208 protein-coding genes, 3 rRNA genes, 1 pseudogene and 1 riboswitch (2 of these 213 cut by a window edge) are annotated in these 227,853 nt (G+C 71.2%); of the genes and pseudogenes, 74 read left to right on the forward strand and 138 right to left on the reverse strand.

The window, feature by feature from the left end:
* Both OG927_RS06525 and OG927_RS06530 read right to left on the reverse strand, forming a co-directional pair.
* A protein-coding gene (locus tag OG927_RS06525) for a DNA polymerase Y family protein (RefSeq protein ID WP_330319835.1) crosses the window boundary here: on the reverse strand, nt 1–904 show its 5' portion. Its footprint begins 98 nt before the window's first position; 904 of the gene's 1,002 nt are visible here — the first part of the coding sequence; its start codon is at nt 902–904; the stop codon falls past the left edge of the window.
* Entirely contained in the window at nt 901–4,389 is a 3,489-nt protein-coding gene (locus OG927_RS06530) for a DNA polymerase III subunit alpha (protein ID WP_330319836.1), read from the reverse strand. Before OG927_RS06530 ends, OG927_RS06525 begins: the two co-directional genes overlap by 4 nt.
* Before the next feature lie 168 nt (nt 4,390–4,557).
* Here OG927_RS06530 and OG927_RS06535 point away from each other — a divergent pair, with 168 nt between their 5' ends.
* Nucleotides 4,558–5,595, forward strand: a complete 1,038-nt coding sequence (locus OG927_RS06535) for a DUF3533 domain-containing protein (protein WP_330319837.1) — start codon at nt 4,558–4,560, stop codon at nt 5,593–5,595.
* A gap of 135 nt (nt 5,596–5,730) precedes the next feature.
* Here OG927_RS06535 and OG927_RS06540 read toward each other — a convergent pair whose 3' ends face one another.
* Nucleotides 5,731–6,816: a S1 family peptidase gene (locus OG927_RS06540; protein ID WP_056786225.1), complete on the reverse strand. Its 1,086-nt coding sequence runs from the start codon at nt 6,814–6,816 to the stop codon at nt 5,731–5,733.
* A 425-nt stretch (nt 6,817–7,241) separates the two neighbouring features.
* Between OG927_RS06540 and OG927_RS06545 the strand changes: the two genes are divergently transcribed.
* Complete coding sequence (locus tag OG927_RS06545) at nt 7,242–8,126, forward strand: alpha/beta fold hydrolase (RefSeq protein WP_056786222.1); 885 nt, start codon at nt 7,242–7,244, stop codon at nt 8,124–8,126.
* Nucleotides 8,127–8,252: 126 nt separating this feature from the next.
* Here the strand turns inward: OG927_RS06545 and fxsT are convergent, their stop codons facing one another.
* The 5 genes from fxsT to OG927_RS06570 all read right to left on the reverse strand — a co-directional run bounded on the left by fxsT (nt 8,253) and on the right by OG927_RS06570 (nt 17,248).
* Complete coding sequence (fxsT, locus tag OG927_RS06550; RefSeq protein WP_124282838.1) at nt 8,253–12,188, reverse strand: FxSxx-COOH system tetratricopeptide repeat protein; 3,936 nt, start codon at nt 12,186–12,188, stop codon at nt 8,253–8,255.
* Nucleotides 12,185–13,528, reverse strand: a complete 1,344-nt coding sequence (fsxC, locus tag OG927_RS06555) for an FxsC protein (protein ID WP_157866809.1) — start codon at nt 13,526–13,528, stop codon at nt 12,185–12,187. Before fsxC ends, fxsT begins: the two co-directional genes overlap by 4 nt.
* A 148-nt stretch (nt 13,529–13,676) precedes the next feature.
* Complete coding sequence (gene fxsBH / locus OG927_RS06560) at nt 13,677–15,905, reverse strand: radical SAM/SPASM protein FxsBH, inactivated beta-hydroxylase extension form (protein WP_330319838.1); 2,229 nt, start codon at nt 15,903–15,905, stop codon at nt 13,677–13,679.
* Between the two features lie 30 nt (nt 15,906–15,935).
* Nucleotides 15,936–16,103, reverse strand: a complete 168-nt coding sequence (gene fxsA / locus OG927_RS06565) for an FxSxx-COOH cyclophane-containing RiPP peptide (RefSeq protein WP_063887875.1) — start codon at nt 16,101–16,103, stop codon at nt 15,936–15,938.
* A gap of 434 nt (nt 16,104–16,537) precedes the next feature.
* Nucleotides 16,538–17,248 carry a hypothetical protein gene (locus OG927_RS06570; protein ID WP_124282837.1) on the reverse strand — a complete coding sequence of 237 codons (711 nt, stop codon included), beginning with the start codon at nt 17,246–17,248 and terminating at the stop codon, nt 16,538–16,540.
* Nucleotides 17,249–17,581: 333 nt separating this feature from the next.
* Here OG927_RS06570 and OG927_RS06575 point away from each other — a divergent pair, with 333 nt between their 5' ends.
* On the forward strand, nt 17,582–18,481 hold the full coding sequence (locus OG927_RS06575) for a DUF4231 domain-containing protein (RefSeq protein WP_206431873.1): 900 nt from the start codon (nt 17,582–17,584) through the stop codon (nt 18,479–18,481).
* A 198-nt stretch (nt 18,482–18,679) separates the two neighbouring features.
* Here OG927_RS06575 and OG927_RS06580 read toward each other — a convergent pair whose 3' ends face one another.
* The 10 genes from OG927_RS06580 to OG927_RS06625 form a co-directional block, all read right to left on the reverse strand.
* On the reverse strand, nt 18,680–19,159 hold the full coding sequence (locus tag OG927_RS06580; RefSeq protein ID WP_056786206.1) for a hypothetical protein: 480 nt from the start codon (nt 19,157–19,159) through the stop codon (nt 18,680–18,682).
* A 188-nt stretch (nt 19,160–19,347) separates the two neighbouring features.
* Nucleotides 19,348–20,247: a S1 family peptidase gene (locus OG927_RS06585; protein ID WP_330319839.1), complete on the reverse strand. Its 900-nt coding sequence runs from the start codon at nt 20,245–20,247 to the stop codon at nt 19,348–19,350.
* Between the two features lie 288 nt (nt 20,248–20,535).
* Nucleotides 20,536–21,378, reverse strand: coding sequence for a DUF1684 domain-containing protein (locus OG927_RS06590; RefSeq protein ID WP_124282835.1), 843 nt, complete (start codon nt 21,376–21,378; stop codon nt 20,536–20,538).
* A 4-nt stretch (nt 21,379–21,382) separates the two neighbouring features.
* Nucleotides 21,383–22,675 (reverse strand): NtaA/DmoA family FMN-dependent monooxygenase, encoded by a 1,293-nt coding sequence (locus tag OG927_RS06595; RefSeq protein WP_124282834.1) that lies wholly within the window; start codon nt 22,673–22,675, stop codon nt 21,383–21,385.
* Nucleotides 22,672–23,748 carry an LLM class flavin-dependent oxidoreductase gene (locus OG927_RS06600; RefSeq protein WP_124282833.1) on the reverse strand — a complete coding sequence of 359 codons (1,077 nt, stop codon included), beginning with the start codon at nt 23,746–23,748 and terminating at the stop codon, nt 22,672–22,674. Before OG927_RS06600 ends, OG927_RS06595 begins: the two co-directional genes overlap by 4 nt.
* A gap of 15 nt (nt 23,749–23,763) precedes the next feature.
* Nucleotides 23,764–24,738, reverse strand: a complete 975-nt coding sequence (locus tag OG927_RS06605; protein ID WP_124282832.1) for an ABC transporter substrate-binding protein — start codon at nt 24,736–24,738, stop codon at nt 23,764–23,766.
* A gap of 108 nt (nt 24,739–24,846) precedes the next feature.
* Nucleotides 24,847–25,599: an amino acid ABC transporter ATP-binding protein gene (locus OG927_RS06610; RefSeq protein WP_319102294.1), complete on the reverse strand. Its 753-nt coding sequence runs from the start codon at nt 25,597–25,599 to the stop codon at nt 24,847–24,849.
* 104 nt (nt 25,600–25,703) lie between these two features.
* Nucleotides 25,704–26,609 (reverse strand): amino acid ABC transporter permease, encoded by a 906-nt coding sequence (locus tag OG927_RS06615; RefSeq protein ID WP_056786187.1) that lies wholly within the window; start codon nt 26,607–26,609, stop codon nt 25,704–25,706.
* A 44-nt stretch (nt 26,610–26,653) separates the two neighbouring features.
* Nucleotides 26,654–28,495 carry an FAD/NAD(P)-binding protein gene (locus OG927_RS06620; protein ID WP_319102275.1) on the reverse strand — a complete coding sequence of 614 codons (1,842 nt, stop codon included), beginning with the start codon at nt 28,493–28,495 and terminating at the stop codon, nt 26,654–26,656.
* Nucleotides 28,492–29,358, reverse strand: coding sequence for an amino acid ABC transporter permease (locus tag OG927_RS06625; protein WP_124282830.1), 867 nt, complete (start codon nt 29,356–29,358; stop codon nt 28,492–28,494). Before OG927_RS06625 ends, OG927_RS06620 begins: the two co-directional genes overlap by 4 nt.
* Before the next feature lie 449 nt (nt 29,359–29,807).
* Between OG927_RS06625 and OG927_RS06630 the strand changes: the two genes are divergently transcribed.
* A complete protein-coding gene (locus OG927_RS06630; RefSeq protein ID WP_056786179.1) occupies nt 29,808–30,749 on the forward strand; it encodes an ABC transporter substrate-binding protein in 942 nt (313 codons plus the stop codon).
* Nucleotides 30,750–30,779: 30 nt separating this feature from the next.
* Here the strand turns inward: OG927_RS06630 and OG927_RS06635 are convergent, their stop codons facing one another.
* Nucleotides 30,780–31,982, reverse strand: coding sequence for a DUF5685 family protein (locus OG927_RS06635; RefSeq protein WP_199862744.1), 1,203 nt, complete (start codon nt 31,980–31,982; stop codon nt 30,780–30,782).
* A gap of 305 nt (nt 31,983–32,287) precedes the next feature.
* On the opposite strand from OG927_RS06635, the gene OG927_RS06640 reads away from it, so the two are divergent.
* Nucleotides 32,288–32,728, forward strand: a complete 441-nt coding sequence (locus OG927_RS06640) for a cell division protein SepF (RefSeq protein ID WP_056786172.1) — start codon at nt 32,288–32,290, stop codon at nt 32,726–32,728.
* Nucleotides 32,729–32,770: 42 nt separating this feature from the next.
* Here the strand turns inward: OG927_RS06640 and OG927_RS06645 are convergent, their stop codons facing one another.
* Entirely contained in the window at nt 32,771–33,979 is a 1,209-nt protein-coding gene (locus tag OG927_RS06645; protein WP_209470797.1) for an acyl-CoA dehydrogenase family protein, read from the reverse strand.
* 74 nt (nt 33,980–34,053) lie between these two features.
* Entirely contained in the window at nt 34,054–35,790 is a 1,737-nt protein-coding gene (locus OG927_RS06650) for an MFS transporter (protein WP_330319840.1), read from the reverse strand.
* Between the two features lie 500 nt (nt 35,791–36,290).
* Between OG927_RS06650 and OG927_RS06655 the strand changes: the two genes are divergently transcribed.
* Nucleotides 36,291–37,346 (forward strand): phosphatase PAP2 family protein, encoded by a 1,056-nt coding sequence (locus tag OG927_RS06655; RefSeq protein ID WP_124282828.1) that lies wholly within the window; start codon nt 36,291–36,293, stop codon nt 37,344–37,346.
* Nucleotides 37,347–37,452: 106 nt separating this feature from the next.
* Here the strand turns inward: OG927_RS06655 and OG927_RS06660 are convergent, their stop codons facing one another.
* Nucleotides 37,453–37,668 (reverse strand): I78 family peptidase inhibitor, encoded by a 216-nt coding sequence (locus OG927_RS06660; RefSeq protein WP_056786159.1) that lies wholly within the window; start codon nt 37,666–37,668, stop codon nt 37,453–37,455.
* A 509-nt stretch (nt 37,669–38,177) separates the two neighbouring features.
* Nucleotides 38,178–39,461 carry a glycosyltransferase family 4 protein gene (locus OG927_RS06665; RefSeq protein ID WP_209470795.1) on the reverse strand — a complete coding sequence of 428 codons (1,284 nt, stop codon included), beginning with the start codon at nt 39,459–39,461 and terminating at the stop codon, nt 38,178–38,180.
* A gap of 301 nt (nt 39,462–39,762) precedes the next feature.
* On the opposite strand from OG927_RS06665, the gene OG927_RS06670 reads away from it, so the two are divergent.
* On the forward strand, nt 39,763–40,545 hold the full coding sequence (locus OG927_RS06670) for a hypothetical protein (protein ID WP_056786153.1): 783 nt from the start codon (nt 39,763–39,765) through the stop codon (nt 40,543–40,545).
* Nucleotides 40,546–40,682: 137 nt separating this feature from the next.
* Entirely contained in the window at nt 40,683–40,988 is a 306-nt protein-coding gene (locus OG927_RS06675) for a hypothetical protein (RefSeq protein WP_056786148.1), read from the forward strand.
* A 61-nt stretch (nt 40,989–41,049) separates the two neighbouring features.
* Here the strand turns inward: OG927_RS06675 and der are convergent, their stop codons facing one another.
* The 7 genes from der to OG927_RS06710 form a co-directional block, all read right to left on the reverse strand.
* Entirely contained in the window at nt 41,050–42,519 is a 1,470-nt protein-coding gene (der, locus tag OG927_RS06680) for a ribosome biogenesis GTPase Der (protein ID WP_056786143.1), read from the reverse strand.
* 224 nt (nt 42,520–42,743) lie between these two features.
* Nucleotides 42,744–43,418, reverse strand: coding sequence for a lysophospholipid acyltransferase family protein (locus OG927_RS06685; RefSeq protein ID WP_056786140.1), 675 nt, complete (start codon nt 43,416–43,418; stop codon nt 42,744–42,746).
* Nucleotides 43,415–44,131 carry a (d)CMP kinase gene (cmk, locus tag OG927_RS06690; protein WP_056786137.1) on the reverse strand — a complete coding sequence of 239 codons (717 nt, stop codon included), beginning with the start codon at nt 44,129–44,131 and terminating at the stop codon, nt 43,415–43,417. The genes OG927_RS06685 and cmk overlap by 4 nt, the downstream gene beginning before the upstream one ends.
* 241 nt (nt 44,132–44,372) lie before the next feature.
* The gene (locus OG927_RS06695; protein WP_330319841.1) at nt 44,373–45,458 is read right to left on the reverse strand and encodes a prephenate dehydrogenase; all 1,086 of its coding nucleotides are present in this window, start codon (nt 45,456–45,458) and stop codon (nt 44,373–44,375) included.
* Complete coding sequence (gene aroH / locus OG927_RS06700; protein WP_056786131.1) at nt 45,455–45,817, reverse strand: chorismate mutase; 363 nt, start codon at nt 45,815–45,817, stop codon at nt 45,455–45,457. Before aroH ends, OG927_RS06695 begins: the two co-directional genes overlap by 4 nt.
* A gap of 35 nt (nt 45,818–45,852) precedes the next feature.
* Complete coding sequence (locus OG927_RS06705; RefSeq protein WP_056786128.1) at nt 45,853–46,482, reverse strand: TetR/AcrR family transcriptional regulator; 630 nt, start codon at nt 46,480–46,482, stop codon at nt 45,853–45,855.
* A 5-nt stretch (nt 46,483–46,487) separates the two neighbouring features.
* Nucleotides 46,488–46,850: a DUF1304 domain-containing protein gene (locus tag OG927_RS06710; protein ID WP_056786123.1), complete on the reverse strand. Its 363-nt coding sequence runs from the start codon at nt 46,848–46,850 to the stop codon at nt 46,488–46,490.
* 175 nt (nt 46,851–47,025) lie between these two features.
* Between OG927_RS06710 and OG927_RS06715 the strand changes: the two genes are divergently transcribed.
* Together OG927_RS06715 and OG927_RS06720 are read left to right on the forward strand one after the other, a co-directional pair.
* Nucleotides 47,026–47,454 (forward strand): Rieske (2Fe-2S) protein, encoded by a 429-nt coding sequence (locus OG927_RS06715; protein WP_330319842.1) that lies wholly within the window; start codon nt 47,026–47,028, stop codon nt 47,452–47,454.
* A gap of 44 nt (nt 47,455–47,498) precedes the next feature.
* Nucleotides 47,499–48,197 (forward strand): nucleotidyltransferase domain-containing protein, encoded by a 699-nt coding sequence (locus OG927_RS06720; RefSeq protein ID WP_209470792.1) that lies wholly within the window; start codon nt 47,499–47,501, stop codon nt 48,195–48,197.
* Here the strand turns inward: OG927_RS06720 and OG927_RS06725 are convergent.
* The 14 genes from OG927_RS06725 to OG927_RS06790 all read right to left on the reverse strand — a co-directional run bounded on the left by OG927_RS06725 (nt 48,194) and on the right by OG927_RS06790 (nt 63,686).
* The gene (locus OG927_RS06725) at nt 48,194–48,970 is read right to left on the reverse strand and encodes a nucleotidyltransferase domain-containing protein (protein WP_209470791.1); all 777 of its coding nucleotides are present in this window, start codon (nt 48,968–48,970) and stop codon (nt 48,194–48,196) included. The two genes, OG927_RS06720 and OG927_RS06725, sit on opposite strands and share 4 nt — an antisense overlap.
* A 3-nt stretch (nt 48,971–48,973) precedes the next feature.
* Nucleotides 48,974–49,996, reverse strand: a complete 1,023-nt coding sequence (locus OG927_RS06730) for an ADP-ribosylglycohydrolase family protein (RefSeq protein ID WP_056786107.1) — start codon at nt 49,994–49,996, stop codon at nt 48,974–48,976.
* Entirely contained in the window at nt 49,993–50,736 is a 744-nt protein-coding gene (locus OG927_RS06735; protein ID WP_330319843.1) for an NUDIX hydrolase, read from the reverse strand. Before OG927_RS06735 ends, OG927_RS06730 begins: the two co-directional genes overlap by 4 nt.
* Nucleotides 50,733–51,812, reverse strand: a complete 1,080-nt coding sequence (locus tag OG927_RS06740) for an AAA family ATPase (RefSeq protein ID WP_056786099.1) — start codon at nt 51,810–51,812, stop codon at nt 50,733–50,735. Before OG927_RS06740 ends, OG927_RS06735 begins: the two co-directional genes overlap by 4 nt.
* Nucleotides 51,809–52,459, reverse strand: coding sequence for a nicotinamide riboside transporter PnuC (gene pnuC / locus OG927_RS06745; protein WP_056786097.1), 651 nt, complete (start codon nt 52,457–52,459; stop codon nt 51,809–51,811). The genes OG927_RS06740 and pnuC overlap by 4 nt, the downstream gene beginning before the upstream one ends.
* A gap of 130 nt (nt 52,460–52,589) precedes the next feature.
* Entirely contained in the window at nt 52,590–53,768 is a 1,179-nt protein-coding gene (locus tag OG927_RS06750; protein WP_330319844.1) for a pseudouridine synthase, read from the reverse strand.
* Nucleotides 53,768–54,418: an SMC-Scp complex subunit ScpB gene (scpB, locus tag OG927_RS06755; RefSeq protein WP_330319845.1), complete on the reverse strand. Its 651-nt coding sequence runs from the start codon at nt 54,416–54,418 to the stop codon at nt 53,768–53,770. Before scpB ends, OG927_RS06750 begins: the two co-directional genes overlap by 1 nt.
* Nucleotides 54,393–55,562, reverse strand: a complete 1,170-nt coding sequence (locus OG927_RS06760) for a segregation and condensation protein A (protein ID WP_330319846.1) — start codon at nt 55,560–55,562, stop codon at nt 54,393–54,395. Before OG927_RS06760 ends, scpB begins: the two co-directional genes overlap by 26 nt.
* 104 nt (nt 55,563–55,666) lie before the next feature.
* Nucleotides 55,667–56,242, reverse strand: a complete 576-nt coding sequence (locus OG927_RS06765; RefSeq protein WP_056786076.1) for a hypothetical protein — start codon at nt 56,240–56,242, stop codon at nt 55,667–55,669.
* On the reverse strand, nt 56,239–57,357 hold the full coding sequence (locus tag OG927_RS06770) for a ParA family protein (protein ID WP_056786073.1): 1,119 nt from the start codon (nt 57,355–57,357) through the stop codon (nt 56,239–56,241). Before OG927_RS06770 ends, OG927_RS06765 begins: the two co-directional genes overlap by 4 nt.
* Before the next feature lie 382 nt (nt 57,358–57,739).
* A complete protein-coding gene (ald, locus tag OG927_RS06775) occupies nt 57,740–58,855 on the reverse strand; it encodes an alanine dehydrogenase (protein ID WP_209471348.1) in 1,116 nt (371 codons plus the stop codon).
* A 185-nt stretch (nt 58,856–59,040) separates the two neighbouring features.
* Nucleotides 59,041–61,071, reverse strand: a complete 2,031-nt coding sequence (locus OG927_RS06780) for a tetratricopeptide repeat protein (RefSeq protein WP_209470786.1) — start codon at nt 61,069–61,071, stop codon at nt 59,041–59,043.
* Between the two features lie 241 nt (nt 61,072–61,312).
* Nucleotides 61,313–61,939, reverse strand: a complete 627-nt coding sequence (locus tag OG927_RS06785) for an NUDIX domain-containing protein (protein ID WP_124282820.1) — start codon at nt 61,937–61,939, stop codon at nt 61,313–61,315.
* Nucleotides 61,940–62,015: 76 nt separating this feature from the next.
* Nucleotides 62,016–63,686 (reverse strand): CTP synthase, encoded by a 1,671-nt coding sequence (locus tag OG927_RS06790; RefSeq protein ID WP_056786067.1) that lies wholly within the window; start codon nt 63,684–63,686, stop codon nt 62,016–62,018.
* A gap of 438 nt (nt 63,687–64,124) precedes the next feature.
* Here OG927_RS06790 and OG927_RS06795 point away from each other — a divergent pair, with 438 nt between their 5' ends.
* From OG927_RS06795 to OG927_RS06805, 3 genes are all read left to right on the forward strand, one after another.
* Entirely contained in the window at nt 64,125–65,927 is a 1,803-nt protein-coding gene (locus tag OG927_RS06795) for a glycoside hydrolase family 15 protein (protein ID WP_056786065.1), read from the forward strand.
* A 91-nt stretch (nt 65,928–66,018) separates the two neighbouring features.
* Nucleotides 66,019–67,416 carry an FAD-binding oxidoreductase gene (locus tag OG927_RS06800; protein ID WP_330319847.1) on the forward strand — a complete coding sequence of 466 codons (1,398 nt, stop codon included), beginning with the start codon at nt 66,019–66,021 and terminating at the stop codon, nt 67,414–67,416.
* 80 nt (nt 67,417–67,496) lie between these two features.
* Nucleotides 67,497–69,122 (forward strand): PucR family transcriptional regulator, encoded by a 1,626-nt coding sequence (locus tag OG927_RS06805; protein ID WP_124282818.1) that lies wholly within the window; start codon nt 67,497–67,499, stop codon nt 69,120–69,122.
* Between the two features lie 4 nt (nt 69,123–69,126).
* Here OG927_RS06805 and OG927_RS06810 read toward each other — a convergent pair whose 3' ends face one another.
* From OG927_RS06810 to OG927_RS06830, 5 genes are all read right to left on the reverse strand, one after another.
* On the reverse strand, nt 69,127–70,218 hold the full coding sequence (locus tag OG927_RS06810) for a glycosyltransferase family 4 protein (protein WP_330319848.1): 1,092 nt from the start codon (nt 70,216–70,218) through the stop codon (nt 69,127–69,129).
* Between the two features lie 460 nt (nt 70,219–70,678).
* Nucleotides 70,679–72,424: a DNA repair protein RecN gene (gene recN / locus OG927_RS06815; protein WP_056786057.1), complete on the reverse strand. Its 1,746-nt coding sequence runs from the start codon at nt 72,422–72,424 to the stop codon at nt 70,679–70,681.
* A gap of 81 nt (nt 72,425–72,505) precedes the next feature.
* On the reverse strand, nt 72,506–73,429 hold the full coding sequence (locus OG927_RS06820; protein WP_056786050.1) for an NAD kinase: 924 nt from the start codon (nt 73,427–73,429) through the stop codon (nt 72,506–72,508).
* Entirely contained in the window at nt 73,426–74,241 is an 816-nt protein-coding gene (locus tag OG927_RS06825; protein ID WP_056786048.1) for a TlyA family RNA methyltransferase, read from the reverse strand. Before OG927_RS06825 ends, OG927_RS06820 begins: the two co-directional genes overlap by 4 nt.
* Before the next feature lie 7 nt (nt 74,242–74,248).
* Complete coding sequence (locus OG927_RS06830) at nt 74,249–74,536, reverse strand: hypothetical protein (protein WP_199862745.1); 288 nt, start codon at nt 74,534–74,536, stop codon at nt 74,249–74,251.
* 42 nt (nt 74,537–74,578) lie between these two features.
* Here OG927_RS06830 and OG927_RS06835 point away from each other — a divergent pair, with 42 nt between their 5' ends.
* The gene (locus OG927_RS06835; RefSeq protein ID WP_330319849.1) at nt 74,579–74,926 is read left to right on the forward strand and encodes an SCP2 sterol-binding domain-containing protein; all 348 of its coding nucleotides are present in this window, start codon (nt 74,579–74,581) and stop codon (nt 74,924–74,926) included.
* 12 nt (nt 74,927–74,938) lie between these two features.
* Here the strand turns inward: OG927_RS06835 and OG927_RS06840 are convergent, their stop codons facing one another.
* The 4 genes from OG927_RS06840 to OG927_RS06855 all read right to left on the reverse strand — a co-directional run bounded on the left by OG927_RS06840 (nt 74,939) and on the right by OG927_RS06855 (nt 79,076).
* A complete protein-coding gene (locus OG927_RS06840; protein ID WP_056787409.1) occupies nt 74,939–75,742 on the reverse strand; it encodes an ABC transporter ATP-binding protein in 804 nt (267 codons plus the stop codon).
* A gap of 68 nt (nt 75,743–75,810) precedes the next feature.
* Entirely contained in the window at nt 75,811–76,839 is a 1,029-nt protein-coding gene (locus OG927_RS06845) for a FecCD family ABC transporter permease (protein WP_056787405.1), read from the reverse strand.
* Nucleotides 76,840–76,925: 86 nt separating this feature from the next.
* Nucleotides 76,926–77,927: a FecCD family ABC transporter permease gene (locus OG927_RS06850; RefSeq protein ID WP_056787402.1), complete on the reverse strand. Its 1,002-nt coding sequence runs from the start codon at nt 77,925–77,927 to the stop codon at nt 76,926–76,928.
* A 120-nt stretch (nt 77,928–78,047) separates the two neighbouring features.
* A complete protein-coding gene (locus tag OG927_RS06855) occupies nt 78,048–79,076 on the reverse strand; it encodes an HAD hydrolase-like protein (protein ID WP_056786045.1) in 1,029 nt (342 codons plus the stop codon).
* A 72-nt stretch (nt 79,077–79,148) separates the two neighbouring features.
* Between OG927_RS06855 and OG927_RS06860 the strand changes: the two genes are divergently transcribed.
* Nucleotides 79,149–80,429 (forward strand): DUF1015 family protein, encoded by a 1,281-nt coding sequence (locus tag OG927_RS06860; protein WP_209470782.1) that lies wholly within the window; start codon nt 79,149–79,151, stop codon nt 80,427–80,429.
* A 69-nt stretch (nt 80,430–80,498) separates the two neighbouring features.
* On the opposite strand, the gene OG927_RS06865 is transcribed toward OG927_RS06860, so the two are convergent.
* The 6 genes and pseudogenes from OG927_RS06865 to OG927_RS06890 form a co-directional block, all read right to left on the reverse strand.
* Nucleotides 80,499–81,245 carry a tetratricopeptide repeat protein gene (locus OG927_RS06865; protein ID WP_124282814.1) on the reverse strand — a complete coding sequence of 249 codons (747 nt, stop codon included), beginning with the start codon at nt 81,243–81,245 and terminating at the stop codon, nt 80,499–80,501.
* A gap of 123 nt (nt 81,246–81,368) precedes the next feature.
* Nucleotides 81,369–82,856, reverse strand: a pseudogene (locus tag OG927_RS06870) (hypothetical protein); the annotation flags it as partial.
* Between the two features lie 109 nt (nt 82,857–82,965).
* Nucleotides 82,966–83,082: ribosomal RNA gene (rrf, locus tag OG927_RS06875) — 5S ribosomal RNA — on the reverse strand.
* A 133-nt stretch (nt 83,083–83,215) separates the two neighbouring features.
* A 23S ribosomal RNA gene (locus tag OG927_RS06880) occupies nt 83,216–86,340 on the reverse strand.
* Between the two features lie 303 nt (nt 86,341–86,643).
* Nucleotides 86,644–88,169 (reverse strand): 16S ribosomal RNA (locus OG927_RS06885).
* Together the 16S, 23S and 5S rRNA genes form the textbook arrangement of a ribosomal RNA operon.
* A 651-nt stretch (nt 88,170–88,820) precedes the next feature.
* Nucleotides 88,821–89,462, reverse strand: a complete 642-nt coding sequence (locus tag OG927_RS06890) for a DNA-3-methyladenine glycosylase (RefSeq protein ID WP_056792758.1) — start codon at nt 89,460–89,462, stop codon at nt 88,821–88,823.
* 88 nt (nt 89,463–89,550) lie between these two features.
* Here OG927_RS06890 and OG927_RS06895 point away from each other — a divergent pair, with 88 nt between their 5' ends.
* The 3 genes from OG927_RS06895 (at nt 89,551) to OG927_RS06905 (ending at nt 91,571) form a co-directional block, all read left to right on the forward strand.
* On the forward strand, nt 89,551–90,333 hold the full coding sequence (locus tag OG927_RS06895) for a sporulation protein (RefSeq protein WP_056792757.1): 783 nt from the start codon (nt 89,551–89,553) through the stop codon (nt 90,331–90,333).
* Between the two features lie 55 nt (nt 90,334–90,388).
* A complete protein-coding gene (locus OG927_RS06900) occupies nt 90,389–90,922 on the forward strand; it encodes a YbhB/YbcL family Raf kinase inhibitor-like protein (RefSeq protein ID WP_330319850.1) in 534 nt (177 codons plus the stop codon).
* Nucleotides 90,923–91,064: 142 nt separating this feature from the next.
* Nucleotides 91,065–91,571: an HNH endonuclease gene (locus tag OG927_RS06905; protein WP_330319851.1), complete on the forward strand. Its 507-nt coding sequence runs from the start codon at nt 91,065–91,067 to the stop codon at nt 91,569–91,571.
* Between the two features lie 49 nt (nt 91,572–91,620).
* Here the strand turns inward: OG927_RS06905 and OG927_RS06910 are convergent, their stop codons facing one another.
* From OG927_RS06910 to OG927_RS06925, 4 genes are all read right to left on the reverse strand, one after another.
* Complete coding sequence (locus OG927_RS06910) at nt 91,621–92,388, reverse strand: sulfite exporter TauE/SafE family protein (RefSeq protein ID WP_056792754.1); 768 nt, start codon at nt 92,386–92,388, stop codon at nt 91,621–91,623.
* An 84-nt stretch (nt 92,389–92,472) separates the two neighbouring features.
* The gene (locus OG927_RS06915; protein ID WP_056792753.1) at nt 92,473–93,405 is read right to left on the reverse strand and encodes an SPFH domain-containing protein; all 933 of its coding nucleotides are present in this window, start codon (nt 93,403–93,405) and stop codon (nt 92,473–92,475) included.
* Between the two features lie 144 nt (nt 93,406–93,549).
* Entirely contained in the window at nt 93,550–93,978 is a 429-nt protein-coding gene (locus OG927_RS06920) for an NfeD family protein (RefSeq protein WP_056792752.1), read from the reverse strand.
* 64 nt (nt 93,979–94,042) lie between these two features.
* Nucleotides 94,043–94,843, reverse strand: a complete 801-nt coding sequence (locus OG927_RS06925) for an ABC transporter ATP-binding protein (RefSeq protein ID WP_056792751.1) — start codon at nt 94,841–94,843, stop codon at nt 94,043–94,045.
* A 121-nt stretch (nt 94,844–94,964) separates the two neighbouring features.
* Between OG927_RS06925 and OG927_RS06930 the strand changes: the two genes are divergently transcribed.
* A complete protein-coding gene (locus tag OG927_RS06930) occupies nt 94,965–95,747 on the forward strand; it encodes a hypothetical protein (protein ID WP_056792750.1) in 783 nt (260 codons plus the stop codon).
* Between the two features lie 57 nt (nt 95,748–95,804).
* Here the strand turns inward: OG927_RS06930 and OG927_RS06935 are convergent, their stop codons facing one another.
* From OG927_RS06935 to OG927_RS06945, 3 genes are all read right to left on the reverse strand, one after another.
* A complete protein-coding gene (locus tag OG927_RS06935) occupies nt 95,805–96,056 on the reverse strand; it encodes a chaplin (RefSeq protein WP_056792749.1) in 252 nt (83 codons plus the stop codon).
* A 166-nt stretch (nt 96,057–96,222) separates the two neighbouring features.
* Entirely contained in the window at nt 96,223–96,867 is a 645-nt protein-coding gene (locus OG927_RS06940) for a response regulator (protein WP_056792748.1), read from the reverse strand.
* Entirely contained in the window at nt 96,860–98,005 is a 1,146-nt protein-coding gene (locus OG927_RS06945) for a GAF domain-containing sensor histidine kinase (RefSeq protein ID WP_124282716.1), read from the reverse strand. Before OG927_RS06945 ends, OG927_RS06940 begins: the two co-directional genes overlap by 8 nt.
* 1,141 nt (nt 98,006–99,146) lie before the next feature.
* Here OG927_RS06945 and OG927_RS06950 point away from each other — a divergent pair.
* Complete coding sequence (locus OG927_RS06950; protein WP_056792746.1) at nt 99,147–99,905, forward strand: transglycosylase SLT domain-containing protein; 759 nt, start codon at nt 99,147–99,149, stop codon at nt 99,903–99,905.
* Nucleotides 99,906–100,042: 137 nt separating this feature from the next.
* Here the strand turns inward: OG927_RS06950 and OG927_RS06955 are convergent, their stop codons facing one another.
* Nucleotides 100,043–102,598 carry an ABC transporter ATP-binding protein/permease gene (locus OG927_RS06955; protein ID WP_330319852.1) on the reverse strand — a complete coding sequence of 852 codons (2,556 nt, stop codon included), beginning with the start codon at nt 102,596–102,598 and terminating at the stop codon, nt 100,043–100,045.
* Nucleotides 102,599–102,874: 276 nt separating this feature from the next.
* Here OG927_RS06955 and serB point away from each other — a divergent pair, with 276 nt between their 5' ends.
* Entirely contained in the window at nt 102,875–104,131 is a 1,257-nt protein-coding gene (serB, locus tag OG927_RS06960; RefSeq protein WP_056792744.1) for a phosphoserine phosphatase SerB, read from the forward strand.
* A 94-nt stretch (nt 104,132–104,225) separates the two neighbouring features.
* On the opposite strand, the gene OG927_RS06965 is transcribed toward serB, so the two are convergent.
* The 4 genes from OG927_RS06965 to OG927_RS06980 form a co-directional block, all read right to left on the reverse strand.
* Nucleotides 104,226–104,744 (reverse strand): SixA phosphatase family protein, encoded by a 519-nt coding sequence (locus OG927_RS06965; RefSeq protein ID WP_319103777.1) that lies wholly within the window; start codon nt 104,742–104,744, stop codon nt 104,226–104,228.
* Nucleotides 104,745–104,852: 108 nt separating this feature from the next.
* Complete coding sequence (locus OG927_RS06970) at nt 104,853–105,059, reverse strand: hypothetical protein (RefSeq protein WP_209470777.1); 207 nt, start codon at nt 105,057–105,059, stop codon at nt 104,853–104,855.
* Nucleotides 105,060–105,273: 214 nt separating this feature from the next.
* A complete protein-coding gene (locus OG927_RS06975; protein WP_274923068.1) occupies nt 105,274–105,393 on the reverse strand; it encodes an SGM_5486 family transporter-associated protein in 120 nt (39 codons plus the stop codon).
* Nucleotides 105,394–105,410: 17 nt separating this feature from the next.
* Nucleotides 105,411–106,748 (reverse strand): CynX/NimT family MFS transporter, encoded by a 1,338-nt coding sequence (locus OG927_RS06980; RefSeq protein WP_330321301.1) that lies wholly within the window; start codon nt 106,746–106,748, stop codon nt 105,411–105,413.
* A 109-nt stretch (nt 106,749–106,857) separates the two neighbouring features.
* Here OG927_RS06980 and OG927_RS06985 point away from each other — a divergent pair, with 109 nt between their 5' ends.
* Nucleotides 106,858–107,532: a FadR/GntR family transcriptional regulator gene (locus OG927_RS06985; RefSeq protein WP_124282714.1), complete on the forward strand. Its 675-nt coding sequence runs from the start codon at nt 106,858–106,860 to the stop codon at nt 107,530–107,532.
* Nucleotides 107,533–107,602: 70 nt separating this feature from the next.
* Here OG927_RS06985 and OG927_RS06990 read toward each other — a convergent pair whose 3' ends face one another.
* The 3 genes from OG927_RS06990 to fabG form a co-directional block, all read right to left on the reverse strand.
* Nucleotides 107,603–107,971 (reverse strand): hypothetical protein, encoded by a 369-nt coding sequence (locus tag OG927_RS06990; RefSeq protein ID WP_056792761.1) that lies wholly within the window; start codon nt 107,969–107,971, stop codon nt 107,603–107,605.
* Nucleotides 107,972–108,119: 148 nt separating this feature from the next.
* Nucleotides 108,120–108,887, reverse strand: a complete 768-nt coding sequence (fabI, locus tag OG927_RS06995; RefSeq protein WP_056792740.1) for an enoyl-ACP reductase FabI — start codon at nt 108,885–108,887, stop codon at nt 108,120–108,122.
* A 5-nt stretch (nt 108,888–108,892) separates the two neighbouring features.
* Nucleotides 108,893–109,612, reverse strand: a complete 720-nt coding sequence (gene fabG, locus OG927_RS07000; protein WP_056792739.1) for a 3-oxoacyl-[acyl-carrier-protein] reductase — start codon at nt 109,610–109,612, stop codon at nt 108,893–108,895.
* A gap of 221 nt (nt 109,613–109,833) precedes the next feature.
* Here fabG and OG927_RS07005 point away from each other — a divergent pair, with 221 nt between their 5' ends.
* From OG927_RS07005 to tyrS, 3 genes are all read left to right on the forward strand, one after another.
* Complete coding sequence (locus OG927_RS07005; RefSeq protein WP_124282713.1) at nt 109,834–111,357, forward strand: TldD/PmbA family protein; 1,524 nt, start codon at nt 109,834–109,836, stop codon at nt 111,355–111,357.
* Nucleotides 111,354–112,748, forward strand: a complete 1,395-nt coding sequence (locus tag OG927_RS07010) for a metallopeptidase TldD-related protein (protein WP_330319853.1) — start codon at nt 111,354–111,356, stop codon at nt 112,746–112,748. The genes OG927_RS07005 and OG927_RS07010 overlap by 4 nt, the downstream gene beginning before the upstream one ends.
* Before the next feature lie 75 nt (nt 112,749–112,823).
* Complete coding sequence (tyrS, locus tag OG927_RS07015; protein WP_056792736.1) at nt 112,824–114,092, forward strand: tyrosine--tRNA ligase; 1,269 nt, start codon at nt 112,824–112,826, stop codon at nt 114,090–114,092.
* Between the two features lie 78 nt (nt 114,093–114,170).
* Here the strand turns inward: tyrS and OG927_RS07020 are convergent, their stop codons facing one another.
* Nucleotides 114,171–114,455, reverse strand: a complete 285-nt coding sequence (locus OG927_RS07020; protein WP_330319854.1) for a GlsB/YeaQ/YmgE family stress response membrane protein — start codon at nt 114,453–114,455, stop codon at nt 114,171–114,173.
* Nucleotides 114,456–114,664: 209 nt separating this feature from the next.
* Between OG927_RS07020 and OG927_RS07025 the strand changes: the two genes are divergently transcribed.
* Complete coding sequence (locus OG927_RS07025) at nt 114,665–115,042, forward strand: DUF3099 domain-containing protein (protein ID WP_056792734.1); 378 nt, start codon at nt 114,665–114,667, stop codon at nt 115,040–115,042.
* 221 nt (nt 115,043–115,263) lie between these two features.
* Nucleotides 115,264–115,512 (forward strand): hypothetical protein, encoded by a 249-nt coding sequence (locus OG927_RS07030; RefSeq protein WP_056792733.1) that lies wholly within the window; start codon nt 115,264–115,266, stop codon nt 115,510–115,512.
* Here OG927_RS07030 and moaA read toward each other — a convergent pair.
* From moaA to OG927_RS07045, 3 genes are all read right to left on the reverse strand, one after another.
* Nucleotides 115,495–116,484, reverse strand: coding sequence for a GTP 3',8-cyclase MoaA (moaA, locus tag OG927_RS07035; protein ID WP_056792732.1), 990 nt, complete (start codon nt 116,482–116,484; stop codon nt 115,495–115,497). The genes OG927_RS07030 and moaA overlap by 18 nt on opposite strands.
* Before the next feature lie 158 nt (nt 116,485–116,642).
* Nucleotides 116,643–118,280, reverse strand: coding sequence for a solute symporter family protein (locus OG927_RS07040; protein ID WP_209470774.1), 1,638 nt, complete (start codon nt 118,278–118,280; stop codon nt 116,643–116,645).
* Nucleotides 118,277–118,642 (reverse strand): DUF485 domain-containing protein, encoded by a 366-nt coding sequence (locus OG927_RS07045; RefSeq protein WP_056792730.1) that lies wholly within the window; start codon nt 118,640–118,642, stop codon nt 118,277–118,279. Before OG927_RS07045 ends, OG927_RS07040 begins: the two co-directional genes overlap by 4 nt.
* Before the next feature lie 301 nt (nt 118,643–118,943).
* Here OG927_RS07045 and OG927_RS07050 point away from each other — a divergent pair, with 301 nt between their 5' ends.
* Nucleotides 118,944–120,473 (forward strand): S8 family peptidase, encoded by a 1,530-nt coding sequence (locus tag OG927_RS07050; protein WP_330319855.1) that lies wholly within the window; start codon nt 118,944–118,946, stop codon nt 120,471–120,473.
* Between the two features lie 65 nt (nt 120,474–120,538).
* Here OG927_RS07050 and OG927_RS07055 read toward each other — a convergent pair whose 3' ends face one another.
* The 4 genes from OG927_RS07055 to OG927_RS07070 all read right to left on the reverse strand — a co-directional run bounded on the left by OG927_RS07055 (nt 120,539) and on the right by OG927_RS07070 (nt 124,189).
* Nucleotides 120,539–121,582 (reverse strand): zinc-dependent alcohol dehydrogenase family protein, encoded by a 1,044-nt coding sequence (locus tag OG927_RS07055; RefSeq protein WP_056792728.1) that lies wholly within the window; start codon nt 121,580–121,582, stop codon nt 120,539–120,541.
* A 21-nt stretch (nt 121,583–121,603) separates the two neighbouring features.
* Nucleotides 121,604–122,287, reverse strand: coding sequence for a lysoplasmalogenase (locus OG927_RS07060; protein WP_330319856.1), 684 nt, complete (start codon nt 122,285–122,287; stop codon nt 121,604–121,606).
* Complete coding sequence (locus OG927_RS07065) at nt 122,284–123,174, reverse strand: sterol desaturase family protein (protein WP_330319857.1); 891 nt, start codon at nt 123,172–123,174, stop codon at nt 122,284–122,286. The genes OG927_RS07060 and OG927_RS07065 overlap by 4 nt, the downstream gene beginning before the upstream one ends.
* Nucleotides 123,175–123,469: 295 nt before the next feature.
* Nucleotides 123,470–124,189: a VIT1/CCC1 transporter family protein gene (locus OG927_RS07070; protein WP_209470770.1), complete on the reverse strand. Its 720-nt coding sequence runs from the start codon at nt 124,187–124,189 to the stop codon at nt 123,470–123,472.
* Between the two features lie 142 nt (nt 124,190–124,331).
* Here OG927_RS07070 and OG927_RS07075 point away from each other — a divergent pair, with 142 nt between their 5' ends.
* The 5 genes from OG927_RS07075 to OG927_RS07095 all read left to right on the forward strand — a co-directional run bounded on the left by OG927_RS07075 (nt 124,332) and on the right by OG927_RS07095 (nt 129,204).
* Nucleotides 124,332–125,330, forward strand: a complete 999-nt coding sequence (locus OG927_RS07075; protein WP_209470769.1) for a DEDDh family exonuclease — start codon at nt 124,332–124,334, stop codon at nt 125,328–125,330.
* 152 nt (nt 125,331–125,482) lie between these two features.
* Nucleotides 125,483–125,716: a hypothetical protein gene (locus OG927_RS07080; protein WP_014156997.1), complete on the forward strand. Its 234-nt coding sequence runs from the start codon at nt 125,483–125,485 to the stop codon at nt 125,714–125,716.
* Between the two features lie 69 nt (nt 125,717–125,785).
* Nucleotides 125,786–126,580 carry an SURF1 family cytochrome oxidase biogenesis protein gene (locus OG927_RS07085; RefSeq protein WP_056792723.1) on the forward strand — a complete coding sequence of 265 codons (795 nt, stop codon included), beginning with the start codon at nt 125,786–125,788 and terminating at the stop codon, nt 126,578–126,580.
* 70 nt (nt 126,581–126,650) lie between these two features.
* A complete protein-coding gene (locus tag OG927_RS07090) occupies nt 126,651–128,444 on the forward strand; it encodes a glycoside hydrolase family 15 protein (RefSeq protein WP_056792722.1) in 1,794 nt (597 codons plus the stop codon).
* A 4-nt stretch (nt 128,445–128,448) separates the two neighbouring features.
* Complete coding sequence (locus tag OG927_RS07095; protein ID WP_056792721.1) at nt 128,449–129,204, forward strand: SDR family oxidoreductase; 756 nt, start codon at nt 128,449–128,451, stop codon at nt 129,202–129,204.
* 67 nt (nt 129,205–129,271) lie between these two features.
* On the opposite strand, the gene amaP is transcribed toward OG927_RS07095, so the two are convergent.
* The 5 genes from amaP to OG927_RS07120 are packed head-to-tail and all read right to left on the reverse strand — an operon-like array spanning nt 129,272 to nt 131,605.
* The gene (amaP, locus tag OG927_RS07100) at nt 129,272–129,850 is read right to left on the reverse strand and encodes an alkaline shock response membrane anchor protein AmaP (RefSeq protein WP_372450644.1); all 579 of its coding nucleotides are present in this window, start codon (nt 129,848–129,850) and stop codon (nt 129,272–129,274) included.
* A 5-nt stretch (nt 129,851–129,855) separates the two neighbouring features.
* Nucleotides 129,856–130,539: a DUF6286 domain-containing protein gene (locus OG927_RS07105; RefSeq protein WP_124282707.1), complete on the reverse strand. Its 684-nt coding sequence runs from the start codon at nt 130,537–130,539 to the stop codon at nt 129,856–129,858.
* On the reverse strand, nt 130,532–130,888 hold the full coding sequence (locus OG927_RS07110) for an Asp23/Gls24 family envelope stress response protein (RefSeq protein ID WP_056792718.1): 357 nt from the start codon (nt 130,886–130,888) through the stop codon (nt 130,532–130,534). The genes OG927_RS07105 and OG927_RS07110 overlap by 8 nt, the downstream gene beginning before the upstream one ends.
* Complete coding sequence (locus OG927_RS07115) at nt 130,885–131,076, reverse strand: hypothetical protein (RefSeq protein WP_056792717.1); 192 nt, start codon at nt 131,074–131,076, stop codon at nt 130,885–130,887. The genes OG927_RS07110 and OG927_RS07115 overlap by 4 nt, the downstream gene beginning before the upstream one ends.
* A 34-nt stretch (nt 131,077–131,110) precedes the next feature.
* Entirely contained in the window at nt 131,111–131,605 is a 495-nt protein-coding gene (locus OG927_RS07120; protein WP_056792716.1) for an Asp23/Gls24 family envelope stress response protein, read from the reverse strand.
* Between the two features lie 93 nt (nt 131,606–131,698).
* On the opposite strand from OG927_RS07120, the gene OG927_RS07125 reads away from it, so the two are divergent.
* Nucleotides 131,699–132,391 (forward strand): hypothetical protein, encoded by a 693-nt coding sequence (locus OG927_RS07125; RefSeq protein WP_056792715.1) that lies wholly within the window; start codon nt 131,699–131,701, stop codon nt 132,389–132,391.
* 113 nt (nt 132,392–132,504) lie between these two features.
* Here OG927_RS07125 and OG927_RS07130 read toward each other — a convergent pair whose 3' ends face one another.
* The 3 genes from OG927_RS07130 to OG927_RS07140 all read right to left on the reverse strand — a co-directional run bounded on the left by OG927_RS07130 (nt 132,505) and on the right by OG927_RS07140 (nt 135,630).
* Nucleotides 132,505–133,296 carry an enoyl-CoA hydratase/isomerase family protein gene (locus OG927_RS07130; protein ID WP_056792714.1) on the reverse strand — a complete coding sequence of 264 codons (792 nt, stop codon included), beginning with the start codon at nt 133,294–133,296 and terminating at the stop codon, nt 132,505–132,507.
* Between the two features lie 156 nt (nt 133,297–133,452).
* Complete coding sequence (locus OG927_RS07135; RefSeq protein WP_006123601.1) at nt 133,453–133,674, reverse strand: helix-turn-helix domain-containing protein; 222 nt, start codon at nt 133,672–133,674, stop codon at nt 133,453–133,455.
* Between the two features lie 357 nt (nt 133,675–134,031).
* Nucleotides 134,032–135,630, reverse strand: coding sequence for an ABC-F family ATP-binding cassette domain-containing protein (locus OG927_RS07140; RefSeq protein ID WP_056792713.1), 1,599 nt, complete (start codon nt 135,628–135,630; stop codon nt 134,032–134,034).
* A gap of 374 nt (nt 135,631–136,004) precedes the next feature.
* On the opposite strand from OG927_RS07140, the gene OG927_RS07145 reads away from it, so the two are divergent.
* The gene (locus OG927_RS07145) at nt 136,005–136,415 is read left to right on the forward strand and encodes a VOC family protein (RefSeq protein ID WP_330319858.1); all 411 of its coding nucleotides are present in this window, start codon (nt 136,005–136,007) and stop codon (nt 136,413–136,415) included.
* A gap of 30 nt (nt 136,416–136,445) precedes the next feature.
* Here OG927_RS07145 and OG927_RS07150 read toward each other — a convergent pair whose 3' ends face one another.
* From OG927_RS07150 to OG927_RS07160, 3 genes are all read right to left on the reverse strand, one after another.
* Nucleotides 136,446–137,750: a hypothetical protein gene (locus tag OG927_RS07150; protein ID WP_056792711.1), complete on the reverse strand. Its 1,305-nt coding sequence runs from the start codon at nt 137,748–137,750 to the stop codon at nt 136,446–136,448.
* Nucleotides 137,751–137,934: 184 nt separating this feature from the next.
* Nucleotides 137,935–139,065 (reverse strand): alpha/beta hydrolase, encoded by a 1,131-nt coding sequence (locus OG927_RS07155; protein ID WP_056792710.1) that lies wholly within the window; start codon nt 139,063–139,065, stop codon nt 137,935–137,937.
* A 67-nt stretch (nt 139,066–139,132) separates the two neighbouring features.
* Nucleotides 139,133–139,792, reverse strand: coding sequence for a class II aldolase/adducin family protein (locus OG927_RS07160; RefSeq protein WP_056792709.1), 660 nt, complete (start codon nt 139,790–139,792; stop codon nt 139,133–139,135).
* A 279-nt stretch (nt 139,793–140,071) separates the two neighbouring features.
* Between OG927_RS07160 and OG927_RS07165 the strand changes: the two genes are divergently transcribed.
* From OG927_RS07165 to OG927_RS07195, 7 genes are all read left to right on the forward strand, one after another.
* Nucleotides 140,072–141,334 carry an inorganic phosphate transporter gene (locus tag OG927_RS07165; protein WP_056792708.1) on the forward strand — a complete coding sequence of 421 codons (1,263 nt, stop codon included), beginning with the start codon at nt 140,072–140,074 and terminating at the stop codon, nt 141,332–141,334.
* 12 nt (nt 141,335–141,346) lie between these two features.
* Nucleotides 141,347–141,568, forward strand: coding sequence for a hypothetical protein (locus OG927_RS07170; RefSeq protein ID WP_056792707.1), 222 nt, complete (start codon nt 141,347–141,349; stop codon nt 141,566–141,568).
* A 146-nt stretch (nt 141,569–141,714) separates the two neighbouring features.
* A riboswitch (cobalamin riboswitch) is annotated at nt 141,715–141,841 on the forward strand.
* A 127-nt stretch (nt 141,842–141,968) separates the two neighbouring features.
* The gene (locus OG927_RS07175; RefSeq protein ID WP_056792706.1) at nt 141,969–142,916 is read left to right on the forward strand and encodes a cobalamin biosynthesis protein; all 948 of its coding nucleotides are present in this window, start codon (nt 141,969–141,971) and stop codon (nt 142,914–142,916) included.
* A complete protein-coding gene (locus OG927_RS07180) occupies nt 142,913–144,604 on the forward strand; it encodes a cobyric acid synthase (RefSeq protein ID WP_330319859.1) in 1,692 nt (563 codons plus the stop codon). Before OG927_RS07175 ends, OG927_RS07180 begins: the two co-directional genes overlap by 4 nt.
* Nucleotides 144,601–146,643, forward strand: coding sequence for a putative cobaltochelatase (locus OG927_RS07185; protein ID WP_330319860.1), 2,043 nt, complete (start codon nt 144,601–144,603; stop codon nt 146,641–146,643). The genes OG927_RS07180 and OG927_RS07185 overlap by 4 nt, the downstream gene beginning before the upstream one ends.
* A complete protein-coding gene (gene cobO / locus OG927_RS07190) occupies nt 146,643–147,251 on the forward strand; it encodes a cob(I)yrinic acid a,c-diamide adenosyltransferase (RefSeq protein ID WP_056792703.1) in 609 nt (202 codons plus the stop codon). The genes OG927_RS07185 and cobO overlap by 1 nt, the downstream gene beginning before the upstream one ends.
* Nucleotides 147,245–148,591 (forward strand): cobyrinate a,c-diamide synthase, encoded by a 1,347-nt coding sequence (locus tag OG927_RS07195; RefSeq protein ID WP_056792702.1) that lies wholly within the window; start codon nt 147,245–147,247, stop codon nt 148,589–148,591. Before cobO ends, OG927_RS07195 begins: the two co-directional genes overlap by 7 nt.
* A gap of 14 nt (nt 148,592–148,605) precedes the next feature.
* Here OG927_RS07195 and OG927_RS07200 read toward each other — a convergent pair whose 3' ends face one another.
* Nucleotides 148,606–149,328 carry a ZIP family metal transporter gene (locus OG927_RS07200; protein WP_056792701.1) on the reverse strand — a complete coding sequence of 241 codons (723 nt, stop codon included), beginning with the start codon at nt 149,326–149,328 and terminating at the stop codon, nt 148,606–148,608.
* 79 nt (nt 149,329–149,407) lie between these two features.
* Here OG927_RS07200 and cobC point away from each other — a divergent pair, with 79 nt between their 5' ends.
* Nucleotides 149,408–150,928, forward strand: a complete 1,521-nt coding sequence (gene cobC, locus OG927_RS07205) for an Rv2231c family pyridoxal phosphate-dependent protein CobC (protein WP_330319861.1) — start codon at nt 149,408–149,410, stop codon at nt 150,926–150,928.
* Between the two features lie 74 nt (nt 150,929–151,002).
* On the opposite strand, the gene OG927_RS07210 is transcribed toward cobC, so the two are convergent.
* Together OG927_RS07210 and OG927_RS07215 are read right to left on the reverse strand one after the other, a co-directional pair.
* On the reverse strand, nt 151,003–152,163 hold the full coding sequence (locus OG927_RS07210) for an SCO1860 family LAETG-anchored protein (RefSeq protein WP_319105280.1): 1,161 nt from the start codon (nt 152,161–152,163) through the stop codon (nt 151,003–151,005).
* Nucleotides 152,164–152,475: 312 nt separating this feature from the next.
* The gene (locus tag OG927_RS07215) at nt 152,476–153,576 is read right to left on the reverse strand and encodes an amidohydrolase family protein (RefSeq protein WP_079099400.1); all 1,101 of its coding nucleotides are present in this window, start codon (nt 153,574–153,576) and stop codon (nt 152,476–152,478) included.
* Nucleotides 153,577–153,680: 104 nt separating this feature from the next.
* On the opposite strand from OG927_RS07215, the gene OG927_RS07220 reads away from it, so the two are divergent.
* The 6 genes from OG927_RS07220 to OG927_RS07245 all read left to right on the forward strand — a co-directional run bounded on the left by OG927_RS07220 (nt 153,681) and on the right by OG927_RS07245 (nt 159,290).
* The gene (locus OG927_RS07220; protein ID WP_056792699.1) at nt 153,681–154,787 is read left to right on the forward strand and encodes a pyridoxal-phosphate-dependent aminotransferase family protein; all 1,107 of its coding nucleotides are present in this window, start codon (nt 153,681–153,683) and stop codon (nt 154,785–154,787) included.
* Between the two features lie 332 nt (nt 154,788–155,119).
* Nucleotides 155,120–155,650 carry a diaminobutyrate acetyltransferase gene (gene ectA, locus OG927_RS07225; protein WP_245376832.1) on the forward strand — a complete coding sequence of 177 codons (531 nt, stop codon included), beginning with the start codon at nt 155,120–155,122 and terminating at the stop codon, nt 155,648–155,650.
* A gap of 78 nt (nt 155,651–155,728) precedes the next feature.
* Nucleotides 155,729–156,991 carry a diaminobutyrate--2-oxoglutarate transaminase gene (gene ectB / locus OG927_RS07230; RefSeq protein ID WP_057573609.1) on the forward strand — a complete coding sequence of 421 codons (1,263 nt, stop codon included), beginning with the start codon at nt 155,729–155,731 and terminating at the stop codon, nt 156,989–156,991.
* A gap of 62 nt (nt 156,992–157,053) precedes the next feature.
* Nucleotides 157,054–157,452, forward strand: a complete 399-nt coding sequence (locus tag OG927_RS07235; RefSeq protein ID WP_056785815.1) for an ectoine synthase — start codon at nt 157,054–157,056, stop codon at nt 157,450–157,452.
* Between the two features lie 3 nt (nt 157,453–157,455).
* Nucleotides 157,456–158,349 carry an ectoine hydroxylase gene (gene thpD, locus OG927_RS07240; protein ID WP_209470759.1) on the forward strand — a complete coding sequence of 298 codons (894 nt, stop codon included), beginning with the start codon at nt 157,456–157,458 and terminating at the stop codon, nt 158,347–158,349.
* Between the two features lie 242 nt (nt 158,350–158,591).
* Nucleotides 158,592–159,290: a hypothetical protein gene (locus OG927_RS07245; protein ID WP_330319862.1), complete on the forward strand. Its 699-nt coding sequence runs from the start codon at nt 158,592–158,594 to the stop codon at nt 159,288–159,290.
* A 30-nt stretch (nt 159,291–159,320) separates the two neighbouring features.
* Here OG927_RS07245 and OG927_RS07250 read toward each other — a convergent pair whose 3' ends face one another.
* The gene (locus OG927_RS07250) at nt 159,321–159,551 is read right to left on the reverse strand and encodes a superinfection immunity protein (protein WP_056783425.1); all 231 of its coding nucleotides are present in this window, start codon (nt 159,549–159,551) and stop codon (nt 159,321–159,323) included.
* A gap of 129 nt (nt 159,552–159,680) precedes the next feature.
* Between OG927_RS07250 and OG927_RS07255 the strand changes: the two genes are divergently transcribed.
* Nucleotides 159,681–160,688 (forward strand): VOC family protein, encoded by a 1,008-nt coding sequence (locus tag OG927_RS07255; RefSeq protein WP_330319863.1) that lies wholly within the window; start codon nt 159,681–159,683, stop codon nt 160,686–160,688.
* A 3-nt stretch (nt 160,689–160,691) separates the two neighbouring features.
* On the opposite strand, the gene OG927_RS07260 is transcribed toward OG927_RS07255, so the two are convergent.
* Both OG927_RS07260 and OG927_RS07265 read right to left on the reverse strand, forming a co-directional pair.
* A complete protein-coding gene (locus OG927_RS07260) occupies nt 160,692–162,251 on the reverse strand; it encodes a glycoside hydrolase family 53 protein (protein ID WP_056783431.1) in 1,560 nt (519 codons plus the stop codon).
* 64 nt (nt 162,252–162,315) lie between these two features.
* On the reverse strand, nt 162,316–164,361 hold the full coding sequence (locus tag OG927_RS07265; protein WP_056783434.1) for a beta-galactosidase: 2,046 nt from the start codon (nt 164,359–164,361) through the stop codon (nt 162,316–162,318).
* A gap of 187 nt (nt 164,362–164,548) precedes the next feature.
* Here OG927_RS07265 and OG927_RS07270 point away from each other — a divergent pair, with 187 nt between their 5' ends.
* Genes OG927_RS07270 through OG927_RS07285 form a run of 4 tightly spaced genes read left to right on the forward strand, consistent with a single transcriptional unit; the run spans nt 164,549 to nt 168,719 of the window.
* On the forward strand, nt 164,549–165,865 hold the full coding sequence (locus OG927_RS07270; RefSeq protein WP_330319864.1) for an extracellular solute-binding protein: 1,317 nt from the start codon (nt 164,549–164,551) through the stop codon (nt 165,863–165,865).
* Entirely contained in the window at nt 165,862–166,788 is a 927-nt protein-coding gene (locus OG927_RS07275; RefSeq protein ID WP_056783439.1) for a carbohydrate ABC transporter permease, read from the forward strand. The genes OG927_RS07270 and OG927_RS07275 overlap by 4 nt, the downstream gene beginning before the upstream one ends.
* Nucleotides 166,785–167,642, forward strand: a complete 858-nt coding sequence (locus OG927_RS07280) for a carbohydrate ABC transporter permease (RefSeq protein ID WP_056783442.1) — start codon at nt 166,785–166,787, stop codon at nt 167,640–167,642. The genes OG927_RS07275 and OG927_RS07280 overlap by 4 nt, the downstream gene beginning before the upstream one ends.
* Before the next feature lie 42 nt (nt 167,643–167,684).
* On the forward strand, nt 167,685–168,719 hold the full coding sequence (locus tag OG927_RS07285) for a LacI family DNA-binding transcriptional regulator (protein ID WP_056783445.1): 1,035 nt from the start codon (nt 167,685–167,687) through the stop codon (nt 168,717–168,719).
* Nucleotides 168,720–168,996: 277 nt separating this feature from the next.
* Here OG927_RS07285 and OG927_RS07290 read toward each other — a convergent pair whose 3' ends face one another.
* A complete protein-coding gene (locus OG927_RS07290) occupies nt 168,997–170,064 on the reverse strand; it encodes an alkene reductase (RefSeq protein WP_330319865.1) in 1,068 nt (355 codons plus the stop codon).
* A 207-nt stretch (nt 170,065–170,271) separates the two neighbouring features.
* Here OG927_RS07290 and OG927_RS07295 point away from each other — a divergent pair, with 207 nt between their 5' ends.
* Nucleotides 170,272–170,778: a MarR family winged helix-turn-helix transcriptional regulator gene (locus OG927_RS07295; protein ID WP_209470755.1), complete on the forward strand. Its 507-nt coding sequence runs from the start codon at nt 170,272–170,274 to the stop codon at nt 170,776–170,778.
* A 34-nt stretch (nt 170,779–170,812) separates the two neighbouring features.
* On the opposite strand, the gene OG927_RS07300 is transcribed toward OG927_RS07295, so the two are convergent.
* A complete protein-coding gene (locus OG927_RS07300) occupies nt 170,813–171,874 on the reverse strand; it encodes an aminotransferase class V-fold PLP-dependent enzyme (protein WP_209470754.1) in 1,062 nt (353 codons plus the stop codon).
* 258 nt (nt 171,875–172,132) lie between these two features.
* Nucleotides 172,133–172,861 carry a DsbA family oxidoreductase gene (locus OG927_RS07305; protein WP_319102683.1) on the reverse strand — a complete coding sequence of 243 codons (729 nt, stop codon included), beginning with the start codon at nt 172,859–172,861 and terminating at the stop codon, nt 172,133–172,135.
* Between the two features lie 266 nt (nt 172,862–173,127).
* Here OG927_RS07305 and OG927_RS07310 point away from each other — a divergent pair, with 266 nt between their 5' ends.
* Nucleotides 173,128–173,964: an alpha/beta fold hydrolase gene (locus OG927_RS07310; RefSeq protein ID WP_056783459.1), complete on the forward strand. Its 837-nt coding sequence runs from the start codon at nt 173,128–173,130 to the stop codon at nt 173,962–173,964.
* Nucleotides 173,957–174,517, forward strand: coding sequence for a TetR/AcrR family transcriptional regulator (locus OG927_RS07315; RefSeq protein ID WP_056783461.1), 561 nt, complete (start codon nt 173,957–173,959; stop codon nt 174,515–174,517). Before OG927_RS07310 ends, OG927_RS07315 begins: the two co-directional genes overlap by 8 nt.
* A 109-nt stretch (nt 174,518–174,626) precedes the next feature.
* Here the strand turns inward: OG927_RS07315 and OG927_RS07320 are convergent, their stop codons facing one another.
* Nucleotides 174,627–175,064, reverse strand: a complete 438-nt coding sequence (locus tag OG927_RS07320; RefSeq protein WP_124282689.1) for an ATP-binding protein — start codon at nt 175,062–175,064, stop codon at nt 174,627–174,629.
* Nucleotides 175,065–175,195: 131 nt separating this feature from the next.
* Between OG927_RS07320 and OG927_RS07325 the strand changes: the two genes are divergently transcribed.
* Both OG927_RS07325 and OG927_RS07330 read left to right on the forward strand, forming a co-directional pair.
* Nucleotides 175,196–176,053: a helix-turn-helix domain-containing protein gene (locus tag OG927_RS07325; RefSeq protein ID WP_056783467.1), complete on the forward strand. Its 858-nt coding sequence runs from the start codon at nt 175,196–175,198 to the stop codon at nt 176,051–176,053.
* Nucleotides 176,050–176,256, forward strand: a complete 207-nt coding sequence (locus tag OG927_RS07330) for a DUF397 domain-containing protein (RefSeq protein ID WP_056783471.1) — start codon at nt 176,050–176,052, stop codon at nt 176,254–176,256. The genes OG927_RS07325 and OG927_RS07330 overlap by 4 nt, the downstream gene beginning before the upstream one ends.
* A gap of 76 nt (nt 176,257–176,332) precedes the next feature.
* Here OG927_RS07330 and OG927_RS07335 read toward each other — a convergent pair whose 3' ends face one another.
* The 3 genes from OG927_RS07335 to OG927_RS07345 all read right to left on the reverse strand — a co-directional run bounded on the left by OG927_RS07335 (nt 176,333) and on the right by OG927_RS07345 (nt 179,674).
* On the reverse strand, nt 176,333–177,307 hold the full coding sequence (locus tag OG927_RS07335; RefSeq protein ID WP_124282687.1) for a pectate lyase family protein: 975 nt from the start codon (nt 177,305–177,307) through the stop codon (nt 176,333–176,335).
* Between the two features lie 238 nt (nt 177,308–177,545).
* Nucleotides 177,546–178,157 (reverse strand): DUF1349 domain-containing protein, encoded by a 612-nt coding sequence (locus OG927_RS07340; RefSeq protein ID WP_056783477.1) that lies wholly within the window; start codon nt 178,155–178,157, stop codon nt 177,546–177,548.
* Nucleotides 178,154–179,674: an aldehyde dehydrogenase (NADP(+)) gene (locus OG927_RS07345; protein WP_330319866.1), complete on the reverse strand. Its 1,521-nt coding sequence runs from the start codon at nt 179,672–179,674 to the stop codon at nt 178,154–178,156. Before OG927_RS07345 ends, OG927_RS07340 begins: the two co-directional genes overlap by 4 nt.
* A gap of 164 nt (nt 179,675–179,838) precedes the next feature.
* On the opposite strand from OG927_RS07345, the gene OG927_RS07350 reads away from it, so the two are divergent.
* The 3 genes from OG927_RS07350 to OG927_RS07360 all read left to right on the forward strand — a co-directional run bounded on the left by OG927_RS07350 (nt 179,839) and on the right by OG927_RS07360 (nt 182,697).
* Entirely contained in the window at nt 179,839–180,609 is a 771-nt protein-coding gene (locus OG927_RS07350; RefSeq protein ID WP_056783485.1) for an IclR family transcriptional regulator, read from the forward strand.
* 3 nt (nt 180,610–180,612) lie between these two features.
* The gene (locus OG927_RS07355; protein WP_056783488.1) at nt 180,613–181,086 is read left to right on the forward strand and encodes a GNAT family N-acetyltransferase; all 474 of its coding nucleotides are present in this window, start codon (nt 180,613–180,615) and stop codon (nt 181,084–181,086) included.
* 159 nt (nt 181,087–181,245) lie between these two features.
* The gene (locus OG927_RS07360) at nt 181,246–182,697 is read left to right on the forward strand and encodes a peptidoglycan D,D-transpeptidase FtsI family protein (RefSeq protein WP_330319867.1); all 1,452 of its coding nucleotides are present in this window, start codon (nt 181,246–181,248) and stop codon (nt 182,695–182,697) included.
* Nucleotides 182,698–182,929: 232 nt separating this feature from the next.
* Here the strand turns inward: OG927_RS07360 and OG927_RS07365 are convergent, their stop codons facing one another.
* Nucleotides 182,930–184,408 (reverse strand): NCS2 family permease, encoded by a 1,479-nt coding sequence (locus tag OG927_RS07365; RefSeq protein ID WP_107103158.1) that lies wholly within the window; start codon nt 184,406–184,408, stop codon nt 182,930–182,932.
* A 218-nt stretch (nt 184,409–184,626) separates the two neighbouring features.
* On the opposite strand from OG927_RS07365, the gene OG927_RS07370 reads away from it, so the two are divergent.
* From OG927_RS07370 to OG927_RS07380, 3 genes are all read left to right on the forward strand, one after another.
* Nucleotides 184,627–185,199 carry a SigE family RNA polymerase sigma factor gene (locus OG927_RS07370; RefSeq protein ID WP_056783495.1) on the forward strand — a complete coding sequence of 191 codons (573 nt, stop codon included), beginning with the start codon at nt 184,627–184,629 and terminating at the stop codon, nt 185,197–185,199.
* Nucleotides 185,199–185,900, forward strand: coding sequence for a hypothetical protein (locus OG927_RS07375; protein WP_330319868.1), 702 nt, complete (start codon nt 185,199–185,201; stop codon nt 185,898–185,900). The genes OG927_RS07370 and OG927_RS07375 overlap by 1 nt, the downstream gene beginning before the upstream one ends.
* A 109-nt stretch (nt 185,901–186,009) precedes the next feature.
* Nucleotides 186,010–186,852 carry a pectate lyase gene (locus OG927_RS07380; RefSeq protein ID WP_056783501.1) on the forward strand — a complete coding sequence of 281 codons (843 nt, stop codon included), beginning with the start codon at nt 186,010–186,012 and terminating at the stop codon, nt 186,850–186,852.
* Here the strand turns inward: OG927_RS07380 and OG927_RS07385 are convergent.
* The 15 genes from OG927_RS07385 to OG927_RS07455 form a co-directional block, all read right to left on the reverse strand.
* On the reverse strand, nt 186,849–187,976 hold the full coding sequence (locus OG927_RS07385; protein WP_330319869.1) for a dienelactone hydrolase family protein: 1,128 nt from the start codon (nt 187,974–187,976) through the stop codon (nt 186,849–186,851). The genes OG927_RS07380 and OG927_RS07385 overlap by 4 nt on opposite strands.
* Nucleotides 187,973–189,076 carry a pectinesterase family protein gene (locus OG927_RS07390; RefSeq protein WP_330319870.1) on the reverse strand — a complete coding sequence of 368 codons (1,104 nt, stop codon included), beginning with the start codon at nt 189,074–189,076 and terminating at the stop codon, nt 187,973–187,975. The genes OG927_RS07385 and OG927_RS07390 overlap by 4 nt, the downstream gene beginning before the upstream one ends.
* 99 nt (nt 189,077–189,175) lie before the next feature.
* Nucleotides 189,176–190,507 carry a pectate lyase family protein gene (locus tag OG927_RS07395; RefSeq protein ID WP_330319871.1) on the reverse strand — a complete coding sequence of 444 codons (1,332 nt, stop codon included), beginning with the start codon at nt 190,505–190,507 and terminating at the stop codon, nt 189,176–189,178.
* A 63-nt stretch (nt 190,508–190,570) separates the two neighbouring features.
* The gene (locus OG927_RS07400; RefSeq protein WP_056783512.1) at nt 190,571–191,398 is read right to left on the reverse strand and encodes a rhamnogalacturonan acetylesterase; all 828 of its coding nucleotides are present in this window, start codon (nt 191,396–191,398) and stop codon (nt 190,571–190,573) included.
* Nucleotides 191,399–191,527: 129 nt separating this feature from the next.
* Nucleotides 191,528–192,862 carry an ABC transporter substrate-binding protein gene (locus OG927_RS07405; RefSeq protein WP_056783515.1) on the reverse strand — a complete coding sequence of 445 codons (1,335 nt, stop codon included), beginning with the start codon at nt 192,860–192,862 and terminating at the stop codon, nt 191,528–191,530.
* 119 nt (nt 192,863–192,981) lie between these two features.
* A complete protein-coding gene (locus tag OG927_RS07410; RefSeq protein WP_330319872.1) occupies nt 192,982–194,511 on the reverse strand; it encodes a glycoside hydrolase family 43 protein in 1,530 nt (509 codons plus the stop codon).
* Nucleotides 194,508–195,332 (reverse strand): DUF6807 domain-containing protein, encoded by an 825-nt coding sequence (locus OG927_RS07415; protein ID WP_056783520.1) that lies wholly within the window; start codon nt 195,330–195,332, stop codon nt 194,508–194,510. Before OG927_RS07415 ends, OG927_RS07410 begins: the two co-directional genes overlap by 4 nt.
* Nucleotides 195,329–196,498, reverse strand: a complete 1,170-nt coding sequence (locus OG927_RS07420; RefSeq protein WP_056783524.1) for a Gfo/Idh/MocA family protein — start codon at nt 196,496–196,498, stop codon at nt 195,329–195,331. The genes OG927_RS07415 and OG927_RS07420 overlap by 4 nt, the downstream gene beginning before the upstream one ends.
* Before the next feature lie 85 nt (nt 196,499–196,583).
* Nucleotides 196,584–197,495: a carbohydrate ABC transporter permease gene (locus OG927_RS07425; RefSeq protein WP_056783527.1), complete on the reverse strand. Its 912-nt coding sequence runs from the start codon at nt 197,493–197,495 to the stop codon at nt 196,584–196,586.
* Nucleotides 197,492–198,430, reverse strand: coding sequence for a carbohydrate ABC transporter permease (locus tag OG927_RS07430; protein WP_056783531.1), 939 nt, complete (start codon nt 198,428–198,430; stop codon nt 197,492–197,494). Before OG927_RS07430 ends, OG927_RS07425 begins: the two co-directional genes overlap by 4 nt.
* Before the next feature lie 122 nt (nt 198,431–198,552).
* The gene (araD, locus tag OG927_RS07435) at nt 198,553–200,292 is read right to left on the reverse strand and encodes an L-arabinonate dehydratase (protein WP_056783533.1); all 1,740 of its coding nucleotides are present in this window, start codon (nt 200,290–200,292) and stop codon (nt 198,553–198,555) included.
* The gene (locus OG927_RS07440) at nt 200,289–201,191 is read right to left on the reverse strand and encodes a dihydrodipicolinate synthase family protein (RefSeq protein ID WP_056785831.1); all 903 of its coding nucleotides are present in this window, start codon (nt 201,189–201,191) and stop codon (nt 200,289–200,291) included. Before OG927_RS07440 ends, araD begins: the two co-directional genes overlap by 4 nt.
* 50 nt (nt 201,192–201,241) lie before the next feature.
* A complete protein-coding gene (locus OG927_RS07445; protein ID WP_330319873.1) occupies nt 201,242–201,898 on the reverse strand; it encodes a GntR family transcriptional regulator in 657 nt (218 codons plus the stop codon).
* Between the two features lie 771 nt (nt 201,899–202,669).
* Nucleotides 202,670–203,851 (reverse strand): hypothetical protein, encoded by a 1,182-nt coding sequence (locus OG927_RS07450; RefSeq protein WP_124282682.1) that lies wholly within the window; start codon nt 203,849–203,851, stop codon nt 202,670–202,672.
* Nucleotides 203,848–204,813, reverse strand: a complete 966-nt coding sequence (locus tag OG927_RS07455) for a 5-dehydro-4-deoxyglucarate dehydratase (RefSeq protein WP_124282681.1) — start codon at nt 204,811–204,813, stop codon at nt 203,848–203,850. Before OG927_RS07455 ends, OG927_RS07450 begins: the two co-directional genes overlap by 4 nt.
* A 317-nt stretch (nt 204,814–205,130) precedes the next feature.
* On the opposite strand from OG927_RS07455, the gene OG927_RS07460 reads away from it, so the two are divergent.
* The 3 genes from OG927_RS07460 (at nt 205,131) to OG927_RS07470 (ending at nt 207,506) form a co-directional block, all read left to right on the forward strand.
* The gene (locus tag OG927_RS07460) at nt 205,131–205,940 is read left to right on the forward strand and encodes an NAD-dependent epimerase/dehydratase family protein (protein WP_056783545.1); all 810 of its coding nucleotides are present in this window, start codon (nt 205,131–205,133) and stop codon (nt 205,938–205,940) included.
* A gap of 56 nt (nt 205,941–205,996) precedes the next feature.
* Complete coding sequence (locus tag OG927_RS07465) at nt 205,997–206,230, forward strand: hypothetical protein (protein ID WP_056783551.1); 234 nt, start codon at nt 205,997–205,999, stop codon at nt 206,228–206,230.
* Nucleotides 206,231–206,294: 64 nt separating this feature from the next.
* Nucleotides 206,295–207,506, forward strand: coding sequence for a TerD family protein (locus OG927_RS07470; RefSeq protein ID WP_206431839.1), 1,212 nt, complete (start codon nt 206,295–206,297; stop codon nt 207,504–207,506).
* A gap of 109 nt (nt 207,507–207,615) precedes the next feature.
* Here the strand turns inward: OG927_RS07470 and OG927_RS07475 are convergent, their stop codons facing one another.
* From OG927_RS07475 to OG927_RS07485, 3 genes are all read right to left on the reverse strand, one after another.
* Nucleotides 207,616–207,846, reverse strand: coding sequence for a hypothetical protein (locus tag OG927_RS07475; protein ID WP_014156926.1), 231 nt, complete (start codon nt 207,844–207,846; stop codon nt 207,616–207,618).
* Between the two features lie 369 nt (nt 207,847–208,215).
* Nucleotides 208,216–209,691 carry an alkaline phosphatase PhoX gene (locus tag OG927_RS07480; RefSeq protein ID WP_056783557.1) on the reverse strand — a complete coding sequence of 492 codons (1,476 nt, stop codon included), beginning with the start codon at nt 209,689–209,691 and terminating at the stop codon, nt 208,216–208,218.
* 192 nt (nt 209,692–209,883) lie between these two features.
* Entirely contained in the window at nt 209,884–211,356 is a 1,473-nt protein-coding gene (locus OG927_RS07485) for a hypothetical protein (protein ID WP_330319874.1), read from the reverse strand.
* Nucleotides 211,357–211,683: 327 nt separating this feature from the next.
* On the opposite strand from OG927_RS07485, the gene dapA reads away from it, so the two are divergent.
* Nucleotides 211,684–212,571, forward strand: coding sequence for a 4-hydroxy-tetrahydrodipicolinate synthase (dapA, locus tag OG927_RS07490; protein WP_056783560.1), 888 nt, complete (start codon nt 211,684–211,686; stop codon nt 212,569–212,571).
* Here dapA and dapD read toward each other — a convergent pair.
* The 3 genes from dapD to OG927_RS07505 all read right to left on the reverse strand — a co-directional run bounded on the left by dapD (nt 212,568) and on the right by OG927_RS07505 (nt 214,630).
* Nucleotides 212,568–213,566 carry a 2,3,4,5-tetrahydropyridine-2,6-dicarboxylate N-succinyltransferase gene (dapD, locus tag OG927_RS07495; protein WP_056783564.1) on the reverse strand — a complete coding sequence of 333 codons (999 nt, stop codon included), beginning with the start codon at nt 213,564–213,566 and terminating at the stop codon, nt 212,568–212,570. The two genes, dapA and dapD, sit on opposite strands and share 4 nt — an antisense overlap.
* Before the next feature lie 171 nt (nt 213,567–213,737).
* On the reverse strand, nt 213,738–214,310 hold the full coding sequence (locus tag OG927_RS07500; RefSeq protein ID WP_056783566.1) for a TetR/AcrR family transcriptional regulator: 573 nt from the start codon (nt 214,308–214,310) through the stop codon (nt 213,738–213,740).
* Nucleotides 214,310–214,630 carry a DMT family transporter gene (locus OG927_RS07505; RefSeq protein ID WP_124282678.1) on the reverse strand — a complete coding sequence of 107 codons (321 nt, stop codon included), beginning with the start codon at nt 214,628–214,630 and terminating at the stop codon, nt 214,310–214,312. Before OG927_RS07505 ends, OG927_RS07500 begins: the two co-directional genes overlap by 1 nt.
* 246 nt (nt 214,631–214,876) lie before the next feature.
* Here OG927_RS07505 and OG927_RS07510 point away from each other — a divergent pair, with 246 nt between their 5' ends.
* Nucleotides 214,877–215,902, forward strand: coding sequence for a hypothetical protein (locus OG927_RS07510; protein ID WP_330319875.1), 1,026 nt, complete (start codon nt 214,877–214,879; stop codon nt 215,900–215,902).
* A gap of 304 nt (nt 215,903–216,206) precedes the next feature.
* On the opposite strand, the gene OG927_RS07515 is transcribed toward OG927_RS07510, so the two are convergent.
* The 8 genes from OG927_RS07515 to OG927_RS07550 all read right to left on the reverse strand — a co-directional run bounded on the left by OG927_RS07515 (nt 216,207) and on the right by OG927_RS07550 (nt 222,779).
* On the reverse strand, nt 216,207–216,545 hold the full coding sequence (locus tag OG927_RS07515) for a metal-sulfur cluster assembly factor (protein WP_056783575.1): 339 nt from the start codon (nt 216,543–216,545) through the stop codon (nt 216,207–216,209).
* Entirely contained in the window at nt 216,542–216,997 is a 456-nt protein-coding gene (gene sufU, locus OG927_RS07520) for a Fe-S cluster assembly sulfur transfer protein SufU (protein WP_057573657.1), read from the reverse strand. Before sufU ends, OG927_RS07515 begins: the two co-directional genes overlap by 4 nt.
* 16 nt (nt 216,998–217,013) lie before the next feature.
* Nucleotides 217,014–218,282: a cysteine desulfurase gene (locus OG927_RS07525; RefSeq protein WP_056783582.1), complete on the reverse strand. Its 1,269-nt coding sequence runs from the start codon at nt 218,280–218,282 to the stop codon at nt 217,014–217,016.
* Entirely contained in the window at nt 218,279–219,043 is a 765-nt protein-coding gene (gene sufC, locus OG927_RS07530; protein ID WP_056783584.1) for a Fe-S cluster assembly ATPase SufC, read from the reverse strand. Before sufC ends, OG927_RS07525 begins: the two co-directional genes overlap by 4 nt.
* Before the next feature lie 7 nt (nt 219,044–219,050).
* Nucleotides 219,051–219,368, reverse strand: a complete 318-nt coding sequence (locus tag OG927_RS07535; protein WP_014156911.1) for a bifunctional 3-phenylpropionate/cinnamic acid dioxygenase ferredoxin subunit — start codon at nt 219,366–219,368, stop codon at nt 219,051–219,053.
* Nucleotides 219,368–220,549, reverse strand: coding sequence for a Fe-S cluster assembly protein SufD (gene sufD / locus OG927_RS07540; protein WP_056783587.1), 1,182 nt, complete (start codon nt 220,547–220,549; stop codon nt 219,368–219,370). Before sufD ends, OG927_RS07535 begins: the two co-directional genes overlap by 1 nt.
* A 71-nt stretch (nt 220,550–220,620) precedes the next feature.
* Nucleotides 220,621–222,042, reverse strand: a complete 1,422-nt coding sequence (gene sufB / locus OG927_RS07545) for a Fe-S cluster assembly protein SufB (protein WP_056783589.1) — start codon at nt 222,040–222,042, stop codon at nt 220,621–220,623.
* Complete coding sequence (locus tag OG927_RS07550) at nt 222,039–222,779, reverse strand: helix-turn-helix transcriptional regulator (RefSeq protein WP_056783595.1); 741 nt, start codon at nt 222,777–222,779, stop codon at nt 222,039–222,041. Before OG927_RS07550 ends, sufB begins: the two co-directional genes overlap by 4 nt.
* Before the next feature lie 309 nt (nt 222,780–223,088).
* Here OG927_RS07550 and OG927_RS07555 point away from each other — a divergent pair, with 309 nt between their 5' ends.
* The 3 genes from OG927_RS07555 to OG927_RS07565 all read left to right on the forward strand — a co-directional run bounded on the left by OG927_RS07555 (nt 223,089) and on the right by OG927_RS07565 (nt 225,845).
* Nucleotides 223,089–224,015 (forward strand): ABC transporter ATP-binding protein, encoded by a 927-nt coding sequence (locus OG927_RS07555; protein ID WP_319104855.1) that lies wholly within the window; start codon nt 223,089–223,091, stop codon nt 224,013–224,015.
* A complete protein-coding gene (locus OG927_RS07560; protein ID WP_330319876.1) occupies nt 224,012–224,779 on the forward strand; it encodes an ABC transporter permease in 768 nt (255 codons plus the stop codon). The genes OG927_RS07555 and OG927_RS07560 overlap by 4 nt, the downstream gene beginning before the upstream one ends.
* Before the next feature lie 85 nt (nt 224,780–224,864).
* A complete protein-coding gene (locus OG927_RS07565) occupies nt 224,865–225,845 on the forward strand; it encodes a COX15/CtaA family protein (RefSeq protein ID WP_056783604.1) in 981 nt (326 codons plus the stop codon).
* 69 nt (nt 225,846–225,914) lie between these two features.
* On the opposite strand, the gene OG927_RS07570 is transcribed toward OG927_RS07565, so the two are convergent.
* Nucleotides 225,915–226,277: a hypothetical protein gene (locus OG927_RS07570; protein WP_330319877.1), complete on the reverse strand. Its 363-nt coding sequence runs from the start codon at nt 226,275–226,277 to the stop codon at nt 225,915–225,917.
* A gap of 102 nt (nt 226,278–226,379) precedes the next feature.
* Complete coding sequence (locus OG927_RS07575) at nt 226,380–227,327, reverse strand: heme o synthase (RefSeq protein WP_056783610.1); 948 nt, start codon at nt 227,325–227,327, stop codon at nt 226,380–226,382.
* Between the two features lie 292 nt (nt 227,328–227,619).
* Here OG927_RS07575 and tkt point away from each other — a divergent pair, with 292 nt between their 5' ends.
* Nucleotides 227,620–227,853: the 5' portion of a transketolase gene (tkt, locus tag OG927_RS07580; RefSeq protein WP_056783613.1), read on the forward strand. It continues 1,854 nt past the right edge of the window; 234 of the gene's 2,088 nt are visible here — the first part of the coding sequence; it begins with the start codon at nt 227,620–227,622; its stop codon lies beyond the right edge, outside the window.

A 227,853-nucleotide genomic window follows, 5' to 3' on the forward strand; every position in this document is an offset into this window, starting at 1 on the left:
GGTCGAAGGTGAGCTGGCGGGAGGCCCGTTCCGCGTCGTGCAGCCCTTCCGCCCGCAGCGCGATGCCCCGGACCCGCGCCCGCTGCAGCCCGAACGAGTCCTGGATCCGGTAGGCGAGCGAGGTGAGCGCCGCCGAGTGGGCGGTGGGCTCCGGGAGCGTACGGCTGCGGGTCAGCGTCTCGTAGCCGGCCCGGCCCGCGTACCGGACGGTGACCGCGAGCGAACGGCACACCTGCCCCTCGCCGCGCAGCCTCGCCCCCAGCTCCTCGGTGAGCGAGAGGAGCGCGCGGCGGTGCTGTTCCGGGTCCAGCTCGTCGCGGGGGAAGGAGCGTTCGGCGGCGATCGACCGGGCGGCGGCGTTCGGCAGGACCTTCGTACGGTCGACGCCGTTCGCCCGTTCCCACAGGTCGCGCCCGGCCCGCACCCCGGTGATCCGCTGCAGCGTGGCGAGCGGTGCGGCGGCGATCCGGCCGACGGAGTCGAGCCCGTATCCGCAGAGGGTGCGCGCGGTCGCCGTACCGACACCGTCCAGCGCGGCGGCCGGCCTGTCCGCGAGGAAGCCCGCGGCCCCGCCGGCGGGCACCACGAAGGTCGTCCCAGGCGCCGCCTGCCGTGCCGCCATCCTGGCCAGCATGGGATTCTCCGCCGCCCCGATCGCACAGTCCACGCCGTGCAGGGCGAGCGCGCGGACCCGGATCACCGAGGCCAGCCCCGCCGCGTCCTGCCCGAAGTAGCGGAGCGAGCCGCCGACATCGGCGAGCGCACCGTCGGGCGGGGCGGCCTCGACGACCGGGGTGAACGCACCGAGGAGCGCCAGCAGGCCCTCATAGGCGGCGCTGTCCGGCTGCCCGCCGCCGATCCGGCAAAAGCGCAGGCACAGGACGGTCGGCTGCTCGTCGCTCATCCCGCGCTCCCCGGGCCCTGGTGCCACAGCTTCCTTCCGGTGGGTGCCCCTTCGCCGGCGGGCCGGAGGTCGGACCACGGGTTCATCTCGTAGCCGGTCGGCAGCTGGATCCGGCGGCCGTCGTCGGGGGTCTCCTCCTTCCCGGAGGCGGGCACCTCCGCCAGCCGGGCCGCGACCGCGTCGAGTCCGCCGGTCCGCCGCAGCTCCGCCAGCTCCGCCAGATTCCAGGCCGCCGCTCCCACCACGCTCATGCTGCGCGGGCCGCGCCGCTGGACGACCCCGCGCACCAGCAGCAGCCAGGAGTGGAAGACCGTGTGCGCGCAGGCGGCGTGGCTGTCGTCGAAGAAGGCCAGGTCGACCAGGCCCGTCCCGTCGTCCAGGGTGGTGAAGATGACCCGTCGCCCGGAGCGGACCGGTGGGGTCTGGGTGGCCGCCTTGGCGCCCGCGACCAGCACGGTCTCGCCGTGCCGGGCCTCCCGCAGCCGCTTGGCGGAGACCGCCCCGAGCTCCTCCAGGAAGGCGTGGTGATCGTCCATCAGATGCCGTGACACGTCCATGCTGAGGACCCCGAGCTCGGCACTGAGGCGTTCGGCGTCGTTGAGGTCGGGCAGGCCGATGGTGCCGGTCCGCCGCCCGTCGCCGAGCGGGAGCTGGGCGCCGCTCCCCCTGGTCCCGGAACCGCGCTGGGCACGGTGGAGTTCGGACAGGTGCAGCAGCAGGTCCCGCCGGTTGGCGCCGAAGGTGTCGAGCGCGCCGACCTGGGCCAGCCGTTCGGCCGCGGGCTTCCCGGGCCTGGCCCGCTGCCAGAAGTCGAGCAGCGAGGAGTAGGGCTGACCGGCCTCGATCCGGGCGACCTCGGCCTCACCGATGCCGTGGACGTCCGAGAGGGCCAGTCGCAGTCCCCACACCCCGCCATCGGACACCAGTTCGATCCGATGGGTGGCCGCCGACCGGTTCACGTCCAGCGGCAGCACCGGCACCCCGCGACGCCGCGCGTCCGCGAGCAGCAGCCGCTTCGGGTACATCCCGGGGTCGTGCGTGAGCAGCCCGGCGTAGAAGGCCGCCGGGTGGTGCGCCTTGAGCCATGCCGACTGGTACGTCGGTACGGCGAAGGCGACTGCGTGAGCCTTGCAGAAGCCGTAGCTGCCGAACGCCTCGATGATCTCCCAGGCCCGGGCGATCACGTCCGCGCCGTACCCCTTCTCCGCCGCCCGCCGCGCGAACCAGATCCTGATCCGGCCCTGCGACTCGGAGTCGGAGAGCCCGCGCCGCACCCGGTCCGCCTCGCCCCGGCCGCAACCGGTCATGATGTCCACCATCTCGATGATCTGTTCGTGGAAGACGACCACCCCGTAGGTGTCGCGCAGCGGCCCCTCCAGGTCGGGGTGCGGATAGCGGACGGGCGCCCGGCCGTGCCTGGCCTCGATGAACGGCCGGACCATGTCGGCGGCGACGGGCCCGGGGCGGAACAGCGAGATGTCGACCACCAGGTCGTGGAAGGTGGCGGGCTGGAGCCGGCCGACCAGGTCACGCTGCCCCGGTGACTCGATCTGGAAGCAGCCCAGCGTCTCGGCACTCCTGATCAGCCGGTACGTCTCCGGATCGCCCGGCGGCACGGCGTCCAGGTCGAGCTCCTCCCCCGAGGCCCGCTTCAGCTCGGTGACCGCGTGCGCCATCGCCGACTGCATCCGTACACCGAGCACGTCCAGCTTGAGCAGCCCGAGGTGCTCCACGTCGTCCTTGTCGAACTGCGCCATCGGGAAGCCCTCGCCGCTGGTGGGCATGACGGGCGTACGCCGCAGCAGCGAGTCGTCCGAGAGGAGCACCCCGCACGGATGCATGGCGATGCCGCGCGGCAGCACGTCGAGCGCCTCCACCAGCTCCCAGAGCCGGCCGTACTTCTCCTTCTGCGCTGCCACGGCACGCAGCTCGGGCAGTTCCTCCATCGCGGCGCGGGCGTCCCTGGCCCGGATGTGGGGGAAGGCCTTGGCGAGCCGGTCGGTCTCGGCCGGGTCCATGGAGAGCGCGGCGCCGACGTCCCGGATGGCGTGGCGCACCCGGTAGGTCTCGGGCATGGAGACGGTCGCGACCCGCTCGGCGCCGAAGCGCCCGATGATCGCGCGGTAGACGTCGAGGCGGCGGGCCGACTCCACGTCGATGTCGATGTCGGGCAGTACGAAGCGCCGCTTGGACAGGAAGCGTTCCATGAGCAGCCCGTGCTCGACCGGGTCGGCGTGGGCGATCCCCAGGAGGTGGTTGACCAGGGACCCCGCGCCGGATCCGCGCGCGGCGACCCTTATGCCCATCTCCTTGACGTCGTCCACGACCTGGGCGACCGTCAGGAAGTACGAGGCGAAGCCGTGGTGGGCGATGATGTCCAGTTCGTGGTGCATCCGCTCCCAGTAGGCACGTCTGCCGTCGAGGCCGCGCAGCACCATGCCGGCGGCGGCACGGGAGGCCAGCACCCGCTGGGCGGTGCGGTGGGCCGCGCCGACGAGGTGCGGTTCGGGGAAGTGGACACTGCCCAGGCCGAGGTCGTCCGCCGGGTCGACCCGGCAGGCGTCGGCGGTGCGCCGGGTCTCCGCGAGCAGCCGCTCCCCCGCACCCCGGCCGAGCCCCGCGGCGGAGGTGATCCGCTCGGCGGTCTCCCGCATCGCACGGGCGTCCTTGAGCCAGCGCTCGCCGGTGTCGAGGGGGGAGCGGCGCGGGTCGACGGGGACGAGCCTGCGGGCCGAGTCCAGCACGTCGGCGACCGGCCCCTGCCCGGGGTCGGCGTACCGCACGGCGTTGGTCAGCACGGCGCGCACCCCCTGCTCGGCGGCGAAGCCGACGGTACGGGCGGCGAGCCGCAGCGATCCGGGGCCGGTGCCCTCGCGGCCGTGGTGGACGGCTTCGAGGCGCAGGTCGTCGCCGTAGACCTCCCGCCAGAAGGCGAGCAGCGCGGCGGCCCGGTCGGGGCGGCCGGCGGCCAGCGCCGCGCCGACCTCGGAGCCGGGGCCGAGCAGCACGGTGAGCCCGTCGGCGGGCAGCGCGGTACGGCCGACCAGGGGCTGGCCCGGATCGGCGGCAGCGGCACGGAGCTCGGCGGCCGGGCTCCGGCCCGGGTCGACGCCGACGGCGTGGGCCGCGGTGACCAGCCGGCACAGCTCGGCCCAGCCGCGTGCGCCGTCCCGGGCGAGGAAGGTGACCCGGGGTGCGGATTCATCGACGAAGGCACCGCCGCGCACCGGGGTGCGCGACCGGTGCGCGGGCCCCTCCGGCCCCGTACGCCGTGCCACCGCGAGCTCCACCCCGAAGAGCGGCCGGATCCCGGCCTTCTCACAGGCCCGGGCGAAGCGGACCGCGCCCCCGAGGCTGTCGCGGTCGGTCAGCGCGAGGGCGTCCATCCCCCGCTCGACGGCACGCTCGGCCAGCCGCTCCGGGTGCGAGGCCCCGTACCGCAGGGAGAACCCGGAAACGGTATGCAGATGCGTGAAGCCTGACATCCGCACCTCCTGGACCGATCCGTACTCACCACCCCCTCGCTCTCCACCATAGACCAAGTTTCGAACACTCGTACGATAACCGGGCGGGGGCAGCCCCGCCGCCCCTCACCTCCGCCATTCGGCCCCGCCCCGCCTGCGGGAAGGGCCTGCCGCCCGGACCGTGGGGGCATGACTTTCGCCCGCGAAGTGAAGAACGCCGTCACCCCACGGGCCGCTCTGCTGGTCATCGGTGTGCTCGGGCTGCAACTGCTGTTCATCGCGTCCTACGTCGGAGCACTGCACCGGCCCGATCCGACGGATGTCCCCTTCGGGGTCGTGGCTCCGCAGCAGGTGTCCGGGCAGCTCGTCACCCAGCTGGACGGACTGCCGGGCGGTCCGCTGGACCCGCGCGCGGTCTCCGGCGAGGCCGAGGCCCGCCGGCAGATCCAGAACCGCGACATCGACGGCGCTCTGGTGGTCGGCCCCACCGGGTCGACCGACACCCTGCTCGTCGCCTCCGGGGGCGGCACCGTGCTGGCCACCTCACTGACCACGATCGTCAAGGAGGCGGAGGGCCCCCGGCAGCGCACGGTACGGACCGTGGACGTGGCCCCGGCCTCCCCGGACGACTTCGACGGCCTGTCCTCGTTCTACCTGGTCGTCGGCTGGTGCGTCGGCGGCTACCTCTGCGCCTCGATCCTGGCCATCAGCGCGGGCACCAGGCCCGCCAACCGGCAGCGCGCGGTGATCCGCACCGCGGTCATGGCGCTGTACTCGATCGCGGGCGGGATCGGCGGCGCGGTCATCATCGGACCGGTCCTCGGCGCACTCCCGGGCAGTGTGTGGGCCCTGTCCGGCCTGGGAGCCCTGGTGGTCTTCGCGGTCGGCACGACCACGCTCGCCCTGGAAGCACTCACCGGCATCGTGGGCATCGGACTGGCCGTCCTGATCATCGTGATCGCGGGCAACCCGAGCGCCGGGGGCGCCTTCCCGCTGCCGATGCTGCCGGACTTCTGGCGCGCGATCGGCCCGGCCCTGCCACCGGGCGCGGGGACCTGGACGGCCCGCTCGATCGCGTACTTCCGGGGCAACGCGGTCACCGGACCGCTGCTGGTGCTCTCCGCCTGGGCGGTCGCCGGCACGGTCCTGACCCTGCTGCTGTCGATGCGACGACGGCCGGACGGGACGACGGAGGCGGCGACGAGCGGCGGGGCGAAGCCCGCCTGAGGGGTAGGCCTCTCGCCATCGAGCGGCCAGGGGGTGACGGGCGCGCCATCGGTCCGGCGTCCGGCCGCCCCGACGCAGCGGACGGCCCGCTCGCCCCGGGCGGGGCGAGCGGGCCGCGACCTGCGGGAGTGGGCGTCAGCCGATCTCCGCCCCGTAAGCCGCCAGCGCCTCCGGCACCGGCTGGAAGAAGGTCTCGCCGCCCGCGGAGCAGTCGCCGCTGCCGCCGGAGGTCAGACCGAGGGCGGTGTCGCCCGAGAAGAGCGAGCCGCCGCTGTCGCCCGGCTCGGCGCAGACGGTCGTCTGGATGAGGCCGTTGACGATGTCGCCGTTGCCGTAGTTGACCGTGGCGTCCAGAGCGGTCACCTCACCGTCGTGGACCTGGGTGGTGGAACCGCTGCGGGTCACCGACATGCCGACGGTCGCGTCTCCGGCCTTGGTGATCGCCTGGGTGGAGCCGTTGTAGAGGTCGACCTCACTGGGGTGCTCCACGTCGGCCGTGTACTTGACCAGTCCGTAGTCGTTGTCCGGGAAGCTGGAGCCCTCGTTGGCGCCGATCTCCGCGCCGCCCTGCGAGTCGGACCAGCTGGTGATCCCCTCGGTGCAGTGCCCGGCGGTCAGGAAGTACGGTTCGCCGTCCTTGACCACGTTGAAGCCGAGCGAGCAGCGTCCGGTGCCGCCCCAGATGGCTTCGCCGCCCGCGATGAGGGGCTTGAACTCCCCCGCCGACTTCTTGAGTTCGGCCTTGGATCCGAGTCCGTCGACCACCGCGCTGAGCTTGTCCCAGGCCGCGCCGTCGACCGTGCGGTCGGCGGTCACGACCACCTTGTTGCTGACCGGGTCGACCGCCCAGGCCGTACCGGGGAGGGTCGCCTTGTCGGTGAGGGTCTGCCGGGCCGACTTCAGCTCGGTGAGCGAGTTCTGCACGATTCTGGCCTTGCCGCCCGACTGGCGTACCTGCTCGGCGGCCGCCTCGTCGAGGACGTTCACGACGAGGTTCTTCGCCTCGGCGTCGTAGTACGCGCCGGCCGTGTCGCCGCCCAGGGTCTTGTCCAGGGTGGTGGCGAGATTTCCGGCCGCGTCCGCTGTCAGTTTCTGTGCGGTGAACCGCGGAACGTCATCGCTGGCGTTCGCAGTCTGGAAGGTTACTCCTGCTGCAACCAGGGCGACGACGGCCGAGCCCGCGAGGGCCGCACGCTTCCTGGATATGCGACGGTGCTTCAACTTCGACCTCCTGTGGGGCCGTGTTCGGACAAGTGGGGTGCCCGGAACACGGAGGATGGAGCCGCCCACTATTCCGATGCGTCCGGTAGCACACAAGGTCGACTTCAGGACGCACACACGACAGAGACGCTTCACTCCCCTGCCCTTCACATGAGGAGGCCGGACCACGTCGGTTCCGTTCGCGAACACCGCGCGCGATCGAATGCCGTCAGTGGGTGAGGTCTACTCCTGTCCTGTTCTCGCCCTTCGGGGTCCGGATGCTGGGGCTCCGGGTCCGGATGCGGTGCAGGTCCCCGGCGGGCGAACACGGGTTCCTCCCGACAAGGAGTGCCGGTCATGCCTTTGATGCGCCATCATCGGACTGACAGCACACGCCGGGCACGTGATGCCCGGAAAGGGCGGGGTCACCGGACGGAGGAGTCGGGGTGCGCAGTCGGGTGCGGATGGCGGACGGGCGGCATCTGATGGTCGAGCGTCAGGGGGATCCGCACGGCAGACCGGTCTTCCTCCTCCACGGAATGCCGGGCAGCAGGCTCGGTCCCGCTCCGCGCGGCATGGTCCTCTACCAGCGCAAGATGCAGCTGATCGCGTACGACCGCCCGGGGTACGGCGGTTCCGACCGGCTGCAGGGACGCAGGGTGGTGGATGTCGTCGAGGACGTACGGGCGATCGCCGACTCGCTGGGCCTGGAGCGCTTCGCCGTGGTCGGCCGGTCCGGCGGTGCGCCGCACGCCCTGGCCTGCGCCGCGCTGATGCCCGAGCGGGTCACCCGTACCGCGGCACTCGTGGGTCTGGCCCCCTGGGACGCGGAGGGCCTGGACTGGTTCGACGGGATGGCCGCGTCGAACGTGCTCGCGTACTCCACCGCCGCCGCCGATCCCGACGGGCTCGCGGAGTCCTTCATCAGCCGCTCGGCGGAGATCAGGCAGGACCCGGTCCGGCTCCTGGACGACCTGCGCCGCGAGCTGACCGACTCCGACCGGATCGTGGTCAACGACGCGGGCATCCGCACGATGCTGCTGGCCAACTACGCCGAGGGGCTGCGCACCTCGGCGTACGGCTGGATCGACGACGCGATCGCGTTCTGCCGGCCGTGGGGGTTCGACCCCGCGGACATCACGGGCCCCGTGATGCTGTGGCACGGCGAGAAGGACGTGTTCTCACCGATCGGCCACTCCCGTTGGCTGGCCGGACAGATCCCGGACGTCACCGCCGTGATGGAACCGACGGCGGCACACTTCGACGCGCTGTCCGTGCTTCCGTCCGTGCTCAACTGGCTGCTGGACGAACGGGAAGCGGCTGTCTGCTGAAACGGCGGGTCGGCGGATGCGGCAGGCGCGGCGGTCCACCGAAGACAGGCAGCCCGGCCGCGGCGGTCCGTTGACGACACGTCCCGGTGCACACGGCGGGGGCTCCGACCCGGAGCCCCCGCCGGATCACACCGACATCGGTTCCAGCTCGCGCCAGAACCTGCGCTCGTCCCTCGCCACCCGGGTCAGCGGGTGATCGTCCCCGAGCTGTCGTGCCAGCTCGTCACCGGTCTCCGCCCGCACCCGCAGCGCCTCGTCCTTGCGCCCCATCACGCCGAGCGTGACCGCGAGGTTGGAGGTCATGGCCAGGGTCTCCGGGTGGTGGGCCCCGAGCACCTCCCTGAGCTGCTCCGACACCCGCCGCTCGGTCTCCAGCACTATGTCGAGGTCGCCCCCTTCGGCCGTGGCGTTGGCGAGGTTCATCACGGTGAACAGGGTGTTCGGGTGATCCCTCCCGAACACCTCGCGCATCGACGCGACCACCTTCGTCAGCAGCCGCTCCGCCTCCCCCGGCACACCCGTCCCCGAGAGGTAGACGCCGAGGTTGTTCTGCGCGGCCAGGGTGTAGGGGTGCCGCTCCCCCGGCACCTTCATGTACTGGTCGACGACCTCCTGCGCGGTGTCCCGGGCCTCGGCCGCCTCCCCCGCGGCGAACAGGTCGGACGCCATGTTGAGGTCGCAGGCCAGTGATTCCGGGTTGGCCGAGGTGTACTTGGCCCGGTACCTGGCGCGCGTGGCCACCGTCAGCCTGCGCGCGTCCTCCAGCTGACCCGCCCGGCGCAGGGACACCGCGAGGCTCTTCGCCGCACTCAGGGTGGTGGGATAGGTACGGCCGAGGGTGGCCTTGAGGCTGTCGTACGTGCGGCTGAGCAGGCCTACGGAGTCCTCGTACCGCCCGACCTCGCGCAGGTCACGGGCCAGATTCAGTGCGGAGGACAGGCTGTGCGGATGCTCCTGGCCCAGCACCTCCGACCGCAGGTCATAGCAGTCCTGGTCGATTTCCCTGGCCCTGGCGTACTGGCCGACGCTCCTCAGGTTCAGGGCCAGATTGTTGGCCGCCGCCAACGTGCGGGCGTGCCTCTCGTGGAAGATCTGGTTGAAGCCGTCATGCGCTTCCGTCGCCAGCTCGATCGCACGCTCGTAGTCGCCGAGCAGGCCCAGGTCGATGGCGAGACTGCTGGTGGTCATGTACGTGTGCGGGTGTTCCGGTCCCAGCACCTCACGCTGCAGTCGGAGAGTGAACTCGTCGAGTTCCCTCGCCTCCACATACCGCCCACGGGTGCGCAGGATGTTGGAGAGATGGAAGCACAGGTACAGGTACTGGATGTCCCGTTCCCCCAGCATCTCCAGCCAGGTCTCGCGGAGTTCCTCCCCCAGGGTGCCGGCGGTCCTGACGTCTCCGCGCTTCCACAGATAGCGCACCCGGTCGATCAGGAGCCTGCGGGTCTCATGGTCCCTGCAGTTACGCGCGTCGGACGGGCCGAGGTGCGGCCAGATCGCCGCGAAGCGCGGCCAGGTCTCCGGATTGTCGATCGGCTCGGTGTCGTCGGGCCTGGCGCCCGCCAGGATGCGGTGGACGACATGCCGGGCCTCACGCCTTTCCTCGTCGCTCAGCTGGGCCCTGATCACCGCCTGCACCAGCCGGTGCACCTGGATCGAGTTGGAGACCTGGTCGACCTTGGCGAGGGCGAAGCGGCCGATCTCCCGGATGACCCGGCCCAGGACCAGCTTCTCCTGGAGCGAGGAGTCGTACGGCTTGAGCGCCTCGATCATCTCCTTGCTGTAGAGGAGATTCGCCGAGATCGGCTCCGGGGCGAAGAACGCGCAGAGCTGGAGCAGCCTCACCGCCGCGGGCGAACGCTCCTTGAGGCGCTCGATGGAGATGTTCCAGGTGGCAGCGACGGGCTGCGGGTAGCCGGCCGGCTGGTTCAGGGCAAGGACCTGGGGAGCCTGACGGGCCAGCTGCTCCAGATAGGCGTCGATGGGGGTCGCGGTCTCCGCGATCCAGGCCGCGGCCTGCTCGACGGCGAGCGGGAGGTCGCCCACCGCTGTGGCCACCTGCGCGGCGTCCTCGGCGTTCAGCCCCGGGGCCCTTCGCTGCAGGTGCTCGATCGACTCCTCCCGGAGGAACACGTCGACGGGCAGCGCGTCGCCGTGCTGGGACCATGCCTGGTTCCTGGAGGTCACCAGGATGTGCCCCGAGCCCCCCTGGGGGAAGTAGCGCCTGAGGCGTTCGGGATCGTCGGCATTGTCGAAGACGAGCAGCCACCGGTCCGAAGGCACGCCGCGCCGCAGCAGGTCGACAGCCTCCTGGGAGGCCGCGGCCATGTCGTCGCCGCCCTGGGCGCCGAGCCGTACGGCCAGTTCGGCGAGCCCCGCGATCACGTCATCTGTCTGCTCGGACGATATCCACCAGACCAGGTCGTAGTCGGCCATGAAACGGTGCACGTACTCGAGGGCCACCTGCGTCTTGCCGACGCCTCCGAGTCCGTACAGGGTCTGCGGCTGCGGCAGCACGACAGCCATGCCCCCGCCGAGCTGATCGCGCATCCGCTCAAGAACCAGGGAGCGGCCGGTGAAGCCCTGATTGCGGGGCGGTGCGTTCCAGATCCTCGGCACCGTACCGGGGAACCGCGGCCCGGGAGCCACTCCGTCGCCGAGCTGCACAGGCCTGTCCAGGGCACGCATCAGGGCGGTGGTCGCATGCACCTCGTCCAGCCGGAACAGATCGACCGGGTTGCGGTCGATGTAGGGCGCGGAGAGCCGGACATCACTGATCCGCAGCGGCAGCAGCTGGCGCCGGCCGCCACCGGGATCCTCGGAAACGGCCCGGTCCCACAGGTCGACGGCCCGCTGGGACTTGAGGTAGGCGCTGGACAGCAGCACCACCGTACGGGTCGCGGTCTCGACCGCGGGGTACACAGCGTCCGAGAGTGCGGGATCGGCGGACACGTCACGCGGGACGACCCGGAATCCGGCCCGGGTGAGAACCGACTCGATCCAGTCGGCCCACATACGGTTCTCCGCCACGTAGCTGAGGAAGAGATCGGCGGGCAGGGCCGGCCGGCGCCGGGTGAAGGCGTCCCTGATCCTCAGCCGGATCTCTTCGCCCACCGGGGGCATCGAGGTGATCTCCTGTTCGGTGACGACCGCGGTGAGGCGCTCGAATGCCGACAGGAGCGAGTTGCTGAGGCCTGCCTCGTCACCGAAGGTGGCGAGGGTCTCCTCGTACGCGTAGTAGGGACGGTACGGGATCTCCACCGCACCCCAGTAGGCGGTGAGTTCGTCCCCGGACAGGTCGCGGGGCAGCCGGTCGAACTTCAGCCGGGCCAGGGCCCGGCCCGCGTCGGCCTTCTCCTTCTCGCCCTCGTCGATGCGCATCGGGACGGGGAAGATGGAGATGGGCCGGCCGGTGTAGCGCTCGGCGATCTGCCGGGCGACGGAGGCCGCGCCGTCGATGGACTGGTCGCTCAGGGTGAAGCAGTCCACGAGCACGTCCGGGAGATGGACGGTGCAGATGTCGGCGATGTCGCTGAGGCCGGTACGGCTGTCGATGAGGACGTAGTCGTAGTTGGCCTTCATGTCGTCGCGCAGGGCGTCGAAGAAGTGCCCACCCCCCAGCCGGTCGTAGAAGTTGTCCCAGTCGAAGGTGGAGACCGTCGCGGAGTACTCGCGGTTCTGCCGCCCGGCCGAGACGAAGTCGAGCGTTCCGCCCCGCGGGAACTGCCATCCGAGCGCCTCGGGATTGAGCGAGACCGCATGCGGCTGGATGCGCGCGTAGTCGCGGTGCCAGTCGTCGGAGCGCTGGGCGGGGTTGGTCGCGGCCCAGGCGTATTCGGTGATCAGGTCGATCACCCCGGTGGTGGCGCCGAGCGTCGACGGATCGAGGAAGGGATGGAAGAACCGGTGGAGCCCAGGAGCCTCCAGGTCCCAGTCGACGGCCAGTACCCGCTTACCGTTGGCGGCGAGGATCCAGGCGGTGTTCGCCAGGGCCATGGTGCGCCCCGTGCCGCCCTTGTACGAGTAGAAAGTGACGATGCGCCCGTCACGGCCGGCTGTCATACGTCCTCCGCATCCGTCGCAAGGTCGTGCATGTCGGGTATGAACTGCGTGCTGCCCATGGGGCCCATCAGTCGCGTCCGTTCACTGTGCCGCCCGCCCGCCGGCGGATAGACCGTCGCATGCCTCAGATACTGCTGGGCGGCCACCTCGACGACTTGGGGCAGGACCTGTCCGAACGCCTCCATCGTGGGTACCCCCTTGGCCGCGACGCGACAGAAGGCCCGTCCCTGCCGCATCTTGGTCGGCATCGTCTGCTCGAGCTTCTCGGTCAGTTCGGCCTCGGCCGCTCTGCTCTGATGGTCGTCGCGGCACCAGGGCACGACCATGGTCACCCAGGGCCTGTTCTCCGCGTCGAAGGCGGCGAGCCTGCGCCTGCGGTCCTCGTCCTGCAGGGCCCAGCGGTCGACGAGGAGTATTTCCGGCGTGCTGGGCGCCTGCTTGCCCTCCTGTTGCCCGGACTCCTCGTCGAACGAGGTGATGACGGCCTGGTAGTTGAGTGATCGGACCAGTTCCTCGGCGACGTAGGCCAGCGGTCTGGCGGCAGCCGGGTGGTAGGGATTCCAGTCCTGCGGATGGTCGCCGTAGTAGTCGGCGATACGCCCCTCGGGCAGGTCGTGGCGGGTGGGGGCGGCGACGGTGATCTGCATCGGCCGAGGGGCCCCCACCCCGCTGCTCGGTGATCCGAAGGCGCTGGGGGCGAGGCGGTAGTCGACGGGCCTTCCGGTGTCGATCTGCACCGTGTCGGCGACACTGACGATGCGCTTGGCGAGCTCGTAGACGGCCCGTTCGTATTCCTGGGCGAACAGCCGGAGCTTGATCAGCCCGTAGAGCCCGTCGCTGACGTAGCGTTCCCCGAAGTCACGATGGTTGAACTGCAACCGCTCGGCCGATCCGGGGAGTTGGTTGGGCGGCACCGGTACCCAGAGCGCCGGAACGATCGCTTCGGCCGACTGGTTCGAACGGGCCCGGTGATGAATGGCGCGCTGCTCGAACGCGTGCCACTCCTTGCCGCACATCTCGCTGGCGAAATAGCGCGGCGAGAACAGCGGCACGAAGACCCGGCAGGTGGCGAGCACACTGCCCAGCCTCTCCGACCATCCCTCACCGGAGCGTATCTCCCGGTCCATGAACCCGGCGGAAGCGCCCGCGGGCAGGTCGGTCATGGCCATCACATGGCCGCAGAGATCTTGGAAAAGCCGTTCGACCCACATATCGGGGTCCGTTCCACCGCCGTACCCCGGTGTATGCGCGTAACTCAGAAAGAAGTACGGCCGATGGTCCGCCGCTCGCTGCTGCGTTGATGCGTGCACACGACCCCCGTCCTGTGTGAGCACCCGCATCCCAGGACTATGGAGGGGGTGCGAGCGAATTCATCATTCCGGAGCGGACCTTGCTCCACCCCCATGGCGTTCGGTCAATCAACGCCGCTTTTCAGTCATCCATACCCAGGATTCACCCCGTACGTTCCGGGCCGTAACAATCTTGAGGCTATTCGGCCCACTTGTCCTGTGTTTGCTTCACCTCCTCCCTGAGTACGGCGATGAATCGCTTTCCCCCGACGGTGGGCTCGGGTGCAGATCCCATCATGTCGAGCGCTTCGTCGATACCGTCCATGAAGCAGGGATCAAGAGCGGAGAACGCCACCCGTTCATAGGTTTCGGCCAACAGCCGCGAAAACGGGACTGATCCGTCCCGCCAGAGCGGGCGATAGTCCCAGGTGCCGTCCGAGGCATAAAGGTCCGTGACATCGAGCAGCGCCCGCAAGGTGGTACGCCGGAAGCCGCCCAGAAGTTCGAGTGCCAGCTGTTTCGCATCGTCCGTCGACGTCAGCCCGAGGGCCCCCTGTCCGTGCGGCCGTCCGACGTGTTGTCCGGCGGCGAGCGGGGTCAGCGTCGTCAGGCTGTGGGCAGCAGCCGAGGCGTGGGACGGCGCCTCCCTCTCCAGGAGCTCCCACGCCTCGGCGAGACCGGCTTCCCATTCATCGGCCTCGACCGGCCCCAGCCGGGACGCGGCCGGAGCGCCGAAGCAGTCCCGGTACAGATCAAGGTCGTCGAGGGCGAAGCGGGGCACGGCGTCGTGGCCGAGGTGACGCACCGGGGTCCACGCAGGGTCGTCCGCCCCGTGCGGGATCCGCCATTCGCCACCGCTGTCGTCGCGCCGGGCGACGAACCCGTCCCCGACCGGTGTCACTCGGAGCGTGCCGCACTCACCCTCCCCGCCGACCCTGAGCTCGCCGAGCGTGGGCAGATGGAGCCGCCCGTCCCGGTATCCGGCCGGCACTGTCAGCCCGAGGCCCGAGCGCACCGTGGCTGCAGCAAGATAGTCAGGAAGGCGCAGTGCCTCTTCCACCGCCTCCGGCCGTCCCGCGCGCAGCCCTCCCAGTACCTCCAGGAGCCAGGTCCGCGTGTACGGGTGCGCCAGCACGTGGTCGAGACCGGCTGCGCCCTCCTCCGACGACTCGAGCTCGCCCGCCAGCTCCCAGGCCTCCTCCCACCGCACGCCGCCGCGGCCGTCCAGGTCCGCATGGAGGCCTGCGAGCAGGGTGCGGGTCAGGTCCTGCTGCGCTTCGACGAGTTCGGCGTGGTCCGTCACCGCCGGATGCACCGCGACGCGCGCCTCGATGCCGCGCACCAGCGCCTCCAGGTCGCGGCAGTACACGGACGGATTGTCGAAGTCGTTGGCCGCGCGGTACCGGTGCGTGTACAGCCCTCCACCGCACGAACGTACGACGGGGCAACGGCGGCAGGTCTCGCTGACGCCGGCCAGACCGAGCTGTCGCGCACGGACCCCGGGATGCGCGGCGACATCGTCGAACGAGTGGGAGAAGACATCGAATCCCGTGGCCGCCGCGCCCTCGTAGGCGCTCTTGAGCGAGTCGACCTGCTCGAGTTGGCCGTCCGTCTCGATCACCACGAGATCGGTGGGGGCGAGCCCCAGCGACTCGGTGAGGCTTGGTCCTCCGCTCAGGGTGGACAGCACCGACGAGAAGAGGCGCACGGGCACCGGGCTGCCCCGGTGCTGCCAGCGGTCGTAGACCTTGAGCAGCCAGTCGGCGTACGCCGTTTCGGACCCGTCCGGCCGGGGTGGCGGCTCGTCCCAGGTGGCGTGCGGGAGGAGGAAGTCGATGAGCGGCGGTTCGAGCTCGACCAGGGCGTCCAGGACCGCGTGCGGATCGTTCTCGATGTCGATCGTGCACAACAGTCCGAGATCGAGATGGCGGTAGCGCTCCTGCCGGAGCAGCTCGACCGCCTTGAGGACGCGGGGGTGACTGGTGCGTCCGTCGGCGAAGCGGCGATGCCGGTCGTTCGCCGTGCGGTCACCGTCGAGCGAGATGCCCACCCTGACGCCGAACTCGTCGAAGAGATCGAGATACCGGGGGCTGAGCTGGACACCGTTGGTGTGGATCCTGAGGTCCAGCTCAGCGATACCGTTCAAGGCCGCTGTGAGCTCCTCGCAGACACGGCGCAGGCGTGCTGGGCCGGCCAGGAGCGGCTCGCCTCCGTGCAGGATCACTGACATCGAATCGAGCGCATGCGTGGAAGCATGCTCGGCCAATCGTCGAGCTGCCCATGAAATTGCTTCGTCAGAGATTGTCTTGGGGCGGGTACGCCAGCTCTGATCTGCATGTTCATAGATATAACAATGGTCGCACGCGAGATCACAACGACTGTGCACCTTGAGAACGATCTCGCGGAAGGGGACCAGGGGTCCTGTCATTCCCCCAGTCTAGCCACGCCGAAGCCCTTCTCAGAGAGCCGAACTGAAGGTCGAAGTCTGCGTCGGGCGACCGGTCGAGGTGCCGAATACCCGGCCGAGCTTCCTGGAAGCGTCGGCGCTGCGGGCGTCGATCTCGGTGAGTGGCACACGACTCTTCTTCGCAATGGCGAAGGAGGGGGAGGTTTCGTAGGTCTTCACGGCCGTCCTTGGTGGATTGTTTCCGGACACTGGATCACTACCGGCACCTGCACATTCACAGTGTCCGGCGGCATGACTTTACTCCCATCCCAGCCACCCGCACACTTCGGCGTGGCACGAAATCTCATGTTTACGGCGCATTGCGACACCGGAAATTCTGACGGAGACTGACCCACCCGGGTGACAAAGGAATGCACTGGCCAAGGGCTCATGAGCGGCCCGCCGCCGGGGGCTGCTCCACTTCCTCCCCGGCCGTGCGCCCTGGACACGCGGACCGTCCCCGCACAGCGGCGGGTCCTCCGCAGGCCGTGTGCCACCCGGACGGCCGGGGCGGCAACTTCAGGACACCTTCCGCGACGCCCGTAGGCCCTTGGTGACCGAGGGCCCAGCCGCCCGGTCACGCTGCGCCTCCCCGGTCGCGGCCGGAGGGAAGGTCAGTCGAGCGGTGCCTGGGTGACGGCCCGCGCGCCCTTCATGCAGTCCCCGATGCGTTCATGACTGTCACCCACGACGTCGGTCACCCGTACGCGCACGTACAACGAGTCGACGTCCTCGACGAACCGCTTCGAGAACGCACCCACCAGCACCGTCTCGTAGCTTCCGGTGCCCACCAGCGGGAACCCCTGCCCGAACTTGACGAGCTGGAAGTCCTCGGCCACCACGAGCCCGGCTGCGGTCAGTCCGGTCACGGCTTCGTCGATATCGACCCACCCCGCGTCCACGGATTCGCCGCTCCCCCTCAGGACCACCCGGCATTCCCAGGACTCGATCGCCGCGATGTGCTGCCCTCCATTGAGTATGCCCACCCGCCACGCCTGCACGTCGCCCCTGAGGTCCCCCCTCGCCCACGCTGCCCGCCAGCCCAGGTAGGGCCGCACCGTGCGGGCGTACTGCGCCCTGGCCAGGACAGCGCCTGCCGCAACGGCCAGCAGGCTTCCCAACGCCTCCATGTCGACCAGCTGCAGGCGCCACGGCCACTCCGTCCGTGCGTCGCCCGTCATGTTGGCGCGAATCGACTCCCAGAACAGGATGAGCAGCAGGATCCCCAGCAGTACCAAAGGGGTGGTGAACAGCAACGGGCTCCGGCGGACCCTGCGCTGGGTGTCTGACAGCGGCACACCACCGTCCTGACCTGCGTCGCTCACGAGCTCTCCCCCCGTCGAAGGCGAGCCCCCACCCGGCGATCCTGAGGCAACCCGCCTGTGAACGATGTCAGTTGTCAGACCTTCCCACAGCACAACGGATCACACGAGGGCGTCTCAGCCCGCCGGTCGAGCACGCCGCCGACCGGAGACGCCATTGCGGTCTCCGGGGCGCGACCCTACTCTCGTGGCCCCGGCAGGCCTTCGCGCACTCTCTCCCGAGCCGGGAGACAGCACGCGCGAGCCCGCGACGACCAGGCCGGCTGCGCGACCGAAAGGCATTCCCACAACTGCAGACGGGGTGACATGACGGCGATTCCCGGACCACTTCAGTCCATGGTCTTCCGGAGCGAGGACCTGCCCGCACTCTTCCACCACACGGACGCCATCGCCGTCGCACGGCAGCGGGAGGCGGTCAACACCACCCGCGGCCAGCTGGCCCTCCTCGTCCTGGGGACCGTGCCCGCCGCCCTGCCCTGGGACGTGGAGGTCGGCGGGACGGTGCAACTACTGGACGCCATGGCTGTTTTGGCGTACCTCGGTGTCCTGATCACGACGTATCTGGCCTCCCGGCGCAAAGCAAAGTCGCATTGGCAACTCAACAGGTCCGCGGCCGAGTTCATCAAGTCCAACTGCTGGCGCTATGCCGTCCACGGCTCCCCCTTCGACACCGGTACGCATCACCCGGAGGCCGTGTTCGCCAACCGGCTGGAGGAAGGGCTGCAGGAGTTACGGAAGGTGGGGTGGCACGATCCCCGTGAGGAGATGACGGACGAGGACGGCGGGCTCATCACCTCCTCCATGCGGGAGTTGCGGGACAAGGCGTTCACCGTGCGCAAGGAGACGTACATCCGGGACCGCCTGATCGAGCAGCGGCGCTGGTACCGCAGACGGCAGCAGGTGTCCCGGCGTGGGGCGTTCGTCTGGGCCGGCACCATCGCCGCGCTGACGCTGCCCGCCCTGGTCCTCGCCGTGCTGCAGACGTTCTCCGCCGCCGAGTCGTTCGCGCTCACGGGTTCGTTCTCCGCCGCCGCCGCAGCCTGCCTGGCCTGGAACGAGATGCGACGCCATCATCCGCTCGTGTCCGCCCATTCACTGGTGGAGGAGGACCTGGAGAACATGCAGGCCGCGATGGAGACCACCCTGACCGAGCGGCAGTGGCCGGTCGCCGTCTTCGAGACCGAGCGGATCGTCTCCCCCGAACACACGGACTGGCTGGCCAGGCACCGCATCTGAGTTCGGCTCAGGCATGGGGGCGCAGCACGTACATACGCCGGGCGGCCCGCCGCACCACCCCCGGGGGAGCCGCACACCCGGCCCGGGGCGCCGCGCGGGCTCGCGCACACCGCCGCGCCCCGAGCTCCGCCCACGCCCCGCGCCCCGCGCCGGCGCCGAGTACGCCCCGTGCCGGCTCAGGCGCGCCCCCGTGCCGGCTCAGTCGCGCTCCACGCCGTCGCGCCAGATGACCGTGACCGGACGGCCCAGCGTGCGGGCGTACGTCACGATGTCGCCGGTGCCGCCGAGCCCTCGCGCCGGCCGGCCGTCCCAGACGGCGAGCAGCCGGTCGCAGTGGTCGGCGATGTAGGCGCCCGCCGCGTAGTAGGCCTCGTCGGTGGAGTGCGGGAAGTCCAGCCGGACCTCGCGGACGGCCCTCGCCTTGAGCATGCGGTAGCGCGCGAGGTCGGTCTCGTCGTCGAAGCCCGCCTCGTAGTCACCGCTGGGGATCACCGCGGTGAGCTCCGCACCGTGGGCCAGGGCGAGGTCGGCGAAGAGCTGGTCGGCTCCGACGGCCAGGCTGGAGAGCGCCTCGACCGAGCCTTCGAGGCCGCAGAGCGCCGCCCGCAGTCCCTCCAGCACGTGGGCGTGGACCTCCCGGGGGATGGAACGGTGACCGGTCACTCCGATGCGTTTCACGGACCTGGGACCCCCTGGGTGTATGCGGGGGCCCGGAGGGGCCTCCCCCTCCGGACAGGCACAGCGTCCGCCCCCGTGGTACCTCCGCGACCAACCGTGCTGGCATCCTCTCAAAAGCCGCGGGTCGAACGGGAGCCCCCGCCGGGAATCGGCGGGGGCTCACGGGAGTGCGGCGGTGTCCCGCAGCGTCAGAACACGCTGACGCCGTACGCGCTCAGTGCTTCGGTGACCGGCTGGAAGAAGGTCGTGCCGCCGGAGCTGCAGTTGCCGCTCCCTCCCGAGGTGAGACCGATCGCCCGGGTCCCGGAGTAGAGCGGGCCGCCGGAGTCACCGGGTTCGGCGCACACATTGGTGCGGATCATCCCCCGGACGATGTCCCCTCCGCCGTAGTTGACCGTGGCGTTGAGACCGGTGACGGTACCGCTGTGGGTACCGGTGGTGGAGCCGCGGCGGGTGACGGCCATGCCGACCGTGGCATTGGCCGCGCTGGTGATGTCCTGGCCGCCGACGGTGCCCGGCTTGGCGACCGAGGTGTTGGTGTACCGCACGATGCCGTAGTCGTCGGTCGGGAAACTGGACCCCGACGTGCTGCCGAGGACGGTGGTGCGCCCGGAGTCCGCGTACCAGGTGCCCGCGCCGTCGGTGCAGTGGCCGGCGGTCAGGAAGTAGTAGGTGCTGCCGCTGCGGACGTTGAAGCCGAGGGAGCAGCGCCAGCTGGAGGCGTAGACGGCGTCGCCGCCCGAGATCAGGGTGCTGAACGTCCCGGGGGTGTGTTCGATGCGCAGGGCCCCGGCGTTGGCTCCCGCGGACTTCCTGATCCGGTTGATCTCTGCCTGCGAGACGGTGCTGTCCACCGTGACGACGAGCCTCCCGGTCGCCGGGTCGGCGTTCCAGGCGGTGCCCGCGACGTCGGCGGCGAGCACGGCGTCTCCTGCCGCGCGGAGCTGGTCGGCGTCGTATGTTCCGGTCGGCCGGGCGTCGGCGGCGGGGACGGCGAGTGCGGCGACGGCGACGAGGCCTGCGGAGACGGCGGCGATCCTGCTGCGTCTCGCTGTGCCGCTGCGGGGGGTGGTGTGCTTGATCCTCACTTCTCGTTCCTCCCGAGGGGAATCGGGGGTCCGCCTGTGGGGTGGCCGGGACCCGTGAGGCGCAGCCGGGCACGTGGGCGTCCCGGATGCTCCGGGACGTGTACCGGAAGTATTCGAATTCCGGATGATCCGTACGTCCGACAGGCGCTGCTCGGGAGTATTGGGGGTCGCCAACGCGCCGCACAAGGGCGACTTCCGGCCGTCCGGGCCCCCGCAACCGGAACTGCCCCGGCAGCTCTGTGGCTGCCGGGGCGGGTGGGCCGGGCCTTGCGTCGGGGGTGGGGCGGATCAGGCGTCGATACGGTTCCGCTCCCCTGCCGCGACTGCGGCCGTGAGGGTGTTGCCGGGGGGCGGGAAGGGACAGATGAAGTGGTCGGCGAAGGCGCAGGGCGGCAGCAGCGCGCGGTTGAAGTCGACCTTCACCCGGCCGTCCTCGTCGGGTGCCCCGGGCCGCAGGAAGCGGAAGCGGTAACTGCTGTTCCCGCTGGTGGCGTCGGCGAAGACGGCCCAGAGCGAGCCGTCGGGCTCGACCGCGGCCTGGAGCGTGTGCTCGGTGCCGTCCAGTGTGAAGGCGATCTCCCCGCCGAGCCCCAGCCCGCGCTCGCGCCCGTCGGCGTTCGCCACCCGGACGGTCCGGGCGGTGTCGTACGGGCGGAAGGTGCCCTCCAGCGACCAGCGCGCGTCGTACGGGGTGGCGTCGATGGTGCGGAAGTCGTGCCGTGCCGGCGACTGCGGGTCGAACTCCCTTACCGCCCACTGGCCTTCGCGGCTCAGGAGGACCAGTCGGCGCTCACCCCGGGCCACCCTGGACGAGCCGATCGGACCGCGGTCGGCGGTCAGTCCGGCCTCTCCGGCCAACGGCTTTCCGTCGACGGTCAGCCCGTCCTCGGGGGCGCCGGTGAGCACCACCTCGTCGCGCCCCGTGCGCCACTGCCCCGGCACGGCCGGAATTCGACCGTCCGGATAGTCGGAGAGCCAGTGGGTGCCCGTGAGGGAGAGCGGGCCGTGCGGGGCCGCGACCGCGACGATGCGCTCCTCGTGCCAGCGCTGCCAGTCCTGGAAGTCCTGGTTTCCCGAGCCGTCCCGGCCGTCCCGGCCGTCCCTGCTGTCCTGCTGCGCGTCCGTGCTCATGCGATCAACCCTTCCATACCGGCTCCGCCAGACCGAGGTGCGACCTCAGGGTGGAACCGGCGTATTCGGAGCGGAAGGCTCCGCGTTCCTGGAGGAGCGGGACGACCCGGTCGACGAAGGGGTCGAGGCCGCCCGGTGTGAGGTGCGGTACGAGGATGAAGCCGTCGGCCGCGCCGGTGGAGACGAACGTCTCCAGTTCGGCGGCGACGGTCTGCGGGGAGCCGATGAAGGACTGCCGGGTCGTGGTCTCGATGACCGTCTGGCGGATGGACAGCCCCTTGGCCGCCGACAGGGCACGCCACTCGGCCGCCCTCACGAGGGGGTCCGCGAGCCCGGCCCTGCCCTGCGACAGGCGCGATCCGGGGTCCGGGTCGATGTCGGGGAGGGGCCCGTCGGGGTCGTACGAGGAGAGGTCGCGGCCCCATACCTGTTCCAGGGCGAGGATGGCGTTCTGCGGGGAGACCTGGAGGCGGCGGATCTCGGCGGCGTTCTGCTGGGCCTCCGCGTCGGTGTCGCCGATGACGACGGTGACCCCGGGCATGATCTTCAGGTCGTCCGGCTGCCGGCCGTACTTCGCCAGCCGTGCCTTGACGTCCGCGTAGAAGATCCGCCCGGCCTCCAGGGTGCCGTGCCGGGTGAAGATGACGTCGGCCGCGGACGCGGCGAACTCCCTGCCCTCGCCGGAGTCCCCCGCCTGGATGACGACGGGGTGCCCCTGCGGGGAGCGCGGGACGGTGAACTCCCCGGAGACCTGGAAGTGCTGCCCGCTGTGCGCGAACGGGCGCGAGGCGCCGTCCGGTGTCCAGGAGTCCCACAGTTCCCGTGCCGTGGCGACGAACTCGGCGGCGCGGGTGTACCGGTCGGACCGGTCGAGGTAGCCGCCCCGGCGGAAGTTCTCCCCGGTGAAGGCGTCGGAGGAGGTGACCACGTTCCAGGCGGCACGCCCCTCACTGAGGTGGTCGAGGGTCGCCAGGCGCCGGGCGAGTTCGTACGGTTCGTTGAAGGTGGCGTTGACCGTGGCGGCGAGCCCGAGGCGGTCGGTGACGGCGGCCAGGGCGTTCAGCACCGTGAGGGACTCGGGGCGGCCGACCACGTCCAGATCGTGGATCAGGCCGTTGTGCTCGCGCAGCCGCAGCCCTTCCGCGAGGAAGAAGAAGTCGAACTTCCCGCGTTCCGCGGTCCTGGCCAGCTGCTCGAAGGAGGCGAAGTCGATCTGGCTCCGGGAGCGGGGATCGGCCCACACCGTGGTGCTGTTGACGCCCGGGAAGTGCGCGGCGAGGTGCATCTGCTTCGTCATGCGGTGCCCCCGGAAGTCCGCGCGAGCGCGTAGCGGTTGGCCGGGCGGGTGAGACCGAGGTGTTCGCGGAGCGTGCCCCCCGGGTGGAAGGTGCGGAACAGGCTGCGGTGCTGGAGCAGGGCCACGGTGCCGTTGACGATCCTCTCGAGGTCGCGCTCGGGGGCGAGGGGGGTGAGGTGGAAGCCGTCCACGGCGCCGCCCCGGTGCCACTGGGTGACCAGCTCGGCGAGGTCCACCGGGCCGCCGCGGAAGTAGGTCCCCCGGCCCGCGAGCTGCGGGCCGCTCTCCAGTCCCGGTTCCGGCGCCGTCTCGGCGTCCCCGAGGTCGACCGTGAGCGCGACCAGCACCCGCAGGGTGTCGGGGTCCCGGCCGTGGGCGGCGGCGAGGCCGCGCACGTCGTCACGGAGCGCGGACGCCTGCTCGGGCGAGGTGGCCCGTACGTACACGACGTCGGCGTACCGTGCGGCGGCCTTCCTGGCGGGGCCGCTCGTGCCGTCGATGACGGTGACGGGCCTGCCCTGCGGAGGCCGGGGCACGATGGCGGGGCCCCGGACGGAGAAGGTGCTGCCCTCGAAGTCGACGTAGTGCAGCTTGTCGCGGTCGATGAAGCGGCCGGTGGAGACGTCCCTGATCTCGGCGTCGTCCTCCCAGCTGTCCCACAGCCGGGAGGCGGCGTCGGCCGCCTCGCCCGCCTCCTGCCACAGGGCGTCGGCAGGCGCGGCACCGCGCCTGCCGAACAGGCGGGCCTCTGCCTCCGTGGTCGACACGTCGGCGTGCCAGCCCGCCCGGCCCCCGCTGACCCAGTCGAGGGTGGCGACGGCGGACGAGACGTGGAAGGGCTCGGTGTGGGTGGTGGTGACGGTCGGCACGAGGCCGATCCGGGTGGTGGCCGGGGCGACGCGGGCGAGCACGGCGAGCGCGTCGGGGCCGGGGCGGGCGAAGGAGTCGTTGAGGGTGACGAAGTCGAGCGCGCCCTGTTCGGCGAGGCGGGCGAGCGCGGTGTGGGAGGCGGCGTCGTAGCGCGGCGGGCCGCCGATCTCGGCGGCCAGATGGAGTGGCCTGGTGGCAGACATGCGGACCTCTCGGGGTCAGTTCTCGGTCTTGGGGAGACCGGGCGGGTTGATCTCCGACTTCTCGACGGCCTCGTTGGTCAGACCCCAGCGCTTGAGCACTTCGGCGTAGGAGCCGTCCTGGATGATGTGGTCGATGGCCGCGCCGTAGGCCTCGACCAGGCCGCTGTCCTTCTTCGTGGTGGCGGCGATCTTCCCCTGGACGCCGTCGCCGGCTCCGGAGAGCGTGCCGATGATCTCGGACTGCCCGGCCGACGCGACGTGGTAGTTGGCCGAGGGGCTCGGGCCGAGGTAGGCATCGATCCGGCCCGACTGGAGGGCCAGGTAGTAGTCGGTGTCCTTCTGGAAGTACTTGATCTCCACCGCCTTCCGTCCGGCGTCGGTGTTCTGCTCGCTCCAGTCGACGAGGATCTTCTCCTGGTTGGTGCCCGAGGCAACGGCGATCGTCTTCCCCGCCACGTCCTCGGGCGCCTTCACCTTCCAGCCGGAGCCCTTCTTGGCCTCGAAGGCGAGGTTGTCGAGCCGGTAGGTGGCGAAGTCGTACTTCTCCTTGCGCTCCTCCGTCACGGTGACGTTGGACAGGACGCCGTCGAACTTGGAGCTGTCGAGGCCGACGAAGAGGTTCTCCCAGGAGACCTCCTGCAGATCCGGCTTCAGTCCGAGGGTGTCGGCGATCAGGGTCGCCAGGTCGATCTCGCTGCCGATCCGGGTCTTGTCGTCGGTCGCGTAGAAGCCGAGTGGGGGCGAGGCGTCGGCGCTCGCCCCGAGCCGGAGCGTGCCGCGCTCACGGATGGCCTCGGGCACCTTGGCCGCGATGGAGTCGACCTTCTCGCCTCTGATCCGCTTCTGGTCGGGGCCGATGTTGATCCCGGTGTCCTTCTGCCCTTCGGGGCGGATCACGTCGGTGGCGGCGTCGCTGCTGCCGCAGGCGGTGAGCAGCCCGGTGGCGGTGAGGGTGGCGAGGGCGATGACGAGGGTGCGGCGGACGGACACCTGGCTGCTCCTTGAGCGCGGGGAAACGGGATGGGGGAACGGTGGGAGAACGGGCTGCGGGAAGACGGAACGTGGGGACTGCGGCGGTGCGGCCTGCGGGGACACGGCTCAGAGGACCTTCGAGAGGAAGGCCCGGGTGCGTTCCTGAACCGGGCGGTCGAGTACGTCGGCGGGCGGGCCCTGCTCCACGATCCGCCCCTGGTCCATGAAGACCACGGTGTCGGCGACCTCGCGGGCGAAGCCGATCTCGTGGGTGACGACGATCATCGTGGTGCCCTGGTGCGCCAGGTCCTTGATGACGTCGAGGACCTCGCCGACGAGTTCGGGGTCGAGCGCGGAGGTCGGCTCGTCGAAGAGCAGCAGTTTCGGTTCGAGGGCGAGCGCACGGGCGATGGCGACGCGCTGCTGCTGTCCGCCGGAGAGCTGCTTCGGGTACGCACCCGACTTGTCGGCGAGACCGACCCGGGCGAGGAGCGCATCCGCGGCTGCGACGGCTTCCTTCCGGGGGCGGCCGAGAGCGGCCACCGGCGCCTCGATGATGTTCTCGAGGACGGTCAGGTGCGGGAAGAGGTTGAAGTTCTGGAAGACGAAGCCGATCCGGGTGCGCTGCCGCAGGACCTCGCGCTCGCGGAGCTCGTACAGCTTGTTCCCCGACCTGCGGTAGCCGACCAGGGTGCCGTCCACGCTGATCCAGCCCTGGTCCACCTTCTCCAGGTGGTTGATGGTGCGCAGCAGGGTGGACTTCCCCGAGCCGGACGGGCCGAGGACGACGGTCACCTCTCCGGCGCGGACGGACAGGTCGATGCCGCGGAGCACTTCGAGTGCGCCGAAGCTCTTGTGCACGGAGCGGATCTCGACCATGACGTCCGTGGCGGACGCGGGCGCGTCAGCGGGCGCGGTCGCCTCCGTGGCCGCGGGTGCGTCCACGGGTGCTTCGGTGGGTGCGGGTACATCGATGGGTGTGCTCATCGCACGGCCCCCTTGGCGTAGTGACGTTCGACGTAGTGCTGGAGGACGGAGAGCACGGTGGTCAGGAGGATGTACCAGACCGTGGCGACCATCAGCAGGGGCACGACCCTGCCGTTGCGGCCGTAGACGACCTGGACCTGGTAGAAGAGTTCACCGATCGCCATCACGGAGACGATCGAGGTGCCCTTGAAGAGCGAGATGATCTCGTTGGCGGCGTTCGGCAGGATGGAGCGCATCGCCTGCGGCAGCACGACTCTCCGGAGCTGCCGCAGCCGCGGGATCCCGAGGGCCGCGGCGGCCTCCAGCTGCCCGCTGTCCACGGCCAGTACGCCCCCGCGCACGATCTCCGCCGCGTAGGCCGCCTGGTGCAGCGCGAGTCCGAGGACCGCCGCACTCATCGCTCCGACGAGGTTCATCGTGTCGAAGGTGAGGAAGCCGGGCCCGAACGGGATGCCGAACTGAAGCTCCTTGTAGAGGTAGGCGAGGTTGAACCAGAACAGCAGCTGCACGATGAGCGGGATCGAGCGGAACGCCCAGATGTAGCCGTACGCGACCGCCCTGAGGAACGGGCTGGCGGACAGCCGCATGAACGCGAGGACGATGCCCAGTGCGAAGCCGAGCACCGTTCCGTAGAAGGTCAGTTGGAGGGTGACCCAGACGGCCTTCAGGATGGTCTCGGTGGTGAAGAAGCGGGCGAAGACGTCCCATTCCCAGCCGGGGTTGGTGATCAGCCCGTTCAGGAACTGGGCGAGCAGCACGGCGGTGACGGCCACGGCGACCCAGCGCCAGGGGTGGCGCACCGGGACGACCGTCAGTTCCGAGAGGTCGGATCCGTCGTGCGGGGTTGTTCGCTCGGTCTCTTCGTCGGGGGGTGCGAGGGGTGGATCGCTGGTCAGCGACATGGTGGGTTCCTTCGGCAACGGATGGTAGAGAGGGGGTACCGCACTCACGCGGTGGGGCGGCCGCTACAGGAGAGGTCGCGGAGGAACGCGAGCACCGTGCGGGCGGTGGCGTCGTTCTGCCGGAAGGCCGGGCCGCCGGTGCGCGGCCGGGTGAAGGCGCCGCTCGACCGCGCGGTCGTGTTCGGGCCGAGGGCGAAGCGTCGCGGGTGAGGGCTGCCGTCACGGTCCAGGATCCGGCCGTCGCCGGGGTCGACGGAGAGCAGCCCCGTGTCGGTGCCGGCGGCCCCGTCCTCGTACAGTCCGCGCAGCACCGGGCTGCGCGTGTTCCGCAGGGCCGGATCGGGCAGCCGGGCCTCGACCAGGGCCCTGGCCTCCATGTGCTCGCCCGGCACGGTGGCGCTGCCGGCCCGGAAGACGCCGCGTTCCTCGTCGGCCTCGACGGTGATTCCCGCTCCGAGGAAGCGGACGACCCCGGCCCGGGAGAGTGCGAGGAGCTGGCGCAGCCGGGGGCCGGGCGGTCCGGAGGCGAGATGGCTGAAGAAGCCGTGCCACCGGTCGCCGATGTCTCCGGCCCGGACCAGCTGTGCGTAGACGGACAGCAGTCCGAGGAAGACGGCGAGGTCGGGGCTGTTGCGGGGATCGTGCCGGCGTTCGAGGTCGGTGGTGATGTAGGTGCGCAGCCCGTCCTGCAAGGAGTCGTACGAGGGGTGGAGCACCCCGTCCAGCGGTCGGTCCAGCGCGTCCAGGTCCAGGTGGTCGGCCGGGTCGGGCACGGCCGAGGCGACCAGCGCGCGCAGCTCGGGGCTTTCGGCGTCCGCGACGGCGTACTTCTCCTCGAAGTCGTCCCAGCCGACGGCGGTGCGCTCGGGGTGGGCGGCGAACAGCCGGTGGTAGTGGACGTGTCCGAGCTCCTTGGCGATGGACGGCCACAGGTCGCGGCGGAAGTCCACGGGGCCGGCGCCGTCGAGCAGCGCGTCCAGCCGGGCGGGGCCGAAGTGGTGCGGCAGGGGAGGCCGTTCGCCCTCCCAGGCGTAACCGATCTTGGAGTGGTACGGGACTCCGCGCCGGGAGCCCGCGTACAGGACGGGCTCCCGGCCGGAGGGGATGTAGACCCCGTCCTCGTATCGCCCGCCGCGCCCCTCGGTGAGCAGCACCATCAGGTCGATGAAGGCGAGGCCGAGGCCGCGCACGATGACGGGTTCACCCGCGGGCAGGGAGCCGAGGTCGCTGTCGGCCGTGAAGTCGGGTGGCAGGTGGACGAGTCCGTGCCGTGCCGCGAAGGCGGCCAGCTCCTCCTGTTCGGCGTCGGGTTCGGCGTCCAGATGGCCGATGGTGAGGACGACGAGGTCGGCGAGGAGGGGTTCGGCGCGCCCCTGGAGCCAGACCTGCTGCCGGCCGTCCCGGGACCCCGAGACGCGGTGTGCGTGAGCGCGGTGCTCCCGGACGGTGATGCCCGGCGGGAGCGCGGCGAGCGCCTGCTCGTACACCCAGCGCAGGTAGGCGCTCTGCAGCCGTCGGCTGGGGAAGTCCTGGGCGCCGAGCCCTCGGATCTCCGCGAGTGTCCCGGGGTCGGAGTCGAGGGTGATCCGTCCCTCGCGGACGTCGGCGGCCCACGTGTGCAGGGCGGGGCCGGGCCGTATCGGGCCCTCCTGCTCGACCGTGTCGTCGGTGAACATGGTGACGTCCTCCGCCATGGAGTTCATCCAGAGCAGCGGGGACTGGTCCTGCCGCCAGATCCGGCCGCCCCCGGGCGGGTACGGGTCGACGAGGTGGATGTCCAGGCGCCGGTCCCCGTACAGCTCGGCGGAGTTGGCGGCGATGCGCTCGAGGACGCCGGTGCCGCGCGGTCCGCCCCCTATGACGACGAGTGTCGGTACGCCGCTCATCGCGCGTCCGCCGTGCCGCGTGCGTAGTGGCGTTCGACGTAGTGCTGTCCGACGGAAAGGAGGGAGGTGACGGCGACGTACCAGAGGGTGGCGACGAGCAGCAGCGGGATGACTTCGTAGGTGCGGTGGTAGACGAGCTGCACCGAGTAGAGCAGGTCCTGCACGGCGATGATGCTGACGATCGAGGTGCCCTTCAGGGTGCCGATCAGCATGTTCCCGGCGGGCGGGACGATGGAGCGCATGGCCTGGGGCAGCACGATGCGCCGGAGCCGGCGCCAGGGGCCGAGCCCGAGCGACTGGGCGGCCTCCAGCTGTCCGTGCTCGACGGAGAGGATGCCGCCGCGCACCACTTCGGCGGCGTACGCGGCCTCGTGGAGCGTGAGGCCGATGACGGCGACGGCGACCGGGCCGAGGAGGTTGACCGTGTCGACTCCGAGGATCTGCGGGTAGAGGGCGCCGATGTTGAACCAGAAGAGCAGCTGGACCAGGATCGGGGTGGACCGGAACAGCCACACGTAACCCCAGGCGACGGCCTGCAGAATCGGGTTGCCGGAGAGCCTCATGACGGCGAGCAGGGTGCCGAGGGCGAAGCCGAGCACCATCACGAGGCCCGTGAGCCAGAGGGTGAGGCCGAGGCCGCGCAGCACCGACGCGGTGGTGAGGTGGTCGCCGACGACGCCCCACTGGAAGGCGTCGTTCCGGATCACCGAGACCAGGGCGCCGGCGAGGAGCACCAGGACGGCAACGGCCGCCGCCCAGCGCCCTGTTCGGCGCACCGGCACGATGCGCGGGACGGAGTCGTGCGCATCGTCGACGGGCGGGGCGGGGAGCTGCGGAGGGAGGGTGTCTGTCTGCGCGGACATGCGAAGGCTCCGTGGATGCAGAGATCTAACACGGGATGTGCCTTCAACGCGGAACACAACATGGACCGGGCCCCTCAGCGCCGGTCCGCTTCCGAGCCAATCCTTGTCGGGGTCGTGTTGTCAAGCTTGTCCACACTGTGAGCCGTGTGTCCGGGGTCGGTTGACGTGTACCCGGATGCCTGTTCCACTGAGGCCATGTACGCGCAGCAGTGGCTGGTCACCCGCTCCCACATCGACTTCGGTCGCGTGTGGTCCTCTTCCTGTTGAGCTGAACCCGCTGTTCCCCCGCGTCTTCCCGCTCGCGCCGCTGTCGGCGCTTGAGCACCTTTCCCGCGTGCCTTCACGTACACAACACCGCTCCGCCCTCCCCTCGTTCAGCTGATCTTCCGCCCGTGGCTCCGTGCTGCCCACGCACCGGAGCGCGTCGACGAACCCGGAGTGTTTCCGTCATGCCCAGAATCCGGCACACCGCTGCCTTCGCACTGATCACCGTCGCCGCTCTCGCGCTCTCCGGCTGCGGATCGGCCGACCCGGCGGCCGCGCCGGCCGGTGCCGGAACGGAGGGCAAGGGGAAGATCCCGACGACCGACGTGGTGTCGTCGGTGAAGAAGGACCCGGCCGCGGCGAAGCTGCTGCCCGAGAAGGTGCGCGCCGCCGGCACCCTCACCCTCGCCTCCAGCATCGGCACACCGCCCGGAGCCTTCTATCTGGAGGACGGCAAGACCCTGGCCGGCGCGGACGTCGACTTCGCGGACGCGGTGGCCAGGGTGCTTGGGCTGGAGCTGAAGCGCGAAGTCGCCTCGTTCGAGGCGATCCTTCCGGCCCTCGGCAGCGGGAAGTACGACCTGGGCACCGGCAACTTCGGGGTGACCGACGAGCGCCGGAAGACGATCGACTTCGTGACGTACATCAACGACGGCCAGGGCTTCGCCGTCCGCGACGACAGCAAGCTGAAGAACGTCACCGAGCTCACCCAGCTCTGCGGCCTGACCGTGGGCACCAGCGCCGGCACCACGTTCGAGGCGACGCTGGAGGAGAACAAGCACGTGTGCGCCGACGCGGGCGAGGAGGCGTACGACGTGAAGACGTACGCCGACCAGGCGGCCGTCTGGATCTCGCTCCAGCAGGGCCGCAGCGATGTCGTGATGTCGACGATCAACGGGCTGCGCTACGCCGTGACCCAGCAGAAGGGGCTGCGCTTCCTCAACGAGTTCAAGCGGCTCGATGTCGGCTTCGCCTTCAAGAAGGGCACCCCGCTGGCACCCGCCTTCCAGGCGGCGGTCAACAGTCTCAGGACGGACGGGACCTATGACCGCATCCTGAAGAAGTGGGGCACCACCGAGTCGGCGATCCGGACGTCGCAGATCTCGCCGCCCGAGATCGCGGGGTGAGGTGCGCGGGTGCGGCTGCCTGACGCCGGATCAGCAGTCGCACCCGCAGTCGCAGCCGTCGCCGCAGCTGCAGCAGTTCCCGCAGCAGTCGCAGCCCTGGCAGCAGCCGTCGCACCACTCGTCGCAGTCCGCCTTGTGGCAGAGCCCTTCGCGCTCCTGGCCGCTCCACGGGTCGTTGAAGCTGCCGGCGCAGCACAGCTGACAGGTGCAGGCGAGACCGGCCCAGACCAGGCAGCCCGCTATCAGGCCACGCCGGTTGCGCGGCGGCTCGGGCGGGAGCGGAGGACCGGACGGGCCGCCGGGCGCCGGTGCGAACGGGTTTCCGGGCGGCGGCCCGAAGGAGCCCGACGGCTGCCCGTCACCCGGGTGCGCGCACGCGGCCGAGCCGAAGGCCCGGTCCACCGAGCGCCGCAGCTCGTGCACGAGCAGCACATGTGCCAGCCGGCCGTCGGTGAATTGCGCGTCCCGCATCGCGAGGCGCACCCCGTGCAGCGCGTCGTCGCAGAGCCGGCGGGCCTCGGTGAGCGGGGTGCCGGTCGCCGTGAGGGGGTTCCAGGCGCCCGACGCCGCGTCAGCTTCCCTGTCCTCCACGGCGTCCAGCAGATGGGCGAGCCGCCCGAAGAGCCGCCCGGCCTCGCCGAGCGGGACGGCGTTCTGCGGCCGGCCCGCGAGTACGGCGGTGTGCGCGAAGGCCGCCGCCGTCGCCGTCTCGGTGGGTTCGGTGACCGTCAGCAGCGGGGTCCCGGGCCCCGCGAGGGACTCGATGCCGGTCTGCCGGTCGACGGCGTCGACCAGGACCGCCGTGTCGAAGCCGAGCTCCGCACCGGTCCGTGCTCCGGCCCGGTCCCAGCCGGCGGCGACCCTGCGCGCCGCGGCGGCGACCGGGCGGCGCTTCAACAGCCCGTCCCGGTCCGCCACGTGGTCGCGCACCTTGGCCGAGGCCAGCACGAGGGAGACGGCGGCGGCGAGCCTGGCGCCCTCGCCCCGGGCGACCGGCGCGGTCCGCATCGAGCGCAGCGGGCAGGGGCCCGCGGTGCGCCGTTGCGCCGCGGTGCGCTCCGTCTGAGCCTCCGTCAGTACCGAGACGATCAGGCCGTCGTAGTTCGTGACGATCCGGGCGAACTGTCCGTGGTCCGCACGGAGGGCGAGACAGAGCCCGCAGAGATGGGCCATCCACTCGGCCTTGAGCCCTTCGGTCAGCCGATGGGTGCAGGGCCTGACTATTCCGAACACGACGATCCCCCGAGCCGTTCACCTGATGCGCCGCACCGGCGCACGCGCGGCGTGCATCGTATCGAGTGACCCGTTCACCCGTACGTCCCCCATGTCACCCGTACGGACGGGCGCCTCATATTTTCCTTCCGCAAGCCGTCCTATACGGGAGGAACCCTGACGAACCGCCACATGTTCTGCACCAGTAGCGTCACGAATCCCCTACGCGCCGACTATCCCCTTGGCGCGGTATCCGCATCATGGACGACCATAGGGACAGGAAAGAGATGTGGAACACGAACGAACCGCGGTGAGAGGAGGCGTCCATGGGATCGGTGCGCAAGGCAAGTGCCTGGCTGGGCCTCGTGGAGGACAACGATGAGCGGTACTACGACGACGAGTACTCCGAGGAAGCCGAGACCGGCACGAACCAGCCGTGGGTGACGGACCCCCGTGTGCAGGTGGCTTCCGAGAAGGCCGTGGACACGGGCCGCCGGATCGCCACCGTCACCCCGGACAGCTTCCGGGACGCGCGCGGCATCGGTGAGCTCTTCCGGGAGGGCGTTCCGGTCATCGTCAATCTGACGGCGATGGACGCCACCGACGCCAAACGCGTCGTGGACTTCGCCGCGGGACTGACCTTCGGCCTGCGCGGCTCGATCGAGCGCGTGGCCACCCGGGTCTTCCTGCTGACCCCCGCCCACACCCAGGTCGTCACCGGCGAAGCCGCCGGCCGGCCGGCCGACGGCTTCTTCAACCAGAGCTGAGCGGGGCGCTCGCCGGACGGGTCCGGTTCCGGCGGTTCCGGGTTACCGGAAGGCGTCCAGACCGGTGAGCGCCTTGCCCAGCACCAGCTGGTGCATCTCCACGGTTCCCTCGTAGGTGAGCACCGACTCCAGATTCGTCGCGTGGCGCATCACCGGGTATTCCAGCGAGATCCCGTTGGCGCCGAGGATCGTGCGCGAGGTTCGGCAGATCTCGATCGCCTCCCGCACGTTGTTGAGCTTCCCGAAACTGACCTGCTCCGGGCGGAGCCCGCCCGCATCCATCCGGCGGCCCAGATGGTGGGCGAGCAGGATGCCCTTGTGCAGTTCGAGAGCCATGTCCGCGAGCTTGGCCTGGGTGAGCTGGAAGCCGCCGATCGGCCGGCCGAACTGCTCGCGGCTCTTCGCGTAGTCCACGGCTGCCTCGAAGCTGGCACGGGCCGCGCCCATGGCTCCCCAGACGATGCCGTAGCGGGCATGGCTCAGACAGCTGAGCGGGCCCCGCAGACCGGTGACGTCCGGCAGGACGGCGTCGGCGGGCAGCCGCACCCCGTCCAGGACCAGCTCGCTGGTGACCGAGGCGCGCAGGGACCACTTGTGCCGGATCTCGGGCGCCGAGAAGCCGGGACTGTCCGTGGGCACGACGAAGCCCCGGATCCCCGAGCCGCCGCCGGCCTCGTCGGTCTGCGCCCAGACGACCGCGACCCCCGCGACCGATCCGTTGGTGATCCACATCTTGCGGCCGGTGAGGATCCAGTCCCGGCCGTCCCGCTCGGCGTACGTGCGCATCCCGGCCGGGTCCGAGCCGTGGTCCGGTTCGGTGAGCCCGAAGCAGCCGATGGTCTCGCCGGCCGCCATGCCGGGCAGCCACCGCCGCTTCTGCTCCTCGGAGCCGAAGCGGTGGATCGCGTACATGGCGAGGGAGCCCTGGACGGAGACCAGGGAGCGGATGCCGGAGTCCGCGGCCTCCAGCTCCAGACAGGCCAGGCCGTACTGGACCGCGGTCGCGCCCGCGCAGCCGTACCCCTGGAGCGACATGCCCAGTGCGCCGAGGGAGCCCAGCTCGCGGGCCAGCTCGCGGATGCCGGGGAGCTCGCCGTTCTCGTACCACTCGGCGATGTGCGGCAGGATCCGGTCGGCGGCCCAGCTCCGCACCGTGTCGCGGATCGCGAGGTCCTCCGGATCGAGGAGATCGTCGATGCCGAGAGGATCGGCCGGGTCGAACGGTGGGAGTTTCGACGGCTTCACGGACATGGGGAGTGCCTCCGGCGGCTCGCACGGGACTTAAACTAGCAGTGGTAGTTATGGCGTCCCGCTGACGTTACGGCTCAGTGTGCCGCTCGTCCAGAGCCCGTGGCTTCCGCGGGTTCACGCCGCGCGGGCCGTGGGAGCCGCCGCTCCGGCCGGTTCTGCGGCGGAAGCGTCACGGGGTCGGCGCGAGGCCCGGCGTCCGCCCGCTCCGGCGCCGCGCGTCCGGGACCGGTGGTCTCCCCCGCTCCCGCCTCGCAGACCCCTTTGACCGAGGCGCAGTCCATGGCGCGGGGCAGCCGCAGCGCCGCCAGGGCGCCGAGCAGCAGCAGGCCCGCACTCACCATGAGCGTGATGTGGAGACCGTTGACGAAGGCGTGCCGGGCGGTGTTCCGCAGGAGGTCGCCCGCGGGACCGCCCAGCTGCCCGGCCACCTGATAGGCCTCACCGAGCGAGTTCGACGCGGCCGTTCCCGCCGCCGCCGGCACGCCCTCGTCGTGGAGCCGGGACAGCCCCGGCGCGTAGGCGGCGTTCATGACGCTGCCGAGCAGGGCGATGCCCAGGCCCGCGCCCAGCTGGTAGGAGGTCTCACCGATCGCCGCCGCCCCGCCGGCCCGTTCCGCGGGAGCCTCGCTGAGCATCGACTCGTACGCGCCGAAGAGCGTCGACTGGAGCCCGAAGCCCAGCAGCACGAAGCCGACGGTGAGCAGTACGGGCCGGTCGTGCTGCCCCATCAGGGTCAGCAGGAGCACCGAGGCCGCGGTGAGCACGAAGCCCCAGCCCACCATGCGGCGCGGCCCGACGCGGCTCAGGGTGTACGAGCCCGTGGCACCGGCAGCCATCGCCGCGAAGGTGAGCGGCAGCAGGCGCAGGCCGGTCTCCAGCGGGCCGAGGTCCAGGACGAGCTGGAGGTACTGGACGGCGATGAGCTCCAGGCCGACCAGGGCCAGCATGGCCAGGACGATGCATCCGACGGCGGTGGTGAAGGCGGGCCGGGAGAACATCGTCATGTCGATCAGCGGATGCGTACGGCGCTTCTGCCTGCGGGCGAAGAGGACCAGCAGCGCGGCACCGGCGAGCAGCGGGCCGAGGGTGGCGAGGTCCAGCACGCCCTCCCCGCCGCCCGCGCGCTTGATCCCCAGGACGACACCGAGCACACCGGCCGCCGCCATGAGCGCACCGAGCACGTCCCAGGGGCCTTCGTCGGAGCCGCGGGATTCGGGAAGCAGCCAGCGTCCGATCGGCAGGATCATGACCATGAGCGGGATGTTGATCAGGAAGACCGAGCCCCACCAGTAGTGCTCGACGAGGAATCCGCCGATGACCGGTCCGGCGGCGGCCCCCACGGCGGCCACCGCGGTCCATATCCCGATGGCCATGGCCCGCTCGCGACGGTCCGGGAAGACCTGGCGGAGTATCGAGAGGGTGGCCGGCATGATCATCGCGCCGCCGACGCCGAGCAGGGCCCGGGCGGCGATCAGCACCGCGGCCGTGTCGGCCATCGCCGCGAGCGCCGAGGCCACCCCGAAGAGCGCGTAACCGAACAGCAGGACGCGGCGTCTTCCGATCCGGTCACCGAGCGTGCCGAAGAGGATGAGCAGCGAGGCGCAGACGAGCGGGTAGGCGTCCACGATCCACAGCAGGCCGACGGCGCTCGGCCGCAGGTCCTCGGTGACGGCGGGGACGGCGACGTGCAGCACGGTCGCGTCGAGCGCGACCAGCAGGAGACTGAGGCAGAGGACGACCAGGACGACCCATCGGTTGGCACCGCCGGCTGCTGCGCGCAGTCGGGCTACGGCCGTGGACGTCCCGGTCATGTGCGTACCTCCCACAATGAGTCCCTCGCGCTCGGCAGACCTGCGGAGGCGCCTGTTCCGCCCCCTCGGGCCCGGCATCGACGGGCGAGTGAGCCGTCAGCGTACGCGAGTTCCCCGTGGTCACACGTGGTCCATCTCATACCGTCGCCCGCCCTGGAGTGTGTCGTACGCCACTGCGGACCTCTCGGCCGGGGCCCCTGCCGACCTGCCGCGACGACGGGGGAACGGTGCGGTGGCGGCCGTCGGCCACGCGCCCGGAGGGCGGCCGGGCGCACCCCCGCAATCGCCGGTCGAATGCGTTCCGGCACCGCACCAGGTCATTTAATCGACGATCAAACATTCCTGCGAATTCACGCCCCGGTAAATGCCCGGCAAGCCCGATCCGATTCCCTGCGGCGCGTCGAATGGATACCGGTCCGAGACGAAGTCCACATCACATCGTCATCACAAAGACGCGGGATCGGCCGGATCCCACGCTCACTCGCTGTAACGTCCATTGCGTGCGTACCGACATCTTTGCCCGTCTGGACCGGGAGCCGGAACCGCCGAAGATAGAGATCCCGCGGATGAGTCGTCACCGCATCGCTCTCTTCGGCGGGACTTTGGCGTTCTATCTCGCCATCGTCGTCGCCGTGCTCGTCTCGTCCTGGCTGGTGGCTCTCGACTGGAAGGTCATGCTGTTCCGGCCCTATCAGCAGTGGCCCGAACTGCACGCCTTCCTCGACTACTACGTCGTGCTCGGCCAGCGCGGCCCCACGGCCGTGATGGTCGCGTCCTGGCTCGGCTGGCGCTCCTGGCGCCAGCACACGCTGCGCCCCCTGCTCACGCTGGGCACCTCGCTGCTGCTGCTCAACGTGACGGTCGGTGCGGTCAAGTTCGGCCTGGGGCGCCTCGGCCCGCACTACGCCACCCAGATCGGGTCGGCGGAGCTCTTCGCCGGCGGCGATATATTTCCTTCGGGTCACACCGCCAATGCCGTGGTGACCTGGGGAATCCTCGCCTACCTGGCCACCACTCCGCGTGCCAGGCGCTATCTGTCGGCCCTCTCGGCGTTCGTGTCCCTGGGCGTGGGCCTCACGACCGTCTACATCGGGACGCACTGGCTCAGCGACGTGCTGCTGGGATGGGCGGCCGGTCTGCTGATCATGTTGGCGCTGCCCTGGTTCGAGCCGCTGATCACGCGCGCGGAGACCTGGATCCTGTCGGTGCGTGCGCGCTGGCGGGTCCGCCTCGGGCTGCGCAGGCCCGCCCCCGGCGGTCCGGGCTCCCCCGCCCCCGTCGTACTGCCGCAGTCGCTGAGCGGCACCAGCAACAGCACCGGCACCGGCACCGGCATCACGGACGCCGAGAAGAGCTGCCCGGCACCCGAGACGTCCGGAAGCGTCGCCCACACGGGCGCGGGCGGCCGGACACGGGCGCACTCCCCGCACGCGGTGCGTTCGGAGCGGGCGCCCCTCACTCCGGCGGGCTCCCGCCGCCCCCCGCACGCGGACCGCGCCGCCCGGGGCGGCACGGCTCCGGCCCACCCGGTGACGGGCGGCCCGGTCGCCCCCTGACCTGCGGGGACGGAGCGCACGACCTGCGGGGACGCTGCGCACGGGCGCTCGGACGCATGGCGAAGGCCCCGACCGACGTCGGGGCCTTCGCTCCATCAGGGGTGTGTCAGCCGACCCAGCAGCGGGTCACGGTGGACGCGTCGACTTCGAAGTTGATCCGCCCGCCACGGAACTCCATGGTGATGACCGTGCCCGGCGGGAGAGACCGGACCGTGCTCCAGCCACGCGCTCTGGCCTGCCTCTCGGCGGCCTCGGCATCGAGTCCGACATACGACTCCGGGGCGTCGTCCGGCTGGGCGGGAGGGCTCGGTATGGGTGCCATACCCCTCACCGTAGGCGCCCCCGCTCCGTGACGGAAGCCGGGGTGACAGCCCTCGGCGGCGCATCCCCATGTACCCCGGCGGTCACGCTTGTGTCACAGCATCCCCACACGCGTTTACGCCGCCCCTCTTCACCCGGACGGGCGGTCCAGGTGTACGGAAAAAGAATTGCGGGCTTCTCACCGAATGCCGCGAGGCGTCCGCACGGAGTGAAATCAACGAGCGCGGGACATGGGGTGGTGCGCGCCTTCCGAGAAAGGCGGGAGGTATGCGGACAGGCGCGCCCCGGAATTCACGCACTTTATGCAGATCTTATCTGTGGCCCGCGACACTCCCTGCCGCGTGCGCCGGGCCCCTTGCCTCCGGGCCCCTTGCCTCCGGAGCTCGCAGGCGGCCGGACCATCCGGAATCGAACGATCCGGGATACCTCCGGGTTCGCACCACCCGGAGGACCCGAAGGCCCCGGACGCCCTTCCGTGGACCGGCGGACCGGGCGGCCGGGCGGGCGCCGTCAGCCCGACTTCCTCCCCCGGAGAGCATCGGCGGTCCGGTAGCGCAGGGCGTACGCCCCGTCCAGCACGGTGCCCCGGGAGCGGTGCAGCGCGGTGCGCAGGGCGCTCCGCGAGCGGCGGCCCCCGCCGCGCGCGGCCAGGTCCGAGAAGAGCGACTCGTGCCGCTCCGCGATCGGCGCCGGGTCGAACCGTTCCGACGAGGCCAGGGCGGCCCGCCCCATCCGGCGCCGCAGCTCGTCGTCGTCGATCAGGGCGAGCAGGGCGTCGGCGAAGGCGCCGGTGTCGCCGAGCGGCACGAGCCGCCCGTCCGTGCCGTCGTCGATGATCTCGGCCGGACCGTGCGGGCAGTCGGTCGCGACGACCGGCACCCCGCAGCGCATCGCCTCCACGATCGTCATACCGAACGACTCCCGCTCGGAGGTGACGGCCGCGATGGAGCCCTTGGGCCATTCCCGCTCCATCGGGTGGACCGACCCCATGAGGTGGACCCTGTCCCGCAGTCCGAGCGTGTCGACGAGCTCGCGCAGTGCCTGCTGCTCGTTGCCCGTCGCGTCACCGCCGCCGTAGATCCGCAGCCGCCACTCGGGCCGGGCCGCGGCGACCCGGGCGAAGGCCCGGACCAGTACGTCGTAGCGCTTCACCCGGTGCAGCCGGCCCGCGGCCACGATCCACTTGGCGTCACCTGCGGCGGGCTCGCCGGCGGGCTCCGGCACACTGTTCGGGATGACCTCCACCCGTACGCCGGGCAGCCGCAGTCCGGTCCGGTAGGCGCGCGCGTCGGCCTCGGTGACGGTCGTGACCGCGTCGAGGAGCCCGTACCGGTGCCCTATCTCCCGCCGGAGCCGGTAGCTGTGACTGTCGAGGGTGAGGTGCTCCTGGCCGACGCGTACCGGGCCGCGCCGCGCCTGCCTGCTGATGTGCACGTTGAGTCCCGGCCGTGTTCCGACGACGACATCGGCCTCCAGAGCTCCCAGATGGGCGGCGATCCGGCTGTCGGTGAGCCTGCTGTACTGCCGGTGCCTGGTGTCGCCGCGCGGGAACACCCGGGCGGGCACGGCGTGTTCGGCCGCGTCGCCGTCGTAGCCGGCACTCGACCGGCGCAGGTCGACGAGATGACTCATCCGCACACCGTCGGGCGCACCCAGTGCGGGCGCGTCGCGGTGCCGGAAGACGGAGACGATCTCGACGTCGTGCTGCTCGGCCAGGGTCGCGGCGAGCGTGAAGGTGGTACGTATCGTTCCCCCGATGCCGTACGCATTGTGGAGCAGAAATGAAAGGTGCATTACGTAGTCGTTTCCCCTGTTCGACTGGTCAGCAACGGACCCTACGCGCCGTCAGGTATACGCACAGACTTCGCACAGGAGTCGTACAGAGCCGTGACAATTCGAACGAACGCCCGTACCAGGGTGCCCAGTTGACGGAACTCCCGACTCCGGATCGTTTTCACGATCTGTCGACGTATCGGCCCGGCGACACTCCCGCTTTCTCCTCCCGTTTCGCGCGTGACCCGGGCCCCGGGTTGTCCGTTGTCTCTTCATGAGCCGGGAACCGCCCGGCCCACGCACCGAGTTCGAGGAGCCACCCGTGCCGCGCATGCTCGACGTCAGCGAGGACGTACGCGCCGAGATCGGCGATGCCGAAGCCGACCGGCTGCTCGTCGGCGACAGCGCCCCAGGCAGCTACGACTGCACCTCCTGCCGCACCCCCGGCGACTCCGACCAGGAACGCACGAGCACGGTGCTGTTCGTGGGCGACGAGACCGCCGTGCTCGCCTTCGCCCATGCGACCTGCATCCCCTCGCAGGTCGTCCGGATCGCGGAGGACCAGCTCCAGGGCGCCGTGCGGTCCATCACCGGCAGCGAGCAGAAGAATCCGGAGGGCCTCATGCCCGAACAGGCCGTGCTCGGCATCACCAGCGGTCTCGTCCTGATCGAGGACGACCTCCGCCCGGCCCTGGTCGTCGAACCGACCGGGCCCATCGCCCGGCCCGGCACGGACGGCCGCGCCGGCGACCAGTTCCTCCAGCTGCTGCTGGAACAGGGCTTCCTGCCCACGCCCGACCTGAACCGGCTGCCGGGCGTGCTCCCCGGCTGGTCGGTCCTGCTCGCCATGGGCCAGCTGCACGCCGTGCTGCAGCCGGGCGTCGGCGGCGGGAGCCCGGTCGCGTGGTGGCAGGCCCATGAGCCGCTCCAGGTCACCGAAGGGTGGCGGGCCGCAGCGAACAAGTCGCACACCGTGCTCGTCTTCGCCGCCCCGGCGGGCTCGATCGGCCAGCAGCCGCGCGAGGACCTGCTCCGCGACGCCCTGGACAAGGCCGCGGTCAACGGTCTCCTGGTCGCCGCGTCGATGCCGCTGGCCGGCACCTGATCGTGCCCGTCCCGCCCTCTCCCGCCCGCCGAACAGCGTTTTCTCCGCCCGGCCCGCATCCGACGGGCGGTGAGGTCGTTGGCACCTACGTGCACTCATACGACCCTTCCCGCCATCAGCAGAGCCCGATCCCGGCCATGCGGCCGTCGCAGGACCCCTCGGGCGGCAGATCCCCCACCCCGATCTACGACGCGCTGTACTCCGAGTACCGGCGGTTGTTCAGGGCGCTTCCGGGGGACCGGAGCGGTGAGGAGAATCTCGGCTTCAGAACGTTCGGCATCGGGATGCTCAGCAGCCGTGCTCCGCTGGGCGGCCGTACGGCGGCGAACAGCCGGGGGAGCCAGACCGGGCGCAGCGGGAACCTCGGTTCCTGGCAGCGGGTGGGACGGCATGCCGGGGGCGCCAGGCCCGCAGCTCTGCCCCCCGGATCCACCGACGCCTGAGGGCACGGCGAAGCCCCGGACCCCCCGCTCGACGCGGGGGGTCCGGGGCTTCGCCGTGCGCCTACTTCTTGCGGCCGCGCTTCTCGCGCACCCGGACCGAGATGTGCAGCGGCGTGCCCTCGAAGCCGAACTCCTCGCGCAGGCGGCGCTCGACGAAGCGGCGGTAGCCGTGCTCCAGGAAGCCGGAGGCGAAGAGCACGAACCGCGGCGGCTTGATGCCGGCCTGCGTGCCGAAGAGGATGCGGGGCTGCTTGCCGCCGCGCACGGGGTGCGGGTGGGAGGCGACGATCTCGCCCAGGAAGGCGTTCAGCCGGCCGGTGGGGACGCGGGTCTCCCAGCCCCCGATCGCGGTCTCGATCGCCGGGACCAGCTTCTCCATGTGGCGGCCGGTGACGGCCGAGACGTTGACGCGCGGAGCCCAGGCGACCTGCGCGAGCTCCGTGTCGATCTCCCGCTCCAGGTAGTAGCGGCGCTCCTCGTCGAGGGTGTCCCACTTGTTGAAGGCGAGCACGATCGCACGGCCCGCTTCCACGGCCATCGTGACGATCCGCTGGTCCTGCACGCTGATGGACTCGCTCGAGTCGATCAGGATGACGGCGACCTCGGCCTTCTCCACGGCGGCCGCGGTACGCAGCGAGGCGTAGTAGTCCGCACCCTCCTGGAGGTGGACCTTCCGGCGGATGCCGGCCGTGTCGATGAACTTCCAGGTGATGCCGCCGAGCTCGATCAGCTCGTCGACCGGGTCGCGGGTGGTGCCGGCGAGCTCGTTGACGACGACGCGGTCCTCGTTGGCCACCTTGTTCAGGAGCGAGGACTTGCCGACGTTCGGGCGGCCGATGAGCGCGATGCGGCGCGGGCCGCCGAGGGCGGTGCCGAACGTCTGGGCCGGGGCCTCGGGCAGCGCCTCCAGCACGGCGTCGAGCATGTCGCCGGTACCGCGGCCGTGCAGCGAGGAGACCGGGTGGGGCTGGCCGAGGCCGAGCGACCAGAGCGCGGTGGCGTCCGCCTCGCCGCTCTGTCCGTCGACCTTGTTGGCGCACAGGACGACGGGCTTCTTGGCCCGGCGCAGCAGCCTGACGACGGCCTCGTCGGTGTCGGTCGCGCCGACGGTCGCGTCGACCACGAAGACGACCGCGTCGGCGGTCGAGATCGCGTACTCGGCCTGGGCGGCCACCGCCGCGTCCAGACCCAGCACGTCCTGCTCCCAGCCGCCGGTGTCGACGAGCTTGAAGCGGCGGCCGGCCCATTCGGCCTCGTAGGTCACGCGGTCACGGGTGACGCCCGGCTTGTCCTGCACGACGGCCTCGCGGCGGCCGAGGATGCGGTTCACCAGGGTCGACTTGCCGACGTTGGGACGGCCGACGACGGCGAGGACCGGAAGGGGGCCGTGACCGGCGTCACCGATCGCGCCCTCGACGTCCTCGAGGTCGAACCCCTCCTGCGCGGCGAGCTCCATGAACTCCGCGTACTCGGCATCGCCAAGTGCTCCGTGCTCGTGGTCCGAGCCGTCGGAGTGAATCTGGTCGTTCATGAAGTCCGTTCCCTCTTTGCATCATCATCGATGGGCCGCGATCGCGCGGCCCACTACTCAAGTCTCGCAGGCCCTGCCGTCAAACTACCGCCGTCCGGCCGGAGCCCGGGCCGCCCGGCGTCCGGTGCGTGCTGCCGCACGGCCGAGGACCCTCCTCGCACGGGCCGCGCCCGGACGGCTCCGGCCACGCGGCAGGGTGCGCGCCGGGCGTCATGCGGCGGGTGTCACTCCGCCGGCGGGTCCTGGCGCCCGGTGAGGCGCCTGGCGTGCTCCAGGTGCGCGGACAGCTCTCCCTGGATCCGGAGCGTCGCCTCGTCCAGCACCTTCCTGGTGCGCCGTCCGCTGCCGTCACCGGCCTGGAAGGCGTCCCCGAATACGACGTCCACCCGGCTGCGCAGCGGGGGCAGCGCCGGTATCAGCCGTCCGCGACGCCCGGTGCTTCCCAGGACCGCCACGGGGACGATCGGCGCCCCGCCGCGCACCGCGAAGTACGCGAGTCCGGCCCGCAGGGAGGCGAAGTCGCCCTCGCCCCTGGTGCCCTCGGGGAAGATCCCGAGGACCCCGCCGTCCTCCAGCACGCCCAGCGCGTGGGTGATGGCGGTGCGGTCGACGGTCGCACGGTCCACCTTGAGCTGACCGATTCCGCGCAGGAACGGGTCGAGGGGACCGACGAACGCCTCCTTCTTGATCAGGAAGTGGACGGGCCGGGGCGCGGTGCCCATCAGCATCGGACCGTCGATGTTGTGTGCGTGGTTCACGGCGAGTATGACGGGTCCGCTGGTGGGTACCCGCCACGCACCGAGCACACGGGGCCGGAACAGCCCGTACATGAGCCCGATGCCGATCCCGCGCCCGACGGCCGCTCCGCGCAGCGTGGGAGCGGCGGTGGCTTCGGTCACTTCACGGCCCGCTTCTCCCCGACGAGGGTGACGACGCACTCGATGACCTGCTGAAGGGTCAGGTCGGTGGTGTCCACCTCGACCGCGTCCCCGGCCTTGGCCAGGGGCGAGGTCTTCCGGCCCGAGTCGGCCGCGTCCCGCTTGATCAGTGCTTCCTTGGTGGTGGCGAGGTCGGAACCCTTGACCTCACCGCTGCGACGGGCGGCACGCGCCTCCGGGGAGGCGGTCAGGAAGATCTTTATGTCGGCGTCGGGCAGCACGGTCGTGCCGATGTCACGGCCCTCGACGACGATGCCCCGCTCGGCGTCCGCGGCGATCGAGCGCTGCAGTTCCGTGATCAGCGTGCGCACCTCGGGGACGGCGCTGACGGCGCTGACCTTGGAGGTGACCTCCTGGGTGCGGATCGGACCGGAGGCGTCCTCGCCGTCGACGGTGATCGTCGGGGCGGCCGGGTCCGTGCCGGAGACGATGACGGGCTTGGCCGCCGCGGTGGCGATCTCCGCCGGGTTGCCCACGTCGATGCCGTTGTTCAGCATCCACCACGTGATGGCCCGGTACTGGGCGCCGGTGTCCAGGTAGCTCAGGCCGAGCTGGGTGGCGACGGCCTTGGAGGTGCTCGACTTGCCGGTGCCGGAGGGCCCGTCGATGGCGACGATCACTGCGGCCGGGGCGGTCCGGGCGGCGGCGCTTACGGTTTCCACGGTGGTGGACACCTTCCTGGTACACGGGGTGGGCGGAGCGGGCCACGGGACGGCCTCCCCCAAGGTTACCGAGTGCGCGCGGGGGCCTCGCACCCCTGTCGGCCCCGTCCCGCCGGGGGCTTCCGTCCGGATCGGGCCGGACGAGGGGCGGGGTCCGGTGCCGTGCGCCGCGAGGCGCGGGAGGGAGGGGTGGCGGAACCGTGCCGGGCGGCGCCGCCGCGAGGTGCGGTGCCGGCCCGGCACGATCCGGGACCTACGGGCGGATCGACCAGCCCCTGTCGCCGAGCGCCGCGCTCAGTACGGGCGCCGCGCTCGGTTCGACCATCAGCTGGACCAGTCCGGCCTGCTGACCGGTGGCGTGCTCGATGCGTACGTCCTCGATGTTGACCCCGGCCAGTCCGGCGTCGGCGAAGATCCTGGCCAGTTCGCCGGGCCGGTCGCTGATGAGCACGGCCACGATCTCGTAGGACGCCGGGGCGGCGCCGTGCTTGCCCGGCACCCTGACCCGGCCGGCGTTGCCGCGGCGCAGGACGCCCTCGATGCTTTCGGTTCCCGCGCGGCGTTCGTCCTCGTCGGCGGACTGGAGGCCGCGCAGCGCCCGTACCGTCTCGTCGAGGTCGGTGGCGACGCCCGCCAGGACGTCGGCGACCGGGCCGGGGTTGGCGGAGAGGATCTCCACCCACATCCGCGGGTCGGACGCGGCGATCCGCGTGACGTCCCTGATCCCCTGGCCGCACAGGCGCACGGCGGTCTCGTCGGCCTCCTCCAGCCGGGCGGCGACCATCGAGGAGATCAGCTGCGGGGTGTGGGAGACCAGGGCCACGGCGCGGTCGTGGGCGTCGGCGTCCATGACGACGGGGACCGCGCGGCAGAGCGCGACCAGTTCGAGGGCCAGGTTGAGGACCTCGGTGTCGGTGTCCCGGGTCGGGGTGAGGACCCATGGGCGGCCCTCGAAGAGGTCGGCGGTGGCCGCGAGGGGACCGGACCGCTCCTTGCCGGCCATGGGATGCGTACCGATGTACGGGGTGAGGTCGACGCCGAGGGCCTCCAGCTCGCGGCGCGGACCCCCCTTGACGCTGGCCACGTCCAGGTAGCCGCGGGCGACTCCGTCGCGCATGGCGTCGGCCAGGACGGAGGCGGTGTACGCCGGCGGTACGGCGATGATCGCCAGGTCGACGGGCCCGTCGGGGGCCTCCTCCGTGCCGGCGCCGAGCGCCGCCGCCGTACCGGCCGACGAGGCGTCCCGGTCGACGAGGTGGACCCGGATGCCGCGCCCGGCGAGGGCGAGGGCCGCGGAGGTGCCGACCAGGCCCGTCCCGATCACGACGGCGGTCCTCACTGGGCGATGTCCTTGCGGAGGGCACCGGTGGCGCCGAGGTAGACGTGACTGATCTCCGCCTTGGAGAGGTATGTCTCGACGTGGGCGAGGATGCGGACCACCCGGGGCATGGCCCCGGTGATGTCGAGCTCCTGGGCGCAGATCAGCGGTACGTCGACGATGCCCAGGCCCCTCGCCGCGGCGGCCGGGAAGTCGCTGTGCAGGTCGGGGGTGGCCGTGAACCAGACGCTGATCAGGTCGTCGGCGACGATCTGGTTGCGCTCGAGGATGGCGGTGAGCAGCGCACCCACCTGCTCGTCCATGTGTCCGGCTTCGTCCCGCTCCAGCTGGACGGCTCCGCGGACCGCTCGTACCGCCACGTCGTACCTCTCGTTCCCTCGTTCTGCGTGCTCTTTCAGCCTAGAGGTGCGGAGGGGCCGGTGGTCACCGTGCTCTGTCCGTGAGACGCCGCGGCGGCGTGCACGGCGAGGAGTGTGCGCCAGATCCGCCCGGCGAGCTGCTCCGGGGTGGCGTCGGTCCGGTCGTGGACCCAGTCGGCGAGCATCCCGGTGAAGAGCCCGGCGACGGCGCTCGCGGTGAGGTCGTGGCCGCTCACGGCCGGCCTGCGCCGGCGCAGCTCGTCGAGGCTGTACTGCCGGAGCTCCCGGTGCAGCAGTTCCCCGAGGGGGCCGCCGCCGGGCCCGAGCAGGCTCCGGTAGACCTCGGCCCGGCCGCGGACCTCCCGGAGCAGGGCGGCGAGCTCCTGCGGCGGCGCGTCCGGACCGGGCGGGGTGCGGCCCCAGGCGTGCAGGGCCTCGACCGCATCCCGTACGACGCCGGCGCAGGCGTCCACGGCCAGGGCGCGCAGGTCGTCGTAGTGCAGATAGAAGGTGGCGCGCCCCACACCGGCTCCGCGCACCACGTCCGCCACACCGATCCGGTCGAGCGGCCGCTCCGCGCAGGCTTCCAGCAGCGCCTCGCGGAGCCTGGCGCGGGTGCGCGCGGTCCGCGGGTCGCCGCTGCCGTCCGTCACCGCGGGCGTCATCCTCCTCAGCCCGCCGACAGGACGAGGGCGAGGGCCGCGGCGGCGGGTGCCGCCTGGACGTACAGGATCCTGCGGCTGACGGTGGCCGCCCCGTACACCCCGGCGACGACCAGGCAGCTCAGGAAGAAGATCTGCGCCTGGTGCCCGACGGGGTCGGCCGCGATCAGGCCCCAGACCAGTCCGGCGGCCATGAATCCGTTGTAGAGCCCCTGGTTGGCGGCGAGGGTGGCGCTGGCCCCGGAGAACTCCTCGGTGGTGCCGAAGGCCTTGCGGCCGCGCGGGGTGTCCCAGAGGAACATCTCCAGGACGAGGATGTAGGCGTGGATCAGCGCGACGAGCGCGACCAGCACCTGGGCGGCGGTCTGCATGGTGTGCGGCCTCCTGCGAGTGACTTCCTGGACAACCGTCCAGGAACATTTCCTGGACAACCGTACAGGAAGTCTGGATCCGCCACCCGCCCGGGCGCACCCGCCGCCCGGTTGCTTCGTCCGCGCGGCCCGCGGCGCCACGATGCCTCTCATCGACCACCACCCGAGGAGAGCCATGAGCGCACGGCGAAGGACGGTCCTCACGGCGGGCGCCGCCGCACTGGCGGCCGGCTGCGGCTCGTCCGACGACGGGGACGGCGACGGGAGCACGGCCCCGGCCACCGCTCCGGAGACCCGGAAGGCTTCGGAGACCTCCGCCGCGGAGCTGACCCGGACCTCCGACGTCCCGGTCGGCGGCGGGACGATCCTCAAGGACCGCAAGGTCGTGGTCACGCAGCCGGAGGCGGGCGACTTCAGGGCCTTCTCCGCGGTCTGCACCCACGCGGGCTGCATCGTCGCGTCGGTGAGCGACGGGACCATCAACTGCGCCTGCCACGGCAGCAGGTTCAGCATCACGGACGCCGCGGTGGAGGCAGGCCCCGCGCCGCGCCCGCTGCCCGTGGAGCGGATCACCGTGCAGGGCGACAGCATCCGGCTCGGGTAGGGCCTCTCCCCCGGGCCACGGCGGGCCCGCGTAGCCTCGCGCGCATGATCACCCCTGAGGCCGAGACCCTCGTACGCGATCACACGGTCTACTCGTGCGTGATGGGTTCCCGCGCCTTCGGGCTGGCCACCGACGACAGCGACACGGACCGGCGCGGGGTCTTCCTGGCGCCGGCGCCGTTGTTCTGGCGCTTCACCAAGCCGCCGACCCATGTGGAGGGGCCCGCCCGGGAGCAGTTCTCCTGGGAGCTGGAACGCTTCTGCGAGCTGGCGCTCCGGGCCAACCCCAACGTGCTGGAGTGCCTGCACTCGCCGCTCGTGGAACGGATCGACGACACCGGCCGGGAACTGCTCGGCCTGCGCGGGGCGTTCCTGTCCCGCCGGGCCCACGAGACGTTCGTCCGCTATGCGATGGGCCAGCGCAGGAAGCTGGAGGCGGACGTACGGCAGCACGGCGCCCCGCGCTGGAAGCACGCCATGCACCTGCTGCGGCTGCTGGCGTGCGGCCGGGACCTGTTGCGGACGGGTGAGCTGGTCATCGGGGTCGGCGACGCGCGCGAGGAGCTCCTCGCGGTGAAGCGGGGAGAGGTCCCGTGGCCCGAGGTGGAGCGGCGGATGACGCGCCTGGCCGAGCAGAACGACGAGGCGCACACCCGCTCGCCGCTGCCTCCGGAGCCGGACCTGGAGCGCGTGGAGGCGTTCCTGGTACGGACCCGGAGGGCGTCGGCGGCGGCCTGCGGCTAGCCGAGCCGCGCGCGGACGACGAGGTCGTGCAGCGCGTCGAAGCCCGACGCGGTGTCCGGCAGCCGGGACGCGGCCCGGGCTTCGTCGAGGACCGCGTGCAGCGCCTCGACGTCCCGCGCCGCGACCGCTCCGTCCACGGCGCCCGCGGCGCCGTGCTCGGCCTCCGCCTTGGCCTCGATCAGGGACGGCAGGTACGCGGGCGTCGCCACCTCGCCCAGCAGCGTCGGCAGGTGCGCGACCAGTTCGCCGCTGCGCATCAGGTGGATGCCGGTGAGCAGCGCCCGGAACGTGTAGAGGAGCGGTTTCAGCTCACCGGTCCTCTCGTACAGCCGCCACTGGGTGCCGGCGAACCCCCGGTAGTGGTGGGCGTGGTTGCGGGTCATGACATCCGGCGCCCGTGCGGTCAGCTCCGCGTGGAGTGCGGTGGTGTGCACGACCAGCGGGGACAGCAGCTGCTCCAGGACGTAGCCGTTGGGCTTCAGCATGAGGCGGACGAACTTGCGGAGATCGTGGGTGACGAGGTCCATCTCGACCCCGTCGCGGTTCCACATGCGCGAGCGCGTCTCCTCGGGGTCGCGCAACCCGACGAGATCCTCCGCGGGCAGGACGTGGACCCCCCGCAGGTCCACGTCCGAGTCACGGGAGGGGAAGCCGTACAGATGCGCGCCGGAGACCGTGGCGAACAGGAGCGGTCCGGGCTCCTCGGCGAGGACGGGGGCGAAGTCGGTGACCGGCAGCCCGGCCCCGAGGAGGGGCGTCGTGTCGAGGTGCATGGGTCAAGCGTCCCAGAGCGCACCGAGCGACAGCAGGTCGCTGCGGTACTCGATGCGTTCCGACCACTCCTTGGGCCACGCGCCCGCCCCCAGGTGCGCCCCGGCCAGCGCGCCGGTCATGCAGCCCAGCGAGTCGGAGTCGCCCCGGGTGCAGGCGGCCCGGCGCAGCGCGGTGACCGGCTCCTCCGGGAAGAGGAGGAAGCAGTGCAGGGCCGTGGCGAGGGCCTCCTCGGCGATCCAGCCGTCCCCGGTGGTCTCGCAGGGGTCGGTCTCCGGGGACGGGTCGCGCAGGGCGTCCTGCAGCCTGGCCAGTACGGCCAGGCACTCGTCCCAGCCGCGCCGGATGTACGCCTCGGGTGAGGCGTCCCCCGCGTACCGCCAGAGGTCGCCGAGCCAGCGCTCCAGGTAGCGGCCGCTGTTCTCGTAGGCGTAGCTGCGCAGTTGGCCGACCAGTCCGAGAGGTTCGGACCCCTGTGCCAGCAGGAACACCGCGCGGGCCATCAGGTCGGAGGCGGCCAGGGCGGTGGGGTGGCCGTGGGTGAGGGCGGCCTGGAGCTGGGCCGCACCGGAGCGCTGCTCCTCGCTGAGGCCGGGGACGAGCCCGACCGGCGTCACCCTCATGTTGGCGCCGCAGCCCTTGGAGCCGGTCCGGCTGGCCTCCTGCCAGGGCCGTTCGCTGTCGAGCATGCGGCAGGCCGTCATGCAGGTGCGGCCGGGTGCGCGGTTGTTGTCCGGCGAGTGGTACCAGTCGACGAACTCCTCGCGGACGGGGCGCACCAGCCGCGAAGGGGTGAGCAGTCCGCGGTCCATGGCGGTGCGTATGCCGCGCCCCAGGGCGAGCGTCATCTGGGTGTCGTCGGTGACGATCGCCGGCTCGGGGAGCCGCATCTGCCGCCAGGGCCCGCACTTGGCGAGGATGGACGGCACGTTGTTGAACTCGGTCGGGAAGCCCAGCGCGTCGCCGAGCGCGAGCCCGGTCAGCGCGCCCGTGGCGGCCTGCTTGGTGAGAATCCTTGTCGGGATCATGATGTCCGTCCTTCCGGGCGTCCTTCCGGGCGCAGGAGTGGTGGGTGCAGGGCGGTGGCGGCACCCGCCCGGTACAGGGCGGCCGGTTTCCCGCGTCCGCCGGTGCGGCGCGGGGGTCCGTCGACCGCCTGGACGAAACCGGGCGTGGTCAGGACCTTGCGCCGGAAATTGGGCCGGTCGAGCTCGACGCCCCAGACGGTCTCGTAGACCTGCTGGAGCTCCCCCAGCGTGAACTCGGCGGGACAGAAGGCGGTGGCCAGACAGGAGTACTCCAGCCGGGCGCCGATCCGGTCGTACGCGTCGGCCAGGATGCGGTCGTGGTCGAAGGCCAGCGGTTCGGTGCCGCCCGCCTCCCACCACTGCGCGCGTGCCGCGTCCCCGCCGCCCCGCGGTTCGGGAAGGTCCGGGACGAGTGCGGCGTACGCGACGGAGACGACCCGCATCCTGGGGTCGCGGTCCGGGTCGCTGTAGGTGCGCAGCTGTTCGAGGTGGAGGGCGCACACGCTGTTCCGGCTGAGTCCCGTCTCCTCGGCGAGCTCGCGGCGCGCCGCCTCCTCCGCGGATTCGCGGGGCAGCACGAAGCCTCCGGGCAGCGCCCAGCGGCCCCGGTAGGGGGCTTCGCCCCGTTCCACGAGCAGGACGTGGAGCCGGCCTTCCCGGACGGTGAAGACCGCGAGGTCGACGGTGACGGCGAAGGGGACGAAGGCGTGGGGGTCGTATCCCTCGGGGGCGGTGCTCACCTCTTCTCCGGGAGGGGGTCGGCGAGGCGCGGACCGGTGGCGAGGAGAGCGTCCACGGCCGCGACCGCGGTGTCCAGACGGGTCCGGTGCGGGCCCGTCACCTCGATGAACCGCCGTCCGGTGCGGGTGAGTTCGGCGCGGAAGCGGTCGGTCATCCAGGGCCGCAGCTCCTCGCCGTCGCGCAGCCCGTCGTCCTCGAACGCGACGCCCTCGTGGTCGGTGAGCAGCCACAGGTGGTGGGGTGTCAGGTCGGCGGTCCGCTCCACGAGCGGGTTGCGTCCGCCGATGTACCGCTCGTGCCAGACGGTGGTGGCGAAGGAGTCGGTGTCGCAGAAGAGGACCGGGGAGCCGATGCGTGCGGCGGCCTCCTCCCGGGCGTTCTGGGTCTCGGCGATGAGGGGGAAGTCGTCCGTGTGGAAGGTGACGTCCTCCCACTGCGCGCCGGGCCAACGGCTGCGCAGGTCCGCCAGTTTCCGTTCGCTGAACTCCCGTCCGTACTCGGCGACGTACTGGGTGTGCGACCAGGCGCCGCCGCGCCGCCGGTAGTGCTCCGTCAGCGCCCGGGCCAGGGTGGTGGTGCCGGTCGACTCGGCGCCGAGGACGACGATCCGGCGGGTGAGCGCCGCCCGTACGGGAGGTTCGAGGTAGTCCCAGCAGCCGGCCGGGTCCGCCCGGACCGCGGTGCCGGAGACGGGGAAGACGGTGCGGGCGGGATCGACGAGCTCGGACCGGGCGCCGAAGCGGCGGGCCAGTTCGTCGCCGTACGACTCCGAGCTGAAGACGGCGTCGACCTGTTCGGGGACGGCCCCGGTGAACACGGCCATGTGCGCGTCCCAGATCGCCGGGTCCCCCAGGTCCATGGGGATGTCGTCGACGGCGCCGACCACCCGCACGCCGGGGTGCACCTCGCGCATCCAGGCGACCCGGTCGGCGAGGGGCACGGATTCGACGGAGGCGGCGCAGACCAGGACGGTGAGCCGCTCGCAGCGGTCCTGCGCGGTGCGGACGAGGTGGTGGTGGCCGGCGTGCGGCGGGTAGAACTTGCCGAGGACCAGGCCGTGGCCGTAGCGCTTCACGCGGGCACCCGCTCCCGGCCCGGGGCGGCGGCGAGGTCGCGGCTCCAGTTGCGCAGCCCGATCAGGCAGAGCGTGAGGAAGCCGGCGTACAGCAGGGAGGTGAGGTAGAGCTCCTTGTGCGCGTACAGCGGGATGTAGACCACGTCGGCGGCGATCCACAGCCACCAGGACTCGACCCGCTTGCGGCACTGCCCGTACGTCGCCATGAGGGACAGCGAGGTCGTCAGGGCGTCCCAGAAGGGGACGGTCGAGTCGGTGGCCCGGGACAGCAGCAGGGTGAGGCCGAGAGTCCCCGCCACCCCCGCCGCGAGCAGCCAGGTCCATTCGGTGCGTGTGGTTCTGCGCACCGGCAGGACCGATGAACCTGGTCCACCCCCGTGGGTCCAGGTCCACCAGCCGTACGCGGCGAGGGTGATGAAGACGATCTGCAGGCCGGCGTCGGCGTACAGACCGGACTGGGCGAACAGCAGGATGAAGAACAGGTTGTTGGCGATGCCGATCGGCCAGTTGGCGAGGTGCTGGCGGGCCACGAGCCAGACGCACAGCGCCCCGCTGCCGAATCCGAGCACCTCGGTCCAGCTGACCGGGGTGTCCAGGACCGTCACCAGGGGCTGCTGCAGGGGGTCGAGTATGTCCGCGAGCGTCACGCCGTTCCTTCTCTCTTTAATAGTCACTCTGACTATAAAGAAGAACCGGCGGCAGCAAAAGGCCCGCGGCCGGTTCCCTGTTCGAAATGAACCAGGAACCGGCCGCGGGCCGTTCGGTGCGGGGCGCGGGTTACAGGCCGACCTCGCGCATCAGCATGCCGACCTCGGTGTTGGTCAGCCGGCGCAGCCAGCCGGACTTCTGGTCGCCCAGCGGGATCGGCCCGAAGGACGTGCGCACGAGCCGCTCGACCGGGAAGCCGGCCTCGGCCAGCATCCGGCGGACGATGTGCTTGCGGCCCTCATGGAGGGTCACCTCGACCAGGTAGTTCTTGCCGGTGTTCTCGACGACCCGGAAGTGGTCGGCGCGGGCGTACCCGTCCTCCAGCTGGATGCCGCCCTTGAGCCGCTTGCCGAGGTCGCGCGGGAGCGGGCCCTGGATGGCGGCCAGGTAGATCTTCTTCACCCCGTACCCGGGGTGCGTCAGGCGGTGGGCCAGCTCACCGTGGTTCGTGAGCAGGATGATGCCCTCGGTCTCGGTGTCGAGCCGGCCGACGTGGAACAGCCGCGTCTCGCGGTTGTTGACGTAGTCGCCGAGGTTCTGACGGCCGTCGGGGTCCCCCATCGTGGAGACGACACCGGCGGGCTTGTTCAGCGCGAAGAACAGGTGCGACTGGGTCGCGACGGTCAGGCCGTCGACCTTGATCTCGTCCTTCTGCGGGTCGACCCGCCTGCCCTGCTCGAGGACGATCTCGCCGTTGACCTCGACCCTGGCCTGCTCGATCAGCTCCTCGCACGCCCGGCGCGAGCCCATGCCGGCCCGGGCGAGGATCTTCTGCAGCCGCTCGCCCTCCTGCTCGGCGCCCGGGTGCGTCCGGGGTGTCTTGATCTCGGGCTTGTCCGCGTACCGGTCGCGGTTGCGCTGCTCGATCTTGGCGTCGAGCTCGCGCGGGCGGGACGGGGCGCCCACGCGGCGCCCACCCTTGGTCACGTTCTGTGCGGACTTGGGGCCGCCCTTGGCCCCGCCGCGGGCTGCCGCGCCGCGGCCCTTGCGGGCGCCGCCGTCGCCGCCCGGCTTGTCGGAGCCCACGTCGTAGCGGCGCTCCTCGGGGCGGGGCCGGCGGGGACGCTGCTCCTGCTTGTCGTCACGCTCGCCGTCACGCCCGGAGCCGGAGACCCGGGGGTTCGGGTTGCTGCTCCGGCCGCTGCCGCTGTTGTTCCTGCCGCCTGCGCCGCCGCTCCAGGAGCCGCTGCCGCCGCCACTCCTGCCGCCGCTCTTGCCGCTTCCGCTGTTGCTGCCACTGCTTCGCATCAAAAATCCGTCTTGTCGTCTGCGTGAGTTTCCGGGGTGTCCGGTGCGTCCGGATCGAACGACGGCACACCCTCTAGCGTCTCAGCCTCGATCGCGTCCGCCTCCGGGAGGAAGGGCGCGAGCTCCGGGAGCTCGTCCAGGCCTCGCAGGCCCATGCGCTCCAGAAAGTAGTTCGTCGTCCTGTACAGGATCGCACCTGTTTCGGGTTCCGCGCCCGCCTCCTCGACCAGACCCCTCTGCATGAGGGTCCGCAGGACGCCGTCGCAGTTCACTCCGCGCACCGCGGAGACCCTGGACCGGCTCACGGGCTGGCGGTACGCGACGACCGCGAGCGTCTCCAGCGCCGCCTGCGTGAGCCGTGCCTGCCGGCCGTCCAGCACGAAGCCCTCGACCGCCGCCGCGTACTCCGGGCGGGTGTAGAAGCGCCAGCCCCCGGCGATGAGCCGCAGGTCGAAGCCACGGCCCTGGGCCGTGTACTCGTCGGCGAGCTCGCGCAGCGCGTCCGCGACGGCCCGGCGGGGACGCTGGAGCACCTTGGCCAGGTGCTCCTCGGTGGCGGGCTCGTCGACGACCATGAGGACCGCTTCCAGTGCGGGCCGGAGGTCGAGCGCGGCGACCGCGCCGTCACGTCCGGTGTCGTCTGCACTCATTCCTGTACTCCTCCTGTGCCTCGCGCACCTCATGGTCGAACTCGTCCGTGACGAGTGGCTCGGCCCCCTCCGCACCGGCCCAGCGCACCAGGAGTTCCCCCAGTGCCTCCTCCTGGTCCAGGGTGACCGCCTTCTCCCGGTAGAGCTCCAGGAGCGCCAGGAACCGGGCGACGACGGTGAGGGTGTCCCCCGCGTCCTCGGTGAGCACCCGGAAGCTGAGCTCGCCCTCGGCACGCAGCCGGTCCACCACGATTCCGGCCTGTTCCCGCACGCTGACCAGCGGTGCGTGGATGTGGTCGACGTAGACCTGCGGCACGGGCCGGGGCTGCATGGCCTTCACCGCGAGCCGGGCGAAACCGTCCGGGCCGATGCTGATGACGACCTCGGGCAGCAGCTCGGCATGGTGGGGTTCGAGTCCGACGGTTCGGGGGTGGCGGCGGGATTCGGACTCCAGGCGGTCGCTGAGGATCCCGGCGATCCGCTTGTACGCGCGGTACTGCAGCAGCCGCGCGAAGAGCAGGTCCCGCGCCTCCAGGAGCGCGAGGTCCGCCTCGTCCTCCACCTCTGCGGTGGGCAGCAGCCGGGCGGCCTTCAGGTCGAGCAGGGTCGCGGCGACGACCAGGAACTCGGTGGTCTGGTCGAGGTCCCAGTCCGGCCCCATGGCGCGGATGTGGGCCATGAACTCGTCGGTGACGCGGGAGAGAGCGACCTCGGTCACATCGAGCTTGTGCTTGGAGATCAGCTGGAGCAGCAGGTCGAAGGGGCCCTCGAAGTTGACCAGCCGCACGGTGAACCGCTTGTCGTCGGCGGCCCCGGGCACCTCGCCGGCCCCGGTGCCCCCCTCGGCCGGTGCGGCCGCCCCTGCGGGGCCGGGAGGTACGGCCGCCCCTGCGGGGCCTGTGCCGCCCTCGGCGGGCCCGAGGGCTCCCCGGTCGCCCACCGGGGCCGTCCGGGGCTCCTCGACCCCCTGGGGCGCGTCTGCCGGACCTGTGGGCTCGTCCACCGGGCTCGCGGGCCCGGTCCCGGGCTCCGGAAGCACGTTCCCGGAGGCGTCCGCCTCACCCCGGCCGGCCGCGGGCCGGGCACCCGGCCCGCGGCCGAGCGCGCGGCGGGGCGGGCGGGCGGGGTGGTCGGCAGTCGGCATCGCGGTCCAGGGGTGCGGCGGAGGCGTACGGGCACGGCGGCCCGCGACGACGGGCCGGGCCGCCGTGTCGGCGGCCCTCCCGCAGGCTACCGGCGCCGCGCCGGTCAGCGGCCGCGCAGCCTCCGTACGAGGATGCTCGCGTCGCCCCGGGACTCCAGGTCCGCGAGCACCACGGCGACCGCTTCCCGGACGATGCGTCCGCGGTCGACGGCGAGGCCGTGCTCACCGCGCAGCACCAGCCGCGCGTGCTCCAGGTCCATCAGTTCCTCGGCCGACACGTAGACGGTGATCTTCTCGTCGTGACGTTCCCTGCCGCTCGGCCGGCGGTTCGCACCCCGCCCACCGCCGCCGCCGCGTCCGCGCTGCTGCTGGACGGTGGCAGCGGTCTCCTGCGGTGCGGAGCGGGGCTGGGGCGTGCCGGGCCCGTCGGGGCGGCTGCGGGGGCCTCCGCCGTCGGAGTCCGCGGTGGAGTGCTCCTGGCGGGACTGCGCGGCCGTCGTGCCGCCGCTTCCCCCGGGGGTCCCGCCCTGGCCGCCGGTGTCGGCCGCCGGGTCGCTCCCTCCGGCCGGCGCGGGCACCCGCGCCTCACCGTTCGCCTTGCGTCGCCGGTCGGCGGGTGAGGCCTGGAGGCCCATGCCTCCGGTGGTGCGGAACAGCTCGTCGGCCCCCGGCAGACTCACTCGGCGTGACACCGGGCGAGCACCTCCCTGGCGAGCTGGCGATAGGCGGCGGCACCGACCGAGTTGGAGGCGTACGTGGTGATGGGCTCACCGGCCACCGTGGTCTCCGGGAAACGCACCGTGCGTCCGATGACGGTGTGGTAGACGTGCTCGTCGAAGGCCTCGACGACGCGCGCGAGCACCTCACGGCTGTGAACCGTGCGGGAGTCGTACATGGTCGCGAGGATGCCGTCGAGCTCCAGTTCCGGGTTGAGCCGCTCCTGGACCTTCTCGATCGTCTCGGTGAGCAGCGCCACACCTCGCAGCGCGAAGAACTCGCACTCGAGCGGGACTATCACCCGGTGAGCCGCCGTCAGGGCGTTCACGGTGAGCAGGCCCAGCGAGGGCTGACAGTCGATCACGATGTAGTCGTAGTCGGCCATCAGCGGCTTGAGCGCACGCTGCAGCGTGGACTCCCGCGCCACCTCGCTCACCAGCTGCACCTCGGCGGCCGAGAGGTCGATGTTGCTCGGCAGCAGGTCCATGTTGGGCACGGCGGTCTTGAGCAGGACCTCGTCGGCCACCATGCCCCGCTCCATGAGCAGGTTGTAGACGGTGAGGTCGAGCTCCATCGGGTTGACCCCGAGGCCGACCGACAGGGCTCCCTGCGGGTCGAAGTCGACGAGCAGGACGCGTCGCCCGTACTCGGCGAGCGCGGCACCCAGGTTGATGGTCGACGTGGTCTTGCCGACGCCGCCCTTCTGGTTGCACATCGCGATGATCTTCGCGGGGCCGTGATCGGTCAGCGGACCGGGGATCGGGAAGTACGGCAGCGGCCGGCCGGTGGGGCCGATCCGCTCGCGGCGCTGGCGAGCGGCATCGGGCGCGAGCGTGGCCGCGTACTCCGGATCGGGCTCGTATTCGGCGTCTGGGTCGTAGAAGTGCCCCTCGGGCACCTCGGCGAAGTCGGCGAAGTGGGCGGTCTCTCGGCCACTTTCGTTGCCGGCCATGGCGTTCACGTGTAGGCCGTCCATCATCTGGGGGGCTGTCGTCATGTGCTGGTGGGTGGCGAAGGTGCGGACAGCGACGGAGCCGACAGCTTCGAGCCCGATCGGGCTCAGACCCCGTGCAGGCATCCCTGGTTGACCACCCCCGGGAGTAATTGTCGACTCATTCACAAGTCGTCCTACCTCCTTGGATGCGACCAGGAAACTTATCGATAGGTCAGCGTGGCACCATGCCGACGATTGGCGACTCTATGGCGTGTCACCGGTTCGCAGCAACACAATCCGCCGGACCCGGCCCGATGTGTCGGCAATCGAACACCCCTCTGTCAAGGGTGCCGGACGTCCCGTGCGCGCCATTCACGGGGGTGCAAAACGGGTATGGGGTTACGTGTCCGGCGAGTTGAACGGGGCACGCGCGAAGGCCCGGCACACGCGCGGCCGGACCCTGCTGGGCAAGGTCCGGCCGGACGTACGAGGTTGACGGAACGGGTTGACGGAGGGGGTCGGCCGCTCAGCCGAGAAGCGCGGCCGGCTCGACGTGGTCGAGCCCGTGCGCCTCGGCCACCTCGCGGTAAACGACCTGGCCGTCATGGGTGTTGAGGCCCCTGGCGAGAGCTGCGTCACGGCGCAGGGCGTCGGCCCAGCCGCGGTTCGCGAGCTCCAGGATGTAGGGCAGCGTGGCGTTCGTGAGGGCGTACGTGGAGGTGTTCGGCACCGCGCCCGGCATGTTGGCGACGCAGTAGAAGACCGAGTTGTGGACCATGAAGGTCGGCTCGGCGTGCGTGGTCGGGTGCGAGTCCTCGAAGCAGCCGCCCTGGTCGATCGCGATGTCGACAAGAACACTTCCGGGCTTCATCCGGGCGACCAGCGCGTTGGTGACCAGCTTCGGGGCCTTCGCGCCGGGAATCAGCACGGCACCCACGACGAGGTCGGCCTCGATGACGGCCTTCTCGAGCTCGAGGGCGTTGGAGACGACCGTCCGCACCTTGGTGCCGAAGATCCGGTCGGCCTCGCGGAGCTTGTTGATGTCCCTGTCGAGCAGCGTCACGTGGAAGCCGAGCCCGACGGCGATCTGCGTGGCGTTCCAGCCGGAGACACCGCCGCCGATGACGACGGCCCTGGCCGAGCCGGTCCCGGGGACGCCGCCGGGGAGCACACCGCGACCGCCGACCGAACGCATCAGGTGGTACGCGCCGACCTGCGGGGCGAGGCGGCCGGCGACCTCGGACATGGGGGCGAGCAGCGGCAGCGCGCGGTTCGCGGTCTCGACGGTCTCGTACGCGATCGCGGTGGTGCCCGACTCCAGCAGGGCGTCGGTGCAGGCGCGGGAGGCGGCGAGGTGCAGGTACGTGAAGAGCGTCTGCCCCTTGCGCAGGCGGTGGTACTCCTCGGCGACCGGTTCCTTGACCTTGAGCAGCAGGTCGGCGGCGGCCCACACCTCGTCGGCGGTGGGCAGGATCCGCGCACCCGCGGCTACGTACTCCTCGTCCGGGATGGAGGAGCCCTCGCCGGCGTACTGCTCGACGAACACCTGGTGGCCGTGACGGACGAGTTCGTGCACTCCGGCGGGGGTGATCGCCACTCGGAACTCGTTGTTCTTGACTTCGCGGGGGATGCCGACCTTCACGTCGATCACGGTCCTTGGCTCGCAGGGCAGCTCGGGCATAGCGGGAGGTACCCACATGAACCAAGCCTAAAGGGGACACCGCAGGGGTGCGCGGCAGAGCCATCATTATTGAAGGACTTCCCGCTGTCCAGCCTTACAAAGCATTAAGTTTTCACCGAAGTACTACGGATTTCGTAGGCCGAGCCCTACTCTCCCAGTAATCTGTCGGCTGCCGCCCTGTGCAGCCCCGCCGCCGCCGGGTCCCCGAGCCGGTCCAGCGTGTCCGCCAGCCGCAGCTCGAGGGCGCCCTGCAGCCGCACATCCCCCGCCCGGCGGGCCAGGTCCACCGCCTCACGGCAGGTGTGCAGCGACTCCTGCGGGCGGCCCGCGTACTCCTGCACCCGTGCGGCCTCGCTGGTCGCCCGCGCCTGGGCGGGCAGGTCGCCGAGCCTGCGGTGCCCCGCCGCCGCGGCCCGCCAGTTGCGCAGGGCCTCGCCGTAACGTCCCGCGTAGCTGTGGACGGCGCCGAGCCGCCCGTAGAGCCGGGCCTCGTCGGCCCGCTCCCCCTGCGTGAGCCGCTGCGCGAGGGCCCGGCCGTACCAGTCCGAGGCCCGGTTGAAGTCCCCCAGCTCCGCGTAGGCCCCCCCTACGGATTCCATGGCGCGGCCCGTCGCGTAGAGGTCGTTCGCCGCGCGGCCGGCGTCCAGCGCGGCCCGGTAGCGGGTCAGCGCCTCCTGGGTGCGGCCGGTCCTGGCGTCCAGGTCGGCGAGGTTGAGCAGCGCGGCGGCCTTCTCCCGGTGCAGGTCGCGGCGTTCCGCCACGTCCAGGACCAGCGCGTGCAGCCCGTACAGCTCGGGCGCGGCCTCCTCGGTGCCCCGGTGCACGGCGAGCGCCCGGACGAGTGCCGCGACCAGTCGGCGGGCGAGGGTGTCCAGCTCCCCGTCCTGGACGGCGAGCCGGGCGGAGGCCAGCAGGGCGGGCTGCCGGATCCGCAGCCACTCGGCGGCGGCGTCCGGATTGGGGAAGCGCAGCGAGCGGGGCAGTCCGGCGAGCTTGCGGCGGGCAGGTGAGCCCTCCGGGTCGGTGACCGCCCGGCAGGACTGGAGCTGGCGTACGGTCCGCTCCAGCATCCTGGCCCGGGCCAGCTGGATCTCGGCCGGCCGGTCCCGTTCCTCCAGCAGGGCGCGGAGCAGGGGGGCGAGACAGCCGGGCACCTCGTACTGGGGCTGCTCCGCGCCGTTCGACCGCATCAGTCCGAGCCGGACGAAGTCGTCCAGGGTCGTCTGGGCCGCGGAGACGGAGCACCCCGCCAGCGCGGAGGCGGTGTGCGCGTCGGCCAGTCCGGCGGGGGCGAGCGCGAGAAGCCGCAGTGTCCGGGCGGCGGCCGGCGGCAGGGAGTCGTGGACCAGCCGGAAGGCGCGGGCCAGCGGGCGGGCGCCGGTGGGCTGTTCGGCATCGTCGGGCAGCTCGCGCAGCTGCTTGGTGACGTCGGCGACCGAGGCGCCCGGACGGGCGGCGAGCAGGCCGGCGACCAGCGTCAGGGCGGCGGGCAGTCCGGCGCACTCCTCGGTCAGCGTCTCGGCGGTCCGAGGGTCGACCGTGATCCTGACCTGCCCGATGGTGCGGGCGAGCAGGTGGACGGCGGATCCCGCGTCCATGCCTCCGATGGTGCACGGACGGACGCCCGGAATGCCGGTGAGCGGGCCGGTGGAGGTGGCCACGACCAGGCAGTCCGGGTTGTCCGGCAGCAGCGGGTCGACCTGTTCGGCGTCCACCGCGTCGTCGAGCAGGATCAGGGCGCGGCGTTCGGCGAACGCCGCGCGGACCACTTCGGAGAGCTCGTCCTCGTCCGCGCCGGGCGGGGCGGGGACCGCGAGCAGGTCCAGGAGTTCGCGCGCGGTGCGCTCGACGGGTACGCGTGCGCCGTCGTGATCGGTGAGCGCGACCCGGAAGACCCCGTCGGGGTAGTCGCCCGGTTCCGCCAGCCGGCGCGCCAGTTCGGCCGCGAGGGCGGTGCGTCCGGATCCGGGCCGGCCCGCGATCAGCAGGACCCGGGCACGGGCGGCCTTGCGGCCGGCCAGCGTGTCCAGACCGGCTCGCCCGATGTCGTCCTGAAGGGCTCTCAACTCGCGTTCGCGGCCGAAGAATTGGGGTGGGGTGGCACCGGATGGCCGCTTGGATCCCGACGCCCCCGCCACGCCGGCCGGGCCGCTGGTGTCCACCGCCTGATCGGTCACTGGCCACGCTCCACTTCACTGCACGCGGTTGCCCGCCGGAACTCCGGTCGGGACCTTTCGAGCGTAGTTCAGCGGTGCGGACGATCACGGCCGAGCGGGGCGGGTACGTCCCCCGATCGGATCAGCGTTTCTTACGATCGGTCCCCGGCCGGGTACGCGGGGCCGTGGCGGGGGTACGCGGCCGGGCCGGCCGGGCGCCGGTCCCCGTCGGCGCCGGCCGGTCCCCCGCCGTCTCGGGCGCTCAGGCCTCGAAGGGCCTGGCGGGCCACGGCGCCTCGGCCGGCCGCAACGCGTCCACCCCGTCGCCCGCGAGCACCGCGGTGAGCGCCAGGACGCCCACCACCAGGCAGTTGTTGTGGAGTTCCCCGGCGAGCACCCCCTGCACGAGCTCCGGGAGCGGCACCCGGGCCTGCTCCATGTCGGCCTCCTCCTCGGAGACCTCGAAGCGCTCGCCCTCCACCTCGGAGAGGTCCCGGGCGAGGAAGACGCGTACGGCTTCGTCGCAGCCGCCGGGCGTGGTGTAGACGTCGGTCAGCACCCGCCAGTCCTCGGCCTTGACGTGCGCCTCCTCGTACAGCTCGCGCTGTGCGGCGTGCAGCGGGTTCTCCCCCGGGATGTCGAGGAGTCCGGCGGGGATCTCCCACAGCTTCTGGCGCACCGGGTGGCGGTACTGCCGCAGGACGAGGACACGGCCTGCCTCGTCGAGCGCGAGGACGGCGACGGAGCCCGGGTGGACCTGGTAGTCGCGGCGTGCGACGGTGCCGTCGGGCATCACCACGTCGTCGGTGCGGACGCTGGTCTTGTTGCCGGTGAAGGGCGTCACCGTCGCGGTGACCTGCCACTCCTCGGGCGTGTCCTGGATTCCCATGTACGTCCTCCCACGAAAAACAGAAACCGGGGCACGCATCCGGTGAAGGATCCGTACCCCGGTCAACCGTATCGCCTTATGCGGGGGCGTCCGTCCCGCGTGCCGCGACCTGGCGCGCGACGGCGGCCTTCACCAGGCCCGCGAAGAGCGGGTGCGGGCGGGTCGGGCGGGAGCGCAGCTCCGGGTGCGCCTGGGTGGCGACCAGGTAGGGGTGGGTCTCGCGCGGGTACTCGACGTACTCGACGAGCTTGTTGTCCGGGGAGGTGCCGGAGAAGACCAGTCCGGCCTTCTTCTCCAGCTCCGCACGGTAGGCGTTGTTGACCTCGTAGCGGTGGCGGTGCCGCTCGTCCACGTACGGCTGGTCGTCGTACGCCTCGCGGACGACGGAACCCTCGGCGAGCTTCGCCGGGTACAGGCCGAGCCGCATGGTGCCGCCCAGGTCGCCCGCGCCCTCGACGTAGGCGAGCTGCTCCTCCATCGTCGAGATGACGGGATGGCCCGTGGCGGCGTCGAACTCGGTGGAGTTGGCGTCGGGGATCCCCGCGAGGTTGCGCGCGGCCTCGATCACGATGCACTGCAGGCCCAGGCACAGGCCGAGCAGCGGCACCTTGTTCTCGCGGGCGTACTGGATCGCGCCGACCTTGCCGATCACGCCGCGCTCGCCGAAGCCGCCGGGGATGCACACGGCGTCGACGTCACCGAGCTGCTTGTGCGCGCCCGCCGGGGTCTTGCAGTCGTCGGAGGCGACCCACTTGACCTTGACGCGGGCCCTGTTCGCGAAGCCGCCGGCCCGGATGGCCTCGGTGACCGAGAGGTAGGCGTCGGGCAGGTCGATGTACTTGCCGACCAGCGCGACGGTGACCTCGTGGTCGGGGTTGTGGACACGGTCCAGCAGGTCGCCCCAGGTCGTCCAGTCGACGTCGCGGAACGGCAGGTCGAGCTTGCGGACGACGTAGGCGTCCAGTCCCTCGGAGTGCAGCACCTTCGGGATGTCGTAGATCGACTTCGCGTCCGGGCAGGCCACCACGGCGGCCTCGTCGACGTCGCACATCAGCGAGATCTTGCGCTTGATGGAGAGCGGTACGTCGCGGTCGGCGCGCAGCACGATGGCGTCGGGCTGGATGCCGATGTTGCGCAGGGCCGCGACGGAGTGCTGGGTCGGCTTCGTCTTCAGCTCGCCGGACGGGCCGATGTAGGGCAGCAGCGAGATGTGCACGACGAAGACGTTGTCGCGGCCGACCTCGTGACGCACCTGGCGGACGGTCTCGAGGAACGGCAGCGACTCGATGTCGCCGACCGTGCCGCCGACCTCGGTGATGACGACGTCGACGTCGTCGGTCGCCATACGGCGGATGCGGTGCTTGATCTCGTTGGTGATGTGGGGGATGACCTGGACGGTGTCGCCGAGGTACTCGCCGCGCCGCTCCTTGGCGATGACCTGCGAGTAGACCTGGCCGGTCGTGACGTTGGCCGAGCCGTCGAGGTCGACGTCGAGGAAGCGCTCGTAGTGGCCGATGTCCAGGTCGGTCTCGGCGCCGTCGTTCGTGACGAACACCTCACCGTGCTGGAAGGGGTTCATCGTGCCGGGGTCGACGTTGAGGTAGGGGTCGAGCTTCTGCATGGTGACCCGCAGGCCACGCGCCTTGAGCAGGGCACCCAGACTTGACGCAGTCAGACCCTTGCCGAGGGAGGAGGCGACACCCCCGGTGACGAAGATGTGCTTGGTCGTCGTGGATGAGGGCTGCATAGCCAAAGGGGGCTCCCGTGGTCGCGATCGTGAGGTGCGTGCCGGCGTGCCGTACGGAGAATTCCGGAGGCGCCGTCGCTGCGGTTCGGGGGCCTCGTCCACTGTCGGGACGACCACCGGTCCACGGGCTACCAGGGTAACAGCGACGAGGAGAGGTCGCTTCCGGCCACTCCTCGCACACGGTTGACACAAGATCACCGCAGTCGTTCCACGTTCTGCCCATTCTCCGGTAACGGGCGGCGGACAAGTCGCGGACAGTCGCGCGGAACCCCCGGGTGCGTCGTATCCTGCTCGGACACTCGCTGCCGAGTTGGCCGGCCCAGCGGCAACACCCCAGCCCGCTCACCCGTGCAAGAGCTCGTCGGTTCTACTACAACGACCCCTTGACCAGCAGTAAGCGCCCTTCGGGGCGACATGGCCGTTCGACTGGAGACGCACGTGGCCGGGCGCATCGAGGATTACGCACTCATCGGAGACATGCAGACCGCAGCCCTGGTCTGCCGGGACGGCACAGCAGACTGGCTGTGCCTGCCCCGCTTCGATTCCCATGCCGTGTTCGCCGGGCTTCTCGGCACGGAGGAACACGGATTCTGGCGGTTGGGACCCGCCCGCGCGGAGGGGGCTCAGCCCGCCGCCGCGGACCGGCGCCGCTACCGGGGCGACTCGCTCGTCCTGGAATCGGAGTGGGACACCCCGCGCGGCACGGTCCGCGTGACCGATTTCATGCCGCCGCGCGACGGCGCCCCGCAGCTCATCCGCATCGTGGAAGGTGTCAGCGGCCGGGTGCAGATGCGCTCGGAGCTGCGGATGCGTTTCAGCTACGGGCGGGTCACCCCCTGGGTGCACAAGGTCGACGGCCGTACGGTCGCCGTCGCGGGGCCGGACTCGGTCTGGCTGGACACCGAGGCCGACACGTACGGCCGGAACCTGACGACGTACTCCGACTTCACCGTGGCACCCGGGGACCGGATCGCGTTCACGATCAGCTGGCAGCCCTCGCACCGCGAGCCGCCCGCCCTGCCGGACCCCGAGGGTTCGCTGGAGGCGACGGAGAACTTCTGGCGCGAGTGGGTCGAGCAGTGCACGTACCACGGGCCCTACCGGGAGGCGGTGGTGCGCTCGCTGATCACGCTGAAGGCGCTCACGTACGCGCCGACCGGCGGCATCGTGGCGGCTCCGACCACCTCTCTGCCGGAGGACATCGGCGGCTCACGCAACTGGGACTACCGCTACACCTGGCTGCGGGACGCGGCGATCACGCTCTCCTCCCTGCTGCGCACCGGCTACCGCGAGGAGGCCCGCGCGTGGCGCGAGTGGCTGCTGCGGGCGGTCGCGGGCGACCCGGAGAACCTGCAGATCATGTACGGCATCGCGGGTGAGCGGGAGCTCGGCGAGGCGGAGCTGGACTGGCTGCCCGGTTATGAGAACTCCGGTCCGGTGCGGGTGGGCAACGGCGCGGCGAACCAGCTGCAGCTCGACGTGTACGGCGAGGTCACCGAGGCGCTCCATCTGGCGCACATGACGGGTCTGACCCGCAACGACTACGCGGTGGGCCTCCAGCTCAAGCTGATCAGCTATCTGGAGAAGCACTGGGAGGAACCGGACGAGGGCATCTGGGAGGTGCGGGGGCCGCGCAGGCACTTCGTGCACTCCAAGGTGATGGCCTGGGTGGCGGTCGACCGCACCATCAAGCTGATCGAGTCCGGGGACACCGACGGGCCGCTGGAGCGGTGGCTGCAGCTGCGCGACGACATCCACCGCGACGTCTGCGAGCGGGGTTACGACAAGGAGCGCAACACCTTCACCCAGTCCTACGGGTCGAAGGAGCTGGACGCCTCCCTGCTGCTGATTCCGCAGATGGGCTTCCTGCCGCCCGACGACAAGCGGGTCATCGGCACGATCGAGGCGATCCAGCGCGAGCTGTCCACGGAGGACGGCTTCGTCCTGCGCTACCCGACGGCCGGTGAGGACGCGGGCGTGGACGGGCTGGAGGGCGACGAGGGCGCGTTCCTGGCCTGTTCGTTCTGGCTGGCCGACGACCTCGCGATGATCGGCAGGGTCGACGAGGCCCGCCAGCTCTTCGAGAAGCTGCTGTCCCTGCGCAACGACCTGGGGCTGCTGGCCGAGGAGTGGGACGCTCGGCTGCAGCGCCAGGTGGGTAACTTCCCGCAGGCGTTCAGCCATGTGCCGCTGATCGACACGGCGCTGCGGCTCACGGCGAGCGGGGCGTACGTCGGCTGATCCAGAGGCGTGACAGAACCTGCGGGACGGCCGATGTCCACGGTCCGGCCTACGATGGAAGGGTTCTGTCACGCCCTGCGAAGGGGGCAGCATGACGCCCCGCGAACCTTTGGCGGACGCCGGCCTGGCCGGCCTCCGCAGCGATATCGCCGGTGAGGCCCATGTGCCCGGCGACCCGGGCTACGACGAGGCCCGCACCGTCTTCAACAGCATGATCGACCGCAGACCCGCGGTGGTGGTCCAGTGCGCCGCCCGCGCCGATGTGGTGCGGGGGCTCCGCTTCGCCCGTGAGCACGGCCTGGAGGTCGCGGTCCGCGGCGGGGGGCACAGTGTGTCCGGGATGTCGCTGAGCGAGGGCGGCCTGGTCATCGATCTGCGCCGCATGAACGCCGTCACCGTGGACCCGGAGAACCGAACGGCCCGCGTCGGGGGCGGGGCCGTCATGGGCGATCTGGACCGGGCGACCCAGCCGTACGCCCTGGCGACCACCGGGGGCCGGGTCTCCACCACCGGGGTGGGAGGCTTCACCCTGGGCGGCGGATCGGGGTGGCTGGAGCGCAGGTTCGGGCTGGCCTGCGACAACCTGCTGGCCGCCGAACTGGTCACCGCGGACGGCGGCACCGTGCGCGCCGCGGCGGACGAGAACCCCGACCTCTTCTGGGCGCTGCACGGCGGCGGCGGCAACTTCGGCGTCGCCACCTCCTTGACCCTGCGCCTGCACGAACTGCCCGTCCTGACCATGATGCTGCTGCTCTTCCGTCCCGAGGACGGCCCCCTGGCGGTGCGCACGTACCGGGACCTGATGGAGTCCGCACCGGACGAGGCGGGCGGCGGGTGCCTCTATCTCACCGGTCCGCCCGAGGAGTTCGTGCCCGAGCACCAGGTGGGACGGCTCATCTGCGCCGTCCTGGTCACCTACACGGGGCCGGAGGCGGAGGCCCGGGACGTGGCCGCACCGCTGCTCGCGCTGGACCGCGAGGCGGAGTTCATCACGGAGATCCCGTACGCGGATCTGCAGTGCTTGCTCGACGACCCGCCGGGACAGCGGAACTACTGGTCGGCCGAGTACCTGGACTCCTTCCCCGACGAGGCGGTGGGCGCGTTCTGCTCGACCGCCCACGCGATGCCCGTCCCCTCCGGTTCGCAGCACGTGCTGTTCCCGCTGGGCGGTCGGGTGGGCCGGGAGTCCGGCGGCTTCCCGGTCCCCTGGCGCTCGTCCCCCTGGGCCGTGCACCCGTTCGGGATCTGGGGAACCGCGGCGGAGGACGAACAGGGCAAGGCCTGGGTGCGCGAGGTACGTGCGGCGGTCCGGCCCTGGGCCGGGGGCGCCGTGTATCTGAACTTCATCGGACGCGAGGGCCAGGAGCGGGTCGTCGCCGGTTTCGGTGAGGAGAACTACGAGCGGCTGGCCGCGGTCAAGGCCCGCTACGACCCCGGCAACGTGTTCCACCTGAACCACAACGTGAAGCCGTCGGTCGCCGTGGTGTGACGACCCCACCGGGCCCGGTAGCTTCCTGACCGGGGCATTCCGCCCCGCCGTGGGCGAGTGGAAGCACGAGGCCGGAGCCAGTGGAGACAGAGGGCGGGATCACCGTACGGAGGGCCCTGGAGCTGCCGGGGCTGCGCGGCGGGCTTCCCGAGGTACTGGCCGGGGAGGACCGGCTGGACCGTACGGTGCGCTGGGTGCACGCCGGTGAGGCACCGAACATCGCCTCCCTGCTCAAGGGCGGCGAACTGCTGCTGACGACGGGGCTGGGCCTGGGCACGCGCCCCGCCGAGCAGCGGGCCTTCGTCCGGCGGCTGGCCGACCGGGGCATCGCCGCCCTGGTGGTGGAGCTGGGGCCGCGCTTCAGCCGGCTGCCCGCGTCGATCGTGGACGCCGCGCGGACGGCGGGGCTGCCGCTCGTGCAGCTGCACCGCGAGGTGCCGTTCGTCGCGGTGACCGAGGAGATCCACACCGAGATCGTCAACGGGCACTACGCGCTGCTCCGGCGGGCCGAGGAGGTGCACCGGCGCTGCACGCAGGCGGTGCTCGGCGGCGGCGGTGTGCCTCAGGTCCTGACGATCCTGGCGGACTTCACCGCCAACCCCGTCTTCCTGGAGACCCCGGACGGACGGCTGCTGTACGCGGCGGGCACCGGGACCGGGCCGGTGGGCGCCGATCCGCTGCAGGTCTGGGAGGGGCTGCGCGGCGGCCGTGGGGTGCGCGAGTCCCCGCCGGCCGGAACCGTGCTGGTCGAGGTGCCGGGCGGAGGCGGGGGCAGTGTGTCGGTGCGGGCGCGGCTGGTGCTGCTCGCCGTGTCGGGGCCGCTCGTGACGGTGCACCGGATGGCGGCCGAGCGGGCGGCGGGCATCCTCGCCGTCGTCCTGATGCAGGCCCGCCAGGAGGAGGAGCTCGCGGCGCGGGGGCGCGGTGACTTCCTCACCGATCTCTCCGAAGGGCGCGTCGCGCCGGAGGACGCGCCCGCGCAGGCCGGGGTGCTGGGGTTCCGGCCGGGCGGGGATCCGCTGCTGCCGGTGGTGATGCGGCTCGCCCCCGCGTCCGCGCCGTCGGGGAGCTGGGCGGTGCTGGCACGGACGGTGATGGAGGAGCTGTCCGGGCTGGGCGTGCCGGTACTGCTGGGTGTGCGGCCCGTGGAGGGAAGGATTCCGCTCCTGCTGGCGCTGCGCCGGGAGACCGGGCGCACGGCGCTCGCGGACCGGGTGGCGGCCGCGCTGCGGGCGGGTGTGGAGCGGGCGGGCCATACACGGGCCGGGGACCGCGCACCGGTCGTCGTGGTCGGGGCCGCGGGCGGATGGGGCGCGGCGGGTGCGGGGCTGCGGCACGCGGCTGAGGCGGCGACGGCCGCGCAGGGGCTGGGGGAACGGCCTTGGTACGACGCACAGCGTCTCGACATCGACCTGCTGCTGTGGCGGCTGCGGGACCATCCCGACCTGGCGTCGTTCGTGGACCGGGCGATCGGCCCGCTGCGCGAGCACGACCGGACCTCGCGGCCCGTGCTGCAGCCCACCCTGGAGGCGTACATCGCCCATGCGGGCCGCAAGGCGGAGACCGCGCGCGAACTGCATCTGAACCGGCAGACGCTCTACAACCGGCTGGCGCGCATCGGGGAGCTGCTCGGCGCCGATCTGGACGACCCGCAGACGGTGCTGGCCCTGAGTCTGGCGCTGCGGGCGCGGCGCCACACACTCTGAGGCCTCAGGCGGGCACGGACCCCGTCGGCTTCGCCAACTCGTCGTACACGGCGAGCACATGGGCGATGGTGTCGTCCTCGGTGGGCCAGCCCGCGGCCTGTGTCCGCCCCGCCCAGGCGAGGCGGTCCCGCTGTTCCGGTGCGGCGAGGAGCCGGACGACGGCACCGGCCAGGGCCTCCGCGTCGCCGTACGGCACCAGCTCGGCCGCGTCGCCGACGAGTTCGAGCAGTCCGCCGCTCCCGGCGGCGACCAGCGGCACACCGAGCCGCAGCGCCTCCTGTGCGAGCACCGGCCGGGCTTCCCCGCGTCCGGGCAGCACGGCCAGGTCGGCGACCGCGAGGATCCTGGCCAGGTCGTCGCGGCAGCCGGTGAGGACGACGGGCAGCCCCTCCTCCGAGATCCGCCGCCGCAGGGCTTCGGTCCGGCGCCCCTCCCCCACGACGACCAGCAGGGGTACGGGGTCCAGTGCGCGCCACTCGCGGGCGGCGTCCAGCAGCGTGTCGTGGCCGTGGTGCGCGTGGAGGCTGCCGGCCGAGACGATCAACGGCCTTTCGACCACGCCCAGTTCGACACGCGCCTTGCCGTCGTGTTCGGTGCCGGGGAAACGGCTCGCCGGGATCGAGAGCGGCGCGAGCCGTGCGTCCCTGGCGCCCCTGCGACGGGCCCGGTCGACGAGCTCCGAGGACGAACCCAGCACGACGGCCGCCGCACGGGCGGCCCTTCGCTCCAGCAGGCGCAGCAGTCCGCCGCGGGCACCTTCGGCGTGCGTACGGGTCCGCCAGGTCACGACCAGCGGGGTGCTACGGCCGCTGAGCGCGATCCCGGTGCGTACGGCGGCGTGCAGCCCGTGCGCGTGGACGACGTCCGCGTCCGCGCAGGCGGCGCGCAACGCGGCGACGGCCACGGGGTCGGTGCGCCGGGGCACGGGGGCGAAGCGGGCGCCGAGCGCGGGGAAGTCATGGGCACGGTCGGCACCGGCCGGGGCGCAGACGGTGACCTGCACCCCCCTGGCGACCAGACCCGCGGTGAGCGAGGTGACATGAGCGCTGCTTCCGGCACCTCCGCCCAGGACTTGGACCGTACGCAGCTGTGACACGTCGAATGGCTCCCGGGGCTCCCGAGTCGGCGGAATGTACAGCGCCAAGGATGCCAGTCCGTACGCACGTTCCGGGACTGACGAAACGTTGTTCCCGTCCGCGCGGAGACGACGGAAGGGGCGCCCCACCCGTACGAGTGGAATCCGTGGCGCGAAATTGACGCAAGAGGCGCCCGGAACCCGCCCTCCGGAACGGGTCCGGGGCGGGGTCCGGGCGCCTCCCGCGTGCTGACCGGTCCGAGATCCGGTGCGTACGGTGTCCCGTTCGAGCCGCTGTCGCCCGATGATTCCGATGTGTCCGGTGCACCGACCGGGTCCGGCTCCGAAGTGGGGTCCCGGGCGGTCCGGGACCGAAGTCCGGAGGGCTCCGGCCCGGATCACGGGGCCGGGGCGGGCAGGGTGGCCGGGCGGGCAGGGTGGCCGGGGTGGCCCCTCCTCGGCAGCTCGCCGGAAGGCGGCGCTACCCGTCCGTCCGCGCGGTCGCCAGCAACTCCTCCGCGTGCGCCCGGGCCGTCTCCGAGTCCTCCTGGCCGGCGAGCATCCGTGAGAGCTCGCGCACCCGGTCCTCACCCTCCAGGACCGTGACCCCGCTCCTGGTGACCGAGCCGTCCACCGTCTTCTCGACCAGCAGCTGCCGGTCGGCGAAGGCCGCCACCTGGGGCAGGTGCGTGACCACCACGACCTGCGCGGACCGGGCGAGCTTGGCGAGCCGCCGGCCCACCTCCACGGCCGCCTTGCCGCCGACGCCCGCGTCGACCTCGTCGAAGAGGTACGTCGGTACGGGGTCGGAACCCGCGAAGACCACCTCGACGGCGAGCATCACCCGCGAGAGTTCACCGCCCGACGCGCCCTTGGCGATCGGCCTCGGCTGGGCCCCGGGGTGCGGGGCCAGCAGGAGCTCGACCTCGTCGGCCCCGGACGGCCCGTAGACCACGCTCCGGCCGCCGATGTCGATGCCGGACGCCTCGTCCACCGCCTCGGTCTGGCGGATGGCGAAGGAGACCCGGGCGTGCGGCATCGCGAGCGACGCCAGCTCGTCGGTCACCGCCGCGGCGAAGCGCGCCGCCGCCTCGGTGCGCGCGTCGGTCAGCGCCTGGCCGAGTCCGGAGAGCTCGGCGCGCAGCGCGTCGCGCTCGGCCGTCAGCTCACCGATCCGGTCGTCGTCGCCCTCGAGCTCGGTCAGCCGGGCAGCGCCCTCCTCGGCCCAGCCCAGCACGGCGGTGATGTCCTGGCCGTACTTGCGGGTGAGCACGGTGAGCGCGGCGCGCCGCTCCTCGACGGCGGCGAGCCGCAGCGGGTCGGCGTCCAGCTGATCGGCGTACCCGGCGAGTTCCCCTGCCACATCGGCGAGCAGGATCGAGATCTCACCGATCCGGTCGGCGAGCGCGGCCAGTGCCGGGTCGTGGGCCCGCACGGCGTCCAGGGACCGTCCCGCGGCCGCCACCACGGTGGTGGCGTCCACACCCTCCTGGTCCTCCGGATCGCCGGCGAGCGCCGCGTGGGCGAGCGCGGCGGCGGAGGCGAGGGCCTCGGCGTGCCCGAGCCGTCCGGCCTCGGCGGCGAGCTCGGCGTCCTCCCCGGCCAGCGGTGCGACCGCGGCCACCTCGTCGAGGCCGAAGCGCAGCAGGTCCGCTTCCTGGGCGCGCTCCCTGGCCCGCGTGGTCAGCTCGTCGAGCTCCACGACGACCGCGCGCAGCCGCCGGTAGGCGACCGTGTACGCCGCGTGCGGCACCGTGACGCCGTCGCCCGCGTACCGGTCGAGGGCCCCCCGCTGCCGCGCGGGCTTGAGGAGCCCCTGCTGGTCGGTCTGGCCGTGGACGGCGACGAGCTCGTCGGCGAGCTCGGCCAGGACTCCCACGGGCACGGATCTGCCCCCGAGGTGGGCCCGGGAGCGTCCTTCCGCCGAAACGGTACGGCTGATGAGCAGCGCACCGTCCTCGATCTCGGCCCCGGCCTCCGCGGCGCGCAGTGCCGCCGCGTCGCCCTCGGACACCGTGATCCGCCCCTCGACGACCGCGGCCTTGGCACCGATCCGCACGAGAGCGGGGTCGGCGCGTCCGCCGAGCAGCAGCCCGAGGCTGGTGACGACCATGGTCTTGCCCGCGCCGGTCTCGCCCGTCACCGCGGTGAAACCGGGTGACAGCTCCACCACCGCGTCGTCGATGACTCCGAGCGACCGTATCCGCATCTCCTCCAACACGGACATGACCTTACGAGGTCCGGGGGCCGCTCCGCCAAGGCCCCCGGCCTTCCGTTCACTCTCCCGGGCGGCGGGGGCCTTCGCAGCTCAGTGCGGCGCGCCCCGCCAGCCCTGCACGGGGAGCGCGAACTTGGCGACCAGACGGTCCGTGAACGAGGCCTGGTGCAGCCGTGCCAGCCTTACGGGCACCGCGCCGCGCCGCACCTCGACCCTGGCGCCCGCGGGCAGCTCCACGGTCCTGCGCCCGTCGCACCACAGGACCCCGTGCGGGGTGTGCGGCTGGACCTCCACGGCCAGGACGGACGTGGGCGAGGTCACCAGCGGTTTGGCGAACAGCGCGTGGGCGCTGATCGGCACCATCAGCAGGGCCTCGACCTCGGGCCAGACGACGGGGCCGCCCGCCGAGAAGGCGTACGCGGTCGAACCGGTCGGGGTGGCGCAGACGATCCCGTCGCACCCGAACCCGGTCACCGGACGGCCGTCGATCTCCAGGACGACCTCCAGCATCCGCTCGGGCGAGACCTTCTGCACGGCCGCCTCGTTGAGCGCCCAGTCGGTGTGCACGACGTCTCCGTTGCTGTGCACGACGACGTCGAGCGTCATGCGTTCCTCGACCTGGTACGCACGGGTGACGACCCGGTCGACGACCTTGTCCAGGTCGTCGCGCTCGGCCTCGGCGAGGAAGCCGACCCGTCCGAGGTTGACGCCGAGCATCGGTACGCCGGAGGCCCGGGAGATCTCGGCGCCGCGCAGCAGCGTGCCGTCACCGCCCAGCACGATCAGCAGTTCGCAGCCGTCCACCGCCGTGGGCGTGGCGTCCGTGACCGTCACCACGGAGGGCGGCAGCGGCAGGTCCGCCGCCTCCACGGCCAGCACCCGCACGCCGAGGCCGTGCCGGAGCAGGCCCTGGACGACGAGCTCGGCGCTGCGGATCGCGGCCGGGCGGCCGGTGTGCGCCAGCAGGAACACGGTTCGCGCCGCGTTCTCGGGTTGTGCCGCATGCGTCGTCAACGAGGCCCCTCCGCCACTGCACGGTCGACATCCGCGGGATCCAGTTCAGGTGCTCCGGCCCGCAGCCACAGAAAGTATTCGACATTTCCCGACGGCCCGGGCAGCGGGCTCGCCGTGACACCCCGGACACCGAGGCCCAGCAGCCCGGCCCGGCGCGCCACTTCGCGCACCGCTTCGGCCCGCAGCTCGGGGCTGCGGACCACTCCTCCGCTGCCGAGGCGCTCCTTGCCCACCTCGAACTGCGGCTTGACCATGAGGACCAGGTCCGCGTCGGGGGCGGCGCAGCGCGCGAGGGCCGGCAGTACGAGGCCGAGCGGAATGAACGACAGGTCGCCCACCACCAGGTCCGCCGCCTTCCCGTCGATCTGCTCCAACGTCAGTTCCCGTACGTTGGTACGGTCCTTGACGGTGACGCGTTCATCGGACTGCAGCGACCAGGCGAGCTGCCCGTACCCGACGTCGACGGCGACGACATGGCCGACGCCGGCCCGCAGCAGCACATCGGTGAAGCCTCCGGTCGACGCCCCGGCGTCCAGCGCCCGCCGTCCCTCCACGGTCAGCCCGAGCGGTACGAAGGCGGCGAGCGCGCCCGCGAGCTTGTGCCCGCCCCGCGAGACGTACTCGGGGTCGCTGTCGTCCTTGGTCACGACGACGGCCGCGCTGGTCTCGACCTGGGTGGCGGGTTTGCTCGCGGTGTTGCCACCGACGGTCACCCGCCCCGCTGCGATCAGCTGGCTCGCGTGCTCACGCGAGCGGGCCAGCTTGCGGCGTACCAGCTCGGCGTCGAGGCGGCGACGTGCCACTCCTGCCACGTTCGGTTCAGCTCCTGTTGTCGTGCGCGGGCGTCGGTGCGGGTGCGGGCCGGGCGTCCAGCGCGGTCAGCTCGTCGCGCAGCCCACGGTGTACATCCTCGTACACCTCGGTGTGCCCGTCCGCCGGGAGGTGGTCGGCGTCGGCCAGACGCTCCAGCCGCGCGTCCACTCCGGCATGCCCGGTGGGGGTGCGTACGACGCCGAGCGGGGCGGGCGGGGCGGTGTCGTAGGAGGGCGCGGCGGGCGGGGGTGTGGCCTCGGGGACCGTCTCCGGATCCGGCATCCAGTCGCTCATGCCGGAACGCTACCGCGAAGCGCTGGGGTACCGTCGGTGACGATGGCGACCTTGGAGGAGTGCCGCAGTGCACTCGACACACTTTCCGGCAACCTGGCATCGGCGGACGGCGACGTGCGCGGCGCTGCCTCCCTCGACCGCTCGTTGAGCTGCCACATCAGGGATCTCGACGTGACGTTCACCGGACGGCTGGCGAACGGCCGGATCCGGGTGCTCGACACGGCCGACGGCCCGCCCCGCGAGAAGGCCGAGATCCGGCTCGCCATGACCGGGGACGATCTGGTGGCCCTGGTGGACGGTGAGCTGAACTTCGCGAAGGCCTGGGGGTCGGGCCGGGTCCGGCTGGAGGCGGGCTTCCGCGATCTGCTGAAGCTCAAGTCCCTGCTGTAGCCGGCGCCGGGGTCAGGCGGCAGCCCGCACCCGCTTGCCGCGGGCGGCCGGGACGACGAGCGGCGTTCCCGTCTCGGGGTCCTCGATGACCTGGCACCGCATCCCGAACACCTCCTCCACCAGCTCCGCCGTGACGACGTCCCCGGGGGCGCCCTCGGCGACGATCTCGCCCTTGCGCAGGGCGATGAGGTGGGTGGCGTACCGGGCGGCGTGGTTCAGGTCGTGCAGCACGGCGACCAGGGTGCGGCCCTGCTCCTCGTGGAGTTCCGCGCAGAGGTCGAGGACGTCGATCTGGTGCTGGATGTCGAGATACGTCGTCGGCTCGTCGAGCAGCAGCAGCGGGGTCTGCTGGGCGAGCGCCATGGCGATCCAGACACGCTGGCGCTGGCCGCCGGACAGCTCGTCCACGTAGCGGTCGGCGAGTTCACCGACGCCGGTGGACGCCATGGACTCCACGACGATCCGCTCGTCCTCGGGCGACCACTGGCGCAGCAGCCCCTGATGCGGGTACCGGCCGCGCGAGACGAGGTCGGCGACCGTGATGCCGTCGGGGGCTATGGAGGACTGGGGCAGCAGTCCCAGGGTCCGTGCGACCTGCTTCGCGGGCAGCCTGTGGATGGACTGTCCGTCGAGCAGGACCTCCCCCGCACTCGGCTTCAGCATCCGGGAGAGCGCGCGCAGCAGGGTCGACTTGCCGCAGGCGTTGGGGCCGACGATCACCGTGAAGGACTGGTCGGGGATCTCGACCGAGAGGTTCTCGGCGATGACCCGCTGGTCGTAACCGAGGGTCACCGAATCTGCGGTGAGGCGCTGCATGGTCGTACTCCCGGAGGTGGTGGGGTGCGGCTGCGAGGTGTCCGGTGCCTTCGCCGGCGGACCCGGCTTCATATGCGTCCCGCCCTGCGCTCGGACACCAGGAGCCACAGGAGGTAGCAGCCGCCGAGCACACCGGTGACGACGCCGACGGGGAGCTGCCGGTCCCCGAAGGCGTTCATCGCGGTCCAGTCGGCGACGAGCAGCAGCGCCGCGCCCGTGCAGGCAGCGGCGGCCAGGTTGGGCCCGGGTGAGCGGGTGAGCCTGCGGGCCACCTGCGGGGCGCTCAGCGACACGAAGACGATGGGGCCGGCGGCGGCCGTGGCGACGGCGACGAGGATCACGGCGCAGCCCAGCAGGACCAGCCGGGTGCGTTCCACCCGTACGCCCAGGGCGTGTGCGGCGTCGTCGCCCATCTCCAGCATGCGCAGGGCCCGTCCGTGGCCCAGGACCAGGGGGACGAGCACCGCGCAGACCCCGAGCAGCGGCCAGACCTGCGCCCAGTCACGGCCGTCGAGCGAGCCGGTCATCCAGACGACGGCGCGGGTCGCGTCGACGAGGTTGGCCTTGGTGATCAGGTAGTGGGTCGCGGCGGTGAGCATCGCGGCCGCTCCGATGCCGACGAGGACGAGCCGGTAGCCGTGCACGCCCCGTTTCCAGGCCAGCAGGTAGACGGCGACCCCGGTGAGCATGCCTCCGGCGACGGCGCCCGCGGCGACCTCGGCCGGCCCCCCGCGGAAGAGCACGATCACCATCAGCGCGCCGACCGCGGAGCCCTGTCCGAATCCGAGCACGTCCGGGCTGCCCAGCGGGTTGCGGGAGACGCTCTGGAAGACGGCACCGCCCACGCCCAGCGCGGCACCGACCAGCAGCCCGACCAGGACCCTCGGCAGCCGCAGGTCCGTGACGATGAACTCCTGCTGGAACGTTCCTTCGCCGAACAGGGTGGTGAGGACCTCGCCCGGGGTCATGGCGAAGTCGCCACTGCCGATGAGCACCACCGCGGCCGCGGCGGCGGCAGCCATGAGCAGCACGATCACGGTGAACGCCCGTGCGTCCACCCGGAAGGAGAGCCCGCCCGGCGTGCGGACGGCGTGCACCGTCCTCGTGGTGTTCCGCGTGGGCCCGGTGCCCGGGGCGGGCCCGGGGCCGGTGTCCTGTGCGGCCTCGGCGTCCTGTGCGGCCTTCACAGCTGGGCCATCCTCCTGCGTCGTACGAGATGGATGAAGACCGGCCCGCCGAGCAGCGCGGTGACGATGCCGACCTGAAGCTCGGAGGGGCGGGCGACGACCCGGCCGACCACGTCCGCGCCGAGCAGCAGCACGGGCGCGAGGACGGCCGCGTACGGCAGGATCCATCGCATGTCGGGGCCGGTGATGGTGCGGACCAGGTGCGGGATCATCAGCCCGATGAAGACGATCGGCCCGCACGCGGCGGTCGCCGCCCCGCAGAGCAGCGTGACCGCGACCATGGCGAGGATCCTGGTGCGGGTCAGATGGGCGCCGAGCGCCCTGGCGGTGTCGTCCCCCATCTCCAGCGCGTTCAACGGCCGGGCGATGAGCAGGGAGATCAGCACGCCGAGCGCGATGAAGGGCCACACCTTGCCGACCGTCTCCATGTTGGCGGAGGCCAGCGATCCGACGGTCCAGAACCGCAGCCGGTCCAGCGCAGCCGCGTCCAGCAGCTGTACGGCGTTGACGTAGCCGAAGAGCGCCGCGGTGACCGCCGTCCCCGCGAGCGCGAGGCGGACGGGGTTGGCGGACCGGCTGCCGCCGAGCAGGTACACCGCCACGGACACGATCGCCGCGCCGCCGAACGCGAACCAGACGTAGCCGGTCAGCGAGGTCACGCCGAAGAAGCTGATGGCCGAGACGACGGCCGCGGACGCCCCCGCGTTGACACCCAGCAGACCGGGCTCGGCGAGGGGGTTGCGGGTCAGTGCCTGCATCACCGCTCCGGCGAGGCCGAGCGCGGCTCCGACGATCAGCCCGAGCACGGTGCGCGGGACGCGCACATCACGCACCAGGACGTCGCCGTTGCTCCCCGCGTAGTGGAACAGGCCGTGCCAGACCTCGGACAGGGGCAACGCCTTGGCACCGATCGCGATACTCGCGAGGCACACCAGCACCAGGACACCCACAGCGACCAGAAGCCCTGCGGCGCGCACCGCATGGCGCCCGGCAGGCAGGGGCTTCGCCGGCGCGGCTGCGGAGCCGGCACGCGATTCGGGGGGATTCTCGACCAACACCAGGTTAGGTTAGCCTATCCTCCGGCCCTCTCAACTGCCCGGTTCCGTACGCCGTCCCGGCTACAGTCCGAGCCTGGCGAGCGCCTTCTCCGCGTCGAGCCCGCACGCACCTTCCCCGGCATGTGTCCATGCCGCACCGCACAGGGCCCGCAGCCCGTCCAGCGCGTCCCCGTCGCCGTCCAGCACGAGGGCGTCCCCGCGCACCGCCGCCGTCCAGCCGCCGCACCGGATTCCGTCGCCGTCCTCCGTCACCTCGGGCTGACCGGTCAGCAGTCCCCGCAGGTCCCGGTCGACGTAGGTCGGCCGGTACTTCGGCTCGGCGGCGAGCAGCTGCGCGGCGTCGGTGACCCCGGTGAGGACCAGCAGCGAGTCGACGCCCCCGTTGAACGCACCCTCGATGTCCGTGTCGAGCCGGTCCCCGACGACGAGCGGCCGCTCGGCCCCGGTACGCAGCACCGTCTCGCGGTGCATCGGCGGCAGCGGCTTGCCCGCCACCTGCGGCTCGGCGCCCGTGGCGATCCGTACGACCTCCACCGCGGCTCCGTTGCCCGGTGCGATGCCGCGGGCGCTCGGAATCGTCAGGTCCGTGTTGGAGGCGAACCACGCCGCCCCGCGCGCGATCGCGTACGCCGCCTCGGCGAGGCGCCCCCAGGCCAGGTCGGGCCCGCCGAACCCCTGCACCACCGCGACCGGATCGTCGTCCGCCGACTCCACCGGCACCAGGCCCCGCTCGCGCAGCGCGACCAGCAGCCCCTCACCACCGACCACGAGCACCCGGGCCCCCGGCGGCAGCTGATCGGCCATCAGCCGAGCGACCGCCTGCGCGGAGGTGATCACATCGGCCGGCTCGGCCGGCACTCCCAGCTCCGTCAGGTGTTCCGCCACGGCGTCCGGCGTCCGGAGGGCGTTGTTCGTCACATACGCCAGCCGCATTCCGCCGTCCCGCGCGGTACCGAGCGATTCGACGGCGTGGAGGATCGCATGCCCGCCCGCGTACACCACGCCGTCGAGATCGAGCAGCGCCGTGTCGTACGCCTCGCTCAGCGCCGTACTGCTTCCGAGCGGCCGGGACCTGTACTGCTGACTCATACGCCTACGCTCCTCTTTCCATGCTTATCCCCCGATCATCCCGCATCGCCGGAGCGCACATACGATGCGGGGATGAACACATCCGGGCCCGCCGCCGGTCAGGGGCTGCGGCTGATCCCCTTCCGCGGCCTGCGGTACGTCCCCGAACGGGTCGGCAGCCTGGCCGCGGTGACATCGCCCCCTTACGACGTCGTCGTACGGCCCGACGGGCTGCACCACCTGGAGTCAGCCGACCCGTACAACATCGTGCGGCTGATCCTGCCGCAGGCCGGCACCGCCGCCGAGCGCCACCAGCAGGCCGCCGAGACGCTGAAGCGCTGGCTCGCGGAGGGCGTCCTCGCCCCCGACCCGGTGCCGGCGCTGTACGTGTACGAGCAGTCGGCGGGCGACCTCCTGCAGCGCGGGGTGATCGGAGCTCTGGCCCTCTCCCCCGCGGCCGAGGGCATCGTCCTGCCGCACGAGGACGTCATGGCCGATGTCGTGGAGGACCGCGCCGATCTGATGCGCACCGCGGCCGCGCACTTCGAACCGCTGCTGCTCAGCTACGCCGGCGACGGCGGACCGGTCGGTGCGACGGCCGTCATCGAGCGTGTGGTGGAGCGTCTGCCGCTCCTGACCACGACGACCGAGGACGGCTTCGGCCACCGCCTGTGGGCCGTCACGGATCCCGCCGAGCAGGCGGAGATCGCCTCCGACCTCGCCTGCCGCCAGGCGCTGATCGCCGACGGCCACCACCGCTGGGCGACCTATCTCAGGCTCCAGCGGGAGCAGTCCGCCCCGGGCCCGTGGGACTTCGGACTGGTCCTGCTGGTCGACACGGCCCGCCATCCCCTCCAGGTCCGTGGCATCCACCGGCTGCTGCGCCGCCTCCCGGTGGCGGACGCGCTCGCCGCCCTGGGCAGCGGATTCCGGGTCCGGACCGTCGAAGGGCCGCTCCCCCACGCCCTCGACGCGCTCGCGGCAGCCGCTGCGGAGGGCAACGCCTATCTGCTCGCGGGCGACGGCCGCTTCCATCTGGTCGACGGGCCGGACGAGCGGCTGCTGTCGCGCACGGTCCGCGCCGACCGGCCGGCGGCCTGGCGCACGCTCGACGCGACCGTGCTGCACTCCACTCTCCTCGACCATGTCTGGCGGATCCCCGACGCACCGGAGCACATCGGCTACATCCACGACGCGGCCGCGGCGGTCGAGCAGGCGGAGCGGCACGGCGCCACGGCGGTGCTGATGCACCCGGTGCGCGAGGACGTCGTCCGGGACCTGGCCAGACAGGGCGTCACCATGCCCCGCAAGTCGACGTCGTTCGGGCCCAAGCCGGCCACGGGCCTGGTCCTGCGCAGCCTCCACACCGACTGACGGCCCCCGGACGAGAAGAGGGCGGCACCCGTTGCGGGTGCCGCCCTCTTCTCGTCGGTGCGTCAGTGCTTACGCCTTCGAGGTGCCGTCCTCGTCGTCGAGGTCGACATCGTCCTCGTCGTCCTCCAGGGCATCGACCTCAGCGGCGTCCTCAGCCGTTTCTGCCGTGGGCGCCTCGGCCGGCTGCTCGTCGTCGTCTCCGAGGACGTCGACGAACTCCACACCGTCGAGCGCGGCCAGCCGGTCCGACGCGTCGGTCGATCCGTCCTTGTCGGCCTCCAGCGCCTTGCCGAACCATTCGCGGGCCTCGTCCTCACGCCCTGCTTCCAGGAGCGCGTCCGCGTAGGCGTACCGCAGGCGCGGCGTCCACGAGTGGACGGAGCTGGAGGCGAGCTCAGGGCCCTGCAGCGTGACGATGGCGGCGTCGATCTGCCCCATGTCCCTGCGGGCTCCGGCGGCCACCAGACGCATCTCGACCTGACCGGCCTTGTCCAGCTTCTGCACCTCGGGCTCCCCGGCCATGGCCATGGCGCGCTCGGGGCGCCCGAGTCCGCGCTCGCAGTCGGCCATGACGGGCCACAGTTCCACGGAGCCGGTCATCCGACGGGACGCCCGGAACTCTGCCAGAGCCTCCGCGTACTTCTGCGTGGCGTACGCGGCGAAACCGGCAGCCTCACGAACCGCGGCGACGCGCGACGCCAGACGCAGGGCGATACGGGAGTACGCGTACGCCTCCTCGGGTTCCTCGTCGATCAGCCGGGCCACCATGACGAGGTTCCGCGCGACGTCCTCGGCAAGGGTCTTCGGCAGGCTCATCAGCTCCTGTCGGACGTCCTTGTCGATCTCGTGGCCGGTGACGTCGTCCGGGATCGGAAGCCGCTTGATCGGCTCACGGTCGCGGTCGTCACGTCCCTGGTAACCACCGCGGTCGTCCCGCCCGCGGAATCCGCCCCGGTCGTTGCCCCGGTCGTTGTCGCGACGGGGCGCACGGTCGCGGTCACTGCTGCGGTCGTCACGGCGGAAGCCACCGCCGGTGCCACCACCACGGTTGTCGTCACGGCGGAAGCCACCGCCGGTGCCACCACCACGGTTGTCGTCGCGGCGGAAACCTCCGCCGGTGCTGCCACCGCGGTTGTCGTCACGACGGGGAGCGCGGTCGTCACGCCGTTCGAAGCCACCGCCCGTAGGACGGCCGCCGCGGTCGTCACGCTGCTGACCACCGCGGTACCCACCACGGTCGTCGTCACGACGGAAGCTGCTCGGCCGGTCGTCGTCGCGGCGCGGGGCACGATCGTCGCGGCGGAAGCCACCGCCGGTGCTGCCACCACGGCTGTCGTCACGACGCGGGGCACGGTCGTCGCGACGCTCGAAGCCACCGCCACTGGGGCGGCCGCCGCGGTCGTCACGCTGCTGACCACCGCGGTACCCACCACGGTCGTCATCGCGACGCGGGGCACGGTCGTCACGGCGGAAGCCACCGCCACCAGTGCCACCACCGCGGCTGTCATCACGGCGGAAGCCACCGCCGGTGCCACCACCACGGTTGTCGTCGCGGCGGAAACCTCCGCCGGTGCTGCCACCGCGGTTGTCGTCACGACGGGGAGCGCGGTCGTCGCGACGCTCGAAGCCACCGCCCGTAGGACGGCCGCCGCGGTCGTCACGCTGCTGACCACCGCGGTACCCACCACGGTCGTCGTCACGACGCGGGGCACGGTCGTCACGACGCTCGAAACCGCCACCACGGTTGTCGTCACGACGAGGCGCACGGTCGTCACGGCGGAAGCCACCGCCACCAGTGCCACCACCACGGCTGTCGTCACGGCGGAAACCTCCGCCGGTGCTGCCACCACGGCTGTCGTCACGACGGGGAGCGCGGTCGTCACGCCGTTCGAAGCCACCGCCCGTAGGACGGCCGCCTCCACCGCGGTTGTCGTCGCGGCGGAAGCCACCGCCGGTGCTGCCACCACGGCTGTCGTCACGGCGCGGGGCACGGTCGTCGCGACGCTCGAAGCCACCGCCCGTAGGACGGCCGCCGCGGTCGTCACGCTGCTGACCACCGCGGTACCCACCACGGTCGTCATCGCGACGCGGGGCACGGTCGTCACGGCGGAAGCCACCGCCGGTACCGGCACCACGGTTGTCGTCGCGGCGGAAGCCACCGCCGGTGCTGCCACCACGGCTGTCGTCACGACGGGGAGCGCGGTCGTCACGCCGCTCGAAGCCACCGCCCGTAGGCCGGCCGCCTCCACCGCGGTTGTCGTCACGACGGAAACCGCCGCTGGGACGGTCGTTGTCACGTCGAGGCGCGGAGGAACGGTCGTCACGAGCGCCTCGGAAGCCGCCCCTGTCACCGGCGTCCCGGCGACGCGGCTCGCGCTCCGGACGGTCGTCGGAAGAGTTGGTGGACATGGGGGTGACTCCTGTCATCGGGTACCACAGACATTCTCGCGCAGCCGACCAGTCGACGCGCTTCGGGAAAAACAAAAGGACCCCTGGTCCCAGCATGAACGCTGGGACCAGGGGTCCTTGAAAGATTGTTCGGCGGCGTCCTACTCTCCCACAGGGTCCCCCCTGCAGTACCATCGGCGCTGAAAGGCTTAGCTTCCGGGTTCGGAATGTAACCGGGCGTTTCCCTAACGCAATGACCACCGAAACACTATCGGCCAACCCTGGAACACAGGGTATCGGCACTTAGCGAACAAGCACACTTTTCAATTAAGTAGTGAAACTGTTCAACCAGCACGACTATTCGTGGCCTGGGAACAACACAGTGGACGCGAGCAACTGAGGACAAGCCCTCGGCCTATTAGTACCAGTCAGCTCCACCCGTTACCGGGCTTCCACATCTGGCCTATCAACCCAGTCGTCTACTGGGAGCCTTAACCACTCAAGGTGGTGGGAATACTCATCTCGAAGCAGGCTTCCCGCTTAGATGCTTTCAGCGGTTATCCTTTCCGAACGTAGCCAACCAGCCATGCCCTTGGCAGGACAACTGGCACACCAGAGGTTCGTCCGTCCCGGTCCTCTCGTACTAGGGACAGCCCTTCTCAATATTCCTACGCGCACAGCGGATAGGGACCGAACTGTCTCACGACGTTCTAAACCCAGCTCGCGTACCGCTTTAATGGGCGAACAGCCCAACCCTTGGGACCGACTCCAGCCCCAGGATGCGACGAGCCGACATCGAGGTGCCAAACCATCCCGTCGATATGGACTCTTGGGGAAGATCAGCCTGTTATCCCCGGGGTACCTTTTATCCGTTGAGCGACAGCGCTTCCACAAGCCACTGCCGGATCACTAGTCCCGACTTTCGTCCCTGCTCGACCCGTCGGTCTCACAGTCAAGCTCCCTTGTGCACTTACACTCAACACCTGATTGCCAACCAGGCTGAGGGAACCTTTGGGCGCCTCCGTTACTCTTTAGGAGGCAACCGCCCCAGTTAAACTACCCATCAGACACTGTCCCTGATCCGGATCACGGACCCAGGTTAGACATCCAGCACGACCAGAGTGGTATTTCAACGACGACTCCACAACCACTGGCGTGGCCGCTTCAAAGTCTCCCACCTATCCTACACAAGCCGAACCGAACACCAATATCAAACTATAGTAAAGGTCCCGGGGTCTTTCCGTCCTGCTGCGCGAAACGAGCATCTTTACTCGTAGTGCAATTTCACCGGGCCTATGGTTGAGACAGTCGAGAAGTCGTTACGCCATTCGTGCAGGTCGGAACTTACCCGACAAGGAATTTCGCTACCTTAGGATGGTTATAGTTACCACCGCCGTTTACTGGCGCTTAAGTTCTCAGCTTCGCACACCCGAAAGTGCACTAACCGGTCCCCTTAACGTTCCAGCACCGGGCAGGCGTCAGTCCGTATACATCGCCTTACGGCTTCGCACGGACCTGTGTTTTTAGTAAACAGTCGCTTCTCGCTGGTCTCTGCGGCCACCCCCAGCTCACCGAGTAAATCGGATCACCAGTGATGGCCCCCCTTCTCCCGAAGTTACGGGGGCATTTTGCCGAGTTCCTTAACCATAGTTCACCCGAACGCCTCGGTATTCTCTACCTGACTACCTGAGTCGGTTTAGGGTACGGGCCGCCATGAAACTCGCTAGAGGCTTTTCTCGACAGCATAGGATCATCCACTTCACCACAATCGGCTCGGCATCAGGTCTCAGCCTTAATGTGTGACGGATTTACCTACCACACGGCCTACACCCTTACCCCGGGACTACCACCGCCCGGGCTGGACTACCTTCCTGCGTCACCCCATCGCTTACCTAGTACAAGTCTGGTTCATCGGCTCCACCACTACCCTCAACTCCGAAGAGATCGGGCCGGCTTCACGGACTTAGCATCGCCTGATTCAGTATTGGGCGTTTCAAAGCGGGTACCGGAATATCAACCGGTTGTCCATCGACTACGCCTGTCGGCCTCGCCTTAGGTCCCGACTTACCCTGGGCAGATCAGCTTGACCCAGGAACCCTTAGTCAATCGGCGCACACGTTTCTCACGTGTGTATCGCTACTCATGCCTGCATTCTCACTCGTGAACCGTCCACAACTCGCTTCCGCGGCTGCTTCACCCGGCACACGACGCTCCCCTACCCATCCATACGGGCGTTGGCCCTATGTGTATGAATGACACGACTTCGGCGGTACGCTTGAGCCCCGCTACATTGTCGGCGCGGAATCACTTGACCAGTGAGCTATTACGCACTCTTTCAAGGGTGGCTGCTTCTAAGCCAACCTCCTGGTTGTCTCTGCGACTCCACATCCTTTCCCACTTAGCGTACGCTTAGGGGCCTTAGTCGATGCTCTGGGCTGTTTCCCTCTCGACCATGGAGCTTATCCCCCACAGTCTCACTGCCGTGCTCTCACTTACCGGCATTCGGAGTTTGGCTAAGGTCAGTAACCCGGTAGGGCCCATCGCCTATCCAGTGCTCTACCTCCGGCAAGAAACACACGACGCTGCACCTAAATGCATTTCGGGGAGAACCAGCTATCACGGAGTTTGATTGGCCTTTCACCCCTAACCACAGGTCATCCCCCAGGTTTTCAACCCTGGTGGGTTCGGTCCTCCACGAAGTCTTACCTCCGCTTCAACCTGCCCATGGCTAGATCACTCCGCTTCGGGTCTAGAGCGTGCAACTCAATCGCCCTATTCGGACTCGCTTTCGCTACGGCTTCCCCACACGGGTTAACCTCGCTACACACCGCTAACTCGCAGGCTCATTCTTCAAAAGGCACGCAGTCACGACTGCTGTTCCGAAGAACAACAGCGACGCTCCCACGGCTTGTAGGCACACGGTTTCAGGTACTATTTCACTCCGCTCCCGCGGTACTTTTCACCATTCCCTCACGGTACTATCCGCTATCGGTCACCAGGGAATATTTAGGCTTAGCGGGTGGTCCCGCCAGATTCACACGGGATTTCTCGGGCCCCGTGCTACTTGGGTGTCTCTTAAACGAGCCGTTGATGTTTCAGCTACGGGGGTCTTACCCTCTACGCCGGACCTTTCGCATGTCCTTCGCCTACACCAACGGTTTCTGACTCGTCTCACAGTCGGCAGACTATGAAAAAGAGATCCCACAACCCCGTATGCGCAACCCCTGCCGGGTATCACACACATACGGTTTGGCCTCATCCGGTTTCGCTCGCCACTACTCCCGGAATCACGGTTGTTTTCTCTTCCTGCGGGTACTGAGATGTTTCACTTCCCCGCGTTCCCTCCACACTGCCTATGTGTTCAGCAGCGGGTGACAGCCCATGACGACTGCCGGGTTTCCCCATTCGGAAACCCCCGGATCAAAGCTTGGTTGACAGCTCCCCGGGGACTATCGTGGCCTCCCACGTCCTTCATCGGTTCCTGGTGCCAAGGCATCCACCGTGCGCCCTTAAAAACTTGGCCACAGATGCTCGCGTCCACTGTGCAGTTCTCAAACAACGACCAGCCACCCATCACCCCACCCTTACAGGTGAGTTCACTGGGGCCGGCAACCGAAGACCGTGACTCAACGAGCCCGTACCTTCAGATACCCAACAGCGTGCCCGACCCGATCAACCCGTCCCTGTTTTCCACGCCGAAGCAGTACTCACAACAACTTGCTCATCGTGCCGAATAGTCAACGTTCCACCCATGAGCAACCACCGTCGAACATTTGCCGACGTAATGGTCTCTGGATTCCCCGAAGGAAACCTAGATGCTCCTTAGAAAGGAGGTGATCCAGCCGCACCTTCCGGTACGGCTACCTTGTTACGACTTCGTCCCAATCGCCAGTCCCACCTTCGACAGCTCCCTCCCACAAGGGGTTGGGCCACCGGCTTCGGGTGTTACCGACTTTCGTGACGTGACGGGCGGTGTGTACAAGGCCCGGGAACGTATTCACCGCAGCAATGCTGATCTGCGATTACTAGCAACTCCGACTTCATGGGGTCGAGTTGCAGACCCCAATCCGAACTGAGACCGGCTTTTTGAGATTCGCTCCGCCTCGCGGCATCGCAGCTCATTGTACCGGCCATTGTAGCACGTGTGCAGCCCAAGACATAAGGGGCATGATGACTTGACGTCGTCCCCACCTTCCTCCGAGTTGACCCCGGCAGTCTCCTGTGAGTCCCCATCACCCCGAAGGGCATGCTGGCAACACAGAACAAGGGTTGCGCTCGTTGCGGGACTTAACCCAACATCTCACGACACGAGCTGACGACAGCCATGCACCACCTGTATACCGACCACAAGGGGGGCACCATCTCTGATGCTTTCCGGTATATGTCAAGCCTTGGTAAGGTTCTTCGCGTTGCGTCGAATTAAGCCACATGCTCCGCTGCTTGTGCGGGCCCCCGTCAATTCCTTTGAGTTTTAGCCTTGCGGCCGTACTCCCCAGGCGGGGAACTTAATGCGTTAGCTGCGGCACCGACGACGTGGAATGTCGCCAACACCTAGTTCCCAACGTTTACGGCGTGGACTACCAGGGTATCTAATCCTGTTCGCTCCCCACGCTTTCGCTCCTCAGCGTCAGTAATGGCCCAGAGATCCGCCTTCGCCACCGGTGTTCCTCCTGATATCTGCGCATTTCACCGCTACACCAGGAATTCCGATCTCCCCTACCACACTCTAGCTAGCCCGTATCGAATGCAGACTCGGGGTTAAGCCCCGAGCTTTCACATCCGACGTGACAAGCCGCCTACGAGCTCTTTACGCCCAATAATTCCGGACAACGCTCGCACCCTACGTATTACCGCGGCTGCTGGCACGTAGTTAGCCGGTGCTTCTTCTGCAGGTACCGTCACTTGCGCTTCTTCCCTGCTGAAAGAGGTTTACAACCCGAAGGCCGTCATCCCTCACGCGGCGTCGCTGCATCAGGCTTTCGCCCATTGTGCAATATTCCCCACTGCTGCCTCCCGTAGGAGTCTGGGCCGTGTCTCAGTCCCAGTGTGGCCGGTCGCCCTCTCAGGCCGGCTACCCGTCGTCGCCTTGGTAGGCCATTACCCCACCAACAAGCTGATAGGCCGCGGGCTCATCCTTCACCGCCGGAGCTTTTAACCCCGCCCCATGAGGGACAGAGTGTTATCCGGTATTAGACCCCGTTTCCAGGGCTTGTCCCAGAGTGAAGGGCAGATTGCCCACGTGTTACTCACCCGTTCGCCACTAATCCACCCCGAAGGGCTTCATCGTTCGACTTGCATGTGTTAAGCACGCCGCCAGCGTTCGTCCTGAGCCAGGATCAAACTCTCCATGAATGTTTTCCCGTAATCGGGAGAGCACCATAGAAGAGCGGGACAACCAACCGGAATAGGGCTGGTCATCCACAGCGTCCTCGCTGATGTTGCCTACCCGCCACATGGGCCAGTAGGACTTCAAAGGAACCACCAACCCACCGAAGTGGGCCGGGGTATCAACAAATTTGGCGTTGACTTTTGGCACGCTGTTGAGTTCTCAAGGAACGGACGCTTCCTTCGGTCCCGTTTCACCGGGGCCCTCCGGGCGCTTCCCTTCGTTCTTGCGTTTCCGACTCTATCAGACTCTTTCGTGTCCGATTCCCGGTCGAAGCGGGTGCCGCTTTCCAGTTCTTCGCTTTCGCGTTTCCCTTTCCGGCCATTCCGACTTTACCAGACTCTTTTCCGTTCCGTTTCCGGTCCGAATTTGATTCTGGTGGCCAGTTGGAGCGGCCTTTGCCTTTCGGCGTGTTCACTACGTTAACCGATTCCCTCGGTGACTCATAATCGAGTCGTCAGGCGAATTCCGGCATGCCGAAATTGCACCCGCCAGGGTGGATCGTAGGTAGTGGTTGGCCCTCTCCGGATGCTCCGGTCCGGCCCGATGGGCCGTACCAACAACATCTGCATCCGTTCAAGCGGCTCGGACTACATTAGGGACGCGGCGAGGGCGAGTCAAGTTGAGCGACGGCGCGGCGCATGGGCCCGGTACGGGCTGACCGTGGGGTCCCCGTCGATCCAGAAGCGCCACGGCTGATGGGAGCCGTCACCTCCGACGCCGGTACGGGGACCGCTCCGTACCTGGTCGCGGGGTGGCGGGGTGCCCCGCAGGACGGACAGGGCCGCCTTCGGGCCGGCGATCACGTCGCTCCCGTCCAGGGCGCGGTCCACATCCAGGGCCGTCGCCAGACGGGCCGGCCCTTTGGCCAGTTCTCTGTCATGACGGGCCGAGAATCGGCGTTTGCGGGCCATCTCGGCTCCGACGCCGATCTCGCCGGCTCGCAGCAGGACACCGCTCGCCATGCCTTCGGGTCCGCACACCAGGTTGAGGCAGTGCCACATCCCGTACGTGAAGTAGACGTACGAATGGCCCGGCGGGCCGAACATCACGCTGTTGCGGGGCGTCCGTCCGCGGAAGGCGTGGGAGCCCGGGTCGACCTCGCCCGCGTAGGCCTCCACCTCCGTCAGCCGTAGCTCGATGCGACCCTCGTCGGTGGAGCGGACCAGGATGCGCCCCAGCAGATCGGGGGCCACGTCCAGGACGGGTCGGTCGAAGAACTCCCGCGTCAGCGGCGTGCGGTCCGTGCCCTTGTTCATGGCGTCCGAGGGTACTGGGATCGGAGCGACGGGAACCGGCTACGGTCGTGGCGCGTATGTAGGGGTCAGGACCAAGGAGGAAAAAATCATGGGCTTCAAGCGACTGCTCGCGAGCATGGGTGCCGGCGGTGCTTCGGTCGAGACCGAGCTGACCGAACTCAACGTCGTCCCCGGTGGGGTCGTCCAGGGCGAGGTGCGGATCCAGGGCGGTTCCGTCGACCAGCAGATCGAGGCACTCTCGGTCGGGCTGCAGGCGCGGGTCGAGGTGGAGGGCGGGGACCAGGAGACCAAGCAGGACATCGAGTTCGCCAAGCTGCGCCTGGGCGGTGCCCTCGAGGTGAAGGCGGGCGCGGTGCACCTCGTGCCCTTCGGGCTCGAGATTCCGTGGGAGACCCCGATCACGATGTTCGCCGGGCAGCACCTGCGCGGCATGAACATCGGGGTGACCACCGAGCTGGAGATCGCCCGCGCGGTGGACTCGGGTGACCTGGACCCGATCAACGTGCACCCGCTGCCCGCCCAGCAGGCCATCCTGGACGCCTTCGGGCAGCTGGGCTTCACCTTCCGCGCCGCGGACATGGAGCGCGGACACATCCGTGGCACGCGCCAGCAGCTGCCGTTCTACCAGGAGATCGAGTTCTTCCCGCCGCAGCAGTACCGCGGACTGCACCAGGTCGAGCTGACCTTCGTGGCGGACGACCGCGAGATGGACGTCGTGCTGGAGATGGACAAGAAGCCGGGCCTCTTCAGCGAGGGCAGCGACTCGTACCGCGCGTTCAAGGTCGGCCACAACGACTACCAGGGCACGGACTGGGCCGCTTACCTGAACCAGTGGCTCTCCCAGGTCGGCGGACAGCGCAACTGGCTCTGACACGGCCTAGGGTCGGTGGCAGGACGCTTCACAGCCGATCAGGAGAGGTGCTGACGTGACCGAGCCGAAGAGGGCGCCGCTGCCGCACGACTTCCATCCCGAGGTCCCCTCGTTCACCGTGGTGAGCGAGGACCTCGCGCCGGGAGCCGTGCTCGCGCACGCGCAGGTGTTCTCCGCCGGGAACACCTCGCCGCAGCTGCGGTGGGAGGGCTTCCCCGCGGAGACGAAGAGCTTCGCCGTGACGTGCTTCGACCCGGACGCCCCGACGGGCAGCGGGTTCTGGCACTGGGTGGTGTTCGACATCCCGGCATCGGTCACGGAGCTCCCGGCCGGTGCGGGGAGCGGCACGTTCGAGGGGCTGCCCCCGGGCGCCGTCCACGCACGGAACGACTACGGGTCGAAGGAGTTCGGCGGTGCGGCGCCGCCGGCCGGTGAGAACCACCGCTATGTGTTCACGGTGTACGCGGTGGACACCGAAGAGCTCGGCCCGGACAGCGACGCGTCACCCGCGGCGGTCGGTTTCAACCTGCGGTTCCACACACTGGCCCGCGCCCGGCTGATCGGGGAGTACGCGTCCCCCGAGAGCTGATGGTTCACCCGCTGTTTGCCCTGCCCTGGTCTTGGAGAGACCAGAGCAGGGCATTTTTTTATTGCGTTGTCCATCACGGCTCGCCCGGCCAGAGTTGATCCGGGCCCGCGACCGGGCGGGCGGCACACGGGAGGTGGGCAGGATGCGGGACACACTGGTGCTCAACGCGAGCTTCGAGCCGCTGTCGACGGTGACGCTCAACCGTGCGGTGGTGCTGATCCTGCAGGACAAGGCCGTCGTCGAGCAGTCGCATCCCGGCCTCCGTATGCGTGGTGCCGCCGTCGACATCCCGGTGCCCCGGGTCATCAGGCTCTGCCGGTTCGTCCGGGTGCCGTTCCGAAGACACGCCCCGTGGTCCAGGAAGGGCGTGCTCATACGGGACCAGCACCGGTGCGCGTACTGCGGGCGGCGGGCGAGCACCGTCGACCACGTGGTGCCGCGCGCCCAGGGCGGCCAGGACACCTGGCTGAACACCGTGGCGTCCTGTGCCGAGGACAACCACCGCAAGGCGGCCCGGACGCCGGAGCAGGCGGACATGCCGCTGCTGCGTCAGCCGTTCGTCCCGTCTCCCGCGTACGCGATGCTGCTCGCGATGGGTGCCGGTGACCGGTCGGCCCTGCCGGAGTGGCTGGCCCGGTCCGCCGCGTAGTCGCGGTGCGGGGAGGGAGCCCGACTCCCCCGGAGGCGGGCTCCCTCGTTCAGCGCAGCACCAGCTGGACGATGGCCGCCGTGCCGACGACGACGATGAGGGCGCGCAGGTAGCGCGGACTGAGGCGGCGGCCGACCCTGGCGCCGATCTGCCCGCCGATCGCGGATCCCACGGCGATGAGCACGACGGCCGTCCAGTCGAAGTCCGCCACGAAGAGGAAGAAGAGTGCGGCGACGCTGTTGACGACGGCGGCCAGGACGTTCTTGACGGCGTTGAGGCGCTGCATCGTGTCGTCGAGCAGCATGCCCATCAGGGAGAGGTAGATGATGCCCTGGGCCGCCGTGAAGTAGCCGCCGTAGACGCTCGCGAGCGTCAGTCCGGTGAAGAGGAGCGGACCGCCGTCGGGGCGGACCGGGGCCCCGGTGTGTGCGCGGCGGCGCTGGACGGCCTTGCTGATGCGGGGTTGCAGGATGACCAGGACCAGGGCGAGCGCCACCAGGACGGGCACGATCGTCTCGAACGCCGTGGAGGGCAGGGCCAGCAGGAGTGTGGCGCCGGTGAGACCGCCGACGAGTGCGCCGACGCTCAACTTGAGGATGCGGCGGCGCTGGCCGGCCAGTTCCTTGCGGTATCCGATGGCACCGCTGATCGAACCGGGGATCAGGCCGAGTGCGTTGGAGACGGTGGCGGTGACCGGTGGCAGGCCGGTGGCGAGCAGGACGGGGAAGGTGATCAACGTACCGGAGCCGACGATGGTGTTGATCGTCCCTGCGCCGACTCCGGCCGCGAAGACCGCGAGAATTTCCCAGATGGACAAGGCCATCTCCTTCGGTGGTCAGTGATGCCTCCCCGCCATGAAGGTCGAGGGGCCTCACTGATCATGCACGAAGGTGTCTCCCGGTCAGCCGACCGGGGGCTGCTCCCGGCGTTCCTTGTTCCCGGTGTCGAAGCCGGGGGCTCCGCCGCCGAGGTTGCCGAAGGCGCCGCTGAGGCCCTTGAGTGCGTCGCCGATCTCGCTGGGCACGATCCAGAGCTTGTTGGCGTCGCCCTCGGCGATCTTCGGGAGCATCTGGAGGTACTGGTACGAGAGGAGCTTCTGGTCGGGGTCACCGGCGTGGATGGCCTCGAAGACCGTGCGGATGGCCTGGGACTCACCCTCGGCGCGCAGGGCGGATGCCTTCGCCTCACCCTCGGCGCGCAGGATCGCGGACTGCTTCTCGCCCTCCGCGGTGAGGATCGCGGACTGCCTGATGCCTTCGGCGGTGAGGATCGCAGCGCGCTTGTCACGGTCGGCGCGCATCTGCTTCTCCATCGAGTCCTGGATGGAGGTCGGCGGTTCGATGGCCTTGAGCTCGACGCGGTTGACGCGGATGCCCCACTTGCCGGTGGCCTCGTCGAGGACTCCGCGGAGCGCCGCGTTGATCTCCTCGCGGGAGGTCAGCGTCCGTTCGAGGTCCATGCCGCCGATGATGTTGCGGAGCGTGGTGACGGTGAGCTGCTCGATCGCCTGGATGTAGCTGGCGACTTCGTAGGTCGCGGCGCGGGCGTCGGTCACCTGGTAGTAGATGACGGTGTCGATGTTGACGACGAGGTTGTCCTGGGTGATCACCGGCTGGGGCGGGAAGGGGACGACCTGTTCGCGGAGGTCGATCCGGTTGCGGATCGAGTCGATGAACGGGACGACGATGTTCAGCCCGGCGTTGAGGGTGCGGGTGTAGCGGCCGAAGCGCTCCACGATGGCGGCACTGGCCTGCGGGATGACCTGGATCGTCTTGATCAGGGCGATGAAGACGAGCACCACCAGAATGATCAGGACGATGATGATCGGTTGCATCGTGTGCCTCGTGCCCTTCGGTTGCCGACGGATCGCGATGATCGAGGTCGAACGGTCAGGACGGTCGCATCTTTTATGACGGTTCCAGTCCCATGATGATCGACTTCGAGTTTGGCAGACTCGGGCCTGCCGTGTGACCGCTTCTCACATGACGACGGCCGTTGCCCCGTCGATGTCCACGACATCGACCTGCCGGCCGGGTTCGAAACTCTGATCGCTGTCGAGGGTGCGCGCGGACCAGACCTCGCCTGCGAGCTTGATGCGCCCGCCGCTGCCGTCGACCCGTTCCAGGACGACGGCCTGACGGCCTTTCAGGGCGTCGATCCCGCTGGCGTGCCCGGTCCGACCCGTCCGGTGTCTGGCCGCGATCGGGCGTACGACCGCGATGAGTGCCACCGACACCAGGACGAAGACCAGCACTTGGGCGACGACGCCACCGCCGAGGGCCGCGACGATCGCAGCGGCCACCGCCCCGACGGCGAACATCCCGAATTCGGGCATCGCGGTCAGGACGAGGGGAATGCCCAGTCCCACCGCGCCGATCAGCCACCACACCCACGCTTCGATGTCCACGCGTTCATCGTAGGACCGCGGGCACCCTCCCCGACAGGGCGCAGGGGAGGTGACTCCGCGCCGACTACGGGGAGAGCGGGAGTCCGTGGGCCGTGTAGCGGTCGCCGGTGTGCTCGACGACGAGCGGCAGGCCGAAGCAGAGCGAGAGGTTGCGGGAGCTGAGTTCGGTCTCCATGGGGCCCGCGGCGAGCACCTTGCCCTGGCGGATCATCAGGACGTGGGTGAAGCCGGGCGCGATCTCCTCCACGTGATGGGTGACCATGATCATGGAGGGGGCGTACGGATCGCGCGCGAGCCGGCCCAGCCGGCGCACCAGGTCCTCCCGGCCGCCGAGGTCGAGGCCCGCGGCGGGCTCGTCCAGGAGCAGGAGCTCGGGGTCGGTCATCATGGCGCGGGCGATCAGGGTGCGCTTGCGCTCGCCCTCGGAGAGGGTGCCGAACTTCCGGTCGAGGAACTCGGTCATGCCGAGCCGGTCGAGGAAGGCGCGTGCGCGCTCCTCGTCGACGGCCTCGTAGTTCTCGTGCCAGGTGGCGGTCATGCCGTAGGCGGCGGTGAGCACCGTCTGGAGCACGGTCTGGCGCTTGGGCAGCTTGTCGGCCATGGCCACACCGGCGATGCCGATCCGGGGGCGGAGCTCGAAGACGTCGGTGCCGACCCCGCCGAGCCGCTCGCCGAGGACCCTGGCCGTGCCGGTGCTGGGGAAGACGTAGCTCGACGCGATGTTGAGCAGGGTGGTCTTGCCGGCGCCGTTCGGGCCGAGGATGACCCAGCGCTCCCCCTCCTTGACCGACCAGGAGACGTCGTCCACCAGAGCGCGTCCGTCGCGGACCACGGATACGTCCACCAGCTCCAGTACATCGCTCATGGCGCGTTGTCTCCCCATGCAGTGTCGAGATCGTCGCGTGCCTGTGGGCACAGCTCCCAGGGAAAACCTACGCCACCCCGGGAGTGCTCCGACTCCTAGGTCCGTTCCCTAGGCTGTTCCCATGCTTTCGGAACCACGCTCAGGGCGGCTCGCCGCATGGGGAAACGCGCTTTTGGCCGGACTTGTGTCACCGGACGACGCAGCGCTCGCGATTGTCGGTGAGGACGCGGTGCACCGCGTCGAGGGGCTGCCGGGTGAAGCGGGGCCGGTCGGGCTCACGCTGGCGCTCGGCAGGCTGAGGGGGCTCGGGGCGACCGGTTTCCGGGTGGCGCTGCCGGTGCCCGGGCATCCGCTGGGGCTCAGCGGGCCGCCGGAATTCAACGCGCGGGCGCTCGATGCGGAGGAGGCGGTCGTCACGTCCGGGGCGCCGTTCGGGCTCGTGCCGGAGGTGAGCGAAGCGGGCCCGGCCGGAGACGTGCATGCCGAGGTGGTGTGGCGCTGCCTGGCGGTGCGCGAGGCTCCACCGGCCGACGTCCCGTCGCTGAGCGAGGCGGAGCGGGAGCTCGCGGAGGCGCTACGGGACGCGACGGCGGTGCTGGCCCGGCTGGATGTCGCCGGTTCCGGTCCGGTGGCCGAGGCTGCGGTGGACGCGTACCGGGCGCGGGCGGAGCGGGGGCGCGAGGTGCTGGCCCCGGGGTACCCGCCGCGGGCGGTGCGGGTGCTGGAGCTCGCCCAGCGGGTGGGGCTCTTGATTGCGGTGGCCCATGAGAACGGGCCCGGCGGTGCGGTGAGCGCTTCGGAGATCGCGGCTCGGAGCGAGGCGCTGCGACCGGTGGAGCGGGTGGCCCGGCGGGCGCAGGTCGCCGCGTACAACGCGTACGTGGAGGAGCGGGGGCGCGGCTGACGGGGCGGTCTCGGCCGCCGGACGGGCGGGGTGCCCGTCCGGCGGTGCGGGGCTCGGTCAGCCGTTCAGGCCGAAGTTGCCGAAGGCGGGGTTGAGCAGGCCCACCACGTTCACGGTGTTGCCGACCGCGTTCACCGGGACGTGCACCGGGACCTGGACGAGGTTGCCCGAGGCGACACCCGGGGACCCCACGGCCGTGCCATGGGCACCGGCGCCGCTGTGGCCCGTGGCGGAGGCGGCTCCGGCACCGGCGGCGATGATTCCGCCGGCGATCAGGGTGACGGCAGCGGCCTTCTTCAGGTTCTTCACTTCAGGATCCTCCTCGCGTCGCTGCGGCCGACCGCCGCAGCGTGCCCTGGAGAACGCCTCGGGGGGACGCAGGATGCGCCTGCCGGGCAGCATCCACCCGACAGTATGAATGTACGGACTGGAGTGGAACCCTCCGCTTCCTGTCCGACGGCGCCCCGGCTCCCCTTCAGCCCGCAGCACCGTGCCGGACCGCCCAGAGTGCCGCCTGGGTCCGGTCCGACACGTCGAGCTTCATCAGGATGTTCGACACGTGGGTCTTGACCGTCTTCTCCGAGAGGACCAGTGCCCGGGCGATCTCCCGGTTGGAGCGTCCGTCGGCGATCAGGCCCAGCACCTCGCGTTCCCGTTCGGTCAGGGTGCTCCCCCGGCCCGTGCCGCTGCCGCCGTCGTCCTGGGCCAGCAGGGCGCCGGCGACTTCCGGCTGGAGCAGGACGTGACCGGCGTGGACCGACCGGATCGCTCCGGCCAGGGCATCCGGGTCGACGTCCTTGTACACGTAACCGGACGCTCCCGCGCGGAGGGCGGGGACGACGGTGCGCTGCTCGGTGAAGCTGGTCACGATGAGGACCCTCGCCGGGTTCTCCAGCTCCCTGAGCCTGCGCAGGGCCTCGATCCCGTCCGTACCCGGCATCTTGATGTCCATCAGGACGACGTCGGGCCGGAGCTCCTCCGTCCTGGCGACCCCCTCGGCCCCGTCGGAGGCCTCGCCCACGACCTCTATGTCGTCCTGGACCTCCAGGAACGTGCGCAGCCCGCGCCGGACCACCTGGTGGTCGTCGACCAGCAGCACCCTGATGATCTTGTCAGCCACAGGGGACCTCCATCTGGATCGTGGTGCCCTTGCCGGGCTCCGAGGCAACGGTGAGCCTGCCCCCGACGCTGCCCGCCCGGTGGCGCATCGAGACGAGGCCCAGATGACGGCCCGCGTGCCGGACCGCGTGGGGGTCGAAGCCGCTGCCGTCGTCGGTGATCCGCAGCACGGCGGCGGAGGCGTGCCGGTCGAGGGTGACGGCGACGTGCCCGGCGCCGGAGTGGCGCAGTGCGTTGTGCAGGGCTTCCTGCGCCACCCTGAGGAACGCCTCCTCCTGCGCGGCGGGCAGGGCGCGCACTCCGGCGCTCCGGAAGGTGACACGGGCGCTGTGCGCGCGGTCCAGGACCTGGACCTGGGTGCGGAGCGTGGCGACCAGGCCGTCCTCGTCCAGGGCGGCCGGACGCAGCTCGACGACGGCGGCGCGCAGCTCGTCCACGGCTTCCGCGGCGAGGGCGGCGACCTGCTGGAGCTCGCCCTTGGCGCGGGCCGGGTCGCGGTCGACGAGGGCGGCGGCGGCCTGCGCGGTCAGCCTGAGCGAGAAGAGCTTCTGGCTGACCGCGTCGTGCAGCTCGTGGGCGAGCCGGGAGCGCTCCTCGGCGATCGTGAGCTCGCGGCTGCGTTCGTACAGCCGGGCGTTGGTGAGGGCGATCGCGGCGTGCTGGGCGAGGATGCCCAGGAGTTCCTCGTCCTCCTCGGTGAAACCGCAGCCGCCCTGCGGCTTGGGGCACCGCTTGTTGGCGAGGAAGAGGGCGCCGATGATCTCGTCGCCGTCCTGGATGGGCAGGCCGAGGAAGTCGGACATGTCGGGGTGGGCGTCGGGCCAGCCACCGAAGCGGGGGTCCTTGCGGACGTCGGCGAGCCGCTCGGGCTTCGCCTCGTGCAGCATCGCGGCGAGGATCCCGTGCTGCCGGGGCAGCGGGCCGATGGCCTTCCACTGCTCGTCGCCGACCCCGTCGACGACGAACTGGGCGAAGCCGCCGTGGTCGTCGGGGACGCCCAGGGCCGCGTATTCGGCGTCCAGCAGTTCGCGGGCGGAGGCGACGATCGTCTTGAGGACGTCCCGCACGTCCAGGTGCCGGCTCATGGCGAGCAGCGCGGCGCTGACCGAGGCGAGGCCCGACGGTGGGCGGTGACTCATGTGCTCACCGTACCGGCGGGGGTGGCGGCGCCGTATCGGTCTGTGGACGGCTGCCGGATGGGGCGCGGGGACTAGGCCGGGGCCGGCAGAGGGCTCCTGACGGGGCCGCCGGCCCGCGCTTCCCCGGCAGCGCGACGCGGTCCCGTGCGGACGGCGGTGAGGCCGGCGACCGGGTGCGCGATGCCGCGTCGACGGGCGTCCCGGACCTTCCTGTCCGCCCGCGTCCGGCGCCTCCCTGCACGAGGGCCGGCAGTCCGGTCGACCGTGGACCATCGGCACGGTCCGCTCCCCCGGCCCGCGGCGTCGTCGCGGCCCTGCCGTACTCCCGCCGCGCGCTCCGACGGCCGCCCCGCACAGGGGACGCGTCGTTCACGGGCGGTTCGCCGGGGGCGTGGTCACGGTGGGTGCGGATGCGACTGCGGAACCGCACGGAAGCGGGGCGGGACGGTGGCGTCGAAGGCGCGCGCCCTGCTCGGGACGGATGCGCCGGGTGCCGCGAGCGCGGGCGGAGACCCGGCGGCACTCGGAGGGGCCCCTGTAAGGGGGGCGGCATCGGAACACGGGCTGGATCGATCGGCGCCCGCGCGCAGGAGCCGCGGCCGGCGAGCGGCGGGTGCTGGACGGACCCGGCGGCGGCCCCGCAGCGGGTGGCGGACGGGCCGCACGAGCCGGCGGCCCCGCGCCGCTGACCCACCGGACGCGGCGGCGGGGCGGGACGCGCCCCGGCATGGGTGCGCACGGGTGCCGGGACGGCGGTACGCGAGGTGCGGCGCCACCCGCGCCTCGGGCGCGAGTACGGCGGCACCCACCCCCCCCCGCAGCCAGATTCGGAACCTAACACTCCGCATTACAGCAGCAACTATTCGTGAGCTCGGGGGGTGCCCCATGTGAGCCCAGGCATAGGACCCACGTCACTTACGAAGGCGGATAGTTGCCCCAAAGCGGGCAATACGCCAACCCCCAAAGCGGACAAGGAGGTATGAACAGCCCCCCAATCCACTACCCGGCTTCGTACGTCACACCTTTGCCAGGCCATTTTGCTGGCGCTAAGAATTGCATCTGTTCCCGACGGAGATGCGCAACCGCGCTTCCCGTCTGCGTCCTCGGTGAGGACTCCTGCTATTCGAAGAGGTACGACTGCATGTCCGTGTCCCGCATCTCCAGCCGTAGCCGTCGCCTGAACAAGGCGCAGAAGCTCTCCGTCGCCGGTGTCTCCACTCTGGCCGCCGCCGCTCTCGCGTTCTCGCTCGTCCCGGACAGCGCTTCGGCCACGACCGAGCCGCAGGCCGCATCCGGTGCGCCGGTGGTCTTCGCCGGGTCGTCGCAGACGAAGTCCGTCCAGTCCAGCGTCATAGAGCAGCACTCCACCGCCGCCCAGCTGGTGAAGGCCGCCGACTCCGCCAAGGCCGAGGCCACCGCCGCCGAGAAGAAGGCCGCGGCCAAGAACGAGGCGAAGGCCAAGGCCGTCGCCGAGGCCAAGAAGGAAGCCGCGGCCAAGAAGAAGGCTGCCGCCAAGGCCGACGCGAAGAAGCGTTCCGCCAAGAAGGCCAGCCGCGCGGCCGACCGCAAGCCGGTCTACGCCAACAACCTGGACGGCTGGATCCGCGAGGCTCTCTCCATCATGGACAAGAAGAACATCCCCGGTACGTACGAGGGCCTGCACCGCAACATCATCCGTGAGTCCAGCGGCAACCCGCGCGCGATCAACGACTGGGACATCAACGCGATCAACGGCGTCCCGTCGAAGGGCCTGCTGCAGGTCATCAAGCCGACCTTCGACTTCTACCACGTCAAGGGCACCAAGCACGACCAGTACGACCCGGTCGCCAACATCACCGCGGCCGCCAACTACGCCGCGGACAAGTACGGCTCGATCGACAACGTCGACAGCGCGTACTGAGTCACGCACCGAGCAGGGCCCGGCACAGCTGACCCGCCGGTCCGCAGCGTCGCGTGACCGGCCGGCACATGCCGAAGGGCGGCACCCCACGGGGTTGCCGCCCTCGGGCGTTTCCGGGTCCGGTCGGGCCGGACGCGCTACTTGCGCATCACCTCGGGCTCGTGGCGGCGCAGCATCCGCGAGACCGCGAAGAAGAGAACGGCGCTCATGGCGAGCATCACCGCGATGTTGATCCCCCACTGCCCGGCCGAGTGCTCCCAGAGCGGGTCCAGGTCGGTCGGGTTCTCCGGCTCCCACGGCGGCATGAGGTGGGCGAGGTCCAGCGTGGTGCCCGCCGCGGCGACCGCCCACCGCGACGGCATCAGCCAGGCGAACTGCTCGAGGCCCGGGGACCCGTAGAGCTGGAAGAGCACACCGGTGAAGACGACCTGGACGATGGCGAACATGACGAGCAGCGGCATGGTCTTCTCTGCCGTCTTGACCAGCGCGGAGATCAGCAGGCCGACCATCATCGAGGTGAAGCCGAGCACGATGATCGACAGGCAGATCTCCACGGCGGGGGGCATGAGCAGGCCCTCCTCCGGCAGCGCACGGGTGGAGAAGCCGATCCCGCAGAGGATCACGCCCTGGAAAGCGGTGATCAGACCGAGGACGATCACCTTGGACAGCAGGTAGGCGGAACGGGAGAGGCCGGTGGCCCGTTCCCGCTCGTAGATCACCCGCTCCTTGATCAGCTCTCGTACGGAGTTGGCCGCGGCGGCGAAGCACATGCCGACCGCGAGGATCAGCATGATGGTCCCGGCCTTGCCGTTGAAGCGCGAGGGCGGCTCGGGCTCCGCCAGGCCGAACTCCGCGGGAATGACCACGCTGACGACACCCAGCACGGCGGGCAGGAGCACCATCAGGAGCAGGAAGCCCTTGTCGGACGCGATCACCGAGACGTACCGGCGCATCAGCGTCCACAGCTGGGCCAGCCATCCCGACGGCTTCGGGGGGCGGCTCTGCTGCCGCGAGGGCATGTGCACGGGCTGCGCCGCGACGGCGTCGATGTCCGCGGCGTACATCTGGTAGTGCTGCGAACCGCGCCAGCGGCCCGCCCAGTCGTAGTCGCGGTAGTTCTCGAAAGCGGAGAAGACGTCGGCCCAGCTGGTGTACCCGAAGAAGTTCAGCGCCTCCTCGGGAGGCCCGAAGTAGGCGACGGACCCGCCCGGGGCCATGACCAGGAGCTTGTCGCAGATCGCCAGCTCGGCCACGGAGTGCGTGACGACCAGGACCGTGCGCCCGTCGTCGGCGAGGCCGCGCAGCAGTTGCATGACGTCGCGGTCCATGCCCGGGTCGAGGCCCGAGGTCGGCTCGTCCAGGAAGATCAGCGACGGCTTGGTCAGCAGCTCCAGGGCGACCGAGACGCGCTTGCGCTGGCCTCCGGAGAGCGAGGTGATCTTCTTGTCCTTGTGGATGTCGAGCTTGAGCTCGGCCAGGACCTCGTGGATCCGGGCGGTGCGCTCGGCCTCGGTGGTGTCCGCGGGGAAGCGCAGCTTGGCCGCGTACTTGAGGGCCCTGGTGACCGTGAGTTCCTTGTGCAGGATGTCGTCCTGCGGGACCAGGCCGATGCGCTGCCGGAGCTCGGCGAACTGCTTGTAGAGGTTCCGGTTGTCGTAGAGGACGTCGCCCTGGTTGGCGGGCCGGTAGCCGGTGAGAGCCTTGAGCAGGGTGGACTTGCCGGAGCCCGACGGGCCGATGACGGCGATCAGGGACTTCTCGGGGACGCCGAACGAGACGTCCTTGAGGATGTCCTTGCCCCCGTCGACCGTCACGGTGAGGTGGCGGGCGGAGAAGGAGACCTCACCGGTGTCGACGAACTCTTCCAGCCGGTCCCCGACCAGCCGGAAGGTCGAGTGGCCGACGCCGACGATGTCGTTCGGGCCGATGAGGGCGGAGCCGGACTTGCTGAGCGGCTGGCCGTTGACGTACGTGCCGTTGTGCGATCCGAGGTCGCGGATCTCGAAGCGGCCGTCGGGCGTCGCCCGGAATTCGGCGTGCAGGCGGGAGACCTGCAGGTCGGAGACGACCAGCTCGTTCTCCAGCGCACGGCCGATGCGCATGACCCGGCCGAGGTCCAGCTGGTGGAACGTGGTCGGGCTGCGGTCCCCGTAGACCGGCGGCGCCCCCGCGGCACCGCCGGGTCCGCCCGCTGCGGGCACCTGTCCCGGGCCCTGCTGGTGCGGGACGGGGGCCTGCTGGTGCGGGGCCGGGGCCTGCTGCTGCCAGGCCTGGTGCTGTTGCTGCGCCGGTTCGGGCCAGGCGGTGGCACCCTGCGCGGGCTGCTGCGGCTGCCCGGGAGCCTGCTGCGCCCCCACCGGCTGCCCCCCGGGCACACCGGCACCCGCGGCGGCACCGGTGAGGCTCAGCCGCGGTCCGTCGGTGGCGTTGCCCAGGTGCAGGGACGTGCCGGGACCGATCTCCATCTGCTGGATGCGCCGGCCCTGCGTATAGGTGCCGTTGGTGCTGCCGTGGTCCTCGATGGACCAACTGCGGCCGTTCCAGCTGATCGTGGCGTGCCGCCACGACACCCGGGCGTCGTCGATCATCAGATCGCCCTGCGGATCACGTCCGAGGGTGTACGACCTGGACGGATCGAGCGCCCAGGTCCTTCCATTCAATTCCAGTACGAGTTCCGGCACTCCGCGCCCCACTAGTCGTCCCCCGAGTTACCCCCGTTGCAGGGAGTCTAGGGATGCTGAACATCGTGGCGAACTATTCCAGGAGCGGTCCCGGAACGGAAAGCCGGGCGGGTGAAGACGCTGGGGAGGCCTGTGCGGCACCCGGCGGGCCCGGGATGAATCGGGCCGGACCGCAGCATCCGGGGCAACCGTCCCCCCACCGTGCCGGAGCGTGCCCCGCCGGACGGGCTGTCCGCTGGTCGGAACGGGCTTCGGAGCCGCCCTTCGGACCTATACGGTGGGAGCACCATGAGCGCACCCCAGCCCCCTCTGCCTCCCCGGTCCCCTGAGCTTCCCGAACCCCCTCGGGACTCGGACGCACCCACGCTGCTCGTCAAGATCTTCGGGAAGGACCGCCCGGGTATCACCGCCGGACTCTTCGACACCCTGGCCGCCTACTCCGTCGACGTCGTGGACATCGAGCAGGTCGTCACCCGTGGCCGCATAGTCCTGTGCGCCCTGGTGACCTCCCCGGCGTCGGACGGTACGACCGAGGGCGACCTCCGGGCCACCGTGCACAGCTGGGCGGAGTCCCTGAAGCTGCAGGCCGAGATCATCTCGGGGACGGGCGACAACCGGCCCCGTGGCGACGGCCGTTCCCATGTGACCGTCCTGGGGCACCCGCTGACCGCGGAGTCCACCGCCGTCATAGCGGCCAGGATCACCTCCACCGGCGGGAACATCGACCGGATCTTCCGTCTGGCGAAGTACCCCGTCACCGCGGTCGAGTTCGCGGTCTCCGGCACCGGCACCGAGGAGCTGCGGACCGCGCTGGCGACGGAGGCGGCCGGGATCGGCGTCGACATCGCCGTCGTCTCGGCCGGCCTGAGCCGCCGGGCCCAGCGGCTGGTGGTGATGGACGTGGACTCGACGCTCATCCAGGACGAGGTCATCGAGCTCTTCGCGGCGCACGCGGGCTGCGAGGACAAGGTCGCCGAGGTGACCGAGCAGGCGATGCGCGGCGAGCTCGACTTCGAGCAGTCGCTGCACGCCCGGGTCGCGCTGCTGGCGGGGCTCGACGTGTCGGTCGTGGACAAGGTGCGTGCCGAGGTCAGGCTGACTCCCGGCGCCCGCACCCTGATCCGCACGCTGAAGCGGCTCGGCTACCAAGTGGGCGTGGTGTCGGGCGGCTTCACCCAGGTCACGGACGACCTCAAGGAGCGTCTCGGGCTCGACTTCGCCTCCGCCAACACGCTCGAGGTCGTCGACGGCAAGCTCACGGGCCGGGTCGTGGGCGACATCGTGGACCGGGCGGGCAAGGCCCGGCTGCTGCGCAGCTTCGCCGCGCAGGCGGGGGTGCCGCTGGCTCAGACGGTGGCCATCGGGGACGGTGCGAACGACCTCGACATGCTGAACACGGCCGGTCTGGGCGTCGCCTTCAACGCCAAGCCGGTGGTCCGCGAGGCCGCCCACACAGCGGTGAACGTGCCCTTCCTGGACACCGTGCTGTACCTGCTCGGGATCACCCGCGAGGAGGTCGAGGCCGCCGACGGCCTCGTCGACTGACCACCCACGCACCGCCACGTACGAACCACCTGGCACCGCCACGTACGAAGGGGCCCGGCACAGCGGATGTGCCGGGCCCCTTCGTACGTCCTGCTCAGTCGTTGGGCGTCCAGTACTCGACGAGCGTGCCCACCCCGTGCTCCAGGCTCTTCCAGGAACCGGAGAACTCGACGACGGCGTAGGCGGCGGTCGGGAAGCCGTCCCGGGTCATCCGCGTGAGCGCCTCTCCCTCGGCCTTGCCGGAGAGCGCGTCCGCGGCGCCGTGCATGCCGGGGTTGTGGCCGATGACCAGCAGACTGCCTACGTCGTCCGAGGTCTCGTTGAACAGTGCGATCAGCTCGCCGACGGAGGCGTCGTACAGCCGCTCCTCGTACACGGTCCTGGGGCGCTGCGGGAATTCGTGGACCGCGAGCTTCCAGGTCTCGCGGGTCCTGGTGGCGGTCGAGCACAGAGCCAGATCGAATTCGGTACCGGAGTCGGCGAGCCTGCGGCCGGCGACGGGGGCGTCCTTGCGGCCCCGCTCGGCCAGGGGCCGCTCATGGTCGGACTGCTGCGACCATTCCGCCTTTGCGTGCCTGAGAAGGACGATTCTGCGAGGTGTATCGGCGCTCATACACCTCAGCTTCGCACGAAATGTGTGTCCGGGCGCAGGGTGTTGACGTGCTGCCCCGCTGAGGGTGAACGGCGCCGGTCGGCCCGGGTCCGTCCTGTTCGGTGCACGTCAGGCGGCGAGCAGCTTGAGGACCTGTCCGAGCAGTCGTCCGAGTGCCGGGGCGCCGGTCGCGGCGTGCGCCTGGCCGGGCCCCGAGATCAGCAGGAGGAGCGCGGCGAAGGCGAGGGCGGGCAGCGCGACGGCCCACCACGGCAGCCTGACCTCGATGCTGTCCGAGTCGGGGCGGTGGGTGCGGGTGGGTGCAGGGGCCGGCATGTCCGCCTCCGTGGGTCCTCGGCTCTGATACCCAGAACCTACGGGCCCTCGGGCGGCGGTCCCATCCGGTGACCCACCCACTCGACCCTGAACCTGGCCCCCTAGGGGAGGGTGGGGCAGGCCCTACCATCCCCTGGCCGGGGAGGGGTCACGAAGACGCGGGCCCGCAGTGCGGTGGCGGCGGCGAGAGGGGCGCGGCGGGGCCGCCGTACCCCTACGCGGGAGAGGCGATCGTGGCGATGATGCTGATGACGACGCCGATGAGCAGCATCGCCCCGAAGACGAGGAGAAGCTTCTTCTGGCCGTTCGGGGGATTCGGATCGAGTACGGGCATGGCCCCAGTCTCGCACCTCAGCATTCGTCCTCGATCGTCCGGTCCCGTCCGGCGAGCACTCCCGCGATCATCTGCGGCACCATGAGGCCTGCCATCAGGGCGAGCGGCAGGCCCCATCCGCCACTGTGCTGGTAGAGCACGCCGACGAGCAGCGGGCCGGGGATCGAGAGCAGGTAGCCGGTGGACTGCGCGAAGGCGGAGAGCCTGACGACACCGGCGCCGGTCCGGGACCGCATACCGATCATGGTGAGGGCCAGCGGGAAGGCGCAGTTGGCGATGCCCAGCAGCAGGGCCCAGAGCCAGGCGCCGCCGGCGGGAGCGAGGTAGAGGCCCGCGTAGCCGAGGAGACCGCAGCCACCGAGGACGACGACGATCGGCCCCTGGTTCCGCAGCCGGGCGGCGGCGCGGGGTATGACGAAGGCGAGGGGCACGCCCATGGCCATGGTCACGGCGAGCAGCACACCGGCGGTGCCCGCGGAGATCCCCGCGTCGCGGAAGATCTGCGGCATCCAGCCCATGGTGATGTACGCGGCCGTGGCCTGGAGGCCGAAGAAGCAGGCGAGCGCCCACGAGGTCCGGCTGCGGGTGATCTTGAGGACGGGGGCCGGCTGCCGGCGTCCCCCGGGCTGTACCGGGGTGGTGCCGCGGTCCCGGACGAGAGGGATCCACGGCACGATCGCGAGGGCCGCGAGCACGGCCCAGACGGCGAGCCCGGTCCGCCAGCTGCCCCCCAGGACCTCGGTCATGGGCACGGTGACGGCAGCCGCCAGTGCGGTGCCCAGGGCCAGTGCCATCGAGTAGAGGCCGGTCATGCTGCCGACCCGGTCCGGGAACCAGCGCTTGACGATGACGGGCATCAGGACGTTGCTGACGGCGATGCCCATCAGGGCCAGGGCACTGGCGGCGACGAAGCCCGCGGTGCCGCCCACGAAGGGGCGGATCAGCAGCCCGGCCGTGATGGCCACCATGCCCGCGCACACGACGGCGCCCGCCCCGAACCTGCGGGCCAGCCGCGGTGCCATGAATCCGAAGACCGCGAAGCACAGCGGGGGCACGGAGGTGAGGACGCCCGCGACGCTGCCGCTCATGTGCAGCCCGTCCCGGACCTCTTCGAGGAGGGGGCCGAGGCTGGTGATGGCGGGCCGCAGATTGAGCGCGGCGAGGACGAGACCGACGGTGACCAGGCGCAGGAGCCACGGGGCGGGGCCGGGGGCGGCCTTCGGGGCGGGGGCGGCCTTCGGGGCGGGGGCGGCCTTCGGGGCGGGGGCGGCCTTCGGGGCGGGGGCGCCCGGGGGCGCGTTCGGGGGAGCCGCGGGGCTCAGGGTCCGGGTCTCGTCATCGGCCATGAGGCCCATCATAGAATCATGGGATGATTGGTTGTCCACTCCGGTGCTCCCTTTCCTGGGAGGATCCGGAGCACACCGTTTCTCCGACCGCCCTTCCGGACCACGAGCAAGGAGCACCATGGCGCTGACGTCTCCGCGGCGTTCGGCTCTCGCCGACCAGGTGATTGCCCAGCTGAGGAACCAGATCACGTCGGGCGAGTGGCCCGTGGGTACGCGGATCCCCACCGAACCCGCGCTGGTGGAGCAGTTGGGGGTCGCCCGCAACACGGTGCGCGAGGCGGTGCGCGCGCTCGCGCACAACGGGCTGCTGGACATCCGGCAGGGCTCCGGTACGTACGTCGTCGCCACCAGCGAGCTGGCGGGCGTGATGCACCGCCGCTTCGCCGACGCCGACCCCCGGCACATCGCCGAGCTGCGCTCCACCCTGGAGTCCTCCGCGGCCCGGCTGGCCGCCCTCCGGCGCACCGAGCGGGATCTGCGGCAGCTGGACACGCTGATGGCGCGGCGCGAGGAGACCTGGGCCGCCGGGGACGCGGAGGCGTTCGTCGCGGCCGACGCGACGCTGCACCTCGCGGTGGTCGCCGCCTCGCACAACGACGTGCTGACAGAGTTGTACGCCGACCTGAACGATCTGCTCCGCGACTACCTTCGCGACGACGTGGGGTCCGAGCTGCGCCCCGAGGAGCACATGGACCACGCACGGCTGGTCGAGGCGATCCGGGCGGGCGATGCCGAGACGGCCGCCGCGGAGGCGGCGAGCCACGCGCTGAACTGCCTGCGGGACCGGGTCTAGGCCGACCCGGCGGACCGCGGCCGGGGCAGGGCCCGGGCGCCACCGTCCCGGCCCGGCACGACCGCACGGCCTACTCGGAGTGGTGGCTGACCCAGGCCGAGCCGACCTCTTTCCAGCACCGGTCCTCGAGCCGTACGGTCCGGCCCGGCTGTACCGCGACCGCCTCGCCGTCCGCGTCGACGTCCCACCAGCGGCTGCACTCGGTGTGGAGCCGGACGAGATCGGTGGTGGAGTGCGGATTGTGGCAGTGGGCGACGACCCGCGAGCCGGTGACCGACGTCCGGCACTCGGAGCCCGAGGGCTGCGGGGCCGGGGCGAGGGGCGCGGCCGTCCCGCTCCCCGCCCGGTGCGCCGCGTTCACGGCGACCGGGGCGAGGAGGCCGGCGACGACCGCTGCCGCGGCCGCGACGGCCCAGGTTCGGCGACGTGTGGAGCGCAGCACGGCGTTCTCCTCCCCACAGCCTGACCAAAGTCCGCTTCCTCCACATTCTGCGGCGGATCGACCATCTTTTCGACCTGAGACGCACACGGCCGCGTACCCCTTCCCTCGCGGGAGGCGGTACGCGGCCGTGGAGGAGCTCCGGGGCTCAGGCGCCCATCATGTGCACGCCACCGTCGACGTGGATGATCTCACCGGTCGTCTTCGGGAAGAAGTCCGAGAGGAGGGCCACGACCCCGCGGCCGGCGGGCTCCGGGTCGGACATGTCCCACGCCAGCGGCGACCGGGTGTTCCAGACCTCCGCGAGATCACCGAAGCCCGGGATGGACTTGGCGGCCATCGAGCCGAGGGGGCCCGCCGAGATCAGGTTGCAGCGGATGCTCTCGCTGCCGAGGTCGCGGGCGAGGTAGCGGGAGGTCGCCTCCAGCGCGGCCTTGGCCGGGCCCATCCAGTCGTACTGCGGCCAGGCGAACTGCGCGTCGAAGGTGAGGCCGACGATCGAACCGCCCTCGCTCATCAGCGGCTTGCAGGCCATGGCGAGCGACTTGAGCGAGAAGGCCGAGACGTGCATGGCGGTCGCGACCGATTCGAACGGCGTGTTGAGGAAGTTGCCGCCGAGCGCGTCCTGCGGGGCGAAGCCGATCGAGTGCACGACGCCGTCCAGCGAGCCGAGCTCGTCCTTGACCAGGCCCGCGAGCCGGTCCAGGTGCTCGGCGTTGGTCACGTCCAGCTCGAGGACCTTGGCCGGCTTGGGAAGCTTCCTGGCGATGCGCTCGGTCAGCGTCGGCCGGGGAAAGGCCGTCAGAATGATTTCGGCGCCCTGCTCCTGGGCCACCTTCGCGGTGTGGAACGCGATGGACGACTCCATCAGCACACCGGTGATGAGGATGCGCTTGCCGTCGAGAATTCCGCTCATGGTGATCAGTGACCCATGCCCAATCCGCCGTCAACGGGGATGACGGCTCCAGTGATGTACGACGCGTCGTCGGACGCGAGGAAGCGCACCGCGGCGGCGATCTCAGCGGGCTGCGCGTAGCGGCCGAGCGGCACCTGGGACACGATGCCCTTGCGCTGCTCGTCGGTGAGTGCCTGGGTCATGTCGGTGTCGACGAACCCGGGTGCGACGACGTTGAACGTGATGTTCCGCGAGCCGAGCTCACGGGCCAGCGACCGTGCGAAGCCGACGAGGCCCGCCTTGGACGCGGCGTAGTTGGCCTGGCCGGCCGAGCCGAGGAGGCCGACGACGGAGGAGATGAGGACGACACGGCCCTTCTTGGCGCGCAGCATCGCACGGTTGGCGCGCTTGACGACCCGGAAGGTGCCGGTGAGGTTGGTGTCGAGCACGGACGTGAAGTCGTCCTCCGACATCCGCATCAGCAACTGGTCCTTGGTGATACCGGCGTTGGCGACCAGCACCTCGACGGGACCGTGCTTCTCCTCGATCTCCTTGTAGGCCTGCTCCACCTGCTCGGTGTCGGTGATGTCGCACCGGACCGCCAGGCAGCCCGCGTCGACGAGGGCCTGCGGCGGCTCGCCGGATCGGTAAGTGATCGCGACCTTGTCGCCGTTGTCGGCGAAGGCGCGGGCGATGGCGAGGCCGATGCCCCGGTTTCCTCCGGTGACGAGAACCGAGCGGCTCAACGGATCACCCTTTCCTTGACGATCTGGTACATCGAAAACCTATCGGTACCGCACCGCCCACGGAGAATCGTCCCTGACAGCGCCGCCGGGTCGCGACTGTCGGATCCCTACAGAATGGGCCGGGCAGGGTCTCCACAAGGTAAATCGAGCGCACCGGAGTGCCACGACCCCTCATGATTCACTGCGGAGACAGTTCCAGAGGTGGAGAAGGGGAGGCCCTCGTGCCCCACGAGGTAGATCAGTCGTTCCTGGCCCTGCCGCTGCGCGCCCTCGCCGACGCGGCGCTCGCCCGCGCGCGTGCGCTCGGCGCGGTGCACGCGGACTTCCGGTTGGAGCGGGTGCGCGGCGCCTCCTGGCGGCTGCGGGACGCACGGCCCTCCGGAGGGTCGGACACCACCGACCTCGGGTACGCGGTCCGGGTGGTCCACGGCGGGGCCTGGGGGTTCGCCTCCGGGGTGGACCTGACGATGGACGCTGCGGCGAAGGTGGCCTCGCAGGCCGTGTCGATGGCCAAGCTGTCCGCCAGGGTGATCGCGGCGGCCGGCTCCGACGAGCGGGTCGAGCTGGCGGACGAGCCGGTGCACGGTGAACGGACCTGGGTCTCCTCCTACGAGACCGATCCCTTCTCCGTACCGGACGAGGAGAAGGCCGGGCTGCTCGCCGAGTGGAGCTCACGGCTGCTGGCGGCCGACGGGGTCGCACACGTGGACGCCTCGCTGATGACCGTCCACGAGAACAAGTTCTACGCGGACACGGCCGGCACCGTCACCACGCAGCAGCGGGTGCGGGTGCATCCGCAGTTCACCGCGGTGGCCGTGGACGGCACCACCGGCGAGTTCGACTCGATGCGGACCATCGCGCCGCCGGTGGGCCGGGGCTGGGAGTACCTCACCGGCACCGGCTGGGACTGGGCCTCGGAGCTGGAGCGGATCCCCGGTCTGCTCGCCGAGAAGATGCGGGCCCCGAGCGTCGAGGCGGGCACGTACGACCTGGTCGTCGATCCGTCCAACCTGTGGCTGACCATCCACGAGTCGATCGGCCACGCCACCGAGCTGGACCGGGCGCTGGGCTACGAGGCGGCGTACGCCGGGACCTCGTTCGCCACGTTCGACCAGCTGGGCGAGCTCGTGTACGGCTCCCCCGCCATGCACGTGACGGGTGACCGCACCGCGGAGCACGGGCTCGCGACGATCGGGTACGACGACGAGGGCGTCGAGGCGCAGTCGTGGGACCTGGTCAGGGACGGGACGCTGGTGGGCTACCAGACGGACCGTCGGATCGCGAAGCTGACGGGGCTGGGCCGGTCCAACGGGTGCGCGTACGCGGACTCGCCGGGGCACGTCCCCGTCCAGCGGATGGCGAACGTGTCGCTCCGGCCGGATCCGGGCGGGCTGTCGACGGAGGACCTGATCGGCGGGGTGGAGCGCGGGATCTACGTGGTCGGCGACCGGTCCTGGTCGATCGACATGCAGCGCTACAACTTCCAGTTCACCGGTCAGCGGTTCTTCCGGATCGAGAACGGCAGGCTCGCCGGCCAGCTGCGGGACGTGGCGTACCAGGCGACGACCACGGACTTCTGGGGGTCGATGGAGAAGGTCGGCGGCCCGCAGACCTACGTCCTGGGCGGCGCGTTCAACTGCGGCAAGGCCCAGCCGGGCCAGGTCGCCGCCGTCTCGCACGGCTGCCCCTCCGCCCTCTTCCGAGGCGTGAACATCCTCAACACGACGCAGGAGGCCGGCCGATGAGCCGCGTCAGCAAGCCGTACGAGATCGTCGAGCGGGCGCTCGAGCTGTCCACCACGGACGGTTGCGTGGTCATCGCGGACGAGGACTCCTCCGCCAATCTGCGGTGGGCCGGCAACGCGCTCACCACCAACGGCGTGACGCGGGGCCGCACCCTGACCGTGATCGCGACGGCCGGCGGCGCGCAGGGGACCGCCTCCGGCGTGGTCTCGCGTTCGGCCGTCACGGCCGACGACCTGGAACCGCTCGTCCGCGCCGCCGAGGCCGCCGCGCGCGGGGCCGGTCCGGCCGAGGACGCGCAGCCGCTGGTGTCCGGGGTGCCGGCGTCCGCCGGTTTCACGGAAGCACCGGCCGAGACGGGCTCCGGCGTCTTCGACGGCTTCGCCCCCGCGCTCGGCGACGCCTTCGCCCGCGCCCGTTCCGGCGGCCGCGAGCTGTACGGCTTCGCCCACCACCAGATGACCTCGACCTACCTGGGGACGTCGACGGGGCTGCGGCTGCGCCACGACCAGCCGAACGGGACGCTGGAGCTGAACGCCAAGTCCCCCGACCGGACCCGGTCCGCCTGGGCCGGCCGGTCCACCCGGGACTTCCAGGACGTCGACCCGGCGGCCATGGACGCGGAGCTCGCGCAGCGGCTCGGCTGGGCGGAGCGCCGGATCGAGCTGCCGGCCGGGCGGTACGAGACGCTGCTGCCGCCGACCGCCGTGGCGGACCTGCTGATCTACCAGTACTGGTCGGCCAGTGCCCGGGACGCGGCGGAGGGCCGGACGGTCTTCTCCCGGCCGGGGGGCGGCACGCGGCTCGGCGAGTCGCTGTCCTCCCTGCCGCTGACCCTGCGCAGCGACCCGTACGCGCCGGGGCTGGAGTCCGCGCCGTTCGTGATCGCCCACGCCTCCGGTGACGGCGCCTCCGTCTTCGACAACGGGCTGCCGCTCGCGCCGACGACCTGGGTCGGGAACGGCGTGCTGGAGCGGCTGACCACGACGCGCCACTCCGCCGGGCTGACGGGGCTGCCGGTCGCCCCGTCCATGGACAACCTCGTGCTGGACGGCGGGGGTGAGCGGTCGCTGGAGGAGATGGTGGCCGCGACGACCGGCCGGGCCCTGCTGCTGACCTGCCTCTGGTACATCCGGGAGGTCGATCCCGCGACACTGCTGCTGACCGGCCTGACCCGGGACGGGGTCTATCTGGTCGAGGACGGCGAGGTGGTCGGCGAGGTGAACAACTTCCGGTTCAACGAGTCGCCGGTCGGGCTGCTGTCCCGGGCCTCGGAGGCGGGCCGCACGGAGAAGACGCTGCCGCGCGAGTGGGGCGACTACTTCACCCGCGCCGCCATGCCCGCGCTGCGGGTTCCCGATTTCCAGATGAGCTCGGTCAGCCGGGGCGTCTGACCGTCCTAGACTGAACCGCACATTCCAGCGACCCCCTATCCACCTTGTTCCGACCCCACGAGGAGAGAAGAGACCGTGACGGACATCGTCGACGAGCTGAAGTGGCGCGGGCTGTTCGCCCAGTCCACCGACGAGGACGCACTGCGCAAGGCTCTCGCGGACGGCCCGGTCACGTTCTATTGCGGGTTCGACCCGACCGCGGCGAGTCTGCACGTCGGCCATCTGGTGCAGGTGCTCACGATGCGCCGGCTCCAGCTCGCCGGCCTGCGGCCGCTCGCCCTGGTCGGCGGGGCCACCGGCCAGATCGGTGACCCGAGGCCGACGGCGGAGCGCACGCTGAACGACCCGGAGACCATCGCGGCGTGGGTGGAGCGGCTGCGCGGTCAGATCGAGCCCTTCCTCACCTTCGAGGGTCCGAACGCCGCCACGATGGTGAACAACCTGGACTGGACCGCGGGCCTGTCCGCGATCGAGTTCCTCCGCGACATCGGCAAGCACTTCCGGGTCAACAAGATGCTCACCAAGGACTCGGTCGCCCGTCGGCTGGAGTCCCAGGAGGGCATCAGCTACACGGAGTTCAGCTACCAGCTGCTGCAGGGCATGGACTTCCTCGAGCTGTACAGGCGCCACGGCTGCACCCTGCAGCAGGGCGGCAGCGACCAGTGGGGCAACCTCACGGCGGGGATCGACCTGATCCACCGCATGGAGCCGGATGCCGAGGTGCACGCGCTGGCGACGCCGTTGATGGTGAAGGCGGACGGCACCAAGTTCGGGAAGTCCGAGAGCGGTGCGGTCTGGCTCGACCCGGAGATGACGACGCCGTACGCGTTCTACCAGTTCTGGCTGAACGTGGACGACCGGGACATCTCCACGTACATGCGGATCCTCAGTTTCAGGAGCCGTGAGGAGCTGGACGAGCTGGAGCGGCTCACCGAGGAGCGCCCGCAGGCACGTTCGGCGCAGCGCTCGCTGGCCGAGGAGCTGACGACGCTGGTGCACGGCGGCGCACAGTGCGCCGCGGTCATCGCGGCGTCGAAGGCCTTGTTCGGCCAGGGTGATCTCGGCGAGCTGGACGAGGCGACGCTCGGCGCCGCCCTGTCCGAGGTGCCCCACGCCCGGATCACCGAGCCGGCCCCGCTGGTGGACCTCCTGGTCGAGGTCGGTCTGGCCGCCAGCAAGTCGGCCGCCCGCCGCACGGTCAAGGAGGGCGGTGCGTACGTGAACAACACGAAGGTCACGGACGGCGAGGCCGCTCCGGCCCGCGAGGAGCTGCTGCACGGGCGCTGGCTGGTCCTGCGCCGGGGCAAGAAGAACCTCGCCGCCGTCGAGGTCACGGCCGGCTGACCCGGTACGCCCACCGCACGCCTCGCGGCCGGTCACGCGTGATGCGCGTGACCGGCCGCGGTGCCGTGCGGTCACGGGTCAGGTTCTCCGGGTACCGCTCCGGTTGCCCTTGATCGACTGCCAGAGCATGTCTCCGACGCCGACGACGGCCACGGCACCGAGCAGCTGCAGCAGGTGGCGGATCCAGTCGATGCCCTTGGTGTCGTTGACACCGATCCAGGTCGCGACCGCGTTGCCCAGGATGCTGCCGAGGATGCCGAACACCACCGTCAGCCAGAGGGGAATGTCCTGCTTGCCGGGCAGGATGGCCCGGGCGATCAGGCCCAGGACCAGGCCCACGACGATTGCCCACAACCAGCTCATATCGCCTCCTCGCGCGGCGCGGTGTGCGCACGCCCGCCCAGTCTCGGCCCGCCCGGCGTACGGCGCATGCCGGACAGGGCCGTACGTGCCGCGGCGGTACCGACCCGTTCGGGCAGGGCGCGCCCCGGTCTCGAAACCGGCGCATGCCGGGCGTACCGTAGGAGCGGCCCGGTCCGGGGCGGTCCGGCACAGCGATCTGGTGGTGGAACATGACGCGGAAGCAGAACGGCGCGGAGGTCTTCCGGATCACGGGCGCTCGGCAGGGTCTTGCCGACGACGTGCGTGGCAGACAGCGGCGTTACATCATCTCGATGTCCGTGCGGACCGTGTCCGTGGTGCTGGCCGCGACCCTGTGGAACGTCGAGCGGCATGTGGCCGTGGTGGCGCTCGCGCTGGGCGTGCTGCTCCCCTATGTCTCGGTGGTCATCGCCAACGCGGGCCGGGAGAGCGTCCCCTCGCTCCCTTCGACGTTCGTCACGGCACCCCTGCGGCCCGCTCTCGGCACGGCCTCCGCGGCCGGCCCCGCGGAGCCGTCGGCACAAGCGGGAACGCCGGGCGGCACCGGAGATCCGCACGGGAGCGGCTGAGCCGGGGACGGGCCGCGGGGCTCCCCCGCGGGCTCGGTCAATCATGAGGTTCCTGTGCACCGTGCCCCGGTCCCCGTGACATACTTCGTACGCGCTCCGCATCCCCCGTCGGAGCGACGGACCGACGTCGGGCAGCTCCCCCCGTGGCTGCTCGGCGTCGCCCTTTCTCCGGCGGGGATGCGTCAGAGAGCGGCCCCCGAGACTGATCTAGGGTTGAGGCCGTGAACTTCCCCGAGACTTCCGCCGAGAGTGCCACCGGTGCGCCGGTCTGTTCCGCCAAGGGCTGCCGTGCCGACGCCGTGTGGGTGCTCGCCTGGAACAACCCGAAGCTGCACACCCCGGAGCGGCGCAAGACCTGGCTGGCCTGCGACGAGCACCGGGAGCACCTGTCCTCGTTCCTCGGGGTGCGCGGGTTCCTGAAGGACGTCGTGCCGCTGGCGGAGTGGGAGTCCTCAGCCGCCGATCGCTGACATCGGACGGTCGGGCTGGAGGAAGGACGGGTCGTCGAGTCCGGAACCCGCCTTCTTTCCCCACATCGCGAGCCGCCAGATCCTGGCGATCTCCTCGTCCGGCGCGTCCGAGCGCAGGGCGGCGCGCAGGTCCGTCTCCTCGCGGGCGAACAGGCAGGTGCGGACCTGGCCGTCGGCGGTGAGCCGGGTGCGGTCGCAGGCCCGGCAGAAGGGCCTCGTCACGGAGGCGATGACCCCGACGCGATGGGGGCCGCCGTCCACGGTCCACCGCTCGGCGGGGGCCGATCCACGGGTGTCCTCGTCCTCCGCGGTGAGGGTGAAGCGGGTGCGCAGCGAGGCGAGGATGTCACCTGCCGTGATCATTCCGTCGCGCTTCCAGCCGTGCTGGGCGTCGAGCGGCATCTGCTCGATGAAGCGGAGCTCGTAGGCGTTGTCCACGGCCCAGGCGAGCAGCTCGGGGGCCTCGTCGTCGTTGAGTCCGGGCATGAGGACGGAGTTGACCTTGACGGGGGTGAGCCCGGCGTCGCGTGCGGCCCGGAGTCCGTCCAGCACGTCCTGGTGGCGGTCGCGGCGGGTGAGCGTCTTGAACACGTCGGGGCGCAGGGTGTCCAGGGACACGTTGACCCGGTCCAGACCCGCGGACTTCAGGGCCGCGGCGGTGCGCTTGAGCCCGATGCCGTTGGTGGTGAGCGACATCCTGGGGCGGGGCTCCAGGGCGGCGCACCGCTCGACGATGGAGACGAGCCCGGGGCGCAGCAGCGGCTCTCCGCCGGTGAAGCGGACTTCGGTCACGCCGAGGTCGGTGACGGCGATACGGACGAGCCTGACGATCTCGTCGTCGCTCAGGAGATCGGGCTTGGCGAGCCACTGCAGGCCTTCTTCGGGCATGCAGTAGGTGCAGCGCAGATTGCACTTGTCGGTCAGTGAAACACGCAGGTCGGTGGCGACCCGGCCGTAGGTGTCCGTGAGCACTGTGGGCCCCCTCCGCCGGTGGTGTCCGCGGTTGCGGTCTGACGTGTACGAGACTACGCGAGACGGGTGACATCGCGGATGCCCGTTTGGCACGAGGTGCGACGGGGCCCCGTCGTAGGTCTCTACGACGGGGCCCCGTGTGCGGTGCGGCGGGTGGGTCAGTGGGCTCCGGTGCCGGTGAGCGACTTGACCTCGAGCTCGGCGTACTTGGCGGCGTCGGGCTCCTCCTTGGAGACGACCGAGCCGATCCAGCCGAGCAGGAAGCCCAGCGGGATGGAGATGAGGCCCGGGTTCTCCAGCGGGAACCAGGCGAAGTCGACGTCCGGGAACATCGAGCTGGCCTTCCCGGAGACGACCGGGGAGAACAGCACCAGGAAGACGGACGAGAAGAGGCCGCCGTAGATGGACCACAGGGCGCCCTGGGTGGTGAAGCGCTTCCAGAAGAGGCTGTAGAGGATGGTCGGCAGGTTGGCCGACGCGGCGACGGCGAAGGCCAGGGCGACGAGGCCCGCCACGTTGAGGTCGCGTGCCATCGCGCCGAGCGCGATGGAGACGACGCCGATGGCGACGGTGGCCCACTTCGCGGCCCGCATCTCCTCCTTCTCCGTGGCCTTCCCCTTGCGGATGACGTTGGCGTAGATGTCGTGGGCGAAGGAGGACGAGGAGGCGAGGGTGAGGCCCGCGACGACGGCGAGGATCGTGGCGAAGGCGACGGCCGAGATCACGGCGAGCATGATCGCGCCGCCCGTGGTGCCGACCCCGCCGAGGTACTCCGCCAGCTGCGGTGCCGCCGCGTTGCCTGCCGGGTTCTTCGCCTTGATCTCCTCCGGGCCGATCAGGGCCGCGGCGCCGAAGCCGAGGGCGATCGTCATGAGGTAGAAGGCGCCGATGATGCCGATGGCCCAGTTGACGGACTTACGGGCGGCCTTGGAGGTCGGCACCGTGTAAAAGCGGATCAGGATGTGCGGCAGGCCGGCGGTGCCGAGGACGAGCGCGATGCCGAGGGAGATGAAGTCCAGCTTCGAGATGTCGGTGGCGCCGTACTTGAGGCCCGGCTCCAGGAACGCGGCGCCGTGGCCGCTCTTCTCGGCGGCGGTGCCCAGCAGGTCGGAGACGTTGAAGTCGAACTTCCACAGCACCATGACCGTCATCAGCAGGGCGCCCGCGATGAGCAGCACGGCCTTGACCATCTGCACCCAGGTGGTGCCCTTCATCCCGCCGATGGTGACGTAGACGATCATCAGGACGCCGACGAGCGCCACGATGAGGATCTTGCCCGCGTCGCTGGTGATGCCGAGCAGCAGCGAGACGAGGACGCCCGCACCCGCCATCTGGGCCAGCAGGTAGAAGATCGACACGACGATGGTGGAGACGCCCGCGGCGGTCCGGACGGGGCGCTGCCTCATCCGGTAGGCGAGGACGTCGCCCATGGTGTAGCGGCCGGAGTTGCGCAGCGGTTCCGCGACGAGCAGCAGGGCGACGAGCCAGGCGACGAGGAATCCGATGGAGTAGAGGAAGCCGTCGTAGCCGAAGAGCGCGATGGCGCCGGCGATGCCGAGGAAGGATGCCGCCGACATGTAGTCGCCGGAGACGGCGAGGCCGTTCTGGAAGGCGGTGAACTGGCGCCCGCCCGCGTAGAAGTCGGAGGCGCTCTTGGTCTGCCGGCCGGCCCACACGGTGATGGCGAGGGTCGCGGCGACGAAGACCGCGAAGAGGCTGATGATCAGCGGCCGGTGCTCCGAGGTGGACGAGGCGGCGAGCTGGATCACGGGGTGCGAGTGGTACACGGCGCTCATGCGTCGGCCTCCATACGGGACTTGATGGCCTCCGCCTTGGGGTCGAGCTTCGTCGAGGCGTGGCGCGAGTAGAGCCAGGCGATGAGGAACGTGGTGGCGAACTGGGCGAGGCCGAACACGAACGCCACGTTGAAGTGGGCGACGACGACGGTGCCCATGAAGTCGCCGGCGTAGCTGGACAGCAGCACGTACAGCAGGTACCAGGCGATGAAGCCGAGGGTCAGCGGGAAGGCGAAGGAGCGGTAGGAGCGGCGCAGCTCGGCGAATTCCGCACTGTTCTGCGCCTCGAGGAACGCCTCGGTCGTGGGCTGGACGGGACTGTCGTCCGTACGGCCCGGGGGCTGCGGTGCATCGGTAGCCACGGAATCTCCTCGCGACGCGGGTGCGGTGGTCGGGGCGGTGGATTTCACGGGGAGTCCTCTGCTCGGTGGGGGCGGGTGTGCGACTCCCTGACAACGGCACGGAGAGCACGGCGAAGCGGTTCACCGCAGGTTCGCCGTTCTCGAAACGGCGTCCGCGAACGCGTCCCTGGAGGTCACACCTCGAACTCACTTGCCCGTATTTGTTGATGCACCGGGAAGATCAGCGATAGCTTCACTCGTCATGTACCCGACCGGACACGGCGTGTGTCCGGTCGACAGGCACGGATGATGTGGAGAACCCATGGCTCATCTGGCATCCGGACGGACACGCGCACTCGCGCTGCCCGTCGGACTGGCGCTCACGGCGTCGCTCGCCTTCCTCCCGGGAACCGCGACGGCCGCTCCGGCGGACGAGCCGGCCGCGGCGGTGTCGGCCGACGGCCCGAAGCTGTCGTATGTCGTGAACACCCGGGCCGGTCACGGCTCCGTCAAGCAGGTGAAGAAGGCGATAGCCAAGGCCGGCGGCACCGTCGTGACGTCGTACGACAAGATCGGCGTCATCGTCGTCCACTCGCAGAACCCGGACTTCGGCCCGGCGATCCGCAAGGCCAAGGGCGTCCAGTCGGCCGGATCCACGCGCACCAGCCCGATCCTCCCGCAGGCCACGAAGGACATCGGGGTCGAGCAGCCGCTCACCGCCGAGGCGGCACGCTCCGCCGCGGCGGACGCGGTGGCGGGCCAGGACCCGCTGGAGCCCCTGCAGTGGGACCTGCCCGCCATCAAGGCGGACAAGGCCCACCAGAAGTCGCTGGGCAGCAGCAAGGTCACCGTCGCCGTCATCGACACGGGTGTCGACGACACGCACCCGGACCTGGCGCCGAACTTCGACCGTGCGGCGTCGGTGAACTGTGTGTCCGGCGCGCCGGACACCACGGACGGCGCCTGGCGCCCGGCCGCCGGTGAGAGCGACCACGGCACGCACGTCGCGGGCACCATAGCCGCGGCCAAGAACGGCGTGGGTGTCACCGGTGTCGCGCCGGGCGTGAAGGTGTCCGGCATCAAGGTGTCCACGCCGGGCGGCTGGTTCTACACGGAGGCCGTCGTCTGCGGCTTCATGTGGGCGGCGGACCACGGTGTCGACGTGACGAACAACAGCTATTACACCGACCCGTGGATGTTCAACTGCAAGAACGATCCCGACCAGGGCGCCCTGGTCGACGCGATCACCCGCGCGACCCGTTACGCGGAGAGCCGGGGCACCGTCAACGTGGCGGCCGCCGGCAACTCCCGGTTCGACCTGGCGTCCGACGCCATCGACGACGCGAGCAGCCCGAACGACACCGACCCGGTCACCCGGACCGTCGACCCGCGTCTCTGCCCCGACATCCCGGCGCAGCTCCCGGGCGTCGTGACGGTCTCCGCGACCGGAGCGAAGGGCCTCAAGTCCTCCTACTCCAACTACGGTCTCGGTGTCATCGACGTGACCGCCCCGGGCGGCGACTCGACGATCTACCAGACGCCCGACGCGCCTGCCACCAGCGGACTGATCCTGTCCACGCTGCCCGGCGGCGGATTCGGCTACAAGGCCGGCACGTCGATGGCCTCCCCGCACGTCGCGGGAGTCGCGGCCCTGATCAAGTCGACCCACCCGCACGCCTCGGCGCGCACGGTGAAGGCCCTGCTGACGCACCAGGCCGACGCCACCGCGTGCGGCGCGCCGTACGACATCAACGGTGACGGCACCGTCGACGCGGTCTGCGAGGGCGGCAAGCAGTACAACGGCTTCTACGGAGCCGGTGTCGTGGACGCGCTGGACGCGGTCCGCAGGTAACACCCGCCGCACGGAGAGCGGGGGCCGGGGAGAGTGTTCCCCGGCCCCCGCTCTCCGTGCGCCGCCTACGGCGTGATGATGACCTTCAGCGCCGTGCGCTCGTCCATCGCCTTGTAGCCGCCGGGCACCTGGTCGAGACCGACCGCGAGGTCGAAGACGGGCGACGGGTCGAGCGTGCCGTCCAGAACGTCGGGGAGCAGCTCCGGGATGTACGTGCGCACCGGGGCGACGCCGCCGCGCAGCGCGATGTTCCGGTCGAACATGGCGTCGAGGTCGAGCCCGGTGGCGCTGCCGTGCGGGACGCCGACGTATCCGATGGAGCCGCCGTCGCGGACGATGTCGATGGCCGTACGCATGGACTGCTCGGTGCCGACGGCCTCGATCACCCCGTGGGCGCCTTCGCCCCGGGTCAGTTCCCGTACGGCGGCGAGGGCGGCCTCGCCGCGTTCGGCGACGATGTCGGTGGCGCCGAACGCGAGGGCGATGTCGGTACGGGACCGGTGGCGGCCCAGCGCGATGATCCGCTCGGCGCCGAGCCGCTTGGCGGCCATCACGCCGCACAGGCCGACGGCGCCGTCGCCGACGACGGCGACGGTGCTGCCCGGCTTCACCCCGGCGCCGAGAGCGGCGTGGTGTCCGGTGCCCAGGACGTCGGAGAGCGCCAGGAGCGCGGTGAGCAGCCGGTCGTCGGAAGCGGCCGCGGCCGGGAGCTTGACGAGGGTTCCGTCGGCGAACGGGACCCTGACGGCCTCGCCCTGGCCGCCGTCGGATCCGACGGAGCCCCAGAAGCCGCCCTGCGTGCAGGAGGTGGTGAGGCCTTCGGCGCAGTAGGTGCAGGTGCCGTCGGACCAGACGAACGGGGCGACGACGAGGTCGCCGACGGCGAAGCCGTTGACCCCGGGGCCGGCCTCCTCCACGACGCCGAGGAACTCGTGGCCGATGCGCTGGCCGGGCTTCCGGGCCGATTCACCGCGGTAGGCCCAGAGGTCACTGCCGCAGATGCAGGCCCGCAGAACTCTCAGCACCACGTCGGTGGGCTGCTGGATCGCCGGGTCGGGCACCTCTTCCACACGTATGTCGTGGGGGGCGTGGATCACGGTGGCGCGCATGCGTGGGGGTCCTCGCTCGTCTCAGATTCTGATACTCCTCTCACCGTACGCCCCGGGGGCGGCGCCGGTGGAATTCCTGTGATGTCCGAGCGCCCCCCGGGTGAGCAGGTACTGCGCGGCCAGGTAGGTCAGCATGATCCAGAAGTCGTGGGCGGGCGGCTGGGGCCAGTTGGCGATCCCGGTCGCGATGAGCGCGTCGGAGAGCAGGAAGAGTGCGCCGCCGAGTGCCGCGTACCGGCCGAGGGCGCCGGACCGCCAGGCCATCGCGGTGAGGAGCAGGCTGTAGCCGGCCAGCGGGATCCGCAGCTCGCCGGGCAGACCGGGCCACAGGAGCACGACGAAGGTCACGAGGAGGGCCGCGTACGCGAGTCCGGCCGGCAGGGAGACGCGGCCCCGTCCGAAGAGCCGGAGGTAGCAGACGTGACCCACCGCGAAGGAGCCCATCCCGGCAAGGAAGGCCGCGTCCGCGCCGGGCATCAGCAGCACGTCCCCGCCCCAGCCGAAGAGCAGCGCGGCGGTGAGCAGCCGGGGGCCTCCCCGGGCGACGGCGTAGGCCGCGAGCAGCGGCATGAGCAGCGGTTTGGTCACGAGGTGGGCGGTGTCGACGCCGCCGAGGAGCCCTGCCAGGTGGAGGGCGGAGGCGGCGAGGAAGACGACGAGCAGGGGGCGGACGAGCCTCGGCGCCCCACCGGTGCGGGGGCTCATCCGGCGTGCTCGGCCGTGGCGCGGGGCGGTACGGGCGCACTCCCGGCGGCCCGGTCCGCGGGCTGCCAGCCCGGACCGCGGAAGACCCGGCCCGCCCTCTCGCCCCAGGTGGCCGCCGCCCGGACGTCACGGGCGATGGCGGCGTACTCGTGGGTCGCGACGCGGAGCGGGTTGTGGGAGGCGATGTTCTTGGTGAGGCCGAAGACGGGCCGCTCGGTCTCGGCGGTGAAGGACCCGAAGAGCCGGTCCCAGACGATCAGGATCCCGCCGAAGTTCCGGTCCAGGTAGCCGCCCTGGGAGGCGTGGTGCACCCGGTGGTGCGACGGGGTGTTGAGCACGTACTCGAAGGGCCGGGGCAGCTTGTCGATCCGTTCGGTGTGCACCCAGAACTGGTAGACGAGGTTCGCCGAGGAGCAGAACGCGAGCGCGGCGGGATGGACCCCGCAGGCGATGAGCGGGACGTAGAACGGCCAGACGGTCAGCGATGTCCAGGGCTGGCGCAGCGCGGTGGTGAGGTTGAACTTCCGGCTGGAGTGGTGGACCACGTGGCAGGCCCAGAGGATCCGGACGACGTGGTGGCCCCGGTGGGACCAGTAGTAGAGGAAGTCCTGGGCGAGCAGCATCAGCAGGACCGTCCACCACAGGACGGGGACGCGCAGCGGGGTGAGTTCGTAGACCGCCGCGTAGATCGCGACGACGGGTATCTTCCACAGCAGGTCGAAGGCCAGGCTGCCGAGCCCCATGGTGACGCTGGTGGCGGCGTCCTTCGCGTCGTACCCGGCGGCGTCGTCGTCCGGGTGGATGCGGTGGACCACCGTCTCGAGGACGGTGAGCAGGACGAAGGCGGGGATCGACCACAGCACGACATCGGGCAGGTTCGGCTCCATGCGAGCACCGTAGGGCCGCGGGCGGGCCGTGACCAGACGTTGTTACCGACAAGTATGCGAGACGTGCTGTCAACAGTCTTTGGCACCTTCTGCCAACGGGGGCCGCCCCGGGGTTCCCGCACGCGCGCCGTCGAGGGGGAAACGCAGCGGCCGGGCAAGGGTGTTGCGCCGATGCGACCGGCCGGCACGGTCACCGGGGCGACCGTCGCGGCCGTCGGAGGTCCGGGCGACCGACGGAGGTCCGGGAAGGCTGACGGAGGTCCGGGGCGGCCGTCGGAGGTCCGGGGCCGCGCCCTCACACCCCCGCGGCCCCCAGCAGCGCCCCCGCCCCGTACGTCACCGCCATGGCCACCGCTCCCCCGGCCATGTTCCGGAGCACCGCCCGTCCCGCCGCCGCCGCGCCCAGTCTCGCGCTCCACCAGCCGGTGACCGCCAGGGCCGCGAGCACCGCCACCACCGTGACGGGCAGCCGCAGCGGGACCGGGGGCAGCACGATGGCCAGCAGTGGCAGCAGCGCGCCCACCGTGAACGCCAGGAAGCTCGCGCCGGCCGCGTGCCACGGGTTGGTCAGCTCGTCGGGGTCGATGCCCAGCTCGACCTCGGCGTGGGCGCGCAGCGCGTCGCGCTCGGTGAGCTGCACGGCGGCCTCACGGGCGACCTCGCCACTGAGCCCCTTCTCCTCCAGCATCCCCGCCAGTTCGGCGAGTTCGGCCTCCGGGGTCTCCTCCAGCTCGCGCCTCTCCGTCGCCAGCGCGGCCTTCTCCGAATCCCGCTGGGTGGACACCGACACGTACTCACCGGCCGCCATCGACATGGACCCCGCGAGCAGCCCGGCCAGGCCCGCCGTGAGCAGGGTGCTCCGGTCGCCGGTGGCGCCCGCGACGCCGACGACGAGGCCCGCGGTGGAGACGATGCCGTCGTTGGCCCCGAGGACCGCCGCCCGCAGCCAGTTGAGCCGGGTGCCGAGACCGCCCTCGTGGGGTTCGTCGTGGGTCTGCGCCTGTGTCTCCGTCACCACGGGAGCGTCTCACCGCACCCGCTCCGGACGCATCCCGAACCGCCCGGCCGCGACCGCGGCCAACTGTGCGGACCCCTCCACGGGTTCGGGGCCCGGAACCTCCCGAATAGGGAGCTGTCAGTCGCGGCCCGTATTCTCTGTGACCATGCTCGACGACCGTCAGACCGCAACGCCGTGGCCGGCCGCCTACCCCAAGGGGTACGCGGTCGTCGACGTGGAGACCACCGGACTCGCCCGCGACGACCGGATAGTGTCCGCTGCCGTCTACCGCCTGGACGCGCGGGGCGACGTGGAGGACCACTGGTACACGCTGGTCAATCCCGAGCGGGATCCCGGGCCGGTCTGGATCCATGGACTGACCAGCGACGTCCTGGAGGGCGCGCCGCTCTTCCCGGAGGTCGCCGAGCAGTTGTCCGAGCGTCTCGCCGGACGGGTGCTCGTCGCGCACAACGCCGCGTTCGACTGGTCGATGCTCGCCCGGGAGTACGCGCGAGCGGCGGTCACCGCGCCCGTCGAGCAGCGGCTGTGCACCATCGCGCTCTCCAAGGAGCTCGGGCTCCCGCTGCCCAACCACAAGCTGGCGTCGCTGGCCGCGCACTTCGGTGTGGTGCAGCAGCACGCCCACCACGCGCTGGACGACGCGCGGGTGCTGGCCGAGGCGTTCCGGCCGAGTCTGCACGCGGCGGCCCGGGACGGGATGCGCCTGCCGTTGCTGGAGTGCCGTCCGCTGACCGAGTGGTACGACTCGCCGGTCGCCCCGCGCGTCGGCCACCAGCCCTCGCACGGCCAGAACAGCTGGCGCCCCTCACGCAAGCGCCCGGCCTGCCCGTATCCGAATCCGGGTCGGTACGAGTCGGGCAAACCGCTCATGCAGGGCATGCGGGTGGCGTTCTCCGGGGACACCTCGGTCGACCGCGAGCTCCTCGAGGACCGCGCGGTGGAGGCCGGCCTGCACGTGGCGACCAGTGTCTCCCGGCTGACGAGCCTGCTCGTCACCAACGATCCGGACGCGGCGACCTCGAAGACGGTGAAGGCGAAGTCGTTCGGCACGCCGATCCTGGAGGAGAGCGCCTTCACCCATCTGCTGAGGGACGTGGCTCCGGCCCGCGCGGCCTCCGTCCCGCCGCAGTCCTCCTGACCGCCGGACTCGCGCGCCCCGTCGCCACCGGCACCCTCGCCCTCCCGCCACCGTCATCGTCACCCCCGTCGTCACCGTCATCGGAGTGAACCGGGGGCGACTCGCCCGGCATCCGCTCGCCCGCCGCCGCCCGGCGTCCCACCCTGTGGCGCATGGCACGTTGTGAGGTTTGCGGAAACGACTACGGGATGTCCTTCGAAGTGCACGCGCAGGGCGCGGTGCACGTCTTCGACTGCTTCTCCTGCGCCATTCACCGCATGGCGCCCATCTGTGAGCACTGCCGGGTCCAGGTCATCGGCCAGGGCGTCGAGGTCGAAGGCCACTGGTACTGCGGCGGCCACTGCGCCCGCGCCGAGGGGAGGGCGGGCATCGTGGACAAAGTGTGACGGGCCGAGCCCGGACCCACGGGGACCCCTCCGTGCCGCACCCCATGACCCCGGTTGTACGGTCATGGGGTGTACCGCTTCCTGTTGACCCGGCAGTGGGTGATCCTCACCCTCCTCGTCCTCGTCCTGATTCCCACGATGGTCGAGCTCGGCTTCTGGCAACTGCACCGGCATCAGCACCGGGTCGCGCAGAACGCACTGATCACGAAGAACCTCGAGGCCGAACCGGTCCCCGTGACCCGCCTGACCTCGCCGGGCCACACGGTCCCCCGCTCGGACTACTGGCGGGCGGTGACGGCCACGGGCACGTTCGACACCACGCACGAGGTGGTCGTACGGCGCCGTACCTCACGGGACGAGAGCATCGGCGTGCTCGTCCTGACCCCGCTGAACCTCAAGGGCGGTGGCACGGTCCTGGTCAACCGCGGCTGGATCCCGGCCGCCGCCGACCAGATGAGCTTCCCGAAGGTCCCGGCCCCGCCCGGGGGCGAGACCACCGTCACCGGCCGGCTCAAGGCCGACGAGACCACGGGCGCCAGCGGCATCAAGGACCTGGAAGGCCTGCCGGACCGCCAGGTCATGCTGATCAACAGCTCCCAGCAGTCGCAGTTGCTCGGCCGTCCGGTCTTGGGCGGCTATCTCGAACTGACCGGCCCCCAGCCGGCCGACGGCAGCCCCGAGACGATCGCGGCCCCCGACGACAGCTCCATCGGCTCCCACATGGCGTACGCCGTGCAGTGGTGGCTCTTCGCCGCCGGGGTCCCCGTCGGCTGGGTCATTCTCGTCCGCCGCGAGAAGCACGACCTCGAGCAGGCCGCGAAGGACGCCGAGACGGCGGAACAGCCGGAGCCCGCGGCCGCCTGACGCGTCACATCGGCGTGTTCCACCAGGTCTCGCTGCTTAACGGCGCCCTGGTTCGGGAAGACGCCTGAGCGTGACCCCACGCATCGAGGACTACGCCCTCATCGGTGATCTGCAGACCGCCGCCCTGGTCGGCAGGAACGGTTCTGTCGACTGGCTCTGCCTGCCGCGCTTCGACTCCGGAGCCTGCTTCGCGGCCCTGCTCGGCAACGAGGACAACGGCCACTGGCGCATCGCCCCCCGGGGCGCGAACGGCACGGACACCTGCACCCGGCGCGCCTACGTGGGCGACTCCCTGGTCCTGGAGACCTTCTGGGAGACCCGGACCGGGACCGTCAAGGTCATCGACTTCATGCCGCAGCGCGACAAGGCGCCCGACGTCATGCGGATCATCGAGGGCGTCAGCGGCAGCGTCGACATGAGCTCCGTCCTGCGCCTGCGCTTCGACTTCGGCTCCGTCGTGCCGTGGATGCGCCGTTCCCACGGCCACCGGGTGGCCGTCGCGGGCCCCGACTCCGTCTGGCTCCGCAGCGAGCCGCCCGTCAAGACCTGGGGCCAGCAGTTCAGCACCTGCTCCTCCTTCACGGTCGCCGCGGGCGAGAAGGTGGCGTTCGTCCTCACCTGGCACCCCTCGCACTCCCCGCGCCCGAAGCTGATCGATCCGTACAAGGCACTCGAACACACCCTTGAGGACTGGGCCGAGTGGTCGGCGAAGTGCACGTACCGGGGCAGGCACCGGGACGCGGTGCTCCGCTCCCTGATCACCCTGAAGGCACTCACCTACGCCCCCACCGGAGGCATCGTCGCGGCCCTGACCACCTCGCTGCCCGAGGAGATCGGGGGCGTACGGAACTGGGACTACCGCTACTGCTGGCTGCGGGACTCGACCCTCACACTCGGCGCCATGATCTCGGCCGGCTATCTGGAGGAGGCGGTGGCCTGGCGGGACTGGCTGCTCCGGGCCGTCGCCGGGGATCCGGCGGACCTGCAGATCATGTACGGGCTCGCGGGCGAGCGCAGACTTCCCGAGACGGAACTGCCGTGGCTGAGCGGCTACGAGCAGTCCCGGCCGGTCCGCACGGGCAACGCGGCGGTGCGTCAGCGGCAGCTCGACGTGTACGGCGAGGTCATCGACTCGCTCAGGGTGGCCCGCCAGGCCGGGCTCGGCAACAAGCCGCATGCCTGGAACCTCCAGCTCAGCCTGCTCGGCTTCCTGGAATCCACCTGGCGCGAGCCGGACGAGGGCCTGTGGGAGATCCGCGGGCAGCGCCGCCACTTCGTCCACTCCAAGATCATGGCGTGGGTCGCTGCGGACCGCGCGGTCCGCAGCCTGGAGGAGGACCCTGAACTGCCCGGCGACGCCGACCGCTGGCGGGCCATGCGGGACGCCGTGCACGCGGAGGTCTGCGAGAAGGGCTACGACCCGGTGCGCAATACCTTCACCCAGTACTACGGGTCCCAGGAGCTGGACGCCTCGACGCTGCTCATCGTGCGGACCGGCTTCCTGCCGCCGGACGACCCGCGGGTCACCGGCACCGTCGACGCGGTACGGAGCGGGCTCGCCCGCGACGGCCTGATCCGCCGCTACAGCACGGAGGGCGCGCCGGTGGACGGCCTGCCGGGCGACGAGGGGGCGTTCATCGCCTGTTCGTTCTGGCTGGTCGACGCGCTGCTGCGGACGGGCCGCGAGGACGAGGCGGAAGAGCTCTTCGAGCGGCTGCTGGAGCTGCGCAACGACGTGGGGCTGCTGGCCGAGGAGTACGACACGGTGGCCCGGCGCCAGCTCGGCAACTACCCGCAGGCGTTCAGCCACATCGGTCTGGTGAACAGCGCGGTCGACCTCGCCGGGGAGGACGCGGCAGGATAGGACCATGGATCTTGGACTGAAGGACCGCGTGTACGTCGTCACCGGTGCCACCCGCGGACTGGGCAACGCCACCGCGCACGCACTCGCCGCGGACGGCGCGAAGGTGATCATTTCCGGCCGGGACGAGAAGGCGGTCACCGCTGCCGCCGCCGAACTGGGCCCGGACGCGGTCGGCCTCGTCGCCGACAACGCCGACCCGGCGGCAGCACAGCGGCTGGTGGACACCGCGAAGGAACGCTTCGGCAGGCTGGACGGCATCCTCATCAGCGTCGGCGGCCCCGCCCCCGGGTTCGTGGCCGACAACACGGACGAGCAGTGGCGGTCGGCCTTCGAATCGGTGTTCCTCGGCGCCGTACGGCTGGCCCGGACCGCAGCCGCCGCGCTGGGCGAGGGCGGTGTCATCGGGTTCGTCCTGTCGGGCTCGGTGTACGAGCCGATCGCCGGGCTGACCGTCTCCAACGGACTGCGCCCCGGCCTCGCCGGCTTCGCGAAGTCCCTCGCCGACGAGCTGGGACCACGCGGCATCCGGGTCGTCGGCGTACTGCCGTCCCGCATCGACACCGACCGGGTGCGCGAGCTCGACGCCCTCTCGGGGGACGCGGACGCGTCCCGTGCGGCCAACGAGGCGGGCATCCCGCTGCGCCGCTACGGCACCCCGGAGGAGTTCGGGAAGACCTCGGCCTTCCTGCTCTCCCCCGCCGCGTCCTACCTGACGGGCATCATGGTTCCGGTCGACGGCGGCGCCCGGCACGGCTTCTGAGCGTCCCGCTCGACGGCGCCGCCCGGCACGGTCCGTGAGCCGGCCCGGCGCCCGCACGGGCGGGTCCTCAGCTCACCCGCTCCGCACGGTGCTTGACCGCCTTCAGCCGGACCTCGGCCGGCAGCTCGTCCAGACCCGCCGAGGTCCGCGCGTGGGCCAGGGCCTCGTCGGTGAGGCCCCGCAGCGCCTGCCGCGGGGCCGCGTGCGGCTCCATCAGCAGCCGGATCCGGGCCTGCGGGGCGGTGCGCCGGCCGGTCAGTCCGACCTTGGCCCCGGACACGCCGTCCAGGTTTCCGGCCTCGCTCCCGAGCGCGCTCTCCAGCGCCCTGCCCCGCAGCAGCGCACCTTCGCCGTCGCCGCTGTCGATCAGCACCTCGGCCAGGCGTGCACGGCGCAACTGGGCGAGGAGCCACCACAGGGCGAGGAGCACCAGGACGGCCAGGACCGCGATGACGGTGGGCCACCACCAGCCCTCGTCCCGCCACCGGTACCGGTCGGACCTGCTGAGCAGCACGTCGCCCTTGCCGTCGAAGGGCCACCAGGAGGGTACGGACAGGCCGAGCCCCGTCGCCAGGACCGCACCGCCCACGACGAGGAGAATCAGTCCTGCCAGGCCGAGCAGTACCCGGTTGACGGTGCCGATCACGCGGCTCACCCCTTCTTCGCCGGACGGCGGACGTGCACGGACAGGCCGGGCGGTTTCGCCAGCCCGAGCTCCTCGATGCCCGTTCCCAGCGCGGTGGCCAGGTCCGCCCGGACGTCGTCGAGTTCACGGAAGTGCGAGACGGCCCGCACGGTTGCCTTGCGACGTCCCGTCTTCACCCGCACGGATTGCACACCGGCCACCTCCACGGCCCGGTCGCGCAGGACCAGGGCGGCGGCGGTCCGGTCGAGTCCGGCCCGGACACCCGCGTGCTCGCGCCGCATCGGCAGCACCGCGCGGAGGCCGGGGGTGAGGGCCAGGAGGAGCAGCCAGAGGCCGATGGCCGCCGCAGCCGCGGAGCCGGCGAGCACCCACACGTCGTCGAGGTGACGGCTCGCCAGGTCGTCGGCGAGCGAGCGCCGCCACTCCATGGCCGGGTGGTCGGCCCGCACGGCCGCCACGTCGTACAGGAGGAGCCCGGCGCCGCCGAGGACCACCAGGGCCACGAGTGCGGCGGGAACGCGGCGCCCGGACCAGAAACGGCCCGCCCGGCCGCCGGGCGGCTTCACGGGACCGGGTCGGGGGGACGAGCCCGATGCGGACGCGTCCCTCGTGCGTACGTCGCCGGCCGGCGCGGGCTCGGCCGCGGGCAGGCGCTGTGTGCTGTCCCGCGGGTCGTGGGGCTCACTCACCGGATGCTCCCCTCGGTGCGGAGCCCGCTTCCGCGGGGTGCAACCGCTCGACCTGCACCGCCACTTCGGGCACCTCCATTCCCGCCAGTGCTTCCACCCGCTCTGTGACACGTCGGCGCACCGCCCGGCACTGCCGGCCGATGTCGCAGGGGTAGCCGAGCTCCAGACTGACCCTGACCCGGGCGGTGTCCCGGTGGACGGTGACCGTGGCACGTGGCGCGGCACCCGCCTTGGGCCGTTCGTCGACCGCTTCCTTCGCCGCCTGCGCGGCGATCTTCGCGACGACCCGGTCGGCGATACGGGTCTCCCCGCGCTCCGCGGCCGCGACGCGGTCCGTCACCGTGGTCACGGGCGCCGGTCGCCGCGCTCGCGACTCCGGAAGAAGTCGCCGGGTTCCAGGTCTCCGTCCAGGAACCGGCCGGCGACGAAGCCGACCGCACCCAGTGCGGCGACCAGCAGAAAGGCCCCGAAGCCGCCGAAGTATCCGGCGAAACCGAGCGCCATGCCGGCCATCAGGCCGACCACAGCCATGCTCATCGTGTGTGCTCCTCAACTGCCTCGGGTGAGAGGTCTACTGGACGCGTGCCCCGGACTCGTCCTCGTCGTCCTCCTCGTCGGGCAGCTTGACGTCGCTCACGGCGATGTTGACCTCGACGACTTCCAGCCCGGTCATGCGCTCGACCGCCGCGATGACGTTCTCGCGCACGTCGCGGGCCACCTCGCTGATCGCCACGCCGTAGTCGACGACGATCTCCAGGTCGAGGGCGGCCTGCGATTCGCCGACCTCCGCCTTGACGCCGCGGGACACGGACTTGTTGCCACCGGGAACGCGGTCGCGGACGGCCCCGAAGGTCCGGGAGATACCGCTGCCCATCGCGTGGACACCGACGACGTCCCGTGCCGCCATTCCGGCGATCTTCTCGACCACGCCGTCGGCGATGGTGGTGCGGCCGCGGGTCGCGGGGTCTCCCCCGCCGCGCTTGCTGAACTGACTCTGCCTGCCGTCGTCCCCGCCGGGCACACCGCCGGGGTTGTCGGGCCGGTTCCGCTGTGAGCTCTCCGTCATCGCCGCTCTTCCCTTCGGGGCGGGTTGAACTTCCGTGGCCCACAGTAAGTGCGCTTGCCCCGCCACGCGCCGTGGATACGGCAGGCTGGGGTGATGACGAAGGCTGACGGCCCGGACCGGGCCGAGGGATGGACCGCCGCGGTACGCCAACGGCTCGGTCTGGGCCGATTGCTCCCTTTGGGCGGTGCCGCGGACGGTGCGTGGATCGCGGAGCGGGCAGCGGCAGCGGTGCTGCGGGACGCCGCAGCGGGCTCCGGGGCGGTGCTGGGACCGCTGCGGATCGCCCCCGCCGACGCGGAAGGGGCCCCGGAGCCGGTGGTTCCCGGGCCGCCGAGCGCGCTGCCGCCGGGTCCACTGCGGATCGAGGCGGGGTTCGCCGCGACCGCGCGGCGGCCCCTGCCCGCCACCGCGGACGCGCTGCGCTCGGCACTGACGGTGGCGGCCGAGCGCCTCGGTCTGGTGGTCGACGAGGTGGATCTCCGGGTGACGGAGCTGCTGGACGAGGAGCCCGGGCGGCCCGCGCGGCCCCCGGCCGAGGTGCGTGAGGCAGTGCCGGACGGGGTCGCCGGGGCGGCGGCCGCCGGAGTGCCCGGGGTCGTCTCGCTGACGCGGGTGCTGGGCGGCCCGGTGCACATGGCCGCCGGGCATGTCCGGGTGGAGCTGGCGACGGCCGGAAGCCACCGGGCGCTCGATGTGGCCCGGGCCGTACGCGAGGCGGTGACCGGCGCGGTGGACGGCAGCCCGACGGTGGCCGTCCTGGTCACGTCCGTCGTGGACCGGGACTGACCCGTACGCGGGACGCCCGGTCCGAGCGGTGGCCGTCGGCGGTCCTGGTCACGGCCGACACGGGCCGGGCCCTGCCCCGCCCACAGGGGGGGCGGGGCAGGGCCCGCCACGGGTCAGTCCGTGACGCCCGCGAGGTCGCGCAGCCGGCGGCCCTGCGCGGCCCGCTCGGCGGTGCGCTGCTCCTCGTACGTACGGGAGACGGCACCGCTGAGCAGTGCCTTGGTCTCGACGACCGCGTCGCGCGGGGCGGCGAGCAGTGCGGCGGCCAGGTCGCGGGCCGCTCCTTCGAGCTGGTCGGCGGGGACCACGAGGTTGACGAGACCGGTGCGCTCGGCCTCCTCGGCGTGCACGTAGCGGCCGGTGGCGCAGATCTCCAGAGCGCGGGCGTAGCCCACGAGGTTCACCAGGGGGTGGGTGCCCGTGAGGTCGGGGACGAGTCCGAGGCTGGTCTCGCGCATGGCGAACTGCACGTCCTCGGCGGCGATCCGCAGATCGCACGCGAGGGCGAGCTGGAAACCGGCCCCGATCGCGTGTCCCTGGACGGCGGCGATCGACACGATGTCGTTGCGGCGCCACCAGGTGAACGCTTCCTGGTACTCGGCGATGGTCGCGTCGAGCTCCGTCTCCGGGCCGCGCGCCATGTCGATGAAGGACGGCTCACCGTCGAAGCCCTCGGGGGTGAACGCCTGCCGGTCGAGACCCGCGGAGAAGGACTGGCCCTCGCCGCGCAGCACGACGACCCGCACGGTGCCGGGCAGTGCCCGTCCGGCCTCCGCCAACGCCCGCCACAGAGCGGGAGACTGAGCGTTGCGCTTGGCCGGATTGGCGAGTGTCACCGTGGCAACCGCGTCATCGACGACGAGCCGTACGCCGTCCTTGTCGAGCACAGAGTCGAGCGAGGTCATGGGACGCCTCCGGATCGGGTGCAGTCAGCACTTACTGGCAAGTAACTGAACTGAACAGTAACCACCCGGACGACCCTGAGGCCGGCCGGGTGGCCACCCGGTGTTCCGGTGAGCCCCGGGGGCGGGCGTACGCCTGCCCCGGACCGCTGCCCGCCGTCAGGCCGAAGCGGCCTTCTTGCCCCGAGTCGCCCCGCCGCGTCCTCGCAGCGTGACCCCGGATTCACTGAGCATCCGGTGGACGAACCCGTAGGAGCGGCCGGTTTCCTCGGCCAGCGCCCGGATGCTCGCACCGGAGTCGTACTTCTTCTTCAGGTCTGCCGCGAGCTTGTCGCGCGCGGCGCCGGTTACCCGGCTGCCCTTCTTCAGAGTCTCGGCCACCCGTGCCTCCTCAAGGAAGTGCGCTCTGGACTCTCATGATCACCCCTACCGGGCTTCCTGGCCACCCATTCGGCAAGGTCCGTACGACAGGATTCGGCGCTCCGGAGCGCTTCGACACAAACGGAATCTGTCATTCGGAGGGCTCGAAGGGTCGAAACGGGCAGTCGCCCGGGAGAACCACCAGGTCAGCGCGGTACGGGAAGGAGGGCCCCGGACCCGCGCGGACGACGGGTCTCCGCCGGGCGCCGCGCCGGGGTACGAGACACGCTCACCCAGATGATGGATCACACATGGGCCGAATGATCCATACGCGGTGGATCACCCGGCGCCGGGAGGGTTCAGGACGCCGCCGCGGGATCAGGCGAGGGACACCAGGTCCCGGTAGTCCGCACCCCAGAGGTCCTCGACCCCGTCGGGCAGCAGGATGATCCGCTCCGGCTGGAGCGCCTCGACCGCGCCCTCGTCGTGGGTGACGAGGACGACGGCGCCCTTGTAGGTGCGCAGGGCCCCGAGGATCTCCTCGCGGCTGGCCGGGTCCAGGTTGTTCGTCGGCTCGTCGAGCAGGAGCACGTTGGCGGACGACACGACCAGGGTCGCCAGGGCGAGGCGGGTCTTCTCACCACCGGAGAGCACCCCGGCGGGCTTGTCGACGTCGTCCCCGGAGAACAGGAACGAACCGAGCGTCTTGCGGACCGCGACGAGGTCGAGGTCGGGTGCCGCCGAGCGCATGTTCTCCAGGACCGTGCGCTCCGGGTCGAGCGTCTCGTGCTCCTGCGCGTAGTAGCCGAGCTTGAGACCGTGACCCTGGATGATCTCGCCGGTGTCGGCCTTCTCGGCACCACCGAGGAGACGGAGCAGGGTGGTCTTGCCCGCGCCGTTGAGGCCGAGGATGACGACCCGGGAGCCCTTGTCGATGGCGAGGTCCACATCGGTGAAGATCTCGAGCGAGCCGTACGACTTGGACAGGCCCTCCGCCATCAGCGGGGTCTTGCCGCACGGGGAGGGGTCGGGGAAGCGCAGCTTGGCGACCTTGTCCGAGACGCGCACGGCCTCCAGACCCGAGAGCAGCCGGTCGGCGCGCTTGGCCATGTTCTGCGCGGCGACGGTCTTGGTCGCCTTGGCGCGCATCTTGTCGGCCTGCGCGTTGAGGGTCGCGGCCTTCTTCTCGGCGTTCTGGCGCTCACGCTTGCGGCGCTTCTCGTCGGCCTCGCGCTGCTGCTGGTAGAGCTTCCAGCCCATGTTGTAGACGTCGATCTGGGCACGGTTGGCGTCGAGGTAGAACACCTTGTTGACCACGGTCTCGACGAGCTCGACATCGTGCGAGATCACGATGAAGCCGCCGCGGTAGCTCTTGAGGTAGTCGCGCAGCCAGACGATCGAGTCGGCGTCCAGGTGGTTGGTGGGCTCGTCCAGGAGCAGGGTGTCGGCGTCCGAGAACAGGATGCGGGCGAGCTCGACACGACGGCGCTGACCACCGGAGAGCGTGTGCAGCGGCTGGCCGAGCACCCGGTCGGGCAGGCTCAGCGCGGCGGCGATGGTGGCGGCCTCGGCCTCGGCGGCGTATCCGCCCTTGGTGAGGAACTCCGTCTCCAGGCGCTCGTACCGCTTCATGGCCTTCTCACGGGTGGCGCCCTTGCCGTTCGCCATCCGCTCCTCGTTCTCCCGCATCTTGCGCAGGATCTCGTCGAGCCCGCGGGCGGAGAGGATGCGGTCGCGGGCCAGGACATCGAGGTCGCCGGTGCGCGGGTCCTGCGGGAGGTAGCCGACCTCGCCGCCACGCGTGATGGTTCCGCCGGCCGGGGTCCCCTCGCCCGCGAGGCACTTGGTGAGCGTGGTCTTGCCCGCGCCGTTGCGGCCGACCAGACCGATGCGGTCGCCCTTGGCGATACGGAAGGAGGCGGACTCGATGAGGATGCGGGCGCCGGCACGCAGCTCGATGCCGGAAGCGGTGATCACGGTAAAACTCCAGGGCGGTATGGACGGCGGAGGGACTTACGGGCTCACGACTCGACGCCGTCTAATGCACAAGGAGAATTGCCATGGGGCTCATTCTACTGGCGGTGTCCACCTGCTTTTCCGCGTGCTCCGGTCCGTCACCGCCACGGAGCGTTACGACACACAAGGGGCGCACCGCGACGAACTGGCCGATATGCGGCACAGGTCGGCGGGATAAGGCTCCCCGGCCCCAGCAGATGGCGCTGTGCGCCCGGTGCGGCTCGACGGCGCCGGCGGCCCGGACACCTCCGGACGCGCGCCTCCTGTCTCCGGTGGAACACTGAGACGCGGATCACCATGGATCCACCGGACGGGACAGGAAGAGGGTGTGCGCGATGGCCGGCACGGGCGGTGCACCGACGATCTTTCCGACACTTCTGTACGACGACGCGCGGGCGGCGATCAGCATGCTCACCGGCGCCCTGGGGTTCACCGAGGAGGCGGTGTACGAGGGCGAGGACGGCAGCGTGCTCCACGCGGAGCTGTCCTGCGGCAACGGCAGGGTGATGCTCGGTTCCAAGGGGGGCGCGGGCGTGTTCGCCGGGGTGATGGCCGGCGCGGGGCCCTCGGGGGTCTACGTGGTCGTGGACGACGTGGACGTGCTCCACGCGCGGGCGGTGGAGCACGGCGTGGAGATCCTGATGCCGCCCACCGACCAGGACTACGGCTCGCGCGACTTCATGGCACGGGACGCGGAGGGCAACGTCTGGAGCTTCGGGACGTACGCCCCGGGGGCCGCGGGCTGACCGCCTCCCCCGGAGCGCCTCGTTCCGGGACTACTCGCCGCCGGTGTGCACCTGGAAGGCCGCACGGCGCACGGCCTTGGCGAGGGCCGGGTCCGGGTGGGCCGCGGCCAGGGCCACCAGCACCTGGACGGTGCGCGGGTGCCCGATGGCTCTGACCTCGTCGAGCAGCGCGGGGACCGTGCCCTGGACGGCGGAGTCGAGGTGGCGCACCAGCAGCCCCGTCTCACCGTGGTCGGCCACGGCCGCGGCGGTGTCGACCCAGAGCCAGGTGGCTTCCTCGCGGCTGAGGACGTCCTGCGCGTCGTCCGGGTCGGCGCCCTCGTACTCGGCGAGCCAGAGCAGCGCGTACGGGCGCAGGGGCGGTTCGGTGACGACGGAGCGCACCACCGGTTCGGCGGGCGCGCCGACGACGCGCAGCGCCTCGAACGCGAGGCCGCGCAGCAGGGCGTCCTGGCCGCGGGCCACGACCAGCAGCTCGGCCACGGCGCTGCCGACGGTCCGGGCGGCGATCCAGGCCCGGTATTCGGCGCGGGCCGGCCCCGGGGTGAGCCGTGCGCAGCCGAGCAGCATGTCGGCGGCGGACTGCTCGATGTTTCCCGCCGGGCTCTGGGCCGCGACGCAGATCTGTTCCAGCTTGACCCACACCGCCCAGTTGCCCAGGGGCGTGAGGGTGGCGTGTCCGGCGCCGAGGGTGAGCGCGCCGACGGCGGCGAGGCCTTCCAGGGCCCAGTCGAGCAGCAGCGCGTTCAGGTCCGCGGGCTGCCCCGCGGCGGGGCCGGGGTCCGGCTGCGGCTGCGGCCCGTAGGGCACCTCGCAGCGCTCCTCGTGGAGTTCGGCGACGCGCTGGCCGAGGAGGTCGAGGAGTGCGGGCACGGTGACCGGCCCCGCCGAGAGCTGCAGCAGGGAGAGCACCTGGGGTACGGCCTCGACGGCCTCGGCGACCGCGCCGGCCTCTATGCCCTCGGGTGCCGCGTGGACGAGTGACCACGCGTCGAAGAGCGCCACCCAGCCGCGGAGCACGGCGGAGTCGTCACGGTCCCAGGCACGCAGCCGCCAGCCGGGGCGCGCGGTGTCGCCGTGCAGTTCGATCAGACCGGCGAGCCTGGCGCGGTCCCAGCCGGCCTGCACCTGCGCCGGGGACACGTCCAGTGCCGCGGCGGCCCGTTCGAGGGCCCGGGCGGCGAGCGGGGCGGCGCCGGGGCTCGCACCGCCTGCGGCCCAGTGGGCGATCCGCACGGCGTCGGCCAGTACGGCCCTGGCCTGACGGGCCAGTTCGGCAGGGGGCGGTGTGCCCTCGGGTGGGCGGGGGGCCGGCCTGGTGCGCCGGGTGGTCACGGCCTTGCGGGCGGTGGCAAGGGGTCGCGGGCGGACAAGTCGCAGCCTGGAGTCGCGCGGGGTACGGGACGTCACGGGAGCAGTCTTGCCTCTGACGGCCCGAAAGCCCAAACGGAAGCCGGATCGAGGGCGTGCGGGAGGGCCTCCGGCCCGGTCACCAACTGGGCCGTTCCATCCCATCACCTCACATCAGGGGCGTGAGGAAGCGCCTGAGGGCCTCTTCGTAACCGGCCGGATCGGCATTCCACATCGCCGCATGCGGAGCCCGGGGCACGGAGTGCAGTGTGACCAGGTCGGGGCGGCGCGCGGCGAGTTCCCGGGACGGCTGCCAGGGGGCCAGGGTGTCGTCCGGTCCGTGGAAGATCAGGGTCGGGGCGTGCAGCGCCGTCGGCAGGGAGGTGTCGAGGAGGGGTGCGCCGTGCAGCCCTGTCCGCCCCTGGGCGGCGCGGACCGCGAGGGGCAGCAGTGCGGCGGGGACGCCTCGGGCGGTGGCCAGGGCGCGCAGGGTGGTCACCCAGTCCATGACCGGTGAGTCCAGGACGAGCCCGCTGACGCGGTCCCTGAGGGCGGAGTTGACGGCGGCGTGCAGGGCCATGGCGGCGCCGGAGGACCAGCCGTGGACGATGACGTTCTCCGCCCCGTAGCGCACGGCGTAGCGGATGGCCGCGTCGAGGTCGCGCCATTCGGACTCGCCGAGGTGGCTGAGCCCGTCCGGGGAGCGGGGAGCCCCTTCGTCACCGCGGTAGGCCAGGTCGAGCACGGGGAACTGCTGGTCGTGCAGGAATCCCAGCACGTTCAGGGGGTGTTCCCGGGTGGTGCCGAGGCCGTGCACGGTGATCACCCAGGTGTCGCGGGCACCGGGCACGAACCAGGCGGGCAGGAAGCCCAGCTCGCCCGGGATCTCGACCTCCTTGTGGGCCAGGCCGAGGGCGCCGAGCGGGTCTCCGGTGTGGAGCTCCGGAGTCATGCGGACCTTGGCCCCCCGCTGCAGGCTGCCGCGGTTCACGCGCTCCAGACTCCGCAGGACGGTGTCGGCGGAGCCCTCCGGCGCGGTACCGGTGACCGGGCCGACGACGGCGTGGACGCCGCGGCCGGCCAGCCCGTACGTGCCGGGGCGCAGCGCGGCGAAGGAGCGGGTCAGGGCGATCTGCCCGGCCCCCGCGGCGTGCACGGTGAGTCTGCGGTCCCCGGGCAGGGGGCGGGGCGACGGGGCCCCGAGGGCGGCGTCGCTGGCGTACCGGCCGGCCGCGACCGCTGCCGCTCCGGCGCCGAGGATCGTGGTGACGGCTGCTGCCGTCGCTGTTGCCGGGCGCACGGCTCCAGTGTCCTGGGCGGGGGCCCCGACTGCCAGCGGGGCGGGGCCGTCCGGTGCGGGCCCGGTGTCAGCCGGGCTGGCCGTAGTCCTCCAGGGCGTCCTGGACGTCGCGCAGCTGGGCCGGGGTGAGCAGCGACGGACTGTGGCCCGGCACGGAGCTCGCGGTGAGCCAGAGTCTGCACATCCATTCGAGCTGGGCGGTGCGGTCGTAGGCCTCGTCGAGGGTGTCCCCGTAGGTGACGGTCCCGTGGTTCCGCAGGAGGCAGCCGGTTCGGTCGCGCAGGGCGGCGAGCATGTGGCCGGCGAGCTCCGGCGTCCCGTAGCGCGCGTAGGGGGCGGTGCGGACCGGCCCCCCGAGCATGGCGGCGGCGTAGTGCACCAGCGGCACCTCGGAGACGAGCGTGGAGACCGCCGTGGCGTGCACCGCGTGCGTGTGGACGACCGCCGCGGCGCGGGTGCTGCCGTAGACGGCCAGGTGGAGGGGGAGTTCGCTGGTCGGGACGAGTTCACCGAGCACCTGGCGCCCTTCGAGGTCGACGCCGACCGCGTCCCCCGGGCCCAGCCGGTCGTAGGGCACCCCGCTGGGGGTGACCAGGACGGTCCCGCCGACCCGTGCCGACACGTTGCCCGACGTGCCGACGACCAGCCCTTCCGCGGCCGTCCTGCGGGCCGTCGCGACGACCCCGTCCCACGCGTGTGCGATCGCGTCCCGATCCTGGCGGCTCATGCGGAGATCCTAGGCCGACCGGGTCGTTCCGGCCGGGGGCACCGTGGGACGTGACCGAAGTCTCTTCAATGGTGCAAATGCGACAGTTCCCGCGGGTGCCGGGGCCGACCGCAGGCCAGTACCCACAGCGCCGCGACGGGTTCCGGCAACCCCTCGCGCACACAAGCGGAATGCCCGTACGCGCTTGGAGTCACCACAACGCCCTGCCCAGTTCATCTTCCGTTCACCCAGGTTGCTTACGTTCCTACAGCCACTGACGTCGAACGATTGCCTGGGTAAATGGAACACATCACGCTGCTGCTTGCGATTGTGGTCGTGACAGCTCTCGTGTTCGATTTCACGAACGGTTTCCACGACACCGCCAACGCGATGGCCACCACCATCTCGACCGGCGCTCTCAAGCCAAAGACAGCGGTGGCCATGTCCGCCGTTCTCAACCTCGTCGGCGCGTTCCTGTCGGTGGAGGTCGCCAAGACGATCTCCGGCGGGATCATCAATGAGAACGGCCTCAGAACCGAGGTCATCTTCGCGGCGCTCGTCGGCGCCATCCTGTGGAATCTCCTGACCTGGCTGGTGGGCCTGCCCTCCAGCTCGTCCCACGCACTCTTCGGCGGCCTCATCGGCGCCGCGGTGATGTCGGCCGGCTGGTCCTCGATCAACGGCGGCACCGTCGTCACCAAGGTGCTGCTGCCCGCGATCGCCGCCCCCCTCGTCGCCGGTCTGGCCGCTCTGCTGGCCACGAAGCTGACGTACCGCATCAACCGGAAGATCACCGACGAGGCGCAGCTGAAGTCGACCGCCAAGGGGTACCGGGCGGGCCAGATCGCCTCGGCCGGTCTCGTCTCCCTCGCCCACGGCACCAACGACGCGCAGAAGACGATGGGCATCATCACCCTGGCCCTGGTCACCGGCGGCGTCCTCGCCCCCGGTTCCAACCCGCCGGTCTGGGTCATCGCCTCCGCCGGTATCGCCATCGCGCTGGGCACGTACCTCGGCGGCTGGCGCATCATCCGCACCATGGGCAGCGGCCTCACCGACCTCAGGCCGCCGCAGGGCTTCGCCGCCCAGACCAGTGCGGCCACGGTCATCCTGGCCTCCTCGCACCTCGGCTTCTCCCTCTCCACCACCCAGTCCTGCTCCGGTGCGGTGATGGGTGCGGGCCTCGGGCGCAAGGGCGGCGTGGTCCGCTGGTCCACGGCCACCCGCATGTTCGTCGCGTGGGGTCTGACCCTGCCGGCCGCCGGTCTGATCGGCGCGGGCTCGGAGTTCCTCACCAAGCAGGGACCCTGGGGCGTCGGCGTGGTCGCCGTGCTCCTCGTGGCGGGCTCCGCCGCCATCTGGTTGCTGTCGCGCCGCAAGCCGGTTGACCACACCAACGTCAACGCGCCGGACGACGAGCCCGCGGGCGTCGTCACCACCGCCATGGCGGCCGTCAGCCCTCCGCCCATCGGCTCCGCCGTCCCGGACCTCAAGACCACCATCCCGGCCCCGGCCCCCACGGCCGGGACCCCGGGCGACCCGGCCCGACCGGCCACGGTGTAAGGACAGATCCGTATGAACATCGACTGGGCAGCTCTCGCCTCCGTCTTCGGCGTCAGCCTCGTGGTCACCATCGCACTGGTCGGCCTCTTCACCCTCGGCATCATCGGCCTCGCCAAGCAGGTGCCGACGGCGCAGGGCGGCGGTCCCTCCGTGCTTGCACGCTCCGGCGCATACGCCTGCTTCGGGCTCTGCGCGGCGGCGGTGGCGTACGGGATCTATCTGATCGTCGTCTGACGGCAGCCACGCACATCGGGCCGGACACACAGCCGTGTGTCCGGCCCGATGTGCGTCTGCGCACACTGAAGCCTCGCAGGTCAACGGCAGGTTGACGGGCGTTCGCGGTGCGTGGTGGACTGCCGGAGCCATTTACGGCGACAGGAGAGGAAGCCGGTGCGAATCCGGCGCGGTCCCGCCACTGTCACCGGGGAGCAGCCCCTCAGGAAGTCACGGTCCGCCACCGCGGACCGGAAGCCCGGGGGAACTGCGGATCCGGAAGCCAGGAGACTCTCGTCGCCGTCACGTCGAACCAGGGCGCGGACCCTGAGTGAGGACATCTGCCATGCCTGGCTGCCGTACGTCGGTCCCTGTGCCACCCGTGACGAAGGTCCCTCGAGGCGCGACGGCCGGCTGACCCGTGCGAGCCGACCGCATCTTCGCGTACGGCGCCGCCGCCGGTCTGATCGGTGACCTGCTGCTCGGCGATCCCCGGCGGGGGCATCCCGTCGCCGCCTTCGGGCGGGCCGCGGCAGGCGTCGAGAGCCGGCTGTGGCGCGATGACCGGGGCCGGGGCGCCCTGCACGCGCTGGTCTGCGCCGGAGGCGCCGCGGGCGCCGCCGCCCTGGCCGCCCACGCCGTACGGAACCGGCCCGCCGCCGCCGTGGCCCTGACGGCCGCCGCCACCTGGTCCGTCGTCGGCGGAACGTCCCTGGGCCGCGAGGCCCGTGCCATCGGCGGGGCACTCGCCGCCGGGGACATCGAGGTGGCCCGGGAGCGGCTGCCGCACCTGTGCGGCCGGGACCCGCACTCCCTGGACGGCCGGCAGATCGCCCGTGCGGTGGTGGAGTCCGTCGCCGAGAACACGTCCGACGCCGTCGTGGGGGCTCTGGTGTGGGGTGCGCTGGGCGGCGTGCCCGGCCTGGTCGGATTCCGGGCCGTCAACACCCTGGACGCCATGGTCGGCCACAGGTCACCGCGCCACCTGCGCTACGGCTGGGCTTCGGCCCGCCTCGACGACGCCGCGGGCTGGCCCGGCGCGCGCCTCACGGCCGTGCTCGCGGTGGCCGCCGGCGGGCGCCCGCGCGAGGCCCTGCGGGCCTGGCGGGCCGACGCGGGCAGACATCCGAGCCCCAACGCCGGACCGGTGGAGGCCTCGTTCGCGGGAGCGCTCGGCGTACGGCTCGGCGGGACCCTCGCATACGGCGGACGGGTCGAGCACCGGCCCGTGCTCAACGGGGCGGCCGGCAGGGACGTGCGCGTCACGGACATCGAACGCGCGGTGCGGCTGTCGCGCCGCGTGAGTGTGCTGGCCCTCGGCGTGTGTGTGGCCGGGCGGCTGGCCGTGGGACGAAGGGGCCGGGCATGAGCAGGGGACCGGGCGGCGGGCTGCTGGTCGCGGGGACGACCTCGGACGCGGGCAAGAGCGTCGTCACGGCGGGGATCTGCCGGTGGCTGGTGCGCCGGGGGGTGAAGGTCGCGCCCTTCAAGGCGCAGAACATGTCACTGAACTCCTTCGTCACCCGCGAGGGCGCCGAGATCGGCCGCGCCCAGGCGATGCAGGCACAGGCCGCCCGGGTGGAGCCGACCGCGCTGATGAATCCGGTGCTGCTCAAGCCCGGGGGCGACCGTTCCAGTCAGGTGGTCCTGATGGGCAGGCCGGTCGGCGAGATGAGCGCGCGCGGCTATCACGGGGGCCGGCAGGAAGCGCTGTTCGGCACGGTCGTGGACTGCCTGGAGCAGCTCCGGGACACCTACGACGCCGTGATCTGCGAGGGGGCGGGCAGTCCGGCCGAGATCAATCTGCGGCGCACGGACATCGTGAACATGGGCGTGGCGCGGGCCGCGCGCTTCCCGGTGCTGGTCGTCGGCGACATCGACCGGGGCGGTGTGTTCGCCTCCTTCTTCGGTACGACGGCCCTGCTGGCCGCCGAGGACCAGGCGCTGGTCGCGGGGTACCTCGTGAACAAGTTCCGGGGCGACGTGTCGCTGCTGGAGCCCGGTCTGGACATGCTGCACGGGCTCACGGGGCGTCGGACGTACGGGGTGCTGCCGTTCGCCCACGGCCTGGGCATCGACGAGGAGGACGGGCTGCGGGTGTCGATGCGGGGCGCCGTACGGGAGTCCGTCGTCGCCCCGCCGTACGGCCGGGACGTCCTGCGGGTCGCGGTGTGCGCCGTGCCGCTGATGTCGAACTTCACCGACGTGGACGCGCTGGCGGCCGAGCCGGGTGTGGTCGTGCGGTTCGTGGACCGGGCCGAGGAGCTGGTGGACGCCGACCTGGTCGTCGTGCCGGGTACCCGGGGCACGGTGAAGGCGCTTGCGTGGCTGCGCGAGCGGGGGCTGGCCGACGCCCTGCTGCGGCGGGCCGCCGAGGGGCGTCCGGTGCTGGGCATCTGCGGCGGTTTCCAGGTGCTGGGCGAGTCTGTCGAGGACGAGGTGGAGTCGCGCGCCGGTCTGGTCGACGGGCTCGGGCTGCTGCCGGTGCGGGTCCGCTTCGGCCGGGAGAAGGTGCTGGCCCGGCCGACGGGCCACGCCCTGGGGGAGCCGGTGGAGGGGTACGAGATCCATCACGGGGTCGCCGACGTGCGGGGCGGTGAGCCCTTCCTGGACGGGTGCCGGGTGGGCGCGGTGTGGGGGACGCACTGGCACGGGTCGCTGGAGAGCGACGCGTTCCGGCGGCGGTTCCTGGAGGAGGTGGCGCGGGCGGCGGGACGGCGGTTCGTCCCGGCCCCGGACACGAGCTTCGCCGCGCTGCGGGAGGAGCAGCTGGACCGGCTGGGGGATCTGATCGAGGAGCACGCCGACACGGACGCGTTGTGGCGGCTGATCGAGGCGGGCGCGCCGCGGGGGCTGCCGTTCGTGCCGCCGGGGGCCCCACGGGCGGCGGGACCGGTGGTGGGGGCGCCCCCTGCCCCGGGCCCCGGTCCCGGATCGCCGGACGGGCTCGGTTGCCCGCCCCGGGACGCGGGGCGGGACCCGGAAGGGCCGGACATCGCGGAACGGACGCCTGAGGTGACCGGAACAGTCGTGCACGTGACAGAGGAGGCACTGTGAGTACCCCGTATCCCTTCACCGCCATCGTCGGACAGGACGACCTACGGCTCGGGCTGCTGCTCAACGCCGTCAGTCCGGCCGTCGGCGGGGTGCTCGTCCGGGGTGAGAAGGGCACCGCCAAGTCAACCGCCGTACGGGCCCTCGCCGCGCTGATGCCGGAGGTCGCAGTGGTCTCCGGGTGCCGGTTCTCGTGCGATCCGGTGGTGCCCGATCCGGCGTGTCCCGACGGGCCCCACGAAGCCGCTGCCGGCGTGTCGCGGCCGGCACGGACCGTGGAGCTGCCGGTCGGCGCGTCCGAGGACCGCCTGGTGGGAGCGCTCGACATCGAGCGGGCCCTGTCCGAGGGCGTGAAGGCCTTCGAGCCGGGGCTCCTGGCCGACGCCCACCGCGGGATCCTGTACGTGGACGAGGTCAACCTGCTCCATGACCACTTGGTGGACCTGCTGCTGGACGCGGCGGCCATGGGTGCCTCGTACGTCGAGCGCGAAGGCGTCTCCGTACGGCACGCGGCACGGTTCCTGCTGGTCGGGACGATGAACCCGGAAGAGGGCGAACTGCGCCCGCAGCTGCTGGACCGCTTCGGGCTGACCGTCGAGGTGGCGGCCTCCCGCGACACCGACCAGCGGGTCGAGGTCGTGCGGCGGCGGCTCGCGTACGACGACGATCCGGCCGGGTTCGCCGGACGGTGGGCCCAGGAGGAGGAGGCGCTGCGGGAGCGGATCGCCGCCGCACGTGTCCTGCTGCCCCGGGTGGTGCTGGGGGACGCCGTACTGCGGCAGATCGCGGCGACGTGCGCGGCGTTCGAGGTCGACGGGATGCGGGCCGACATCGTCATGGCCCGCACCGCGACCGCGCTGGCGGCGTGGGCGGGGCGTGACGAGGTGACCGCGGAGGACGTGCGGCAGGCCGCCCTGCTCGCACTCCCCCACCGGCGCCGCCGCAATCCGTTCGACGCGCCGGGGCTCGACGAGGACAAGCTGGACGACACGCTCAGGGACGCGGCGGGCGACGAGGCCGGGAACGGCGACGACGGCGACGGCGACGGCGACGGCGACGAGCCCGATCCCGACGGGCCCGGCGGGGGCGGGGGCGGCGTGCCTCCGCAGGACTCCGGTCCCGACACCCCGGAGCGGGGCGGGGACGCCGGTCCCGAGCAGGGCGGCGACGCCCCGGGGCCGGGGCGGCCCTCGCCCTCCGGGGGCGAGCAGCAGCCCGTACGCGCTTCGGAACCGTTCCGTACGAAGATGCTGAGCGTGCCCGGTCTCGGCGAGGGTGCGGCCGGGCGCCGGTCCCGGGCCCGCACGGAGCACGGGCGGACCACCGGGGCGCGGCGTCCCGAGGGGACGCTGACGAAACTGCACCTGGCGGCGACCGTGCAGGCGGCGGCACCGCACCAGCGGGCGCGCGGGCGGTCCGGGCGGGGCCTCGTCGTACGGCGTGACGATCTGCGGCAGGCGACCCGGGAGGGGCGCGAGGGGAACCTCGTGCTCTTCGTGGTCGACGCCTCGGGGTCGATGGCGGCCCGGCAGCGGATGAGCGCCGTGAAGGGTGCGGTGATGTCGCTGCTGCTGGACGCCTACCAGCGGCGGGACAAGGTCGGTCTGGTGACGTTCCGCGGCAAGGAGGCGGAGGTCGTGCTGCCGCCCACGTCGTCCGTGGACGCGGCGGCGGCACGGCTGGAGTCGCTGCCCACGGGCGGGCGCACGCCGCTGGCCGCCGGACTGCTGAGGGCGCACGACGTGCTGCGCGTGGAGCGGCTGCGTGATCCTTCGCGGCGCCCGCTGCTCGTCGTGGTGACGGACGGCCGGGCGACGGGCGGCCCCGATCCGGTGGCACTGGCCGCGCGGGCCGGGCGGCTGCACGCCGCCGAGGGCACGGCGTCCGTCGTCGTGGACTGCGAGTCGGGGATCGTGCGCCTCGGGCTCGCCGCACAGCTCGCCCGGGACCTGGGGGGCACCGCGGTCACGCTCGACGAACTGCGGGCCGACTCGATCGCCGGGCTGGTCAAGGATGTTCAAGCAGCCGGGAGGGCCGCGTAATGCCACAGGGACAGCCTGTATCGGTGCCGGACGACGGGCTGACGACGCGTCAGCGGCGCAATCGTCCGCTCCTCTTCGTCCATACCGGCATCGGCAAGGGCAAGTCGACGGCAGCTTTCGGCCTCGCGCTGCGGGCCTGGAACCAGGGCTGGCCGATCGGGGTGTTCCAGTTCGTGAAGTCGGCGAAGTGGAAGGTCGGCGAGGAGAACGCGCTGAAGGTGCTCGGGGCGAGCGGCGAGGGCGGCACCGTCGACTGGCACAAGATGGGCGAGGGCTGGTCCTGGGTCCAGCGCGGCATCCACGGCGACAACTCCGACAACGAGGAGAAGGCCCGCGAGGGCTGGGAGCAGGTCAAGCGCGACCTGGCGGCGGAGACCTACAAGCTGTACGTGCTGGACGAGTTCGCCTACCCGATGCACTGGGGCTGGATCGACACCGACGAGGTCGTCGAGGTGATGCGCGACCGCCCGGGGACGCAGCACGTGGTGATCACCGGGCGCAACGCCCCCGCGAAGCTGATCGAGGCCGCAGACCTGGTGACCGACATGTCGAAGGTCAAGCACCCGATGGACGCGGGCCAGAAGGGCCAGAGAGGCATCGAGTGGTGAGTGTCCCCCGTCTGGTCATCGCCGCACCGGCCTCCAACACCGGCAAGACCACGGTCGCCACGGGTCTCATGGCCGCGTTCGCCGGGCGTGGTCTCGCCGTGTCCCCGCACAAGGTCGGACCCGACTACATCGACCCGGGCTACCACGCGCTGGCCACCGGCCGCCCGGGGCGCAACCTCGACGCGTACATGTGCGGTACGGAGCTGATCGCCCCGTTGTTCGCGCACGGCGCCGCGGGTGCCGGCCTGGCGGTCGTCGAAGGGGTCATGGGGCTGTACGACGGCGCCTCGGGGCAGGGCGAGCTGGCGTCGACCGCGCAGGTGTCCAAGCTGCTCCGGGCCCCCGTCGTGCTGGTCGTCGACGCTTCGTCGCAGTCCCGTTCGGTCGCGGCGCTCGTGCACGGTTTCGCCTCCTGGGATCCGGAGGTGCGGATCGGCGGCGTCATCCTCAACAAGGTGGCGTCCGACCGGCACGAGGCGCTGCTACGGGAGGCGCTCGACGAGACGGGCCTGCCGGTGCTCGGGGCGCTGCGGCGGGCTCCGCAGGTGGTGACGCCCTCGCGCCACCTGGGCCTGGTCCCGGTGGCCGAGCGGCAGGCCGACGCCGTCGACGCCGTACGGGCGATGGCGGAACGGGTGGCGGCCGGATGCGATCTGGAGGCCCTGCTGGCGCTGGCCCGGTCCGCGCCCGCGCTGCCCGGCGCGGCGTGGGAGCCGGAGCGGGCGTCCGCGGGGGGAGCACGGCCCGTGGTGGCGGTGGCGGGCGGCGCCGCGTTCACGTTCGCGTACGCGGAGCACTCCGAGCTGCTGTCGGCGGCCGGTGCCGAGGTCGTGGTCTTCGACCCGTTGCGCGACGAGAAGCTGCCCGCGGGCACGGCGGGGCTGGTCATAGGCGGCGGGTTCCCCGAGGTGTACGCGCCGGAGCTGTCGGCCAACGAGCCGCTGCGCAGGGCGGTCACCGAGCTGGCCCGCTCCGGAGCCCCGGTGGCGGCGGAGTGTGCGGGGCTGCTGTATCTGGCGCGTGAGCTGGACGGGCGTCCGATGTGCGGGGTTCTGGACGCCTCGGCCCGGATGTCTCAGCGGCTGACGCTCGGCTACCGGCAGGCGGTGGCGGTGTCCGACAGCGTGCTGGCGGTGGCGGGGACGCGGCTGCGCGGGCACGAGTTCCACCGGACGGTGCTGGAACCGGGGGCCGGCGCGACCCCCGCCTGGGGCCTGCACCAGCCGGAGCGGCGGGTGGAGGGCTTCGTGCAGCAAGGGGTGCACGCGAGCTATCTGCATACGCACTGGGCGGCGGAGCCCGGTGTCGCCCGGCGGTTCGTGGAGCAGTGCCGCGCGTGACCGGCCCCGCCCGCTCACTCCGCGATGCCGACCACCAGCCAGATGAAGCCCACTCCGGCGACGGTGCACAGCAGGGTGGAGCGGGCCGGGTGCTCGTGGTGCGCCTCGGGCAGGATCTCGGCGGCGGCGAGGTAGAGGAGCGCCCCGCCGAAGAATCCGAGATAGCAGCCGAGCAGTTCCTCCGGAAGGGTGAACAGCAGGGTGGTCGCGGCGCCCACGATCGGGGCCAGCGCGTCCGCGTACAGCATCAGGAGCGCCTTGCGGCGGGCGTTTCCGTAGAGGCTGGTGATCGTGTACGTGTTGAAACCGTCGGCGAAGTCGTGGGTGATGACGGCCAGTGCGACGGCCGCGCCCATGCCGCCGCCGATCTGGAACGCGGCGCCGAGCGCGACGCCGTCCATCAGGCTGTGGCCGACCATCGCGGCCGCCGCCGTCATCCCGACCTGTGGCACCCGTTCCTCGCTCGCCCCGTGCGCCGCCTGGCGTACGGCCAGCGAACGCTCGACGAGATGGGCCACCAGGAAGCCGCCGACGAACAGCAGCAGGGCGGCGGGGACGCCGAAGACCTCCTGGCCCGCCGCGTCCACCGCCTCGGGCAGCAGGTCGAGGCCGACGACGCCGAGCATCAGCCCTCCGGCGAAGCCGAGCACCAGGTGCCGCCGGTCGCTGACGCGCTGCGCGACCCAGCCGCCCGCGAGGGTCATCAGGAACGCGCCGAGCGCGACGAATACCGCCATGGGGCCTTGCTAGCCGATTGACCCCGCTCCTCGCACCTGAGGCCGCCCTTACCCGCGCTCCCCCGGAAGGACTCCGTTCATGCCCCGTGCCGCGCTGGTCGTCGGTGTCGGTGCCCGCCGGGGCGTACCGCGCGGGGAGGTGCTCGCGCTGGTCCGGGAGGCTCTGGGCGCGGCCGGTCTGTCCGCCTCCGACGTGGTGGAGCTGGCCACGCTCGACACCAGGGCGGACGAACCGGGGATCGCCGGAGCGGCGGCGGAGCTCGGGGTGCCGGTGCGCTCCTGGACGGCCGCGGCGCTGGCGGCCGTTCGCGTGCCGAACCCGTCGGGAGCGCCGTTGGCCGCCACGGGGACACCGTCCGTCGCGGAGGCCGCGGCGTTGGCCGACGCGGACGAACTCCTGGCCATGAAGCGGAAGTCGGCGTCCGCGACCTGCGCGGTGGCCCGCAGGACCTCACGGACCGGCACCCCGGCGTCGACGAATCGCGCCCGGCCGTTCACCATGGCTGCCATGCTGCCCCCCACGAAGCACACGAAGCACCTCGACAACGCCGGGCCCGATCTGCGGCACCACGGCGACGCGGAAGTGCGCGGCCTCGATCTGACCGATCTCGCCGTGAACGTACGGACCGGTACGCCCCCCGACTGGCTGCGGGAGCGGATAGCCGCGTCGCTGGGTTCGCTCGCCGCCTATCCGGACGGGCGTCCGGCGCGGGCTGCGGTCGCCGGACGGCACGGGCTGCCCGAGGAGCGGGTCCTGCTCACGGCGGGCGCCGCGGAGGCGTTCGTGCTGATCGCACGGGCCCTGCCGGCCCGGCGGCCGGTCGTCGTGCATCCGCAGTTCACCGAGCCGGAGGCGGCCCTGCGCGCGGCCGGGCACGAGGTGGGCCGGGTGGTGCTGCGGCCGGAGGACGGCTTCCGGCTGGATCCGGCGGCGGTGCCCGAGGACGCGGATCTGGTGGTGGTCGGCAATCCGACCAATCCGACGTCCGTGCTCCATCGCGCGCAGGTGCTGGAGCAACTGGCGCGGCCCGGGCGGACGCTGGTGGTCGACGAGGCGTTCATGGACGCCGTTCCGGGCGAGCGGGAGGCGCTGTGCGACCGGGAGGACGTCCCGGGGCTCGTCGTGCTGCGGAGCCTGACCAAGACCTGGGGGCTCGCGGGGCTGCGCATCGGCTACGTGCTCGCGGATCCCGCGACGGTCGCCCTGCTCCAGGAGGCGCAGCCGCTGTGGCCGGTGTCCTCCCCCGCGCTGGCGGCGGCCGAGGCGTGCATGGAGCCGCGGGCGCTGGTCGAGGCGGCCGACGCGGCGGACCGGGTCACGGTGGACCGGGCGCATCTGCTGGCGGGGCTCGCGGAGTTCGGCGAGGTGCGGGTGGTGGAGCCGGCCGCGGGGCCGTTCGTCCTGCTCCGGCTGGACCGGGCGGACGAGGTACGGGAGCGGCTGCGGTCGCTGGGTTTCGCGGCGCGGCGCGGGGACACCTTCCCGGGGCTGGGCAGCGACTGGCTGCGGCTGGCCGTACGCGACCGTGTGACGACCAACGGGTTCCTCCAGGCGCTCGACCTGGCTCTGCAGGGGCTGCCGCGGAGATCCGCGGGCTGACGGGCCCCGGGCGGAGAGCGGTGCTCGTTCGTGCGAGCACCGCTCTCCGCCCGCCCCGGCCCCCTCGGGCGTGATCAGTCCTGGGCGCGCCTGCGGGCGACGACCGTGGCTCCGGCGCCGACCGCCAGCAGGAGGGCCGCGCCACCCGCGATGTACGGGGTCGAGGAGCTGGAACCGGTCTCGGCGAGGCCGCCGCCGGCGGACGCCGCCGGCTCGGAGCCGGTCTGGGGCTTCACGCCGCCGCCGTCGCCCTTGCCGCCGGTGCCGGCCGTCTCCCCCGCGCCGCCCGTGTCGCCGCCGCTGCCGCCCGTGTCACCGGATCCGCCGGTGGTACCGGCGGTACCCGAAGCGCCCGCGTCGCCGCCGCCGGTCGAGCCGCCGCTGTCCGAACCGCCGCCGTCCGAGCCTCCGTAGGTCGACCCACCGTCGGTCGACCCGCCGTCCGAGCCCCCGTCGGTCGAGCCGCCGTGCTCCGAACCGCCGTCGCCCGACCCGCCGCCGTGCGACCCGCCGCCCTTCGGCGTCTCGCAGGTCGCCCCGGCCAGGGTGACCTCGCCCCGTACACCGGCGACGTTGAGCTCGAGCGGATTCACGGACACCCGCAGCCGGAGCGCGGTCGCCGCGGCCGTGCGCGTGGTGGTGCGGGTCTGCGACAGGTCCAGGGTCACTTCACCGACACCCGGCACCTCGACGCGCGTCGTACCGCCCGAGGTCGCACGGACCTTCTTGCCGAGCACCTTCACGTGTCCCAGCACGTTCGACTCGGCGACCGGCTTCCTGCCCACCTCGCACAGTGCCTTGGCGGTGACCTTCCGGACCTCGATCAGCGGGAGCAGCGGGAGACCGGGTACATGCACCCGGGCTTTCACGAGGGTGCTGTACCCCTCGGCCCTGCGCCCGTCCACGGTGGCGTCCGCCGTGGCGACGTCGGCCTTCAGGAGGCGGACCGGCCGGCCCCCCTCCACTCCGTCGAGCTCCACACCGAGCGCGGTCCTCTCCGCACTCGCCGGTGCCTGCACCTCGTTGAGCGTGGCCTCGAGCGGCACATGGGCCGAGTTCTTCACGAGCGACACGTCGAGTCCGGCACGGAGCACGACCGCGCTCGCCTTTCCGTGGCTGCCGGCCGGGGTGGCCGGGATCGTCGCGGTCGCGGCCTGGGCGGGGACGGCGGCCAGCAGGGCGACGGGTACGGCGGCGACCGCGAGGGCGGCCAGACGGAAGGTGTTGCTGTTCAAGATGGTGGAACCCCCACAAGAGACATGGAGCCGCCGGCGCCGTCCAATGGGGGACATCGCGGGCACCGGCGGCCTCGACTCCGTGAATCTTTACGCACAGAGGGTGAACTGACAGACACCTGCCGTCAGTTCACTCCAAAGGGGGGTTTTCGCGTACGAATTCGAATCTTCCGGCACAGGAGTTCCCCGGAGTCACCCGTTTCGCCCCACGGGGGCGGCGCCGTCGTCGTGGGCACCGGAACAGGGGCGAAAGTGGTTCAACGAGCCGTGGTCGCCGGGGTCACCGCCGGTCAACCCGACGCCCGCGGGCGGTCAGCCGACCACCCGCCCGTCGAGCACCACCCACCGCGGGGCCGCCAGCACCCGTACGTCCGCTCGCGGGTCCTCGTCGTACACCACCAGGTCCGCCGGGGCGCCCTCCTCCAGCACCGGCCTGCCCAGCCAGCGCCGCGCGCCCCAGGCCGTCGCGGAGAGCGCCTCCAGGGGCGGGATGCCCGCCTTCACCAGCTCGGCGACCTCGGCCGCCACCAGGCCGTGGGCCAGTGAGCCGCCGGCGTCCGTCCCGACGAAGACCGGGATGCCCGCGTCGTACGCCGCGCGCACGGTGTCGTAGCGGCGCTCGTACAGCTGCCTCATGTGGGCGGACCAGCGGGGGAACTTGGCCTCGCCGCCCGCCGCGAGGTCCGGGAACGTGGCGATGTTGACCAGGGTCGGGACGATCGCGACGCCGCGCTCGGCGAAGAGCGGGATGGTGTCCTCGGTGAGCCCGGTGGCGTGCTCGATGCAGTCGATCCCCGCCTCCACCAGGTCGCGCAGCGCGGCCTCGGCGAAGCAGTGCGCGGTGACCCGGGCACCCAGCCGGTGCGCCTCGGCGATGGCCGCCTCGACCTCTCCGCGGGGCCAGCAGGCCGTCAGGTCACCGGCGTCCCGGTCGATCCAGTCGCCCACCAGCTTCACCCACCCGTCGCCGCGCTCCGCCTCCCGGGCCACGTACGCCACCAGGTCGCCGGGTTCGATCTCATGGGCGTAGTTCCTGATGTACCGGCGGGTCCTGGCGATGTGCCGGCCCGCTCTGATGATCTTCGGCAGGTCCTCGCGGTCGTCGATCCACCGGGTGTCGGAGGGCGATCCGGCGTCCCGGATGAGCAGCGTTCCGGCCGCCCGGTCGGTGAGGGCCTGCTTCTCGCTGGTCGCCGCGTCGACGGGCCCGTGGCGGTCGAGGCCGACGTGGCAGTGCGCGTCGACGAGTCCCGGCAGCGACCAGCCGGTGAGCGTCACGGCGTCGTCCGCGCCCGGCGGCCGCTCGTAGGTGATGCGTCCGCCGACGGCCCAGAGGCCGTCCCTCACGTCGTCGGGGCCGGCGAGCACCCGCCCCTCGACCCGCAGCACCCGCGCCACCTCGTGATCACTCATGGACAGCACTGTACGAGGCGGCCCGCCGGGGGCTCCGGGAGGTGCTGGGTACCCTCGGACGCAAGCGCTGACCGCGGACCGACCGACCCGAAGAGAGCACCACCGTGACGCACCCCTTCCTCGACCTCGCCCCGCTCACCGCCGCGCATTTCGCGGCGATCGAGCGGCGGGTGGCCGGCCTCCTCGCCACCGGGCAGGACGTCGTCATCATGCAGGGCGAGGCGCTGCTGCCCCTCGAAGGCTGCATCCGGGGCGGCGCCCGGCCCGGATCCACCGCGCTGAACGTCGTCACGGGCCCGTACGGCCAGACCTTCGGCAACTGGCTGCGGGACTGCGGGGCCGAGGTCGTCGACCTCGCCGTGCCGTTCCACTCGGCGGTCACCGCCGACCAGGTGGCGCAGGCGCTGGCCGAGCACCCGGAGATCGACTTCGTGTCGCTGGTGCACGCCGAGGCGGCGACCGGCAACACCAACCCGGTCGCGGAGATCGGCGAGGTGGTCCGGGCGCACGGCGCGCTCTTCATGCTGGACGCCGTCGCGTCGGTCGGCGCGGAGCCGCTGCTGCCGGACGTCTGGGGCGTGGACCTGTGCGTCATCGGCGCACAGAAGGCGATGGGCGGCCCCGCCGGGGTCTCCGCGGTGTCGGTGAGCGAGCGGGCATGGGAGCGGATGGCCGGCAACCCGCAGGCACCCCGGCACTCCTACCTCTCCCTCCTCGACTGGAAGGCCCGCTGGATCGACGGGGGCCGCAAGGCCCTGCCGCACGCCCCGGCGCAGCTGGAGATGCTGGCGCTGGAGGCCTGCGTGGAGCGGATCGAGGCGGAGGGGCTGGACACCCTGACGGCCCGGCACGCCGCGGCGGCCGCTGCCACCCGGGCGGGAGCGGTGGCCCTCGGTGCCGGTCTGGAGCCGTACGTCCACGACGCCCGTGACGCGGCGCCGGTCGCCACGACGCTGCGGGTGCCCGCGGGGACGGACGCCTCGGCGCTGGTCGCGAAGGCCCTCGCGGGCGACCCCTCGCTGCCGCTGATCGCGGGCGGCGGCGCGCTGTCCACGGAGATGATCCGGGTGAACCACTACGGCGTGGACGCCACGCGGGCCGCCGTGCACGCCTCGCTGGCCGCGCTGGGGGCCGCGCTGGCCGAGACCGGACGGGAAGCCGACTTCGAGGGTGCCCGCAATGCCGTCTCGGAAACCTGGCCGAACGACTGATTGAACGGACCGCAATCCACCCGATAATTCAACAATGCGGGGAGCTGCTTTATCCGAAGCAGCTCCCCGCATTCTTCTGCCCGCTTTCCTCATTCCTAAACACCTCAGCTCCCATGCGGCCGCGGCACTCAATCCGAACAGGTGTCACGAGAGTTACACACATGTGACCGACCCCACAAAGTGACCGTTATGCCCGATAAATTCCGGGCAAAAGGCATGAAATCGCCAGTGCTTACAAGTCGGTCCGCGCCCGCGTGATAACACGGCATCCCCTCTCACCCAACCCCTTGCGTCGATGCAATTTAGATTTTTGCTGGGTAAATTCAATTCGCATGACCGCCGCACCAGCAGATTTTGCACGTGCCCGAAGCGAATTCCTCAGTATCGACACCCCGCGAGTGGAGGACGGAGCCGCGATCTGGCGCATAGCCCGCGATTCCGAGGTCCTGGACCTCAACTCCTCGTACAGCTACCTGCTGTGGTGCCGTGACTTCGCGGCGACCTCCGTCGTCGCCCGCGACGAGACCGGCGGCCCCATCGGCTTCGTGACGGGGTACCTCCGTCCGGACCGGCCCGGGACGCTCGTCGTCTGGCAGGTGGCCGTCGACAGCGCCCACCGCGGGAAGGGCCTGGCCGCCACCCTGCTGGACGCGCTGACCACGCGTGTCGCATCCGACCAGGGCCTGGCATCGGTCGAGACGACCGTCACCCCGGACAACACCGCGTCCGACCGGCTGTTCACCTCCTTCGCACAGCGCCACGACGTACCGCTGGAGCGCGAGGTGCTCTTCGACGGCGAGCTGTTCCCCGAGGGGACGCACCTGCCGGAAGTGCTGTACCGCATCGGTCCGTTCCACGCGTAGGCCCGAACTCCGCCCCCGCCCGGGGCATGCCTCACGCGCCGCCCGTCCGTCACACCCCCCTCGAGCAGGAGATCCGCTGTGACCATCACCCCGCCCGCCCTGAGTGTCTTCGAGAGCCTTGAGTCGGAAGTCCGGAGCTACTGCCGCAGCTGGCCCGCGGTCTTCGACCGTGCGCAGGGCGCCCGGCTGACCGACGAGGACGGACACTCGTACCTCGACTTCTTCGCCGGTGCCGGATCGCTCAACTACGGCCACAACAACCCGGTGCTGAAGCGCGCGCTGATCGACTACATCGAGCGCGACGGCATCACGCACGGCCTGGACATGGCCACGACCGCCAAACGCGCGTTCCTCGAGACGTTCGAGAACGTGATCCTGCGCCCCCGCGACCTTCCGTACAAGGTGATGTTCCCCGGCCCGACCGGCACCAACGCCGTCGAGTCGGCGCTGAAACTCGCCCGCAAGGTCAAGGGCCGCGAGTCCGTCGTCTCCTTCACCAACGCCTTCCACGGCATGTCCCTCGGCTCGCTCGCCGTGACCGGCAACGCCTTCAAGCGGGCCGGTGCCGGCATCCCGCTGGTGCACGGCACCCCGATGCCGTTCGACAACTACTTCGAGGGCAAGGTCCCCGACTTCCTGTGGTTCGAGCGGCTCCTGGAGGACCAGGGCTCCGGGCTGAACAAGCCCGCGGCCGTGATCGTGGAGACCGTGCAGGGCGAGGGCGGCATCAACGTCGCACGCGCCGAATGGCTCCGCGCCCTCCAGGACCTGTGCCACCGCCAGGACATGCTCCTGATCGTCGACGACATCCAGATGGGCTGCGGCCGTACCGGCGGCTTCTTCTCCTTCGAGGAGGCCGGCATCGTCCCGGACATCGTCACGCTGTCGAAGTCCATCAGCGGTTACGGCCTGCCGATGTCGCTGTGCCTCTTCAAGGGCGAGCTCGACATCTGGGAGCCCGGCGAGCACAACGGGACCTTCCGCGGCAACAACCCCGCCTTCGTCACCGCCGCCGCCGCACTCGACGCCTACTGGGCGGACGGCCAGATGGAGAAGCAGACCCTGGCCCGCGGCGAACAGGTGGAGCAGACGCTCCTGGCGATCTGCGCCGAGGAGCCGACCGCGCAGTTCCGTGGCCGCGGCCTGGTCTGGGGGATGGAGTTCACCGACCCGGCGCGCGCGTCCGCCGTCTGTGCGCGCGCCTTCGAGCTCGGGCTGCTGCTGGAGACGTCCGGCCCGCAGAGCGAGGTCGTGAAGTTGCTCCCGCCGCTGACCATCACCCCCGAAGAGCTGGACGAGGGCCTGCGCACGCTGGCCCGCTCCGTCCGCGAGACCGCCTGACCGGGGCACGCCCCGGGGCAGGCACACCTGAGAAGCACAGAAGAGAAAGGCACCATCCCACCGTGATCGTCCGTTCGTTCAGTGACATCGAGAACACCGACCGGCATGTGAAGGCCGCCTCCGGAACCTGGGAGAGCAAGCGCATCGTGCTCGCCAAGGAGAAGGTCGGCTTCTCGCTCCACGAGACCGTGCTCTACGCCGGCACGGAGACGTCCATGTGGTACGCGAACCACATCGAAGCCGTGCTGTGCACCGAGGGAGAGGCCGAGCTCACCAACGACGAGACCGGCGAGACACACTGGATCTCCCCCGGGACGATGTACCTGCTGAACGGCCACGAACACCACACCCTGCGGCCCAAGACCGACTTCCGCTGCGTGTGCGTCTTCAACCCCCCCGTCACCGGACGGGAGGACCACGACGAGAACGGTGTCTACCCACTGCTGACAGAGGAGGCCTGAACCATGACCACCGATGTACGAGCCGACCTGTACCCCTCGCGCGGCGCCGCCGAGATGACCACTCCCCGCCAGGACCCGGTCATCTGGTCCGCGCCCGGCGCACCCGGGCCGCTCTCCGCGAAGGACCTCCAGGGCTTCGAGCACGACGGCTTCCTCACCGTCGACCAGCTCATCTCCCCGCAGGAGGTGGCCGGCTACCACGCGGAGCTGGAACGGCTGATCGCCGATCCGCGGGTCCGGGCCGACGAACGCTCGATCATCGAGCCGACGTCGCAGAGCGTGCGGTCCGTCTTCGAGGTCCACCGGCTCAGCGAGGCCTTCGCCCGCCTCGTCGCCGACGAACGCGTCGTGGGCCGGGCCCGCCAGATCCTCGGCTCCGACGTCTACGTCCACCAGTCCCGCATCAACGTCAAGCCCGGCTTCGGCGCCTCCGGGTTCTACTGGCACTCCGACTTCGAGACCTGGCACGCCGAGGACGGCCTGCCGAACATGCGGACCGTGTCCGTCTCCATCGCGCTGACCGAGAACCACGACACCAACGGCGGGCTCATGATCATGCCCGGCTCCCACAAGTCGTTCCTCGGCTGCTCCGGCGAGACACCGAAGGACAACTACAAGAAGTCCCTGCAGATGCAGGACGCCGGCACCCCGTCCGACGAGGCGCTGACGAAGATGGCCGACCGCCACGGCATCAAGCTCTTCACGGGCAAAGCCGGATCGGCCACCTGGTTCGACTGCAACGCCATGCACGGCTCCGGGGACAACATCACCCCCTACCCGCGCAGCAACGTCTTCATCGTCTTCAACAGCGTGGAGAACACGGCACAGGAACCCTTCGCAGCCCCCATCCGCCGCCCCGAATTCATCGGAGCACGCGACTTCACCCCGGTGAAGTAGGGGCGTACGACGGTTGGAGGGGCGGGACGCACAGCGCGTCCCGCCCCTTCGGCGTCATCATCCCGTGCGGTATCGGGCGGAGCACGCCGGACGGTCCGTCGCACTCCCGCTCCCCGACGGCCGGAACGCACGCTCGTGTCCTGTGCCGGATCCACGCCCGACCGGGCCGCCAGGAGGCCGTTGGTAGGCTCATGTGGTCGATCAAGGTCGTGCCCGAGTGCGCGCCGGAGAGGTGGCACCACATGCGGACGGTTCGCAGGACGACGGCACTGGCACTGACGTGCCTGCTTGCGGGGGCCGCGCTCGCCGGGTGCGGGGGCGGTGCCGACGACGCCGACGACAAGTCGGCGGCGGACCTCCTCGACGAGGCCAACGCCACGATGGGCGAGCTGAGTTCCCTCACCATCGAGATCACCAACGAGGCGGGCGACGACACGGCGACGTGGCGGATGACGACCGATCTGAAGAGTCGCTGCCAGGTGAGGAACACCTTCTCCGGAAGCGGCACCCTGGAACAGATCCGGATCGGCGGGACGGACTACGTCCGCCCGGACACGAAGTACCTGGAGACCTGGAGCGGCAACGATCTCGGTGCCGCCAGGCCGAACGTCTGGGCGAAGGTGCCCGTCGCCAGGTCGAAGCCGGGTGACGGGCTGTCCCGGTGCACCCGGCCGTTCGAGTCGTTCGGTACGGCGACGAAGGGCGAGGCCACCCGCATCGGCGGACGGGAGGCGCTCGGGCTGGAGGTGACGGATCCGGCGGACAAGGAGGGGGCGTACACGTTCTACGTCGCCACCGAGGGCGAGCCGCATCTGCTGAAGGCCGTGTACGACGGCGGGAAGCAGGTCACCACCACCTCGTTCAGCGATTTCGGCGAACCGCTGGACATCCGGCCGCCCGCGTCGGCCGACGTGCTGGACATGAGCGACGTCACGGGCTAGTGCCGCCGCCCGGGGCCACCGGACACCGGGTCACCCGCTCATGCCGGGCACCGGCGCGGGGCCGCGGGTGCGCATCGACAGCGCCATGACCAGGGCGACGAACCAGAACAGGCCCGTGGCGGCGCCGATCACGCTGACCACGACGACCAGTCCCAGGCGGTCCACCCTCCTGCGGTGGGCGATGAACGTCGGCACGCAGAGGATGAGGAGTGCCAACGGCACGATGACGAGGAGCTCCAGGGGACCTATGGTCGAGATCATCGGGTCACTGTACCGATATGACGGCCCGTCCCATAGGTCCTCAGAGCCCGCTGCCCGGAGCAGCGGGCTCCACTTGTCCGGATTCAAGTCGCTGGACCTCGGCGTGGGTCAGCGGCGACAGTGTCGCCCATGACATCGCTCGTACAGCACATCACGATCGACTGCGCCGACGCCTACGAACTGGCCCTCTTCTGGGCCGAGGTGCTCGGCTCGTCGCTGTCCGACGACGACCGTCCCGGTGATCCCGAGGCGCTCGTCGCGGCCCCGGGGGCAGCGCTGCTGTTCGTCACCGTGCCCGAGTCCAAGAGCGTCAAGAACCGGATCCACCTCGACCTCCGGCCCGAGGACCGCGGCCGCGACGCCGAGGTCGAACGGCTGCTCGCTCTCGGCGCCACGCTGGTCGGTGACCACCGCAGGCCCGACGGGCGGGGCTGGGCGACGATGGCGGATCCCGAGGGCAACGAGTTCTGTGTGGAGTGCGGCGCCGCCGAACGGGCGGCGCTGAACGGGACCAGGATGCCGGTCACCGCGGACGACGTGGCCCTCGCGGTCCGTCTCGCGGTCGACACCCTCGGGGAGTCGGAGGCGCGGGACTGGCGGGTGCCGGCCGGGTCGTTGGAGTGGAACTGCTGGGAGACCGTCGAGCATCTCGGCGACGACCTGTTCGCGTACGCGGTCCAGCTCGGCCTCCGGAAGCCGCCGACCGGCACCGAGGTCCCCTACCGGTGGGCAGCGGAGCGCGAGGGGGGCCCGGCGAATTCGGTCTTCGCGGACCCTGCCGCCGGGTCCACCGGGCTGCTGCAGACCCTGGAGGCGAGCGGTTCCCTGCTCACGGCGATGGTGCGCACGGCCCTGCCGGACGTCCGCTCGCACCATGTGTTCGGGCTCTCCGACCCGGAGGGGTTCGCCGCGATGGGCGTCGTGGAGACCCTGGTGCACACCCACGACGTCGCCGAGGGGCTGTCCCTCTCCTGGACGCCGCCCGCGGACCTGTGCGACCGGGCGCTGGCACGGCTCTTCCCGGACGCGCCGGACGACGCGGACCGGTGGACCGTCCTGCTCTGGTCCACCGGCCGCGCCGATCTGCCGGGCCGTGACCGGATCACCTCGTGGAGGTGGCACGGCGCTCCGCTGTAGTGGTTACCGGTGCGAGAACCACCGTGCCGCGGGCAGCAGCTTCCCGTTGTAGTCGAACACCGCCTGGTTCTCCCACGCGTTGCCCGACGCCGGGTCGGCCGGGTCCCAGCCGCTTCCGGTGACGGCGGTCCAGGCCGGCTCCCAGTAGACGGCGCCGAGTCCGCGGCCGTTCGGGACGGCCTCGACGACGTTCATGACGTCCCGGAGGTTGGCCGCCTGCCCGGCCGGGGTCGCCGGGTAGCCGGTGACCAGCTGGTCCGCGGTGGCCACGTTGTTCTCCAGGCCGTCGTCGTCCGCGAGCGTGTGGGCGTACGCGGTCTCGGCGACCAGCACCGGCTTCCCGTAACGGGACGCGGCGTCGTCCAGGTTGGTCTGGAGCTCGGACAGCGAGCCGTGCCAGTAGCCGTAGTAGGACAGGGCGACGACGTCGAAGGGGACGCCGCGCGACACGGCGTTGTCGAACCACCAGCGGGTGCCCGCGTTGTCGCCGCCCTCGGCGAGGTGCAGCGCCACCTTCGTACCGGAGGAGACGGCCTTGGCGGCGTTCGCCCCCGAGGTCAGGAGGCCTGCCAGCTGGGTCCAGTTGTCGGTGGACCCTTCGGGCCAGAGCATTCCGCCGTTGGTCTCGTTGCCGATCTGCACCATGTCGGCGGTGGTGCCCTGGGCCTTGAGCGCGTTCAGCACGTCGTACGTGTGGTTGTAGACGTCCGTGCGGAGCTGCGTGTAGCTGTGGCCGGCCCAGGCGGCGGGCTTGTTCTGCTTACCGGGGTCGGCCCAGGCGTCGGAGTAGTGGAAGTCGATGAGCGTCTTCATGCCGAGGGCCTTGGCGCGCTTGGCCATGGCGAGGACGCGGGGCTTGTTGTTGTAGCCGTCGGCCGGGTTCACCCAGACCTTGAGGCGGACGTAGTTCATCCCGGAGTTCCTGAGGATGGTCACCGCGTCCCCGGCGGTGCCGTTCGCGTCGCGGTACGTCGCGCCGTGGGCCTCGTTCTTCGGGAGGGTGGAGAGGTCCCCGCCCCTCACGCTCAGGCCCGTGGTCCCGGGGGTGAAGGTGATGTCGTCGAAGTTGGCCCACTGCCCCGCGTGCGCGTCGGAGTTGAGGCTGATCGTGCACGCGCCGCCGGTCACCTTGACGGAGGTGACGAGCCGGATCCAGCCGCCGTCGGCGGTGGGCGGCAGGTCGGTGCGCTGCTCGGCGGCGCCGCAGTTGCGCAGGGCGATGTAGGCGGAGTTCTGGCCGCCGCCCGAACGCACCCAGGCGCTGAGGGTGTACGTCCCGTCGGTGAGGCCGGTGAGGTACTGGTAGGTCTCGACCTTGTACGCCGAGGCCGACCAGTGGCTGAGCCTGGTGCTGCCCGCGTGGCCGCCCGCCTCGGTGAAGGAGGCGGCGTTCGTGCCTCCGGCCGAGTACGTCGACCAGCCGGTGGCCCCGGACTCGAAGCCTGGGTTCGCGGGGGTGGTGGCCGCGTGGGCGGCCTGTGCGGGGAGTGCGGCGAACAGCAGGCCGGACAGGGCGGCCACCGTTCCTGCGGCTCTTCTGCGGGTGTGCGTCGTTCCGTACATCGTCGATGTCCCTTCGACCGTTGTGCGGGGTAACGGAGGTGGTGCGGGGGTGCGTCGGTGCGCCTCAGCCGTCGAGCCGTACGACGCGCACCGCGCCCGCCGGCACGGCGAGGCGGTCCGCGGCGGGCTTGCCGGTGAGGAGTTCGGTGCCGGGGCCGTCGAGCGCCACCTCGGTGTCGGCTCCGCTGTGGTTGATCGCGAAGAGGTACGTGCCGCTCTCCCCCGCACGGCGTACGACCTCGACGTCGTGGGCGAGGCCGGTGCGCGCCGCGATGCCGGCGTCGGCGCGGGCCCGGTCCAGGACGGTGTCCAGGTGGGGGCCGGAGAGCCGGGTGGAGACGTACCAGGCGGTGCCCTTGCCGAGCTGGTGGCGGGTGACGGCGGGCCGGCCGGCGGGGATGCCGTCGGCGTACGACCAGACGGTCTCGGCGCCGCGCGGGATCACCACGTCCGTCCAGACGTCGCCGGTCAGGTCCGGTCCTTCGGGGGCGCCCTCGGGGGTGGTCAGGCGGACCGTCTCGCCCTCGCCGAGGGGGGAGAACTCCTCGACCGTCAGGCCCAGGACGTCCCGCAGGACGCCGGGGTAGGGGCCGGGGTGCACGGCGTCGTCGGCGTCGACGATGCCGGAGAAGTACGAGACGACGAGGGTGCCGCCGTTCTCGACGTACCGCCGCAGGTTGCGGCCGGTCTCCTCGGTGGCGAGGTAGAGGGCGGGGACGACGACCAGGGGGTACGCGGAGAGGTCGGCCTCCGGGTGGGCGAAGTCGACGGTGAGGTGCTGGTCGTACAGCGAGGCGTAGTACGTGTCGGCACGCTCGCGGGCGTCGTGGTCCTCACTGGGACGCCATTCCAGGGACTGCGCCCACCAGGACTGCCAGTCCCAGAGCATCGCGGCGTCGGCGACGGTACGGGTGCCCCGGATGCCGTCGAGCAGGCCGAGGTCCGCGCCGAGGGCGCTCACCTCGCGCCACACCCGGGAGTCGGTCCCGGCGTGCGGGACCATCGCGGAGTGGAACTTCTCGGCGCCGCGCCTGGACTGGCGCCACTGGAAGAACATCGCGCCCTCGGAACCGCGGGCCACGTGGGAGAGGCTGTTGCGGGCCATCTCGCCGGGGCGCTTGGCGGGGTTGCGGGGCTGCCAGTTGACGCCACTGGTGGAGTGCTCCAGCAGCAGCCAGGGCGCACCGCCGGCGACCGAGCGGGTGAGGTCGGCGGCCATGGCCAGATTGACGTGGGTGCGGCGGCCGTCGGTGATCAGGTAGTGGTCGTTGGTGACGAGGTCGACCTCGCGGCCCCAGGCCCAGTAGTCGATGGACTCGCACTGGCTGAGGGCGGTCATGAAGTTGGTGGTGACGGGGATGCCGGGGGCCAGCCGGTGCAGGATGTCGCGCTCGGCGGTGAAGTTCTCGCGCAGGGTGGCGTCGGCGAAGCGGGCGTAGTCCAGCTGCTGGGCGGGGTTGCCGACCGTGGGCGTGGTGCGGGGCGGGTCGATCTCGTCGAGGGTGTTGTAGCGCTGACCCCAGAAGGCGGTTCCCCAGGCCTCGTTGACCGCGTCGACGGAGCCGTGCCGGCCGGTCAGCCAGTGGCGGAAGTGCACGGCGCAGTTGTCGCAGTAACACGCGCTGATGGGGACCCCGTACTCGTTGTGGACGTGCCACATGGCGAGGGCCGGGTGGCTCGCGTAACGGCGGGCGAGCTGCTCGGTGATGTTCGCCGCGGCCGCGCGGTAGGGGGCCGAGCTGTGGCAGATGGCGCCGCGTGATCCGAAGGCGTAGCGGACACCGTCGCGGCTGAGCGGCAGGGCCTCGGGGTGGGCGCGGTAGAACCAGGCGGGCGGGGCGACGGTGGGGGTGCCGAGGTCGGCGCGGATGCCGTTGACGTGCAGCAGGTCCAGCAGGCGGTCGAGCCATCCGAAGTCGTAGCGGCCGGGTTCGGGCTCCAGCAGGGCCCAGGAGAAGATCCCGACGCTGACCATGGTGACGCCGGCTTCCCGCATCAGGCGTACGTCCTCGTGCCAGACCTCTTCGGGCCACTGCTCGGGGTTGTAGTCGCCGCCGAACGCCAGCTTGTGCAGGCCGACCGGGGTGGGAGCGGATTCTGAGTGCGGCATGGACAGCTCCTGGCTCTTCGGGACAACTTCTGGGAACGTGCACACACACTCTCGGCGGCGCAGGGCCAACATAACCGCACAGCAACAACCATTGACAAGTGTCGGTTTCGTTTCTCTACTGTGAACGCTCACAGCGTCCTTTCGGCCACTGGGCCGATGCGCTCGCCGGTCTCGTCAGGGGAGAACCATGAAATACCGCACCGTCGCGGTGACCACCGCCGCCACTCTCGCCGCCACCGCCCTGCTGACGGGCTGCGGCTCGTCGGACGACACGGGCGACGAGCAGGCCGCTTCCGGGCCCGCCTCGCTGACGTACTGGGCCTGGGCCCCCGGCCTGGACAAGGTCGCGGACATCTGGAACAAGGGTCCGGGCAAGGAGGCCGGCATCACGGTCACCGTGAAGAAGCAGGCGTCGGGCGACGACCTCGTCACCAAGATCATCACGGCGGCCAAGGCGAACAAGGCCCCCGACCTGGTCCAGGCCGAGTACCAGACGCTCCCCACGCTGGTCTCCAACGACGTCCTGGCCGACATATCCGAGGAGGCCGGCGACGCGAAGAGCCAGTTCGCCGACGGGATCTGGCAGCAGACGACGCTGGGCTCCGACGCCCTGTACGCACTGCCGCAGGACTCGGGCCCGCTGATGTTCTACTACCGCCAGGACCTCTTCAAGCAGTACGGCCTGACGGTGCCCACCACCTGGGAAGAGTTCGCCGAGACCGCCCGCGCGCTGAAGAAGAAGGCGCCGGACAAGGACCTCACGACCTTCTCCTCCAACGACTCGGGCCTGTTCGCCGGCCTCTCCCAGCAGGCCGGGGCCAAGTGGTGGACCACCGGCGACGACAAGTGGAAGGTCGCGATCGACGACCCCGCCACGCAGAAGGTCGCCGACTTCTGGGGCGGTCTGGTCAAGGAGGGCGCCATCGACAACCAGCCGATGTACACCCCGGCCTGGAACAAGGCGCTCAACACCGGCAAGCAGGTCGCCTGGGTCAGCGCGGTCTGGGCGCCGGGCACCCTGACCACCGCGGCTCCCGAGACGAAGGGCAAGTGGGCGATGGCCCCGCTCCCCCAGTGGACGGCCGGCGAGAACGTCACCGGCAGCTGGGGCGGCTCCTCCACCGCGGTCACCAACGACTCCAAGAACAAGAAGGCCGCGGCCACCTTCGCCAAGTGGCTGAACACCGACCCGACGGCGCTCGCCGCGCTGGTGAAGGAAGGCGGCATCTACCCCGCCGCGACGGCCGCCCAGACCGGTGGGGCGCTCTCCCAGGCCCCCGACTACTTCTCCAACCAGCCCGACTTCTACACCGAGGCCGCCAAGATCGCCCAGGGCACCGCCCCCGCCTCCTGGGGCCCGAACGTGAACGTCGCGTACACCGCCTTCAAGGACAACTTCGCGCAGGCCGCCAAGAACAAGTCGGACTTCGGCACCGCGCTGACCGCCATGCAGGACGCCACCGTCTCCGACCTCAAGAAGCAGGGCTTCGGAGTCTCCGAGTGACACGCGCACCCCGCAGGAGGCCGTACGGGGTCAAGAGCGCCCCGTACGCCTTCCTGGTCCCCGCAACCGTCCTCTTCCTGCTCTTCTTCGCCCTGCCCATCGGATACGCGCTCTACCTCAGCTTCCGCAGGACCGAGGTCAAGGGGCTGGGCCTGGGCAAGGGCGCCCGCGACGAGATCTGGGCCGGCCTGGCCAACTACACCGACGCGCTCTCCGACTCGGAGCTGCTGCACGGGGCCCTGCGCATCCTCGGGTACGGCGCGATCGTCGTCCCGGTGATGCTCGGACTCGCCCTGCTGTTCGCCCTGCTCCTGGACACCGAGCAGGTCCGGCTGCGCGGCTTCACCCGGCTGGCGATCTTCCTGCCGTACGCGATCCCGGGTGTCATCGCCGCACTGATGTGGGGCTTCCTGTACCTGCCCGACGTCAGCCCGTTCCTCTACCTGGCCGACAGGGTGGGGCTGCCGCAGCCGGACCTGCTGGACGGCGGTCCGCTGTACCTGTCCCTGGCCAACATCGCGGTGTGGGGCGGCACGGGCTTCAACATGATCGTGATCTACACGTCGCTGCGGGCGATCCCCGTCGAGATCTTCGAGGCCGCACGGCTGGACGGCTGCTCGCAGCTGCAGATCGCCCTGCGGATCAAGATCCCGATGGTGGCGCCCTCACTGATCCTGACCTTCTTCTTCTCCATCATCGCGACACTCCAGGTGTTCAGTGAGCCGACCACCCTGAAGCCGCTGACCAACTCGCTGTCCACCACGTGGAGTCCGCTGATGAAGGTCTACCAGGACGCCTTCGTCAACAACGACATCTACGCGGCGGCGGCGCAGGCGGTCATCATCGCCCTGGCCACGCTGGCCCTGTCCTTCGGCTTCCTGAAGGCGGCCAACTCCCGTACGAAGCAGGGAGACTCCCGATGAGTACGCAGTCCCTTGCCACCGGCCCCCGGCGGTTCCCGCTCGTCCCGACGGCCGCGCTGCTCTTCGGCGCCCTGTACTGCCTGCTGCCCGTCGCCTGGGTGCTGGTCGCGTCGACCAAGTCCGGCAGCGAGCTGTTCTCCACCTTCACCTTCCTGCCCGGCTCCGGCTTCACCGACAACGTCGCCGACCTGACGGCCTACCGGGACGGCGTGTACTGGAAGTGGATGGCCAACTCGGCCTTCTACGCGGGTGTGGGCGCCCTGCTGTCCACCGCGGTGTCCGCGGTCTCGGGGTACGCGCTGGCCGTGTACCGCTTCCGCGGCAGGGAGACCGTCTTCAACATCCTGCTGGCCGGGGTGCTGATGCCGCCGGTGATCCTCGCCGTGCCGCAGTACCTGCTGCTGGCCAAGGCCGACATGACCGACTCGTACCTGTCGGTGCTGCTGCCGGTGATCCTCTCCCCGTACGGCGTGTACCTGGCCAGGATCTACGCCTCGGCGGCCGTGCCGGCCGATGTGATCGAGGCCGGGCGGATGGACGGCGGCGGGGAGTGGCGGATCTTCCGGACCATCGCGCTGCCGATGATGGTGCCGGGGCTGGTGACGGTGTTCCTGTTCCAGTTCGTGGCGGTCTGGAACAACTTCCTGCTCCCCTACATCATGCTCGGCGACGACGAGAAGTTCCCGGTGACCCTGGGGCTCTACACGCTGCTGCAGCAGGGATCGAACACCCCGGCGCTCTACACGCTGGTCATCACCGGCGCACTGCTGGCGATCATCCCGCTCATCGCCCTGTTCCTCGTGATCCAGCGGTTCTGGAGCCTCGACCTGCTCTCCGGCGCCGTAAAGTCCTGACAGCTCCTCAACAGGGCTTCCCTTGATGAAAGATCATGCACCATGAGCCGCACAGAACAGAACGGCACGGGACGCCGCCGGCCGCCGACGATCCACGACGTCGCACGGGAGGCCGGGGTCTCCCGGGGCACGGTCTCCCGGGTGCTCAACGGCGGTCACAACGTCAGCCCGTCCGCGCTCGACGCGGTGCAGTCCGCCATACACAAGACCGGTTACACCGTGAACCGGCATGCCCGGTCCCTGATCACCGGCCGTTCCGACTCGGTGGCGTTCCTGCTGACCGAGCCCCAGGAGCGGTTCTTCGAGGACCCGAACTTCAACGTGCTGCTGCGCGGCTGCACCACGGCACTCGCGGCGCACGACGTCCCACTGCTGCTGATGATCGCGGGGACGGAGGCCGAACGCCGCCGGAACATGCGGTACATCGCGGGGCACGTGGACGGTGTGCTGCTGGTCTCCAGCCACTCCGGCGACCCGGTGGCCGCCCAGCTGCACGATGCCGGCGTACCCCTGGTGGCCTGCGGAAAGCCGCCGGGTCAGGGGTCGAAGGTCAGTTATGTGGCGGCGGACGACCTGGGCGGTGCCCGGGACATGGTGCGCTACCTGTACGAGTCCGGGCGACGCCGGATCGCCACGGTCGCCGGGCCGCTGGACACCCCCGGTGGTGTGGAGCGGCTGGCGGGCTACCGGGCGACGCTCGCCGAGTGCGGGCTCCCCTACGACGAGGCGCTGGTCGTGCCGGGCGACTACAGCCGTGCGGGCGGCGAGGCCGCGGCCTCGCTGCTGCTGGAGCGGGCGCCGGACGTCGACGCGGTGTTCGTCGCGTCCGACCTGATGGCGCAAGGGGTGCTGACCGCACTGGAGAAGGCGGGCCGGCGGGTACCGCAGGACATCGCGGTCGGCGGCTTCGACGACTCCCCCGCGGCGCTCGCGGCACGCCCGGAGCTGACGACGGTCCGCCAGCCGTGGGACCGGATCAGCTCCGAGATGGTGCGGGTGCTGCTGGCCCAGATCGGCGGGGAGGACCCGGCCGCGGTCATCCTCCCCACCGAGCTGGTCCGCCGGGATTCGGCGTAGCACCTGTGGGGCTCGGCGGTGCCTGCGGGAGCCGGCGTGACGGCCGCAGGGCGGGGCGGCTCCCGCGGCGCCGCACGGGACCTCCCGTGGCCGCCGCACGGGCCTGTCCGCTCACCGCCCCCTGACGAGTCGTGGCTCGTCAGGGGGCGGACGCGTGCGGTGCCCAGGCATCACGGGCCCGCCTCCGCCCCGCCCGACGCCGGGTCGTGGTCAGCGCTCGCGGAACCGCCCGGTGCCGGGGCCGGTACGCGGTTTCGCGACCCGCCCCGCCCGGTGGCTAGGCCGGCAGGGCCGGGTAGTCGGTGTAGCCCTTCGCGTCGCCGCCGAAGAAGGTCGACGGGTCCGGGGTGTTGAACGGGCCGCCGGCCTTCAGGCGGGCCGGCAGGTCCGGATTGGCGAGGAACAGCGCGCCGTAGGAGATCACGTCAGCGATCCCGTCGTCGATCACCGTGTGGTGCTCCGGTCCGGTCGGCCCGTCGGAGAACACGTTCAGGACCACGGGTCCGGAGAACTGCTTGCGCAGCGCGAGGGTCAGCTCGCGGATGTCGGTCTGCTCGAGGATGTGCAGGTAGGCGAGACCGAGGGGTTCGAGCTCCGCGACGAGCGCGGTGTAGACGGCGTCGGGTGCGGGCTCCTCGATGCCGTTGTACGGGTTGCCGGGCGAGATCCGCAGTCCGGTGCGCTCCGCGCCGATCTCGGCGACGACCGCCTTGGCCACCTCGACGGCGAACCGGATGCGGGCCTGCTCGGAACCGCCCCACTCGTCGGTGCGCAGGTTGGTGTTCGGCGCGAGGAACTGGTGGATCAGGTAGCCGTTGGCCCCGTGCAGCTCGACCCCGTCGAAGCCCGCGTCGACGGCGTTGCGGGCGGCCGTGGCGAAGTCCTGGACGGTGGCGCGGATCTCGGCATCGGTCAGCTCGCGCGGCTCCACGAAGTCCTTCGGGCCCACGTGGGTGTAGACCTGTCCGGGCGCAGCGACCGGCGAGGGGGCGACCGGGGTCAGCCCGTTCGGCAGCAGGACAGGGTGGCCGATCCGGCCCGCGTGCATGATCTGGGCGAAGATGCGGCCGCCGGCCTCGTGGACGGAGTCGGTGACCCGGCGCCAGGAGGCGACCTGCTCGGCGCTGTGCAGACCGGGGGTCGCGGGATAGCCCTGACCCACCACCGAGGGCTGGATGCCCTCGGTGATGATCAGTCCGGCCGAGGCGCGCTGGGTGTAGTACTCGACGACGAGATCGGTCGCCGTACCGCCGTCACCTGCGCGGCTGCGGGTCATCGGGGCCAGCGCTATGCGGTTGGCGAGCTGCGTACCCGCGAGGTCGATGGGGTCGAACACGGTGGTCATGGGAGCTCCTGAAATTTACATGGTCGGCCAACTAAATCACCGGGCGCCACTGTAGCTCATTAATTGGCCGACCAAGGTAAAGTTCACGGGGACGTCATGAACCAGCCGGCAGCTCGGCCCCGACGGCGTCACGGACCAGCCGGCGACACGGACCCGACGACGGGAACCGGGCGACGCCACCGCGCTGAGGAGCCCTGAGGAGCCCCGATGAAGGCTGACAGCACGGCCCCCGCAGATCCCGCCTGCGCCGAGGCGCTGCCCAGTGCCGCCCGCGGCGGCCCGGTCAGCCACGCCGTTTCGCGGATCGCCAGGCTGCACCGGATCGCGGCGGGCAGGCTGCTCAAGGGGCTCGGCCTCTACCCCGGTCAGGAGCTCCTGATGATGCACCTGTGGGACGGCGGCGCGGTCCGGCAGTCGGAGCTCATCAAGGCCGTGGACCTCGACCCTTCCACCGTGACCAAGATGCTGCAACGCCTCGACCAGGCCGGACACGTGAGCCGCCGCCCCGACCCGGACGACCGGCGGGCCGTGCTGGTCGAGGCCACCGAGGACAGCTGCGGGCTCCACGCCTCGGTGCGCAGCGCCTGGTCCAGCCTGGAGGAGCACACCCTCGCGGGGCTCGACCCGGCAGAGCGTGCGGAGCTGGCCCGCCTGCTGGCCAAGGTCGAGGCGAATCTCTGCCAGGAGACCGACGGGTGCCCCGGCGCCGGGTGACCGCTCGCACCGGGACCACCCGCACCGGAGCGGTTCAGCGGGAGAGCACGTCCAGCGCGCGGTCCACGTCGGCCTCCGTGTTGTACAGGTGGAAGGACACCCGCAGATTGCCGGCGCGGTCCGAGACCCTGACCCCCGCCCGCACCAGCTCGGCTTCACGGCTGCCGAGCCCGGGGACGGCGACGACCGCCGACTCCCCCGGGACCGCCTCGTGCCCGATGCCGGCCAGCCCGGCGCGGAAGCGGGCGGCCAGCCCGGTGGCGTGGGCGTGCAGCGCCTCGACACCGATCTCCGCCAGCAGTTCCAGGGAGCGCTCCGCCCCGTGGTACGCGAGGAAGGCGGCAGGCTCGTCGAATCGCCGTGCGGTGACGGCCAGCTGCCCGACCGGCCCGTAGGTGCTCCCCCAGCGGTCCTCCGCGGACACCCAGCCCGCGTACAGCACGGGCAGCGTCTCCTGCGCCTCTTCGGTCACGGTCAGGAACGACGCACCCCGGGGGCACAGGAGGAATTTGAAGCCCCCGGTGACCGTGTAGTCGTAGGCCCCGGCGTCCAGCGGCAGCCAGCCGGCCGACTGGCTGGCGTCGAGCAGGGTGCGGGCTCCGTGCGCGTCGGCGGCCGCCCGGACCGCGTCCAGGTCGGCGATCCTGCCGTCGGCGGACTGGACGGCCGAGAAGGCGATGAGCGCGGTCTCCGGCCGCACGGACGCGGCCAGCTCCTCCAGCGGGACGTACCTCATCTTGAGGTCGCCGCGGACCGCGAACGGGCTGACGACGGAACTGAACTCGCCTTCAGGAGCGAGCACTTCGGCGCCCGGCTCCAGCGAGGCCGCGACCAGTCCCACGTGGGCGGCGACGGAACCGCCGGTGGCGACCCGGTCGGGCCCCACGCCGGCAAGCCGCGCGAAGCCGGCCCGCGCACCGTCCACCGCCTCGAAACTGCCCGCCCCGGCCCGGCGGCCCGTGGCGTTGTCGTCGGCCAGTTCCTTGACGGCCTCGACGGTCCGGCGGGGCAGCAGACCGCAACTGGACGTGTTGAGGTACGTGGTCTCCGGTGCGAACTCGGCGGCTGTGACCAGGTGGATCGTTGACGTCTCCATGCGTCCAGCCTGGCCGCCCCTCAACCCTCCGTCAATCACGAAGAGTTAAGGGGTACACCCAAGGAGTACTTATGCGTGGGGACGTTCGCGGCGTGACGCAGTCAGTCGTCAGTCGGTGGATCGCCCACCGCCCTTGTGGCTCCTGAGCTGAGCGGTACCGCGGGTAGCGAGAAGGGCCGGGGCCCGCTCATGAGACGGCCGGCCCCGGCCCTCGGGTCATCCCCTCGCGCCGGCCCTCTCAGGCCGACCGCGCCCGGGTCACACCCCGGACGTGCCCTGCGGTACCTCGCAGGCGCCGTCCGCGTCGCAGGCCGCCGCGTCGCCGCCGAGCGTGGTGAGCGTACTGACCGGACGGTCCTTCCACGCCCGCTCCAGGGCCTGGACGAAGACCTCCGACGGCTGGCCGCCGGAGATCCCGTAGCGTCGGTCGAACACGAAGAACGGCACCGCGTTGGCGCCGAGCTCCGCCGCCTCGCGCTCGTCGGCCCGCACCTCTTCGGCGTACGCCGCGGGGTCCGCCAGCACCGCACGCACCTCGTCGGCGTCCAGCCCCGCCTCCACGGCGAGGTCGGCCAGCACCGCGTCGTCGAAGACCGAGCGCTCCTCGGCGAAGTTCGCCCGGTAGGCCAGGCTCAACAGCTCGTCCTGGAGGCCGCGCGCCTTGGCCAGGTGCAACACCCGGTGGATGTCGAACGTGCTGCCGTGGTCACGCCCCTCGGCGCGGTAGCCGAGCCCTTCGGCCTGCGCGTTCGCCGCGACGTTGGCCTCCATGCCGCGGGCCTCCTCGGGGGTGCGCCCATACTTCTGCGCCAGCATGTCGATCACCTTCTCGGTGTCGCCCTTGGCGCGCCCGGGGTCGAGCTCGAAGGAACGGTGCACCACCTCGACCTCGTCGCGGTGGGCGAATTCGGCCAGGCCCTTCTCGAAGCGCGCCTTCCCGATGTAGCACCAGGGACAGGCGATGTCGCTCCAGATCTCGACGCGCATGACTCTTCTTTTCTCCAGCTCTGCCGTAGGGATGCGAAGCCGCCTCCGCCGCCCGTCCAACGTTCAACCGAGGCGGCTGATTCCCGCTGCCTCCACAGGCCGGCACCCGGCCTGTTCGCTCCCTGATCTGCGCGCATGAAACCTGAGACGCCCCGGACCGCACCCGGCACGCCCGAGGTCGGACGCGGCGGGGATCGGCGCGGGTTGACGACTGCAGCTAATGGCATTAGCTTTGCGGCTAACACCATTAACCGCGAGGAGTGGACATGACCGAGTTCCTGGAGACCCCCGGCGGCCGGCTCGCGTACGACGTGACCGGCGAGGGTGCGCTGATCGTGCTCGCCCACGGCATGGGAGACAACCGGGCGGCCTACCGCGACCTGGCCGCCCTGCTGGTGGCAGCCGGATTCAGGGTCGCCGCGATGGACCAGCGCGGGCACGGTGAGTCCAGCACCGGCTGGGACTCCTACACCCGCACCGACGCGGCAGCCGACCTGCTCGCTCTGATCCGGCACCTGGGCGGCCCCGCCGTCGTCGTGGGCCACTCGTTCGCGGGCGGCGCCGCCACCATCGCGGCAGCCGAGGAACCGGATCTGGTCGGCGCCGTCGTCGAGATCAGCCCGTTCACCCGCGCACAGAAGGTCGACGCGGGCGCCCTGCTGTCCAACGCCCGCTACCGCAAGGGCCTGTCACTGCTCATGGGCGCGGGCCTGATGCGGAGCGTCGGGCTGTGGAAGCGCTACCTGGACCACGCCTACCCCGGCACCAGGCCGGAGGGATACGCGGCGCACATCGCCGCGCTGGACGCCGACCTGCGCAGGCCGGGCCGGATGGCGGTCGTCAGCAGGATGGGCATGTCCCCGCCCACGGATGCGGGCGCCCGACTGGCCGGCGTCCGCTGCCCCGTACTGGTCGTCGAGGGCACCCTGGACCCCGACTGGGCGGACCCGCAGGCCGAGGGGGAGGGCATCGTCGCGAGCCTGCCCGCAGGACTCGGGCGGCTGGTGATGATCGAGGGAGTGGGCCACTACCCGCACGTGCAGGCCCCCACCGAGGTCGCCGCCGCCCTGCTGGCCTTCCTGAAGGACGCCCCCCGTGCCTAGGGCCGCACTGTCCGCGGACGCGGTCGTCGCCCTCGCGCTGGAGACCGTCGACCAGGCCGGCCCCGCCGCCCTGACCCTGTCGGCGGTGGCGGGCAGGGCGGGCGTCGCCACCCCGTCCCTCTACAAGCACGTGCGCAACCTCGCCGAACTCCGCGACCTCGTCTCGGCGCGGATCATGAACGACATGGCCGACGAGGCCGGCAGGGCGGTGCTCGGCCGCTCGGCCGACGAGGCGATCCGCGCGTTCATGAAGGCCTGGCGGGACTACACGCTCCGCAACCCGCACCGCTACGCGGCACTCCTCCAGACCCCCGAGCCGCGCACGGCCGAGGCCGGGGCACGCCTTCTCGACATCATCCGCGCCGCACTCCGCTCGTACGGCATGACGGACTCGGCGGCGATCCACATGGCCCGCTGCCTCCGCGCGGCCGTCCACGGCTTCGCGGTGCTCGAGACCGACGGCGCGTTCGGCCTCCCGGAGAGTCTGGACGAGAGCCATGACCTGCTCGTCCGCATGGTGATCGCCGGGGCCGGGGCGCCCCGGCCGACCTAGGGTCCTCCGGGCGGCACGCCGGATCGGGGTCCGGTGCCGTGCGTCGCGTGCGGAGGGAGGGAGTCATGACGACCGACGGCAACGCCGCGAAGCGACCTGCGGCCGTCGGTCACCCCACCGGTCTCGCGTCGATCTCCGCCCAGACCGTCTTCCCCGAGGGCGGGAACGGCCGCACCCCCCACTCCGCGGCGAGTGCCTCGACGACGACCAGCCCGTACCCGTCCCGGGACCGTACGGGAAGGCGTTCCCCTCGCGGGTCCGTGACCTCGATGCGCAGCCCTCCGGCGGGCAGGACAGCGAGCCCGAGCCGGAAGCCCCTCCCCTCCAGCCGTCCGTGCAGCACCGCGTTGGCCGCCAGTTCGGCGACGACGAGTGCGGCGTCTTCGGTACGTCCGCCGTGCCGTGGTCTGCCCCACGCGACGAGCTGCTCGACGGCGAGCAGTCGGGCCAGCCGGGCACCTCGCCTCGTGGCGCTCAGCAGTTGCGTGAACTGCGGGGCCGGTGCCGTCGTCTCTTGCCCACCCGTGTGTACGGATTCACTCTTCACGCCACCCAGCGTGACCGTGTGACCGTACGCTGACCAGGAGTGACGGCGGTACGCGGTGTGCGTGTACCGGTGCGCGCGGCGACCGGTACCGGTCGTCCGCCGCGTGGCGCGTGGGACGGAACGGGACAGCGATGGAGCTGACGGACGCGATCGGTGAGAACGACGACTCGGAGGGCGCGGCGGACCTGTTCCGCGTGATCGGCCGCCAGGTGCGACTGCTCCGTGAACGAGCGGACCTCACCCAGCGGGAGCTGGGTGAGCGGCTCGGCTACAGCGAGGACCTGGTCCGCTCGTTGGAGCGCGGACGCCGGACGCCGCAGCCGGAGTTCCTGGACGCGGCGGACGACACCCTGGGGGCGGGCGGGCTGCTGCGGGCCGCGACGGAGGACGTGGCGCGGGCGAAGGCCAGGGCGCGGGTGAAGCATCCGGCGTGGTTCCGGGACTACGCGCGGCTGGAGGCCGATGCGGTGGAGGTCCACGAGTACGGCAGCCACGTCGTGCCGGGGCTGCTGCAGACCGAGGCCCACGCACGAGCCCTCTTCGCGATGCGCAAGCCCCTGCTGGACGACGCGACCATCGAAGTCAGGGTTGCCGCACGGCTGATTCGGCAGGAGCTGCTGACCCGGTGGCCTGCACCGATCCTGACGTGCATCATCGAGGAGTCGGTGCTGCGCAGGCCGATCGGTGGCGCCGAGGTGCATACGGACCAGCTCGAGAAGCTGCTCGAGCTGGGGCAGTTGAGGAGTCTGGAGCTGCAGGTCATGCCCACCGAGCGCGACACACACGCCGGTATGGGCGGCCCCTTCATCCTCCTGGCGCCCAAGGGACGTCCCCAAGTGGGCTACCTGGAAGTCCAGAACGTCAGCAGGCTGGTCACCGATCCGGACGAGGTCCGTATCCTGGCTGCACGCTACGGCAGCATCAGGGCGCAGGCGCTCAGTCCATCCGATTCCCTGGCTGCCATCAAGGAGTTGCTGGGAGCGGCATGAGTATCGACGGCTCTGCAGGCACGGTGACATCCCTCGTATGGGTCACGAGCACCTACAGCTCCAACGAGGGCGGAGCGTGCGTAGAGGTCGCCGCCACCGGCCACGCCGTCCTCGTACGCGACTCCAAGGACCTCACCCGCCCCCACGTCACCGTCTCCCCCACCCGCTGGGCGCACTTCGTGCGCTACGCCGCGGACGCTTGAGCGCGCGCCGCAGGATGCGGCAGCGAAGGGGTGTGCGGCCCGCGTCCGGGCCGCACACCCCCCGTTCACGCGAGGGTCAGAGCTTGCCGGCTCCGGCGCCCGCGGTCACCGATGCGGGGACGGACGAGGCCGGCTCGGCCGTGTAGGAGTACGGCGGCTTGGTGAACGAGCCGGTCCTCGAGATCTCGGTGGCCGCGCCGCCGAGGTCGTTGCCCCGCTGGACCACGTAACCGTCCTCGTCGCTGCTGCGACTGGTCGTGATCGCGATCTTCGTGTTGCGGAAGACGTTGTTCTCGACCAGCATCTGCGCGCCCATGCGGGAGTGCACGGCGGTGTCCGCGCCCTCGACGTAGTTGTCGTAGAAGTGGCCGGTGCCGAAGCGGAGGCTGGGGATGCGCGAGTAGATGTTCTGGAAGTGGTTGTGGTGGTACGTCACGCGCAGGTGGCCCTTGTCCTCACTCCCGTTGTTGTCGCTGTGCCCGACGAGGCTTCCCTTGTAGTGGTTCTTGAAGGTGTTCCAGGAGACCGTGACGTTGTCCGAGGCGTGCGTGATGTCCAGCAGGCCGTCGTAGTAGTCCTTGTCGTGGTCGCGGTCCGCGAGGAAGGAGTTGTGGTCGATCCAGACCTTGGTGGAGTTCTGGACGGTGATGCCGTCGGAGGGGGCGAGCGGCTTGCTGATGTTCAGGTTGCGGATGACGATGTTCGTCTCGCTCTTGAGGCGCAGGCCGCCGCCGGTGAATCCGGAGGAGGAACCGACGCCCAGCACCGTGGTGTTGGAGCCGACGTCGACCTGGCCGCTCAGCGAGATGAGTCCGCTCACCCTGACCGTCTTGGCGGTGTCGCCGGTGACAGCGGCCTTGAACGCGGCGAGGGTGCTGACGGTCGTGGCGGCGGCGCTGCCGCCGCCGGTCGTGCCCGCGCCGAAGCCCACGGGGCTGGACTCGGCGGCGCCTGCGGAGTGGGGGAGCACCGCGACGGTGAGAGCCGCGACGGTGGTGGCTGCGGCCAGTGCCGTGACGCGGCTTCGGCTGCTGCGGAGACGGGTGCGCATGGGGGGTCCCTTCTCGGTACGACGGAGTGCGGGGTGCACTCATGGGTCGCCACCGGTGGCCCGCAGGTTGCCGGGCCGGGACAACTGATTCACGTACGTGGAGCATGACGTGGGTATGTGACCCCGCCGTCGGCTCGGGGCGCGGCCGGGCGGCAGGGTCGGCCGCCCGGGAAACGACTCACCCTCCGGCCGGGGCCGGAGGGTGAGCACCGCTGTGCGCCGGGGAGCGTTACCCGGGTCAGCTGCCGTCGCGCAGGTCACCGAGGCCGGTGGGCCGGAACTCGATGCGGTCGAACGACACCTCGCACCCTTCACCCGTGGGCGACTGGACCAGGAAGCCGGCCCGGAGCGAGGCCCGCTCCTGCTCCGTACCGAGGGTGAACACGCGGACGAAGGTCCACTTCTCGCCGTCGGCCGACGCGTGGAAGGCGAACGCGCTGCCCGTACGGCTGAGCCGCAGCCAGACGGTGTCGCCCTCCACCTCGGAGGAGTTGGCGTCGTCGGAGTGGCCACGGGTGACGACCGTGCAGATCGTGGGACGGGCCGGGGAGAGCTCGAAGCAGAGCTTCGCCCAGTCCCTTTCCCCGGCGTGCAGGTAGAGCACGCCCGCGTCGAAGGCCGCCGCGAAGCCGACCTTCACCCGGGCGGACAGCTGGAAATCACCCTCCGGCACGGCACCGAGCAGGCGCGGGGCGTCGGAGGCGGACTCCAGGGAGTCGCCGTCCGGCGGGACGAAGCGGTCCTGCCGGGCACCCGCCCGGCCGGTCAGCACACCGTCTTCGTACGCCCATCCGCCCTCGGGGCCGAAGGCCTCCAGGGCGAAGGGCAGCTCGGGAAGTCGCTCGCTCATGCGCGCCGCCCGTCGACCCGGCGGGGCAGGCCCTGCGGGTTGTCCTCGCGCAGCTCCGCCGGCAGCAGGGCGTCGGGCGTGGACTGGTAGCTGACCGGCCGCAGCCAGCGTTCGATCGCCGTGGCGCCGACCGACGTGGAGGTGGAGGTGGTGGCCGGGTAGGGGCCTCCGTGGTGCTGGGCGGGAGCGACGGCGACGCCGGTCGGCCAGCCGTTGACCAGGACGCGTCCGGCCAGCGGGGTGAGCGCCGAGAGCAGGCCCGCGGCGCTGCCGTCGGCCTCCTCGGTGGCGATCTGGAGGGTGGCGGTGAGGTTGCCGGGGAGCCGGGAGAGCACGGTCGTGATCTCGTCCTCGGAGTCGTAGCGCGCGACGACGGTGACGGGGCCGAAGCACTCCTCCAGCAGCGCGTCGTGCGGGCCCTCTTCGGCCAGCCGTCGCGCGGGGACGGTCAGGAAGCCGGCGGAGACGGTGTGCTCGCCGCCCGCTCCGGGGGTGACGGGGGCCTCCACGTCCGGGAGCGCGGCCCGTTCGGCCACTCCCGCCACGAAGGCGTCCCGCATCCGGTGGTCGAGCATGACCCCGGCACCGGTGTCGCTGACCGTCTCGGTGAGGGACTTCAGCAGCCGGTCACCGGACTCGCCGGACGGAGCGAAGACGAAGCCGGGCTTGGTGCAGAACTGTCCGGCGCCCATGGTCATGGAGCCGCCGAGCCCGGCACCGATCTGCTCGCCCCGTTCCGCGGCGGCCGCCGCGGTGACGACGACGGGGTTGAGGGAGCCGAGCTCGCCGTGGAAGGGGATCGGGACGGGACGGGACGCCGCCGCGTCGAAGAGGGCCCGCCCGCCGCGGATGGAACCGGTGAACCCGGCGGCGCCGACGAGCGGATGCTTCACGAGCTCGACGCCCGCGTCGAATCCGTGAAGCACACTCACGACGTCCTCGGGCAGGCCGTGCTGTGCGGCGGCCCTGCGCAGGAGCGAGGCGCAGAGCTCGGACGTCGCGGGATGGTCGGGGTGCGCCTTGACGACGACCGGGCAGCCCGCGGCGAGCGCGCTCGCCGTGTCACCGCCGGGGACGGAGAAGGCGAGGGGGAAGTTGCTCGCCGCGTAGACGGCGACGACGCCGAGCGGGATCTTGTAGCGGCGCAGGTCCGGCCAGGGCGGGGTCCTGCTGCCGTCCTCGTGGTCGATGTGGATGTCGAGGAAGGCACCCTCCTCGACGACCTCGGCGAAGGCCTTCAACTGCGCTGCCGTGCGAGCGAGTTCGCCGGTGAGGCGGGCCGGGCCGAGGGCGGTCTCCGCGTCTGCGGCCTCGATGACGTGCTCCCGCGCCCCGGCGAGCAGATCGGCGGCCGTCCGCAGGAACGCGGCGCGCACCGTGCGGTCGGCCAGCGCGTCGCGTACGGCATGCGCGGCCCGGACCGCGCGGTCGACCTCCTCCGCTGTAGCCTCCACGGCAACCTGCTCACGCGGGTTCCCGGTTCGGGGGTCGACACTCCAGACTGGTGCTGCTGCCACCGTGTTTCCTTCCGGTCCACTGCCACACATCAGGAGTTGTTCGGTATTCTGAACAGCGTTCCTGATCGTGAATACGCAAGGGACTCTATTTCCGGGCGTTCCGGTTGGCAAGAAGTCGCAGCGTTGCGCAGGTAGTACAAGAAGGCTGGAAGGGGCATAGGGCGATGTCGGTTGCCGAGTCCGGTGGGACACAGGTCAAGTCTGCGGTACGGACGGTGGAGCTCCTCGAATACTTCGCGGGGCGCCCCGGTATGCACTCGCTGGCGGCCGTGCAGGAGGCCGTCGGCTACCCCAAGTCCAGCCTGTACATGCTGCTGCGGACGCTCGTGGAGCTGGGCTGGGTCGAGACGGACGCGACGGGCACGCGGTACGGGATCGGGGTGCGCGCCCTGCTCGTCGGCACCTCGTACATCGACGGGGACGAGGTCGTCACCGCCGCCCGCCCCACCCTGGACCGGCTCTCCGACGACACCACGGAGACCATCCACCTGGCCCGCCTGGACGGGACGAACGTGGTCTACCTCGCCACCAGGCAGTCCCAGCACTACCTGCGCCCCTTCACCCGCGTCGGCCGCCGGCTGCCCGCGCACTCCACCTCGCTCGGCAAGGCACTGCTGGCCACCCACAGCGACGAGCAGGTCCGCAAGATGCTGCCCGAGACGCTTCCCGCGCTCACGGAGCACACCCTCACCGACCGCGAGAAGCTGATCGAGGAACTGCACCTCATCCGCGAGCAGGGCTACGCGGTGGACCGCGAGGAGAACACGCTGGGACTGCGCTGCTTCGGCATCGCGATCCCGTACCGCACCCCCGCACGCGACGCGATCAGCTGCTCGGTGCCGGTGGCCCGGCTCACTCCGGCACACGAGCAGATGGTCAAGGACGCCCTGTTCGACGCCCGTGACCGGCTGACCCTCGCGACCCGGAGGCTCTGACCGGTGCACATCGCCCTGCGCGAGGTCAGGGACGGCGACCTCCCGCTGTTCTTCGCGTTCATGAGCGACCCGGAGGCGACCCGGATGGCTGCCTTCACCAGCGCCGACCCCTCGGACCGGGCCATGTTCAACGCCCACTGGCAGCGCATCCGCGCCTCCGACACCGTGATCATGCGCACGGTGCTCGCCGACGGTGCGGTGGTCGGCAGCGTCGGGGTGTACGGGGCGCCGGCCGAGCGCGAGGTCACCTACTGGGTGGACAGGGCCCACTGGGGCCGGGGGCTGGCGACCGCCGCGCTGCGGGCGCTCCTCGACGCCGTACCGGAGCGTCCGCTGCACGCACGGGCCGCGGCCGACAACGCCGGTTCGCTGCGGGTGCTGGCGAAGTGCGGCTTCACCGTGACCGGCACGGACCGGGGCTACGCCCAGGCGCGCGGCGAGGAGACCGACGAACTGCTCCTGCGGCTCGACGCCTGACCCGTCGGCGACCGTCCGTCCCGGCTCCGGGGGCCGGGACGGCGCTCCGCCGTGGGGCGGGGCGGGGCGGACCGTCACCCCGGCCCGGCGGCTGAGAATCGGGTGAGAAGGGACACGAGCGGGAACGCCCCCGTCGTGCCCGCTCGTCCCTCCATCGGGATGAACAAGACAATCAGGCGCGCCTCGGTCTTCTGTCTGCTCATGGTTCTCGCCCTGCTGGTGCGGGCGACCTGGGTGCAGGCGTACGAGGCCCGGGCGCTCGCAGACGACGAACACAACCGGCGGAACACGATCGCGCAGTACGCGCAGCCGCTCGGTGACATCATCGTGGCCGGATCCCCGGTCACCGGTTCGAAGGAGACGGACGGCGGAGATCTCCGCTACAAGCGGACCTACACCCGGGGCGAGCTGTACGCGGCGGTCACGGGTTACAGCTCGCAGGCCTACGGTGCCACCCAGCTCGAAGGCATCTACAGCAAGGTGCTCGACGGCACCGACGACCGGCTGAAGGACCCCGCCGCGGTCCTGACCGGCGAGCGGGCGGCCCCGGGCCAGGTGCTGACGACCATCGACCCGGACGTCCAGAAGGCGGCCTTCGAGGCGCTCGGCGACGACCGGGGAGCGGCCGTCGCGATGGACCCGGAGACCGGCCGGATCCTGGGCATGGTCTCCTCCCCGTCGTACGACCCGTCCGGCATCAGCGGGACGGCCGACGGGGACGCCTGGCAGAAACTGCTCGACGACGAGGACAAGCCGCTGGTCAACCGGGCACTGCGGCAGCCGCTCCCGCCCGGTTCGACGTTCAAGCTGGTGGTGGCGTCGGCGGCGCTGGAGGACGGCCTGTACGGCTCGGTCGACGAGCCCACCGACAGCCCCGACCCGTACACCCTGCCCGGCACGACGACGGTCCTGTCGAACGAGAACCCCTCCGCCCCCTGCGAGAACGCCACGCTGCGCACGGCACTCCAGTACTCCTGCAACAACGTCTTCGCGAAGGTGGCCGCCGATCTCGGCCAGGACAGGCTGAAGGCGATGGCGGACGCGTTCGGATTCGACACCGAGAAGCTGGACGTGCCGGTGCGGGCCTCCGAGAGCGTGTACCCGACGGGCATGGACAAGGCGCAGACGGCGCTGACCGGCATCGGGCAGTTCGAGGTGACCGCGACCCCGCTGCAGATGGCCATGGTCTCCGCCGCCCTCGCGAACAGCGGTGAGCTGGCCGCGCCGCACATGGTGTCCCGGGTGACGGACGGCGACGGCTCCACACTGCAGGAGTTCGAGGACGGTGACACCGAGCGGGTCGTGTCGGAGTCGACCGCGGAGCAGCTGCGGAGCGCGATGGTCACCGTCGTGGAGGAGGGTACGGGCACGAACGCCCGGATCGACGGCGCCGAGGTGGGCGGCAAGACGGGCACGGCGCAGAACGGCGTGGACAACAGCAACACCCCGTACGCGTGGTTCACCTCGTACGCGAAGGACGAATCGACCGGCAGGCAGGTCGCGGTCGCGGTGGTCGTCGAGGACTCGGGGGCGGCCCGCTCGGAGGTGAGCGGCAACGGTCTGGCGGCGCCGATCGCCCGGAAGATGATGAAGGCGGCGCTGGCCGGCTGACATCGCGGCCCGGCGCGAGCCTCCCCCCGGCTCCCGGGCGCGGTCTCCGGTCTCCCTGACGAAGCGACGCCCGCTCGCCGCCCCCGTGCCCCGGCCGGTCCGGGAGCAGGGCGCCGTGCGGCCCGGCATCCGCGGAGAGAAGGGGCAGGGGCCTCTCCTCTCCGCGGATGCCTTCGCTCCGAGGGCGACCGCGGCTGTCGCTGCCCCGGTTCAGCTCGCGTCGACGGAGCCCTTACTTCACTCCGAGCAGCTGCTCGATCGGGTCGATGGCGAAGTACACCGCGAACAGTGCCGAGGTGCCCCACATCAGCCAGTGGACCTCCCGGGCCTTGCCGAGGACCGTCCTGATCACGACGTAGGCCAGGAAGCCCGCCCCGATGCCGTTGGTGATCGAGTACGTGAAGGGCATCACGGCGATCGTCAGGAACGCCGGGACGGCGATCTCGTACTTCTCCCAGTCGATGTGCCGGACCTGGGCCATCAGCAGGAAGCCGACCGCGATCAGGGCGGGTGCCGCGGCCTGGGCGGGGACGACGGTGGCGAGCGGGGTGAGGAAGAGCGCCACGGCGAAGAGTCCGCCGGTGACCAGGGAGGCGAAGCCCGTACGCGCGCCTTCGCCGACGCCCGCCGCGGACTCGATGTAGGAGGTGTTGGAGGAGGAGGACGCCGCGCCGCCCGCGACGGCCGCCGCCCCGTCGATCAGCAGGACCCGGCCGAGATTCGGAACCTTGCCGTCCTCGTCGAGGAGGCCCGCCTCGTGGGAGACGCCGACGACGGTGCCCATCGTGTCGAAGAAGTCGCTGAGCAGCAGGGTGAAGACCAGCAGCACGATCGTGACGACGCCCACCTGCTCGAACGCCCCGAAGAGGCTGAAGGAGCCGAGCAGGCCGAAGTCCGGGGCGGCCACGAGGTCGTCGGGGACGGTCGGGACGGTCAGGCCCCAGGCGGCGGGGGCGATGTCGGCGATCTCGTTGATGACGACCGCGACGACGGTCATCACGACGATGCTGATGAGGATGGCGCCCTTCGTCCTGCGGGCCAGGAGCGCGACGGTGAGCAGCACTCCGAGGCAGAAGACCAGGACCGGCCAGCCGGACAGCTGTCCGGTGAGGCCCAGCTGGACGGGCACGGAGCCGGTCTCACCGGGGATGCGGGTGGCGAACCCCGCGTCGACGAAGCCGATGAAGGCGATGAAGAGACCGATGCCGACGCTGATCGCGTACTTCAGGGCCGGCGGGATGGCGTGCATGACGGCCTCGCGCAGCCCGGTGACCACCAGGACGCAGATCAGCAGCCCCTCGATGACGATGAGGCCCATCGCGTCGGGCCAGCTCATCAGGGGTGCGATCTGGAACGCGACGACGGCGTTGAGGCCCAGCCCGGCGGCGATGGCGAGCGGCAGATTGCCTCCGAGGCCCATGATGACCGTCATCACGGCGGCCACCAGGGCGGTGGCGGTGACGAGTTGGGGCCCGGACAGGTGGTTGCCGAACTTGTCCTCGGCCGAGCCGAGGATGATCGGGTTGAGCACCAGGATGTAGGCCATCGTGAAGAAGGTGGCGAAGCCGCCGCGTATCTCACGTCCGAGGCTGGAGCCGCGGGCGCTGATCGAGAAGTAGCGGTCGACGGCGTTCCCCCCGGCCGGGGGCGGGGTCGCCGGGGACGGGGTGTCCTCGCTCTTGCTCAAGGTCGGTTCGGCTCTGTCCGGCATGACACTCCTCTGTGCGTGGGAACCCGCGACGGGTAGCTGGATTGTTCACCTGTCACAGGGGGTTCAGGTTTTCGCCGTGTTACGCCTTACTGGATACGCACCCGCGTCGAACCGCTTCCGGGGTGCGCGTTGGTACGCTCTCGTCCCCGCGAACGGGAGTGTGAACGTACACAGCCCGTTCGAGTGTGCGGGGATCCACGTGCAGAGAGGAGGTACCCGTGGGCACAGTCGTGGACGATTCCGCTGCCGCCGAGTTCCATGCGTTCTTCGAGGCGCACTATGCCGAACTCGCGCGGCTGGCCCATCTCCTGACGGGCGAGGCGGACGCGGCGGACGACCTGGCGGCCGACGCGCTGATGGCGCTGTGGCACCGCTGGGACCGGGTGAGGGGTGCCGACCACCCGGTGGCGTACGCCAGGGGGGTCGTCGCCAACCTGGCCCGTACGCGCATCCGCAGCGCCGTGCGCGAGCGCCGCAGGATCGCGTTGTTCTGGGCGCCGCGCGGTGCCGGGGACGGGTACGCCGTGGACGACCCCGACGTGTCCGCGGTGGTGGACGTCCAGGACGCCCTGCGCCGGCTGCCGTTCCGCAAGCGGGCATGTGTGGTGCTGCGTCATGCCTTCGACCTGTCCGAACGGGACACCGCACTCGTCCTGGGTGTATCTGTCGGTACGGTGAAGAGCCAGACCTCGCGCGGTGTGGCGGAACTGCAACGGCTGCTCGGACCCGAGTCACCGGCCGCACGGGTACAGGTGGCGGTCGCGGCGCAGCGCACCGGAGGAAGGCACTGATGGACGAGGACCTGCGTGAGCGGCTGCACACCGCCGCCGCTTCGCACCGCCCCGACCGGGAACGCATGCTGGCCCGGATCGAGCGCGGCATGGCCGAGGAGACTCCGGTCCGCGTCCCGCGCGCCCCGCGCACCCCGAGGCCCTGGCTGCGGGTCGCGGGTGCCACGGCGGCGGTGTGCGGGGTGCTGGCGGCCGGTGCGTTCGCGGCCACCTCGGCGGGCCCCGGGGAGCCGGAGGGCGTGCGCGGGGTGGCGGCCCGGCCCTCCCCCGCCGCACAGGAGCCGGTCCGGGGCGGGGCACTGCCCGCCGAGAACGGCCCCCTGTGGTCCGACGGTTCGCTGGACCCCCACGGCAACAGGTTCTGGTCGCAGAGCAATGTGACGGTCAGGACCACCGAGCCGCTCTCCGCGCTCACCGTCGAGCTGCGGATCGCGCTGAACGGCGGGGTCAACACGACCGGGGCCTGGCGCTCCCTGCCCGAGAAGGACTTCAGGACGGCGGTCCGCGAGGAGGACGGTTACCTCGTCTACCGGTGGACGCTGAAGCCGGGGCGCAGGGTGCCCGTGGGCACGCACACCTTCGCGGGTCAGTACAACCACGCGGAGGGCGTCCGCGACGCCGGGCGTGACGACTACACGGCACGGGCCCGTGCCGCCGGAGGACCGGCCGCGGTGGGCGGCGACTTCTCCGAGTCCCGCTGAGCACGGGGCGGGTGAAAAAAGATCCGGAGGAGCGGCAACCCTTCCGGGGGGTGGCGGCGACCAAGAGGCGAAACACTCCCCCCCGCCCCCTAGGAACGGAAGACCGAACATGACGGAACGAGCCGCACTCCGGCCCAGCCACCGCCGCCGCCCCGGCCGCCGCCGTATGGCCGCGGCGCTGACCGCGGCGCTGGGTCTCACCGGCGCGGCCCTGGCCACCAACGTGATGCTCCAGCCGGCCGGCGCGGCCGCCGCCGCGGTGCCCGCGTGGCCCACGGCCAAGGGCAGCCAGGCCGTCTCGTCGACCATCGAGGTCTCGGGCACGTACGACGGCGGGCTGAAGCGCTTCTACGGGAGCGGCGACCTCGGCGACGGCGGCCAGGACGAGGGCCAGGACCCGATCTTCAAGCTGAAGGACGGGGCGACGCTCAAGAACGTCGTCCTCGGATCGCCCGCCGCGGACGGCATCCACTGCTCCGGCAGCTGCACGCTGCAGAACGTCTGGTGGGAGGACGTCGGCGAGGACGCCGCGTCCTTCAAGGGCACGTCGACCGGCTCCGTGTACACGGTGTACGGCGGTGGCGCCCGGAAGGCCTCCGACAAGGTCTTCCAGTTCAACGGGGCCGGCAAGCTGGTCATCACGAAGTTCCAGGTCTCGGACTTCGGCAAGCTCGTCCGCTCCTGCGGCAACTGCTCCAAGCAGTACAAGCGCGAGATCATCGTCAACGACGTGGACGTGACGGCACCGGGCAAGTCCCTGGTCGGCATCAACACCAACTACGGGGACACGGCCGCGCTGCGCTCGGTCCGCATCCACGGCGACAGCAGCAAGAAGATCAAGCCCTGTGTCCGCTACACGGGCAACAGCACGGGCGCCGAGCCGAAGGAGACCGGCAGCGGCCCGGACGGCACGTACTGCCGCTACACCGCGTCGGACCTCAGCTACGGCTAGGAGCGCGGCAGTCGAGGCGCCCCCGCCGGGCTGGTCCCGGCGGGGGCGCCGAGCCATGTGTCCAGCCACGCGTACACGGCGTCCTGCATGTCCGCCGTGAAGACGTGGCCGTGTTCCGGCCACACGGTGGTGGTGAGCCGGCCGCCCGCTCCCTGCTCGTCCCACACGGCACGCATCTTCGCGAAGGCGCCCGCCACCCCGGCCGCCGGGAACAGCGGGTCCTGTCCGCCCGCGTGGAACAGGGCGGGTTTCGGGGCGGCGAGGGACGCCACGTCCGGGATGTCGAGGTGCCGGTGGAGTCCCGGGTGGAGCGTGAAGTACGCGGACTGGCCGCGCAGGGTGTTGTTGCCCGGGACCAGCATGTCCTTGAGGCCCGTCATCCAGCAGACGGCGGCGGCGGCCCGGATGTCGTCGGAGAGGGCGGACAGCTGCCAGGCGCGGTAGGCCCCCATGGAGAACCCCAGGGCCCCGATCCGGTCTTCGTCGACCTGGGGCAGGGAGGCGAGGAAGGCCGCGGCCCGGATGTCCTCCTGGGCGGTGAGTCCGGCCAGCGAGGTGCCCAGCTGGAGGAGGTTGGCGGCCAGGGCCTGCTGGTCCGCGTAGGCGAGCGGTCCCCTGTCGCCCCAGCCCAGGGTGTCCACGGCGAGCACGGCATAGCCGCGGGCGGCCAGTTCGTCGCCCACGAAGCGGCCGCCGTAGTAGGCGTCGGCCCACGCGGTGGCGCGCGGGAACCGGGCGGGGTCGGCCCAGGGGCGTACGACCTTCTCCCGGCCGATGGAGAATTCGGACCCGTGGTCGTGCAGCAGCAGCACCGCGGGGAAGGGCCCCGTGCCGTGCGGCAGCAGCAGCGAGCCGCGGGCCCGCGCGTACCGGCTGAGGGCGAACTCCACGGTGCGCCCGGAGAACGGGCCGGCCGGGCGTTCGTCGCGGACCGTCGGGGCGAAGGGCCCGGGGCCGGGACCCGGGGGCCGCAGCAGTGCCTCCGCGGCCCTGGCGCGCGCCTCGGCGCGCCAGGCCGGGAAGTCCCGCGTCCTGGAGTTCTCCCGGGCGAGCGGGAAGGTCAGCCCGTCCTTGAGCTGCTCGTAGAACGCGGGAAGCACCCGTTCCGTGATGCCGTCGCTCACGCGTACGGGCGCCAGTCGCCGAGGTAGGCGCCAGGGGTGTGCGAGCGGGCCTCGGACGCGCTCAGCTGGGGGCGTTCGGCGGGGACGGTGACGCGCGCGCCGGGGCCGGTGTTGCGGTACTCGGCGAAGCGCTGCTCCTGCCACGGGAAGCCCGACGACATGGTGGCGTACGGCGTGACCGCGTCGATGCCCGCGCCGAGCCCGCTGTCGCGGACGGTGAGCATCGGACGCGCGGTGAGGTCCGAGGAGGGCACCCAGGGGCGGGCCAGCTTGTAGTACCCGTCGGGGGCGGTGCTGGTGACGCGGGAGCGCAGGACCAGGTAGCCGTGCGGGTTGGCGCCGGCGGTGCTGGGTGCGAAGACGAAGCCGTACGGGGCGGAGACCGGGCCGCTGCGGGTGAGGGCGCGGAAGTGGCAGCGGTCGTAGACGGCGGTGGCGCGGCCGAAGACGAAGTCGACGTCGCCCTCCACGTAGCAGTCGCGGTAGTACTGGCGGGCGAAGACGGTGAGCGCGGGGGAGTCGGCGTACAGGGTGTCCTGGTGGCCGAGGAAGCGGCAGCCGTAGAACGCCGAGCGGTCGCCCTGGACCTTGATCGCGACGGCCTGGGTGCCGGTGTACTCGGGGTTGTCGGAGCGCAGCCAGTCGTTGGCGAAGGTCAGGTCGTGTGCGGTGAAGCCGGCGGCCTGGACGGTGACGGAGGCCGAGCCGCTGGTGCCGTAGGTGCCGGAGCCGTCGGGCCTGGGGGTGCCGGCCGCGCGGTTGTGGACGATGACGGTGTCGCGCGGGTCGCCGCTCGCACCGATCAGGGTGAGCCCGGTCCGGGCGGCGGCCACGGTGACCGCGCCGCGGTAGGTGCCCGGGGCGAGCACCAGGGTGTGGCCTGTGCCGGTGGCGGCGTCGACGGCGGACTGCACGTCGGGGTGGTCGCCCCGGCCGTGCGGGTCGACGTACAGCGTCAGGGGGTCTAGGCGGCGGGCCGGTGAGCCGTAGCGGCCGAAGGGCCGGGGGCGTGAGGGGTGTGCGTGTGCGGCGGGGGCGCCGAGGGTGAGGACGGCGGTCCCGCCCGCGAGCAGGGACAGGGCACTGCGTCGGCTGAGCATGGCGGTACTCCTTCGCGGGGGCGGGCGGGGGCCGGAGCGGCGCTCTCCGGGGTGGTGGAGAGTGTGCGGTGCCGCTCCGGCCGGTTCAGGTGCGCGTCCTCAGCGGCCCGGTGCCTTGCCGGCGCCGGCCTTGAGGGCGACGAGCACGGGGACGACCAGCGGGTGGTCGACCCTGGTGCGCAGTTCCGGTGTCCACCCGGCGCCCTCGGTGAGCTGCTCGGTGGGCACGCCCGCGTTGTGCACGGCGATCAGGTCGGTCTTCCGGCCGTTGACGTAGTTGTTCTCAGCCGTGAGGGAGGACTCGGACCACTTCTTGAGGAGGGTCGCCCGGTCCAGGCCGGCGGGCACGGTGAACGCGTTGTGCTCCGCGACGAGCTTGGACTCCGCGCCGATGCCGTACGTGTAGCCGTAGGCGCTGCCCCGGGTGGCGACGAAGTGGTTGTTGTACGAGTCGACCTGGCCGAAGCGGACGCGGGGGGCGCGCTCCTTCACGTCCTTGAAGAGGTTGTGGTGCAGGGTGACGCGGAGCTTGCCTCGGTCGCTCGCCCCGGCGCCGTCGCTGTTGCCGATGAGCATGGTCTTGTCGTGGTCCTTGAGGACGTTGTACGAGACGGTGACCAGGTCGGCGCCGCGCACGATGTCGAAGAGGCCGTCGTGCTGCTGGTAGATCTGCCCGAAGTAGTGGGGCTGGCCGGCGTCGGGGCGGTCGCCGTCGCTGAAGGTGTTGTGGTCGACCCAGACGTGACGGGAGCCGTAGACGACGAGGTTGTCGTACTCGGAGTTCCAGGCGCCCTCGTCCCCGTCGGTGGGGTCCCACTGGGGGAAGCAGTCGTAGGTGTCCTTGAAGGAGATGTTGCGGACGATGACGTTGGAGACGTTCTTCACCTGGAGGCTGGCGCCGATGATGGTGGCGTCCTTGCCGACGCCGACGAGCGTGGTGTTGGACGGCACGTTGACGTTGACCGCGGCGGCCTGCAGCTTCGCGGAGGCCGCGCGGGCGTCCTCCAGGGGGCCGGACGGGACCTCGTCCCTGCCCCAGACCTCGGGGTCGTAGGCGGCGAGGTAGTTCTCCAGGGTGTAGCCGCCCTGCTGGTACGCCTCGCAGCCGATCGGGGTGCCGTTGACGTCGGAGTTGCCGTGGACGGTGCCGGCGATCCTGACGATCTTCGGTGCGTCGCCGGCGTCCTTGAAGGCGGCGATCAGCTCGGCCCGGTTGGTGACGGTGTAGACGTGCTCGGGCGTGGCCTGCGAGCCGCCCGTGGTGGACCCCTCGGCCGCGGCCCAGCCGTCGCCCGCGGGAAGGACGGCTCTCTCGATCCCGTTGCCGTGGCGCGGCGGGGCCGCCTGGGCGGGGACGCTCACGGCGAGGGCCACCGAGGCGCAGCCCATCACCACGGCGATGGCGCGGACGTGACGCATGCGTGCGGGCATGGCGAATCCTTAACTGTCGTACGGAGGAGGAAGGAAGGGTGGTGCGCGTCGGACGGGTGGGCCTCAGACCGGCTGCGGCCAGGTGATCCACTCGGTGGGGACCCGGGTGTCGAGCCGGCGTACGTCACGCGGGGCGAGGACACGGCCGTCCAGCAGGGCCCGGGCGGTCGTCCGGGCCACGTCGACGGCGCCCGCCGGCCTGAAGTGGGTGTTGTCCTGCTTGCCGTCGGGGTAGTTGGGCGACTGACCGGGCTCCAGCCAGTTGAAGTACGCCTCGGTGCCGTCCGGGCCGAGCTCCTGCCAGCGGGCGAGCGAGAGGGCCTGGACGTCGAGCAGGGGTACGCCCTCCTCGACGGCCAGGGCGGCCATCGCGGCGGGGTACTCACCGTGGGTGGGCTTCGCGGTGCCGTCGGCGGCGAACCGGCGGCGCTCGACGGAGGTGACCAGTACGGGCTCCGCCCGCCGGGCGCGGGCGCCCTCGACGTACTGGCGGAGGTACTCCTGGTAGGTGGTGTAGGGGTCGGTGCCGCGGGCCGGGTCCTCGGTCTTCTCGTCGTTGTGACCGAACTGGATGACGAGCAGGTCGCCGGGGCGGACTCCCCCAAGGAGTGCGGTGAGGCGCCCTTCGTCGATGAAGCTCTTGGAACTCCGGCCGTTCACCGCGTGGTTGGCGACGGAGAGGTGGTGGCCGAGGAAGAAGGGCAGGGCCATGCCCCAGCCGGTCTCGGGCGCGGCGTCGGAGTACTTCTGGGCGGCCGTGGAGTCGCCCGCGATGTGCAGGGTCCGCGGCCGGGGCCTGCCCCCGCCGCCGTGGGCGACCGCGGGGGTGGCGGAGAGTGCGAGGGGCAGCGCGGCGAGCGCGGCCGCCGTCTGTCTGCGGGTGAGTGACACAGGGGGACTGCCTCTCTCGAAGGACATGCAGAACTGATGTGCACGAGGAGAGGGACCGGCGGCGGAGCGCGACCCGGACCGCCGCCGGTCCCCGGTCACCGGGGGTTCCGGCCGTCTGAGACGGTCGGGTCAGCCGTTGCCGAGCTCCTGCCACTCCTTGTTGGCGGCGTTCAGCTCATCGGCCATCTTGTCCAGGAACGCCTTGGCCGTGACCTTGCCGAGCAGCAGCTTCTGGAACTCGGGCTCGTTGTCGGCCTTGCTGATGTTGTTCCAGTCGGGCAGGTAGTACGGGAGGTCGACGATCTTCGTGGAGCCGTCGGTGAGGGCCTTCGCGGCGAGCGCGGTCGGCTCGGTCTCGTTGATCCACGGGTCCTTGGCGGCCTCGGTGTTGGCCGGGATGGCGCCCGCGGCCTTGTTCCACTTGCTGTTCGACTCGTGCGAGGCCGCGAACTCGATGAACTTCCAGGCCGCGTTCTTGTTCTTGCTCGACCGGAACAGGCCCAGTCCGTCGACGGGGTTGGAGACCTGGACGCGGGTGCCGCCCTCCCCGATGGGGGCGGGGATGCCGGCGAACTTCTCCTCGCCCAGCGCCTTCAGGTGGTCCTGGTAGGAGCCCAGGTTGTGGCTGAGCATGCCGATGGTGCCGGTGTCCCACTGGGCGACCATCTTGGTGAAGTCGTTGTTGAGGTCGGCGGCCGGGGTGGTCTTCTTGAAGAGGGCGGCGTACTTCTCCAGCGCCTCGACGTTCTTCGGGTCGTTGAGCGTCGTCTTCTCGCCGTCCCAGAACGACGTGATCCCGGACTGCCCGTAGGCCGCGTCCAGGGCCTGGGCGATGGAGCCCGCCCCGCCGCGGATCGTGTAGCCGAACTTGTTGTCCTTCGCGTCGGTGAGCTTGTCGGCGGCCTCGTAGAACTTGGGCCAGGTGGTGGGCGCCTCCAGCTTCGCGGCCTCGAACAGGTCGGTGCGGTACCAGAGCGCGCCGTTGTTCGCGGAGGTGGGCATGGAGTACAGGTCGTCGCCCCGGCCGGCCGCGGCCCTGACGCTCTGGACCATGCCCTCGACGAGCTGACCCTTCAGCGGGGACTTCTCCAGCCGCTTGTTGATCGGCTCGAGCGCCTCCTGCGACACCATGTTCGCGAGGTACGCGGTGCTGACGCCGCCCACGTCGGGCAGCCCGCCCCCGGCGATGGCGGTGTCGTACTTGGACTGGACGTCGGCGATCGGGATCGGGACGTACTTGACCTCGATGTTCGGGTTCTTCTTCTCGAAGTCCTTGATGATCTCGGTCCAGATGGCGGTGCGTGGACCGCCGTTGTTGTCCCAGAAGGTGATCTCGCCCTTGCCGCTGCCCTCCGTGCCTGAGTCGCTGCCGTCGTCCCCGCACGCGGTGGCCGTCAGGGCGAGTGCCGCCGCCAGGGACACCGCTGCCGCGGCACGCCCCCGCTGCGTCTTCGAGATAGTCATCGTCGGCTCTTCTCTCTCGGTTCTGTCGGTGGAATCGCAGGTGTCGCAGGTGTCGCAGGTGCTGTTCCGTACGTGCCGTGGGGGGCGGTGGTCGGTGCGTGGTGCGGGTGGGTCGGTGGTCAGCCGCCGGTGCCGAAGGCGCTGAACTCGGCCGTTCCGGCGGGGCCGGTCCCGGCCGGTGCGGTGGCGAAGAGGCCGAGCAGGGCGCCCACCCAGCGCCACGGCGCGGCGGCGAAGACCTGGCCCGAGGGCCGGAATCCGTCGCCGGTGTCGGCGGAGAAGCGGCAGCGGGCGCCCGCGGTGACCTCGATGCGCAGCCGCGCCCTTCCTCCGGGGGCCGCGCGGGGGTGCGCGGCGTCCCGCTCGTGCTCGGCGGTGCCCTCGGCGTGGCGGTGCACGAGCCGGGGCGTTCCGTCCGCCCCGGCCTCCAGCCCTATCCAGCTGAAGGCGTCGCCGAGCACGGCGAGTCCGGCGTTGGCGCCGGGCTCGTCGCTGTGCAGCACGAGGTCCGCCTCCACGGTGAACTCCTCGGCCGGCAGCCGCTGGACCAGGACGTTGGGCAGGGCCCGCAGGTCGTGCGCGTACGCGGTCCGCACGCAGCTGAGCCGCAGTCCGTCCCCCGCGTGCTCGACCGTCCAGCCGGGCCTCGGGGTGGCCGTCCACTGCCACTGCCTGCCGTACCGGCCGCCGGGGAAGTCGTCACCGACGGCCGGAGCTTCCACGGGCTGCTCGGGAGCAGCCGGTTTGGTGTGTACCGGGACGGGTTCGCCCCCGTCACCGATGACGGGCCAGCCCTCCGCGTCCCAGCGCATCGGCTGGAGGTGGACGACCCGCCCGTACGCTCCCCGTGACTGGAAGTGCAGGAACCAGTCCTCACCGGCGGCGGTCCGCACCCAGCCGCCCTGGTGGGGGCCGTTGACGTCGGTGCGGCCCTGGGCCAGCACGACGCGCTCCTCGTACGGGCCGGTGAACTCCTTCGACCGGAAGGCGCCCTGCCAGCCGGTCTCCACTCCCCCGGCGGGGGCGAATATCCAGAAGTAGCCGTCGTGCCGGTAGAGCTTGGGGCCTTCCAGGGTGAACCAGCCGGGGATCGTGTCCGCGTCGACGATGACCGTGCCCTCGTCGAGCAGCTCGCGCCCGTCGGGACTCATGCGGTGGCCGGTGAGCCGGTTCTTGATCCCGGAGCGGGACTTGGCCCAGGCGTGCACGAGGTAGGCCTCGCCGGTCTCGTCGTCCCACAGCGGACAGGCGTCGATGAGCCCCTTGCCCGCCTTGACGAGGTGCGGGGTGCTCCACGGGCCGCGGATGTCCTCGGCGTTGATCTGCTGGATGCCGTGGTCGGGGTCGCCCCAGAAGATCCAGAAGCGTCCGGCGTGGTGGCGCAGCGAGGGGGCCCACACCCCGCAGTCGTGGCGGGGCACGGCGAAGTCCGCGGCGGGTTCGAGCCGCTGCAGCGCGTGGCCGATGAGGGTCCAGTTGACGAGGTCGCGCGAGTGCAGCAGGGGCAGACCGGGCACGCGGCCGAAGCTCGACGCGGTGAGGTAGTGGTCGTCGCCGACACGCACGACGTCCGGGTCGGACCAGTCGCTGTTCAGGACGGGGTTGCGGTACGTCCCGTCGCCGAGGTCGGCCGTCCAGGGTCTGCTCACGCGGCGGCCACCTTGCGGGCGTAGGCGGCGGCGGTGTCCCGGTCGAGCCGGCCGTCCGCGACGACCGTGACGACGCGGCGCACGACGGTGGCTCCGGCGGCGACGGTCAGCCGGCGGTCCGCGGCGAGGGAGGATCCGACGCCGGGGTACTCCGTGGTCCGCACGAACCAGGGGTCGCGCCGGGTCTCGTCGGTCGCCCCGGCGAAGACCAGCGTCCAGCCGTCCCCGGCGAGGGCAAGCCAGTCGGCGGCCCTGCCGTGCACCGCTTCCTCGCCGTCGTGGGTTCCGCTGAACACGGCGGGTGCGGCCGGCTCCTTGGGCGCGCGCCAGAAGAAGCCGCCGTATCCGGCGCCGGGGCGGCCGTTGGTGGCGGGGCTGCCGATGGAGAGGTCCGCGCCGCCGCGGTTGGTGAGGGAGAAGGAGAAGTCCAGCGCCCAGGCGGTGCCGGAGACCTCGGCGACGGCGACGGTGCGGTGCTCGCGCAGCAGCTCGGTGCCGTCGGCCTCCCAGCTGAGCTCCTCCACGAAGCCGTCGGGGTCGCGGAGCTTCCAGCCGAGGTGGCGCTGTGTCCCGTGGTTGTCGAGCACGGTGGGCCCCTGGTCGCGGACGTAGGTGCGTCCGCCCCAGAAGTTACGTCCGGCCACGTCGGGTACGGCGACGGAGGCGCCCAGGTGGTGGATGTGGTCGGCGGGGCGCTCCTCGGTGACGGGGGTGCCGGCGAGGGTGGTGACGGGGTGGAGGTAGGGGCGGCCGTCCGTGTCCGGCCCGTAGCTGTAGCGGCCGACGGGGCGGCCGGCGCAGCTGAGGAGTGCGGTGGTCATGGGGTGCTCACCTCGCTGGGGCGCGCCCAGGAGGCGCCTAGTTCGGAGAAGAGGGTGAGGGTGTCGGCCCCGGCCGCGACCATGGCGTCGATGCCGCGCACGACGCGCCGCACCCCGCCGGCGGGTCCGTCCGGCCGGGTGTGCCAGGCGGTGGCGGGCAGTGCGGTGGGCTCCGGGGCGGTGCGTACGGCTTCGACGACCCGCATGAACGCGCCGGTGCGCTCCGGTGGTACGAGGAGGCCGGTGCCGTTCACCAGGTGGTCGACGAGGTTCTCCAGGAGGTCGGTCCGCCCGTGCACGGCCTCCTCGGGTCCGTGTCCGGCGCGCTGGACCAGGACGCGGTCCTGCTTGTACCAGAAGGTGATCCGGCCCCGGTCTCCGTGGACGATCACGTAGGGCTCCCCGGCCTCCTCGGCGCAGAGGGTGACGGCGGCGGTGACCGGCAGCCCGTCGGTGGTCGTGACGCGGACGCAGCTGGTGTCGTCCGCCTCGATGTCGTGGGCGCGGAACAGCTCGGTCTCGATGGACGCCACGTCCTGTGCCGTCCCCCGGCCGGCGAGTTCGAGCGCGGTGGCCACGGCGTGCGCCAGCGGGTTGGTGAGCACGCCGTCGACCACATCGGTCCCGCCGATCTTCCGGCGTCCGGCCCAGGGGGCCCGCCGGAAGTAGGCGTCGTCGCGGACCCAGGCGCCGGCGGCGCCGACGCCCCGCACGGTTCCGATCGCGCCGGAGCGTACGAGCTCCTTGATGGCGGGCACGGCGTGCGAGCCGAAGGACTGGAAGCCGACCTGGCAGGCGATGCCCGCCTCCCGCACCCCGTCGGCCATCCGGGCGTAGTCGGCCCAGGTCGCGGCGGGCGGCTTCTCCAGGAGGAGGTGGACGCCGCGGGCCGCCGCGGTGAGGGCGAGCTCGGTGTGGGTCGGGATGGGGGTGCAGATGACGGCGACGCGCGCACCGGTGGAGTCCAGGAGCGCCCCGAAGTCGGCGGACTGCTCGGGCATCTCGTCGGCGAAGACGGCGAGTTCGTCGTCGGTCAGCGGGTTCAGTTCACAGATCCCGGCCAGCCTGACCAGGCCCTGGTGCTGGAGGCGGCGGAGGTTGGCGAGGTGCCAGCGGCCGTGGCCGCGGGCACCCGCCAGGACGACGGGCAGGGGTGTGGTGCTCATCGGGCCCTCCCCGCTCCGCCCCTGCGGGCTGTCTCGTCGGCGATGCGGCACGCGGTGTGCGGGCCGGGGCGTGCGGTCATGTCCGTCACCCCTTCACGGCGCCGGCGCTGAAGCCGGTGATGAGCCACTTCTGGATGAAGGCGAAGACGATCACCACGGGTACGGCGGCGATGACTCCACCCGCGGCCAGCGCGCCCAGGTCGACGCTGTCGGCGCCGATCAGGGTGTTGAGGCCGACCGGGATCGTCTGCTTGTCCTGCTCGCTGAGGAACATCAGGGCGAACAGGAAGTGGTTCCAGCTGTGCACGAAGGCGAAGGAGCCGACGGCGATCAGGCCGGGGCGCAGCAGCGGCAGGACGACGGTGCGGAAGGCCTTGAAGCGCGAGCAGCCGTCCACCCAGGCGGCCTCTTCGAGGGAGACCGGGACGTTCTTGATGAAGCCGCTGATCAGGATGATCGACAGGGGGAGCTGGAAGACGGTCTCCGCGATGACGACGCTCCAGAGGGAGTTGATCATCTGGAGGTTCTTGAAGATCTCGAAGAGCGGCACGAGCATCAGGGCGCCCGGGATGAACTGCGAGCAGAGCAGCGCCAGCATGAAGCCGCCCTTGATCTTGAAGTCGAACCGGGCCAGGGCGTAGCCGCCGGCCAGCGCGACCAGGGTCGTGGTGATCAGCGTCGCGACGCCGACGAGCATGCTGTTCTGGAAGAAGACGGCGAAGCTGCGCTCGTTCCAGACCTTGGAGAAGTGGTCCCCCGTCATCGGCCACGGCACCAGGGAGGTGGAGCCGGCGGGCCGTACGGCGAACAGGAGCATCCAGTAGAACGGGATGAGGGTGAAGAGCAGGTAGACGCCGAGCGGCAGGTAGATCTGCCAGCGCGGTACGTCGTCGAAGGCACGCTCGCGCTTGGTGCGGCGGCTCGAGAACGGCGGCGGGGCGCTGTGCCGCGCGGCGGGCTGTGCGGCGTTGTTCTTCTCTACGAGTGCGGCAGTCACTTGTGGTCGCCTCCGAACTTGCTCAGGCGCAGATAGACGATCGAGCAGAAGAGGAGGATCACGAAGGCGACGGTGGTGAGCGCGGAGGCGTATCCGAAGTCGTGACCCTCGATGCCTGTATTGGCTACGTACAGAGGCAGGGTCGTGGTCTCGCCGGCCGGTCCGCCTCCGGTGAGGGTGTAGAGCAGGTCGACGTTGTTGAACTCCCAGACGCCGCGCAACAGGGTGGCGAGGATGATCGCGTCCCGCAGGTGCGGGAGGGTGATGTGGAAGAACTGCCGCATCCGGCCCGCGCCGTCGACCGACGCCGCCTCGTACAGCTCCTTGGAGACGGACTGCAGGTCGGCGAGGATGAGGATGGCGAAGAAGGGGACTCCGCGCCAGAGTTCGGCGAGGGTCGCCGCCCAGAAGACGGTGCCGGTGTCGGAGAGGACCGAGGTGCCGTACTCACCGATTCCGGCGTCCGCGAGGTAGCGGCTGAAGCCGGTCGAGGAGTTGTAGAGCAGGATCCAGATGGTGCTGGTCAGCACGCCGGAAACGGCCCAGGGCGAGAAGACCATGGCGCGGGATATGCCACGGCCGATGAAGCTCTGGTTGACGATCAGGGCGAGCGCGAGACCGAGTGCGAGCTGCAGGGTCACCTGGACGACGACCCACTGGGCGCTGAAGCCGAGCGTCGGCCAGAACTGCTCGTCCTCGGTGAAGATCCTGGTGAAGTTGTCGAAGCCTGCGAAGCCGTTCCGCCACGGCTTGGTGACGTTGTAGTTCTGCAGGCTGTAGTAGAAGACGCTGATCACCGGGTAGGCGATGAAGCCCAGCATCAGCAGGCCCGCGGGCGCGATCAGCAGATACGGCAGGCGGCGTGGTGTGGACGAGCGACGCTTGGACTCCTTCCCCTTGGGGGGCGGTGTGGCCACGGCTGCGGAATGGGCCATGACGCGTCTCCGATCTCTGGAAAGTGCTGGATGTGCCGTGCTTTCGGTGCGTGGTGCAAGCGCTTACCGCATGGCGTTCGGTGTGCCGGACGGTGCGGCGCGCGGAATTCTCTTCGCCCGGGTCAGCCCGCGTAGGGGTCGGGCACCTCTCCCTGCCGGGCCAGGAACGTGAAGTCGCATCCGGTGTCGGCCTGGGTGATCTGGTCCTGGTAGAGCGCCCCGTAACCGCGCCCGTAGCGGGCGGGCGGCTCGGTCCACTCGGACCTGCGGGTCTCCAACTCCTCGTCGGACACGTCGAGGTGAAGCAGTCGCGCCTCGACGTCCAGGGTGATCAGGTCACCGGTGCGGACGAGGGCGAGCGGCCCGCCGACGAACGACTCGGGCGCGATGTGCAGCACGCACGCCCCGTAACTGGTGCCGCTCATCCGGGCGTCGGAGATCCGCACCATGTCCCGTACGCCCTGCTTCAGCAGGTAGTCCGGGATCGGCAGCATGCCGTACTCGGGCATTCCGGGGCCGCCCTTGGGACCTGCGTTGCGCAGGACCAGCACATGGTCCGGGGTGAGGGCCAGGGCCGGGTCGTTGATGGTGCGCTGCATCTCCTTGTAGTCGTCGAAGACGACCGCGGGTCCGGTGTGGCGCAGCAGGTGCGGCTCGGCGGCGATGTGCTTGATGACGGCGCCGTCGGGGCAGAGGTTGCCGCGCAGCACGGCCACGCCGCCCTCCTCGGCCAGCGGGTTGTCCCGCTCCCGGATGACCTCGGCGTTGTGCACCAGCGCCCCGTCGAGCTGTTCGCGCAGGGTGGCGTGCGCGACGGTGGGGCGGTCCAGGTGCAGTACGTCGGTGAGCCGGGCCAGGAATCCGGGCAGCCCGCCGGCGAAGTGGAAGTCCTCCATCAGGTACTTCCCGCCGGGGCGGAGGTTGGCGAGGACGGGCACGGTACGGGCGATGCGGTCGAAGTCGTCCAGCGTGAGCTTCACCCCGGAGCGGCCCGCCATCGCGATCAGGTGGATGACTGCGTTGGTGGAGCCGCCGAGCGCGAGGACGGTGGCGACGGCGTCGTCGTACGCGTCGGCGGTGAGGATCTTCGACAACGTCAGCTGTTGCCACACCAGTTCGACGATACGAAGGCCCGACTCCGCGGCCATCCGGTCGTGACCGGAGTCGACGGCCGGGATCGAGGAGGCGCCCGGCACCGTGACGCCCAGCGCCTCGGCGGCGGCCGTCAGGGTGGACGCGGTGCCCATGGTCATGCAGTGACCGGGCGAGCGGGCGAGCCCGTTCTCCAGTTCCGCCATCTCGCAGTCGCCGATCAGCCCGGCCCGCTTGTCGTCCCAGTACTTCCACATGTCCGTGCCGGAGCCGAGGACCTCGTTGCGCCAGTGCCCCGGCAGCATCGGCCCGGCGGGCACGAAGACGGTCGGCAGGTCGACGGACGCGGCACCCATGAGGAGCGCGGGGGTCGACTTGTCGCAGCCGCCCAGCAGCACGGCGCCGTCGACGGGGTAGGAGCGCAGCAGCTCCTCCGTCTCCATCGCCAGCATGTTGCGGTAGAGCATCGGGGTCGGCTTCTGGAAGGTCTCCGAGAGCGTGGAGACCGGGAATTCGAGCGGGAAGCCGCCCGCCTGCCAGACGCCCCGCTTGACCGCCTGCGCGCGGTCGCGCAGGTGGACGTGGCAGGGGTTGATGTCGGACCAGGTGTTGAGGATCGCGATGACCGGCTTGCCGAGGTGCTCCTCGGGGAGGTAGCCGAGCTGCCGGGTGCGGGCCCGGTGGCTGAACGAGCGGAGCCCGTCCGTGCCGTACCACTGGTGGCTGCGCAGCTCCTCGGGGGTGATGCGGGCGCCGTCGGTGCCGGTCATATGGACCACCCGGCGACCTGGTTCGCGACCTCGGCGCGCTGCGCCTCGGGCAGGACCCGGCTCGGGGCGCGGACGTCGCGCCGGCAGAGGCCGAGCGAGGCCAGGGCCTCCTTGACGACGGTCACGTTGTTGGCGGACTGCCGGTCGGCGCGCAGCTCCTCGAAGCGGCGGATCTGTTCCCAGACCTTCATGGCCGCCGCGTAGTCGCCGGCCCGCAGCGCCTCCAGCATCGTCAGCGAGACGCCGGGGGCGATGTTGACGAGGCCGGAGGTGAATCCGGTGGCCCCGGTGGCGAAGTAGGAGGGGGCGTACAGCTCCGCGAGCCCCGCCACCCAGACGAACCGGTCCAGGCCGGCGTCCCGGGCGAAGGCGCCGAAGCGGGCGGCGTCCGGGACGGCGTACTTCACGCCGATGACGTTGGGGCAGCTGTCGGCGAGCTCGACGAGCCGTTCACCGGCGAGCAGCGGGTTGCGGATGTAGGGGACGACGCCGAGCTCCGGCACGGCCTCGGCGATGGCCCGGTGGTAGTCGACCCAGCCGTCCTGCGAGACGTAGGGGTGGACCGGCTGGTGCACCATGACCATCTCGGCGCCCGCGTCCCTGGCGTGCTCGGCGGCGGCGACGGCGGTCGGCACGTCGTGGCCGACGCCCACCAGGACGGTGGCACGGCCCCGCGCCTCGTCCACGGTGAGCTCGGTGACGGTGCGCCGCTCGTCGGGGGTCAGCGCGTAGAACTCCCCGGTGTTGCCGTTCGGGGTGACGATGCGGACTCCACCGTCGAGCAGTCTTCGCAGCAGGGCGCGGTGCTCCGCGGCGTCGATGCTCCCGTCCTCGGCGAACGGGGTCACCGGGATCGCCACAACGTCTGCGAGGGCCGCCTTCAGCGGGGAGAGGTCCATGCGGACTGGCCTTTCGTCGAGGTGCTGGTGGTTCAGGTCCAGCTGGTGGTTCACGCCGCGTCACCCCCGTCTTCGTCGTCGGGGAACGCGCGGCGTACGAACGATGCGATGTGGTTGTGCAGAGCCCCGGCGGCGGCCTCCGCGTCGTCGGTGAGGGCGAGCCGCAGGATCTCCCGGTGCTCGGCCGCCTCGCGCTCCCAGGACGGGTTGGTCGCCCAGGCCACGGTCGACACGAGGGCGGCCTGGTCACGGATCTCGTCGAGCATCCGGGAGAGCAGCGGGTTGCCGCAGGGCACGTAGAGGGCCCGGTGGAAGTCGCGGTTGGCGAGCGACCTGTCGGCCTTGTCGATGGCCATGTCGGCCCGCTCCAGGGCTTCCTGGGCCGCCTCCAGCGAGGACTTGCGGGTGATGGAGCGGCGCAGCGCCTCGGGCTCCAGGAGCAGGCGCACGTCGTACACCTCCCGGGCCATGGCCGCGTCCACGAGCCGCACGGTGGCGCCCTTGTACTGGCTCATGACCACGAGTCCCGTCCCGGCGAGCGTCTTCAGCGCCTCGCGCACGGGGGTCTTCGACACCCCGAACTGAGCGGCGAGTTCGGTCTCGACCAGCGCCTGTCCCGGTCTCAGCTGCGCGGTGAGGATGGCGTGCTTGATCGCCTCCAGCACGTACTGGGTCCGGGACGGAATCGGGGCAGGCGCAAAGGTCATGGGTGAAGGGCTCTCGCATCTCGCGTATCGCGTCTCATATATGACGTACGAAGTACGACGCGATGAAGCTAGAGCGGTCCTGAATGTTTCGTCAACGCTTCTGACAAAAGATGTTTGCGTGTAGTTCTCAGACGCCTGCCCGACGTCCTCAAGTGTCCCTGGCCGCCGAGGGCGGCCCTTCGGGCGTGCTCATGCCGAGTCTGTGCAGGTCACGCCGGTGCGGGGCGGGCCGTGCCGGTGCGCGCGGCGGCACGCGGCCGCGTGACCCGGCTCCGCCGGGCGGGGGGTGCTCGTCCCAGGATCCGGTACGGCTGCGACGGGGCCGGCCGCCGGCGCGCGGGGCACGTCGCCGCCCCGCTCGGACAGTTCGGCGACCCCGGGGGTGGACGGGTCAGGGTCCCGGCCCCCGGCGGACTCGGCCTCGGACACCCGGCGGCGAGCGGGGGTGAGCCAGGCCGCGGCGGGGCTGCCGGACATACGCTGACGCGCGCTGACGCCGTCCGGCCGGGAGTGCCGCGTCGAGGTCCCCTGCCGCCCGTCGACGGCGGGTCGTCGTGGAGGGCTGCCGGGCGGGGTGGAGCCGGGCTCGGAGCGCGGCAGCGGGCCGCGACGGCCCGTCCGGTGCCGACGACGGCCGAATGCGGCGGGGCGGAGCCGGTCGGCGGCGCCACGGGGCGCGTACGGTGCCGCCGTCGGTGGGGGCCGGTCACCGCGGCGGAGCCGGTTCCCGGTCGGCAGGGGCGGCCGACGGGCACCCCTGCCGACCGGCCGTCAACGGCCGATGCGTGAGAGCGCGTCGCCGACGGCGTCGAGGTCCGGCCCGGAGGCCAGTCCCGCGTGGTAGAGGCGCAGTTCGGTCGCACCGAGCGAGCGGGCGTGCGCGACGTCCCGCTCGAGTGTCCCGGGGCTGCCGCCCATGCCCGTGACCACGTTGAAGTTGGCGGCCAGCACCCCGGAGAGCCCGGCGAACGGCCCGAGCACCGCCTCACGGGCGGCGTCGGGGCCGGTGCAGGGCAGCACCACGCCGTCCGCCGTGGACAGGATGTGCGCGGGGTCCACCCCGACGTTGGCGCCCACCCGGTACGAGGCCGGGTCCGCGTGCAGCAGGACCTGGAAGTCCGGGTCCTGTGCCGCCTGCCGTACGGCGGCGACGGCCGCTTCCTGGAGCCCTCTGGCGACCTGTTCGCGCCACTGCCGGGTGGCACCGGCGAGGCCGGCGCCCAGCAGCTTCTCGACCCCGGACCAGCCGGTCTCCGCGGAGCCCGGTGCGGCCCAGACGGGCTCCAGGGCCCTGCGCACAGCGGCCCGGAGCTCGTCCGGGTCGAGGCCCTGTCCGGCGTACCCGGCCCGGCAGTCGGCGCAGAAGCAGAGCGACATCAGGTACTGCGCCGCGTCCCCGAGGGCGACCCCCGACGTCTTGTCGTGGGCGTGCAGATGGGCGAAGCCGTACCAGCCGCAGGACTCCAGATCGGTTCCCTCGGCCCCGGGGCGCACGGCCGCCTCCGCCGCCAGGTCCACGAGATACGCGTGCACGGCGGGCTGCGCGATGCACGGCGCCCACGGGTAGCGGTCGCCGTAGGCGTTGACCACGGAGGTGTCCGGATGCTCGGCGCCCATGCGGGAGTTGTGCGCCAGCACCACCCAGGAGTGCACCGTCAGGCCGGCGCCGGCCAGGGCCTCGGCGGCCTCGGCGTACGGGTCGTCGCCGGGCACCCAGGACTGCGGGTACGGGTGCAGCCCGCGCCCCGCCCAGCGTCCGTAGTCCGGCGGGTAGAGCACCGCCGCGTGCTCGGCCGTGACGATCCGGCGGCCGGGGTGGCGCGGGGTCAGGGCGCGCGTCGAGTGGTAGGCGGAGGCGAGCGTCACCTGCTGGACGCCGAGGTCCGTGAGGCGCGCCGCGGCGTCCGGGTCGCCGACGACGTCCCAGGGGTAGAGGAAGGCAGCGGTCTTCACCCGTGCTCCCCCTGCCCCTGGCCGTGCTTCTCGAGCAGGGCGCGGCCGTCCGCGATGATCCGGGTCAGCTCCTCGATGTGCGCGTCCGTGGGCTCGGTGAGCGGGGTGCGCACCCCGCCGACGTCCAGACCCTCCAGCCGGACGCCCGCCTTCACCAGCGACACCGCGTAGCCACGGCCCTCGGCACGCAGCTCGACGAGCGGCCGGTAGAAGTGGTCGAGGAGTGCGTTGACGAGGTCGTCGTCGCCGGATTCCAGCGCCCGGTAGAAGGCCAGGGCGATGTCGGGCGCGAAGGCGAACACGGCGGAGGAGTAGAGCGTGACGCCGATGCCCCGGTAGGCGAGCCCGGTGAGTTCGGCGGTGGGCAGCCCGTTGAAGTACAGGAAGTCCCGGCCCGGCAGGCCGGCGCGCACGGCGCTGACGATGCGCTGCATCAGGTCGAGGTCGCCGTAGCCGTCCTTGAGGCCGATGACCCCGGGGGTCTGCGCCAGGGCGAGGACGGTCTCCGGGGTGAAGACGGCGTTGTCGCGCTGGTAGACGATCGTGTCCAGGCCGGTGGCCGCGGCGAGCGCGGTGTAGTGGCCCAGCAGCCCCTCCTGGCCGGCGACGACGAGGTACGGGGGCATGGCCAGCAGGCCGTCCGCACCCGCTTCCTCGGCGAGCTCCGCGTACTGGATCGCGAGCGCCGTGCCGTAGCCGGCGCCCGCGACGACGGGCACCTGTCCGGCGGTCTCCTCGACCGCCGCGGCGACGACGGCGCGGAACTCCTGCGGGGTCAGCGCGTGGAACTCGCCCGTTCCGCAACAGGCGAAGACCGCCGCGGCACCGGCGTCGACGCCCTTGCGCACATGCGCGCGGAAGGCGTCGAGGTCCACGGTGCCGTCCGGCCCGTAGGCGGTGACGGGGAAGAAGAGCGGCCCGGCGACATCGGTGAGTCGGGCGGCAAGGGGGGCTGAGGTCACTGGCGCTCCCTGAGCAGATTCAGGCGTGCACAATTATGATCGGTGTCCATATTCATGAACGCCGCCACGCTAAGGCAGCCACCCGTCACAGGTCAAGACGAGAACACTCAACCCCGGCGCGGAGCAGCCCACTCCGGGGGACACTTGACGTGATCCGCCGGAACTTCTTAGCTTGTCCATGCATGTGAATGCCCAGGATGTGACGCACCGAGCCGTGCCATGCCCGTGCGCCACGCGTACCTTGCTGTCCGGACGCACCGCACAGCACCGCCGTCCGCGTACACCGCGTCCCGCGCCCGCACCGAGGAGATCCCCGTATGCCCGCTCCCCGCACCGTCCTGCTCACCGGCGCCGCAGGCGGCCTCGGCACCCTGATGCGGGGGCTGCTGCCCGCGTACGGCTACGAGCTCCGCCTCTTCGACGTCACCCCCATCGAGGGCGAGCCCGACGCGATAACGGCCGACCTCGGCGACAAGGAGGCGCTCCGGGAGGCCGTACGGGGTGTCGACGCGATCATCCACCTCGCGGGCATCTCCCTGGAAGCCTCGTTCGACAAGATTCTGCGCTCCAACATCGAGGGCACGTACAACCTCTACGAGGCCGCGCGCGAGGAGGGCGTCGGGCGCATCGTGTTCGCCTCCTCCAACCACGCCATCGGCTACACCCCGCGCCCGGCGGCCGGCGACGCGCTGATCCCGGTCGACACCCCCCGCCGCCCCGACACCTTCTACGGGCTCTCGAAGTCCTTCGGCGAGGACCTCGCCCAGTTCTACTGGGACAAGCACGGTGTGGAGACCGTCTCCGTGCGGATCGGCTCCTGCTTCACGGAGCCGACGTCGGTCCGCATGCTCTCCGTCTGGATGAGCCCGGGTGACGGCGCCCGCCTCTTCCACGCGGCCCTGACCGCCCCGGACGTGCGGCACACCGTGGTCTACGGCTCCTCCGACAACACCCGGCTGTGGTGGGACCTGACGACCGCCAAGTCCCTCGGCTACGCGCCGCAGGACGACTCGGAGCAGTACGCCGACAAGCTCGTCGCCGAGCACGGGGAGCTGGACCCGCAGAACCCCGAGCACGCCCACATCGGCGGCCACTTCGTCACGGACCCGCCCATCTGGCCGTACTGACGCACCGCTCGGAATTCCCGCGACGGGGCCCGGGGGACTCGGGCACCATACGGACCATGCCCCGACCTTCCGGATTCCGGTACGAACAGCACGGCGACGCGAGCGTCACGATCACCCACCACGGCCGCCCCGCGGGCACCCTGCGCGGCGGCCGCGCGGAGCGTTTCCTGGCCGAGGTGGAGTCCGGTGACGCCCAGCTGGTGATGGCCCGCTGGACGGGCGCGTACAAGCACGGGAACGAACGCACCGCCCGCGCCCACCCGCGCAACCGCGCCGCGGGCGGGCGCTGAGCCGTACGGAGCAAGTCCCCGAAGGTAAGGGAACGGCAAAGCCGGGTCGTTCGTTACCCCGTGCATGACCGCAATGACCCCCGGCTCGAACATCCCTCTCTCCGCCGCCCGCGTGGCGGTGGACGTCGCCGCCCCGGTGCGGCTCGACGTCTCGGGCCTGCTGCTCACCGCCGACGGCACGGTGCGCTCCGACGACGACTTCATCTTCTACAACCAGCCCTCGGGCCCCGGCGTGACGTACCGCTCGGGCGGCGGCTCCGCGCCCGACGCGATCGTGGTGGACACCACCGCGGTCCCGCCCGGCATCGAGAAGATCGTCGTCACCGCCAGCCCCGACGCGGACGGCCGGACGTTCCAGGGCATCGAGCCCACCGCCACCGTGCGCAACGCGGACGACGGCAGCGCGCTCGCCACCTTCACCCCGCCCCAGCTGGGTTCCGAGACGGCTCTGGTGGTCATCGAGATCTACCTGCGCAACGGCGCGTGGAAGGCCCGCGCGGTCGGCCAGGGCTATGCCGACGGGCTGGCGGGCATCGCCAAGGACTTCGGCGTGTCGGTGGAGGAGCCCGCCCCGGCGGCCGCACCCGCACCGGTCCCGGCCGCCGCACCCGTCGCTCCCCCGGTGGCCGCCGCCCCCGTGGACCCGCGGATCGCTCCCCCGGCTCCGCCCGCCGCGCCGCAGGCCCCCGCCCCCTCCGGGAAGATCAACCTCGACAAGGGCCGGGTCAGCCTCCAGAAGAACCAGACCGTGTCCCTGGTCAAGGGCGGCCGGCCGCTGCTCTCGCAGGTCAAGATGGGTCTGGGCTGGGAGCCCGCGTTCCGCGGCAAGGACATCGACCTCGACGCCTCGGTGATCGCTTTCGGCCCCAACCGCAATCACCTGGACAGCTGCTACTTCGGCAAGCTCTCCATCCTGAACGGCGCGGTCAAGCACTCCGGCGACAACCTCACGGGCGAGGGCGCGGGCGACGACGAGGTGATCGTCGTGGACCTCGGCCGGATCCCCGCCGACGCGACGGGCCTGGTCTTCACGGTCAACTCGTTCACCGGGCAGAAGTTCACCGAGGTCGCCAAGGCGTACTGCCGGCTGATCGACGCGGCCACCGGCGAGGAGCTGGTCCGCTTCGACCTGACGGGCGCGGAGCCGCAGACGGGCGTGTTCATGGCCAAGCTGATCAAGCAGTTCTCCGGCGAGTGGGAGATGACCGCCATGGGCGAGTTCGTGAAGTCGAGGACCGTCCGCGGCATGGTGAAACCCGCCGCGAAGGCCCTGTAGCGGCCGCAGGTGCCCCGGAACGGCTTCCGGGGCACCTGGTGGATCTCTCCTCAGGTGCCCCGGATCCGGAGAACATCCGGTCGGACGCTGTACGTGCTCGTCTTCCCTCTCAGAGCTTGGTCAGCTTGGAGTACGGGCTCAGGATCCTCCCCTGTCGCCCCGAGAAGTCGATGAGCACTGCGTCGTTGTCGCCCTCGACAGCGAGGACTCGGCCGAGTCCGAACTGGTCGTGCGACACCCTGTCGCCCACATCGAAGCATTCGACCGGTGGGGCCGCCTGGGCCGGGCGGTTGAAGGGACTGGAAGGCAGGTGACGCCGGGATCCGGCTGACTGTTTCATTACATTGAGTATGCGCCCTGCGGGCGTCCAATGCCATGCCCGTCCGCTTCCGGAGGGCAGTAGTGCCGGATTCGTAACCAGCCGTTCCGGGGCCGCCCGGCGCTCCCGCCCGCTTCCAACAGGGGTGTCATGCGGAATGTCGCGGCGGAGCGCCCCCGGCGGTGTGGCGCTTCTCGCGTCCCGGCGGCCCGTGCCCGGCCCGGCACGCCGCGAGGTTCCGGCGACGTCCCGGGTGGGGGCGGGGCACCGTCGCGGGGGCGCCCCGCTCGCATCCCCGTACGAGAGGTACGGGGGCCTGCTCGTCGGTGACGGGCAGCACCCGCCGGGCTCCCCAGGCGTTCCGGGAGCGGCGAGCGCGCGGGGTCCGGGTCAGTGCCGGTTGGGCTGGCGCTTCCACGGACCGGTGATGGCGAGCATGATGCCGGGGTTCTGGATGTTGGCGAACAGCGTCCGGCCGTCCGGGGAGAACGTCACTCCCGCGATCTCGCTGTAGGAGGGGTCGTCCTCCGTGCCCGCGTTGAGGTCGTTGCGGGCGATCGGGTAGGTGCGGCCGCTGTCGGTGGCCCCGAAGAGGTGCTGGATCCCGTCGCCGTCCTCCGAGATGACGATGCCGCCGTAGGGGGACACCGTGATGTTGTCCGGGCCGTCGAAGGCACCGTCGGCGGACGGGTCCGGGTTGACGCCGAGGAGCACCTTCAGGGTCACCGTGCGGCGCTTGGGGTCGTAGAACCAGACCTGGCCGTCGTGCGCGACCGGGCTCTCACCGCGGGCGTACGAGGAGACGAAGTAGGCACCGCCGTCGCCCCACCACATGCCCTCCAGCTTGCGGGCACGGGTGACCTGGGTGTTGTCGAACTGCTTGCGCACGGAGACGGTCCTGGCGTCGCGGTCCGGCACGTCGACCCAGTCCACGCCGTAGACGGTGCCGATCTCCGTGGCGCGGGACAGGTCGTCGACGAACGCGCCCTTCTTGTCGAAGCACTTGGTGGCCTGAAGGACACCGGCGTCGTCGGCGAGGGTGCGCAGCTTGCCGCGGCCGTGCTTGAAGCCGTGCGGCGGGACCCAGCGGTAGAGGAGGCCGTTGGGGCCCGAGGCGTCCTCGGTCAGGTAGGCGTGGCCGCGCTTCGGGTCGATGACGACGGCCTCGTGGGCGTACCGGCCGAAGGCCTTGATCGGGCGCGGGTCGCGGTTGGCGCGCTTGTCGTAGGGATCGACCTCGAAGACGTACCCGTGGTCCTTGAGCAGGCCGTTCTTGCCGGCCTTGTCCTCGGTCTCCTCGCAGGTGAGCCAGGTGCCCCAGGAGGTGCTGCCGCCTGCGCAGTTGGTGGACGTGCCGGCGATGCCGACCCACTCGGCGGTACGGCCGTCGGCGCGGGTCTCCACGACGGTGCAGCCACCGGCCGCGACCGGGTCGTAGACGAGGCCCTCGGTGAGCGGGACCGGGTACTTCCAGCCGGCGCGGGTGCCGCTCAGCTCGTGGTTGTTGACGAGGAGGGTGACACCGCGGGCGCCCTCGAAGGCGGCCGTGCCGTCGTGGTTGGAGGGGGTCGGCTCGCCCGTCTCCAGCTTGGTGACACCGCTGTGCGTGAGGATGCGGTACGAGAAGCCGGCGGGCAGCGCGAGAATGCCCTTCGGGTCGTCGACGAGCGGCCCGTAGCCCAGCTTCTTGTCGTGACCGTGGCCGTGGCCGTCGTCATGGCCGTGACCGTGGCCGTTTCCGTGCCGGGCGTCCTCGGCCGCCAGCGCGCCGGGGGCGGTGGCGAGGGCGCCGACGGCGCCGGTGAGCGCGATACCGGCGCCGGTGAGCGCGGACTGCTTGGTGAATTCCCTGCGCGTGAAGGACATCGCGGACTCCTGGTGCAGCGTGGCCGGGGTGGGGATGGCGCGATCACGTTCCCCTCCCCGCACCAACACCAGTTGAACGACATACGACGTCCAGCGGGCCTGCACGTCAAACCGTCCGGCCTATCGGGACGAAACCGGCCACGATCCCTCACGCGACCGGCCCCGACTGGCCGAAAACATCTGGTTGCGGGGTCAGCTCTTCGCGCGCGACCGGGCCTTGAAGGCGGCCTTGCGGGCGTCCTTCGCCGTCTTGCGGTCGCGGTGCAGCCGCCCCATCGCCTCGAGCACCTCGCCCGTGGCCGGGTGCTCCACACGCCACGCCTCGTCGAAGAAGCCGCTGTGCTGCCCGGAGAGCCCTTCGACCAGTTCCTGGAGCTCGCCCATGTCGCCTTCGGCGTCCAGCTGGGCGGCGATCGTGTCGATGGCGAGCCAGAAGATCATCGACTCCGGCGGCGCGGGCACGTCGGCCGCGCCCCGCTCGGCGAGCCAGACGCGGGCCAGCCCGCCGAGTTCGGCGTCGTCGAGCACCTCGCGCACCGCGGGCTCGGCCGCGGGGCCGGCCAGGGCGAGGGCCTGCTGGCAGTGCAGCCTGCGCAGGGGCGCGCCCCGGTCGGCACCGCGCGCGGCGCCCAGCAGCTCGGTCGCGGCGGCCACCGCCCCGTCCGCCTCGCGCCGTCCGAGCCAGAGCCCGATCTCGGCGCGTGCGGCGTCCTCGGGGTAGGGGGCGAGGCCGTCGAGGAGGACGTCGGCGCCCTTGTCCGCGAGGTCGCCGACCGCGGGGGCGTCCACCCCGGCCTCCAGCATCCGCTCACGGATGCCGTAGAGGCCGAGCGGGGTCAGCCTGACCATCCCGTACCGGGTGACGTCCTCGTCGTCCGCGGGCGGCGACGCCTCCTCGGCCTCCTCGACCAGCAAGGACTCGTCCACCGGCCGGTACTCGACGATCCCGATGGGTTCGAGCACCCGGAACTGGTCGTCCAGCCGCATCATCGCCTCGGACACCTGCTCGAGGACCTCGTCGGTGGGCTCGCCCATGTCCTCGGGCACGACCACGGAGGCGGCGAGGGCGGGCAGCGGCACGGGCCCGTCGCCGGGTCCGGCGTCCGAGAGGGTCAGCACGTAGAGGTTGCCGAGCACCCCGTCGAGGAACGCCGCCTCCTCCTCCGGGTCCCAGTCCAGGGCGTCGAAGTCGACGCTGCCGTCCTCGTTGACGAGGTCGGCGAAGTCGTCGAACGCGGGCGCGGTGGCGTCGGCGTGCACGGCGTCCAGACCGTCCAGCCAGATCGCGAGGACGTCCTGCGGAGACCCTCCGGTCAGCAGGGCCAGGTTCTCTCCGGCGGTGACGGTGCCCTCGGCGTCGTCGTCCGCCGCGCCGTCCTCCTCGTGCGGGTCCTCGACGTCCACGAGCCCGGTGTCGACGGCGAGGCGCCAGGCCTCACTGGCGTACGCGGCGCCGTCCTCGTCATCGGCGAGGCCGAGGTGGGCGGCGGCCTCGGGCAGTTGCGCGTCGACGAGCTCGCCACCGGCGCCCACCCGGGTTCCGGGGCCCGCCCAGCGGGCGAGGCGGACGGCGCGGGCGAGCAGCGGAGCGGCCAGCGCGTCCCGTGCCAGCTCGGCCTCGGTGTGCAGCCGCACCGGCGGCAGGGAGGGGCGCTCTGCGGACATCAGGGGGTTCTCCTCGGGCATGCTCTGGATGTGTGCAGGCGGGCTCCCTTGCGCACGGGAGCCCGGGGCGGCCCTTGCAGTGGAATGCGGCGCCGCCGCTCCAGCGTAGACGCATTTCGTCCCGAGCCGCCCGGTTCTCCCACATGCCCGTCCGAGGACCGGCGGCGCAACCCGCGGCGACTCGAACACCGCGTCAGCACCGGTCCGTTGACGGATGCGGTCGCCGGCCACCCGCCCCGACCGGCGCCCACTGTTCAGCGCCCCTTCACGTACACCCGGAGCAGATCTAAGTGGACCTGAACGGTCCGCCGAGCCGACACTGCGGACATGACAGCCAACCCGGCCAGGCCCTTCGGCCGCGCCCTCTGCGCCATGATCACACCGTTCACCCCCGCAGGTGACCTGGACCTGGAGGCCGCCCGCAGGCACGCCTCCCGCCTGGTCGCGGACGGCTGCGACGGCCTCGTACTGAGCGGCACCACCGGCGAGTCCCCGACCACCACCGACGAGGAGAAGACCGCGCTGCTGCGGGCGGTGCGCGAGGCGGTGGGCGACGGCGTCCCGCTCCTCGCCGGAGTGGGGAGCGCCGACACCCGGCACACGGTCCGGCTGGCGCGGGAGGCCGAGGCGGCGGGAGCGGACGGCCTGCTGGTGGTGACGCCGTACTACAGCCGTCCCCCGCAGGCTGCCGTGGAGGCGCACTTCGTCCGGGTCGCGGAGGCCACCGGCATCCCGCTCATGCTGTACGACATCCCCGGCCGCACCGGCACCCGGATCGAGCCCGGCACCCTCCTGCGGCTGGCGGAGCACCCGCGCATCGTGGCGGTCAAGGACTGCTCGTACGACCTGCTGGGCGCGACGAAGGTGATGGCACGGACCCCGCTCGCCTACTACTCGGGCTGCGAGGAGCTGAACCTCCCGCTGTACGCGGTCGGCGGCGCCGGCTACGTCAGTACGGTGGCGAACGTGGTCCCACGCCGGATGCGGGCCGTCCTGGACGCGTTCGACGCCGGCGACACGGCGGAGGCCGCCCGCCTGAACGGCCTCGCCGTGCGACTGGTCGAGGCCATGATGTGCTCCGGCCTGCCCGGTACGGTCACCGCGAAGGCGCTGCTGGACGCGGGCCCGGTCCGCGAACCGCTGCAGCCCGCCGGCCGCGAGGCGACCGACGGGCTGCGCAGGGTGTACGAGGAACTCCTCGCCGTCACGGACTAGTTGTGGCTGTGCAGCACCTCGTTGAGCCCGCCCCACACCGCGTTGTTCGGGCGGGCCTCGACGGTGCCGGAGACCGAGTTGCGGCGGAAGAGGATGTTCGAGGCGCCGGAGAGCTCCCGGGCCTTGACGACCTGCCCGTCCGGCAGCGTGACGCGGGTGCCGGCCGTGACGTACAGCCCGGCCTCGACGACGCACTCGTCGCCGAGGGCGATCCCGACGCCCGCCTCGGCGCCGACCAGGCAGCGCCGGCCGATGACGATGCGCTCCTTGCCGCCGCCGGACAGGGTGCCCATGGTGGACGCGCCGCCGCCGATGTCGGAGCCGTCGCCCACGACGACGCCCGCCGAGATGCGGCCCTCGACCATGGAGGTGCCGAGGGTGCCCGCGTTGAAGTTGACGAAGCCCTCGTGCATCACCGTCGTACCGGCGGCCAGGTGCGCCCCGAGCCGCACCCGGTCGGCGTCGGCGATCCGCACACCCTTGGGCGCGACGTAGTCCGTCATCCGGGGGAACTTGTCCACCGAGGTGACCTGCAGGTGCAGGCCCTCGGCGCGCGCGTTGAGACGGACCTTCTCGAGGTCGTCGACGGCCACCGGGCCCAGGGACGTCCAGGCGACGTTGGCGAGGAAGCCGAAGATCCCGTCGAGGTTCTGGCCGTGGGGCCGCACGAGGCGGTGCGAGAGCAGGTGCAGACGCAGGTAGGTGTCGTGCGCGTCGAGGGGCTTGTCGTCGAGCGAGGAGATGACCGTGGCCACGGCGACGACCTCCACCCCGCGTCGGGCGTCCACACCGATGGCCCTGGCCGCGCCCTCACCGAGGCGGTTCACGGCCTCGTCGGCGCCGAGGCGCCGGGTCCCCGCGGGCCCGGGGTCGGCGACGAGCTCGGGGGCGGGGAACCAGGTGTCGAGGACGGTGCCGTCACCGGCGATGGTGGCGAGGCCGGCGGCGACGGCGCCGGTGGTGCGGGCGGAACCCTGGGAAGTCGTGTCGGTCATGGACAGAACCTAACCGCCCGGGCACCGCGCGGGCCAACCGGTCTCGCCGTCCGGGCGCCGCGCGGACCGCGCGGTCGCCACCCGGGCGGACCGGGCCCGCACGTCCGGACGCCCGCGAGACGCCACGCCCCGGCACCGCGCGCCCCCGTCTCCCGTGGCGGCCCTGCGGGTTCACACGGCCGGCGGCCCCGTGTCGCGGGTGCCGCCGCCGTCCACGATCCGGGCCAGCATCTCGCGCGTGTACGCGGCGTCGAAGTCGCCGCCCGTGAGCAGCACCTGGAGACTGATGCCGTCGAGCAGGGCGACCAGGGCCCGCGCGGTCGCCGGGTCGGTGCGGCGGGCGACCAACTCGCCCAGGCCGTCGGCCCACTCGGCGGCTACGGCACGCAGGGCAGGGCGCCGGAGTGCGGCCAGGTACAGCTCGTACTCCAGCTCCATGGGCCCCCGGCCGCCGGCGAACCACTCCCCCAGCAGCCTGGTCAGCTCGTCGGCGAGACCGGCCGCCGGGTCGGCGAAGTACGCGCTCTCCCGCACGGTCTGCGCGAAGTTGTCGTTGCACCGGCGCAGCGCGGCGACCAGCAGCTCGTCGAGCGACGCGAAGTGGTACGTCGTCGAACCGAGCGGCACATCGGCCTCCGCGGCGACGGAGCGGTGGCTGAGCCCGGCGATGCCCCGCTCCCCGACGACGCGGATGGCCGCCTCGATGATGCGCTCGCGCCGCTCGGGGTCGTAGCGGCGTGCCATCAGTGGGCTCCGCCGAGATTGAGCACCACGACCCCCGCGACGATCAGCGCGACTCCGGCCAGCTTCGCCGGACCGGCGGACTCCCCCATCCAGATGATCCCGATGGCGGCGACGGCCGCGGTGCCCGCTCCCGCCCATATGGCATAGGCCGTGCCCACGGAGAGCGTCTTCAGGGTCTGGGCGAGCAGCGCGAACGCCAGCACATAGCCCACGACCGTGGCGAGGGAGGGCCACAACCGGGTGAAGCCCTCGCTGTACTTCATGGCCGTCGTCCCGGCCACCTCCGCCGCGATCGCCGCGGCAAGCAGTCCATATCCCATGCGTACGAATGTACACATCGTTGCGTACGCCCGTACACAACACCCGGTGCGCCCGCCCCGTTCCGCAGCCGTCGAAGGGCGCTACGGTGTGCCGACCGGTCGTACCGGATGAAGAACGCACGACAACAACACAACGGAGTGGCAGTGGCGCAGGACGCAGGGTGGGGCGGAGGCGCGCCGTACGGCGGAGCTCCGTACGGGGGGCCTCCGGGGTGGGGCGGCTGGGTTCCGCCGCCGAAACCAGGGGTGATACCGCTCGCACCGCTGAAGCTCGGGGACGTGCTCAACGGGGCGTTCTCGACGATGGGCAAGTACTGGAAGCAACTGTTCGGCATGGGAGCCGCCCTCTACGGCGGCGCGGCACTGCTGATGGCGGCGGCGGTCGCGATCGCCTACTCCGCGGTCGGCGACCACCTGGAGAGGGTGGTCTCGCTCCGCGACGGGGAGGAGGCCGCCTCGGCGGACGTCGTCCCCCTCGTGATCGCGGTCTCCGTGCTGGCGCTGCTGGGGATCGCCCTGATGGCGATCGTCTCGGGCCTGATGTTCGCGGTGGTCCCCCTGGTACTGCAGGAGGCCGTGCTGGGGCGGGCCATCACCTTCGCCGCCGTGTGGCAGCGGGCCTGGGCCCATGCCGCCCGGGTGATCGGCACGCTGGTCCTCATGGCCCTGGTCGCGGTCGTGCCGATGCTGCTGATCATGGCCGCCCTCTTCGGAGTGGTCATCGTCGCGATCACCCGGGACAGCACGGGCGGCAGCCCCGCCATGGCCACGACGATCGGTGTCCTCGGCGCCCTGCTGACCACACCGCTGGCCGTCTGGATCTGGGGCAAGATCTGCCTGGCACCGGCGATCGTGGTCTTCGAGGGGCAGAGCCCCGTGGCCGCGCTGCGCCGCTCCTCCCAGCTGGTCCGCGGCGACTGGTGGCGGATCTTCGGCATCGCACTGCTGGTCTCCGTGATGGCGTCGACAGCGGGCTACTTCATCCAGATGCCGTTCTCGGTCCTGGGCATGGTCCCCGCCATGATCGGCACCTCGTCGCCGGGCGGCGATCCCAGCCCCACGGCGATCGTCGTCGCGATGATCGGCTACCTCGTCTCGATGATGATCGGGCAGATGGTGAGCCAGATCATCTCCACGACGTTCCCGCAGCTGGTGATGGGCCTGCTGTACGTCGACCGCCGGATACGGACGGAGGACCTCGGCCCGGTCCTGGCGGAGGCGGCCGGCCCGCCGCAGGACCGGGGCCCGCAACCCGGCGGAGCGCACCGGTAACCGCGCCGGACGCGGGTGCGGCAGGGTCCCGCCCGGCACGGCGCCCTCCGGCGCGCGGCGACGGACGCGGGGCACTCGGTCCAGCGGGTCCTCGCGGATGCCGGACCCCCGCCGGGAACGGGCAGCCCCGGGTACGACGGGCGGGCCCTTCGGGCGGTCCGGCACCGCACGCGCGGCTCACCTCACCGGGCCCGCCGCCCCCGGCGAGGTCCGTGCGCGGCAGGGGCCGCGAACGCCGACGGCCATGCACGCCAGTCCGCCTGGCGTGCATGGCCGTTCGTCGTCCCGTTGCGGACGACGGAGATCAGACGTTGAAGCCCAGCGCGCGCAGCTGCTCGCGACCGTCGTCGGTGATCTTGTCCGGGCCCCACGGCGGCATCCAGACCCAGTTGATCCGCAACTCGTTCACGATGCCGTCCGTCGCGGACTTCGCCTGGTCCTCGATGACATCGGTCAGCGGGCAGGCCGCGGACGTCAGCGTCATGTCGAGGGTGGCGATGTTGGCGTCGTCCACGTGGATGCCGTAGATCAGGCCCAGGTTGACGACGTCGATGCCCAGCTCGGGGTCGACCACGTCGTACAGGGCCTCGCGGACCTCCTCCTCGGAGGCGGGCTTGGTGGTGAGAGTCTCGTTGTCGCTCATGCCGTCTTCCCTTCGGACAGCGCCTGCGCCGTCGCGTCCTTCCACGCCATCCAACTCAGCAGCGCGCACTTGACCCGGGCCGGGTACTTGGAGACGCCGGCGAACGCGACCGCGTCCTCCAGCACCTCCTCCATCGTGTCGTCCGGCTCCAGCTGACCCTTGGACTGCATCAGTTCCAGGAAGGTCTCCTGGATCTTCTGCGCCTCGCCGAGCTGCTTGCCGACCAGCAGCTCGTTGAGGACGGAGGCACTGGCCTGACTGATGGAGCAGCCCTGGCCCTCATAACTGACGTCGACGATGGTCTCGCCGTCGTACTTCACGCGGAGCGTGATCTCGTCGCCGCACGTCGGGTTGACGTGGTGCACCTCGGCGTCGCCGTCCCGCAGGCCGCGCCCGTGGGGGTGCTTGTAGTGGTCCAGGATCACTTCCTGGTACATGGAGTCAAGCTTCACCAGTCAACCCTCGCCTTTAACCGAAAAAGTTCCGCACGTGCTCCAGGCCGTCCACCAGGGCGTCGACCTCGGCGGGTGTGGAGTACAGATAGAACGACGCCCGCGTCGTCGCAGGAATTCCGTACCGCAGGCACACCGGCCGCGCGCAGTGGTGTCCGACCCGGACCGCGATGCCCTGCTCGTCGAGCACCTGCCCCACATCGTGCGGGTGGATGTCGCCGAGGGTGAACGAGATCGTCGCACCCCGGTCCTCGGCCGTCGCCGGGCCGATGATCCGGAGGTCCGGAACCTCCAGGAGCCTGCGCACCGCGTACTCGGTGATCGCCTGCTCGTGGCGGTGGATGTTCTCCATGCCGATGGCCGAGAGGTAGTCCACTGCCGCGCCGAGGCCGACGGCCTGCGCGATCGGGGGCGTACCGGCCTCGAACTTGTACGGCGCGGGGGCGTACGTCGACGAGTGCATCGACACGGTCTCGATCATCTCGCCGCCGCCGAGGAACGGAGGCAGGTCCTCCAGGAGCTCCTGCCGTCCCCAGAGCACGCCGATGCCGGTCGGGCCGACCATCTTGTGGCCGGTGAAGGCCACGAAGTCGGCCTGCAGCGCCTGCACGTCGAGCACCATGTGCGGGGCCGCCTGCGAGGCGTCGATGCAGACCAGTGCGCCGACCTGCTGGGCACGGCGGATGATCTTCTCGACCGGATTGATGGTGCCCATGATGTTGGAGACCAGGGTGAAGGAGACGATCTTCGTCTTCTCCGTGATGATCTCGTCGATGTTGGACAGGTCCAGCCGGCCGTCGTCCGTGATGCCGAACCACTTCAGCTTCGCGCCCGTGCGCTGCGAGAGCAGCTGCCACGGCACGATGTTGGAGTGGTGCTCCATCTCCGTGGTGACGATCTCGGTGTCGCTGTCGACCCGGTAGGGCTCGTCGGCCCAGCCGAGCATGTTGGCGACGAGGTTCAGCGACTCCGAGGCGTTCTTGGTGAAGATCACCTCGTTGCGACTGGGCGCGTTGATGAACGCCGCGACCTTGTCGCGAGCGCCCTCGTACAGCGCGGTGGCCTCCTCGGCGATCGTGTACACACCGCGGTGGACGTTGGCGTTGTGCCGCTCGTAGTACTCGTTGAGCGCGTCGAGGACCTGGCGCGGCTTCTGCGAGGTCGCCGCGCTGTCCAGGTAAACGATCTTCTTACCGTCATGGACCGTGCGGTCCAGGATCGGGAAGTCCTTGCGGATCGCCTCGGTGTCGAGGAGGCCGGAGAGCCCCTGTCGGGCGTCAGTCACGCGGAAGCGCCACCCTTCGTGTAGGCCTCGTAGCCCTCGTTCTCCAGCTTGTCCGCCAGCTCGGCTCCGCCGGAGGCGGCGATCCGGCCGTTGGCGAAGACATGCACGTAGTCGGGCTTGATGTACTTGAGGATGCGCGTGTAGTGCGTGATCAGCAGGGTGCCGACCTCACCGGTCTCGCGCACCCGGTTGACGCCCTCGGAGACGGTCTTCAGCGCGTCGACGTCCAGGCCGGAGTCGGTCTCGTCGAGGATCGCGACCTTCGGCTTGAGGAGCTCCAGCTGGAGGATCTCGTGGCGCTTCTTCTCACCGCCGGAGAAGCCCTCGTTGACGTTGCGCTCGGCGAAGGCGGGGTCCATCTGAAGCCCGGCCATCGTCTCCTTGACCTCCTTCACCCACGTACGCAGCTTGGGTGCCTCGCCGCGGACGGCGGTGGCGGAGGTGCGCAGGAAGTTGGAGACCGAGACACCGGGGATCTCGACCGGGTACTGCATGGCGAGGAACAGGCCGGCGCGGGCGCGCTCGTCGACGGACATCTCCAGGACGTCCTCGCCGTCCAGGGTCACCGTGCCACTCGTGATCGTGTACTTGGGGTGACCCGCGAGCGAGTAGGCGAGGGTGGACTTGCCGGACCCGTTCGGGCCCATGATGGCGTGGGTCTCGCCCTGCTTCACGGTCAGGTCGACGCCCTTGAGGATCTCCTTCGTGGCGTTGTCGGCCTCGACGGAGACGTGCAGGTCGCGGATTTCAAGCGTTGCCATGGGTGACTCAGGACTCCTGGGTGACGGAGACGAGCACATCGTCCCCTTCGATCTTGACGGGGTATACGGGGACGGGGCGCGTCGCGGGAAGACCGGACGGCTTGCCGGTGCGGAGGTCGAAGCTCGATCCGTGCAGCCAGCACTCGATCGCGCAGTCCTCCACCTCGCCCTCCGACAGCGAGACGTTCGCGTGCGAGCAGATGTCGTTGATCGCGAACACCTCGCCCTCGGTGCGGACGACGGATACCGGCGTGCCGTCGAGCTCCACCCGCTTCGGGGTGTCGTCCTCCAGCTCGCTCAGCGCACAGGCTTTGACGAAGGCCATCAGACCGACGCCTTCAGCTCGGTCTCGATCTTGTCGAGGAGACGGGCCTCGACGTCCGGCAGACCGATCTGCTGGACCAGCTCGGCGAAGAAGCCGCGCACGACGAGCCGGCGGGCCTCCTCGGCCGGGATGCCGCGGGACTGCAGGTAGAACAGCTGTTCGTCGTCGAAGCGGCCGGTCGCCGAGGCGTGGCCCGCGCCGACGATCTCGCCGGTCTCGATCTCCAGGTTCGGCACGGAGTCGACCCGGGCACCGTCGGTGAGAACCAGGTTGCGGTTCATCTCGTAGGTGTCGGTTCCCTCGGCGGCTGCCTGGATGAGGACGTCGCCGATCCAGACGGCGTGTGCGCCGTCGCCCTGCAGCGCGCCCTTGTAGGCCACGTTGGACTTGCAGTGCGGGGCGTTGTGGTCGACCAGGAGACGGTGCTCCTGGTGCTGGCCCTTGTCGGTGAAGTACAGGCCGAAGAGCTCCGCCTCGCCGCCGGTGGACGCGTAGGCGACCCGCGGATGGAGGCGGACCACGTCGCCGCCGAAGGTGACGACGATGGACTTGAAGGAGGCGTCCCTGCCGATCAGCGCGTTGTGCTGACCGACGTGGACGGCCTTCTCGTCCCAGTCCTGGACGGAGACGACGGTGAGCTTCGCCCCGTCGCCGAGGACGTAGTCGACGTTGGCGGCGAGCACCGCGTCACCGGTGTGGTCGATGACGACGACGGCCTCGGCGAAGGCGCCCAGCTCGATGACCTGGTGGCCGTAGGCCACACCGCCCTCGCCGTGCACGGCGATCCGGACCGGCTCGGTGAGCACGGCCTCCTTCGCCACCGTGACGACCGAGGCCTGCTGGAAGGACGAGTACGCCTGCGCGGCGACCCGGTCCACCGGCGTACCGGCCCTGCCGAGCCGCGCGTCGTCGCGGCCGACGGTCTCGACCGTGACGCCCGAGGGCGCCTCGATGACGACCTTGACCCCGTCACCGGTGGCGACGGCGGTGCCGTCGTGCAGTCCGCGCAGCCGCTCCAGCGGCGTGAACCGCCATTCCTCCTCGCGGCCGTGCGGGACCGGGAAGTCCGCGACGTCGAAGGACGGGGGGGCGCTCATGCGCGTGGCGACGGTGGACTCGGCCGCCACCGCGATGGACCCGGCGGTGGTGGAGCCCGCAGGGATGTTCTGAGCCTCAGCCATGGCTGTCGTGGTGCTCGCTTTCTCAGTCAAGAACTCTCGGGGATTCGATCGGCGGACGGCGCGCGGCCGTACTAACCGACCGAACCCTCCATCTGCAGCTCGATCAGCCGGTTGAGCTCCAGGGCGTACTCCATGGGCAGCTCCTTCGCGATCGGCTCGACGAAGCCGCGCACGATCATCGCCATGGCCTCGAACTCCGTGAGTCCGCGGCTCATGAGGTAGAAGAGCTGGTCCTCGGAGACCTTGGAGACAGTCGCCTCGTGCCCCATCGAGACGTCGTCCTCGCGGACGTCGACGTAGGGGTAGGTGTCGGAGCGCGAGATGGTGTCCACGAGCAGCGCGTCACACAGCACGTTCGACTTGGCGCCCGGGGCGCCCTCACCGATCTCGATCAGACCGCGGTAGGAGGTGCGGCCACCGCCCCGTGCCACCGACTTGGAGACGATGTTGGAGGAGGTGTTCGGGGCCATGTGGACCATCTTGGCGCCGGCGTCCTGGTGCTGGCCCTCGCCCGCGAAGGCGATGGACAGGGTCTCGCCCTTGGCGTGCTCGCCCATCAGGTACACGGCCGGGTACTTCATCGTGACCTTGGAGCCGATGTTGCCGTCGACCCACTCCATGGTCGCGCCCTCGTACGCCACGGCGCGCTTGGTGACGAGGTTGTAGACGTTGTTCGACCAGTTCTGGATCGTCGTGTAGCGGCAGCGGCCGCCCTTCTTCACGATGATCTCGACGACCGCGGAGTGCAGGGAGTCCGAGGAGTAGATCGGCGCCGTGCAGCCCTCGACGTAGTGGACGTAGGCGTCCTCGTCGACGATGATCAGCGTCCGCTCGAACTGGCCCATGTTCTCCGTGTTGATACGGAAGTAGGCCTGGAGCGGGATCTCCACGTGCACGCCCTTCGGCACGTAGATGAAGGAGCCGCCGGACCACACGGCCGAGTTCAGCGAGGCGAACTTGTTGTCACCGACGGGGATGATCGTGCCGAAGTACTCCTTGAAGAGCTCCGGGTGCTCCTTCAGCGCGGTGTCGGTGTCCATGAAGATGACACCCTGCGCCTCCAGCTCCTCGTTGATCTGGTGGTAGACGACCTCGGACTCGTACTGCGCGGCGACACCGGCGACGAGGCGCTGCTTCTCCGCCTCGGGGATGCCGAGCTTGTCGTACGTGTTCTTGATGTCCTCGGGCAGGTCCTCCCAGGACTCCGCCTGCTTCTCCGTGGACCGCACGAAGTACTTGATGTTGTCGAAGTCGATCCCCGACAGGTCCGAGCCCCAGTTCGGCATGGGCTTCTTGCCGAACAGCTTCAGGCCCTTGAGCCGGAGATTCAGCATCCACTCCGGCTCGTTCTTCTTCTCCGAGATGTCGCGGACGACAGCTTCGGACAGGCCGCGCTTCGCCGCCGCGCCTGCCGCGTCGGAGTCGGCCCAGCCGAATTCGTACGTGCCCAGGCCATCGAGCTCAGGGTGGGCAGTCTCCGTAGGGAGCGTCATGCGGGGTTCCTCCCGGGCGTACTTGCAGATGCTGATGTGGTGGTCTGTGGTGCTGCGGGGCTGCTGCGCGGGACGAACGTCGTGCACACGCCGTCGCCGTGGGCGAGGGTGGCCAGACGCTGCACATGGGTACCGAGCAGGCTGGAGAAGAATTCCGTCTCCGCCTCGCACAGCTGCGGGAACTGCTCGGCGACGTGCGCGACCGGGCAGTGGTGCTGGCACAGCTGCTCACCCTGCTGCGGGGCCGGCGCGCTGCGCGCCGTAGCAGCGTACCCGTCGGCCGACAGGGCCCCGGCCAGCGCCTCGGCGCGTGCCTCGGGCTCCGCGGCGTCGACGGCGGCCCGGTACGTCTCCCACTGGGAGGCCATCCGGGCACGGGCGAAGGCGACGAGCGCCTCGTCCCCGCCCGAGTCGGCGATCCACCGCAGGGCGTCCACGGCCAGCTTGTCGTAGGACTGGTCGAACGCGTCCCGGCCGCAGTCGGTCAGGGCGAACACCTTGGCCGGACGGCCGCGGGTGCGCGCCCCGTACACGCGCTGCTCACGGGCCTCGACGACGTCGTCGGAGACGAGGGCGTCCAGGTGGCGGCGGACGGCGGCCTGGGTCAGGCCGACGCGCTTCGCCAGGTCGGCGGCGGTGGACGGGCCGTGGTCCAGGATGGAGCGCGCGACCCGGTTGCGCGTCGAGCGCTCCCCGGACGCGAGTTCCTCCTGCGGAGCCTCGCCAACGTATTTCACAACGCCATTGTTGCGTAATTCCTTCGGGCCTGACAACCCGCCTCCGGACCGCACCCGGTGCGGTTCATCACTTAGGCACACCTAAGTTGACCTGCGGAAATGATGATCACCGGTGACGCTTCGCAGGTCGGACGGGCCGGGACGGTACAGCGGTGCACCCCTCGCCGGCGCCCGGCCCGCGCCTTCCGAAGATCCACCGGCGGCCGGTCGTGTCGCCCGCCGGGGCGCCCGCCCGGCGGGCCGTGGCGTCCCTCCCCCGGGGAACCCTCCGCGCGGGGGGACGCACTCCCCCGCCTAGACTTGCCCGCCATGAGCAGTGAGCCCGTCGTACAGGCCAGGGGCCTGGTCAAGCGGTACGGCACCAGGACCGCGGTGGACGGCCTCGATCTGGAGGTTGCGGCGGGTGCGGTGACCGCGGTCCTCGGTCCCAACGGTGCCGGCAAGACCACCACGATCGAGACCTTCGAGGGGTACCGCCGGCCGGACGACGGACGGGTACGGGTGCTCGGCCTCGATCCGGTCCGGGACGCCGCGGCGCTCCGCCCCCGTATCGGCGTCATGCTGCAGTCCGGCGGGGTCTACTCCGGCGCCCGCGCCGACGAGATGCTCCGCCACATGGCGAAGCTGCACGCGCATCCGCTGGACGTCGACGCGCTCATCGAGCGCCTGGGCCTCGGCAGCTGCGGACGCACCACCTACCGCCGGCTGTCCGGCGGCCAGCAGCAGCGCCTCGCGCTGGCCATGGCCGTCGTGGGCCGGCCCGAGCTCGTCTTCCTGGACGAACCGACGGCCGGCCTCGACCCGCAGGCCCGCCGCTCCACCTGGGACCTGCTGCGGGAGCTGCGCACCGACGGCGTGTCCGTCGTCCTCACCACCCACTTCATGGACGAGGCCGAGCAGCTCGCCGACGACGTGGCCGTCATCGACGCGGGCCGGGTCATCGCCCAGGGCAGCCCCGAGCAGCTGTGCCGCGGCGGCGCCGAGAACACCCTGCGCTTCACCGGCCGCCCCGGGCTGGACCTCGCCTCGCTCCTCAAGGCACTGCCCGGGGGCAGCGAGGCCGCCGAGCTCGCCACCGGCACGTACCGCATCACCGGCCGCATCGACCCGGAGCTGCTGGCGACCGTCACCTCCTGGTGCGCCCAGCACGGCGTGATGCCGGAGGGCATAGCGGTGGAGCGGCACACCCTGGAGGACGTCTTCCTCGAACTGACCGGCAAGGAGCTGCGCGCATGAGCGCCGGTACGTACACCCCGCGCCCCGGCGCCGCCCCGCTGTCCCGCATGATCGCCGCGCAGGCGGCGCTGGAGACGCGGATGCTGCTGCGCAACGGCGAGCAGCTGTTGCTGACCGTGGTCATCCCCACGCTGCTGCTGGTGCTGTTCAGCGCGGTCGACGTCGTCGACACCGGCTCCGGCGAGCCCGTCGACTTCCTGACGCCCGGGATCCTCGCCCTCGCGGTGATGTCGACGGCCTTCACCGGCCAGGCCATCGCGACGGGTTTCGAACGGCGCTACGGGGTGCTCAAGCGGCTCGGCGCCTCACCGCTGCCGCGCTGGGCGCTGATGGCGGCGAAGACGCTCGCGGTGCTGGTCACGGAGGTACTGCAGGTCGTTCTGCTCACGGTGATCGCGTTCGCGCTGGGCTGGTCGCCGGAGGGCGGGCCGCTCGCGGTCCTGCTGCTCCTGGTGCTGGGCACCGTGGCCTTCTCGGGCCTCGGGCTGCTGATGGCAGGGACGCTGAAGGCCGAGGCGACACTCGCGGCGGCCAACCTGGTCTTCCTGCTGCTGCTGGTGGGCGGCGGGGTCGTCGTGCCGCTGGACCGGTTCCCGGACGCCGCGCAGTCGGTGCTGGGCCTGCTGCCGATCTCGGCCCTCTCGGAGGGCCTGCGGGACGTCCTGCAGCACGGTGCCACGATGCCGTGGGGCAGCCTGGGCATCCTCACGGTGTGGGCGGTGCTGGGGCTCGGCGCGGCGGCGCGGTTCTTCCGCTGGGAGTGAGCGTGCGGTGACATACCGCTGATGTCCGGAGCCATCCGGTAATGACCCACCCCCTCGTGAAAACATGCACAAGCCGTTGCCTACGATGGTGCGCGTGGAAACACCCCTCTCCTACATCGCCAAGCGCTGGACGCCGTCCGTGAAGACCGCCAGGCGCGCCGCGCTCTCGGCGGTCGTGATGACCGTGTTCATCATCGTCACGGGCGGGGCCGTCCGGCTGACCGGTTCCGGTCTGGGCTGCGACACCTGGCCCAAGTGCACGGACGAGAGCCTCTTCGCCACCCCCGAGCAGGGCCTGCACGGGGCGATCGAGTTCGGCAACCGGATGCTCACCTACGTCCTGTCGGCCGCGGTCGGCTGGGCGATCATCGCGGCGCGCTCCCTGAAGCCCCGCAGGCGCGGCCTCACCCGGCTCGCCTGGTCCCAGTTCTGGCTCGTCATGGGGAACGCGGTCATCGGCGGGATCACGGTCTGGGCCGGCCTCAACCCGTGGTCGGTGGCGGGACACTTCCTGCTCGCCAACTGCCTGCTCACCGTCGCCGTCATCACCTGGGTGCGGATCGGCGAGGGCGACGGCCCGCGGCGCCCGCGCGCCCCGAAGCCGGTACGGAACCTGGCCTGGGCGATCGTCGCGACCTCGGTGGTCCTGATCGCCCTGGGCACCACGGTCACGGGTTCCGGCAAGCACGCCGGGGACAGCAGCGACGTACCGCGCATGCCGTGGGACTGGACCGTCGCAGCCCATGTGCACGCCATCGCCGCCTGGGTGGTCTGCGTCCTGGCCGTCGCGATGTGGCTGGCCCTGCGGATCGTGGACGCCCCGGCCGACACCCGGGCCCGCGCACGCGACCTGCTGGTCGTCCTGCTCGCGCAGGGCGCCATCGGGTACGTGCAGTACTTCAGCGACGTGCCCGAGATCCTCGTCGGCCTCCACATGCTCGGTTCGGGCCTGATGTGGATCGCCGTCATGCGACTGCTGCTGTCGCTGCGCGAGCGGCCGCAGACCCCCGCCGCCGTCCCCGCTCCGGCGGCCGGACAGCGGCCGGAGCACGCGCCCGTCGCCTGATCCGCGCGAACGGCCTCCGCCGCCGCACCCGGGAGGGTGCGGCGGCGGAGGCCGTTGCCGTGTGCGGGGTCAGCCGTTGGACGGGCCGCCGACCTGGATGCCGGCCATCCGGGACCACTCGTACGGGCCGGTACGGACCTTGGCCGCGAAGTTCCCGTCGAACGTCTCGTGCAGGGTGAGGCCGGCCTTCTGCGCGGCGCTCTCGGCGACGGCGTACGAGGGGGCCATCAGGTCGCCCCATCCGCCGTCCTCGCCCACGAGCACGATGCGGGTGCCCATCCGGCCGATGTGGGCCAGCTGCCCCTCGGCGCCGCCGTGTGCCCGGGAGAAGGCGCCGATCTGCTTGGCGAGCTTCGCGGCCCTGCGCTCCGCGCGGGCCGCGTGCCTGCTGTCGTCGGTCTGCTGGGTCTGGGGCTCTGCCGTCTCTGCCATGCACAGGATGCTACCGACGGGTAGATCAAACGGCGACGGGCGGGGGCGTGGCATCGGCCACGTCCCCGCCCGTCGGCGGAGCTTTCGCACGTCCGTGCGGGACTACCTCAGGAAGGGGTCCACCGCGACGGCGACGAAGAGCAGCGAGACATAGGTGATGGACCAGTGGAACAGCCGCATCTCCTTGAGCTTGCCGCCGGTCACGCCCGCCTTCGCGCGGTTCTGCAGCCCGTGCGCCTCCCAGAGCCAGAAGCCGCCGGTCACCAGCGCCACCGTCGTGTAGAACCAGCCGGTGTAGCCCAGCGGGGTGAGGAGCAGTGAGACGGCGACCATGACCCAGCTGTAGAGGACGATCTGGCGGGCCACCACCCGGTTGGAGGCGACGACCGGAAGCATCGGGACACCGACCCGGGCGTAGTCCTCCTTCACCTTCATCGAGAGCGGCCAGTAGTGCGGCGGCGTCCAGAAGAAGATGACGGCGAAAAGAATGACCGCGGCCCAGGACACCGAATTGGTCACGGCGGACCAGCCGATGAGCACGGGCATGCAGCCGGCGATTCCGCCCCAGACGATGTTCTGCGAGGTCCGGCGCTTGAGCAGCATCGTGTAGACGACGACGTAGAACAGAAGTGCGCCGAGTGCGAGTGCTGCGGAGAGCCAGTTGACGAGCAGTCCGAACCAGGCCGTGGAAATCACCGCGAGGGTGATTCCGAAGGCCAGGCACTCGCGCGGGCTCACCATGCCGGTGACCAGCGGCCGCTGCGACGTGCGGTCCATCAGCGCGTCGATGTCGCGGTCGATATACATGTTGAGCGCATTGGCACCGCCCGCGGAGAGATATCCGCCGATGGTGGTAGTGACTACGAGCCAAAGATCGGGCACGCCCTGAGCGGCAAGGAACATCACCGGGACGGTGGTGATCAGCAGCAACTCGATGATGCGCGGCTTGGTAAGTGCCACGAATGCCTTGATGCGGGCCCCGAACGGGCGATGGCCCACTGGGCTCGGAGTCAAGGCGACCCCTGCGGGTCGGGACTCGACGGCCGTCACGCACACCCCTGACAGAGAAATCCCAGCAAGCTCCGGGCGGGAGGGCCCGGTAAAGACTTGCGCGAACCAGACCACTGTAGACGTTGGGCATACGCCCCTCTTCGCGGGGGTGGGGTCGTGTTGGGGTGGCGCAGAAGTGAACTGCGGCGCTCATACGGGAGGCGAACTCCGCAGGTCGCCCGCACTGTGGAAAGGGCAGAAGTACCGCCTTGTTCCGGGGGTAGGCTCGGCAATGCCCGGTGCGGTAACCAGCCACCGGTTTACGAACAGTGGAGAGGAGCCCTGACTCAGGGTGAGCACCAAGCCGACCACCACAGACCTTCAGTGGACCGAATTGGACCAGCGGGCCGTGGACACTGTCCGCGTCCTCGCCGCGGACGCCGTACAGAAGGTCGGAAACGGCCACCCGGGTACGGCGATGAGCCTGGCTCCTGCCGCGTACACCCTGTTCCAGAAGGTGATGCGCCATGACCCGGCGGACGCGGAATGGACCGGCCGCGACCGGTTCGTGCTCTCTGCGGGCCAC

The organism is Streptomyces clavifer, assembly GCF_036345975.1.
GTDB classification, from domain to species: Bacteria; Actinomycetota; Actinomycetes; order Streptomycetales; family Streptomycetaceae; genus Streptomyces; species Streptomyces clavifer.

Coding starts and splice junctions, on each gene's coding strand:
- OG927_RS06530 (WP_330319836.1), bottom strand. CDS start 4,389: ATGTCAGGCTTCACGCATCTGCATACCGTTTCCGGGTTCTCCCTGCGG.
- OG927_RS06535 (WP_330319837.1), top strand. CDS start 4,558: ATGACTTTCGCCCGCGAAGTGAAGAACGCCGTCACCCCACGGGCCGCT.
- fxsT (WP_124282838.1), bottom strand. CDS start 12,188: ATGACAGCCGGCCGTGACGGGCGCATCGTCACTTTCTACTCGTACAAG.
- fsxC (WP_157866809.1), bottom strand. CDS start 13,528: ATGCGGGTGCTCACACAGGACGGGGGTCGTGTGCACGCATCAACGCAG.
- fxsBH (WP_330319838.1), bottom strand. CDS start 15,905: ATGACAGGACCCCTGGTCCCCTTCCGCGAGATCGTTCTCAAGGTGCAC.
- OG927_RS06575 (WP_206431873.1), top strand. CDS start 17,582: ATGGTCTTCCGGAGCGAGGACCTGCCCGCACTCTTCCACCACACGGAC.
- OG927_RS06590 (WP_124282835.1), bottom strand. CDS start 21,378: ATGAGCACGGACGCGCAGCAGGACAGCAGGGACGGCCGGGACGGCCGG.
- OG927_RS06595 (WP_124282834.1), bottom strand. CDS start 22,675: ATGACGAAGCAGATGCACCTCGCCGCGCACTTCCCGGGCGTCAACAGC.
- OG927_RS06600 (WP_124282833.1), bottom strand. CDS start 23,748: ATGTCTGCCACCAGGCCACTCCATCTGGCCGCCGAGATCGGCGGCCCG.
- OG927_RS06610 (WP_319102294.1), bottom strand. CDS start 25,599: ATGGTCGAGATCCGCTCCGTGCACAAGAGCTTCGGCGCACTCGAAGTG.
- OG927_RS06615 (WP_056786187.1), bottom strand. CDS start 26,609: ATGTCGCTGACCAGCGATCCACCCCTCGCACCCCCCGACGAAGAGACC.
- OG927_RS06620 (WP_319102275.1), bottom strand. CDS start 28,495: ATGAGCGGCGTACCGACACTCGTCGTCATAGGGGGCGGACCGCGCGGC.
- OG927_RS06625 (WP_124282830.1), bottom strand. CDS start 29,358: ATGTCCGCGCAGACAGACACCCTCCCTCCGCAGCTCCCCGCCCCGCCC.
- OG927_RS06630 (WP_056786179.1), top strand. CDS start 29,808: ATGCCCAGAATCCGGCACACCGCTGCCTTCGCACTGATCACCGTCGCC.
- OG927_RS06640 (WP_056786172.1), top strand. CDS start 32,288: ATGGGATCGGTGCGCAAGGCAAGTGCCTGGCTGGGCCTCGTGGAGGAC.
- OG927_RS06645 (WP_209470797.1), bottom strand. CDS start 33,979: ATGTCCGTGAAGCCGTCGAAACTCCCACCGTTCGACCCGGCCGATCCT.
- OG927_RS06650 (WP_330319840.1), bottom strand. CDS start 35,790: ATGACCGGGACGTCCACGGCCGTAGCCCGACTGCGCGCAGCAGCCGGC.
- OG927_RS06660 (WP_056786159.1), bottom strand. CDS start 37,668: ATGGCACCCATACCGAGCCCTCCCGCCCAGCCGGACGACGCCCCGGAG.
- OG927_RS06665 (WP_209470795.1), bottom strand. CDS start 39,461: ATGCACCTTTCATTTCTGCTCCACAATGCGTACGGCATCGGGGGAACG.
- OG927_RS06675 (WP_056786148.1), top strand. CDS start 40,683: ATGCGGCCGTCGCAGGACCCCTCGGGCGGCAGATCCCCCACCCCGATC.
- der (WP_056786143.1), bottom strand. CDS start 42,519: ATGAACGACCAGATTCACTCCGACGGCTCGGACCACGAGCACGGAGCA.
- OG927_RS06705 (WP_056786128.1), bottom strand. CDS start 46,482: ATGACGCCCGCGGTGACGGACGGCAGCGGCGACCCGCGGACCGCGCGC.
- OG927_RS06710 (WP_056786123.1), bottom strand. CDS start 46,850: ATGCAGACCGCCGCCCAGGTGCTGGTCGCGCTCGTCGCGCTGATCCAC.
- OG927_RS06715 (WP_330319842.1), top strand. CDS start 47,026: ATGAGCGCACGGCGAAGGACGGTCCTCACGGCGGGCGCCGCCGCACTG.
- OG927_RS06720 (WP_209470792.1), top strand. CDS start 47,499: ATGATCACCCCTGAGGCCGAGACCCTCGTACGCGATCACACGGTCTAC.
- OG927_RS06725 (WP_209470791.1), bottom strand. CDS start 48,970: ATGCACCTCGACACGACGCCCCTCCTCGGGGCCGGGCTGCCGGTCACC.
- OG927_RS06730 (WP_056786107.1), bottom strand. CDS start 49,996: ATGATCCCGACAAGGATTCTCACCAAGCAGGCCGCCACGGGCGCGCTG.
- OG927_RS06750 (WP_330319844.1), bottom strand. CDS start 53,768: ATGCGAAGCAGTGGCAGCAACAGCGGAAGCGGCAAGAGCGGCGGCAGG.
- scpB (WP_330319845.1), bottom strand. CDS start 54,418: ATGAGTGCAGACGACACCGGACGTGACGGCGCGGTCGCCGCGCTCGAC.
- OG927_RS06760 (WP_330319846.1), bottom strand. CDS start 55,562: ATGCCGACTGCCGACCACCCCGCCCGCCCGCCCCGCCGCGCGCTCGGC.
- OG927_RS06770 (WP_056786073.1), bottom strand. CDS start 57,357: ATGCCTGCACGGGGTCTGAGCCCGATCGGGCTCGAAGCTGTCGGCTCC.
- OG927_RS06785 (WP_124282820.1), bottom strand. CDS start 61,939: ATGGGAATCCAGGACACGCCCGAGGAGTGGCAGGTCACCGCGACGGTG.
- OG927_RS06790 (WP_056786067.1), bottom strand. CDS start 63,686: ATGCAGCCCTCATCCACGACGACCAAGCACATCTTCGTCACCGGGGGT.
- OG927_RS06800 (WP_330319847.1), top strand. CDS start 66,019: ATGACGCCCCGCGAACCTTTGGCGGACGCCGGCCTGGCCGGCCTCCGC.
- recN (WP_056786057.1), bottom strand. CDS start 72,424: ATGTCCGTGTTGGAGGAGATGCGGATACGGTCGCTCGGAGTCATCGAC.
- OG927_RS06830 (WP_199862745.1), bottom strand. CDS start 74,536: ATGAGCGACTGGATGCCGGATCCGGAGACGGTCCCCGAGGCCACACCC.
- OG927_RS06835 (WP_330319849.1), top strand. CDS start 74,579: ATGGCGACCTTGGAGGAGTGCCGCAGTGCACTCGACACACTTTCCGGC.
- OG927_RS06840 (WP_056787409.1), bottom strand. CDS start 75,742: ATGCAGCGCCTCACCGCAGATTCGGTGACCCTCGGTTACGACCAGCGG.
- OG927_RS06855 (WP_056786045.1), bottom strand. CDS start 79,076: ATGAGTCAGCAGTACAGGTCCCGGCCGCTCGGAAGCAGTACGGCGCTG.
- OG927_RS06860 (WP_209470782.1), top strand. CDS start 79,149: ATGAACACATCCGGGCCCGCCGCCGGTCAGGGGCTGCGGCTGATCCCC.
- OG927_RS06865 (WP_124282814.1), bottom strand. CDS start 81,245: ATGAGCCTGCCGAAGACCCTTGCCGAGGACGTCGCGCGGAACCTCGTC.
- OG927_RS06890 (WP_056792758.1), bottom strand. CDS start 89,462: ATGAACAAGGGCACGGACCGCACGCCGCTGACGCGGGAGTTCTTCGAC.
- OG927_RS06895 (WP_056792757.1), top strand. CDS start 89,551: ATGGGCTTCAAGCGACTGCTCGCGAGCATGGGTGCCGGCGGTGCTTCG.
- OG927_RS06905 (WP_330319851.1), top strand. CDS start 91,065: ATGCGGGACACACTGGTGCTCAACGCGAGCTTCGAGCCGCTGTCGACG.
- OG927_RS06915 (WP_056792753.1), bottom strand. CDS start 93,405: ATGCAACCGATCATCATCGTCCTGATCATTCTGGTGGTGCTCGTCTTC.
- OG927_RS06925 (WP_056792751.1), bottom strand. CDS start 94,843: ATGAGCGATGTACTGGAGCTGGTGGACGTATCCGTGGTCCGCGACGGA.
- OG927_RS06930 (WP_056792750.1), top strand. CDS start 94,965: ATGCTTTCGGAACCACGCTCAGGGCGGCTCGCCGCATGGGGAAACGCG.
- OG927_RS06945 (WP_124282716.1), bottom strand. CDS start 98,005: ATGAGTCACCGCCCACCGTCGGGCCTCGCCTCGGTCAGCGCCGCGCTG.
- OG927_RS06950 (WP_056792746.1), top strand. CDS start 99,147: ATGTCCGTGTCCCGCATCTCCAGCCGTAGCCGTCGCCTGAACAAGGCG.
- serB (WP_056792744.1), top strand. CDS start 102,875: ATGAGCGCACCCCAGCCCCCTCTGCCTCCCCGGTCCCCTGAGCTTCCC.
- OG927_RS06965 (WP_319103777.1), bottom strand. CDS start 104,744: ATGAGCGCCGATACACCTCGCAGAATCGTCCTTCTCAGGCACGCAAAG.
- OG927_RS06970 (WP_209470777.1), bottom strand. CDS start 105,059: ATGCCGGCCCCTGCACCCACCCGCACCCACCGCCCCGACTCGGACAGC.
- OG927_RS06975 (WP_274923068.1), bottom strand. CDS start 105,393: ATGCCCGTACTCGATCCGAATCCCCCGAACGGCCAGAAGAAGCTTCTC.
- OG927_RS06980 (WP_330321301.1), bottom strand. CDS start 106,748: ATGGGCCTCATGGCCGATGACGAGACCCGGACCCTGAGCCCCGCGGCT.
- OG927_RS06985 (WP_124282714.1), top strand. CDS start 106,858: ATGGCGCTGACGTCTCCGCGGCGTTCGGCTCTCGCCGACCAGGTGATT.
- fabI (WP_056792740.1), bottom strand. CDS start 108,887: ATGAGCGGAATTCTCGACGGCAAGCGCATCCTCATCACCGGTGTGCTG.
- OG927_RS07010 (WP_330319853.1), top strand. CDS start 111,354: ATGAGCCGCGTCAGCAAGCCGTACGAGATCGTCGAGCGGGCGCTCGAG.
- OG927_RS07020 (WP_330319854.1), bottom strand. CDS start 114,455: ATGAGCTGGTTGTGGGCAATCGTCGTGGGCCTGGTCCTGGGCCTGATC.
- OG927_RS07025 (WP_056792734.1), top strand. CDS start 114,665: ATGACGCGGAAGCAGAACGGCGCGGAGGTCTTCCGGATCACGGGCGCT.
- OG927_RS07040 (WP_209470774.1), bottom strand. CDS start 118,280: ATGAGCGCCGTGTACCACTCGCACCCCGTGATCCAGCTCGCCGCCTCG.
- OG927_RS07050 (WP_330319855.1), top strand. CDS start 118,944: ATGGCTCATCTGGCATCCGGACGGACACGCGCACTCGCGCTGCCCGTC.
- OG927_RS07055 (WP_056792728.1), bottom strand. CDS start 121,582: ATGCGCGCCACCGTGATCCACGCCCCCCACGACATACGTGTGGAAGAG.
- OG927_RS07060 (WP_330319856.1), bottom strand. CDS start 122,287: ATGAGCCCCCGCACCGGTGGGGCGCCGAGGCTCGTCCGCCCCCTGCTC.
- OG927_RS07065 (WP_330319857.1), bottom strand. CDS start 123,174: ATGGAGCCGAACCTGCCCGATGTCGTGCTGTGGTCGATCCCCGCCTTC.
- OG927_RS07080 (WP_014156997.1), top strand. CDS start 125,483: ATGGCACGTTGTGAGGTTTGCGGAAACGACTACGGGATGTCCTTCGAA.
- OG927_RS07095 (WP_056792721.1), top strand. CDS start 128,449: ATGGATCTTGGACTGAAGGACCGCGTGTACGTCGTCACCGGTGCCACC.
- OG927_RS07115 (WP_056792717.1), bottom strand. CDS start 131,076: ATGAGCATGGCTGTGGTCGGCCTGATGGCCGGCATGGCGCTCGGTTTC.
- OG927_RS07120 (WP_056792716.1), bottom strand. CDS start 131,605: ATGACGGAGAGCTCACAGCGGAACCGGCCCGACAACCCCGGCGGTGTG.
- OG927_RS07125 (WP_056792715.1), top strand. CDS start 131,699: ATGACGAAGGCTGACGGCCCGGACCGGGCCGAGGGATGGACCGCCGCG.
- OG927_RS07130 (WP_056792714.1), bottom strand. CDS start 133,296: ATGACCTCGCTCGACTCTGTGCTCGACAAGGACGGCGTACGGCTCGTC.
- OG927_RS07145 (WP_330319858.1), top strand. CDS start 136,005: ATGGCCGGCACGGGCGGTGCACCGACGATCTTTCCGACACTTCTGTAC.
- OG927_RS07160 (WP_056792709.1), bottom strand. CDS start 139,792: ATGAGCCGCCAGGATCGGGACGCGATCGCACACGCGTGGGACGGGGTC.
- OG927_RS07165 (WP_056792708.1), top strand. CDS start 140,072: ATGGAACACATCACGCTGCTGCTTGCGATTGTGGTCGTGACAGCTCTC.
- OG927_RS07170 (WP_056792707.1), top strand. CDS start 141,347: ATGAACATCGACTGGGCAGCTCTCGCCTCCGTCTTCGGCGTCAGCCTC.
- OG927_RS07180 (WP_330319859.1), top strand. CDS start 142,913: ATGAGCAGGGGACCGGGCGGCGGGCTGCTGGTCGCGGGGACGACCTCG.
- cobO (WP_056792703.1), top strand. CDS start 146,643: ATGCCACAGGGACAGCCTGTATCGGTGCCGGACGACGGGCTGACGACG.
- OG927_RS07200 (WP_056792701.1), bottom strand. CDS start 149,328: ATGGCGGTATTCGTCGCGCTCGGCGCGTTCCTGATGACCCTCGCGGGC.
- cobC (WP_330319861.1), top strand. CDS start 149,408: ATGCCCCGTGCCGCGCTGGTCGTCGGTGTCGGTGCCCGCCGGGGCGTA.
- OG927_RS07215 (WP_079099400.1), bottom strand. CDS start 153,576: ATGAGTGATCACGAGGTGGCGCGGGTGCTGCGGGTCGAGGGGCGGGTG.
- ectA (WP_245376832.1), top strand. CDS start 155,120: ATGACCGCCGCACCAGCAGATTTTGCACGTGCCCGAAGCGAATTCCTC.
- thpD (WP_209470759.1), top strand. CDS start 157,456: ATGACCACCGATGTACGAGCCGACCTGTACCCCTCGCGCGGCGCCGCC.
- OG927_RS07245 (WP_330319862.1), top strand. CDS start 158,592: ATGCGGACGGTTCGCAGGACGACGGCACTGGCACTGACGTGCCTGCTT.
- OG927_RS07250 (WP_056783425.1), bottom strand. CDS start 159,551: ATGATCTCGACCATAGGTCCCCTGGAGCTCCTCGTCATCGTGCCGTTG.
- OG927_RS07255 (WP_330319863.1), top strand. CDS start 159,681: ATGACATCGCTCGTACAGCACATCACGATCGACTGCGCCGACGCCTAC.
- OG927_RS07260 (WP_056783431.1), bottom strand. CDS start 162,251: ATGTACGGAACGACGCACACCCGCAGAAGAGCCGCAGGAACGGTGGCC.
- OG927_RS07265 (WP_056783434.1), bottom strand. CDS start 164,361: ATGCCGCACTCAGAATCCGCTCCCACCCCGGTCGGCCTGCACAAGCTG.
- OG927_RS07270 (WP_330319864.1), top strand. CDS start 164,549: ATGAAATACCGCACCGTCGCGGTGACCACCGCCGCCACTCTCGCCGCC.
- OG927_RS07280 (WP_056783442.1), top strand. CDS start 166,785: ATGAGTACGCAGTCCCTTGCCACCGGCCCCCGGCGGTTCCCGCTCGTC.
- OG927_RS07285 (WP_056783445.1), top strand. CDS start 167,685: ATGAGCCGCACAGAACAGAACGGCACGGGACGCCGCCGGCCGCCGACG.
- OG927_RS07290 (WP_330319865.1), bottom strand. CDS start 170,064: ATGACCACCGTGTTCGACCCCATCGACCTCGCGGGTACGCAGCTCGCC.
- OG927_RS07295 (WP_209470755.1), top strand. CDS start 170,272: ATGAAGGCTGACAGCACGGCCCCCGCAGATCCCGCCTGCGCCGAGGCG.
- OG927_RS07300 (WP_209470754.1), bottom strand. CDS start 171,874: ATGGAGACGTCAACGATCCACCTGGTCACAGCCGCCGAGTTCGCACCG.
- OG927_RS07305 (WP_319102683.1), bottom strand. CDS start 172,861: ATGCGCGTCGAGATCTGGAGCGACATCGCCTGTCCCTGGTGCTACATC.
- OG927_RS07310 (WP_056783459.1), top strand. CDS start 173,128: ATGACCGAGTTCCTGGAGACCCCCGGCGGCCGGCTCGCGTACGACGTG.
- OG927_RS07325 (WP_056783467.1), top strand. CDS start 175,196: ATGGAGCTGACGGACGCGATCGGTGAGAACGACGACTCGGAGGGCGCG.
- OG927_RS07330 (WP_056783471.1), top strand. CDS start 176,050: ATGAGTATCGACGGCTCTGCAGGCACGGTGACATCCCTCGTATGGGTC.
- OG927_RS07335 (WP_124282687.1), bottom strand. CDS start 177,307: ATGCGCACCCGTCTCCGCAGCAGCCGAAGCCGCGTCACGGCACTGGCC.
- OG927_RS07340 (WP_056783477.1), bottom strand. CDS start 178,157: ATGAGCGAGCGACTTCCCGAGCTGCCCTTCGCCCTGGAGGCCTTCGGC.
- OG927_RS07350 (WP_056783485.1), top strand. CDS start 179,839: ATGTCGGTTGCCGAGTCCGGTGGGACACAGGTCAAGTCTGCGGTACGG.
- OG927_RS07360 (WP_330319867.1), top strand. CDS start 181,246: ATGAACAAGACAATCAGGCGCGCCTCGGTCTTCTGTCTGCTCATGGTT.
- OG927_RS07365 (WP_107103158.1), bottom strand. CDS start 184,408: ATGCCGGACAGAGCCGAACCGACCTTGAGCAAGAGCGAGGACACCCCG.
- OG927_RS07375 (WP_330319868.1), top strand. CDS start 185,199: ATGGACGAGGACCTGCGTGAGCGGCTGCACACCGCCGCCGCTTCGCAC.
- OG927_RS07380 (WP_056783501.1), top strand. CDS start 186,010: ATGACGGAACGAGCCGCACTCCGGCCCAGCCACCGCCGCCGCCCCGGC.
- OG927_RS07390 (WP_330319870.1), bottom strand. CDS start 189,076: ATGCTCAGCCGACGCAGTGCCCTGTCCCTGCTCGCGGGCGGGACCGCC.
- OG927_RS07395 (WP_330319871.1), bottom strand. CDS start 190,507: ATGCCCGCACGCATGCGTCACGTCCGCGCCATCGCCGTGGTGATGGGC.
- OG927_RS07405 (WP_056783515.1), bottom strand. CDS start 192,862: ATGACTATCTCGAAGACGCAGCGGGGGCGTGCCGCGGCAGCGGTGTCC.
- OG927_RS07415 (WP_056783520.1), bottom strand. CDS start 195,332: ATGACCACCGCACTCCTCAGCTGCGCCGGCCGCCCCGTCGGCCGCTAC.
- OG927_RS07420 (WP_056783524.1), bottom strand. CDS start 196,498: ATGAGCACCACACCCCTGCCCGTCGTCCTGGCGGGTGCCCGCGGCCAC.
- OG927_RS07430 (WP_056783531.1), bottom strand. CDS start 198,430: ATGGCCCATTCCGCAGCCGTGGCCACACCGCCCCCCAAGGGGAAGGAG.
- araD (WP_056783533.1), bottom strand. CDS start 200,292: ATGACCGGCACCGACGGCGCCCGCATCACCCCCGAGGAGCTGCGCAGC.
- OG927_RS07440 (WP_056785831.1), bottom strand. CDS start 201,191: ATGGACCTCTCCCCGCTGAAGGCGGCCCTCGCAGACGTTGTGGCGATC.
- OG927_RS07445 (WP_330319873.1), bottom strand. CDS start 201,898: ATGACCTTTGCGCCTGCCCCGATTCCGTCCCGGACCCAGTACGTGCTG.
- OG927_RS07460 (WP_056783545.1), top strand. CDS start 205,131: ATGCCCGCTCCCCGCACCGTCCTGCTCACCGGCGCCGCAGGCGGCCTC.
- OG927_RS07465 (WP_056783551.1), top strand. CDS start 205,997: ATGCCCCGACCTTCCGGATTCCGGTACGAACAGCACGGCGACGCGAGC.
- OG927_RS07470 (WP_206431839.1), top strand. CDS start 206,295: ATGACCGCAATGACCCCCGGCTCGAACATCCCTCTCTCCGCCGCCCGC.
- OG927_RS07475 (WP_014156926.1), bottom strand. CDS start 207,846: ATGAAACAGTCAGCCGGATCCCGGCGTCACCTGCCTTCCAGTCCCTTC.
- OG927_RS07480 (WP_056783557.1), bottom strand. CDS start 209,691: ATGTCCTTCACGCGCAGGGAATTCACCAAGCAGTCCGCGCTCACCGGC.
- OG927_RS07485 (WP_330319874.1), bottom strand. CDS start 211,356: ATGTCCGCAGAGCGCCCCTCCCTGCCGCCGGTGCGGCTGCACACCGAG.
- dapA (WP_056783560.1), top strand. CDS start 211,684: ATGACAGCCAACCCGGCCAGGCCCTTCGGCCGCGCCCTCTGCGCCATG.
- dapD (WP_056783564.1), bottom strand. CDS start 213,566: ATGACCGACACGACTTCCCAGGGTTCCGCCCGCACCACCGGCGCCGTC.
- OG927_RS07500 (WP_056783566.1), bottom strand. CDS start 214,310: ATGGCACGCCGCTACGACCCCGAGCGGCGCGAGCGCATCATCGAGGCG.
- OG927_RS07505 (WP_124282678.1), bottom strand. CDS start 214,630: ATGGGATATGGACTGCTTGCCGCGGCGATCGCGGCGGAGGTGGCCGGG.
- OG927_RS07515 (WP_056783575.1), bottom strand. CDS start 216,545: ATGAGCGACAACGAGACTCTCACCACCAAGCCCGCCTCCGAGGAGGAG.
- sufC (WP_056783584.1), bottom strand. CDS start 219,043: ATGGCAACGCTTGAAATCCGCGACCTGCACGTCTCCGTCGAGGCCGAC.
- OG927_RS07535 (WP_014156911.1), bottom strand. CDS start 219,368: ATGGCCTTCGTCAAAGCCTGTGCGCTGAGCGAGCTGGAGGACGACACC.
- sufD (WP_056783587.1), bottom strand. CDS start 220,549: ATGGCTGAGGCTCAGAACATCCCTGCGGGCTCCACCACCGCCGGGTCC.
- sufB (WP_056783589.1), bottom strand. CDS start 222,042: ATGACGCTCCCTACGGAGACTGCCCACCCTGAGCTCGATGGCCTGGGC.
- OG927_RS07555 (WP_319104855.1), top strand. CDS start 223,089: ATGAGCAGTGAGCCCGTCGTACAGGCCAGGGGCCTGGTCAAGCGGTAC.
- OG927_RS07560 (WP_330319876.1), top strand. CDS start 224,012: ATGAGCGCCGGTACGTACACCCCGCGCCCCGGCGCCGCCCCGCTGTCC.
- OG927_RS07565 (WP_056783604.1), top strand. CDS start 224,865: ATGGTGCGCGTGGAAACACCCCTCTCCTACATCGCCAAGCGCTGGACG.
- OG927_RS07570 (WP_330319877.1), bottom strand. CDS start 226,277: ATGGCAGAGACGGCAGAGCCCCAGACCCAGCAGACCGACGACAGCAGG.